Annotated in this window: 228 protein-coding genes (2 of these 228 only partly in view); 131 read left to right on the top strand and 97 right to left on the bottom strand. The window is 69.3% G+C overall.

The genetic code is table 11. From position 1 onward, the window contains the following. The 3 genes in view from DMC61_RS31140 to DMC61_RS31130 are tightly spaced (at most 15 nt apart) and all read left to right on the top strand, a layout consistent with a single transcriptional unit that may run on beyond the window. On the top strand, window positions 1-321 hold the 3' portion of the coding sequence (locus DMC61_RS31140; protein ID WP_125693630.1) for a helix-turn-helix domain-containing protein. Its footprint begins 258 nt before the window's first position; only the last 321 of its 579 coding nucleotides appear in the window; its start codon lies beyond the left edge, outside the window; it ends in the stop codon at window positions 319-321. Beyond that, window positions 318-1,556 (top strand): MFS transporter, encoded by a 1,239-nt coding sequence (locus DMC61_RS31135; protein WP_125693629.1) that lies wholly within the window; start codon window positions 318-320, stop codon window positions 1,554-1,556. Before DMC61_RS31140 ends, DMC61_RS31135 begins: the two co-directional genes overlap by 4 nt. A 15-nt stretch (window positions 1,557-1,571) precedes the next feature. Then, a complete protein-coding gene (locus DMC61_RS31130) occupies window positions 1,572-2,396 on the top strand; it encodes a metallophosphoesterase (RefSeq protein WP_125693627.1) in 825 nt (274 codons plus the stop codon). Between the two features lie 82 nt (window positions 2,397-2,478). Here the strand turns inward: DMC61_RS31130 and DMC61_RS31125 are convergent, their stop codons facing one another. Further along, complete coding sequence (locus tag DMC61_RS31125) at window positions 2,479-3,378, bottom strand: PAC2 family protein (RefSeq protein WP_063272104.1); 900 nt, start codon at window positions 3,376-3,378, stop codon at window positions 2,479-2,481. A gap of 178 nt (window positions 3,379-3,556) precedes the next feature. Here DMC61_RS31125 and DMC61_RS31120 point away from each other — a divergent pair, with 178 nt between their 5' ends. From DMC61_RS31120 to hisG, 5 genes are all read left to right on the top strand, one after another. Beyond that, window positions 3,557-4,237 (top strand): HAD family phosphatase, encoded by a 681-nt coding sequence (locus DMC61_RS31120; protein WP_083715594.1) that lies wholly within the window; start codon window positions 3,557-3,559, stop codon window positions 4,235-4,237. Window positions 4,238-4,293: 56 nt separating this feature from the next. Then, entirely contained in the window at window positions 4,294-5,757 is a 1,464-nt protein-coding gene (locus DMC61_RS31115; RefSeq protein WP_125693625.1) for a DNA-3-methyladenine glycosylase 2 family protein, read from the top strand. Between the two features lie 14 nt (window positions 5,758-5,771). After that, window positions 5,772-6,263: a methylated-DNA--[protein]-cysteine S-methyltransferase gene (locus DMC61_RS31110; protein ID WP_125693623.1), complete on the top strand. Its 492-nt coding sequence runs from the start codon at window positions 5,772-5,774 to the stop codon at window positions 6,261-6,263. Between the two features lie 72 nt (window positions 6,264-6,335). Beyond that, window positions 6,336-6,599, top strand: coding sequence for a phosphoribosyl-ATP diphosphatase (locus DMC61_RS31105; protein ID WP_016334149.1), 264 nt, complete (start codon window positions 6,336-6,338; stop codon window positions 6,597-6,599). A gap of 32 nt (window positions 6,600-6,631) precedes the next feature. Further along, entirely contained in the window at window positions 6,632-7,477 is an 846-nt protein-coding gene (gene hisG / locus DMC61_RS31100) for an ATP phosphoribosyltransferase (RefSeq protein ID WP_016334150.1), read from the top strand. 71 nt (window positions 7,478-7,548) lie between these two features. Here the strand turns inward: hisG and DMC61_RS31095 are convergent, their stop codons facing one another. The 3 genes from DMC61_RS31095 to DMC61_RS31085 all read right to left on the bottom strand — a co-directional run bounded on the left by DMC61_RS31095 (window position 7,549) and on the right by DMC61_RS31085 (window position 10,403). Next, window positions 7,549-8,484 carry a ParA family protein gene (locus tag DMC61_RS31095; RefSeq protein ID WP_016334151.1) on the bottom strand — a complete coding sequence of 312 codons (936 nt, stop codon included), beginning with the start codon at window positions 8,482-8,484 and terminating at the stop codon, window positions 7,549-7,551. A gap of 67 nt (window positions 8,485-8,551) precedes the next feature. Beyond that, window positions 8,552-9,337 (bottom strand): thioesterase family protein, encoded by a 786-nt coding sequence (locus DMC61_RS31090; protein ID WP_125693621.1) that lies wholly within the window; start codon window positions 9,335-9,337, stop codon window positions 8,552-8,554. 172 nt (window positions 9,338-9,509) lie between these two features. Beyond that, window positions 9,510-10,403, bottom strand: coding sequence for a RecB family exonuclease (locus DMC61_RS31085; protein ID WP_016334153.1), 894 nt, complete (start codon window positions 10,401-10,403; stop codon window positions 9,510-9,512). A gap of 128 nt (window positions 10,404-10,531) precedes the next feature. On the opposite strand from DMC61_RS31085, the gene DMC61_RS31080 reads away from it, so the two are divergent. Together DMC61_RS31080 and DMC61_RS31075 are read left to right on the top strand one after the other, a co-directional pair. Continuing rightward, complete coding sequence (locus DMC61_RS31080; RefSeq protein ID WP_046199796.1) at window positions 10,532-11,683, top strand: M50 family metallopeptidase; 1,152 nt, start codon at window positions 10,532-10,534, stop codon at window positions 11,681-11,683. Between the two features lie 57 nt (window positions 11,684-11,740). Continuing rightward, window positions 11,741-12,565, top strand: a complete 825-nt coding sequence (locus DMC61_RS31075; protein ID WP_007035384.1) for a tRNA (adenine-N1)-methyltransferase — start codon at window positions 11,741-11,743, stop codon at window positions 12,563-12,565. Window positions 12,566-12,666: 101 nt separating this feature from the next. Here the strand turns inward: DMC61_RS31075 and DMC61_RS31070 are convergent, their stop codons facing one another. Then, entirely contained in the window at window positions 12,667-13,122 is a 456-nt protein-coding gene (locus tag DMC61_RS31070) for a hypothetical protein (RefSeq protein WP_125693619.1), read from the bottom strand. Between the two features lie 7 nt (window positions 13,123-13,129). Then, complete coding sequence (locus tag DMC61_RS31065; RefSeq protein WP_125693617.1) at window positions 13,130-13,951, bottom strand: hypothetical protein; 822 nt, start codon at window positions 13,949-13,951, stop codon at window positions 13,130-13,132. Between the two features lie 362 nt (window positions 13,952-14,313). On the opposite strand from DMC61_RS31065, the gene arc reads away from it, so the two are divergent. Next, window positions 14,314-16,116 (top strand): proteasome ATPase, encoded by a 1,803-nt coding sequence (arc, locus tag DMC61_RS31060; protein ID WP_037337492.1) that lies wholly within the window; start codon window positions 14,314-14,316, stop codon window positions 16,114-16,116. Window positions 16,117-16,170: 54 nt separating this feature from the next. Here the strand turns inward: arc and DMC61_RS31055 are convergent, their stop codons facing one another. After that, the gene (locus tag DMC61_RS31055; RefSeq protein WP_125693615.1) at window positions 16,171-17,082 is read right to left on the bottom strand and encodes a DMT family transporter; all 912 of its coding nucleotides are present in this window, start codon (window positions 17,080-17,082) and stop codon (window positions 16,171-16,173) included. A gap of 144 nt (window positions 17,083-17,226) precedes the next feature. Between DMC61_RS31055 and DMC61_RS31050 the strand changes: the two genes are divergently transcribed. The 3 genes from DMC61_RS31050 to DMC61_RS31040 are packed head-to-tail and all read left to right on the top strand — an operon-like array spanning window position 17,227 to window position 19,183. Beyond that, window positions 17,227-17,571: a hypothetical protein gene (locus DMC61_RS31050; RefSeq protein WP_063272094.1), complete on the top strand. Its 345-nt coding sequence runs from the start codon at window positions 17,227-17,229 to the stop codon at window positions 17,569-17,571. Continuing rightward, window positions 17,568-18,521, top strand: a complete 954-nt coding sequence (locus DMC61_RS31045) for an aldo/keto reductase (protein WP_125693613.1) — start codon at window positions 17,568-17,570, stop codon at window positions 18,519-18,521. Before DMC61_RS31050 ends, DMC61_RS31045 begins: the two co-directional genes overlap by 4 nt. Before the next feature lie 56 nt (window positions 18,522-18,577). Further along, entirely contained in the window at window positions 18,578-19,183 is a 606-nt protein-coding gene (locus DMC61_RS31040) for a hypothetical protein (protein WP_125693611.1), read from the top strand. Here the strand turns inward: DMC61_RS31040 and DMC61_RS31035 are convergent. Continuing rightward, a complete protein-coding gene (locus tag DMC61_RS31035; protein WP_063272939.1) occupies window positions 19,180-19,698 on the bottom strand; it encodes an NUDIX hydrolase in 519 nt (172 codons plus the stop codon). The genes DMC61_RS31040 and DMC61_RS31035 overlap by 4 nt on opposite strands. A gap of 43 nt (window positions 19,699-19,741) precedes the next feature. On the opposite strand from DMC61_RS31035, the gene dop reads away from it, so the two are divergent. The 4 genes from dop to prcA all read left to right on the top strand — a co-directional run bounded on the left by dop (window position 19,742) and on the right by prcA (window position 23,265). Continuing rightward, the gene (dop, locus tag DMC61_RS31030; protein ID WP_016334163.1) at window positions 19,742-21,244 is read left to right on the top strand and encodes a depupylase/deamidase Dop; all 1,503 of its coding nucleotides are present in this window, start codon (window positions 19,742-19,744) and stop codon (window positions 21,242-21,244) included. 97 nt (window positions 21,245-21,341) lie between these two features. After that, window positions 21,342-21,536 carry a ubiquitin-like protein Pup gene (locus tag DMC61_RS31025; protein WP_005150863.1) on the top strand — a complete coding sequence of 65 codons (195 nt, stop codon included), beginning with the start codon at window positions 21,342-21,344 and terminating at the stop codon, window positions 21,534-21,536. Window positions 21,537-21,613: 77 nt separating this feature from the next. Then, window positions 21,614-22,450, top strand: a complete 837-nt coding sequence (gene prcB / locus DMC61_RS31020; protein ID WP_016334164.1) for a proteasome subunit beta — start codon at window positions 21,614-21,616, stop codon at window positions 22,448-22,450. 53 nt (window positions 22,451-22,503) lie between these two features. Beyond that, window positions 22,504-23,265, top strand: coding sequence for a proteasome subunit alpha (gene prcA, locus DMC61_RS31015; RefSeq protein WP_125693610.1), 762 nt, complete (start codon window positions 22,504-22,506; stop codon window positions 23,263-23,265). Between the two features lie 430 nt (window positions 23,266-23,695). Here prcA and DMC61_RS31010 read toward each other — a convergent pair whose 3' ends face one another. Further along, a complete protein-coding gene (locus DMC61_RS31010) occupies window positions 23,696-24,334 on the bottom strand; it encodes an RICIN domain-containing protein (protein ID WP_125693609.1) in 639 nt (212 codons plus the stop codon). Between the two features lie 286 nt (window positions 24,335-24,620). Between DMC61_RS31010 and DMC61_RS31005 the strand changes: the two genes are divergently transcribed. Next, entirely contained in the window at window positions 24,621-25,595 is a 975-nt protein-coding gene (locus DMC61_RS31005) for a helix-turn-helix transcriptional regulator (RefSeq protein ID WP_125693608.1), read from the top strand. Here DMC61_RS31005 and DMC61_RS31000 read toward each other — a convergent pair. Continuing rightward, complete coding sequence (locus tag DMC61_RS31000) at window positions 25,592-27,070, bottom strand: bifunctional phosphatase PAP2/diacylglycerol kinase family protein (RefSeq protein ID WP_125693607.1); 1,479 nt, start codon at window positions 27,068-27,070, stop codon at window positions 25,592-25,594. The genes DMC61_RS31005 and DMC61_RS31000 overlap by 4 nt on opposite strands. Window positions 27,071-27,217: 147 nt before the next feature. Between DMC61_RS31000 and pafA the strand changes: the two genes are divergently transcribed. The 4 genes from pafA (at window position 27,218) to DMC61_RS30980 (ending at window position 30,989) form a co-directional block, all read left to right on the top strand. Beyond that, window positions 27,218-28,576 carry a Pup--protein ligase gene (gene pafA / locus DMC61_RS30995; RefSeq protein WP_016334169.1) on the top strand — a complete coding sequence of 453 codons (1,359 nt, stop codon included), beginning with the start codon at window positions 27,218-27,220 and terminating at the stop codon, window positions 28,574-28,576. 80 nt (window positions 28,577-28,656) lie between these two features. After that, complete coding sequence (locus DMC61_RS30990; protein ID WP_125693606.1) at window positions 28,657-29,700, top strand: oxidoreductase; 1,044 nt, start codon at window positions 28,657-28,659, stop codon at window positions 29,698-29,700. A gap of 12 nt (window positions 29,701-29,712) precedes the next feature. After that, a complete protein-coding gene (locus tag DMC61_RS30985) occupies window positions 29,713-30,054 on the top strand; it encodes a helix-turn-helix transcriptional regulator (protein ID WP_016334175.1) in 342 nt (113 codons plus the stop codon). A gap of 71 nt (window positions 30,055-30,125) precedes the next feature. Beyond that, window positions 30,126-30,989: a TIGR03620 family F420-dependent LLM class oxidoreductase gene (locus tag DMC61_RS30980; protein WP_125693605.1), complete on the top strand. Its 864-nt coding sequence runs from the start codon at window positions 30,126-30,128 to the stop codon at window positions 30,987-30,989. Here the strand turns inward: DMC61_RS30980 and DMC61_RS30975 are convergent. Genes DMC61_RS30975 through DMC61_RS30965 form a run of 3 tightly spaced genes read right to left on the bottom strand, consistent with a single transcriptional unit; the run spans window position 30,986 to window position 33,101 of the window. Continuing rightward, window positions 30,986-31,684 (bottom strand): SDR family oxidoreductase, encoded by a 699-nt coding sequence (locus DMC61_RS30975; RefSeq protein WP_125693603.1) that lies wholly within the window; start codon window positions 31,682-31,684, stop codon window positions 30,986-30,988. The genes DMC61_RS30980 and DMC61_RS30975 overlap by 4 nt on opposite strands. Further along, window positions 31,681-32,133: an SRPBCC family protein gene (locus DMC61_RS30970; protein WP_016334178.1), complete on the bottom strand. Its 453-nt coding sequence runs from the start codon at window positions 32,131-32,133 to the stop codon at window positions 31,681-31,683. Before DMC61_RS30970 ends, DMC61_RS30975 begins: the two co-directional genes overlap by 4 nt. Before the next feature lie 32 nt (window positions 32,134-32,165). Further along, entirely contained in the window at window positions 32,166-33,101 is a 936-nt protein-coding gene (locus DMC61_RS30965) for an NADP-dependent oxidoreductase (protein ID WP_125693601.1), read from the bottom strand. A 103-nt stretch (window positions 33,102-33,204) separates the two neighbouring features. Here DMC61_RS30965 and DMC61_RS30960 point away from each other — a divergent pair, with 103 nt between their 5' ends. From DMC61_RS30960 to DMC61_RS30930, 7 genes are all read left to right on the top strand, one after another. Further along, window positions 33,205-33,636, top strand: a complete 432-nt coding sequence (locus DMC61_RS30960; RefSeq protein WP_016334180.1) for a helix-turn-helix domain-containing protein — start codon at window positions 33,205-33,207, stop codon at window positions 33,634-33,636. Between the two features lie 9 nt (window positions 33,637-33,645). After that, window positions 33,646-34,626 carry a YafY family protein gene (locus tag DMC61_RS30955; protein ID WP_016334181.1) on the top strand — a complete coding sequence of 327 codons (981 nt, stop codon included), beginning with the start codon at window positions 33,646-33,648 and terminating at the stop codon, window positions 34,624-34,626. Continuing rightward, window positions 34,623-35,600 carry a YafY family protein gene (locus DMC61_RS30950; protein WP_016334182.1) on the top strand — a complete coding sequence of 326 codons (978 nt, stop codon included), beginning with the start codon at window positions 34,623-34,625 and terminating at the stop codon, window positions 35,598-35,600. The genes DMC61_RS30955 and DMC61_RS30950 overlap by 4 nt, the downstream gene beginning before the upstream one ends. A 9-nt stretch (window positions 35,601-35,609) precedes the next feature. Next, window positions 35,610-35,819 carry a bacteriophage holin gene (locus DMC61_RS30945; protein WP_005150907.1) on the top strand — a complete coding sequence of 70 codons (210 nt, stop codon included), beginning with the start codon at window positions 35,610-35,612 and terminating at the stop codon, window positions 35,817-35,819. A 38-nt stretch (window positions 35,820-35,857) separates the two neighbouring features. Further along, a complete protein-coding gene (gene tatA, locus DMC61_RS30940) occupies window positions 35,858-36,190 on the top strand; it encodes a Sec-independent protein translocase subunit TatA (protein WP_044853269.1) in 333 nt (110 codons plus the stop codon). A gap of 95 nt (window positions 36,191-36,285) precedes the next feature. Then, complete coding sequence (tatC, locus tag DMC61_RS30935) at window positions 36,286-37,257, top strand: twin-arginine translocase subunit TatC (RefSeq protein ID WP_016334184.1); 972 nt, start codon at window positions 36,286-36,288, stop codon at window positions 37,255-37,257. Window positions 37,258-37,264: 7 nt separating this feature from the next. After that, a complete protein-coding gene (locus tag DMC61_RS30930; RefSeq protein WP_125693600.1) occupies window positions 37,265-38,140 on the top strand; it encodes a diacylglycerol kinase family protein in 876 nt (291 codons plus the stop codon). Here DMC61_RS30930 and DMC61_RS30925 read toward each other — a convergent pair. Next, window positions 38,124-38,711, bottom strand: a complete 588-nt coding sequence (locus DMC61_RS30925; RefSeq protein WP_125693598.1) for a hypothetical protein — start codon at window positions 38,709-38,711, stop codon at window positions 38,124-38,126. The genes DMC61_RS30930 and DMC61_RS30925 overlap by 17 nt on opposite strands. A 112-nt stretch (window positions 38,712-38,823) precedes the next feature. On the opposite strand from DMC61_RS30925, the gene DMC61_RS30920 reads away from it, so the two are divergent. From DMC61_RS30920 to DMC61_RS30900, 5 genes are all read left to right on the top strand, one after another. Beyond that, entirely contained in the window at window positions 38,824-41,601 is a 2,778-nt protein-coding gene (locus tag DMC61_RS30920; RefSeq protein WP_125693596.1) for an RNA helicase, read from the top strand. A gap of 591 nt (window positions 41,602-42,192) precedes the next feature. Next, a complete protein-coding gene (locus DMC61_RS30915) occupies window positions 42,193-42,966 on the top strand; it encodes a DUF4333 domain-containing protein (RefSeq protein WP_063272921.1) in 774 nt (257 codons plus the stop codon). Between the two features lie 41 nt (window positions 42,967-43,007). Beyond that, complete coding sequence (locus tag DMC61_RS30910; protein WP_125693594.1) at window positions 43,008-44,207, top strand: GNAT family N-acetyltransferase; 1,200 nt, start codon at window positions 43,008-43,010, stop codon at window positions 44,205-44,207. A gap of 34 nt (window positions 44,208-44,241) precedes the next feature. Next, window positions 44,242-44,643, top strand: coding sequence for a DUF4333 domain-containing protein (locus DMC61_RS30905; RefSeq protein WP_125693592.1), 402 nt, complete (start codon window positions 44,242-44,244; stop codon window positions 44,641-44,643). A gap of 44 nt (window positions 44,644-44,687) precedes the next feature. Further along, on the top strand, window positions 44,688-45,908 hold the full coding sequence (locus DMC61_RS30900) for a GNAT family N-acetyltransferase (protein ID WP_125693590.1): 1,221 nt from the start codon (window positions 44,688-44,690) through the stop codon (window positions 45,906-45,908). 57 nt (window positions 45,909-45,965) lie between these two features. Here DMC61_RS30900 and DMC61_RS30895 read toward each other — a convergent pair whose 3' ends face one another. From DMC61_RS30895 to DMC61_RS30885, 3 genes are all read right to left on the bottom strand, one after another. Continuing rightward, window positions 45,966-46,934, bottom strand: coding sequence for a pirin family protein (locus tag DMC61_RS30895; protein WP_125693588.1), 969 nt, complete (start codon window positions 46,932-46,934; stop codon window positions 45,966-45,968). Next, window positions 46,931-47,875 (bottom strand): 5'-3' exonuclease H3TH domain-containing protein, encoded by a 945-nt coding sequence (locus DMC61_RS30890; RefSeq protein WP_016334193.1) that lies wholly within the window; start codon window positions 47,873-47,875, stop codon window positions 46,931-46,933. Before DMC61_RS30890 ends, DMC61_RS30895 begins: the two co-directional genes overlap by 4 nt. A gap of 75 nt (window positions 47,876-47,950) precedes the next feature. Then, on the bottom strand, window positions 47,951-48,487 hold the full coding sequence (locus tag DMC61_RS30885; RefSeq protein WP_125693586.1) for an NADPH-dependent FMN reductase: 537 nt from the start codon (window positions 48,485-48,487) through the stop codon (window positions 47,951-47,953). 118 nt (window positions 48,488-48,605) lie between these two features. Here DMC61_RS30885 and DMC61_RS30880 point away from each other — a divergent pair, with 118 nt between their 5' ends. Genes DMC61_RS30880 through DMC61_RS30855 form a run of 6 tightly spaced genes read left to right on the top strand, consistent with a single transcriptional unit; the run spans window position 48,606 to window position 52,593 of the window. Beyond that, a complete protein-coding gene (locus DMC61_RS30880; RefSeq protein ID WP_125693584.1) occupies window positions 48,606-49,184 on the top strand; it encodes a transcriptional regulator in 579 nt (192 codons plus the stop codon). Continuing rightward, on the top strand, window positions 49,181-50,431 hold the full coding sequence (locus tag DMC61_RS30875) for an MFS transporter (protein ID WP_125693582.1): 1,251 nt from the start codon (window positions 49,181-49,183) through the stop codon (window positions 50,429-50,431). Before DMC61_RS30880 ends, DMC61_RS30875 begins: the two co-directional genes overlap by 4 nt. A 10-nt stretch (window positions 50,432-50,441) precedes the next feature. Further along, on the top strand, window positions 50,442-51,584 hold the full coding sequence (locus tag DMC61_RS30870) for a Xaa-Pro peptidase family protein (protein ID WP_125693580.1): 1,143 nt from the start codon (window positions 50,442-50,444) through the stop codon (window positions 51,582-51,584). Next, on the top strand, window positions 51,581-52,033 hold the full coding sequence (locus DMC61_RS30865) for an Lrp/AsnC family transcriptional regulator (RefSeq protein WP_016334198.1): 453 nt from the start codon (window positions 51,581-51,583) through the stop codon (window positions 52,031-52,033). Before DMC61_RS30870 ends, DMC61_RS30865 begins: the two co-directional genes overlap by 4 nt. A 46-nt stretch (window positions 52,034-52,079) precedes the next feature. Continuing rightward, window positions 52,080-52,307 carry a hypothetical protein gene (locus DMC61_RS30860; protein WP_007035425.1) on the top strand — a complete coding sequence of 76 codons (228 nt, stop codon included), beginning with the start codon at window positions 52,080-52,082 and terminating at the stop codon, window positions 52,305-52,307. Beyond that, window positions 52,294-52,593, top strand: a complete 300-nt coding sequence (locus DMC61_RS30855) for a hypothetical protein (protein WP_005150941.1) — start codon at window positions 52,294-52,296, stop codon at window positions 52,591-52,593. The genes DMC61_RS30860 and DMC61_RS30855 overlap by 14 nt, the downstream gene beginning before the upstream one ends. Here DMC61_RS30855 and DMC61_RS30850 read toward each other — a convergent pair. Both DMC61_RS30850 and DMC61_RS30845 read right to left on the bottom strand, forming a co-directional pair. Next, window positions 52,590-53,663 carry a GDSL-type esterase/lipase family protein gene (locus DMC61_RS30850; protein ID WP_125693578.1) on the bottom strand — a complete coding sequence of 358 codons (1,074 nt, stop codon included), beginning with the start codon at window positions 53,661-53,663 and terminating at the stop codon, window positions 52,590-52,592. The genes DMC61_RS30855 and DMC61_RS30850 overlap by 4 nt on opposite strands. Window positions 53,664-53,733: 70 nt before the next feature. Beyond that, window positions 53,734-54,636 (bottom strand): LysR family transcriptional regulator, encoded by a 903-nt coding sequence (locus tag DMC61_RS30845; protein ID WP_125693576.1) that lies wholly within the window; start codon window positions 54,634-54,636, stop codon window positions 53,734-53,736. Between the two features lie 96 nt (window positions 54,637-54,732). Between DMC61_RS30845 and DMC61_RS30840 the strand changes: the two genes are divergently transcribed. Next, complete coding sequence (locus DMC61_RS30840) at window positions 54,733-55,572, top strand: oxidoreductase (RefSeq protein ID WP_125693574.1); 840 nt, start codon at window positions 54,733-54,735, stop codon at window positions 55,570-55,572. A gap of 1 nt (window position 55,573) precedes the next feature. Here DMC61_RS30840 and ovoA read toward each other — a convergent pair whose 3' ends face one another. Beyond that, the gene (gene ovoA / locus DMC61_RS30835; protein ID WP_125693572.1) at window positions 55,574-57,844 is read right to left on the bottom strand and encodes a 5-histidylcysteine sulfoxide synthase; all 2,271 of its coding nucleotides are present in this window, start codon (window positions 57,842-57,844) and stop codon (window positions 55,574-55,576) included. A gap of 189 nt (window positions 57,845-58,033) precedes the next feature. On the opposite strand from ovoA, the gene DMC61_RS30830 reads away from it, so the two are divergent. Beyond that, on the top strand, window positions 58,034-59,311 hold the full coding sequence (locus DMC61_RS30830) for an ATP-grasp domain-containing protein (RefSeq protein ID WP_125693570.1): 1,278 nt from the start codon (window positions 58,034-58,036) through the stop codon (window positions 59,309-59,311). Then, window positions 59,308-60,522 carry an MFS transporter gene (locus DMC61_RS30825; protein ID WP_125693568.1) on the top strand — a complete coding sequence of 405 codons (1,215 nt, stop codon included), beginning with the start codon at window positions 59,308-59,310 and terminating at the stop codon, window positions 60,520-60,522. The genes DMC61_RS30830 and DMC61_RS30825 overlap by 4 nt, the downstream gene beginning before the upstream one ends. Before the next feature lie 7 nt (window positions 60,523-60,529). Here DMC61_RS30825 and DMC61_RS30820 read toward each other — a convergent pair whose 3' ends face one another. The 5 genes from DMC61_RS30820 to DMC61_RS30800 all read right to left on the bottom strand — a co-directional run bounded on the left by DMC61_RS30820 (window position 60,530) and on the right by DMC61_RS30800 (window position 64,584). Then, window positions 60,530-61,156, bottom strand: coding sequence for a maleylpyruvate isomerase family mycothiol-dependent enzyme (locus DMC61_RS30820; protein WP_125693566.1), 627 nt, complete (start codon window positions 61,154-61,156; stop codon window positions 60,530-60,532). A gap of 16 nt (window positions 61,157-61,172) precedes the next feature. Then, on the bottom strand, window positions 61,173-61,697 hold the full coding sequence (locus DMC61_RS30815) for a hypothetical protein (RefSeq protein ID WP_233595021.1): 525 nt from the start codon (window positions 61,695-61,697) through the stop codon (window positions 61,173-61,175). 132 nt (window positions 61,698-61,829) lie between these two features. After that, entirely contained in the window at window positions 61,830-63,125 is a 1,296-nt protein-coding gene (locus tag DMC61_RS30810) for a M20/M25/M40 family metallo-hydrolase (protein ID WP_125693564.1), read from the bottom strand. Beyond that, window positions 63,118-63,945 (bottom strand): M55 family metallopeptidase, encoded by an 828-nt coding sequence (locus DMC61_RS30805; protein WP_125693562.1) that lies wholly within the window; start codon window positions 63,943-63,945, stop codon window positions 63,118-63,120. Before DMC61_RS30805 ends, DMC61_RS30810 begins: the two co-directional genes overlap by 8 nt. Before the next feature lie 42 nt (window positions 63,946-63,987). After that, on the bottom strand, window positions 63,988-64,584 hold the full coding sequence (locus DMC61_RS30800; RefSeq protein WP_233595020.1) for a hypothetical protein: 597 nt from the start codon (window positions 64,582-64,584) through the stop codon (window positions 63,988-63,990). 279 nt (window positions 64,585-64,863) lie between these two features. On the opposite strand from DMC61_RS30800, the gene abc-f reads away from it, so the two are divergent. Then, complete coding sequence (gene abc-f / locus DMC61_RS30795; protein WP_125693558.1) at window positions 64,864-66,486, top strand: ribosomal protection-like ABC-F family protein; 1,623 nt, start codon at window positions 64,864-64,866, stop codon at window positions 66,484-66,486. Here the strand turns inward: abc-f and DMC61_RS30790 are convergent. Continuing rightward, window positions 66,470-67,735, bottom strand: a complete 1,266-nt coding sequence (locus DMC61_RS30790) for a family 1 glycosylhydrolase (RefSeq protein WP_125693556.1) — start codon at window positions 67,733-67,735, stop codon at window positions 66,470-66,472. The two genes, abc-f and DMC61_RS30790, sit on opposite strands and share 17 nt — an antisense overlap. Before the next feature lie 181 nt (window positions 67,736-67,916). On the opposite strand from DMC61_RS30790, the gene DMC61_RS30785 reads away from it, so the two are divergent. Both DMC61_RS30785 and DMC61_RS30780 read left to right on the top strand, forming a co-directional pair. After that, window positions 67,917-68,762: an LLM class flavin-dependent oxidoreductase gene (locus tag DMC61_RS30785; RefSeq protein ID WP_016334212.1), complete on the top strand. Its 846-nt coding sequence runs from the start codon at window positions 67,917-67,919 to the stop codon at window positions 68,760-68,762. Window positions 68,763-69,215: 453 nt separating this feature from the next. Continuing rightward, window positions 69,216-69,788 (top strand): CGNR zinc finger domain-containing protein, encoded by a 573-nt coding sequence (locus DMC61_RS30780; RefSeq protein WP_125693554.1) that lies wholly within the window; start codon window positions 69,216-69,218, stop codon window positions 69,786-69,788. On the opposite strand, the gene DMC61_RS30775 is transcribed toward DMC61_RS30780, so the two are convergent. Continuing rightward, on the bottom strand, window positions 69,783-70,529 hold the full coding sequence (locus DMC61_RS30775) for a PIG-L deacetylase family protein (protein ID WP_370456435.1): 747 nt from the start codon (window positions 70,527-70,529) through the stop codon (window positions 69,783-69,785). The genes DMC61_RS30780 and DMC61_RS30775 overlap by 6 nt on opposite strands. A gap of 177 nt (window positions 70,530-70,706) precedes the next feature. On the opposite strand from DMC61_RS30775, the gene DMC61_RS30770 reads away from it, so the two are divergent. Beyond that, on the top strand, window positions 70,707-71,786 hold the full coding sequence (locus DMC61_RS30770) for a glycoside hydrolase family 5 protein (protein WP_125693550.1): 1,080 nt from the start codon (window positions 70,707-70,709) through the stop codon (window positions 71,784-71,786). 72 nt (window positions 71,787-71,858) lie between these two features. Here the strand turns inward: DMC61_RS30770 and sigJ are convergent, their stop codons facing one another. The 4 genes from sigJ to DMC61_RS30750 all read right to left on the bottom strand — a co-directional run bounded on the left by sigJ (window position 71,859) and on the right by DMC61_RS30750 (window position 76,464). Continuing rightward, entirely contained in the window at window positions 71,859-72,746 is an 888-nt protein-coding gene (gene sigJ / locus DMC61_RS30765) for an RNA polymerase sigma factor SigJ (RefSeq protein WP_125693548.1), read from the bottom strand. Between the two features lie 65 nt (window positions 72,747-72,811). Beyond that, window positions 72,812-74,158, bottom strand: coding sequence for an FtsX-like permease family protein (locus tag DMC61_RS30760; protein WP_125693546.1), 1,347 nt, complete (start codon window positions 74,156-74,158; stop codon window positions 72,812-72,814). A 93-nt stretch (window positions 74,159-74,251) separates the two neighbouring features. Next, window positions 74,252-75,286: a 4Fe-4S binding protein gene (locus tag DMC61_RS30755; RefSeq protein ID WP_125693544.1), complete on the bottom strand. Its 1,035-nt coding sequence runs from the start codon at window positions 75,284-75,286 to the stop codon at window positions 74,252-74,254. Continuing rightward, on the bottom strand, window positions 75,283-76,464 hold the full coding sequence (locus DMC61_RS30750; RefSeq protein WP_125693542.1) for a thiolase family protein: 1,182 nt from the start codon (window positions 76,462-76,464) through the stop codon (window positions 75,283-75,285). Before DMC61_RS30750 ends, DMC61_RS30755 begins: the two co-directional genes overlap by 4 nt. A gap of 89 nt (window positions 76,465-76,553) precedes the next feature. Here DMC61_RS30750 and DMC61_RS30745 point away from each other — a divergent pair, with 89 nt between their 5' ends. Beyond that, on the top strand, window positions 76,554-76,991 hold the full coding sequence (locus tag DMC61_RS30745; protein WP_043848115.1) for a helix-turn-helix domain-containing protein: 438 nt from the start codon (window positions 76,554-76,556) through the stop codon (window positions 76,989-76,991). Window positions 76,992-77,054: 63 nt separating this feature from the next. Here the strand turns inward: DMC61_RS30745 and DMC61_RS30740 are convergent, their stop codons facing one another. Beyond that, on the bottom strand, window positions 77,055-77,633 hold the full coding sequence (locus tag DMC61_RS30740) for a DUF2867 domain-containing protein (protein ID WP_125693540.1): 579 nt from the start codon (window positions 77,631-77,633) through the stop codon (window positions 77,055-77,057). Window positions 77,634-77,752: 119 nt separating this feature from the next. Between DMC61_RS30740 and DMC61_RS30735 the strand changes: the two genes are divergently transcribed. Then, window positions 77,753-78,313 carry a TetR/AcrR family transcriptional regulator gene (locus DMC61_RS30735; RefSeq protein WP_125693538.1) on the top strand — a complete coding sequence of 187 codons (561 nt, stop codon included), beginning with the start codon at window positions 77,753-77,755 and terminating at the stop codon, window positions 78,311-78,313. Between the two features lie 4 nt (window positions 78,314-78,317). Here DMC61_RS30735 and DMC61_RS41505 read toward each other — a convergent pair whose 3' ends face one another. Genes DMC61_RS41505 through DMC61_RS30725 form a run of 3 tightly spaced genes read right to left on the bottom strand, consistent with a single transcriptional unit; the run spans window position 78,318 to window position 80,034 of the window. Beyond that, window positions 78,318-78,464: a hypothetical protein gene (locus tag DMC61_RS41505; protein ID WP_199750144.1), complete on the bottom strand. Its 147-nt coding sequence runs from the start codon at window positions 78,462-78,464 to the stop codon at window positions 78,318-78,320. Continuing rightward, window positions 78,461-79,684, bottom strand: a complete 1,224-nt coding sequence (locus tag DMC61_RS30730; protein ID WP_125693536.1) for a hypothetical protein — start codon at window positions 79,682-79,684, stop codon at window positions 78,461-78,463. The genes DMC61_RS41505 and DMC61_RS30730 overlap by 4 nt, the downstream gene beginning before the upstream one ends. Then, window positions 79,681-80,034, bottom strand: coding sequence for a hypothetical protein (locus DMC61_RS30725; protein WP_125693534.1), 354 nt, complete (start codon window positions 80,032-80,034; stop codon window positions 79,681-79,683). The genes DMC61_RS30730 and DMC61_RS30725 overlap by 4 nt, the downstream gene beginning before the upstream one ends. A gap of 111 nt (window positions 80,035-80,145) precedes the next feature. Between DMC61_RS30725 and DMC61_RS30720 the strand changes: the two genes are divergently transcribed. The 6 genes from DMC61_RS30720 to mptB all read left to right on the top strand — a co-directional run bounded on the left by DMC61_RS30720 (window position 80,146) and on the right by mptB (window position 89,296). Then, the gene (locus DMC61_RS30720; RefSeq protein ID WP_233595019.1) at window positions 80,146-81,936 is read left to right on the top strand and encodes a hypothetical protein; all 1,791 of its coding nucleotides are present in this window, start codon (window positions 80,146-80,148) and stop codon (window positions 81,934-81,936) included. Window positions 81,937-82,328: 392 nt separating this feature from the next. Further along, a complete protein-coding gene (locus tag DMC61_RS30715; protein ID WP_125693530.1) occupies window positions 82,329-84,113 on the top strand; it encodes an ABC transporter substrate-binding protein in 1,785 nt (594 codons plus the stop codon). Window positions 84,114-84,121: 8 nt separating this feature from the next. Continuing rightward, window positions 84,122-85,153: an ABC transporter permease gene (locus DMC61_RS30710; RefSeq protein ID WP_072027195.1), complete on the top strand. Its 1,032-nt coding sequence runs from the start codon at window positions 84,122-84,124 to the stop codon at window positions 85,151-85,153. Beyond that, a complete protein-coding gene (locus DMC61_RS30705; RefSeq protein WP_016334228.1) occupies window positions 85,150-86,055 on the top strand; it encodes an ABC transporter permease in 906 nt (301 codons plus the stop codon). Before DMC61_RS30710 ends, DMC61_RS30705 begins: the two co-directional genes overlap by 4 nt. Next, window positions 86,052-87,722 carry an ABC transporter ATP-binding protein gene (gene nikE, locus DMC61_RS30700; protein ID WP_125693528.1) on the top strand — a complete coding sequence of 557 codons (1,671 nt, stop codon included), beginning with the start codon at window positions 86,052-86,054 and terminating at the stop codon, window positions 87,720-87,722. The genes DMC61_RS30705 and nikE overlap by 4 nt, the downstream gene beginning before the upstream one ends. Before the next feature lie 14 nt (window positions 87,723-87,736). Continuing rightward, window positions 87,737-89,296 carry a polyprenol phosphomannose-dependent alpha 1,6 mannosyltransferase MptB gene (mptB, locus tag DMC61_RS30695; protein WP_125693526.1) on the top strand — a complete coding sequence of 520 codons (1,560 nt, stop codon included), beginning with the start codon at window positions 87,737-87,739 and terminating at the stop codon, window positions 89,294-89,296. A 387-nt stretch (window positions 89,297-89,683) separates the two neighbouring features. Here mptB and DMC61_RS30690 read toward each other — a convergent pair whose 3' ends face one another. Genes DMC61_RS30690 through DMC61_RS30675 form a run of 4 tightly spaced genes read right to left on the bottom strand, consistent with a single transcriptional unit; the run spans window position 89,684 to window position 93,613 of the window. Further along, window positions 89,684-90,100 (bottom strand): TIGR03668 family PPOX class F420-dependent oxidoreductase, encoded by a 417-nt coding sequence (locus DMC61_RS30690; RefSeq protein WP_125693524.1) that lies wholly within the window; start codon window positions 90,098-90,100, stop codon window positions 89,684-89,686. 13 nt (window positions 90,101-90,113) lie between these two features. Continuing rightward, on the bottom strand, window positions 90,114-90,740 hold the full coding sequence (locus DMC61_RS30685) for a bifunctional 2-polyprenyl-6-hydroxyphenol methylase/3-demethylubiquinol 3-O-methyltransferase UbiG (RefSeq protein WP_125693522.1): 627 nt from the start codon (window positions 90,738-90,740) through the stop codon (window positions 90,114-90,116). Window positions 90,741-90,788: 48 nt separating this feature from the next. After that, on the bottom strand, window positions 90,789-91,676 hold the full coding sequence (locus tag DMC61_RS30680; RefSeq protein WP_125693520.1) for an LD-carboxypeptidase: 888 nt from the start codon (window positions 91,674-91,676) through the stop codon (window positions 90,789-90,791). Then, a complete protein-coding gene (locus tag DMC61_RS30675) occupies window positions 91,673-93,613 on the bottom strand; it encodes a prolyl oligopeptidase family serine peptidase (RefSeq protein WP_125693518.1) in 1,941 nt (646 codons plus the stop codon). The genes DMC61_RS30680 and DMC61_RS30675 overlap by 4 nt, the downstream gene beginning before the upstream one ends. Window positions 93,614-93,734: 121 nt before the next feature. Here DMC61_RS30675 and DMC61_RS30670 point away from each other — a divergent pair, with 121 nt between their 5' ends. From DMC61_RS30670 to DMC61_RS30640, 7 genes are all read left to right on the top strand, one after another. Next, entirely contained in the window at window positions 93,735-94,310 is a 576-nt protein-coding gene (locus tag DMC61_RS30670; RefSeq protein ID WP_016334235.1) for a DUF3090 domain-containing protein, read from the top strand. A 4-nt stretch (window positions 94,311-94,314) separates the two neighbouring features. Continuing rightward, window positions 94,315-95,097 carry an SCO1664 family protein gene (locus DMC61_RS30665; protein WP_083715246.1) on the top strand — a complete coding sequence of 261 codons (783 nt, stop codon included), beginning with the start codon at window positions 94,315-94,317 and terminating at the stop codon, window positions 95,095-95,097. Next, window positions 95,082-95,975 (top strand): aminoglycoside phosphotransferase family protein, encoded by an 894-nt coding sequence (locus DMC61_RS30660; protein WP_125693516.1) that lies wholly within the window; start codon window positions 95,082-95,084, stop codon window positions 95,973-95,975. The genes DMC61_RS30665 and DMC61_RS30660 overlap by 16 nt, the downstream gene beginning before the upstream one ends. Before the next feature lie 51 nt (window positions 95,976-96,026). Further along, a complete protein-coding gene (locus tag DMC61_RS30655; RefSeq protein ID WP_125693514.1) occupies window positions 96,027-96,842 on the top strand; it encodes a DUF3097 domain-containing protein in 816 nt (271 codons plus the stop codon). 95 nt (window positions 96,843-96,937) lie between these two features. Next, window positions 96,938-97,369 (top strand): NfeD family protein, encoded by a 432-nt coding sequence (locus tag DMC61_RS30650; protein WP_063276642.1) that lies wholly within the window; start codon window positions 96,938-96,940, stop codon window positions 97,367-97,369. A 58-nt stretch (window positions 97,370-97,427) separates the two neighbouring features. After that, window positions 97,428-98,774 (top strand): SPFH domain-containing protein, encoded by a 1,347-nt coding sequence (locus DMC61_RS30645; RefSeq protein ID WP_016334240.1) that lies wholly within the window; start codon window positions 97,428-97,430, stop codon window positions 98,772-98,774. Window positions 98,775-99,063: 289 nt separating this feature from the next. Next, window positions 99,064-99,546, top strand: coding sequence for a pyridoxamine 5'-phosphate oxidase family protein (locus DMC61_RS30640; protein ID WP_125693512.1), 483 nt, complete (start codon window positions 99,064-99,066; stop codon window positions 99,544-99,546). Here DMC61_RS30640 and DMC61_RS30635 read toward each other — a convergent pair. Genes DMC61_RS30635 through DMC61_RS30625 form a run of 3 tightly spaced genes read right to left on the bottom strand, consistent with a single transcriptional unit; the run spans window position 99,536 to window position 101,927 of the window. After that, window positions 99,536-99,898 carry a MerR family transcriptional regulator gene (locus DMC61_RS30635; RefSeq protein ID WP_125693510.1) on the bottom strand — a complete coding sequence of 121 codons (363 nt, stop codon included), beginning with the start codon at window positions 99,896-99,898 and terminating at the stop codon, window positions 99,536-99,538. The genes DMC61_RS30640 and DMC61_RS30635 overlap by 11 nt on opposite strands. After that, complete coding sequence (locus DMC61_RS30630; RefSeq protein WP_125693508.1) at window positions 99,895-101,346, bottom strand: DHA2 family efflux MFS transporter permease subunit; 1,452 nt, start codon at window positions 101,344-101,346, stop codon at window positions 99,895-99,897. Before DMC61_RS30630 ends, DMC61_RS30635 begins: the two co-directional genes overlap by 4 nt. Then, window positions 101,343-101,927: an NADPH-dependent FMN reductase gene (locus DMC61_RS30625; RefSeq protein ID WP_125693506.1), complete on the bottom strand. Its 585-nt coding sequence runs from the start codon at window positions 101,925-101,927 to the stop codon at window positions 101,343-101,345. The genes DMC61_RS30630 and DMC61_RS30625 overlap by 4 nt, the downstream gene beginning before the upstream one ends. Window positions 101,928-102,046: 119 nt before the next feature. Here DMC61_RS30625 and DMC61_RS30620 point away from each other — a divergent pair, with 119 nt between their 5' ends. From DMC61_RS30620 to DMC61_RS30600, 5 genes are read left to right on the top strand one after another with little or no spacing between them, the layout of a single operon-like run. Continuing rightward, entirely contained in the window at window positions 102,047-103,039 is a 993-nt protein-coding gene (locus DMC61_RS30620; protein WP_125693504.1) for a hypothetical protein, read from the top strand. A 33-nt stretch (window positions 103,040-103,072) separates the two neighbouring features. Next, window positions 103,073-103,459: a VOC family protein gene (locus DMC61_RS30615; RefSeq protein WP_125693502.1), complete on the top strand. Its 387-nt coding sequence runs from the start codon at window positions 103,073-103,075 to the stop codon at window positions 103,457-103,459. Beyond that, entirely contained in the window at window positions 103,459-103,776 is a 318-nt protein-coding gene (locus DMC61_RS30610) for a metalloregulator ArsR/SmtB family transcription factor (protein WP_038513714.1), read from the top strand. Before DMC61_RS30615 ends, DMC61_RS30610 begins: the two co-directional genes overlap by 1 nt. Beyond that, a complete protein-coding gene (locus tag DMC61_RS30605; RefSeq protein ID WP_255431688.1) occupies window positions 103,722-104,210 on the top strand; it encodes an SRPBCC domain-containing protein in 489 nt (162 codons plus the stop codon). The genes DMC61_RS30610 and DMC61_RS30605 overlap by 55 nt, the downstream gene beginning before the upstream one ends. A gap of 30 nt (window positions 104,211-104,240) precedes the next feature. Continuing rightward, window positions 104,241-104,813, top strand: a complete 573-nt coding sequence (locus DMC61_RS30600; RefSeq protein ID WP_125693500.1) for a TetR/AcrR family transcriptional regulator — start codon at window positions 104,241-104,243, stop codon at window positions 104,811-104,813. On the opposite strand, the gene DMC61_RS30595 is transcribed toward DMC61_RS30600, so the two are convergent. After that, window positions 104,804-105,562 carry an SGNH/GDSL hydrolase family protein gene (locus tag DMC61_RS30595; protein ID WP_125693498.1) on the bottom strand — a complete coding sequence of 253 codons (759 nt, stop codon included), beginning with the start codon at window positions 105,560-105,562 and terminating at the stop codon, window positions 104,804-104,806. The genes DMC61_RS30600 and DMC61_RS30595 overlap by 10 nt on opposite strands. A 222-nt stretch (window positions 105,563-105,784) precedes the next feature. Here DMC61_RS30595 and DMC61_RS30590 point away from each other — a divergent pair, with 222 nt between their 5' ends. The 4 genes from DMC61_RS30590 to DMC61_RS30575 all read left to right on the top strand — a co-directional run bounded on the left by DMC61_RS30590 (window position 105,785) and on the right by DMC61_RS30575 (window position 109,784). After that, the gene (locus tag DMC61_RS30590) at window positions 105,785-107,257 is read left to right on the top strand and encodes an NAD(P)/FAD-dependent oxidoreductase (RefSeq protein ID WP_125693496.1); all 1,473 of its coding nucleotides are present in this window, start codon (window positions 105,785-105,787) and stop codon (window positions 107,255-107,257) included. Beyond that, window positions 107,254-108,297, top strand: a complete 1,044-nt coding sequence (locus DMC61_RS30585; protein WP_125693494.1) for a hypothetical protein — start codon at window positions 107,254-107,256, stop codon at window positions 108,295-108,297. Before DMC61_RS30590 ends, DMC61_RS30585 begins: the two co-directional genes overlap by 4 nt. 28 nt (window positions 108,298-108,325) lie before the next feature. Beyond that, window positions 108,326-108,931: a TetR/AcrR family transcriptional regulator gene (locus DMC61_RS30580; RefSeq protein WP_125693492.1), complete on the top strand. Its 606-nt coding sequence runs from the start codon at window positions 108,326-108,328 to the stop codon at window positions 108,929-108,931. Window positions 108,932-109,055: 124 nt separating this feature from the next. Further along, entirely contained in the window at window positions 109,056-109,784 is a 729-nt protein-coding gene (locus DMC61_RS30575) for a VanZ family protein (RefSeq protein ID WP_125693490.1), read from the top strand. Window positions 109,785-109,794: 10 nt separating this feature from the next. On the opposite strand, the gene DMC61_RS30570 is transcribed toward DMC61_RS30575, so the two are convergent. Beyond that, window positions 109,795-110,250, bottom strand: coding sequence for a glycogen operon protein GlgX (locus DMC61_RS30570; RefSeq protein WP_125693488.1), 456 nt, complete (start codon window positions 110,248-110,250; stop codon window positions 109,795-109,797). Between the two features lie 88 nt (window positions 110,251-110,338). Between DMC61_RS30570 and DMC61_RS30565 the strand changes: the two genes are divergently transcribed. The 3 genes from DMC61_RS30565 to DMC61_RS30555 all read left to right on the top strand — a co-directional run bounded on the left by DMC61_RS30565 (window position 110,339) and on the right by DMC61_RS30555 (window position 113,039). Continuing rightward, a complete protein-coding gene (locus tag DMC61_RS30565; protein ID WP_125693486.1) occupies window positions 110,339-111,064 on the top strand; it encodes a TetR family transcriptional regulator in 726 nt (241 codons plus the stop codon). Window positions 111,065-111,138: 74 nt separating this feature from the next. Further along, window positions 111,139-112,380, top strand: coding sequence for a sensor histidine kinase (locus DMC61_RS30560; RefSeq protein WP_125693484.1), 1,242 nt, complete (start codon window positions 111,139-111,141; stop codon window positions 112,378-112,380). Then, on the top strand, window positions 112,377-113,039 hold the full coding sequence (locus DMC61_RS30555) for a response regulator transcription factor (RefSeq protein WP_125693482.1): 663 nt from the start codon (window positions 112,377-112,379) through the stop codon (window positions 113,037-113,039). Before DMC61_RS30560 ends, DMC61_RS30555 begins: the two co-directional genes overlap by 4 nt. An 18-nt stretch (window positions 113,040-113,057) precedes the next feature. On the opposite strand, the gene DMC61_RS30550 is transcribed toward DMC61_RS30555, so the two are convergent. The 8 genes from DMC61_RS30550 to DMC61_RS30515 are packed head-to-tail and all read right to left on the bottom strand — an operon-like array spanning window position 113,058 to window position 119,602. Next, entirely contained in the window at window positions 113,058-113,306 is a 249-nt protein-coding gene (locus DMC61_RS30550; RefSeq protein WP_233595017.1) for a hypothetical protein, read from the bottom strand. Then, entirely contained in the window at window positions 113,303-114,652 is a 1,350-nt protein-coding gene (locus tag DMC61_RS30545) for a TRAP transporter large permease subunit (RefSeq protein WP_125693480.1), read from the bottom strand. Before DMC61_RS30545 ends, DMC61_RS30550 begins: the two co-directional genes overlap by 4 nt. Continuing rightward, the gene (locus DMC61_RS30540; protein ID WP_125693478.1) at window positions 114,649-115,347 is read right to left on the bottom strand and encodes a substrate-binding domain-containing protein; all 699 of its coding nucleotides are present in this window, start codon (window positions 115,345-115,347) and stop codon (window positions 114,649-114,651) included. The genes DMC61_RS30545 and DMC61_RS30540 overlap by 4 nt, the downstream gene beginning before the upstream one ends. Then, window positions 115,344-115,991: a 3-oxo-tetronate 4-phosphate decarboxylase gene (otnC, locus tag DMC61_RS30535; protein ID WP_125693477.1), complete on the bottom strand. Its 648-nt coding sequence runs from the start codon at window positions 115,989-115,991 to the stop codon at window positions 115,344-115,346. The genes DMC61_RS30540 and otnC overlap by 4 nt, the downstream gene beginning before the upstream one ends. Continuing rightward, window positions 115,988-117,223: a 3-oxo-tetronate kinase gene (otnK, locus tag DMC61_RS30530; RefSeq protein WP_125693475.1), complete on the bottom strand. Its 1,236-nt coding sequence runs from the start codon at window positions 117,221-117,223 to the stop codon at window positions 115,988-115,990. The genes otnC and otnK overlap by 4 nt, the downstream gene beginning before the upstream one ends. Beyond that, the gene (locus DMC61_RS30525) at window positions 117,220-117,828 is read right to left on the bottom strand and encodes a hypothetical protein (protein WP_125693473.1); all 609 of its coding nucleotides are present in this window, start codon (window positions 117,826-117,828) and stop codon (window positions 117,220-117,222) included. Before DMC61_RS30525 ends, otnK begins: the two co-directional genes overlap by 4 nt. Continuing rightward, window positions 117,825-118,622, bottom strand: a complete 798-nt coding sequence (locus DMC61_RS30520; RefSeq protein ID WP_125693470.1) for a hydroxypyruvate isomerase family protein — start codon at window positions 118,620-118,622, stop codon at window positions 117,825-117,827. The genes DMC61_RS30525 and DMC61_RS30520 overlap by 4 nt, the downstream gene beginning before the upstream one ends. After that, window positions 118,619-119,602 carry a phosphoglycerate dehydrogenase gene (locus DMC61_RS30515; protein ID WP_125693469.1) on the bottom strand — a complete coding sequence of 328 codons (984 nt, stop codon included), beginning with the start codon at window positions 119,600-119,602 and terminating at the stop codon, window positions 118,619-118,621. The genes DMC61_RS30520 and DMC61_RS30515 overlap by 4 nt, the downstream gene beginning before the upstream one ends. A gap of 126 nt (window positions 119,603-119,728) precedes the next feature. On the opposite strand from DMC61_RS30515, the gene DMC61_RS30510 reads away from it, so the two are divergent. Next, the gene (locus DMC61_RS30510) at window positions 119,729-120,433 is read left to right on the top strand and encodes a GntR family transcriptional regulator (RefSeq protein WP_125693468.1); all 705 of its coding nucleotides are present in this window, start codon (window positions 119,729-119,731) and stop codon (window positions 120,431-120,433) included. Window positions 120,434-120,437: 4 nt separating this feature from the next. Here the strand turns inward: DMC61_RS30510 and DMC61_RS30505 are convergent, their stop codons facing one another. Then, the gene (locus tag DMC61_RS30505) at window positions 120,438-121,520 is read right to left on the bottom strand and encodes an epoxide hydrolase family protein (protein WP_125693466.1); all 1,083 of its coding nucleotides are present in this window, start codon (window positions 121,518-121,520) and stop codon (window positions 120,438-120,440) included. 94 nt (window positions 121,521-121,614) lie between these two features. On the opposite strand from DMC61_RS30505, the gene DMC61_RS30500 reads away from it, so the two are divergent. Next, on the top strand, window positions 121,615-122,082 hold the full coding sequence (locus tag DMC61_RS30500) for a MarR family winged helix-turn-helix transcriptional regulator (protein WP_125693464.1): 468 nt from the start codon (window positions 121,615-121,617) through the stop codon (window positions 122,080-122,082). 254 nt (window positions 122,083-122,336) lie between these two features. Here the strand turns inward: DMC61_RS30500 and DMC61_RS30495 are convergent, their stop codons facing one another. Both DMC61_RS30495 and DMC61_RS30490 read right to left on the bottom strand, forming a co-directional pair. Then, window positions 122,337-123,212 (bottom strand): LysR substrate-binding domain-containing protein, encoded by an 876-nt coding sequence (locus DMC61_RS30495; RefSeq protein ID WP_063275640.1) that lies wholly within the window; start codon window positions 123,210-123,212, stop codon window positions 122,337-122,339. Window positions 123,213-123,263: 51 nt separating this feature from the next. After that, window positions 123,264-124,019, bottom strand: a complete 756-nt coding sequence (locus DMC61_RS30490; protein WP_125693462.1) for an SDR family oxidoreductase — start codon at window positions 124,017-124,019, stop codon at window positions 123,264-123,266. Between the two features lie 151 nt (window positions 124,020-124,170). Here DMC61_RS30490 and DMC61_RS30485 point away from each other — a divergent pair, with 151 nt between their 5' ends. Further along, a complete protein-coding gene (locus DMC61_RS30485; protein WP_233595016.1) occupies window positions 124,171-125,391 on the top strand; it encodes a hypothetical protein in 1,221 nt (406 codons plus the stop codon). Here the strand turns inward: DMC61_RS30485 and DMC61_RS30480 are convergent. Beyond that, window positions 125,388-125,900, bottom strand: coding sequence for a CGNR zinc finger domain-containing protein (locus tag DMC61_RS30480; protein ID WP_125693458.1), 513 nt, complete (start codon window positions 125,898-125,900; stop codon window positions 125,388-125,390). The genes DMC61_RS30485 and DMC61_RS30480 overlap by 4 nt on opposite strands. 25 nt (window positions 125,901-125,925) lie before the next feature. On the opposite strand from DMC61_RS30480, the gene DMC61_RS41500 reads away from it, so the two are divergent. Then, window positions 125,926-126,099, top strand: coding sequence for a hypothetical protein (locus tag DMC61_RS41500; protein WP_199750143.1), 174 nt, complete (start codon window positions 125,926-125,928; stop codon window positions 126,097-126,099). Here DMC61_RS41500 and DMC61_RS30475 read toward each other — a convergent pair. Both DMC61_RS30475 and DMC61_RS30470 read right to left on the bottom strand, forming a co-directional pair. Further along, window positions 126,096-126,521: a nucleoside deaminase gene (locus DMC61_RS30475; protein ID WP_125693456.1), complete on the bottom strand. Its 426-nt coding sequence runs from the start codon at window positions 126,519-126,521 to the stop codon at window positions 126,096-126,098. The genes DMC61_RS41500 and DMC61_RS30475 overlap by 4 nt on opposite strands. Beyond that, window positions 126,518-127,387, bottom strand: a complete 870-nt coding sequence (locus DMC61_RS30470) for an LLM class flavin-dependent oxidoreductase (RefSeq protein WP_125693454.1) — start codon at window positions 127,385-127,387, stop codon at window positions 126,518-126,520. The genes DMC61_RS30475 and DMC61_RS30470 overlap by 4 nt, the downstream gene beginning before the upstream one ends. Before the next feature lie 92 nt (window positions 127,388-127,479). Between DMC61_RS30470 and DMC61_RS30465 the strand changes: the two genes are divergently transcribed. Next, window positions 127,480-127,926: an Lrp/AsnC family transcriptional regulator gene (locus DMC61_RS30465; protein ID WP_007034427.1), complete on the top strand. Its 447-nt coding sequence runs from the start codon at window positions 127,480-127,482 to the stop codon at window positions 127,924-127,926. A 25-nt stretch (window positions 127,927-127,951) separates the two neighbouring features. Here the strand turns inward: DMC61_RS30465 and DMC61_RS30460 are convergent, their stop codons facing one another. Next, the gene (locus tag DMC61_RS30460; RefSeq protein WP_125693452.1) at window positions 127,952-128,332 is read right to left on the bottom strand and encodes a VOC family protein; all 381 of its coding nucleotides are present in this window, start codon (window positions 128,330-128,332) and stop codon (window positions 127,952-127,954) included. Between the two features lie 68 nt (window positions 128,333-128,400). Further along, complete coding sequence (gene rox / locus DMC61_RS30455) at window positions 128,401-129,828, bottom strand: rifampin monooxygenase (RefSeq protein WP_125693450.1); 1,428 nt, start codon at window positions 129,826-129,828, stop codon at window positions 128,401-128,403. Between the two features lie 182 nt (window positions 129,829-130,010). Here rox and DMC61_RS30450 point away from each other — a divergent pair, with 182 nt between their 5' ends. Together DMC61_RS30450 and DMC61_RS30445 are read left to right on the top strand one after the other, a co-directional pair. Continuing rightward, window positions 130,011-130,685, top strand: a complete 675-nt coding sequence (locus DMC61_RS30450) for a TetR/AcrR family transcriptional regulator (protein ID WP_125693448.1) — start codon at window positions 130,011-130,013, stop codon at window positions 130,683-130,685. After that, a complete protein-coding gene (locus tag DMC61_RS30445) occupies window positions 130,682-131,815 on the top strand; it encodes an NAD(P)/FAD-dependent oxidoreductase (RefSeq protein ID WP_125693446.1) in 1,134 nt (377 codons plus the stop codon). Before DMC61_RS30450 ends, DMC61_RS30445 begins: the two co-directional genes overlap by 4 nt. Here the strand turns inward: DMC61_RS30445 and DMC61_RS30440 are convergent. Beyond that, on the bottom strand, window positions 131,806-132,402 hold the full coding sequence (locus DMC61_RS30440) for an ABATE domain-containing protein (RefSeq protein WP_233595015.1): 597 nt from the start codon (window positions 132,400-132,402) through the stop codon (window positions 131,806-131,808). The genes DMC61_RS30445 and DMC61_RS30440 overlap by 10 nt on opposite strands. 107 nt (window positions 132,403-132,509) lie before the next feature. Between DMC61_RS30440 and DMC61_RS30435 the strand changes: the two genes are divergently transcribed. The 3 genes from DMC61_RS30435 to DMC61_RS30425 all read left to right on the top strand — a co-directional run bounded on the left by DMC61_RS30435 (window position 132,510) and on the right by DMC61_RS30425 (window position 134,899). Beyond that, complete coding sequence (locus DMC61_RS30435) at window positions 132,510-133,280, top strand: MBL fold metallo-hydrolase (RefSeq protein ID WP_125693444.1); 771 nt, start codon at window positions 132,510-132,512, stop codon at window positions 133,278-133,280. A 43-nt stretch (window positions 133,281-133,323) separates the two neighbouring features. Continuing rightward, window positions 133,324-134,070, top strand: a complete 747-nt coding sequence (locus tag DMC61_RS30430; protein ID WP_125693730.1) for a dienelactone hydrolase family protein — start codon at window positions 133,324-133,326, stop codon at window positions 134,068-134,070. Window positions 134,071-134,191: 121 nt separating this feature from the next. After that, window positions 134,192-134,899: a class I SAM-dependent methyltransferase gene (locus DMC61_RS30425; RefSeq protein WP_125693442.1), complete on the top strand. Its 708-nt coding sequence runs from the start codon at window positions 134,192-134,194 to the stop codon at window positions 134,897-134,899. On the opposite strand, the gene DMC61_RS30420 is transcribed toward DMC61_RS30425, so the two are convergent. After that, window positions 134,896-135,783: an SDR family oxidoreductase gene (locus DMC61_RS30420; protein WP_125693440.1), complete on the bottom strand. Its 888-nt coding sequence runs from the start codon at window positions 135,781-135,783 to the stop codon at window positions 134,896-134,898. The genes DMC61_RS30425 and DMC61_RS30420 overlap by 4 nt on opposite strands. A gap of 85 nt (window positions 135,784-135,868) precedes the next feature. Between DMC61_RS30420 and DMC61_RS30415 the strand changes: the two genes are divergently transcribed. Beyond that, entirely contained in the window at window positions 135,869-136,447 is a 579-nt protein-coding gene (locus DMC61_RS30415) for a TetR/AcrR family transcriptional regulator (protein WP_125693438.1), read from the top strand. Window positions 136,448-136,457: 10 nt separating this feature from the next. On the opposite strand, the gene DMC61_RS30410 is transcribed toward DMC61_RS30415, so the two are convergent. Then, window positions 136,458-137,645, bottom strand: a complete 1,188-nt coding sequence (locus DMC61_RS30410) for a tyrosine-type recombinase/integrase (RefSeq protein ID WP_233595014.1) — start codon at window positions 137,643-137,645, stop codon at window positions 136,458-136,460. Between the two features lie 387 nt (window positions 137,646-138,032). Here DMC61_RS30410 and DMC61_RS30405 point away from each other — a divergent pair, with 387 nt between their 5' ends. After that, on the top strand, window positions 138,033-139,130 hold the full coding sequence (locus DMC61_RS30405; protein ID WP_125693433.1) for a response regulator receiver protein: 1,098 nt from the start codon (window positions 138,033-138,035) through the stop codon (window positions 139,128-139,130). 14 nt (window positions 139,131-139,144) lie between these two features. Here the strand turns inward: DMC61_RS30405 and DMC61_RS30400 are convergent, their stop codons facing one another. Next, window positions 139,145-140,794: a WXG100 family type VII secretion target gene (locus tag DMC61_RS30400; protein ID WP_125693431.1), complete on the bottom strand. Its 1,650-nt coding sequence runs from the start codon at window positions 140,792-140,794 to the stop codon at window positions 139,145-139,147. A 101-nt stretch (window positions 140,795-140,895) separates the two neighbouring features. Continuing rightward, window positions 140,896-141,675, bottom strand: a complete 780-nt coding sequence (locus DMC61_RS30395; protein WP_125693429.1) for an SDR family NAD(P)-dependent oxidoreductase — start codon at window positions 141,673-141,675, stop codon at window positions 140,896-140,898. 85 nt (window positions 141,676-141,760) lie between these two features. Between DMC61_RS30395 and DMC61_RS30390 the strand changes: the two genes are divergently transcribed. Next, window positions 141,761-142,612 (top strand): helix-turn-helix transcriptional regulator, encoded by an 852-nt coding sequence (locus DMC61_RS30390; protein ID WP_125693427.1) that lies wholly within the window; start codon window positions 141,761-141,763, stop codon window positions 142,610-142,612. On the opposite strand, the gene DMC61_RS30385 is transcribed toward DMC61_RS30390, so the two are convergent. After that, window positions 142,571-143,794, bottom strand: a complete 1,224-nt coding sequence (locus DMC61_RS30385) for a helix-turn-helix domain-containing protein (protein ID WP_125693425.1) — start codon at window positions 143,792-143,794, stop codon at window positions 142,571-142,573. The genes DMC61_RS30390 and DMC61_RS30385 overlap by 42 nt on opposite strands. A 109-nt stretch (window positions 143,795-143,903) precedes the next feature. Here DMC61_RS30385 and DMC61_RS30380 point away from each other — a divergent pair, with 109 nt between their 5' ends. Beyond that, a complete protein-coding gene (locus tag DMC61_RS30380; RefSeq protein ID WP_233595013.1) occupies window positions 143,904-144,770 on the top strand; it encodes an SGNH/GDSL hydrolase family protein in 867 nt (288 codons plus the stop codon). 81 nt (window positions 144,771-144,851) lie between these two features. On the opposite strand, the gene DMC61_RS30375 is transcribed toward DMC61_RS30380, so the two are convergent. Next, entirely contained in the window at window positions 144,852-145,991 is a 1,140-nt protein-coding gene (locus DMC61_RS30375; RefSeq protein WP_125693423.1) for a S8 family peptidase, read from the bottom strand. Between the two features lie 303 nt (window positions 145,992-146,294). On the opposite strand from DMC61_RS30375, the gene DMC61_RS30370 reads away from it, so the two are divergent. Further along, entirely contained in the window at window positions 146,295-147,098 is an 804-nt protein-coding gene (locus tag DMC61_RS30370; RefSeq protein WP_125693421.1) for a pentapeptide repeat-containing protein, read from the top strand. Between the two features lie 5 nt (window positions 147,099-147,103). Here the strand turns inward: DMC61_RS30370 and DMC61_RS30365 are convergent, their stop codons facing one another. Further along, complete coding sequence (locus DMC61_RS30365) at window positions 147,104-147,742, bottom strand: SDR family NAD(P)-dependent oxidoreductase (protein ID WP_125693419.1); 639 nt, start codon at window positions 147,740-147,742, stop codon at window positions 147,104-147,106. Between the two features lie 116 nt (window positions 147,743-147,858). On the opposite strand from DMC61_RS30365, the gene DMC61_RS30360 reads away from it, so the two are divergent. After that, window positions 147,859-148,812, top strand: a complete 954-nt coding sequence (locus DMC61_RS30360; RefSeq protein ID WP_125693417.1) for a YafY family protein — start codon at window positions 147,859-147,861, stop codon at window positions 148,810-148,812. On the opposite strand, the gene DMC61_RS30355 is transcribed toward DMC61_RS30360, so the two are convergent. Further along, the gene (locus tag DMC61_RS30355) at window positions 148,791-149,729 is read right to left on the bottom strand and encodes an AraC family transcriptional regulator (protein ID WP_125693415.1); all 939 of its coding nucleotides are present in this window, start codon (window positions 149,727-149,729) and stop codon (window positions 148,791-148,793) included. The two genes, DMC61_RS30360 and DMC61_RS30355, sit on opposite strands and share 22 nt — an antisense overlap. Window positions 149,730-149,809: 80 nt before the next feature. On the opposite strand from DMC61_RS30355, the gene DMC61_RS30350 reads away from it, so the two are divergent. Together DMC61_RS30350 and DMC61_RS30345 are read left to right on the top strand one after the other, a co-directional pair. Next, window positions 149,810-150,637 (top strand): NmrA family transcriptional regulator, encoded by an 828-nt coding sequence (locus DMC61_RS30350; protein WP_125693413.1) that lies wholly within the window; start codon window positions 149,810-149,812, stop codon window positions 150,635-150,637. Between the two features lie 32 nt (window positions 150,638-150,669). After that, window positions 150,670-151,161: a DUF1772 domain-containing protein gene (locus tag DMC61_RS30345; RefSeq protein WP_125693411.1), complete on the top strand. Its 492-nt coding sequence runs from the start codon at window positions 150,670-150,672 to the stop codon at window positions 151,159-151,161. A 59-nt stretch (window positions 151,162-151,220) separates the two neighbouring features. On the opposite strand, the gene DMC61_RS30340 is transcribed toward DMC61_RS30345, so the two are convergent. The 3 genes from DMC61_RS30340 to DMC61_RS30330 form a co-directional block, all read right to left on the bottom strand. Next, window positions 151,221-151,994, bottom strand: coding sequence for an alpha/beta fold hydrolase (locus tag DMC61_RS30340; protein ID WP_125693409.1), 774 nt, complete (start codon window positions 151,992-151,994; stop codon window positions 151,221-151,223). 74 nt (window positions 151,995-152,068) lie between these two features. Further along, window positions 152,069-153,301 carry an RNA polymerase sigma factor gene (locus DMC61_RS30335; RefSeq protein ID WP_125693407.1) on the bottom strand — a complete coding sequence of 411 codons (1,233 nt, stop codon included), beginning with the start codon at window positions 153,299-153,301 and terminating at the stop codon, window positions 152,069-152,071. Beyond that, window positions 153,298-154,431 carry a glycosyltransferase gene (locus DMC61_RS30330; protein ID WP_125693405.1) on the bottom strand — a complete coding sequence of 378 codons (1,134 nt, stop codon included), beginning with the start codon at window positions 154,429-154,431 and terminating at the stop codon, window positions 153,298-153,300. Before DMC61_RS30330 ends, DMC61_RS30335 begins: the two co-directional genes overlap by 4 nt. Before the next feature lie 43 nt (window positions 154,432-154,474). Between DMC61_RS30330 and DMC61_RS30325 the strand changes: the two genes are divergently transcribed. The 5 genes from DMC61_RS30325 to DMC61_RS30305 are packed head-to-tail and all read left to right on the top strand — an operon-like array spanning window position 154,475 to window position 157,851. Then, window positions 154,475-155,413 (top strand): hypothetical protein, encoded by a 939-nt coding sequence (locus tag DMC61_RS30325; protein WP_125693403.1) that lies wholly within the window; start codon window positions 154,475-154,477, stop codon window positions 155,411-155,413. A gap of 9 nt (window positions 155,414-155,422) precedes the next feature. Beyond that, window positions 155,423-155,710, top strand: a complete 288-nt coding sequence (locus DMC61_RS30320; protein WP_016334296.1) for a hypothetical protein — start codon at window positions 155,423-155,425, stop codon at window positions 155,708-155,710. After that, entirely contained in the window at window positions 155,707-157,107 is a 1,401-nt protein-coding gene (locus tag DMC61_RS30315) for a WXG100 family type VII secretion target (RefSeq protein ID WP_125693401.1), read from the top strand. The genes DMC61_RS30320 and DMC61_RS30315 overlap by 4 nt, the downstream gene beginning before the upstream one ends. Beyond that, on the top strand, window positions 157,091-157,627 hold the full coding sequence (locus DMC61_RS30310; RefSeq protein ID WP_125693399.1) for a hypothetical protein: 537 nt from the start codon (window positions 157,091-157,093) through the stop codon (window positions 157,625-157,627). The genes DMC61_RS30315 and DMC61_RS30310 overlap by 17 nt, the downstream gene beginning before the upstream one ends. Further along, a complete protein-coding gene (locus DMC61_RS30305) occupies window positions 157,624-157,851 on the top strand; it encodes a hypothetical protein (RefSeq protein WP_233595012.1) in 228 nt (75 codons plus the stop codon). Before DMC61_RS30310 ends, DMC61_RS30305 begins: the two co-directional genes overlap by 4 nt. Before the next feature lie 83 nt (window positions 157,852-157,934). Here DMC61_RS30305 and DMC61_RS30300 read toward each other — a convergent pair whose 3' ends face one another. Further along, the gene (locus tag DMC61_RS30300; protein WP_043848117.1) at window positions 157,935-158,729 is read right to left on the bottom strand and encodes a TetR/AcrR family transcriptional regulator C-terminal domain-containing protein; all 795 of its coding nucleotides are present in this window, start codon (window positions 158,727-158,729) and stop codon (window positions 157,935-157,937) included. A gap of 68 nt (window positions 158,730-158,797) precedes the next feature. Here DMC61_RS30300 and DMC61_RS30295 point away from each other — a divergent pair, with 68 nt between their 5' ends. Then, a complete protein-coding gene (locus tag DMC61_RS30295; protein ID WP_125693397.1) occupies window positions 158,798-161,515 on the top strand; it encodes a DEAD/DEAH box helicase in 2,718 nt (905 codons plus the stop codon). After that, on the top strand, window positions 161,512-162,672 hold the full coding sequence (locus tag DMC61_RS30290; protein WP_125693395.1) for an SWIM zinc finger family protein: 1,161 nt from the start codon (window positions 161,512-161,514) through the stop codon (window positions 162,670-162,672). Before DMC61_RS30295 ends, DMC61_RS30290 begins: the two co-directional genes overlap by 4 nt. Here DMC61_RS30290 and DMC61_RS30285 read toward each other — a convergent pair. The 6 genes from DMC61_RS30285 to DMC61_RS30260 form a co-directional block, all read right to left on the bottom strand. Continuing rightward, window positions 162,609-163,256 (bottom strand): DUF4865 family protein, encoded by a 648-nt coding sequence (locus DMC61_RS30285; RefSeq protein ID WP_125693393.1) that lies wholly within the window; start codon window positions 163,254-163,256, stop codon window positions 162,609-162,611. The genes DMC61_RS30290 and DMC61_RS30285 overlap by 64 nt on opposite strands. 100 nt (window positions 163,257-163,356) lie before the next feature. After that, on the bottom strand, window positions 163,357-163,788 hold the full coding sequence (locus DMC61_RS30280; RefSeq protein ID WP_125693391.1) for a hypothetical protein: 432 nt from the start codon (window positions 163,786-163,788) through the stop codon (window positions 163,357-163,359). Between the two features lie 166 nt (window positions 163,789-163,954). After that, window positions 163,955-165,574 carry an acyl-CoA dehydrogenase family protein gene (locus tag DMC61_RS30275; protein WP_125693389.1) on the bottom strand — a complete coding sequence of 540 codons (1,620 nt, stop codon included), beginning with the start codon at window positions 165,572-165,574 and terminating at the stop codon, window positions 163,955-163,957. After that, window positions 165,558-166,163: a TetR/AcrR family transcriptional regulator gene (locus DMC61_RS30270; RefSeq protein WP_043848118.1), complete on the bottom strand. Its 606-nt coding sequence runs from the start codon at window positions 166,161-166,163 to the stop codon at window positions 165,558-165,560. The genes DMC61_RS30275 and DMC61_RS30270 overlap by 17 nt, the downstream gene beginning before the upstream one ends. A 32-nt stretch (window positions 166,164-166,195) precedes the next feature. Beyond that, window positions 166,196-166,654 carry a peroxiredoxin gene (locus DMC61_RS30265; protein ID WP_125693387.1) on the bottom strand — a complete coding sequence of 153 codons (459 nt, stop codon included), beginning with the start codon at window positions 166,652-166,654 and terminating at the stop codon, window positions 166,196-166,198. 21 nt (window positions 166,655-166,675) lie between these two features. Then, entirely contained in the window at window positions 166,676-167,209 is a 534-nt protein-coding gene (locus DMC61_RS30260; RefSeq protein WP_125693385.1) for an RNA polymerase sigma factor, read from the bottom strand. 145 nt (window positions 167,210-167,354) lie between these two features. Here DMC61_RS30260 and DMC61_RS30255 point away from each other — a divergent pair, with 145 nt between their 5' ends. From DMC61_RS30255 to DMC61_RS30240, 4 genes are read left to right on the top strand one after another with little or no spacing between them, the layout of a single operon-like run. After that, window positions 167,355-167,870 (top strand): DinB family protein, encoded by a 516-nt coding sequence (locus DMC61_RS30255; protein ID WP_016334308.1) that lies wholly within the window; start codon window positions 167,355-167,357, stop codon window positions 167,868-167,870. A gap of 2 nt (window positions 167,871-167,872) precedes the next feature. Then, a complete protein-coding gene (locus tag DMC61_RS30250) occupies window positions 167,873-168,640 on the top strand; it encodes an NAD(P)-binding domain-containing protein (RefSeq protein WP_125693383.1) in 768 nt (255 codons plus the stop codon). Then, entirely contained in the window at window positions 168,637-169,395 is a 759-nt protein-coding gene (locus tag DMC61_RS30245; protein WP_125693381.1) for a putative protein N(5)-glutamine methyltransferase, read from the top strand. Before DMC61_RS30250 ends, DMC61_RS30245 begins: the two co-directional genes overlap by 4 nt. 10 nt (window positions 169,396-169,405) lie before the next feature. Continuing rightward, window positions 169,406-170,047, top strand: a complete 642-nt coding sequence (locus DMC61_RS30240; RefSeq protein ID WP_125693379.1) for a class I SAM-dependent methyltransferase — start codon at window positions 169,406-169,408, stop codon at window positions 170,045-170,047. Window position 170,048: 1 nt separating this feature from the next. On the opposite strand, the gene DMC61_RS30235 is transcribed toward DMC61_RS30240, so the two are convergent. Together DMC61_RS30235 and DMC61_RS30230 are read right to left on the bottom strand one after the other, a co-directional pair. After that, the gene (locus tag DMC61_RS30235; RefSeq protein ID WP_125693377.1) at window positions 170,049-170,888 is read right to left on the bottom strand and encodes a class I SAM-dependent methyltransferase; all 840 of its coding nucleotides are present in this window, start codon (window positions 170,886-170,888) and stop codon (window positions 170,049-170,051) included. Between the two features lie 49 nt (window positions 170,889-170,937). Then, entirely contained in the window at window positions 170,938-171,777 is an 840-nt protein-coding gene (locus DMC61_RS30230) for an SDR family oxidoreductase (protein WP_125693375.1), read from the bottom strand. Between the two features lie 92 nt (window positions 171,778-171,869). On the opposite strand from DMC61_RS30230, the gene DMC61_RS30225 reads away from it, so the two are divergent. Continuing rightward, entirely contained in the window at window positions 171,870-172,238 is a 369-nt protein-coding gene (locus DMC61_RS30225; RefSeq protein ID WP_125693373.1) for a helix-turn-helix domain-containing protein, read from the top strand. Here DMC61_RS30225 and DMC61_RS30220 read toward each other — a convergent pair. Then, window positions 172,207-172,569, bottom strand: a complete 363-nt coding sequence (locus tag DMC61_RS30220; RefSeq protein WP_199750141.1) for a VOC family protein — start codon at window positions 172,567-172,569, stop codon at window positions 172,207-172,209. The genes DMC61_RS30225 and DMC61_RS30220 overlap by 32 nt on opposite strands. 32 nt (window positions 172,570-172,601) lie before the next feature. Then, entirely contained in the window at window positions 172,602-173,141 is a 540-nt protein-coding gene (locus DMC61_RS30215) for a DUF4303 domain-containing protein (protein WP_125693371.1), read from the bottom strand. A 551-nt stretch (window positions 173,142-173,692) separates the two neighbouring features. On the opposite strand from DMC61_RS30215, the gene DMC61_RS30210 reads away from it, so the two are divergent. Then, complete coding sequence (locus DMC61_RS30210; protein ID WP_125693369.1) at window positions 173,693-174,673, top strand: tyrosine-type recombinase/integrase; 981 nt, start codon at window positions 173,693-173,695, stop codon at window positions 174,671-174,673. Between the two features lies 1 nt (window position 174,674). On the opposite strand, the gene DMC61_RS30205 is transcribed toward DMC61_RS30210, so the two are convergent. Then, a complete protein-coding gene (locus tag DMC61_RS30205; RefSeq protein WP_007034383.1) occupies window positions 174,675-175,058 on the bottom strand; it encodes a hypothetical protein in 384 nt (127 codons plus the stop codon). Window positions 175,059-175,124: 66 nt separating this feature from the next. Between DMC61_RS30205 and DMC61_RS30200 the strand changes: the two genes are divergently transcribed. Then, window positions 175,125-175,904: a glycerophosphodiester phosphodiesterase gene (locus DMC61_RS30200; protein WP_125693367.1), complete on the top strand. Its 780-nt coding sequence runs from the start codon at window positions 175,125-175,127 to the stop codon at window positions 175,902-175,904. 57 nt (window positions 175,905-175,961) lie between these two features. On the opposite strand, the gene DMC61_RS30195 is transcribed toward DMC61_RS30200, so the two are convergent. Next, complete coding sequence (locus tag DMC61_RS30195) at window positions 175,962-176,636, bottom strand: transglycosylase family protein (RefSeq protein ID WP_199750140.1); 675 nt, start codon at window positions 176,634-176,636, stop codon at window positions 175,962-175,964. Window positions 176,637-176,906: 270 nt separating this feature from the next. Between DMC61_RS30195 and DMC61_RS30190 the strand changes: the two genes are divergently transcribed. From DMC61_RS30190 to DMC61_RS30180, 3 genes are all read left to right on the top strand, one after another. Beyond that, on the top strand, window positions 176,907-178,307 hold the full coding sequence (locus tag DMC61_RS30190) for an MFS transporter (RefSeq protein WP_125693363.1): 1,401 nt from the start codon (window positions 176,907-176,909) through the stop codon (window positions 178,305-178,307). Window positions 178,308-178,337: 30 nt separating this feature from the next. Further along, on the top strand, window positions 178,338-179,096 hold the full coding sequence (locus DMC61_RS30185; protein WP_125693360.1) for a thymidine kinase: 759 nt from the start codon (window positions 178,338-178,340) through the stop codon (window positions 179,094-179,096). 226 nt (window positions 179,097-179,322) lie between these two features. Then, entirely contained in the window at window positions 179,323-179,670 is a 348-nt protein-coding gene (locus tag DMC61_RS30180; protein WP_005151365.1) for an RNA polymerase-binding protein RbpA, read from the top strand. A 152-nt stretch (window positions 179,671-179,822) separates the two neighbouring features. Here the strand turns inward: DMC61_RS30180 and dapA are convergent, their stop codons facing one another. Then, complete coding sequence (gene dapA, locus DMC61_RS30175; RefSeq protein WP_125693358.1) at window positions 179,823-180,716, bottom strand: 4-hydroxy-tetrahydrodipicolinate synthase; 894 nt, start codon at window positions 180,714-180,716, stop codon at window positions 179,823-179,825. A gap of 73 nt (window positions 180,717-180,789) precedes the next feature. Here dapA and DMC61_RS30170 point away from each other — a divergent pair, with 73 nt between their 5' ends. After that, window positions 180,790-181,791: a LysR family transcriptional regulator gene (locus tag DMC61_RS30170; protein WP_125693356.1), complete on the top strand. Its 1,002-nt coding sequence runs from the start codon at window positions 180,790-180,792 to the stop codon at window positions 181,789-181,791. Here DMC61_RS30170 and DMC61_RS30165 read toward each other — a convergent pair. From DMC61_RS30165 to DMC61_RS30155, 3 genes are all read right to left on the bottom strand, one after another. Beyond that, window positions 181,684-182,469 carry an SDR family NAD(P)-dependent oxidoreductase gene (locus tag DMC61_RS30165; RefSeq protein ID WP_125693354.1) on the bottom strand — a complete coding sequence of 262 codons (786 nt, stop codon included), beginning with the start codon at window positions 182,467-182,469 and terminating at the stop codon, window positions 181,684-181,686. The two genes, DMC61_RS30170 and DMC61_RS30165, sit on opposite strands and share 108 nt — an antisense overlap. A 67-nt stretch (window positions 182,470-182,536) precedes the next feature. Further along, entirely contained in the window at window positions 182,537-183,802 is a 1,266-nt protein-coding gene (locus tag DMC61_RS30160) for a sigma-70 family RNA polymerase sigma factor (protein ID WP_199750139.1), read from the bottom strand. A gap of 44 nt (window positions 183,803-183,846) precedes the next feature. Next, window positions 183,847-184,221, bottom strand: coding sequence for a DUF4406 domain-containing protein (locus DMC61_RS30155; RefSeq protein ID WP_228708280.1), 375 nt, complete (start codon window positions 184,219-184,221; stop codon window positions 183,847-183,849). A 51-nt stretch (window positions 184,222-184,272) separates the two neighbouring features. On the opposite strand from DMC61_RS30155, the gene DMC61_RS30150 reads away from it, so the two are divergent. Beyond that, entirely contained in the window at window positions 184,273-185,070 is a 798-nt protein-coding gene (locus DMC61_RS30150; RefSeq protein ID WP_125693722.1) for a DeoR/GlpR family DNA-binding transcription regulator, read from the top strand. On the opposite strand, the gene DMC61_RS30145 is transcribed toward DMC61_RS30150, so the two are convergent. From DMC61_RS30145 to DMC61_RS30135, 3 genes are read right to left on the bottom strand one after another with little or no spacing between them, the layout of a single operon-like run. After that, entirely contained in the window at window positions 185,024-185,791 is a 768-nt protein-coding gene (locus tag DMC61_RS30145; RefSeq protein WP_016334326.1) for a polyprenol monophosphomannose synthase, read from the bottom strand. The two genes, DMC61_RS30150 and DMC61_RS30145, sit on opposite strands and share 47 nt — an antisense overlap. A gap of 26 nt (window positions 185,792-185,817) precedes the next feature. After that, a complete protein-coding gene (gene lnt, locus DMC61_RS30140) occupies window positions 185,818-187,410 on the bottom strand; it encodes an apolipoprotein N-acyltransferase (protein WP_125693352.1) in 1,593 nt (530 codons plus the stop codon). A gap of 9 nt (window positions 187,411-187,419) precedes the next feature. Further along, a complete protein-coding gene (locus tag DMC61_RS30135) occupies window positions 187,420-189,030 on the bottom strand; it encodes an amidohydrolase (protein ID WP_125693350.1) in 1,611 nt (536 codons plus the stop codon). Between the two features lie 142 nt (window positions 189,031-189,172). On the opposite strand from DMC61_RS30135, the gene DMC61_RS30130 reads away from it, so the two are divergent. The 8 genes from DMC61_RS30130 to DMC61_RS30095 all read left to right on the top strand — a co-directional run bounded on the left by DMC61_RS30130 (window position 189,173) and on the right by DMC61_RS30095 (window position 199,157). After that, on the top strand, window positions 189,173-190,564 hold the full coding sequence (locus tag DMC61_RS30130; protein WP_016334329.1) for a KamA family radical SAM protein: 1,392 nt from the start codon (window positions 189,173-189,175) through the stop codon (window positions 190,562-190,564). A gap of 446 nt (window positions 190,565-191,010) precedes the next feature. Next, the gene (locus tag DMC61_RS30125; RefSeq protein WP_199750138.1) at window positions 191,011-192,432 is read left to right on the top strand and encodes an MFS transporter; all 1,422 of its coding nucleotides are present in this window, start codon (window positions 191,011-191,013) and stop codon (window positions 192,430-192,432) included. Continuing rightward, window positions 192,432-193,907, top strand: coding sequence for an FGGY family carbohydrate kinase (locus tag DMC61_RS30120; RefSeq protein WP_125693348.1), 1,476 nt, complete (start codon window positions 192,432-192,434; stop codon window positions 193,905-193,907). Before DMC61_RS30125 ends, DMC61_RS30120 begins: the two co-directional genes overlap by 1 nt. A 33-nt stretch (window positions 193,908-193,940) precedes the next feature. After that, on the top strand, window positions 193,941-195,611 hold the full coding sequence (locus tag DMC61_RS30115) for a glycerol-3-phosphate dehydrogenase/oxidase (RefSeq protein WP_125693346.1): 1,671 nt from the start codon (window positions 193,941-193,943) through the stop codon (window positions 195,609-195,611). Then, window positions 195,608-197,170, top strand: a complete 1,563-nt coding sequence (locus tag DMC61_RS30110) for an FAD-binding oxidoreductase (protein ID WP_125693344.1) — start codon at window positions 195,608-195,610, stop codon at window positions 197,168-197,170. The genes DMC61_RS30115 and DMC61_RS30110 overlap by 4 nt, the downstream gene beginning before the upstream one ends. A gap of 18 nt (window positions 197,171-197,188) precedes the next feature. After that, window positions 197,189-197,782, top strand: a complete 594-nt coding sequence (locus DMC61_RS30105; RefSeq protein WP_016334334.1) for a glycerol-3-phosphate responsive antiterminator — start codon at window positions 197,189-197,191, stop codon at window positions 197,780-197,782. Then, a complete protein-coding gene (locus DMC61_RS30100) occupies window positions 197,779-198,069 on the top strand; it encodes a putative quinol monooxygenase (protein ID WP_125693342.1) in 291 nt (96 codons plus the stop codon). Before DMC61_RS30105 ends, DMC61_RS30100 begins: the two co-directional genes overlap by 4 nt. Then, window positions 198,066-199,157, top strand: a complete 1,092-nt coding sequence (locus DMC61_RS30095) for a zinc-binding dehydrogenase (RefSeq protein WP_125693340.1) — start codon at window positions 198,066-198,068, stop codon at window positions 199,155-199,157. Before DMC61_RS30100 ends, DMC61_RS30095 begins: the two co-directional genes overlap by 4 nt. A gap of 228 nt (window positions 199,158-199,385) precedes the next feature. Here the strand turns inward: DMC61_RS30095 and DMC61_RS30090 are convergent, their stop codons facing one another. Together DMC61_RS30090 and DMC61_RS30085 are read right to left on the bottom strand one after the other, a co-directional pair. Beyond that, entirely contained in the window at window positions 199,386-210,305 is a 10,920-nt protein-coding gene (locus DMC61_RS30090) for a calcium-binding protein (RefSeq protein ID WP_125693338.1), read from the bottom strand. 152 nt (window positions 210,306-210,457) lie between these two features. Beyond that, window positions 210,458-211,114 (bottom strand): helix-turn-helix domain-containing protein, encoded by a 657-nt coding sequence (locus tag DMC61_RS30085; RefSeq protein WP_158634148.1) that lies wholly within the window; start codon window positions 211,112-211,114, stop codon window positions 210,458-210,460. Between the two features lie 330 nt (window positions 211,115-211,444). Between DMC61_RS30085 and DMC61_RS41975 the strand changes: the two genes are divergently transcribed. The 10 genes from DMC61_RS41975 to DMC61_RS30040 all read left to right on the top strand — a co-directional run bounded on the left by DMC61_RS41975 (window position 211,445) and on the right by DMC61_RS30040 (window position 219,527). Then, window positions 211,445-211,576: a hypothetical protein gene (locus DMC61_RS41975; RefSeq protein WP_255431664.1), complete on the top strand. Its 132-nt coding sequence runs from the start codon at window positions 211,445-211,447 to the stop codon at window positions 211,574-211,576. 158 nt (window positions 211,577-211,734) lie between these two features. Further along, on the top strand, window positions 211,735-211,872 hold the full coding sequence (locus DMC61_RS41785; protein WP_233595022.1) for a hypothetical protein: 138 nt from the start codon (window positions 211,735-211,737) through the stop codon (window positions 211,870-211,872). A gap of 392 nt (window positions 211,873-212,264) precedes the next feature. Then, on the top strand, window positions 212,265-213,170 hold the full coding sequence (locus DMC61_RS30075; RefSeq protein WP_125693334.1) for a LysR substrate-binding domain-containing protein: 906 nt from the start codon (window positions 212,265-212,267) through the stop codon (window positions 213,168-213,170). Next, on the top strand, window positions 213,170-214,273 hold the full coding sequence (locus tag DMC61_RS30070) for a mandelate racemase/muconate lactonizing enzyme family protein (protein ID WP_125693332.1): 1,104 nt from the start codon (window positions 213,170-213,172) through the stop codon (window positions 214,271-214,273). Before DMC61_RS30075 ends, DMC61_RS30070 begins: the two co-directional genes overlap by 1 nt. Before the next feature lie 26 nt (window positions 214,274-214,299). Further along, complete coding sequence (gene catA / locus DMC61_RS30065) at window positions 214,300-215,151, top strand: catechol 1,2-dioxygenase (protein WP_125693330.1); 852 nt, start codon at window positions 214,300-214,302, stop codon at window positions 215,149-215,151. A gap of 25 nt (window positions 215,152-215,176) precedes the next feature. Further along, a complete protein-coding gene (gene catC, locus DMC61_RS30060; RefSeq protein ID WP_016334342.1) occupies window positions 215,177-215,458 on the top strand; it encodes a muconolactone Delta-isomerase in 282 nt (93 codons plus the stop codon). Window positions 215,459-215,639: 181 nt separating this feature from the next. Beyond that, a complete protein-coding gene (locus DMC61_RS30055) occupies window positions 215,640-216,584 on the top strand; it encodes a threonine/serine dehydratase (protein WP_125693328.1) in 945 nt (314 codons plus the stop codon). Continuing rightward, a complete protein-coding gene (gene sbnA / locus DMC61_RS30050; protein WP_233595011.1) occupies window positions 216,571-217,557 on the top strand; it encodes a 2,3-diaminopropionate biosynthesis protein SbnA in 987 nt (328 codons plus the stop codon). Before DMC61_RS30055 ends, sbnA begins: the two co-directional genes overlap by 14 nt. 9 nt (window positions 217,558-217,566) lie before the next feature. Then, a complete protein-coding gene (locus tag DMC61_RS30045; RefSeq protein ID WP_125693326.1) occupies window positions 217,567-218,493 on the top strand; it encodes an ornithine carbamoyltransferase in 927 nt (308 codons plus the stop codon). Continuing rightward, the gene (locus DMC61_RS30040; RefSeq protein ID WP_125693324.1) at window positions 218,490-219,527 is read left to right on the top strand and encodes an ornithine cyclodeaminase family protein; all 1,038 of its coding nucleotides are present in this window, start codon (window positions 218,490-218,492) and stop codon (window positions 219,525-219,527) included. Before DMC61_RS30045 ends, DMC61_RS30040 begins: the two co-directional genes overlap by 4 nt. 16 nt (window positions 219,528-219,543) lie before the next feature. Here the strand turns inward: DMC61_RS30040 and DMC61_RS30035 are convergent, their stop codons facing one another. The 3 genes from DMC61_RS30035 to DMC61_RS30025 all read right to left on the bottom strand — a co-directional run bounded on the left by DMC61_RS30035 (window position 219,544) and on the right by DMC61_RS30025 (window position 223,807). Further along, window positions 219,544-220,575 (bottom strand): hypothetical protein, encoded by a 1,032-nt coding sequence (locus DMC61_RS30035; protein WP_125693322.1) that lies wholly within the window; start codon window positions 220,573-220,575, stop codon window positions 219,544-219,546. A 15-nt stretch (window positions 220,576-220,590) separates the two neighbouring features. After that, on the bottom strand, window positions 220,591-222,150 hold the full coding sequence (locus DMC61_RS30030) for a discoidin domain-containing protein (RefSeq protein WP_125693716.1): 1,560 nt from the start codon (window positions 222,148-222,150) through the stop codon (window positions 220,591-220,593). 88 nt (window positions 222,151-222,238) lie between these two features. Next, complete coding sequence (locus DMC61_RS30025; RefSeq protein ID WP_125693320.1) at window positions 222,239-223,807, bottom strand: discoidin domain-containing protein; 1,569 nt, start codon at window positions 223,805-223,807, stop codon at window positions 222,239-222,241. A gap of 173 nt (window positions 223,808-223,980) precedes the next feature. On the opposite strand from DMC61_RS30025, the gene DMC61_RS30020 reads away from it, so the two are divergent. Next, window positions 223,981-224,487: the beginning of a CdaR family transcriptional regulator gene (locus DMC61_RS30020; protein WP_125693318.1), read on the top strand. 1,029 nt of this gene lie beyond the right edge of the window; 507 of the gene's 1,536 nt are visible here — the first part of the coding sequence; its start codon is at window positions 223,981-223,983; its stop codon lies beyond the right edge, outside the window.

The following is a 224,487-nucleotide window of genomic DNA, read 5'->3' as shown; positions in this document are numbered from 1 at the left end:
GAGTTCGGTGACGACCCGGAGCTGCACGGGGCGCAGCTGGCGGTCGTGGGGACCACTCTCGCGCGGGAAAAGGAGCTGACCGAGCGCTATCTCGACGCCGCCGACCGGCTCGGCGAGGAGTGGCGGGACGCGTCGGGGATCAGCAACTACTCGCTGCGGGTGACCGCCGGCGAGCTGGAGGAGCTGGTCCAGCGGATCGACGCGCTCGTGCGGCCCTACGTCGGCGCGATCCGTGAAGACGCTCCCGCCGGGGCGCTCCCGGTCCACTTGGGACTGCGGGCGTTCCTCCGCATCGACGCCGAGGGGAAGCCGAGCAGATGAAACCGTTGAGGGAACCCGCGTTCGCGCGGTTGTGGATCGCCGCGTTCTTCTCCGAGACCGCCGAGTGGATGCTGCAGATCGCGTTGCCGGTGTTCGTCTTCCAGGCCACCGGTTCGGCGGCCACCACGGCGTTGAGCATCGTCCTCGGCCTGGTGCCCGCGGTGCTGCTGAGCCCGGTCGCCGGCGTGGTCGCGGACCGCTGGAACCGGCGGCTGGTGCTGTGCGTGGTGTGCGCCGGACAGGCGTTCGTGGCCCTGCCACTGCTGTTCGTCGCGTCCGGCGGCCCGGTCCACGTGATCTACGCGGTGATGGCCGCGCAGGCGGGCCTCGCTTCGTTGTTCGAGCCCGCACGCAACGCGCTCGTGCCCGAACTGGTCCCTCCCGGCGAGCTGATCGGCGCCAACGGCTTGATGAGCATCAACGGCAGCGTCGCCCGGCTCGCCGGCGGCTGGGCGGGCGGTCTCCTGCTCGGGTTCGGCGGCCTGGGCTGGGTCGTGGTCGCCTATCTCGGCGTACTGGTGATCGGCTCTGCCCTGCTGGCGCGCCCGTTCCGGCGCGTCGCGGCACCGAAAGCGGCCGGACCACACGAACCGGTGGTGCGGGCGTGGCTCGACGGGCTTCGCGAGATCGGCCGCGAAGGACGCCTTCGCCTCGCCGGTGTCGTCGTGGTGCTGACGTCACTGGCGCAGGGGATGTTCCTGGTGCTCTTCGTGGTCTTCGTGCTCGACATCCTCGACGGCACCGAAGGCGACGTCGGTCTCCTGCGCGGCGTACAGGCACTCGGCGGGCTGGCCGCGGGATTCGCCGTCGCCACCGTCGCCCGCAAGGTGGCGCCCGCCGCGCTGCTCGGCTGGGGCGGGCTCGCGCTCGGCCTGCTGTCGGCGGTGATCTGGAACCTGCCCGCGCTGACCGCTTCGCTGGGCGTTTTCATCGGGCTCTTCGGCCTGGTCGGCGCGCCCGGGGTGCTCGCCGGATCGGGGCTGCTCTCGCTGGTCCAGACCGCCGCGTCCCCGGAACGCTCCGGCCGTGTGCTGAGCACCGTCTTCGCCGGGACCGCGGGGTTCACGGCGGTGGGCGCGCTGCTGACGGGCTGGCTGCTGAACGTGCTGGGCACAGGGGTCCTGCTGAACGTCCAAGCTGGTCTGCACACGGTCTCGGCGTTGATCGTGCTCGGTGTGTCGGCGTCGGGCAGGCTGCGCGGTGACGCTGTTCCGGCGATTCCCCGGACCGGGTGAAGCTACGGTGGTGGAGTGCCGCATCTCTTCGCCACCAGCGACCTCCACGTCACCCATGAGGGCAACGCCCCGCTCGTCGACGAGGTCGTCCCCCGTACCCCCGACGACTGGCTGCTCGTGGCCGGTGACGTCGCCGAACGCGCCGAATCCGTGATCGGGGTGCTCAAGACCTTGCGTGAACGCTTCGCGAAGGTCGTCTGGGTACCCGGCAACCACGAGCTGTGGACCACCCAGAAGGACGAATGCCAGCTACGCGGGCAGGCACGCTACGAGCATCTGGTCGAACGGTGCCGCGAGATCGACGTCCTCACCCCGGAGGACCCGTACCCCGTGTGGGAGCACCAGGAGAAGCCGCTGACGATCGCGCCGCTGTTCGTCCTGTACGACTACAGCTGGCGGACCCCCGCGGCCGAAGGCCTGCCGATGCTGACGGCCATCGAGCAGGCGCGCGAGGCGGGCGTGCTGTGCACGGACGAGTTCTTCCTGCACCCTGATCCGTATCCCAGCAGGCAGGCGTGGTGCGCCGACCGGGTGAAGATCAGCACGGAGCGGCTGGAGGCGATCCCCGAGGACCACGGGACGATCCTCATGTCGCACTGGCCGCTGCACCGCCACCCGACCGAACCGCTGTACTTCCCGGAGTTCGCGCTGTGGTGCGGGACGACCGAGACCGAGGACTGGCACCGGCGATTCCGTGCCGAGGTGTCCGTCTACGGGCATCTGCACATCCCGCGCTCCACGGAGGCGGACGGTGTGCGGTTCGAGGAGGTGTCGCTCGGTTATCCGCGTGAGTGGCGGAAGCGGGCGCGGGGGCCGATCCCGCTGCGGCGCATCTTCTGACCCCCTGCCGAATGCTATGAACGGTCCGTTCCTTGCAAAATTTGCAAGGAACGGACCGTTCATAGCGCTTGAAGGGACGCGATCAGACCCGTCCGGGGCCGTCCTGGCCGGGACGGCGACGCCGCAGGTACCGCTCGAACTCCGCCGCGATCTTGTCTCCGCTGACGTCGTCCAGCGTGAACTCGGTCTCCGCGTCGCCGCGCTCTTCGAGCCCCCGGACGTACTCGCTGATCTCCTCGTCCTCCTCGGCCATCTCGGTGACCGTCCGCTGCCACTCCTCGGCCTGCTCGGGAAGAGCGCCGAGCGGGATCTCGACGTCGAGGACGTCCTCGAGTTTGTGCAGCAGCGCCAGCGTGGCCTTGGGTGACGGCGGATGCGAGACGTAGTGCGGCACGGCCGCCCAGATCGAGACCGCCGGGACACCCGCCTGCACGCAGTAGTCCTGCAGGACCCCGACGATGCCGGTCGGCCCCTGGTAGTTGTTCAGCTCCAGCCCGAACTGCGAAGCGGTGTCCTTGTCATACGCCGTCCCGGTGACCGGGACAGGTCGCGTGTGCGCGGTGTCGGCCAGGAGCGCGCCGAGGGTGACGACGGTGGAGACCTCCAGTTGCTGGATGTGCTCCAGCAGTTCGGCGCAGAAGGCGCGCCAGCGCATGTTCGGTTCCGGCCCCTGCACCAGCACGATGTCCCGGCTGAAGCCCTCCGGACGGCACACCGAGAGCCGCGTGGTCGGCCAGTCGACCCGCCGGGTGACGCCGTCCACCATGCGCACGGTCGGTCTGCTGACCTGGAAGTCGTAGTACTCGTCAGGACTCAGCTCGCTCAGTGGGGTCGCATCCCAGTTGAGCTGGAGATGCTCGACCGCCCGGCTGGCCGCGTCACCTGCGTCGTTCCATCCTTCGAAGGCGACGATCATGATCGGCTTGGTGTCATCCGGGTGGTCGCGGCCGGGCCGCTGGGTCTCGTCGACGGGCTCACTCACCGGACCAGCCTACGACCAGGCGGCCGTGCGCCGTTGGGCATGTCCGGTGGCGTTTCGCGGGCGCGAACCGCGCGGAGCCGACGCAATGCGACATTTCGGGCATGCACCTGGCCGCCGACGTGAATCCGTCTCGGCTACCGTGGGCTTCGGAAGGCCTGACCGAACGTGAGGGGGAGCCGTGACCGAACCGTCCACACCGGACGGACTCGCCGCCGTGCTGTGGGACATGGACGGCACGCTGGTCGACTCGGAGAAGCTGTGGGACGTCGCGCTCTACGAGGCCGTCGAGAGCCTCGGCGGCAGCCTGACCGAGGAGCAGCGCCTGAGTCTCGTCGGGTCCAATATGGACGACACGGCCGCGTTCCTGCTCGAAGTGTGCGCCAGGCCCGTGACGCCCGAGTCGATCGCGGAGATGGGGGAGTGGATCCGCCGCCGCACGGCCAACCTCTTCGACGGTCCGCTCCCGTGGCGTCCCGGCGCGCAGGAGCTGCTCGAACTGTTGCGCGCCAACGGGGTCCCGATGGCGCTGGTCACCTCCACCGAACGGTCGCTGACCGAACTCGCGCTCAACACCATCGGCCGCGAGTACTTCGCCGCCACGGTCTGCGGTGACGAGGTCGATGGTCTGAACAAGCCGCACGCGAGGCCGTATCAGCTGGCCACGGAGTTGCTGGGAGTCCCGGCTTCCCGGTGCGTGGCGATCGAGGATTCACCGCCCGGCGCGGCTTCCGCGGCCGCCGCGGGCTGCACGGTGGTGGTGATCCCGAACGACGTCGACGTCGAACCGGGAGAGCGGCGGGTGTTCCGTTCGACGCTGGTCGGGCTCGACGTGCCGGCGCTGACCGCGCTCCTGCCCTGACCGCCATGTCGCATTTCCGCTAGACCCCGCCCCGTCCGGTCGGTGATGCTTGCCCGGTGCATGAGGATTTCGAACGCTGCGTCCGGGCGGTCCAGGCGAAGGACGCCCGGTTCGACGGCTGGTTCTTCACCGCCGTCCTGACGACGCGGATCTACTGCCGGGCGAGCTGCCCGGTCGTCCCGCCCAAGCCGGAGAACATGACGTTCTACCCGAGCGCGGCGGCCGCGCAGGAGGCCGGGTTCCGTGCCTGCAAACGGTGCCGTCCGGACGCCAGTCCCGGGTCACCGCAGTGGAACGAGCGCGCGGATCTGGTGGCCAGGGCGATGCGGCTGATCGCCGACGGCGTCGTCGACACCGACGGCGTGAGCGGGCTGGCCGCCCGGCTCGGCTACAGCGTCCGGCAGGTGGAGCGGCACGTGCGCGCCGAACTCGGCGCCGGCCCGCTCAGCCTCGCCCGTGCGCAACGGGCGCAGACGGCACGGCTGCTGATCGAGACGACCGGCCTGTCGATGATCGACGTCGCCCTCGCCGCGGGGTTCGGCAGCGTCCGGACCTTCAACGACACCGTCCGCGAGGTCTTCGCCCTGTCCCCAACGGAACTGCGGGCCCGCGTCCGCACCGCGCCGGCAGCCGCGCCCGGGACGCTGAACCTGCGCCTGCCGTACCGGAAGCCGCTGTTCCCGGACAACCTCTTCGGGCATCTCGTCGCGACCGGAGTCCCCGGCGTCGAGGAATGGCGTGACGGCGCGTACCGCCGCACGCTGCGGCTCCCGCACGGCGCCGCCGTCGTCGCGCTCAAGCCGGAAGACGGCTACATCGGCTGCCGGCTCACCCTGTCGGACCTGCGGGATCTCTCGACCGCGATCAGCCGCTGCCGCCGTCTGCTGGACCTCGACGCCGACCCGGCCGCGGTCGACGAAGCGCTGGCCGCGGACCCGCTGCTCGGCCCACTCGTGGCCGCCGCGCCCGGCAGGCGGGTGCCGAGGACGGTCGACGGTGACGAGTTCGCCGTCCGCGCGGTCCTCGGCCAGCAGGTGTCCACCGCGGCGGCCCGCACTCACGCCGCCAGGCTGGTCCTCGCGCACGGTGACCCCGTCGACGATCCGGACGGTGGCCTCACCCACGTCTTCCCGGACGCCGCCGCGCTCGCGGAAATCGACCCGGAAAGCCTCGCGATGCCGCAGAGCCGCAAGCGGACCCTGCTCGGCCTCGTCGCGGAACTGAACGGCGGGGAACTCGATCTCGGCGCGGGAAGCGACTGGCAGCGCGCCCGCGAACGGCTGCACGCGTTGCCCGGCTTCGGCCCGTGGACCGTCGAGAGCATCGCGATGCGCTCGCTCGGCGACCCCGACGCCTTCCTGCCGACCGACCTCGGCGTCAAAGTCGCCGCCAAGGGGTTCGGGCTCGGCCCGGCGGCGTTCGCCGCGCACGCCGAACGCTGGCGCCCGTGGCGCGCCTACGCCGTCCAGCACCTCTGGGCGACCGGGGATCACCCGATCAACCGGCTGCCCGCCGCCTGAGTTCGAGGAGCGCCATGCGCACGCATACCGTCATCGACAGCCCGTACGACAAGCTGACCCTGGTCGCGGACGGCGAGAGGCTCTGCGGGGTCTACATGGTCCAGCAGCGGCACCGTCCGGCCCAGGAGAGCTTCGGCCATCCGGACCCGGGCGCGCCGGTCTTCGTCGACACCGAGAAGCAGTTGAAGGAGTACTTCGCCGGACAGCGGAAGGAATTCGATCTCCCGCTGAGCTTCGGCGGCACCGAATTCCAGCGGATGGTCTGGGAAGGCCTGCTCGGCATCCCATATGGCGAGACGGTTTCCTACGGTCAGCTCGCCGACCGTCTCGGCAGGCCCACCGCGTCGCGCGCGGTCGGGCTCGCGAACGGGAAGAACCCGATCAGCATCATCGTGCCGTGCCACCGCGTGATCGGTTCCAACGGCGATCTCACCGGTTACGGCGGTGGTGTCGAACGGAAACGGCACCTGCTCGACTTCGAACGGGGCGGCGCCGCGCTGTTCTGAAGTGTGACGCGAGCGGCAACACACCGGCCCGGGGCAGCGCGACGCGGGCGCGGATGGAAGGATCTCCAGACCGTGAAGACCTTCGATGAGCTGTTCGCCGAGCTTGCCGAGCGCGCCCGTACGCGCCCTGACGGTTCCGGCACCGTCGCCGCGCTGGACGCGGGAGTGCACGCGCAGGGCAAGAAGGTGCTCGAAGAGGCGGGCGAGGTGTGGATCGCCGCCGAGCACGAATCCGACGACAGGCTCTCCGAGGAGATTTCACAGCTACTGTACCGCGTGCAGGTGCTCATGCTCGGCCGAGGACTGTCGACAGAGGACGTGTACCGGTACCTGTGACGCGGTCGCGTCCGGAGAACCAAGGAGAAGCAATGCTGCGTGTCGCCGTGCCGAACAAGGGAGCCCTCGCCGCCGCCGCGACGGAGATGCTCGGAGAGGCCGGCTACCGCAAGCGACATGAGGCCCGCGACCTGACCGTGCTCGACACGGTCAACGAGGTCGAGTTCTTCTTCTTGCGTCCCAAGGACATCGCGATCTACGTCGGATCCGGCGAGCTGGATCTCGGCATCACCGGCCGCGACCTCGCGCTCGACTCCGGTGCCCCGGTCGAGGAGATCCTCGGCCTCGGCTTCGGCGGTTCCACCTTCCGGTACGCCGCGCCGGCGGGCCGCGAGTGGCGGGCCGAAGACCTGCAGGGCAAGCGGCTCGCGACGTCGTACCCGCGGCTCGTGCGGGAGAACCTGAAGCAGCACGGGGTGGAGGCGGAGGTCATCCGCCTCGACGGCGCCGTCGAGATCTCGATCCAGCTCGGCGTGGCCGACGCCATCGCGGACGTCGTCGAGTCGGGGCGGTCGTTGCGCCAGCACAACCTCGTGGCCTTCGGGGACCCGATCTGCGTGTCGGAGGCGGTGCTGCTGCAGCGGGCGGGTACCGAGCACACCCGGCCCAAGGACCAGCTGAAGGCGCGGCTGCAGGGTGTCGTCTTCGCCCAGCACTACATGATGCTGGACTACGACTGCCCGCGGTCGCTGCTCGACGCGGCCATCGCGATCACGCCGGGTCTCGAGTCGCCGACCGTCGCGCCGCTGGCCGACGCGGACTGGGTGGCCGTGCGGGCGATGGTGCCGCGCAAGGAGGTCAACCGGATCATGGACGAGCTCGCCGAGACCGGCGCCAAGGCCGTCCTGGCTTCGGACATCCGGGCCTGCCGCCTTTGACCCCGCTTCAGACGCTATGAACGGTCCGTTCCTTGCAAAATTTGCAAGGAACGGACCGTTCATGGCATTGGCTAGCGGGGACGGTTAGGCTTCTTGGGCATCAGGTCGTAGAGCTTCTTGCGCGCTCCGTTGTCCTTGGCGCTCCGAGTCACCGAGACCTCGGTGATGAAGTCCTCGAAGACGAACTCCTCGTCCGCGGGCACGATCGCCGAGGCCGGATGGTTCTGCAGATAGCCGTCCAGCGTCTCCGCGATCTCCCGGAACGACAGTGCCTGCAGCGTTTCCGGCGCGTACGTCGTCACCGGCACGCCGTGCGCGGCGGCTTCGTTCATCACGACACCGAGCGGGACGTGCGACAGCATCGGGATCCCGAACGCGTACAGCTCCTGCAACGCCGCCGCCGCGTAGTGCGAGATCGGGCGGCGGTACAGCCCTGGAACGAGGCCGTAGTAGGCGATCGGCGGACGGCCGACGGTCTGTTCGACGTAACGCACCTGGTCCGAAAGCAGGCGCAGCGCGCGGATGCTCGTCCGGTCCGGCTGCACCGGCACGAGGATCCCGTGCGAGGCGGCGAGCGCGTTGTTGGTCAGCACGTCGAGCGCGGGCGGGCAGTCGATGACGATGTGGTCGTAGTTGGCGAACTGGATGACCCTGGCCAGCTGCCACCCGGGCACCCGGAACTGGTCCAGCCGCCGGATCAGGTCGAACATCCCCGGCGAGGTCGGGATGACGTCGAACGCGCCGCCCCGCCCGAGGTTGCTGCGCGGATGCCGGACGACGAGTTCCTCGATCGGGCCCTTCCACACCTTGGTCAGGGCTTTCGCGAGGCTGGGCATATCCGGCGCCACCTCGTCCAGGCCGAGGAGTTCGGTGGTCGCGTGGCCCTGTGGGTCGAGGTCGATCAGCAGCACCCGGCGGCCGCGTTCGGCCAAAGCGGCCGCCGCGCCCACGCTGAGTGAGGTCTTGCCGACCCCGCCTTTCTGGTTGACCACCGAGGTGATCTGCATGCCGAAGCGCTCCCTGTGTCTGTTGTTCCGGGAAGGCTATTGGAAACACGCCGAGAAAGCGCGTCTATCAGCCCGCCTGTCGCGGTCGCACCAGCAAGGCCTGCGCCCCGGAGGCGATCGGCCCCGACGCGTCGTGCAGCGTCGTGGTCGCCGTGCCGATCCCGTTCGGGCCGACCAGGGTGGCCGCGTCGACGCCGATCCAGTCGCCGAGCGGCGGGCGGCGGAGGTGCACCGTCAGCTCGGAGTTGATGAACCACCACTCGCGCGGGTCCAGGAAGTTCGAGATCCCGTTGCCGGAATCCGCCAGCACGAACAGCCGCTGCAGCGGGCTCGGCTTCTCCCCGTCGACGAGCGCGACGCGCTGCCTGCCCCAGACGGTCGCGGGACCGGGTTCGTCCAGCGCGCCCTTGACGCGGCGCCACTCGACGGCGTCGAGATACCCACCGTGCCAGCTCTCCGGCCAAGAGGACGTCGGCAGCCCCTCCGGCGAAGGCAGCGCCGGACCTTCCGCGGTGGCGACCGCCGTGGTGTCCGACGTCGCGATGCGCCACGCCGAGGCATGGGCGACGACCCGCTCACCGTGGGAGAGCTCGGCCGTCAGCAACTCGACCGACCGGCCCGGCCGCTCCACCCGGGCCCGTACCGACAGCTCCTTCAGCGGCGCGGGCCCGAGGATCTCGACCGTCACCCGTGCCAGCTGGCTCGCGTGCGGCGCCTCGACCTCTTCGAGCGCGCGGACCAGCAACGCCGAGGGCGGCCCGAAGTGCTGCGCGTCCGGGGTCCACGGGCCGGCGGTGTGCGGGGTCGGGAGGAAGACGCCGTCACCCGACGGCACATAGAAGGCTTCTGTCACATAAGCACCCTAGGCCGTGTCCGATGAGGCCGTTCGCGGTCTCCGCGCCCAGGCGCTCCCTGACGGCACGGGCGGATACGGCCGAGTACGACCCGGTACGAGGCCGATCCGCCCGCATCGCCAGGAACCACCTGGATCACGAAGCCCATCGAAGGGACTCACCGGACACGGCCTAGTCCGCACGGTCCAATACGGACTCCTCGCCGGGATCCGGCTCCGGCCAGCCGGGATACGGCGGGGGAGTGCCGCCGTACTGCGGGCAGAGCGCCTGGTGATCGCACCACGCGCAGAGTTTGCTCGGATTCGGCCGGAAATCGCCGGTCTTGCCCGCTTTGAGGATCGCCTGCCAGATCGCCTCCAGCGTGCGCTCGAAGCGGATCAGCTCGCCCTCGTCGGGCGTGTAGGCCAGAGATTGCCCGTCGGTGAGGTACATCAGTTTCAGCTGACGCGGCACGACCCCGCGGAGCCGCCAGAGGACCACGGCGTAGAACTTCATCTGGAACATCGCCTTGGCCTCGCCGATCTCGCGGGGCGCGGCACCGGTCTTGTAGTCGACGACGCGGATCTCGCCGGTCGGCGCCACGTCCAGCCGGTCGACGTAGCCCCGGAGCAGCACTCCGGAGCCCAGCTCGATCTCGACGTGCAGCTCACACGCTTCCGGCTCCAGACGGCGCGGATCCTCCAGGCCGAAGTAGGTGTCGACGAGCTGCTCGGCCGACGCGAGCCACGACGTGACGGCCTCCGGATCCTCCTGGTCGAACAGCTCGATCCACTCCGGACGTTCCGAGGACAGCTCCTCCCACGCCGGCGCGAGCAGCTCCTTGGCCTGCGGAGGGGTGCGATCGGCCTGCGGAAGGGAGAACAGGCGCTCCAGTACGGAATGCACCAGCGTGCCGCGCAGCTGGGCCTTCGTCGGGATCTCGGGCAGTCTGTCGACCGCTCGGAAGCGGTAGAGCAGCGGACACTGCTTGAAGTCGCTGGCACGCGACGGGGACAGGGCCGGCCGACGGCGCGGGATTTCGGCGCCGGGCGGCGGATCGGCGGTGACCGTGTCGGTGTCGGGCATGGGAGGAGCGTATCGCCGGGCACCGACAGTTTCGGGACCGCAACGCACCGGAGCGACATGACCGACACCACCCGGACGGGAAGGGCGGGTTACCGGCACCCCACAACCGGGCATCTACGCTTCGACACATGGCGGTGACGGGTGAGCAGGGCCCGCCTCGACGAGGCGTGGCACCAGAGGGTGGGCTCCTGCTGTTCCGGGTTTCCGGGATCCCCGTGCTGCTGGCCCCTTCGTGGTGGATCGGCTCCCTGATCATCGTGGTGCTCTACACCCCGCTGGTCGGCCGGATCCTGCCCGGCGCCACCACGCTGACCTCCTGGCTGCTGGCTGCCGCGTTCGCGGTCCTTCTCGGCCTTTCGGTGCTCGCCCACGAACTCGGGCACTGCCTGGTCGCGCTGCGCCTCGGGATCCCGGTCCGGCGCCTGCGGTTGTTCCTGCTCGGCGGCCTGTCCGAGGTCGCCAGGACTCCCCGCCAGCCTCGGCAGGAAGGGCTCGTCGCCGCCGCGGGACCGGTGGTTTCGTTGCTGCTCGGCGGATTCTGCGGGCTGCTGATGTTCGCGGTCCCGCCGGAAAGCGCCGCATGGCTGCTCATCGCCGAATGCGCCGTCGCGAACTTCGCCGTCGGGATCTTCAACCTCCTTCCCGGACTCCCGCTCGACGGCGGACGGCTGGTCCGCGCCGGCGTCTGGGCGGCCACGGGGCGCAGGGAGAAGGGCACGCGGGCGGCGGTCGTCGGCGGCGGTGTGGTCGCTGCGGGACTGGTCGTCTGGGCGCTGTGGGGTTTGGCGGCCGGCAGCGAGGATCGTTGGCTCCGCCTCGGTGTCTGCGTCGTGACGGCGTGGTTCGTGGTCCTCGGCGCGCGAAGCGAACTCGCCGCCGAAACACGCCGGGGGTGGCCGGAAGGCGTACGGCTCAGCGAACTCGTCCGGCCCGTTCTCCAGCTTCCCGCGGAAAGCCCCGTTTCGGACGCGCTGGCCGCCTCGGCAGGCCGTGGAGTCGTCCTGGTGCGCGCCGACGGCGTCGCGGCCGGGCTGCTCGACGAGACGGCCGCCGCGCAGCTGGCCGGGACGTCGCCGCACGCGCCCGCGGAGATGGCCGCGGAACCGATCCGCGCCGACACCGTGCTGCTCTCCTCGGAGTCGGGGGAGGAGATCGCCGAGCGGGTCAGGGAAACCGCCGCGTGGCAGTTCCTCGTGGTGGACGACGAAGGCCGGCCAGCAGGGGTGCTCCGGCGGGAAGACCTGCGCGCCGCGATGACCCGGAGCCGACCCCCGGCGTAACGCGGTACGGCCACCTGCGAGGATCGGTCATCGATCATTCGCGGGTATGGAGGTTCAGTGTCGGTCCGAGGGCCGTTTCGTGTTGGTGACCGGGTTCAGCTGACCGACTCCAAGGGGCGGCACTACACCATGGTGCTGGCCGAGGGACAGCAGTATCACACCCACCGCGGTGCGCTGGCGCACGACGACGTGATCGGTGCGCAGGAGGGTTCGGTCGTCACTTCGGCGGGCGGCAGCCACTATCTGGCGCTGCGCCCGCTGCTGCCGGACTACGTGTTGTCGATGCCGCGTGGCGCGCAGGTGATCTACCCGAAGGACGCCGCGCAGATCGTGATGTGGGGCGACATCTTCCCGGGGGCGCGGGTGCTCGAGGCGGGCGCCGGCTCCGGCGCGCTGACCTGCTCGCTGCTGCGTGCGGTCGGCTCGGAAGGCACGGTGCAGTCCTATGAGATCCGGGACGACCACGCCGAACACGCCGAGCGGAACGTGGAGAAGTTCTTCGGCCACAAGCCGGACAACTGGTCGCTGACGGTCGCGGACCTGTCGACGCACACCGGCGAGGTCGACCGCGTCGTCCTCGACATGCTGGCGCCCTGGGACCAGCTGGAGACGGTCGCCGCGCATCTGGTGCCGGGCGGCGTGCTCACGGTCTATGTGGCGACGGTCACACAGCTTTCGCGGATCACGGAAGCTTTGCGGGATCAGCAGTGCTGGACCGAGCCGGAATCGTGGGAGACCCTCATGCGGCCGTGGCACGTCGTGAGTCTCGCGGTGCGGCCGGACCATCGGATGGTCGCGCACACCGCGTTCCTGCTGACGGCGCGCCGTCTGGCGGACGGGACCGTGTCGCCTCGGGTGCACCGGCGCTCCGGCAAGGGCTAGCGGGGGATCAGCGGAACAGGTACCGAGGTGCCGGTACCGAATGGTCTCCCCAAGGGCGCCCCGCGCCCCTTGGGCGAGTTTTCGTCAGCGGTCGACAAGAATCACGGCACGCACCATTTGCCGTCGCGTTTCTTCAGCGGGAACGGCGTGTCCTTCTGGCCACCCGCGCCTTCGACGTGAACGGTCACGGAGGCGGAGTCGCCGCTGACCGACGGCGGATCGGGGATGGTCGCGGTGACCTTCCCCGCCGCCGCCCACTTCCGGCCGAGTTCGGCCAGATCGGCCGAGGACTGCTGGACGCAGGTGAGCTTCCCGAACGCCGTCGCGTCGTGATTGACGATGGCCGCGGCGATCGCCTTGCCGACGACCTCGACCGCGGCCACGTCCGGATCCACCGGCACCGGACGGGACGAACCCGGCCCCGGCGAGGGCGTGAAACTGCTCGACGCGGCCGGGTCGGAGCCGGACGGGGCCACCAGGAGCAGCCCCACCACGACCCCGGCCACGACCGCGCCGCAAACCACCGCGACGGCGGTCAGCTTGTGGCTCACCGTCACGGGTGGGTCACTTCTTGTCGGCCTTGATGTCCTTGAGACACCACAGTTCCGATTCCTTGGCCGCGGTGATGGTGCCTTCCGCCGTCTTGGTGCCCTGGGTCGCGCGGTAGCGTCCGGTCGCCCGGTCACCGCTTTCCTTGGCGGGCTCGATGATCTCGAGCTTGATGGGGTCGAGCGGCTTGCCCTCGTCCTTGGTGTTCTCGCTACGGCAGATCAGGTTGAGGAACGTCTGCTTGTCACCCGCGCTGTAGGAGGTCGCGGCGCTTTCGAAGACCTCTTGCGGCGTGGCCTTGCCGCCCGGCGCCGGACCGGAGCTCTTGGTCGACGACGTGCTCGGCGAGCTCGACCTGGTGCGCGTCGAGCTCGGCTTCTGCGACGAGGACGGGGCGTCCGACGGGGCGGCGCTGCTGGAGGGCGGCGCGGCGACCGGCTTGTCGTCGCCGGAGTTCAGCGCGATGACCAGGGCGGTGACACCGCCACCGACCAGCACGACCGCGCCGATCGCGATGCCGACGATCAGGCCGGTCTTCTTTTTCTTGGGTGGCTCTCCGCCGCCGTAACCGCCTTCCTGCGGGTACGCGTTGAAGCCGCCCTGCTGCCCGTACGGATCCGGCTGGCCGAACTGCTGCGTGCCACCGGGGTATCCCTGCTGGGGCTGAGGACCGCTCTGCGGGTAACCACCCTGTTGCTGGCCGTACGGGTCCTGTTGACCGTACTGGCCGGCGCCGGGGTATCCCTGTTGCGGCTGGGGGCCGCTCTGCGGGTACCCGCCCTGCTGGCCGTACGGATCCTGTCCGTAGCCGCCGGGCTGCTGCGGCGGGTATGTCATGGCTGGTGCCCCCTAGCTGTTCTGCGAAAATGCTCAACATGACCTGCGGGTCCGCCTCCCCGGCGAACGTCGCCCGATGCTAGCCATCGGGCCGGATCGCCGCTCGATTAGGGCCGAACTGAGACCGGAAACCCGTTTGCACCCGGACGGAGCCGGGTATTCCGTCGCAGGTCAGGCCAGGTGGACGGATTGTGACCATGAGTGTGCCGGACCCGGCACCGGGATGGCCCCTTGCGCGTCGCGAAGGTACGTGCTGGTGGGTCGTCCGGAACGCGACGCGCCGATCTTGTGATGCGGAAAGGCCTTTTATTGTCGGTGATCGCCGGTACCGTGGAATGAAAAGCACTCCGAGGAGGTGCCCGATGCATCATGACCTTCCCGGAGGTCGGCGCGAGGAGGCCGACCCTTCAGAAACGACCGGAGCTGGAACCACGTCCGACGAGCAGGCACGTCAAATCCGCTTCCTCGAGGAGGAAGTCGCCCTGCTGCGCCGGAAGCTCACCGATTCCCCACGTCAGAACCGAGTGCTGGAGCAGCGACTCGCCGAGGCGTCGGAACGCGTGAGCCAACTCACTGAACGCAACACGAAACTGGTCGAGACGCTCCGCGAGGCGCGTGGCCAGTTGCTCGCGTTGCGGGAGGAGGTCGACAGGCTGGCCCAGCCTCCGAGCGGTTACGGCGTGTTCGTCACCGCGTACGAGGACAACACGGTGGACGTGTTCACCGCGGGCCGCAAGATGCGGGTTTCGGTCTCACCCGCGGTCGAGGTCTCGTCGCTGCAGCGCGGACAGGCGTTGCGGCTCAACGAGGCGCTCACCGTCGTCGAAGGCGGTGACTTCGAGCGGATCGGCGAGGTCTGCGCGCTGCGCGAGGTGCTGGCCCCGGACGTCGAGGGCGGCAGCCCTCGTGCGCTGGTGGTCGGGCACGCGGACGAGGAGCGGGTCGTCCTGCTCTCCGATCCGCTGGCCGAACAGCCCCTCAAGCCGGGCGATTCCCTGCTGGTGGACTCGAAGGCCGGTTACGCCTACGAGCGCGTGCCGAAGGCGGAGGTCGAGGATCTCGTGCTGGAGGAGGTGCCCGACGTCCGCTACGAGGACATCGGTGGCCTCACCCGGCAGATCGAGCAGATCCGCGACGCCGTCGAGCTTCCGTTCCTGCACGCGGATCTGTACCAGGAGTACCAGTTGCGCCCGCCGAAGGGCGTGCTGCTCTACGGGCCTCCTGGCTGCGGTAAGACCCTCATCGCCAAGGCGGTGGCCAACTCGCTCGCCAAGAAGGTCGCGGAAGCCCGCGGCGACTCGGCGGACGGGAAGTCCTACTTCCTGAACATCAAGGGTCCGGAACTGCTGAACAAGTTCGTCGGGGAGACCGAGCGGCATATCCGCCTGATCTTCCAGCGGGCTCGGGAAAAGGCCTCCGAAGGCACCCCGGTGATCGTGTTCTTCGACGAGATGGACTCGATCTTCCGCACCCGCGGTTCGGGCGTGTCCTCCGACGTGGAGACCACGATCGTCCCGCAGCTGCTTTCGGAGATCGACGGTGTCGAGGGCCTGGAGAACGTCATCGTCATCGGCGCCTCCAACCGCGAGGACATGATCGACCCGGCGATCCTGCGGCCGGGCCGGCTCGACGTCAAGATCAAGATCGAGCGTCCGGACGCCGAAGGCGCGAAGGACATCTTCTCCAAGTACCTTTCCGACGGTCTCCCGATCCACGCGGACGACCTCGCCGAGTTCGGCGGGGACGTGAAGGCGACCTTCGACGCGATGATCCAGCACACCGTCGAGCGGATGTACGAGGAGACGGACGAGAACAGGTTCCTCGAGGTCACCTACGCCAACGGTGACAAGGAAGTCCTGTACTTCCGCGACTTCAACTCGGGCGCGATGATCCAGAACATCGTGGACCGGGCGAAGAAGTCGGCGATCAAGTCGGTGCTGGAGACCAAGCAGCCCGGCTTGCGTGTGCAGCATCTGCTGGACGCGATCGTCGACGAGTTCGCGGAGAACGAGGACCTGCCCAACACCACCAACCCGGACGACTGGGCCCGGATCTCCGGCAAGAAGGGCGAGCGGATCGTCTACATCCGCACGCTCGTCACCGGCAAGAACCAGGATTCGGGGCGGGCGATAGACACCGCCACGAACACCGGTCAGTACCTGTAGCACGAGCCGAAGGGGTCCTTCACCGCATGCGTTGCGGTGAAGGGCCCCTTCGCGTCACACGGCTACGGCTTCTTCGGCTTTCTTGCGCGGGCTCAGCCGCCCGTGTGCGGCCAGGATTCCCAGAACGACGAGCAGTGCGCCGACGGGCTGGTTCCACGCCAGGGGTTCGTCGAGCACGAGGACGCCGAGCAGCACACCCACTACGGGTGTGAGGTAGGTCACTGCCGAGGCGTTCGACGCGCCCCATGCCGCGATGATCGACGCGTTCCAGGCGTAGGCCAGCCCGGTGCCGAGCGCGCCGAGCGCGATCATGCTGAGCACGATCGGCGTGTCGAGGCGCACGGGCGTCGTCGCGATGAACGGCGCCAGCACCAGCATCACGACGGCGCCGCAGCTGACCTGCCCGAGCGCAATGGTCGGCGCGTCGAGGTTCCGCCAGGAGATGAACCGTCGCACGTAGACGAACGAGATCCCGTAGCAGGTCGTCGCGCCGAGGCAGGCCAGCTGCGCGGTCAGCTCGTGGGAGACGTCGATCCCTTGCCAGACCCCGACGATGGTGAGCACTCCCAGGAAGCCGAGGATCAGCCCGGTCGTGCGGGCCTTCGTGAACCGTTCCGACGGCAGGGCCGCGGCGGCGATGAGCATGGTGATCAGCGGTGTCGTCGCGTTGAAGATGCTGGCGAGCCCGGAGGAGATGTACTGCTCGGCCCAGGAGAACAACAGGAACGGGATGACGCACAGCAGCACGGAGACGACCGCGAGGTGGCCCCAGAGCGCCGGATCGCGGGGGAGTGGCTTACGACGCCACGCGGCGATGGCTATCAGCGCCACCGCGCCGAGGCAGACGCGGGAGAGCGCCACCTGAGCGGGCGACAGGCCGGTGAGGCCGACCTTGATGAACAGAAAACTCGCACCCCACACGATCGCGAGCGCCGCGAACCGGATCGCGATACTGAAACGTCCCAATTGTCCTTCTCCTGATTCCACAAGTCCGCGCTCAGTGAATCCCGGCATCCCTCTTGCGCTCCAGCGGTTTTCGGACGATGTGGTCGACGCCTCCCGCGTGGCGCTCGGCCGAACCCGCCGTATAACGACCTATACTTTCGGGCTGTGAGCGAATCCTCCGGGCGCCCGCGCGCGCCGATCACCGAAGCCGATGTCCTGGCCTGGCTGGAAACGACGGCCGCCGCCGTCCGGGCGGGCGAGGTGAGCGCGCCCGAACTGATCGAGCTGCTGGGCGAGTTACGCAGGGCTTCCGCGGCGTGCGCCGACGCCTCCGACTGGGCGTTGCTCGCCGCGAGGGAGGAGGGCGCCAGCCTCCGTCAGATCGCGCCGGTGTTCGGCAAGGGTTACGTTCGGGCCCCGGCGGCCCGCCTCGAAAAGCTCCACCGGCAGGCGCAGAATTCGAGCCAGTGGCTCGCGATCCTCCGCCACAAGAACGAAGGAGCCCTGTGACGGACACGGAAATCCCCGTCGGCGACCGGATCGCCGTCGGGCTGGCGGCACTCGGCAGGCCCGCGTACATCAACCTCGGCCGGACCGAGGCGCTGCCGCCGGGGCGTGAGTTCGAAGCGATGCGTGCGGCCACCTACGACGTGCTGGACGACGCGTACCGCGCGGGCGTCCGCTGGATCGACGTCGCCCGTTCGTATGGTTCTTCGGAGGAGTTCCTGGCCGGCTGGCTCGCCGACCGCGGCCACGCGGACGTGACGGTGTCGAGCAAATGGGGCTACCGCTACGTGGGGGAGTGGAAGCTCGACGCGCCGGTGCACGAGGTCAAGGAGCACACCGCGGCGCGGTTCGCCGGGCAGTGGGCGGAAACCGTTGACCTGCTGGGGAAGGCGGTCTCGCTCTACCAGGTCCACTCGCTCACTGTGGACAGTCCGCTGTTCACCGACGACCGGCTGATCGGCGCGCTCGCCGAACTCGCCGCCGGCGGTGTCCCGGTGGGTTTCTCCACGTCCGGGCCCGCCCAGGCGGACGCGGTGCGCCGGGCGTTCGAGCTGGAGGTGGCGGGGATCCCGGTCTTCAGCGCCGTGCAGTCGACGTGGAACCTGCTCGAACCTTCCGTCGGCCCGGCGCTCGCGGAAGCGCACGCCGCCGGGAAACGGGTGCTGGTCAAGGAAACCGTCGCGAACGGACGCCTCGTGGTCGAGCCGCCGTCGTCGCTCGCGCGGATCGCGCGGGAGCACGGGGTCGGGCCGGACGCGGTGGCCATCGCGGCTGTGCTGGCACAGGATTGGCGGCCGGTCGCGGTCATCGGCCCGTCGAGTACGGGGCAGCTGCGGGAGAATCTCGTTGCCGCCAAGGTAAAGCCGACCGCCGACGAGCTCGCGGAACTCGCGACGCTCGCCGAGGAGCCGTCCGCCTACTGGCGGCACAGGTCCTGCCTCGGGTGGCAGTGAAGGGCTGGACTAGTCTCGCGGCAAACGTCAGGCGGGACATCGGGGAGGACTCGAGAGTGCGTCATCGGCAGGTGCTCGCGGTGGCGACGGTCGCGCTGTTCGGTTTGTCGGGCTGCGCCGACCGTCCCAACGATCTCGACACCTACTACGACGACCCGACACCGACGCCCACGGTGGAGCCCGCACAGCCTTCGGTCAAGCCGCAGGCGAACCCGGTTCCGCCGCCGACGACCCAGGCTCCCGTTCCCGCGGCCGTCTCCGCCGCGTTGCTGACCGACGAGGACGTCGCCGAGGAAGAGGTCGTTCCCGGCGAGAGCAAGGTGTCCGGCTGTCTGACCGGTCTCACCCGCGGCACGAGCCGTTCGGCGTCGTGGTCGTACCCGAGCGGCTCGACGCTCGAACATCAGGTCACCGAGTACACCGATCGTGACGCTTCGGACGTCGTCACCCAGGCGGACTGCGAAGGCAGGAAACTCACCCTGCCGAAGCAGACCGGCATCCAGGTGCAGCGCGCGTGGTGCGAGGACACGACGTGCACCGTGTTGCTCGCCAAGGGGAAGCTCGTCTCCGCCCTCAGCGTGACCGCCGGGACCGAAGCGCGGGCGACGGACGCGGCGAAGCGGTTGCTGCCGATCGTCGCGCAGCGCCTCCGTTCGGCCTAGCGCGCATCTTCCCGCCGGAACCACTCCAAGGCGCCGAGACGCCCATCGGGGATGAACCGGCTCTCCGGATCCTCGAGCCACGAACGCAACTCACTCAGCGTCAGCCAGCGTCCTTCGACCACTTCGGACGGCTGATGGACGAAAGGGCCGTCCCAGCGCGTTTCGAAGGCGAAATTGTGGGCACGGATCGTGTCGTCGTCGGTGACGTGGACGAAGAGCGGGCGCAGTTCCACTCCGTGAACACCCAGTTCTTCGGCCAGTTCCCGGCGTGCGCATTCCTCCGGGGTCTCGCCCGCGGCGACGATGCCGCCCGCCCAGCAGTCCCATGTGGAGGGATAGACGTCCTTGGTGGCCGTGCGGAGATGCACGTAGACACGCTCTCCGTCACTCGAACGGACCAATACCACGCCCGCCGCGTGCCAGAGCCCTTCGGCGCGGACCCGGGCGCGCGTGGCCGCTCCCACCGCGGTTCCGTCGAGGTCATAGAGCGCAACGAGTTCGTCACTGCCTGACATGGGGGGCATCGTCGCACGCCTCCGACCCCGTAGGGTGGTGGGTATGCGGCGGATCATGGGAACCGAAGTCGAGTACGGCATCGCGGTGCCGGGCGACGCGACGGCGAACCCGGTACTCACCTCGACCCAGGTCGTGCTGGCCTACGCGGCCGCGGCGGACATCCCGCGGGCGAGGCGGGCACGCTGGGACTACGAGGTGGAATCACCCCTGCGCGATGCCCGCGGGTTCGACCTGACCGGCCCGAGCGGCCCAGGGCACGACCCGGACGTCGAGGACCTCGGCGCGGCGAACGTGATCCTGACCAACGGGGCGCGGTTGTACGTCGACCACGCTCACCCGGAGTATTCGGCGCCCGAGGTGACGAACGCGCGCGACGCCGTCATCTGGGACAAGGCGGGCGAACGGGTCATGGAGGAGGCGGCGCGCAAGGCGGCCACCGTCCCCGGGCAGCCCCCGCTGCAGCTGTACAAGAACAACGTCGACGGCAAGGGCGCGAGCTACGGCACGCACGAGAACTACCTGATGCAGCGGTCGACCCCGTTCACCGCGGTGATCGGGGGACTGACGCCGTTCTTCGTCTCCCGTCAGGTGATCACGGGTTCCGGCCGGGTCGGCGTCGGGCAGCAGAGCGAGGAAGCGGGCTTCCAGCTCTCGCAGCGGTCCGACTACATCGAGGTCGAGGTCGGCCTGGAGACGACGCTCAAACGCGGCATCATCAACACCCGCGACGAGCCGCACGCCGACGCGGACAAGTACCGCCGACTCCACGTCATCATCGGCGACGCGAACCTGGCCGAGTACTCGACGTATCTCAAGGTCGGCACGACGGCGCTGGTGCTGGACCTGATCGAGGCGGGCATCCGGTTCGACGACCTGAAACTGGACGAGCCGGTGCGCGCCGTGCACCAGATCAGCCACGACCCCACGCTGAAGGCGAAGGTGTCGCTGGCCAACGGGCGCAAGTACACCGGGCTGGACCTCCAGTTCGCCTACCACGAGATCGCGTCGGCGAACCTGGAGCGTACCGGCGCGGACGAGGCCTCCAAGGAGGTCCTGCGGGTCTGGGGCGAGATCCTCGACGCGCTGGCGCGGGACCCCCAGGAATGCGCGGACAGGCTGGACTGGCCGGCGAAGCTGCGGTTGCTCGAGGGCTACCGCGCGCGGGACCAGCTGGCCTGGGGTGCGCCGCGGTTGCGGCTGGTCGACCTGCAGTACTCGGATGTCCGGCTGGACAAGGGCCTGTACAACAGGCTCGTCACCAGGGGTTCGATGAAGCGCCTGGTGACCGAGGAGGAGGTGCTGGAGGCGGTCACGACCCCGCCTTCGGACACCAGGGCCTATTTCCGGGGCCGCACGCTGGAGAAGTACGCCAACTCCATCGCCGCGGCGTCGTGGGATTCGGTCATCTTCGACGTCGGCAGGGAATCGCTGGTGCGGATCCCGACGTTGGAGCCGTTGCGGGGCACGAAGGCCCACGTGGGGAAGTTGCTGGACGACTCCGCGACCGCCGAGGAGCTGGTGGAGGCGCTCACCGGTTCGGACTAGCGGGATTTCCTTTCATCGGGGTTAAGCGATCACGGATCCCACGGAATGTCGGGACCGCTGGGTAGGCTAGGAAACATCGGCCACACCGGGAGGCGAGATGGCTCAGGAAAAGATCGAAAAGCACGGCGGAGGCGACTCGGACGAGGAGTTCGAGGGCGGCGGTCCGGCGGGCCAGGAGCGGCGCGAGAAGCTCGGTGAGGACGTCGACACGATCCTCGACGAGATCGACGACGTGCTCGAAGAGAACGCCGAGGACTTCGTCCGCGCGTACGTGCAAAAGGGCGGCGAGTAGCTCGTTTCCCGGCGGCCCCTGCCCGGGGCCGCCTGTGCGGAGCCTGCGGATCACACAGATTGGAACTTTGAGCACGTATGGAACACACCTCGGGTAAGTCGGCGCTGCCCGCCGCGTACTTCTCGTCGGCGACCTCGTCGTTCTCGGACTTCCTTCGGGCGCAGGCGCCCGAGCTGCTCCCGGAGCGGCGGGTCGCGACGGGCGCGGGCGGGCTGGACGCGCCGCACGGCACGACGATCGTCGCGGTCAAGTTCGCGGGCGGGGTGCTGATCGCCGGTGACCGGCGGGCGACGTCGGGCAACCTGATCGCCTCACGCGACATGGAGAAGGTCCACGTCACCGACGAGTACTCGGCGGTGGGCATCGCGGGCTCGGCCGGGCTGGCGATCGAGATGGTGCGGCTGTACGCGGTCGAACTGGCGCACTACGAGAAGATCGAGGGTGTTTCGCTCTCGCTCGACGGCAAGACGAACAAGCTCGCGGGGCTGGTGAAGTCCAACCTCGAGATGGCGATGGCCGGGCTGGCCGTGCTGCCGTTGTTCGTCGGGTACGACCTCGACGCCGAGGACGCGAAGCACGCGGGCCGCATCGTCTCGTACGACGCCACGGGCGGGCGCTACGAGGAGAACGCCGGCTACCACGCCATCGGTTCGGGTTCGCTGTTCGCCAAGGGTTCGCTGAAGAAGCTGTACGACCCCGACGCGGACGCCGAAGGCGCGATCCGGACGGCGGTCGAGGCGTTGTACGACGCGGCGGACGACGACACCGCGACCGGTGGGCCGGATCTGGTGCGCCGGATCTTCCCGACGATCGTGACGGTCACCGCGGAGCAGGGTGCGGTGGCGTTGCCGCCCGAGCAGACGACGGCGGTGGCCGAGGCGGTCGTGGCCGGACGAGCCGAGCGCGGTCGCTAGCCGTCTTTCCCCTGTCCCTTCCCGATGAGAGCCCGAAAGAGCGGAGCACCACAGTGACGATGCCGTTGTACGCCTCTCCCGAGCAGTTGATGCGGGAGCGTTCCGAGATCGCGCGCAAGGGCATCGCGCGTGGCCGGAGCGTGGTCGTGCTCAAGTACCGCGGTGGCGTGCTGTTCGTGGCCGAGAACCCCTCGGCGACGTTGCACAAGGTGTCGGAGATCTACGACCGGATCGGTTTCGCGGCCGTGGGCCGCTACAGCGAGTTCGAGAACCTCCGTGTCGCCGGCATCCGGCACGCGGACCTGAAGGGCTACCAGTACGACCGGCGGGACGTCAGCGCGCGTGCGCTGGCGAACGCCTACGCCGCGACGCTGGGCAGCATCTTCACCGAGCAGCTGAAGCCGTTCGAGGTCGAGGTCTGTGTCGCCGAGGTCGGCGACACCGCCGCCGAAGACCAGCTGTACCGGCTGACCTACGACGGCTCGATCTTCGACGAGCCGAAATTCGTCGTGATGGGCGGTCAGGCCGACACGCTCACCACGAAGCTCAAGGAGAGCTTCGAGCCGGACATGGAGCTGGGTGCGGCGCTCGGTGTCGCGGTGAAGGCGTTGCGCGACAACACCCCCACGCCCTCGAACGGCGATTCGGACCCGGTGAAGCTCGAGGTCGCCGTGCTGGAGCGGGAGCGGCGGGGCCGCAAGTTCCGCCGGGTCGCCGGTGCGGCGCTGGAGGCGCTGCTGCCCGCCGAGCCGGAAGAGCCGAAGAAGGACGAAGCCGAAGGCGACAAGCCCGACGGTGAGTCCAAGAAGGACTGAGCCTCTGTACGTGAAGGGCCCCTTTCCCGCGTTGGGAAGGGGCCCTTCGCTTTCGGCACCGTACACAATGGAATGCCGTGAAGGCCTCCTTGAGGGACCCAGAGTCCCTTAAGGAGGCCTTCACGGACGCGGTGGTCCCACCAGTAGCCACTGGGCCTGCGCGGGTAGGCACTAGCGGAGAGGTGTGGGCTGAAGGCTCCCTTCACCGAGTCTGATGCGGCGAAAGGAGCCTTCGCCCCCGGTCGGCTATGGGAGCGGCGGTTCGGGTTAGAACCCGAAATGCCACTCACGACTTCCGTGACAAACCGCCCTCGCCGCCGGGGACCGACTCAAGGATCACTTGAGCGACGTGGACGCCAGAAAGCCGTGAAGGCCTCCTTCCCTACCTTGAGAGTAGGGAAGGAGGCCTTCACGGATCAGTCAGCCGACATCAGGCGGGGGTGTCGCCCCACCACTGGCTGCGGCTGCCGGCGATGAAGCTCCACAGCTGGAGCCGCGTGCCGTTGGTGGACGAGTTGCCCTCCGCGGTCAGGTAGCGGCCGCTGGCCGGGCTCTGGAAGCGCACGTAACCCTCGGGGTTGACGGTGCCGCCCCACCACTGGTTCTTGGCGCCGGCGATGAAGTCCCAGAGCTGGACGACGGTGCCGTTGCGGTTGATGCTGTTGAGGTCCGCGTCCAGGTAGCGGCCGCTGGCCACGTTCTGGAAGCGGGAGTAGCCCTCGGGGTTGTCGGTGATGTAGAACGCCTGGTGGTCCGCGTCCAGGTTGCAGTCCCAGAGCTGCATCTTGGTGCCGTTGCGGTTGATGGTGTTCAGGTCGGCGTCCCAGCACTTGTTCGGGTTGAGCCCGGACGGGATGAGGTACATGTCCGCGTCGGCGACACCCGCGGCCTGCGTGCGCGCACCGGTCGGGGTGCGCTTCACCGGGATGAGCTTGATGCCGTGCACGGTGACCGTGTTGAACCCGTCGCCGGTGGGCTTCGGGGCCGCGGTCGCGGCCGGGGCGGTGACCAGGGTCAGGACACCCGCGGCGGCGGCGATGATTCCCGCCAGACGCTTCATTTTCGTCATTTTCTTTCCCCTTTGTGGAAAGCGTTTTCTCCCAGTGAGCTGAAGGGGAACGGCAGAAGACGACAGGCCGCGACGAAACGCGGCCCGCAGGCCAAGCCGGTGAATCCCCCTCGTGGAAGGCGCCGCGTAAACCCCCGAGAAGCGGGCCTTCTCCGAACATCATTCAGGTCTGAACCACGGTCGTCGAGGAGATTTCCGATGGCGGCAATAAGGCTGTTCAGCGATGTAACGGAATGGCCTGGCTCGCGATCACACGGCGACGACTCCGATCAAGGCGAGGACATCCGTGCGCATCGAGCTGACGTTGCAGGACCTGACGCGCGTTCGGCTCGCGCCCGAAGCCGATCCCTTGGCCGAGCTGGTTTCGAGTCTGCAGATCCTGCAACGGCGCGACGCGGGCTCGGCGTTGTTCAATCGGTGGCGGCACCGGGTTCGGCTCGGCTTGGCGGAGTCGGCTTCGGTGCTGCTGTGGTTGTGCCGCCCGTATGCGCCGATCCCGTCGTTCCTCGTGCCGGGCGTGGACGAAAGTGGTTTGGAGGCGGGGCTGGCGGAAGTGGCCCGCACCGACCCGGTGGGGTTGAAATCGGCGTTGCGGGATCTCCCGGTGAACCGGGAGCTGCCGTCGTGGGCGGCGGGATTGCCGGACGGGGACACGGCCGGGCTGCCGAGGCTCGTGCAGGCGATGCAGGACTACTTCGAGCTGTCGCTGGCGCCGGGCTGGGAGTCGGCTCGGGCGCAGGTCGACGCGGACCGCGGGATGCGGGCGCAGTTGCTCCTGCACGACGGGGTGGACGCGATGCTCACGAGCCTGCGGCCGCTCGTGCGCTGGTCCTCGCCGATGCTGGAAGTCGGCGACGGCATCGTCGGTTCCTGCGGCGCGGACGGGGCCGGGCTGATCGTCTCGCCGACGTACTTCGCGGTGTGCCCGGTGATCGTCCCGGCGGCGGGACGATCACCGGTCCGGCTGCTCTACCCGTCGGTGCGGCAGGCGGCCCCGTCGACCGGATACGGCCGTGACGTGCGGAGATCGCCGGAAACCGCCCTCGCGGACCTCCTCGGCCCGACCCGGGCGGCGACGCTGGCGGTCCTGGCGGTCGGCTGCAGCACGTCGGAGCTGGCCGCCCGGCTGGGCGTGACGCCGTCGGCCGCCAGCAAGCACGCCGCCGTGTTGCGGCGCGCCGGGCTGATCACCACCGAGCGGGACCGCAACGCCGTGCTCCACGCGCTGACTCCCTTGGGCACCGCCCTGCTCGGCAGCTAGAGCCGGTAGATGGTGAGCGCGCTGGGCCGCGACCGGAAGCGGAAGTCGTTGCCCAGCGGGCCGACCTCGCCGTCGGTGGCGACCCGGCGGTTGCCGTTGAGCAGCCGGACGTGCAGCTCCGGGACGTCGAGCTCCTGGTAGACGTGGCTGGCGTTGAGGCTGTTCGTGATCGTGGCGAGGATGAACCGCGCCCGCGAATACGGCACGTCGGCGCGCAGGTAGCGCACGTCGAGCAGGCCGGTGTCGAGGGCAGGGCGGCGTGAGGGCGCGAACCCCTTCGGCGAGTAGGTTCCGTTGCCGACGAAGAGCAGCCAGATGCTGGTGTGCTTGCCGTTGAGGGTCACTTCCAGCGGTTTGGCGCGCCGGAGGGTGCGGGCGAGCGCGATCGCCGCGGACGGCCACTTCGGATGCCGCTTCTGGAGCTTTTCCCGGATCCGGACCATTTCCGGGTAGCCGCCGAGGCTGGCGGTGTTGACGAAATAGCGGTGGTCGTCGTCGTGGTTGATCTCGACCTCGCCGAGGTCGACTCCGACGGCGTTGCCGGCTTCCGTCGCGGCGTCCGCGTCGGGCATCGAACGCATGCCGACGTCGCGGGCGAAATGGTTCAGGGTGCCCGCCGGGATGAGCGCGAGCGGCAGGTCGTGGTCGGCCGCGACCGAGGCCACCGCGGCGACCGTCCCGTCGCCACCGGCGACGCCGAGCGCGCGCACGGTGTTGTCGCGGGCGGCGATCTCGTCGCAGAGCTGGTCGCGCAGGTCCCGTTTCGCGTCCGGGTACAGGATGGTGGCCTTGGGCCAGGCGAAGCGGGCTTCCTCGGTCGGGTCCTGGCCGTCGATCCCCGAATGCGGGTTGACCAGGACGAGCATGTCCTCGCCGTCACGCATCTCGGGCGCCTCGGCGGTGTGCGCGGTGCGGCCGGGGACGTCGTCGTTCAGCGGCCACCAGTGCCGCGTCAGCAGGCCCGCGCCGACGCCGATGCCGATCCCCACCCCGACGTCACTGGGCCAGTGGACGCCCGTGTGGACCCGGGAATAGGCGACCGCGGCGGCCAGCGGCACCAGCGCGGCGCCCGCCTTGGGTGATTCCATCGCGACAGCGGTGACGAAGGCGGCCGCCGACGCCGAGTGGCCGGACGGGAACGACGACGAGGTCGGCCGCCGGACGAGGCGCCGGTGCATCGGCACCTCCTCGGCCGCGGGGCGGCGGCGCGGGAACAGCGGCTTGCCGATCAGGTTCGCCGCCGCGCTCGCCCCGGCGATGGCGGCCACGCCGCGGAGCGCGCCCCGGCGCGTCGGGCCCTTCTTCGCCGCGAGAGCGATCGCGACACACCACCAGAGCTTGGACTTGTCCGCACTTTTGGAGAGTGAGGTGATCACGTCGTCGGCCCTGGTCCTCGGCAGGGCCGCACTGCGTGCCATCAGCCGTCGATCGGTCCGTCCGACCTTGCGGAAAGGGCGTTTGAGCTGCTTTAACACGGGTTCCCCACTTCCGGACCGGGACGTCATGCGCGTGATACCCGATCGGGACTTCCCGCACACCTTTCACCGAATGCAACGTACCGACCGCGTGTCGCCGCCCGAACGGCGCACCTTGAGTGGGTCCTCACCGCCTACTCTGGTGGGATGCAGCGGCGGATCTTTGGCATCGAGACCGAGTACGGGGTCACGTGCACCTTTCACGGGCAGCGCAGGCTCTCCCCGGACGAGGTGGCGCGTTACCTGTTTCGGCGTGTCGTGTCCTGGGGGCGTTCGTCGAACGTCTTCCTGTCGAACGGCTCGCGGCTCTACCTCGACGTGGGCTCCCACCCCGAGTACGCGACGGCCGAATGCGACGACCTCGTCCAGCTCGTCACGCACGACAAGGCCGGTGAGCGCATCCTCGAGGATCTCCTGGTCGACGCCGAGCGGCGGCTGGCGGACGAGGGTATCGGCGGCGACATCTTCCTGTTCAAGAACAACACCGACTCGGCGGGCAACTCCTACGGTTGCCACGAGAACTACCTGGTGACCCGTGCCGGGGAGTTCTCCCGGATCGCCGACGTGCTGCTGCCGTTCCTGGTGACCCGGCAGCTGATCTGCGGCGCGGGCAAGGTGCTGCAGACGCCGCGCGGCGCGGTGTACTGCCTGTCCCAGCGTGCGGAACACATCTGGGAAGGCGTCTCCAGCGCCACCACGCGTTCGCGGCCGATCATCAACACCCGCGACGAGCCGCACGCCGACGCCGAGCGCTACCGGCGCCTGCACGTGATCGTCGGCGACTCGAACATGGCCGAGCCGACCACGATGCTCAAGGTGGGCTCGGCGAATCTGGTGCTGGAGATGATCGAGGCCGGTGTCCAGTTCCGTGACTTCACGCTGGACAACCCCATAAGGGCCATCCGCGAGATCAGCCACGACCTCACCGGCCGCCGCCAGGTGCGGCTCGCCGGCGGTCGCGAGGCGTCGGCCCTGGACATCCAGCGCGAGTACCACGCCCGCGCCGTCCAGCACGTCAAGGAGACGGGTTCGTCGCCGCAGTCCGAGCGCGTGGTCGAGCTGTGGGGCCGGGCGCTGGAGGCGGTCGAGCAGCAGGACTTCAGCAAGATCGACACCGAGATCGACTGGGCGATCAAGCACCGGCTGGTCGAGCGCTACCGCAACAAGCACGACCTCGACCTGTCGAGCCCGCGGATCGCCCAGCTCGATCTGGCCTACCACGACATCCGGCGTGGCCGCGGCATCTTCGACCTGCTGCAGCGGAAGGGACTCGTGCGGCGGGTCACCGACGACGGCGAGATCGAACTGGCCAAGGACACCCCGCCGCAGACCACGCGGGCGAAGCTGCGCGGTGACTTCATCGCCGCCGCGCAGGCCGCCGGGCGTGACTTCACCGTGGACTGGGTGCACCTCAAGCTGAACGACCAGGCGCAGCGGACCGTGCTGTGCAAGGACCCGTTCCGCTCGGTGGACGAACGTGTCGAGAGGCTCATCTCCTCGCTCTGAATTACTCCGTGAAGGCCATCTTGGAGGGCGTTGTGCGCTCTAAGGTGGCCTTCACGGATCTTCGAGGGAGAGGTGCGCCGATGCGCCGTGCGTTGCTGGTCGTGCTGGGAGCGGTCGTCCCGCTGGCGTTCACCGGCGTCGCGCACGCCGCGCCGGAGTGTCCCGATCCCGCGTGGGTGGAGACCCCGACAGGCACGGACGCTCAGCTTCGCGGTCTCTCCGCGGTCGATTCCCGTACGGCGTGGGTCAGCGGCAGCAGGGGCACCATCCTGCGCACCACCGACCGCGGCCGCACCTGGAAGGCGAGCGCCCCGGCCGGGACCGAGGCGCTCGACTTCCGCGACATCGAGGCCTTCGACGCCGAGCACGCGGTCGCCCTGTCGATCGGGCCCGGCGACGCGTCCCGGATCTACCGCACCGACGACGGCGGCGCGAGCTGGCGACTGTCCTTCCAGAACACCGATCCGGCCGCCTTCTACGACTGTCTCGCGTTCTTCGACCACCGGCGCGGCCTCGCGATGAGCGATCCGGTGGACGGCAAGTTCCGGTTGCAGTCCACTTCGGACGGCGGCCGCACCTGGAAGCCCGTGCCCGCCGAGGGGATGGTCCCCGCGCTGGACGGCGAGTTCGGTTTCGCCGCGAGCGGCCAGTGCCTCACGACGTCGGGGCCGCGTGACGCCTGGATCGCCACCGGCGGCGGTGCCCGCGCCCGGGTCCTGCACTCCGGCGACGGCGGGAGGACCTGGGAGGCGGCCGACACCTCGTTGCCCAGTGGCGCCTCCGCCGGCGTCTTTTCGGTGACTTTCCGGGATCCGCGGCACGGCGTGGCGATCGGTGGCGACTACGCGGCGCCGAACGCACCCGGTCCGGCGGTCGCGCTCAGCGCGGACAAGGGCCGCACCTGGCGGACGCCGCCCGAGGCGCCGGTCGGCTATCGCTCGGGCTTGGCCTGGTTGGGGAACACGGTGCTCGCCGTCGGTCCGGGCGGGAGCGACGTGAGCCCGGACGGCGGGCGGCACTGGAAGTCGTTCGACACCGGATCGCTGGACTCCGTCGACTGCGCTCGCGGCGCCTGCTGGGCGAGCGGGGCGAAGGGACGGGCCGCTCGGCTCGGCACGGCCTAAGCTCGAAGGACTATGACCGCAGAAGCCGAACCAGTCCCGGAGACCACCGATCATCTGGTCGAGGTGTTGAAGGCGCTCGCCAACCCGATCCGGCTCCAGGTGCTCGGGTGGCTGCGCGAGCCGGACCGGCATTTCCCGCCGGAGAAGGCGATCGCCGACCAGAACGAGGTCGGCGTCTGCGTCAGCCATCTCCAGGCCAAGCTGGGGCTCGCGCAGTCCACGGTGTCCGCGTACATGGCGTTGCTGCAGCGCGCCGGGCTCGTCGAGTCCACGCGGGTGGGGAAGTGGACCCACTACCGTCGCGACGAGCGGCGCATCGCGCAGCTCGTCGACCTGCTGGGACGCTCCATCTGAGCTCGCCCGGGAATAACATATCGAGGATCTGCGATACTTCGATATGTTGGACTCGACCTGAGGAGAGACAGATGGAACTGGGGCGTTTCGGGATCTGGACGTTCGACTTCGAGGATCAGCCCGCGAGCATGCTGCGGGATTCCGTGCGGGAACTGGAAGAACTCGGCTGGCCCGCGATCTGGATCCCGGAACGGGACGGGCGCGAAGCACTGACCCACGCCGGCTTCCTGCTCGCGTCCACCGAGCGCATGGCCGTGGTCAACGGGATCGCGCGCATCGGCTCCCGCGGCGCGCGCTGGACCCATGGCGCGGCGCTCCTGCTCGCCGACGCGTATCCGGGCAGGCACGTCCTGGGGCTCGGTTTCGGTGGAGCACAGTCCGGAGTCAAGCCGCTCGACGCGATGAGCGGATACCTCGACGAACTCGACACCGTCACCAGCTCGAACCCGTTGCCCGCCGCGCCGATCCAGCGGCTGCTCGCGGCGTACGGGCCGAAGATGCTCGGCCTGGCCCGCGACCGGTCCGAGGGTGCGCACACCTATCACGTGACGGTGCCGCACACCGCCCAGGCGAGGGAAGTGCTGGGGGAGAAGGCCTTCCTCGGCGTCGAGCACGCCGTGCTGTTCGAAACCGACCCGGGCAAGGCGCGCGAGATCGCCCGCGAACACCTGCACGTGTACCTGACGTCGGAGTACAACGTCGCCAAGTACCGCCGGCTCGGCTACACCGAAGCCGACATCGACGGCGGCCGCGGCAGCGACCGGCTCGTCGACGATCTCGTGTTCTGGGGCGACCTCGACACCATCGTCGCGAAACTGCACGGGCATCTCGACGCCGGCGCCGACCATGTGGGCATCCAGGTGATCGGTGTCGAGCCCGGCGAGTCGGCCATGCCGCACTGGCGGCGGCTGGCCGAAGCCCTGCTGCCGCGCTAGCGGACCTGGCCCGTCGGGCGGACCACGATTTCGTTGACGTCGACCGAGGGCGGCTGCTCCAGCGCGTAGAGCACCGCCCTCGCGACGTCGTCGGGTTCCAGTTTCGGCTTGGACTTCGAGTCCTCGGGGATCATCGAGGTGTCGACCAGGCCCGGCTGCACGACCGTGACCCGGACGCCGGTGCCGACGGCCTCCTCGCGGATGGAGCCGGCGAGCCCGGTCACCGCCCATTTCGTCGCCGAGTAGAGGTTCCCCGGGCGGTGGTAGCGCCCGGCGACCGAACCGGTGAGCACGAGGTGTCCCTTCGATTCCGCGAGCGACGGCAGGGTCGCCCGCGCGGTGAGGGCGGTGCCGTAGACGTTCGTCAGCACCATGTCCCGCCACTGTTCCGGGTCCGCGCCGCCGTCGCCGAAGAACGAGACGACGACGCTCTGCCCCGCGTTGGCGAACACCGCGTCCAACCCACCGAAGGTCTCCTTCACCGTTTCGACCGCCGATGACAGCGAAGCCCAATCGGTGACATCGGCCGCGAGCGCCAGAGCGCGATCCTCGCCGAACTCCGCGACGAGCGGGAGCAGCGCCTCGCGGTCGCGGGCGAGTAGCGCGAGGCGGAACCCGGCCGCCGCGGCCCGGCGTGCGGTGGCTTCGCCGAGACCGCGGGAGGCGCCGGTGATCAGCAGTACTCGATCGTTCATGCCTCCAAACTAGGCGGCGTGTAGGTGTCCCACTCCGGCACCGGTTCGCCGACGAGCGCGGCGCCGAGCCGGTCGAGGTAGAAATGCCAGCCCTTGAGGATGTCCGAGGTGTCCCAGTCGGGCCGGGGCATCCGGTGCACGAAGTCGAGCACCGTCCCGTCGCCGTGCGGGGTCAGGGTCAGCTCCACCCGCCAAGTGGGCTCGTCGGTGTTGTGCAGATCCATGGCCAGGCGCTTCGGCGGATCGCATTCGCGGATGACGGCCGGCCCCGGTTCGGAACCCTCCTCGGCCGTCATCGTCAGCATGATCGTGTTGCCGACCCCGGGCTCGCCCGTCCAGGTTCCGATCCAGCGGGCCGTGCGGTCTGATTCGGTGAGTGCCGACCACACGTCTTCGATCGCGTCCGGGTACTCACGCCGGAGTTCGAGCCGGATCTCGTCGTTGTCCATATTGTGAAGATAACCATGGGCTTAATTAAGCGTCAACTTATGAGCACGAGTCGTCCGCGCAGACCGCCCGCCGCGAGGCGTTCGTGGGCCTTCACCGCCTCGGTCAGCGGCAAGGTGTCCGCGACCCTCAGAGCGAGCGTGCCGTCGTCGACCATGGCCGCCAGTCCGGCGAGCGCGGCGCCGTCGGCACGGATCCAGACGTGCTCGACCTTGATGCCGCGCAAGGGGACCGGGGCCGCTCCGGCCGCGAACACCACGAACCGGCCACCGTTCGTCACGGCGTCCAGCGCTTCGAGTCCGAGGAGGGCGGTGTCGAGGACCGCGTCGACACCGCCGGGGATCACCGCCCGCACCCGTTCCGCGAGGAAATCCCCGCGGGGCACGAAAATCTCCGCGCCGAACTTGCGGACCAGCGTCTCGTCGGCGGGACCGGCGACCGCGACCACCCGGAAACCGCGTGCCTTGGCCAAGGTGACCGCATAGCCGCCGACGGCCCCCGCCGCACCGGTCACCAGGACCGTCGCTCCCGGCGGGAGGTCGAGAAGATCGAGCGCCTGGACCGCGGTGAGCCCGTTCAACGGCAGGGTCGCGGCCTCCGCGGGAGACGCCGTCCGCGGTGCGGCGGCGAGCGCGCCCACGTCGAGGACGACGAACTCGGCGTACGTGCCGAGCGCCGCCGACGGCCGGTCCTGCAGGCCGATCACGCTGTCTCCGACGGCGAATCCGGAGACGCCGTCGCCCACGGCGTCGACCGTCCCCGCCACGTCCCAGCCGATCCCGAGCACCTCACGCGGCGGGACGATCCCCGCCTCGGTCAGGAACCCCGATCGGGTCCCGGCGTCGACCGGGTTGACCCCGGCCGCGGCCACCTTCACACGCACCTGGCCCGGGCCCGGTGACGGCACCGGGACTTCGGCGAACTCCAGGACTTCCGGTCCGCCGAACCGGCGGACCACCACTGCACGCATCGTTTCTCCTCCAGGGATCGTTCCCCGCGAACGTATGGGGAGTTACTCTCCATCGGGAAGTACGCACCTCGAGGTGCCCAACCCACGCGGAGGTACGCGCACCGTGGTCACGCGCACGGCACAGGAACGGCGGGACGAGGAGAAACGGGCTTACGACGCCTATCTCGCGGCCTGCCCCGCCCGGAAGCTGCTCGACGAGGTCTCGGGCAAATGGGTCAGTCTCGTCCTCGTGGCGCTCGGCGACGGGCCACAGCGCTACAGCGATCTCTCCCGCCGGATCGCCGGTGTCAGCCAGAAGATGCTCACGCAGACCCTGCGGACCCTGGAGCGGGACGGCCTGCTGACTCGCACCGTCACCGCGTGCGTGCCGGTGCGCGTGGACTACGAACTGACCGAGCTTGGCCGGAGTCTCCGGCAGCTGCTGGCCGGGATCAAGGACTGGGCGGAGACCCGGTTCGACGAGGTGGAGACCGCCAGGGACCGTTACGACGCGCGATCGGCGGCTGTCACCATCGGGTCGGACGGCGCGGGCTAGGGTAGCCGGGTGTCCACCGCACGCGCCGAACGTCTGGTCAACCTGGTTCTGGCCCTCCTGTCCACCCGGCAGTACCTCACCGCCGAGCGGATCCGGGGCATCGTGCCCGGGTACGCCGACGCGGCCAGCGACGAGGCGTACTTCCGCATGTTCGAGCGCGACAAGACCGAACTGCGCGAGCTCGGCATCCCGCTGGAGACCGGCCGCAACTCGGCGTTCGACGCCATTGACGGCTACCGCATCGCGCGCCGCGACTACGAACTCGGCGAGATCGACCTCGCGCCCGACGAAGCGACCGCGGTCGGACTCGCCGTCCGGCTCTGGGATTCCCCGGAACTGACCGGTGAGGCCCAAGGCGCGCTGGTGAAACTCCGCGCGGCCGGCGTCGAGGTCGACGACCACGCCCCGACCGTCGTCGAACCCCGCGTCCGGGCCGAGCCGGCGTTCGGCCCGCTGCTGGCCGCCGTCCAAGCCGGACAGGCGGTGCGTTTCGAGTACCGCCGCAGTGGTTCGGCCGAGCGCAAGATCCGCACCCTCGAACCGTGGGGTGTGGTGTCGTGGAAGGGCCGCTGGTACGTCGTCGGGCACGACAGGGACCGTGGCGCGTCCCGTTGCTTCCGCCTCTCGCGCGTGACCGGGAAGGTCGACGCCTTCGGGGAAACCGGCGTCGTCGAACGCCCGGAAGGGGTCAACCTGCTGAAGATGGTCTCCGCCAGCAGCGGCGAGGACCCGTCCGCGCCGACCATCGCCAGTGTCTGGGTCGCCGACGGCCGGGCCGCCGGGGTCCGCCGCCGCGGCCGGGTGGTCGGCCGCAGCGACGCCGGGGGAGAAGAAGGCGACCTCGTGGAAATCGAGCTGTACTACCCGGAATCCGCCGCGGACTGGCTCACCGCCCACGGCCCGGACGTCCTCGTCCTCGAACCCGAGGTCCTCGCGAAGTCGGTCTTCAGCCGTCTCGAAGCCATCGCGCACGCCGGTGGTGCCCGATGAGCACCACCGGACGGATGCCGCGCCTGCTCGCCCTCGTGCCTTATCTCCTCGCCCGGCCCGGCATCAAGATCGACGACGCCGCTCACGACTTCGACGTCACGCCCAAGCAGCTCCGCAAGGACCTCGAACTGCTGTGGATGTGCGGGCTGCCCGGCTACGGGCCCGGTGACCTGATCGACCTCTCCTTCGAGGGCGACACGATCGTCGTCACGCACGACGCCGGGATGAACCGTCCGCTGCGGCTCACCGGCGGCGAGGCGACGGCCATGCTCGTCGCGCTGCGAGCCCTGGCCGAGACACCCGGTGTGGTCGACGCCGACGCGGTCCGCCGCGCCATCGCGAAGATCGAGGTCGCCGCGGGGCAGGCGCAGCCGTCGGGGATCGTCGTCGGCGGGGGAGTGCGCGAGGGCAGGAAGACCGCGGGGACGCGCGAAGCCGTCCGGTCCGCTCTCACCGCGAAGCGCGCTTTGCGGATCCGGTACTACACCGCGTCGAAGGACGAGATCACCGAACGCACCGTCGATCCCATGCGGCTGCTCATCGTCCAGGCGGTCGGCTACCTCGAAGCGTGGTGCCGCCGCGCGGAGGGTGTCCGGCTGTTCCGGCTCGACCGCATCGACGAGCTCACCGTGCTCGACGAACCCGCCGTCCCGCCGGCACACGCCCAGCCCACTGACATTTCCGATGGTGTTTTCCGGCCGCGTCCCGACCAGCAGGAAGCCGTCCTCGTCCTCGATCCCGACACACGCTGGGTAGCCGAGTACTACCCCTGCGAGGAACTCGACGAGCTCGACGGCGGGCGGCTGCGCATCCGGATGCGTTACGCCGACGAGTCCTGGATGGTCCGGCTGATCCTCGGCCTCGGCGGAGACGCGCAGGTCGAGAGCCCGGCCGCGCTCGGAGAGGCAGTTCGTCGACGAGCGGCCGACGCACTGGCCCGGGCTCGTCACCTAACGTCAACCTACGAGCAGTAGGGTGACGCCGTGTCGTACCTGCCGAGCATCGCGCTCGCCGTCGCCGGGCTGATCCTGCTCTTTGTTCTGCTAATCAAATTACGCAGAGTCTTGCGCGTGCTCACCCATACGATGAGCATGGTGGCTACGAACACCCGAAAACGGACAGGGCTCCTTCGTGCCAGGTCGGCCGCGCTGCGCGTGGCGATCGCGCAACGGCGTGGGCTCGAAGACCGGTAACATCACCTACGACAGACTCGAGAAGGAGGCCGCAAACGATGAACGCGCTGCAGCCGTGGCACATCATCATCCTGGTGCTCGTCGTTGTCCTGCTGTTCGGCGCCAAGAGGCTTCCGGACGCCGCGCGGTCCATCGGCAAGTCCATGAAGATCTTCAAGGCCGAGACCAAGGACATGGCCGGGGACAAGGACAAGGCCGCCGAGACCGAAGAGGTCGAGACCAAGCAGCTGCCGCAGGCCACCACGCCCGCGCCCGCCGCGACCGCGCAGGACAAGCAGGTCGCCGACCTCCAGCGTCAGCTCGACGAGCTCAAGAAGCAGCAGGCCGCCGCGCCCGCTCCGGCCGAGCAGGCGCAGAAGAACGCCAGCTGAGCGGTCTTTAGTTAGCCAAGCGGAGCCTGTTCGCGGATGAGCGCGCCGGAGACCCGGCGCGCTCATGGTGGACCCTGACGAGAACGGACTGTCCAGTGGCGGATTCCGCCTCCGGTGAGGAGCGCCGCGGCTCGAAGCGGCGCAAGCGCAGCCGTCGGACCAACCCCGACGGCACGATGACGCTCATCGAGCACATCTACGAGTTCCGCCGCCGTCTGGGCTTCGCGCTGCTCGCCATCCTGGCGGGCGGGATCATCGGCTTCATCTGGTTCCAGACCAGGGTCGGCCCGATCCCGTCACTCGGCCAGATCATGACCGGCCCGTACTGCGGGATTCCGTACCAGCGCAGGCTCGGCGGGGAAGCCAACGGTCCTTGCCAGCTGCTCCAGACGGTGCCGTTCGAAGCCTTCATGATCCAGCTGAAGGTCGGTCTCGCCGCGGGCGCGGTGCTGCTGGCGCCGCTGTGGCTCTACCAGATCTGGGCGTTCATCGCGCCCGGCCTCTACTCGAAGGAGCGCAAGTACGCGCTCACCTTCGTCTTCTTCGCCTCGATCCTCTTCGCCTGCGGCGCGGTGCTCGCGTACCTGCTCATCCCGCACGCTCTCGAACTGCTGATGAACTTCGGTGGTGACCAGTTCATCACCGCCCTCACCGGTGACAAGTACATCTCGTTCATCCTGTCGCTGCTGCTGATCTTCGGCGTCAGTTTCGAGCTCCCGCTGTTCGTGGTGATGCTGAACCGCGTCGGCGTCCTGAAGTACCAGACGCTGAAGAAGTGGCGCCGCGGCCTGATCATGGTCGTGTTCGTCTTCGCCGCCTTCGCGACGCCCGGTTCGGACCCGTTCTCGATGCTCGCACTGGCGGGCGCGCTGGTGGTGCTCCTGGAGCTCTCCATCCAGATCGCGCGCTTCCACGACCGCAAGCTCGACAAGGAACGCGGCACCGAGGGCTGGGATCAGCTCGCCGACGACGAGGCCGCGCCGTTCGACTACACGCCGAGCACGATCGACGAGGAGCCGTCAGCCGCCACCAACGGCAAGCGCACCAGCACCGACGACGTCACCTGAGCCGGGGATGCACGCGGCGCTGGCCGTCCACCCCGCCTCGGGTAACGGGGCCGCGGAACGGCTGATGGAGTCGGTCGCGGCGCGGCTGCGGCCCGTCGTCGACCGGCTCGACGTCCTCGTGGCCCACACGGTCGAGGAATCCCGCGCGCTGATGACCGACTCGCGCGCGGCCGGTCTGGACGTCCTCGTCGTGCTCGGCGGTGACGGCGCCGCGCACCAGGGCGTTCAGTTCTGCGCCGAGTCCGGGGTCGCGCTCGGGCTCGTCCCCGCGGGCACCGGCAACGACTTCGCCAGGGCGCTGGACATCCCCGAACGGCCGCACGCCGCCGTCGATCTCGTCGCCAGGCGGATCGCGGAGGGGAAACGGCGCCGGGTCGACCTCGGGCGGGCCGGTGGCGAATGGTTCGCCACCGTGCTGTGCTCCGGTTTCGACGCACTGGTCACCGAACGCGCCAACCGGCTGACCTGGCCGCGCGGCCCGCGCCGGTACGACGTCGCGATCCTGGCCGAACTCGCCGCGTTCCGGCCCCGGCCGGTGGTGCTCCGCACGGACGTCGAGACGCTCGAACTCGACGCCACCATGATCGCCGTCGGCAACACCCCGTTCTACGGCGGCGGCATGCGGATCTGTCCTGGAGCCGATCCGGAGGACGGCCTGTTCGACGTCACCGTCGTGGGAAACGCGACCCGGCGCGACCTTCTGCGCATGCTGCCCGGCGTCCGCTCCGGGCAGCACGTCGCGCATCCGGCGGTCCGGATCCTCAAGGCCGCCCAGATCCATCTGGTGGGCAGCGACCTGCCCGTCTACGCCGACGGCGAGCCGCTGGGCAGGCTGCCGCTCGACGTCACCTGCGTCCCCAAAGCGCTCACCGTCGTCGGGTGAGCCCGGCGTAGTCGCCCGCCCGCCACACCTGCCCGCGGAACGTCGCGGCCGACATCAGGTCGCCGCGCGGGAAGAACACGCCGCCGCAGCGATGGCAGAACCAGGCCTGCCGCCAGTACGCCAGCGCGTCCGGGATACCGCGCCGGATCCGTGCGTTGCGCCGCAATCGGAGCACGAACAGCACGGCGAACAAGGCGACCAGTGCGAAGGCGCCGAAGGGGAAGATCCAGGCACCGATGGCCGCACCGACCCGGCCGCTCGCGGTCGGTGCGGGGTTCTCGGCGAGCGAGTCGGTGGCGAAGGAGACGAACGCGAACGCCGGGATCAGCAGGACCAGCGCGAGCGCCAGGAAACACCCGCCGCCGCGGAGCACCGGATACGGGTTGAGCGACGCCGCGGTCGCGGTCACCGACACACCCGTGTGCGTCGTCGCGGTGTAGGCCACGCCGTCACCGGCCGGGACGGCCGTCATGCCGCCTTGCACCCGGTAGGTCGTCTGCCCGCTCTGGAACACCGCCGGCACGCTTTGCACCTGGTCGACCTGCGCGCACTGCGGGCAAGCGATCTCCATGGCGTCCCCTCTCGATCTCGAATCCGCCCCTTGGATGACAGAGACGTGGCGGCCGTTCCCGAGATCGTCACACCGAGTGCGAACTGTCGGTGGGGTATGGAACCCTGACGAAGTGGTCAATAGCCCTTCTCAGACCCCGGCCGAGGCCTACGCGGCCTCCCAGCGCCGCGCTCGGTACCCCCAGCTGACCCGCTTCGCGGCCGAATCGTCGTTCGAGTTCGACGACTTCCAGGTCCGCGGCTGCGAGGCGCTCGAAGACGGTCACGGTGTGCTCGTCTGCGCGCCCACCGGCGCCGGGAAGACCGTGGTCGGCGAGTTCGCGGTGCACCTCGCCCTCGCCGAGGGGCGCAAATGCTTCTACACGACGCCGATCAAGGCGTTGTCGAACCAGAAGTACGCCGACCTCGTCGGCCGCTACGGAGCCGACGCGGTCGGCCTGCTGACCGGCGACACGTCGATCAACGGCAACGCGCAGGTCGTGGTCATGACCACCGAGGTCCTGCGCAACATGCTCTACGCCGGGTCTTCGACCATCGGCGAGCTCGCGTACGTGGTGATGGACGAGGTCCACTACCTCGCGGACCGGTTCCGCGGCGCCGTCTGGGAAGAGGTCATCCTCCACCTGCCCGAGCACGTCCGCGTCGTGGGCCTGTCGGCCACGGTGAGCAACGCCGAGGAGTTCGGCGAGTGGCTCGTCGAGGTCCGCGGCGACACCACCGTCGTCGTCGACGAGCACCGCCCCGTGCCGCTGTGGCAGCACATGCTCGTCGGCAACCGGCTGCTGGACCTGTTCGCCGGCCAGGAGGAGCACGCGCCGGGCACCGAACTGCGGATCAACCCCGGCCTGTTGCGGCGCACCGAGGAGGTCGGCGGACGCTTTGCCCCGGCCGGATTGCGCGGACCGCGCGGGCGGCGAGGCGCGCCGTCACGGATGCCGCGGTTCCGGCCGACATCGCGCACGGACACGGTCGAGCGGCTGGACAACGCCGGTCTGCTCCCCGCCATCGTGTTCATCTTCTCCCGCGCCGGCTGCGACGCCGCCGTCGGTCAGTGCGTCCGGTCCGGTCTGCGGCTCAACGGCCCCGAGGAGGTCGAGAAGGTCCGCCGGATCGTCGCCGAGCGCACCAAGGACCTGCCCGAAGGCGACCTCGGCGTCCTCGGCTACTGGGAGTGGCGCGAGGCGCTCGAGCGCGGCATCGCCGGACACCACGCCGGGCTGCTCCCGGCGTTCAAGGAGACCGTCGAGGAGCTGTTCGTCCAAGGGCTGGTGAAGGTCGTCTTCGCCACCGAGACGCTCGCGCTCGGCATCAACATGCCCGCGCGCACCGTGGTGCTGGAAAGGCTGGTCAAGTACAACGGCGAGGCGCACGTCGACCTGACGCCGGGGGAGTACACGCAGCTCACCGGCCGGGCCGGGCGGCGCGGGATCGACGTCGAAGGCCACGCGGTCGTCGTCTGGCAGCCGGGGATCGACCCGAAACAGGTCGGCGGCCTGGCCTCGACGAGGACGTACCCGCTGCGGTCGTCGTTCCGGCCCGGATACAACATGGCGGTGAACCTGGTCGCCCAGGTCGGCGCCGAGTCCGCCCGTGATCTGCTGGAACAGTCGTTCGCGCAGTTCCAGGCCGACCGGTCGGTGGTCGGGACGGCGCGGCGGATCGAGCGGAACAAGGAGGCCCTGCGGGGTTACACCTCCGCCATCACCGGTGATTTCGACGAGATGCTGGAGTACGTCGAGCTGCGGGCGAAGATCTCGGCGCGGGAGAAGGCGCTTTCGCGGCAGAACACCTCCGCCCGCCGGGCGGGCACCGCCGAGTCGCTGGAGAAGCTCCGCAAGGGCGACGTCATCGCCGTGCCCGCGGGACGGCGTGCCGGGCTGGCCGTCGTCGTCGACCCGGGGCTCGACCCGATCCGCGAGCCGCGGCCCGTCGTGGTCACCGAAGACCGCTGGTCCGGACCACTTTCGGTCTCGGATTTCCCGTCGCCGGTCGAGGCACTCGGAAACATCAAGCTGCCGAAGCACATCGAGCTGCGTTCGCCCAAGACAAGGCGCGACATCGCTTCGAGCCTGCGCAATGCGGGAATCTCCTTGCCCGGTAGGCAAAAGCGCCGCGCCGGGGCCAATGAGGACGGTGAGCTGGCCGCGCTGCGGCGGGCGCTGCGCGCGCATCCGTGCCACGGTCTGGCCGAACGCGAGGCGAACCTGCGCTGGGTCGAGCGGTACCAGCGGCTCACGGCCGAGACCGAGCAACTGGAACGCAAGGTCGCCGCGACCACGCACTCGCTGGCGCGCGCCTTCGACCGGATCCTGCGGCTGCTCGGCGAGCGCGGTTACCTCGGCCCCGCGTCGAAGGGCGACGGTGAGGACCGGGTCACCGAACACGGCAAGCGGCTCACCCGCCTCTACAGCGAGTCGGATCTGCTGGCGGCCGAATGCATCCGGCACGACGTCTGGAAGGGCCTGGCTCCCGCCGAACTCGCGGCCGTGGTCTCGACGCTGGTCTTCGAGGCGCGCCGGGACACCGCGGGGGAGCCTCGCCTGCCCGCGGGCAAGGTCGTCGACGCCTGGCAGGCGACCACGCGCCTGTGGATGGAGCTCACCGAAGACGAGCGACGGCACAAACTGGACCGCACCCGCGAGCCCGACGCCGGTTTCGCCTGGCCCGTCTACCGGTGGGCGCGCGGCGAATCGCTGGAGAAGGTCCTCACCGCCGCCGAAGCGAACGGGCAGGAGCTCTCGGCCGGCGACTTCGTGCGGTGGTCGCGTCAGGTCATCGACCTGCTCGACCAGATCCGCGACGTCCTCGGCAAGGCGGATCCGGTCGGGGCGGCGGCTTCGGACGCGGTGAAGGCCTTGCGCCGCGGGGTCGTGGCGGCCGGCGGCGCTTGACCGGCCGGCCGATACGTGTGATCAGACGGACGGTACGAGTGTCGTCCGTCCAGTCACGCGTGTCGTCCGTCTGATCACGCGCGCCGTCCCCTGGGACATGCGTAACCGCCGAAGCGATACGGGATCCCAAGGAGGGGGCGACGATGTAGGAAGCCGGACGTTGAACGTCCCGATCTCCACATTGTCGAGGGATCTCCCCGTCTCGGAGCTTGATCAACGGAAGAATGGGGACACTCGACGTCCCCGATCCTCCGTTGATCAAGCTCGTGCGACCCGGTTCGCGGCCGAGTGGGGAGGATTTGGGACGTTGAGCGTCCCAAATCCTCCCCACTCGACACGAGCGCGAAGAGCACCGGGACGAAGCGGATTCCCGCGGGCAGGCGAACACAGGCCGACCGGAGCCGTCCTTACCGTTCAGGAGGCATTGGGCTGACCGGCGGAACGGACACACCTCCGGTGTGAGCACGGTCGCGGAGAGTTGGCCCGACACCAGCCGGGAACAGTGGGCAGGGGCGCCGACCTGTGGTTGGATCGCCCACGACGGCCATGCAGGTCGGCCGGTGACGATGGCGGAACAGGCGGAGGCGAACGATGAGCACGCCGTATGGCGGCAACGACCCGCAGCAGCAGCCCCAGTGGGGGCAGCAGCCGGGCTACGGCCAACAGCCGGGCGGCGCTCAACCGCCGAGCGGCCCGCAGCAGCAGCCGCAATGGGGCCAGCAGCCGCAGTACGACCCGTCGCAGACCCAGCAGCAACAGCCTCAGTGGGGTCAGCAGCCCGCGCCGTACGACCCGTCGCAGCAGCAGCCCGGGTATCCCCAGCAGGATCCTTCCCAGACGCAGCAACAGCAGCCTCAGTGGGGCCAGCAACCGCAGTACGGTCAGCAGCCGGGGTATCCGCAGAGCGGGCCCCAGCAGCAGCCCGGCTACCCGCAGAGCGGCCCGCAGCAGCAGCCCCAGTACGGGCAGCAGCAGGGCCAGTACGACTACGGCCAGAGCCAGTTCCCGGGCACGCAGGGCGAGGCGCAGGACAAGCCGAAGTCCAAGAAGGGCCTGTTCATCGGGATCGGCGCGCTCGTGGTGATCATCGCCGCGGTGGGCATCCTCGGGTTCGTCACGCCGGGCTGGTTCAACACCCAGGTGTTCAACAACACCCAGATGCAGACCGACGTGCAGAAGCTGCTCACCGAGACCTACGGGATCAAGGAGATCAGCGCGGTCACCTGCCCCTCCGGCCAGGAGGTCAAGGACGGTGTGAAGTTCACCTGCACCGCCACGATCGAGGGCAAGCCGCAGGAGGTGCCGATCACCGTGAAGGGTGACACCGGCAACTACGAGGTCTCGCCACCCGCCACCACCAAGTAAACCGCGGGCGCCGGGCACGGTCGATCCTGCATGATCGTGCCATGAGCGACTTTTCAGTGCGGCTGCTGCGGTCCGACGAGGAACGGGCCGCGACGGATCTGTTCAGGCGGGCCTTGCACGTCAAGGAGATGACCGATGAGGAATGGTCGGCCATCGCCCCGTCGATGCAGCCGGACCGTGGGTTCGGCGCGTTCGACTCGGAGCTGATCGGCACCCTCCGGTCCTTCGATTCGGAAGTGACGCTGCCCGGCGGCGGTACCACGCCGCTCGCCGCGGTCAGCCTGGTCGGCGTCCGCGCCGATCGCATCCGTCGTGGCGTGCTGACCGCGTTGATGCGCGCCCAGTTCGAGGATTTCGCCGCCCGTGGGGTTCCCGCGGCGATGCTGCACGCGTCCGAGGGCGCCATCTACGGCCGGTTCGGGTACGGCGTCGCGGTGCGGGCGAAGTCGATCGAGGTCGATCGGCGCCGTGCCCGGTTCCGTCCCGAAGCGCCCGCGGGTGGGCAGATCTCCCTCCTCGATCTCGAGAACACCATCGAGCAATGGCCTTCGCTCTTCGACGCACTCCCGCGCACCCGGCCCGGCATGATCGCGCGCAGCCCGCATCTGTGGCCGGGCTACGAACGCGAAGTGCGACGGGCGACAACGCCGGTCACGACGGCGGTGCACAGCGGCCCGGACGGCACCGACGGCTTCGTCACCTACACCGTCGAGCGAGCCCATTTCGGCGCTCCCGCGCTGCTGAAGGTCCAGTCCTTCCACTACGCGAATCCCGACGCGTTCGCCGGGTTGTGGCGTTACCTGCTGTCCGTGGACTTGGTCGACCAGGTCACCGCCGAGAAGCGGCCGCTCGACGAACCGGTCGAGCTGCTGTTCACCGATCCGCGTGCCGTGGCGGTGCAGAAGGTCCAGGACGAAGGCTGGTTCCGGCTGGTCGACGTCGAGCGGATGCTCGGCGCCCGCACGTACCGGGGTGAGCCGGTCGTCATCGAGGTCACCGATCCCTTCCTGGAGCACAACTCCGGCCGCTACCGCCTGTCCGAGGACGGCGCCGTCCGCACCACCGATCCGGCGGATCTCGAGCTGCACGCCGACACCCTGTCGATGGTGTACCTCGGCGGCTGGCGCCCCTCGGATCTCGCGTTCGCCGGACGCGTCCGCGCCACGAGTGAGAGCGTCCTGGAGCGAGCGGACCAGCTGTTCGGCACGCGGGTGAACCCCTGGTGCGGTACCTTCTTCTGACGTTGGATGATCACACCGGTGGGGGTGGAGAAGCTTGAGCAGGCGAGCCGTCGCGACGGTCGGTCTGTGTGGTGCCGCTTTCGCCGTGCTGGTGGCGTGTTCGGACACGCCGGCACCCGCACCGGCGACGAAGACCGTGACGGTCCCGCCGACGTCGAGAGCTTCGTCGAGCGCGCCCGCGACCTCCGGCGGTTCGTCCTCCTTCAACGCTCCGGGCAGGGTCTTCGACCCGAGGACGATGCAGGCGGACGTGCGGAAAATCCTCACCGAGACCTACCAGGTGAACGAGGTCGGCGACGTGCTGTGCCCATCGAACCAGAAGGTCCAGGACGGCAGCACGTTCACCTGCACCGTGCAGGTCGGCGGGGAGGGCAAGACCGTCACGATCACCGTCACCGGTGAAGAAGGCCGCTACGAAGTCGGCGCGCCCGGCTGAAAACCGGTTGGGGCTTTTCGGGGCCGGACGGCAGGATCCACGGTATGAGCGAATTCCTGGTGCGTGCCGTGGCCGAAGGCGAACAGCGAGCCTGTCTCGACGTCCTGTCGGAGTCGTTGCACGGCAAGCCCGCCACGGACGAGGTCTGGGCGAAGATGGCTCCGTCCTGGACCGCCGCGGGCAAATTCGCCGCGTTCGACGAGCACGGCACCCCGGTGGGGATCGCGAGTTCGTTCGACGTCGAGCTGACCGTCCCGGGTGGACAGAAGCTGGTCACGGCGGCCGTCGACGGTGTCGGCGTCCGTGCCGACTGGACGCGCCGCGGCATCCTGACCGAGATGATGGCCGTACAGCTGGAGGACTTCGCGGCGCGAGGTGTCCCACTGGCAGCGCTGCACGCTTCCGAAGCCGTCATCTACGGCCGCTTCGGGTACGGCCCGGCGACTTTCGGCAAAGGGGTGTCCATCGAGCGTCCGCGCGCCCGGCTTCGGGACGGCGTGGGCCGGGACGGCGAGGTCAGGTTCGTCACTCCCGCCGAAGCGGTGGAGCGCGTTCCCGCGCTGTACCAACGCTTCGAGGGAACACGACCGGGGTTCGTCTCCCGTCCGCCTGCCTGGTGGCCGGGCTTCTTCGAGCGGGTGGTGAAGGGGAACGACGGCTACCGGGTGGCGGTCCACAGTGGACCGGACGGTGACGACGGTTTCGTCGTTTACCAGAGCATCGACGCGCGTGACCGGCTGGCGCCGGAGCGTGGGGCGATCCTGGACGTCCGCGAACTCCATGCCGCGACACCACAGGCCTGGGCGGCGTTGTGGCGTTTCCTGCTGTCGATCGACCTGGTTTCGGCTGTCGCCGGACGGGGCCGCCCGCTGGACGAGCCGATCGCCGAACTGCTCACCGACCCGCGGGCGGTGAACACCACCGAGGTCATCGACGACCTGTGGCTGCGGCTCGTCGACGTCCTCGCGGCGTTGCGGGCGCGCTCCTACGGCGGCGCCGAACCCGTGGTGCTCGAAGTGCTCGACAAGCAGCTTCCGGACAACAACGGTCGCTACGTCGTGGGCCCGGACGGCGCGGAACGCACGACCGCCGAGGCCGATCTGCAGCTGGACGTGGCCACCTTGTCGTCGCTGTACCTCGGCCACGGTCTCTTCAGCGATCTGGCGCTGTCCGGGCGGGTCGAGGTGCTGGACGAGGTGGCGGTCGCTCGTGCCGACTCCCTGTTCCACACCGCGCGCTCGCCGTGGTGCGGGACGTTCTTCTAGGCCTGGACAGTAAGGACCGTCAGCGCCACGGCGCCTATCGAGCTTGCTCTCCCGCGGTCAGGACGGATTCCGTCGCGGTTTGATCCGCACCTGCGGCAACGTGGGTGCGGGCAGCCACGCCGTGCTGCCCTGGTAGCCCTCGACCCGGCCGAACCGGTCGGCCTGCGCCTGCCATGCCTCGCGGTACTCGGCGATGTCCTCGTGGCTGCGGCCCACGAAGTTCCACCACATCACGAGTTCCTCGGTGAACGGCGTCCCGCCGAGCAGGAGTACCCGAGCGGGTTCGGTGCCGGAGTTCGTCAGCTCCAAGCGCCCGGCTCCGGGCGCGAGGTAGGCGAGTTCTCCGGTACCCAGCGCGACGCCGGCGACGGTGACGGAGCCGATGTCCTGCAGGACGCCGTGTTCGAAGGCCGGATCGACGTCGAGGGCAGCGGTCGCGCCGGGCTCGACGGTGAGTTCGGCGCCCAGCAGGGGAGTGAACGCCGGGACCGGCGAGGTGGTCCCGGCGAGGGTGCCGAGGAAGACCCGCGCCGTGGCACCGGGCAGGTCGAGCAGCGGCGGCGCGTAGTGCCGGAAGTCCCGTGCGATGTCACGGTGTTCGCCGGGCAGCGCGATCCAGAGCTGGACGCCGTGCAGTGTCGCGGTGTCCGGTGTGGACACTTCGGAATGCGCGATGCCGTGCCCGGCGGTCATCAGGTTGAGCTCGCCCGGCCGCACCATGGCGTGGGTGCCGATGCTGTCGCGGTGCTCGATCTCGCCGCTGAACAGCCAGCTCGCGGTCTGCAATCCGGTGTGCGGATGCGGTGCGACGTCCATCCCGCCGGACGCCGAAACGTCCTGCGGGCCGTAGTGGTCGGCGAAACACCACGCGCCGATCAGCGACCGTTGCCGCTGCGGAAGGGTGCGGCGGACCCGGATCGCGCGTGGGCCGCCGAGCGGGACGTCGCGCGGGGTCAGCACGGTGACGCCTTCGCCCGGCCGTTCCTTGCACAGCAGCTCGGCCGGGTCGGCCTCGGTGTTGCTCATGACTTCGGGAGCGCGGCCAGCAGGCGCTCCACCGAACGGCCGAGATTCCAGCGCTCCGCGAGTTCCGCGACCTTGTCCGGGTCGGCGGGCTCGGACGGGACGGTGTCCGGGCGGGACTGCTCGACGGGCGCGTCGGCCGCCACCCGGACGACGGTCGGGGCCACCGCGAGGTAGTCGGCGGCGTCGGTCAGCCGAAGCCTGGTCTTGAGCGGGACCCGCGAATCGCCCGCGTTCGACGCCTCGATCAGCTCCTGCAGCGAACCGAACTGGGTGATCAGCTTCGCCGCGGTCTTCTCGCCGATCCCGGCGACACCGGGCAGCCCGTCGGACGGGTCGCCACGCAGCGCGGCCATGTCGGCGTATCCGGGACCGGCGTTCCCCGCCGGGATCCCGTACTTCTCGGCGATTTCGTCCGGGCCGAGGACTTCGGCCTTGTTCCAGCCCTTGCCGACATAGATGACCACTGTGGACGTCGGCTCACGGCGCACCAGCTGGAACAGGTCGCGGTCACCGGTGATGACCTCGACCGGCGAGTCCTGCTCGCGGATCGCGAGGGCGCCGATGACGTCGTCGGCCTCGTACCCGGCCGCCTCGGCCGTCGCGATGCCGAAGGCCTCCAGCAGTTCGAGGATGATCGGGACCTGCGGGGTCAGCGTGTCCGGCACCTCTTCGACGTCACTGCCTTCCGGGACCTCTTCGGCCACCCGGTGCGCCTTGTAGCTGGGCAGCAGATCGGTGCGGAACTTCGGCCGCCAGTCCGCGTCGAGGCACGCCACGAGCCGGGAAGGCCGCCGGTCGACGAGGATCCGCGCGATCGTGTCGGTGAACCCGCGCACGGCGTTGACCGGTGTCCCGTCCGGGGCGGTCATCGAGTCGGGCAGGGCGTAGAACGAGCGGAAGTAGAGGCTCGCGGAATCGAGGAGAGCGAGTGGTCCGGTCACGCGGACAGCCTGCCATGTCCCGCGCCGGATGTCCGTGAAGGACCCGACCCCCAGCCGGGTCCTCCACGGACGGCGTCAGGCCGCGTAGGGCCGCACGCGGCGTGCGTCGCGGAGGGCGTTGGCCCACCAGTTCAGCTGGTCCAGCAGCGTGGTGGCCGCGGCGGAAGCGCCTTCGAAGTCGTCGTGCGCGCCGTCCGGGCCGAAGTGGTTCCAGGCGTAGGGGAAGCTCACGGTTTCGCGGATGGTGGCGGCGTGGAGCTCGGCGAAGACCGGGCGCAGGTGTTCCACCGCGCGCAGGCCGCCCGAGATGCCGCCGTAGGAGACGAAGGCGACCGGCTTGCCGTGCCACTCGGGGCCGGTGGCGTCGAGTGCGGTCTTGAGCGGGCCGGGGTAGCTGTGGTTGTACTCGGGGACGATCACGACGACGGCGTCCGCGCCGGCGACGCCGGGGGAGAGGTCGCCCGGGGATTCGGCGAGGTCGATGACGGACAGGGTGACGTCGTCGCGCTGTTTGGCGCGGTCGAGGAACCAGTTCGCGACGACGGGGGCGAAGCGGCCCTCGCGGACGCTGCTGATCACGACGGCGAGCTGGTAAGGCGAGTTCGTTGTCATGGGGAAGACCGTAAAACCTGTACTTAACTTGAAGTCAAACTCCAGAATCACCGAATATCGGGGTCTAACCGCAGAGAACTCTTTGCAAAGAACTCTCTGCGGTCTTAGGGTGTAGCGCATGGGGAAGAACGAGAGGTATCTCGCGCGGGTCGACGGCCGCATCCTGAGGGCGCTGTCGCATCCACTGCGCGTCAAGATCCTGGAGTTGCTGCGGGAGGACGGCCCGGCGACGGCCTCCGGGCTGGCGAAACGGGTGGGGGAGAGTTCCGGGACCACGAGCTGGCATCTGCGGCAGCTGGCCGAATCCGGGCTGATCGTGGAAGACGCCGATCGAGGCAGCCGACGTGACCGATGGTGGAAGGCGGTGCACGAGGGCGACCAGATGCGTGCCCGGGACTTCATCGACGATCCCGATCTCGCCGGTCCGTTCAACGCATACGCCCACACGATGATCGAGCGCCGCTACGCAGCCGAAGCGCAGTTCGTCGCCGAAGTGCGGGACTGGGCCGACGAGTGGATCGACAAGGTCAGCTTCCATGACTCGCCTCTTTCGTTGACACCGGACGAGGCCGCCGCGCTGAGCGACGAGATCCTCGAGGTGATCGGCCGCTATCGCCGCCCGGAGAGGGACGGTGACACCCAGGTCCGGGTGCACTGGGCGGCCTTCCCGAGGAAAGCCCGGCCGGAGACGCCATGAGCCGGATGCCGCTGGGGGCCTTGGTTACGGCGTCGGGATTCTCGTCGGCCGGCGTGATGATGACGCTGCTCGCGATTCCCTGGTTCGTCCTGCAAAGCACCGGGAGCGGCACCAAGACCGGCATCGTCACCGCGGCCGAGGTGCTGGGCCTGATGGTCGCCGCATTGCTGGGCGGGCCGGTCGTGGACCGGGTCGGCCCCCGCCGGGCCAGCGTCGGCGCCGACCTGCTGACCACCGTGACGGTGCTCTTGATCCCGCTCGCGATGGCCACCACCGGGCTCAGCCTGCCCGGGCTCGTCGCGTTGTCCTTCGTGATGGGCGTTTCCCGCGGCCCCGCCGACACGGCGAAGCAGGTGCTGCTTCCCGGTGTCGCCGAACTCGGCGATGTCCGCATGAGCCGGGCGGCGAGCGCGGTCGAGGCGGCGATGAGAACCGGCAGGATGGCGGGCGGACCCGCCGCCGGCGCGCTGATCGCGGTGATCGGGCCCATTCCGGTCCTGTTCGTCGACGCGGGCGCGCTCCTGGTGTCCGCGGCGCTGATCTTCGCGCTCATCCCGGTCGCGGCCGGTCCGCCGAGGCCGCCGTCGGGCGGCTATCTCAAGCAGCTGCGCGAGGGGCTCGGATACGTCAAACGCGACGCGGTGCTGCGTGCGATCGTCGGCATGCTGATGCTCACCAACAGCCTCGACTTCGGGCTGCTCGGCGTCCTGTATCCGGCCTACGGCGACCAGGTCCTGCACAGCACCGCCCTCATCGGCGCGATGATCACCGCGGTCGCGGCGGGGGCACTGCTCGGCTCGGCGATCTACGGCTGGGTCGGCCACCGGTTCTCCCGCCGGACCGCGATCCTCGTCGCCGTCGGCATCGAGGGCGCGCCGAGGTTCGCCTTGCTCGCGCTGGAACCCGCGCCGCCGGTCCTGCTCGCCGGTCTGGTGGTCGCCGGGATCGGGGCGGGCGCGCTCAATCCGATCCTGCTGCCCGTGGTCTACGAGCGGGTTCCCGAAGCCGTCCGCGGCCGCGTGCTCAGCCTTCTCGTGGGCGGGGTGCTCGCCGCGATGCCGCTCGGCTCGATGGCGGCGGGTCTGCTGCTGGACGGGATCGGGCTCGTCGGCGCGCTCGCCGTGTTCGGTGGTCTGTACCTGATCGCCGGTGGCTTCCCGGCGATCTTCCGGGTCTGGCGCGGACTCGACGATCCCGCCCCGATCGGGGGTGACCGGCCGGTGAGCCAAGGGGCGCGGACCGACTAGGCTCGCCATCATGTCGCGCCGTTCCCTTCACAACCCAGCCCCCGACGCCGCCAGCCTCCGCGCCCGCCTCGACCGGGCCCGCGCCGCGGCGGCCGCCGCCGACACCGACGCCCTGCTGATCGCACCCGGCTCGGACCTGCGCTACCTCATCGGCCAGGCCGGGGGCTCGTTCGAACGGCTGACCACGCTGGTGATCCCGGCCGACGGCGTTCCGGCGCTGGTCCTGCCGAAGCTGGAGGCCCCCGGTTACGCGGACGTCCCCGCCGACGAACTCGGCATCGAGATCGTCACCTGGGTCGACGGCGACAACGCCTACGAACTCGTCGCCGACCGGCTGGGCAAACCCGGCCGCGTGGCGGTCAGCGACTTCACCCCGGCGCTGCACGTGCTCGCGTTCCGCGGCGCGCTCGGCGACGACGACCAGACGCTGGCCGGCCCGATCGTGCGTGAGCTGCGGATGCGCAAGGACGCGGCCGAGATCCAGGCGATACGCGACGCGGGAGCGGCGATCGACCGCGTGCACGCCCGCGTGCACGAATGGCTGCGCCCCGGCCGCACCGAGGCCGAGGTCGGCGCGGACATCACCGCCGCCATCGTCGAGGAGGGCCACACCCACGCCGACTTCGTGATCGTCGGTTCGGGCCCCAACGGCGCCAGCCCGCACCACGACGTCTCCGAGCGGGTGATCGAGCGCGGCGACGTCGTCGTGGTCGACATCGGCGGTCCGATCGCCGAGGGCTACAACTCCGACTCCACCCGCACGTACGCGGTCGGCGAGCCGCGTGACGCCGACGTCGCCGAGACGTACGCCGTGCTGCAGCGCGCCCAGAAGGCCGCCGTCGACGCCGTCCGTCCGGGTGTCACCGCAGAGTCGATCGACGCCGCCGCGCGCGACATCATCGCCGAGGCGGGGTACGGCGAGTACTTCATCCACCGCACCGGTCACGGCATCGGCCTCGACGTGCACGAGGAGCCCTACATCATCAAGGGCAACGCGCTGCCGCTCGAGCCGGGCATGGCCTTCAGCGTCGAGCCCGGCATCTACCAGCCCGGCCGCTGGGGCGCCCGCATCGAGGACATCGTCGTGGTCACCGAGGACGGCGTCGAATCGGTCAACCAGCGCCCGCACGACCTGATCGTGCTCGACGCATGACCGGTTCCCTGGAGCCGCTGGACCAGGCCATCGTGCAGGAACTGGCCGCCGACGGGCGGCGCAGTTTCACCGATCTGGCCGAACGGGTCGGGCTTTCGGTGTCGGCGGTGCACCAGCGGGTGCGCCGCCTGGAGCAGCGCGGGGTCATCCTCGGCTACACGGCGCGGCTCGACGGCGAGCAGATCGGCCTGCCGCTGACGGCGCTGATCTCGCTGACGCCGAACGATCCGGCCGCGCCGGACGACTACCCGCAGCGTCTGGAGCACATCAAGGAGATCGAGTCCTGCTACTCGGTCGCCGGGGACGAGTCGTACATCCTCCTGGTCCGCGTGGCGTCGCCGCTCGGCCTGGAGGATCTGCTCCGCCGGATCCGCGAGTCCGCGAAGGTCTCGACCCGGACCACGGTGGTGCTTTCGACGCCGTTCGAGGGGCGTTCGCCCACCCTGTGAGACGAGAGAACGGGTGGGCTTGCGCGGCGCTGGTACGATAAAAGGTATGGCAACACGTAAGGTCACTCTCTCACTCGACAGTGGTGCGCTCGAGTTCGCCGAGCGAGCCGCGAAGGCACACGGGATCTCGGTCTCGTCGTGGTTGTCCAAAGCGGCCCGCAGGGAGGCCGTGCGCACCGGATACACCCCGCAGCGCGCCCCGGTCGAACCGTCCGCCGAATCGGACGAGGCCGAGCTGACCGCCGCGGAGAAGGATCTGCGTGCACAGGGGTGAAGTCTGGACGTACCACCCCCCGACCGAACCGGCACGGCAGCGCACCGTCGTCCTGCTGTCCTCGGACGGGGTGAACGAATCCGAGCGGCCGTGGCTGCTCGGCACCGAACTGCTGGACCGTGACCCGCAGGACATCCTCGGCGTCGCCGTCGACGCGCGGTACTGGGTCTCCACGCTGAACCTCACGCGCCTGTACCGGCCGTGGTTCGACGAGAAGATCGCGGAGATCGACCAAGAGGTCCAGGAGCGCATCGACATCGCGTTGCGCGCCGCTCTCGACCTCTAGCGCGCGACCACCTCGGGCGCGGCGTGCAGTTTGCCGTCGGGTCCGGAGAGGCACGACGCGTTGCCCCCGCGCGCGGCGAGGAATTCGTTGAGGCAGTTCGCGATCTGCGCGTGGCCGTTGGCGTTGGGGTGGAAGGACTCCTGCAGCGCGTGGCTCGCGCGGTCGACCTGGCCGAGGTCGCGCAGTTGCAGGGTCAGCCTGCTGAACCACTCGTTCGCCGGTTCGCTGCTGCACGCTTCGCGCCCGGCACCGGCTCGCGAGAGGTCAAGGAAGCGTGCGCTGGTCGCCCGCGAAGCCTGCTTGAGCCCGTCCGAGAGGACGGAGACGCCGTCACGGCGCATCCACTCCAGATCCTCGGTGCGGAACGGGCAGCCGTTCAGGCTGCGCAGCGCCTCCGGGATCTGCGGACCGACCGGCGAGGCGTACGACATCAGCACGAGCTGGTAGTCCGCCGGGACGTAGCCCGCTTGTGCCAGCACCTTCTTGACGTCGGCGACGGCGTTGGTCACCTTCGGCACCATGGCGTCCACTTTGGACTTCCAGGTGGTGCGAAGGGCCGCGCTGCACGGCGGGTTCTGCGGGGAGAACCACGCCTTGAAGCACTCGTTGACCTGAGCGGAGAACTTCGGCTCGTCGTTCGCGCCGATCGCGATCACCACCGCGGCGACCCGGTGATCCTTGATCAGGTTCGCGAGTTGCTGCGCCTGCGACGGCTCCGTCCACTGCTTGGCCTCGCCCAGGGCGATCTGCTCCGAGGGCGCTCCCGAACACGCGAGGTTCACGCGCGCGGTGACGTCGGGGATCTTGATCTGTTCGACGAAGGCGTTGGGGGAGCGGTGGCACCAGTTGCCGCCCTGCCCGTTGGTGGTGGGCGTGTAGTCGCCCGCGCCCTCGCCGGAAACGGTGCTGTCGCCGATGGAGACGACCGTCAGCGGCCCCGTCCCCGGCGGCCCTTGGCGCGGGGACGGTTGCCCTGGGCGGCCTTCCGACCCGGTAAAGGCAATGAACCCGACGAGAACCACCACGAACGTGAGCGCGAGAGCACCCCACCACCACCGGAAACGTCGCATCGTCACCGGATTCTACGGACCCCGTGGCCCGAGAGGGTGATCATGGCGGTGTGACGGTCGCGATGCCTGGTCAGCCCGCCTCCGTCAGGTCCGTTCCGGCCGCCAGCTCCGTGACGATGTCGAGCACGCCGGGCAGCGCGGGCTTGTCGTTCTCCGGCGACCAGGCCACCACCGTCCGGGCGGTGTCGCCCGTCAGCGGTACGAACACCACCCCGCTCCGGCGCAGGCTGTGCGAAGAGCGGGCCAGCCTGGTCACGCCGATGCCCGCGGCGACGAGACCGAGCAGCCCTTGCACGGTCGCGGCCCGCTGGACGACGCGCGGCGTGAAGCCGGCGGCCGCGAATTCGTCGTCGTAACGGCGATGCCAGGGCTCCCAGGAACTTCGTGGGGTGAGCACCCACGGCTCGTCCGCCAGGTCAGCGAGGTTCAGTTCGGCCGCGGCCGCGAGCCGATGTCCCTCCGGGAGGACGGCGCAGACCTCCTCGGTGATCAGGGTGCGGGTCTCGAAGCCCTCGATCAGGGGAGGCCGGGTGAAGATCAGGTCGTAGCGGCCGGTGGCGAGCCCGTCGACGAGCGGCGCGATCTGGGTGTCGTCCGTGGTGAGGGTGAGATCGGGGAGCCGCTCGCGGACCGCGCGCACCACCGGCGGGAGCAGGTAGTTGGCCGTGGTGGTGAGGAACCCGAGGCGCAGCGTGCCGAGTTCGCCGCGCACCGCCCGGTCCAGTACCGCCAGCGCCTCGTCGTTGCGGGCCAGCACCGCGCGGGCCTCCGGCAGGAACAGCGATCCGATCTCGGTGAGCCGGGTCCCGCGGCTGTCGCGCCGCAGCAATCTCGCGCCGAGAACCCGTTCCAGCACGGTGATCTGCTGCGAAAGCGACTGCTGGGCGATGTGCAGGCGCCGCGCGGCCTTCGTGAAGCTCGCGTCCTCGGCGACGGCGACGAAATAGCGCAACTGCCGCAACTCGGGGGTCACAGGCTTTGACTGTAGCCGCACCAGGGAACCGGTGTTGGCGGCACAGGCACGGCCTTCGCACGATGGGTCGCAGGAACTTCACTGGAGGAAACAGGAATGACGAAGGAAACCGACGGCCGCGTCTGGCTGATCACCGGCTGCTCGTCCGGGTTCGGCAGGCATCTCGTGCTGGCCGCGCTCGACGCGGGTGACCGCGTGATGGCCACGGCGCGCCGTCCGGAGACGCTCGCCGGACTGGAAGAACTCGGCAAGGGCCGGGTGCGCACCGCGGCGCTCGACGTCACCGACCCGGCGCAGATCGAGGCAGCCGTACAAGCGACGCTCACCGAGTTCGGCCGGATCGACGTCCTGGTCAACAACGCCGGCCATGGTTCGGTCGGCGCGGTCGAGGAACTGACCATGGCCGAGCTGCGGTCGCTGATGGACGTGATGTTCTTCGGTGCCGTCGAGATGACGAAGGCCGTCGTGCCCCACCTTCGGGCGCAGGGAAGCGGCGCGATCGTGCAGATGAGCTCGATGGGCGGTCAGCAAAGCCCGCCCGGCTTCGGGGCTTACTGCTCGGCGAAGTTCGCGCTGGAGGCGATGTCGGAGTCCCTTGCCGCGGAAGTCGCGCCGTTCGGCGTGAAGGTGCTGATCGTGGAGCCCGGCGCGTTCCGGACCGAATTCGGCGGCAGCCGGTTGCACCGTTCCCGGGTGATCGACGCCTATCGCGAGTCGACGGGTGAAATCCGGGATTTCGTCGAGGGGATGGACGGTTCGCAGCCCGGTGACCCGGCGAAGGCCGCCGCCGCGATCCTGAAGGTGCTGGACAGCGACGACGCGCCCTTACGGCTCGCGCTCGGCGACGACGCTGTCGACGGGCTGCGAGCCACGCACGAGGCTAGGGCGGCGGAGCTGGCCGCCTGGGAAGAGCTGAGCCGCTCCACCGCCCTCTGAATCAGCGTTTGCGCCAGATGGAGACCTCCAGGTCGGTGATCTCGTACCGGTGCCCGTCGGCCTTGGTCAGGCTCGCTTCCGTGTCTTCCGACAGCAGCTCGAACGCCTCACCGAGGACGTTCGCGAGCTCGGCGGCCGAAGCCCGGGGGAGTGCCACGAGCAGGAGCCCTCCGGCGCGCAGGAAGTTCTCCGAGCCGGCGAGCGGGCGCAGGTAGCCCGCGGCGCCGCCGAGCCGGTCGAAGGCATCCGCCACGACCACGCCGTCGAACGTGCCGAGCGCCGCGGGTGGGCGACCGGCCTCGGCGAGGGTGAAGGACACGCCGCCGCCGGGCGCGATCGACGGCCGCCGCGCGTGCGGCTCCCCGCGTCCCGGCACTCGATAGCCGACGTCCCAGCCCTCGGCGAGCCGGTCCGCCGCCGCGACGAACGCCGGCCGGTCGTCCAGGCCGACGACCTCGATCGGCCGCCCGGCCAACGAGAAGGCCAGCCCACCAGCGGCGGTGGCGAGGTCGGCGACCCGCCGCAACTCGACCCCGGCTTCGTCGGCGGCTTCGAAGAACCTCCGGGCCAGCCGGTCCGGATGACCGACGGTCGCGGCCAGCGGATGCCCCGCCCGGCCGAAGACCTGTTCGGCGGTGCCGTACTGGCTGAGCAGGGCCCGGTCGAGCTCCGTCCTGGCCGCACCGTCCTCAGTGGACTCCGGCGCGACGACCAGCCTGATCCCCGCCTGCTGCAGGAAATGCGGCCGGTAGAAGTGCCGCGCCCAGATGCTGCCCAGCTCGCCGGTGCTGATGTAGGCGCCGCCCAGGATCAGCTGATGCTGACCGCCGTAACTGGGCACCGAGAAGTCCTCGTAGTACGGGTGCGGGGTGAAGCCGTCGAGCGGGTTGAAGGTGTCCTCGCTCCACGCCCACAGGTTGCCGCCCGCGTCGTGCAGACCCTGCGACGTCGTCGGCGAGTGGTCGACCGGGCCCTCCGAACCCCAGGCCAAGCCCAGGTTGATGCCTGTCTCACGCAGCTGCGCGCCGTCGAGCCGCATGACGACGTCGTCCGCGACGCCAGGGCGTTCGGGAAGGTCGCGCAGCAGGAAGTACTCCGCCTCGGTCGGCAGCCGGTACTCCCGTCCGTCCTTTTCGGACCGCCAGGCGGCGAAGGCCTTGGCCTCGTGGTAGTTCACCACCACCGGCCAGTCCCACGGCATGTCGATCTCGTCGAACAGCGTCCGCAACCGGAACGCGTGCAGCCCGGTCGGTCCGGTGGGCACCCAGAACCGCGGCCACTTGGTGTTGCGGAAGCGACGCCACGCCTCGCCCTCCGCCGACCACAACTCCGGCCGACGGTAGCCGCCGTCGGCGACGAAACCGTGGAACTCGCCGTTGCTCACCAGACAGCGGGCCGCCTCGAAATCGGGCAGCTCCTGACGGCGTGAGCCGTACGCGCTGTCCCAGCCGTAGGACGGGAAGGACTGCGGCTTTCCCAGCCGCGCCGTGCGCCCGGGCACGGTGACGGTGTCGTTGGCGGGCACGGAACCCGGTTCGGGCTTGCCGGTCTCGGTGGTGCGGCGCAGCGGCGACGGTGCGGGCCACTCGGCGGGCCGTTCGACCAGGCTCGGCCGCATTTCGCGGATCAGCACCGAACTGGTCTCCAGGTGGATGCGGTCGTGCTCGATCGCCAGCAGCAGTGCCCACGCCTGGTCGTCCATCGTCACCGGGCGCCCGAGATCCGGGGCGAACGGCGTGCGCTCGATGATGCCGACGACCGTCCGGTACACCTCGGCGCGGTAGTCCTTCACCTCCGAAACCGACGGCCACACCATGTCGTTCTTCGACATGTCGTCCCACGAGTTCTCGTCGACGCCCATTTCCAGGACGTGCTCGAGATAGGCGTCGATCGGCGCGTCCAGCAGCCCGGAGACCCGCAGCTTGTTGACGTACAGCGCGGTCGTGTGGCCGTAGTAGAAGATCATCGGGTGCCGCAGGTTGTGGTCCGGAGGACGGTAGAAGGCCTCCGCGCCCTTCAGTCCGGCGAACAGCACCTCGTGCAGCGTCCACGCGTTGTCGAAGTAATCCAGCACTTCTTCTCTGCTGCATACGGAGAGATCGGGCAGCGGCAGCGCTCTGATCTCGCCGGATTCGGCCACGCCGGGGCAGCGGCCGGGTTCGGGGCGGACCCCGGTGTACCACCACTGTGGATCGCGGGCTCCGTTCAGCCGCTCGTCGGAGTGCTTTACCGCATTTCTCTCCCAAGGTTCCAAGGTGGACGTCGACGTCATGTGACCTCACTTCGGTTCTGGGGCGGGTGCCGAAACCGTCGCATCTTCGAAAAGGTCATTTCCTCTCCATTCGTGCGCTGAATCGCGCGTCGGAAGAAGCCCGGAGCGAGAGCGCAAGCGGGGAGATGCCCGGTGATCGCGATGCTGGGACCGTCGGTTTCCCGATCCACCGGTTGAGAGGTGAACCCCTTGTCGACGAAGCCCTGTGTCGTGCTCGTGGACACCTACGAAACGGCCGACCACGGGTTGCCGCAGACCGCCCGGCACATCGCGCCGGCGTTCTTGGCGCTGGGCGCGGAGTGTGTGCGTGTGCAGAGCGCGCCGGACGCACCCGGGCAGTACCGGAAGTCGTCGCCCACCATGAGCAACTATCGCGAGAACATCGTCCACGACGGTGATCTCGCGAAGACGCTGGACGCGCTGGCGGTGCACCGGCCGGTCGCGGTCGTGGCAGGAGGCGAATACGCCGTCGCGTTCACCGACGAGCTCAGCGAGGCGCTGGGAGTGCCGTCGAACGGCACCGCGCTGTCTCTTGCCAGGCGGGACAAGGCCGCCATGGGCGAGGCCGTCGCCGCGGCCGGTCTGCCCGTCGCACGGCAGTTGTCGACCTCCGACGAGGCCGAACTCGCCGCATGGCAACGTGAGGTGGGCGGACGGATCGTCGTCAAACCCAACCGCAGCGCCGGCGGTGACGGTGTGTCCTTTTGCGACACTCCGGAGCGGTCCGTCGAGGCATTACGCACGATCACCGGCCGCCAGAACGTGTTCTCCGAGGACAACGACCTCGTCATCGCGCAGGAATACCTCGCGGGCACCGAGTACATGATCAACACGGTCAGCATGGACGGCCTGCACCAGGTGTGCGACATCTGGAAGACCTCGCGCTTCGCCATCAACGGGGTGTCCGACCTGCTCGGCGCCTGCCAGATCGTGCCGAGGCGCGGACCGGGCCACGACGAACTGGTGAACTACGCGTTCGCCGTACTCGACGCGCTGGGCATCCGGCACGGCGCCGCGCACGTCGAGGTCAAGCGGACCCCGCAGGGCCCACGGCTGATCGAGGTGGGTTCCCGCCTCTCGGGCGGCGACCTGCCGCATCTGGCGCGGCTCGCGATCGGCGAGTCCCAGCTGGACTGGATGGCGGACGCGGTGCTGCGGCCGGAGCGGTTCCGTGAGCGGTGGGGCGAGGACTACCGGATCCGGCGGCACTACGCCTGGTCCGCGCTGCTCTCGCCGGTCGAAGGCACACTCCGCCGGTACACGGTGCTCGACGAGATCGAGCGGCTGGAGAGCTTCCACGAGATGTTCGTGCTGACGCAGCCGGGGAAACCGTTGCGCCGCACCGTCGACGACACGACGTTCCCGGTGGTCGTCACCTTCATGCACGAGATCGAGGAGTACGTCCTGCGCGATCTCGGCACGCTGCGGTACCTCGACGGCGTGGGCTGCTACGAGCTCGAACCATGACGGCGCCGGGGTTCCTGCGGACCCGGCTCGGCGGCCTGCCGAAATCGTTCTGGGTGCTGTGGACGGGCACGCTCGTCAACCGGCTCGGCACGATGGTCCTGCCGTTCCTGGCGCTGTACCTGACCAGCGAACGCGGCCTTTCGGTGGCGACGGCGGGCACTGTGCTGGCGCTGCTCGGCATCGGCCAGGTGTTCTCGCAGCTGATCGGCGGCATGCTGGCCGACCGCATCGGCAGGCGGGCGACGCTGACCGGCGGCATGCTCGCGACCGGCGCCATCATGCTGGTGCTGGGTTACGTCGAACGCCTCGAACTGATCGCGGTCGCCGCGCTGCTGCTCGGGCTGGCACTCGACGTGTTCCGCCCGGCCACCCAGTCGATCGTGGCGGATCTGGTGCCCGGCGCCGACCGTACGCGGGCTTTCGGACTGCTCCTGTGGGCGATCAACCTCGGCTTCTCGATCGCGATGGTGCTGGGCGGAACGCTGGCCCGCGCGGGATTCACGACGCTGTTCTGGGTGGACGCGGCGACGTGCGTGCTGTTCGGGCTGCTGGTCTGGCGGGCGGTGCCGGAGACCCGTGGTGGCGGCGGACCGAAGGAACGGGGCGGCTTCACCGTCGTCCTGCGCGACCGGGTCATGGCCGGGCTGATGCTGCTCTCACTGGTCGTCGCGTTCGTGTTCCTGCAGAGCTTGGCCACGTTGCCGCTCGCGATGCGCGAGGACGGCCTTTCCCCGGCGGGGTACGGGCTGGTGATGGCGGTGAACGGGATCGTCATCGTGGTCGTGCAGCCACTGGTGGGGCATCGGCTGGGCCGGTGGGATCCGTCGCGGGTGCTCACGTTCGGGATCCTGTTGACGGGTTTGGGTTTCGGGGCCACGGCCTTCGCGTCGACGACACCGGTGTACGCGGTGTGCGCGGTGTTCTGGACCCTCGGCGAGATCGTGATCCAGTCGGTGGGTGTCGCGATCGTGGCCGAACTCGCCCCGCCGCATCTACGCGGCCGGTACAACGGCGCCTACGGCACGGCGGCGGGCCTCGCCGCGTTCGTCGCCCCACTCGGCGGCACCCAGCTCCTGGTGCTGGGCGCGCCCGTGTTGTGGAGCGTCTGCTTCGGTCTCTGCCTGGCCGCGGCCGTCGGTCAGCTCCTGCTCGGCAACGCGGTCCGTCGCCGGATGGCCACCACGGCGGTTCCGGTCGCGGCCGTCGGCTGAGCGAGCTTCAGCAGTCCATTCGGGACGCGAGGATCGCCACGCCGGGACCGGAAAGCTCGTCCAGTGCCAAGGCCCGGCCCGCGATCGACAGCAGGACCGCCTCACCGGGGCCACGCACCTCCGGTCCGGATCCGGCCGCCCAGTCCACGTCCGTGGCGACGAGCCGGAGTCCGCGCGCCCGTTTGCCGGCCTTGATCGGCGGCGCGTAGCGGGCGAAAGCCAGTGCATGACGCAGCCTCTCCGCTGGCACCTCCCGAGGAAACCCCAGTGGCCGTCGGATGTCCTGGTGGTGGAGCAGCCCGTCGAGCAACGCCACGCGTCCGCCGAAGGCCGAGGTCAGACCACGAGGTTCGAGGTGTTCCTCGATCCTCGCGATCAGCTCCTCGGGTGTCCGGTCCGGCTTTCGCGCTACGCCGAGCGCGTTCATCCGGTTCAGCCGCAGCCCGCCGCGGACGGCCTGGCCGACCAGATCGCGGAAGCGCTGGGTGTCGTAGTCGACGACATGAGCGACGACTTCGCGGACCGTCCACTCCGAACACAAGGTCGGCGCGTCCCAGTCCCGCGGGGAGAGCGTCCGGAGGAACGCGGCGAAGTCCGCCCGTTCGTCCTTGGCGAGTCGCGCGACCGTGTTCATCGGCGGCCTCCTGTGGTCATTCGTAGTCGAGCCACCCGCAAACGTAGTAGTTCGTGTCCTCGTTCCGCTCGACATACCAGGAATAGACGACGTCGCCCGCGAGTTTGCCGCTGCGCGCGTTCCGCTGGGTGACCTTGGCCTGGACCGTCACGAACTCCTGCCCTGACGGGACGGAGTACGGCAGCATCTCCCAGCGCTCGACGTAATGCCCGTGGAGTTCGAACCCGAGCAGCGTCGACCTCAGGCGCGGGCAGGTCCCGCTGCGCAGGGCGGTCATGTCGTGATTGGCGAGCCCGTTCATGTAGACCTGGAACACGCGGTCGATCGCGGCGGGTTCGAGGCTCGGCGCGGATGACGTCGACGAGGTTGCCGGTGCGGACGTCGTCACGGTGAGGGTCTGGGTCTCGGCCGGGGGAGACGTGGTCGTTTCGGGCGGGAGGTCGGAACGCGAGATCGGGAAGCCGCCGCGGCACGCGGAGAGCGCGATGCCGAGGCCGATCAGGAGCACGCACGCGCGGGCGCGCGAAGTCGAAGGTCTCACGGAGGCGACGCTATGAGGCCTTCATGAAATTCGAATGAAAGCCTTTTGGGTGGTCGGCGCAAGTACGTGAAGGCCCCCTTCATTGCGTCTAGCGCAGTGAAGGGGGCCTTCACGTACTTGGGAAGGTGTGGCTCAGCAGTTCTCCAGGAAGTGCCGCAGCACCCGCGTACCGAACCGCAGCCCCTCCACCGGCACCCGCTCGTCCACGCCGTGCGCCATCGCCCGGTACGGGAAGCCTTCCGGAAGCAGGAGAGGCGCGAAGCCGTAGCAGTCGATCCCGAGAGGGCTGAACGCCTTCGCGTCCGTTCCGCCGCCCATGCAGTAGGGGACGACGACGGCTTCGGGATCCTCCGAGCGCAAAGCATCCGCCATCGCGTCGAACCACGGCGAATCCACCGGCGCCTGGACCGGCGGCTGGTGCGCGACGAATTCGCGGGTGACGCCTTCGCCGAGCATCGCGTCGATCTCGGCGAGCAGTGCTGGTTCGGCGTCGGGAAGGACGCGGACGTCCACCTGGGCCTCGGCCGAAGTCGGGATCACGTTTACCTTGTAGCCGGCGCCGAGCATGGTCGGCGTCGTGCTGTTGCGGACCGTCGGCACCACCAGCGCCCCGGCGGGCCCGAGCCGCGCGATCGTTCCGTCCACATCGGACAGATCGACCGGAACGCCGAGCGCTTCCCCGGTGCGTTCGAGGAAGGCCTGGACGGTCGGGGTCAGCTGGACGGGCCAGCGGTGCGCGGCGATCTTGCCGAGCGCCGTGATCAGCCGGGTGACCGCGTTCTCGTCGTTGGGACGCGAGCCGTGTCCCGCGCGGCCCTTGGCCGTCAAGCGAAGGTGCGCGGTGCCGCGTTCGGCCGTCGCCACCGGATAGAGCCGCACGATCCGGCCGTCGGCGGCCGGGACGTGGTAGGTGTACGCGCCCGACTCGCTGATCGCGGCCGCGCAGCCGTCGAACAGGTCCCGGTGCGCCGCGGCGAGCCAGTGCGCGCCGTATTCGCCCTTGTCCTCCTCGTCGGCCACGAACGCCAGGACGATGTCCCGCCGCGGCCGGACGCCGGTGGAGAGGGCAGCGAGCACCATCGCGCAGAAGTCCTTCATGTCGACGGCGCCGCGGCCCCAGAGGAACCCGTCGCGGATCTCGCCCGAGAACGGGTCCACCGACCAGTCGGCGGCGTCCGCCGGGACGACGTCGAGATGCCCCTGCACGAGCAGCGCGGGCAGGCTCGGGTCGGTGCCCGGGACCCGGGCGATCACGTTCGCGCGGCGGGGTGCGGACTCGATGATCTTCGAGTCGATCCCGAGCCCCGACAACAGCGACGCCACGTACTCGGCGGCCTCGCGCTCGCCCTCCGAGTCCCCGTTGCCCCGGTTCGTGGTGTCGAACCGGATCAGCCGCGAACAGACCTCGACTACATCCAACTCAGCCATAGATACCCTGCACCGCCCCAGCCGCGATCGCCGTGACGATCTTGAACGCCTTCATCGCTTCGGTCATGTCCGGCGCGTCGAAGCCGACCCGCCGCACGCCGATCTGTTCCACTGTCGGGATCACGGCTGCGGCCTGCGCGAGATGGCTCGCGTCGAACTCGACCTCGATCCGGTGCGGAGTGGCGTACCGCTCGACCCGGCCCGCCCGGTTCATCGAGTCCGCCGCCGCGGACGACAGCAGTTCGGCCGTCCTGGCGGGCGGAAGGCAGATCGCGGCGTAGCGGCTGACGCACTCCTTCACCGTGACCAGTTCGGCTTCGGGCGCGTAGTCCTGGGCGTCGTCGCAGGCCTTGTCGTCACCGGAGACGACCAGCACCGGGACGCCGTACTCGGCGGCCATCGCCGCGTTGAGCCTGCCTTCGCTGGCGGGGACGTCGTCGAGCCACACGCCGGTGATCTGGTTCTCCAGGTACGTGTGGGACAGGACGCCGTCGAAACCCGCGCCCGCGTGGTAGCCGAGGAAGACGACACCGTCCACGCCGCTGTCGATCCCCTGCATCATCGAGAGCGGCTTGTGCCTGCCGGTGAGCATGCGCGCGCGACCGTCGAGGTCTTCGAGCAGCAGGTTCCGCTGCGAGGAATGCGCCTCGTTGACCAGCACGTCGGTGGCGCCGGAGTCGAACAGGCCCGCGATGGTGGCGTTGACGTCACCGGTGAACAGGCGGCGGAATCGTTGCCACTGCTCGGTGCCCGGAATGACGTCCTCGGTCCAGGTGACGCCGGTGGCGCCCTCCATGTCCGCCGAGATCATGATGCGCATGCCGGGCACCCTAGCCGAGGCTCTTTGCCCCCGCCCCCGGGCTCAGGGCCAGGAACCGGAGCGCGGGTAGGCCGCCCAAGCGCGCTCCCAGGCCGCGGCCCGCTGCCGGTCGAGCACCAGCCGGACGACCCGCTGCACCAGCACGAGTGCGGCGACCACCGCGAACCAGAGCCACAGGCCGACGAGAACGGAATCGAACACCGCCGTCGACGCGTTCCTCGGGGCGGTGGTGAGCTCGCCGCGGGCGTCGATCCAGATCGGCATGGCCGATCCGGCGGGGCTGCCCGGCGCCGCGAGGACGCCGCCGGTGTGCCGGGCGCCGCGCGAGTCGGTCCAGGTCGCCTCGGTGGTGGAGGTGTCGGTCCCGACGCTCTCGCTGTCGACGATGCGGACGGGCGCCGCCTTCAGCAGGTACGCGGTGGCGGGATGACGGCCGGTCGAGTCGGCGGCTGCCGCGGCGACCTGCCTGCCGTGGTTGGCCGAGCCGACGGCGGCCGCGACCGGGATGGCGAGCAGCGCCGCGAGGATCACGAGTTTGAGGAGGAGGGCTTCGAACCGGTCGGAGCCACGCGCCAGCGAATTGTGACCAGGGAAGAGCCGTCGCCGGAACCGGGCGATCGGACCGCTGGACCCGTGCACGAGGAACCCCATTCCCTCAGACCGCGAAAACCTCCATGGTCGATTCTCGGTCACCGGGGCGCCGCTGTCGCGGTATGGGGACACAGACCACTCTGTGAACCCGTACACAACCTTTTATTCGTTTTGCCCGTCGAGGTTCTCCCGCTACCGTCTTCGGCATGGGGATTTTCTTCACTCTGTGATTCTCGCCTTCGACGCGGCCCTGGCGTAGAGCCTTCGCTCCGCCGGGTCGCGTCCTTCCTCATGTCCTTCCCCCGCGAGAATCAGGAGGACGCCCCTGTGCGTACCCCGCATCGAAATCCCGGAACACAACTCGTGCTCTCCGGTGTCACCAAACGTTTCGACGACCACGTCGTGCTCGACCAGATCTCCTTCACCGTCAAACCGGGGGAGAAGGCGGGCGTCATCGGCGACAACGGCTCCGGCAAGTCCACCCTGCTCAGGCTGATCGCCGGCCGCGACCGGGCGGACAACGGCACCGTGACCGTCACCGCGCCCGGCGGCGTCGGCTATCTCCCGCAGACGCTGGACCTGCCCGACACCGCCACGGTCGGCGACGCGATCGACCTCGCGCTGGCCGATATCCGGGAGCTCGAATCCCGGCTGCGGACGGCAGAAAAGTCGCTCGAAACCGCCGAGGACCTGGCCGCGTACGGCGATCTCATGACCGCGTACGAAGCCCGCGGCGGTTACGAGGCCGACGCCAGGGTGGAGGTCGCCCTGCACGGGCTCGGGCAACCGGGTCTCGATCGCCGCCGCGCGCTGGGCAGCCTCTCCGGTGGCCAGCGTTCCCGGCTGGCGCTCGCGGCCACCCTGGCCGCGTCGCCCGAACTGCTGTTGCTGGACGAGCCCACCAACGACCTCGACGACGACGCCGTCGCCTGGCTGGAGAACCATCTTCGCGGGCATCGCGGCCGGATCGTCGCGATCACCCACGACCGGATGTTCCTCAGCCGTGTCACCTCGACGATCCTCGAGGTCGACGCCGACCGCCGGACCGTCCAGCGGCACGGCGACGGGTACTCGGGTTACCTCGCGGCGAAGGAGGCCGCGCGAGCGAGGTGGGTCCGCGAATACGAGGAGTGGCGGCTGGAGAAGTCCCGTTACGAACGGCTGGCGGACGTCAACATCGACCGGTTCTCGGCGATCCCGCGCAAGGCTCCGGCCGCCTTCAGTGGGGCGGGCGCGTTCCGGGCCCGCTCCCGGGCGCACGGGGCGATGAGCCGGATCCGGTCGGCCCGCGAGCGGATCCAGCGGTTGGAGACGAACCCTGTCCCGCCGCCGCCGGAGCCGCTCCGGTTCACCGCGCGTATCGCCGCGGGGGAGACGGAGGCCGGTCAGTATGTGGTGAAGGCGGACGACGTGTCGGTCGACGGCCGTCTTCCGCGGACGTCGCTCAGCGTGCTTCCCGGCGAACGGATCCTCGTGACCGGACCCAACGGGGCCGGCAAGACGACCTTGATGCGGGTGCTCGCCGGTGAGCTCGCGCCGTCGACGGGATCGGCGGAGCGGACGGGCCGGATCGGGTTCCTGCACCAGAACGGCGGGCTGGCCGCCGACGCGCGGACCGTCTTGACGGTCTTCGCCGGAAATGGAGACGAGGACGAGGCGGCCGAGCGGTTGCTGTCGCTGGGCCTGTTCCGGGCGCCGGATCTGCGCAAGCCGGTCCGGGAGCTGTCCATCGGGCAGCGCCGCAGGCTGGAACTGGCCAGGCTGGTGACGGCCAGGACCGACCTGCTGCTGCTCGACGAGCCGACCAACCATCTCTCCCCGGATCTCGTGGAGGAGATGGAGCAGGCGCTCGCCGCCTACTCCGGCGCGCTCGTGGTCGTCACCCACGACCGGCGGATGCGGCGGACGTTCGAGGGCAGGCGACTCGAACTGGTCACTTCAGCGGCGTGAGCGGTCCGTCCACTTTGGCCGGGTTGAGGCAACTGTTCAGCCCGTCCACGAGCGAGCAGAGTCCGGGCCCGCGTTTGAGCCGGTAGCCCTGCGGCACGCCACCCGCCGTCACCAGATCCTGGTACGCGGGAACGGCGTCCGTGGGGCGCCGGGTCAGCGCCGGATCGGTGAGAGCGTCCACTGTGTACAGTCCGAACCGGGCGCGGTAGCTGCCCCATTCGTAGTTGTCGGTGAGGCTCCAGTAGTTGTAGCCGATGAGGTTCATCCCGTCTGCCTTCGCGCGCTGGAGCCAGTACACGGTGTCGCGCACGTGATTTCCGCGCGTGTAATCCGCGTCGCGGAGCTTCCCGTTGTCGGTCGCCATGCCGTTTTCGACGATGTAGAGCGGCATGCGCGGGAACCGGTTGTGGTAGCTGCGCAACGCGTAGTAGATGCCTTCGGGCTGGAGTTTCACGTCCCAGAACTTGTCACTGGCGGCGGCGAACACCGTCCAGTTGTCGATGCTGAGGCCGTAGTAGTAGTCGATGCCGATGAAGTCGAGCTTGTCCTTCACCTGGTCGAGGAAGAACCAGTCGGCCATCCCGTTGACCCCGGTGATGTAGGCCTGGTTGCTCGTGACCTTCGCGGTCGGGTCGAGTTCGTGGATGAGGTCGTAGGCCCGGCGGTGCGCCTGGACGACGTTGGACTGCGCCGCGAAGTACCGCGTGGCGTCCAGCGCGCCGACCTTCTGCTCGTTCCGGAGGAAGATGAGCGGCTCGTTGAACGTCACCCAGAGGACGTCCTGCCCGGCGTAGCGCTGGACGATCTTCCGGCTGAATTCCAGCCACGCGTCGGCCGTCCGCGTCTCGGCCCAGCCGCCCTGGTCGAGCGCCCAGCCCGGGTACACCCAATGGTTGAGCGTGATCATCGGCGTCATGCCCGCGGCGCGCACCTGCCGGAGCACGTCGTCGTAGAAGGCCAGTTCGGTCTCGTCCCACCGTCCGGGTGAGGGTTCGACGCGAGCCCACTCGATGCCGAAGCGGTAGGTGTTGACGCCGAGACCGGCCGCGAGGCGGATGTCGTCGGCGTAGCGGTGCCGGAAGTCCACGGAGTCGCGGTACTCGTCGACGCCGTCCTTGCCGGCGGAGCGGTCCACGAACCGCTTCCAGTTGCTGTCCGGGGCGTGGCCCTCGGACTGGTAACCGGACGACGCGACACCCCAGTAGAAGTCACGGGACCAGTCGTCATCCTGCGATGCGGACGCGTTCACGGCCGTAAGTGTCGCGCACAGTGAGACGGCGACCACCGAGGACAACACCCGGCGTAACCTTCTCCGATGCTCCGGCCACTTCGTCGATCGTTCACCGTCGTCCGCCATCTTCCGGACGCTAACGTGGGTGAACGGCGTAAACAAGCGGCCGTCCGGGGACTTCGACGATGACGTTGGGGAGATGATCGACTTGACCGGCAGCACGGTCCGCCATGCCGTCTATCTGCCGCCTTTCGGCCCGTTCGGTGAGCCTGGGGTGCTCGTCGACCTCGCCGTGCGCGCCGAGGCGGCGGGCTGGGACGGGTTCTTCCTGTGGGATCACGTGGTCGCGGACACCATGCCCATCGCGGATCCGTGGACGACGCTCGGCGCCATCGCGCACGCGACCAGCAAGCTGTTGTTCGGCCCCATGATCACGCCGCCCGCCCGGCGCCGCCCGTGGGTGGTCGCGCGGCACGCGTCGACGGTCAGCCGTCTCTCCGGCGGCAGGCTGATCCTCGGCACCGGCCTGGGTTCGGACGAATCCGGCGACTTCAGCCGATTCGGTGAACAGACTGACCTGCTGACCCGGTCGGCGATGTTCGACGAAGGCCTCGACGTCATCCGTGCGATCTGGTCCGGCAGGCGGTTCGACCACGACGGCGCGCACTACCAGGTCGCGCTCGCCGAGGCACCGCCCGAACCGTTCCCGATCCCGGTCTGGGTGGCGAGCTCCACCGACAACCCGCGCGTCGTCCGGCGGGCGGCGCTGTGCGACGGGATCTTTCCGAACCCGGAGGACCACACGCCGACCGCCGAGGAGATCGCCGAGACCCACCGCGCGCTCGGGCTCGCCGGGCTGGAACCGGGCCGTCCTTTCGACGTCGCCGTGGCGGGGAACGCGAGCCCGGCGTGGGAGGAGCCGATCAAGGTCGATCTGCCCGCGCTGGGGCAGGCCGGGATGACGTGGTGGATGGAGTCGCTGATGCACCTCGACCCGCTGGAGCTGTCGCAGAAGATCGTGGACGCCGGTCCGCCTCGGTGGTGAGCGGCCGCTCGGCCTCGTGAGTGGTAAGGACGGTTCTAACCGTCCTTACCACTCACGAGCATCGGGTTGCTACCCCAAGTACATGAAGGCCCCCTTCATGTACCTAGGCGCAAGGAAGGGGGCCTTCATGTACTGGGAAAGGTGTGAAGGTCGAGTTTCCTCGGCTGAGCCGAGGGAAGGGGTCCTTCACGCGCGGCTGTCGTGACTGCTGACGCAGGTGGGGCGTATGTGGCGATCATCGAGTCCGTGAAGGCCTCCTTGAGGGACCCAGGGTCCCTCAAGGAGGCCTTCACGGACTGGCCGGGCAGTCAAGTCTGTCCATAGTGGACCGGTGCTGCGCCGTGCGCAGGATTCCGTTGCTCCGAACGACTTCATCGCCCTTGCGATGCCGCTCGCCTTTGATAGCGTCACCGCGGGCGTCCTGCGAAGCAGTGACGCACGGGGGAGGGGCGAATGGTCGACGGGCATCACGCGATGCGGCTGGAGACCGGGGTCACGCTGATCAACGCGCTGACCGGCGAGCATGTCCACGGCAGGCCGAAACCCGTGCTCGGTGGCCACGATCTCGTCCGCGTCGCCACCGAGGCACTCGGCGGCGACGGAACCGGCAACGGGCAGATCGACCTGCTCACCGCGGAGCGGTTGCGGAATCTCGCGGCGCGGCTGCGTGAGATCATCGAGTCGCTGTCGCGGCGGGAGCACGACGAGGCGGCCGGCCTGCTCAACCGGATGCTCGTCGACAGCAAGGCCCGCCCGTCCCTGCAGCGCCACGGCGAACAGTCGTGGCATCTGCATTTCCACGGTCCCGACGCCGACCTCGTCCAGCAGTGGGCGGCCGGGCTCGCGGTGTCGGTGGCCGCGGCGTTCGGCGAGCACATCCCGCATCGCGTCGGGCTGTGCGCGGCGCCGCGCTGCGATCAGGTGTACATCGACGCGAGCCAGGCGCAGATCAAGCGGTTCTGCGGGCTCGCCTGCCAGAACCGGGTGAAGGCCGCCGCGTACCGCGCCCGTCGGTCAGGATCATGATCCGCGCGGCGTCGCGTCGACGTACCACTCGCGATTGAACACGAGGCCGAACAACGGTGCCGGCAGACGGGTCACGACGCGCATCAGCGGTGCCAGCCTGCCGTTCCCCTTCACCTGTGAGGAGTGGGCGGCGATCGCGGCCTGCTTCTGGCGCGCGAAACGCCGGACGTCGAAGGTGTGCGTGATCTCCGAGCGGGCGCTGTACGCGCGGAGAAGCGCGTCGACGTCGTAGCGGAACGGGATCCGCGCCAGGCGCACGATCCGCACCAGGCGTGCGACGGCGTCGCGGGGGATCGTGGCCTCCAGTAGCCGGACGTCGCCGGCGAGTTCGGCCGCGCGCTTTCCGACCTCGTGCACCTTCACGTGGTCGCGGTGACCGTAGCCGCCGTTGCGGTCGTAGCTCAGCAGTACGGACGCCTTCTCCGCGCGCAGGATCTCCGCGAGCCGTGCCGCCGCTTCGTCGGTGCTCGCGCGGACGAAGCGGACCCAGCCCGGCGGATCCGGATAGAGGATCGCACCGTGGCCACTGCCCGCGTAGCCGAGATGGACGACCCGAGCGACGCCCAGCACCTTCGCGCTCGCTTCGAGTTCGGCCCGGCGCGCCGGGTCCGCGCCCCGCATGCCGATGGTCGCGACCACGAGGACGACCCGGTGGCCGTCCGCGGCGGCGCGGGCGAGGGTGCCGCCGGTCAGCAGGGCTTCGTCGTCGGGATGGGCGTGGAAGGCCACGATGGTCGTCACAGTCCGAGCATGCCCGAGATGGCCGGAACCGTCGGTGGTCAAGTCTTGACCGTCCGTCGACCCTGTGGGTAATCTTCCCTTTACTTTCCAATAGTAAGGAAAGTTTCCTATTTAACTCCGCCGCCCTGACCGTCGGCGCGCCAACGTCGGTGCCGTCGACGCGAGAGGAGAAGCCGAATGCGCTGGGACAAGATCCGACTCCGGGTGACGGCCGCACTGGCCGCCGGGCTGCTGGCCCCGGTCGCCGCCGCGAGCACCTCGATGGCGACCGAGACCGCGACAGAACCCGCGACGCAGACCGCCGCCGCGCTGCCGCCGGGCAGTCCGGCGGCGATCAACGGACAGCTGAAGGTCTGCGGCCTCCAGCTCTGCAACTCCGCCGGCAAGCCGATCCAGCTCCGGGGCATGAGCACCCACGGGATCCAGTGGTTCAGCCAGTGTGTGAAGACCGCTTCGCTCGACGCGCTGGCCAACGACTGGAAGGCCGACGTCCTCCGGATCTCCATGTACATCCAGGAGGGCGGCTACGAGACCAACCCGCGCAAGTTCACCGACATGGTGCACGGGTACATCGAAGAGGCCACCAAACGCGGGATGTACGCGCTGGTCGACTGGCACCAGCTCACCCCCGGTGACCCGAACGCGAACCTCAGCCGCGCCAAGACGTTCTTCACCGAGATCGCCCAGCGGCACAAGGACAAGACCAACATCATCTACGACATCGCCAACGAGCCCAACAACGTCAGCTGGGACCGCGTCCGCAGCTACGCGGAGCAGATGATCCCGGTCATCCGCGCCCAGGACTCCGACGGCGTCGTGCTGGTGGGCACCCACGGCTGGGGCTCGCTCGGCATCTCCGACGGCCGCAACGAGACCGACATCATCAACAACCCGGTGCGCGCCAGCAACTTCATGTACACGTTCCACTTCTACGCGGCGTCGCACAAAACCGAGTACTTCAACGCGCTGAGCCGCGCCGCGAGCAAGATCCCGCTGTTCGTGACCGAGTTCGGCACCCAGACCGCCAGCGGTGACGGCGGCAACGACTTCACCAACTCCCAGAAGTACCTCGACTTCCTGGCGTCGAAGAAGATCAGCTGGACCAACTGGAACTTCTCCGATGACAGCCGTTCGGGCGCGGTGTTCAAGCCGGGCACCTGCTCGGGCAGCTCGTTCACCGGCACGGCTCCGCTGAAGCCCGCCGGTGTCTGGATCCGGGACCGCATCCGCACCGCGGACAACTTCCCGACCTCCTGATCCCGGCAGCGCGCACGTCAGGAAAGGGTCGTTCAGGACGGAAAACGTCCTGAACGACCCTTTCCTGACAGGTCAGCCGAGCGGTTCGAAGTCCAGCGCGGCGAGCCGGTCCGGGTCGGCCAGGATGTCGATCGCCGCGATCTTCCCGCCCACGACGGTGAACGCGAAGACCGTCGTCGGCACGCCGTCCTTGGTGACGACCATCCCGGCCGCGCCGTTGACCAGCGCGGGCCGCAGCTCCCCGCCCTCGCCCGCGGCCCGGAACATGAGTGCCTGGCTCGCGATCTTGGCCGCGCCGCGCACGAACCGCGAGGTTCCCGCCGGAGCCGCGCCACCCTCGGCACGAAGGATGACGTCCGGGTCGAGCACCGAGACCAGCGCCTCGAAATCGCCGCCCCGCGCGGCGGCGAAGAACGCGTCGACGACTGCCCGCTGACGGCCCAGATCCGCGTCCGGGACAGTCGGCGAACCCTGCAGGCGACGGCGTGCGCGGCTGGCCAGCTGCCGGGTCGCGGCGGAAGACCGGCCCACGATCGGCGCGATCTCGTCGAACGGCAGGGCGAACATGTCGTGCAGGACGAACGCCAGCCGTTCGGCGGGGTCCAGCGTGTCGAGTACGACCAGGAGCGCCAGCCCGACCGAATCCGCCAGCAGGGCTTGGTGTTCCGGGTCGATTCCGCCCGCACGGCCGATGATCGGGTCGGGGAGCTGGGCACCCACCGGCTCTTCCGGCCGGGACTTGCGTGAGCGCAGCATGTCGAGACAGATCCGGCCGACGACGGTGGTCAGCCAGCCGCCGAGGTTGTCCACCTCGCCGGAGTCCGACCGGCTCAGGCGTAGCCAAGCCTCCTGCACGGCGTCGTCCGCCTCGCTCAGCGAACCGAGCATCCGGTACGCCACCGCCCTCAGATGCGTCCGGTGCCCTTCGAAGCGCCGCGCCAGCCAGTCGTGTTCGTCCACGGTCCCCATCCTTCATCGCTCAGTCGTAACCCTGACGCGTGGGGGAACGGAGATGTGACAGGCCTTCAGCCGCGGGTGCCCGCCTGGATCGCCGGCGTCCACATCGCCTTCACCGCCGCGCCCACATGCGAACCGAGCGTCAGGACCACGGTGATCGCGACGACGGCGAGATAGATCCCGATCGTCTCGTCCGGTACCGGGCTCCCGGTCCTGGCGACGCTGTACGGGACGACGGTGACGACGGCGGAGAGCGAGCCGAACAGGACGCCGACCGCCACCAGGACGGTGCCTTCGGTGCCGACGAGCCGCAGGACCTGCGAAGGTGTCGAACCGATGAGCCGTTGTTGCCCGAACTCGCGGCGGCGTCCGATGAGCGCGGCCACGACGGTGTTCACCAGCATGACGGCGGCGAACAGCGCGATCATGCCGACGACGACGTAGTTCAGGGTCTCGATGCTGTTCGCGATCGTCGCGGGCGCGGTGCCCGCCGAATTCTCGATGGCCTGCATGTACAGCGTCCCGGTCGCGATGCCGGTGAACAGGATGATCGGCACCAGCACCCCGGCCAGCTGACGGCCGCGGACGCGTAGATGCGCCGCCGTCAGCTGACCACTGACGCCGGCTCGCCGCAACGGAGCGGCGAGTACCGCGGCGATCGGGCCGAGCAGCGCGGGGGAGAGGAGCGCGAAACCGATCGCGGCGAGGATCGCACCCTGGCCGCCGACCGCCATCAACGCGGGCTCCGTCCCGGTGAACACGGTCATCGTCAGCACCCCGCAGCCGAGCCCGGAGGCGAGGACAATGCCGGCGGCGATCATCCGGAGCCGGCCGGTCGGCCGTGTGTCGATCCCTGACTCGCGAATTGCCTCGATCGCCCGGCGCCGGGTCACTTGCCGTGCGGCGACCGTCGCGGCGACGAGTGCGGCGAGAAGGGTGATGCCGGTGCCCATGGACACCCCGATCAGCCCGAACCGCGCCTCCAGCCCGGCCGGTATGCGGCTGGTGTCGCCGAGCAGCGTGACCAGCCACCGCCCCGCGAAGACCGACGGCACGACGGCCGTAGCCGCGGCGAGGACGGCGACGACCGCCGCTTCGCCGACGATCATCCGGCCGATCTGCGACGGCGTCGCGCCCGCGCTCTTCAGCAACGCCATCTCCGGCGCACGTTGCCGGATCAGCAGGGAGAGCGTCGACAGCGTGGCGAACAGGACGATCACCAGCCCCCAGCCGCCGACGACACTCGCCATGATCAGCAGGGTCTTCGCGGTCTCCGGATCGGCGGTCGCCCGAGTGTCCAAAAGGGACGCGAACGTCATCAGGATCGTGGCGCCGAAGAACATCGCCACGAAGCTTGCGACGAATCCGGTGGGACGGCGGCGGAGCGACGAGAACGCCAGCTTGGTCGCGATCATGCGGAAGGTCCTCCCCAGGCTTTGCCGCCAGGTTAGGGAGCACCGGCGGCGCCGGACATGGGACAGGCCCCCGGGAGTGCGGTAGGGGCGGCCCTACCGCCGCGGGTAGCCGCCGTCGACCTCCTTCACCGGTTTGTGGGGGAAGCGGCGTTCGGCGTAGGCCTTCGCCGGGGAACCTTCCCGCACGTACAGCGTCTCCACCTTGTCCTGCAGGGGTTTCACCACGGTGCCGAGGAAGCCGCGCCGGTCTTCGAGGTAAGGCCCGAGCACGTCTTCGCCCGCCGGGCAGACCGCCATGCAGTACGCGGCCTTGTAGTTCGGCTTGAACGCGAGGCTCTGCCACATCGACACGTTCTCCGAGTCGGACACCCTGGAGCGGAAGTCGGCGGCGTCCTCGCTGTCGGCCACGGTCTGCGCCCAGTCGGTGAAGCCGCTCATGAACTCGCGGTAGTTGTGCGTCGAGCAGGCGAGGAAATCGAACTCGCCGGTCTTCGAGATCGCGCCGATCGGGCAGGCGGCGACGCACAGCTTGCATTCCAGGCAAGGGTTGTAGTCGATCGCCTCGCCGTAGGTGGACACCTCGGCGTCGACCAGCAGGGTCGCCAGCAGCACGAAGTTGCCGAATTTCGGGTGGATGACGTTGCGGTGCAGCCCCATGGCGCCGAGCCCGGCCGCGACGGCGACCGTCTTGTGCGCGACGACCCAGATCCGGCCGGGGTAGTGCTCCATCTCCATCGGGAACGTCGCCGACGGGTTGATCGCGCGGTACCCGGCGTCCTGCAGGGTCCGGACGATCGTGTGGCCCGCTTCGTTGATGATCTCGCCGGTGCGATGGAACTCCTGGTTGGCGACGCTGCGGGCGGGGGAGCGGACGTCGTCGCGGTTCATCCGCACCACGAGCGAGACGAGGGTCTTCGTGCCGGGCAGCGCGCGCTCGACGTGCTCGCGCTCGTCCGCCAGATCCGGGTGGTCGAGGGAGACGGCGGCCGCGTCGTCGGCGCCGGCGGCGAGACAGATCTCCTTGAGCCAGGCGGCGTCGATGACCGGCGACGGTTTGTCGCGTGGCTTGGCGAGGACCGCCTGTACCGAGGGGTGATCCTTCAGTTTCCTGGGGAGCCGGTCGGTCACAGCGCCTCCAGGATGGTCGCGTTCGCCTGGCCGCCGCCTTCGCACATCGTCTGCAGGCCGTAGCGGGCACCGTGGTGGTGCAGCGCGTTGACCAGCGTGCCCATCAGCCGGGTCCCGCTCGCGCCGAGCGGATGGCCGAGCGCGATCGCGCCGCCGTGGACGTTCACCTTGGCCGGGTCGGCGCCGGTTTCCTGCTGCCACGCCAGCACGACACTGGCGAAGGCCTCGTTGATCTCGAACAGGCCGATGTCCGCCAGGCTCAGCCCTGCGCGCCGCAGCACCTTCTCCGTCGCCGGGATGACGCCGGTGAGCATGAGCAAGGGGTCGGAGCCGGTGACCGCGAAACTGTGCAGGCGGGCGCGCGGCCGGAGGCCCAGCCTCGCCGCGGTTTCGCTGGAGGTGATGAGTACGGCCGAGGCACCGTCGTTGATGGGACTGCTGTTGCCCGCGGTCACCGACCAGTCGATCTGCGGGAAACGCGCGGCCACGTCCGCGTCCTGGAACGCCGGGCGCAACTTGGCGAGGGTTTCGAGGTCGGTGCCCGGCCGGACCGACTCGTCGGTGGACACCCGGCCCGAGGGCGTCTCGATCGGCACGATCTGGCTCGCGAACCGCCCGAGTTCGTGTGCCCGCGCAGCCTTCCGGTGCGAGGACATCGCGAATTCGTCCATCGCTTCCCGGCTGAGCGACCACTTCGCGGCGATGAGTTCGGCGCTGATCCCTTGGGGCACCAGACCTTCCGGATAGCGTTCCGCGACACCGGGGCCGAGCGGGTCGGTGCCCGGCAGCACGTTCGACCACATCGGGACCCGGCTCATGGACTCGACGCCGCAGGCGATGACGACGTCGTACGCGCCGGCCATCACCCCTTGCGCGGCGAAGTGCACCGCCTGCTGGCTGCTCCCGCACTGCCGGTCGACGGTGGTCGCGGGCACGCTTTCCGGCAGCCCGGCGGCGAGTGCCGCCCACCGCGTGACGTTCTGGGCCTGCTCGCCGACCTGGTCGACCGCGCCGCCGATGACGTCGTCGATCAGCTCGGGGTCGAGCCCGTTGCGCTCGACGAGCGCCCGCAACGTGTGGGCGAGCAACTGGACCGGGTGGATCTCGTGCAGGGCGCCACCGGGCTTGCCCTTGCCGATCGGGGTTCGGACGGCGTCGACGATGACCGCGTCGTGCACGGCTGCCTCCAGTAGTGAGTTGGGATCTCCAACTCACTGTCGCACCGAGTGGGTTGGAAATCAAGACTCACTGGGTTTACGCTGGTCGCATGACCGAAGGACCGAGGGACTGCTCGATCGCCAACGCGATGGAGGTGATCGGGGAGCGCTGGAGCCTGCTCGCACTGCGTGAGGTGTTCTTCGGGGCGCGGCGGTTCGACCAGATCGTCCGCAACACCGGGGCGAGCCGGGACATCCTGACCGCGCGGCTGCGGAAGCTCGTCGAGACGGGGATCCTCGAGAAACGGCTCTACGAGGAGCATCCGCCGCGCTACGAGTACGTGCTCACGGAGGCGGGGCACGCGCTCAACCACGTGCTGCTGAACCTGATGGCGTGGGGCGACACGTATGTCACCGAGGGGCCGCCGCCGACGGTGTGGCGGCATTCGTGCGGTGAGGTGCTCGCGCCGGAGACGGTGTGCGCGCACTGCCACGAACCGGTGCGGGAGAAGGACATGACGCTGGTGCGGAGCACGCGCCGATCTTGAGTCGTCCGTGAAGGCCTCCTTGAGGGACTCTGGGTCCCTCAAGGAGGCCTTCACGGAACGCCGCTAGCCGCGGGTCTGCCACTCCCGCGCGATCATCCGCATGAGCGCCGGATAGATGATCAGGTACCGGAACGGCTTGATGAAGCCCATGTACGCCCGGCCGAACAGGCCGTTGGGTTTGACCAGCACCGCCATCTGACCGCGGTATCCGCCCTGGCCATCCTCGACCCACGCGATGTGCAGGACGCCGTGCATGGTCCGGTTCGCCATTTCGGCGGCGAACTCGTCTTCGAGCCGGTAGAGCGGGGTGAACGGCAACCAGTCTTCTTCCGGGCCGGTGGGGGTGTCGCGGAGGTCCTGCGGCAGCTTGCCGCGGAGCGATCCCACCCGTGTGTCGAGTCCCGAATCCCGCTTGTCCAGTCCGAGCAGGCCGCCGAGCTTCCACCGCAGTGCCCACAGTGCCCGGACGGGAAGTGGCGACCCGTCCGGGAAGTTCCCCGACGAGAACTGCTTCACCAGTTTGCCGAAGTCGTCCGGCCCGCCGGGTGTGTCGAGCGCCCCGACGTCTTCGAGGTCGAAGTCCCCGGCTATCTCGTGGATCCGCCAGGTGTGCGCGGTGTGGGCCGTTTCCGCGAGTTTCATGCCGAGACCCCGAATCCGACAGTCATCGTCGTTGTTCCTCCCAGTGCGTTTCCGCCATCTGTACGGTAGCGTATATATCGTCCTCGTGGTGCTGGAGTGACGGGAGATACGGTGATCGCATGGCCGCCGAAACCCGGACCCCGCCGAGCGCCTGGATCGACGCGGGGCTGACCGCCCTCGCCGCCGGAGGCCCCGACGCGGTCCGCGTCGAGGCACTCGCGAAAGCCTTGGGTGTCACCAAAGGCGGGTTCTACGGCCATTTCGCCGATCGGGGCGCGCTGCTGGAGGAAATGCTCGCCACCTGGGAGCGGATGAGCACCGAGTTGCTGTTCGAAAGTGTCGAGAGCGAAGGCGGCGACGCCAGGGCGAAGATCCGGCGCGCGGGGTTGCTCGCCGGCGAGCGTCTGCTGCCGATCGACCTCGCCATCCGGGACTGGGCCCGGCGCGACGCCGCGGTGGCCGAACGCCTCCGGCGGGTCGACAACCAGCGGATGGACTACCTGCGTTCCCTCATGCGCGAGATCTTCGCCGACGAGGACGAGGTCGAAGCCCGCTGCCTGCTCGCGTTCTCGCTCCTGATCGGCAAGCACTTCATGGCCGCGGACCACGACGGCCGGTCCCGGGACGAGGTCACCGAACTGGCCGGGGCGCTGCTTCTCGGCGGCGGACCCGTCGGATGACGGGTTACTCGTCGTCTTCCTCAGGCGTGGTCGGGACCTGCTTGCGCGCCACATAGATGAGTAGCCCGATGATCACCACGGGGCCGACGAAGATCAGGATCTCGTCCCAGCCGCCCTGGTGCATCATCACCACCCGCGCCGCGCTGGTCATGAGCCGGAGACCAGCGCGATCCCGAGCGCGGTGTAGCCGATCATCAGCGCCAGCATCGGATATTGGCCCACCTTGACGTAGTTCGCGCGCAGCACGCCGACGGAACGGTCATGTGCCGAGGTTACGGCCAGCACGTGCCCGGCGACGATTCCGGCGATCTGCACCAGCGCGATCACGCCGGTCGACACGATCGTGTAGTCGATCGCGCGGCCGAAGCCCTGCTGCCCCGAGAACACGGCGAACGAGAAGTAATGCGCGACCGTGTAGCCGACCATGATCGGGATCAGAGAAGGCGCGAACGCGGGATACGGGTCGAATCCTCGGCGCAGGTACGGCCTGGTCAGGCTGATGGCGCCCGCGTAGGCGCCATAGGTGAGCGCGATACAGGCCGCGAGCCCGGCGGTGCCGCCGAGGACGCCGGCGTCCAGCGATGTCCAGAAGGGGAGGCGGGTCAGGCCGTCGAACGCGGTCGAGCCGAGCACCACCAGCACCAGCGCGGTCAGCCACGGCGCGGGGGAGATGGTGAGCAGACCGTCCAGTGGATTCCGGGCCACCAGGCGTCCGTCGGCGCGCCTGCCGAAAGGGGAGAGGGCCGCGATCAAGCGCGCGTAGACCTCGAAAGCGTCACCGCGGTCGAACCAGTGCGGGCCGAACACGACGCCGAACGCAATGTGTATAACGGCATATACGGTGCCGAAAAGGGCGATCGCACGAGGCGAATCCGAATACGGGAACACCAGTTCCAGCCACAAAAACGCCAGGAGACCGACGATCGCGGGGAGGTAGCCGAGCCGGTCCGGGAGTTCGCGATGCCGGGACGGGATCAGCGACGCGACCGTCCTCAGTGGATTCAGCCGTCGCCAGACCGGGCCGAGCAGGAGTGAGAACGGAACGAGCCCGACCCAGAACCAGACGTAGAACCAGGCGGGAGCCGGATTGTCGGCCGAGCTGCCGGGACCCGCCCATGACGTCGTCAGGAAGCTCGCGAACAACGCTACGCCGAGCACGCTTGAAGCGACTCGCGAGAACCTGCTGTCGACGAACCGTTGCAGGGCAAGGGGGAGAGGTCGCCCGGCTTCGGCGCCGCGGAGTTTGGGCTTCTTCCAGAGCACGGTGAGCGCGAAGAAGGAGACCACGACGGCCGCCGCTCCCGCGTAGAGCGCGAGCCACAGCGGGACCGGCAGATCGGACCGGCCGCCGAGCCCGTGCGCGAGGATCATCCGCTCACCCGGAGCTTGGTCACCGCCGCGCCGCTCTTGTGCAGTTCCACCTCGAAGATCCCGTCGATGTTCGCGGTGAAGGAGACCGTTCCCGGAACACCGGGGGTGAGCTGGGCGGCCTTGTCGTAGCCGTGGACGTGGAGTTCGTCCGGCTGGTCCGAGGTGACTTCGAGTGCGACGTTCTCGCCGGTGCGCACCGCGACCTCCTCGGGGCCCGCCGTGCGCTTGCCCTCGGTGACCGAGAACTTGACGGTCCGGGTGCCGGTGCTCGGCGCCGGGTCCTGCGCCGATCCCGAGCAGCCGGTCAGGGCGAGCAGCGCGGCCACGGTGATCCCGCAGATCCTCCGCATCGAGGTCCCTCCAAGTCGTACGCCCCGGCTTGCCCGGCCGGGACCTTGCGCCTATCGTGTTACCCCAAGGTAACAGTTACTCAGGTTAGCAGGAAGGCGAGAACGGTGTTCATGGCTCAGGAGAGCCCGCCTGCCGGCGGAGCGCAATTCGGGCAGATCGTCATCGCGGGCCTGATGTTCACGGCGGTCTTCCTGCCCTTGGCGCTCTTCGTGCTTCGCGAGCGCGCGGGGAAGCGGACGGTCTTCGGTCGCGTGGCGGACTGGATGGGTGAGCTCACCGGCCTGCCGCGCTGGGCGGCGCTGCCGATGTTCGTCGCCTTCCTCTCCGGGATGTCGGCGCTGATCGGCGTCTACTGGGACGTGCCGATCCACATGGAGCTCGGCCGCGACGAAGGCCCGCTCGCGAACCCGTCGCACTACCCGATCTACTTCGGACTGATGGGCATCTTCGCCAGCGGTGTGCTGAGCGCGACCCTGGCGACGAAGGACCTGCCCAAGCGCACGTTCAAGATCGGCCCGCACTGGCGGGCGCCGATGGGATCCATCCAGATGATGGCCACCGGGCTCGTCGGCATCGCGGGCTTTCCGCTCGACGACGTCTGGCACCGCCTGTTCGGCCAGGACGTCACCGAATGGGGGCCGACGCACGTCCTGATGATCGGCGGCGGGGTCTGTGTCGTGCTGGGTCTGCAACTGCTGCTCGGCGAGGCGCGCCAGGTCGGTGCGACCGGACCGGTCGTGCGCCTGCTCGGCCCGGTCCTCGCCGGTGCCTGGATGATGGGCGCTTCGGCGTTCCTCATGGAGTTCGATCTCGGTGTCCCGCAGTTCCCGATGCTGTCGCAGGTCGTGCTCGTCGGACTGATCGGTGCCTGGACGCTGACCTACGGCCGGCTTTCCTGGGGCCCGGGCGGCGCGTTGATCGTCCTCGCGGTCTTCCTCGCTTCTCGTGCTTCGTTCGCCGTCATCCCGCTGTTCGCCGACCTGCACGTGGCGTCGTTGCTGCCGTACGTCGCCGAAGCGGTGATCATCGAGGTCGTCGCCTTCGCGATGCGTAACCGGCAGGGGTACATGTTCGCCGCCGTCGCCGGTCTGCTCGTGGGGACAGCGGGGATGCTCGCCGAAGCGGCGTTCACCCATTGGCTGATGCCGAATCCCTGGCCCACGGCGCATCTGCCGTTGTTCGTCCTGTTCGGGACCGGTGCGGCGCTCGCGGGTGCGTTCATCGGCGTCTGGCAGTACCAGCGAGTGGAGGAGACGGCGACGCGGGTGCCCGCGGCCGGGCCCCGGCACTCGGTCGGGCTCGTCGGCGCACTGGGCGCGGTCGCCCTGATGTCGGCGGTCGCAGTCCCGGCGGATCCGGAGCCGGGGTTCACCGCCGACGTCCGGCTGACCGAGGCCGCGACCGGGCTGCCGATCTCGAACCCGCACGGGGGCGGCACGCCCCGCTGGGTCGACGCGACCGTCACGATCTCGCGGCCCGACCTGGCCGACGGCGCCGTATGGCTCAACGGTTTCGCTTGGCAGGGCGGCGATTTCTTCACCGCGCCGCTGGAGAAGATCGGCGACGGGGTGTACCGCACGGCCCAGCCGCTGCCGGTGTTCGGCCAGTGGAAGACCGGGATCCGCGTGCACGTCCCGAACCGGGTGATGGGGCTGGCCCCGATCTACGCGCCCGCCGACCCGGCCGCGAACGCGCCGTCGATCGACGCGACGTCCGGCACGCGCCCGTTCATGTCCGAGATCGAGTTCCTGCAACGAGAGCGGAAGTCGGAGACGCCCGCGGTGCTGTGGACGGTCGCGTACGTGACCGTCGGGCTCATCTTCGCCGGGATGTGGGCGCTGTTCGCGTGGCTCTACGCGGCCGCGGCCACCGCGCGGCGGCGCGAGGTCTCCGTCGGCTGACACCCCGCGTTTCGTCCTCTGGATGCGGTACTTGCGCGTGCAACGACCGCATTCAGAGGACGAAACGCTTTGCTCGCACTTCGTCGCACGTATCGATTGGGCATCATCGCGCGCAAGGCTTCTGCAAGCCCGCTTCCCTTGAATACCCAGGACACTGCACGTGTCGCCGTTTCGCGCGCCGAAACAGTGACGCAGTGCGACGTCGACGAGACGTAAAGTAGCTGTCGACCACGCGACGACATCCGCCGTGCACGATCGGTATTGGCGAGTCATTGCGCGGTTACCGCGACATGTGGTTACTTTTCCGCCTCGGGGGTTGGGTTACAGCGAGTTTCGATGGGGTGGTCTTCGTGCGCACAGAGCGTTTTCCGAGGCGACGACGTGGTCTTCGCGTGGTCGCCGTCCTCGCCGCTTCGGCGGTCGCGACGGTGCCTTTCGTGCCCGCCGCGGCGGCACAGCAGCAGGGCAAGGTCCTCCGGGTGGCGCTCACGACCGGCATCGACCACCTGAACCCGTTCACCGCCCAGCTGGCGGCGTCGACCCAGGTCGGCCGGTTCAACTACGAGTTCCTGACCCTGCCTTCGGCCGAGGACACCCAGCCCACGGGCGGGATCGCGGAGTCGTGGAAGACGTCGGACGACAAGCTCACCTGGACCTTCACTATCCGCCAGGGGATGAAGTGGTCCGACGGCAAGCCGATCACCGCGCAGGACCCCGCGTACACCTTCCAGCGGATGCTCGACGACGAGAACGCCCGCACCGCGAACGGCAGCTACGTCACCAACTTCGCCTCGGTGTCGGCGCCGGACGACAAGACGCTCGTCATCAAGACCAAGGCCCCGCAGTCGAGCATGACCTCGCTCGACGTCCCGATCGTGCCCAAGCACATCTGGGAGCCGATCAAGGATCTCAACGCCCCCTCGACCGACGACATGGCCGTCGTCGGCGTCGGCAGCGGCCCGTACCTGCTGACCGAGTACAAGAAGAACGAGTTCGTGAAGTTCAAGGCGAACAAGGACTACTGGCGCGGCGCGCCCAAGGTCGACGAACTGCAGCTGCTGCAGTTCAAGGACGCCGAGGCCGCGGTCAACGCGCTGAAGCAGGGCGAGGTCGACGTCATCAACCGCCTCACGCCGACGCAGTTCGACGCGCTCAAGAGCGAGAAGAACATCACCACGAACAAGGCGCCCGGCCGCCGGTACAACGAGCTCATCATCAACTTCGGCGTCAAGAACGTGCTCGACCAGCCGATCGGTGACGGGAACCCGATCCTCAAGGACCTCCGCGTCCGCAAGGCGATCGCGCAGGCCATCGACACGAACACCATCGTCGAAAAGGTGATGAACGGCTACGGCCAGCCCGGGACCGGCGTCGTGCCGGCGATCTACAAGGCCTACACCTGGACCCCGTCCGACGCCGAGAAGACCAAGTTCGACATCGCGGCCGCGAACGCCACCCTCGACCAGGCGGGTTACGCCAAGGGAACGGACGGCATCCGCGTCGCCCCCGGTGGCGCGAAGCTGGAGTTCCGCCTCGCCGGCCACGCGAACCGGCCGTTCGACCAGCGTGTCGCGCAGTTCGTCACCGGCTGGCTCAAGGACGCCGGCATCGGCGTCAAGCAGGAACTCGTCTCCGACGACGAGCTGGACGACCGCACCACGGCGGGCAACTACGACCTCGCGATCTCCGGCTACGGCACCTCGCCCGACCCCGATTACGCCCTGAGCCTGAACACCTGCGCCGGCCGGCCGAACGCCGAAGGCAACGGCGGCAGCTCGGCGACGTTCTTCTGCGACCCGCGCTACGAAGACCTGTACAAGAAGCAGCTGACCGAGTTCGACCCGGCGAAGCGCGCCGAGCTCGTGAAGCAGGCGCAGGCCGTGCTGGCGGGGGAGTACGTCGACGTCGTCCTCGACTACGACAACGTGCTCGAGGCCTACCGCTCGGACAAGTTCTCCTCGTTCACCAAGCAGCCGCAGCCCGACGGCGCGATTCTCGAGCAGTCCGGCTACTGGGGCGTCTACGGCGCCACCCCGGCCGATGCGGCGGCGGCCGGCACCGAGGAGAGCAGCAACACCGGATTGTGGATCGGCATCGGCGCGGTCGTGCTCGTGGTGCTCGTCGGCGGCGGCGTGCTGCTCGGGCGGCGCGGCAAGTCGGCTGACGACCGGGAGTAAGAGCAGCGTTGACCGAAGCACTCAGTTCCCTCGACCAGTCCTCGGCGCTCGTCGATCCCGACGAGCGCCGGGGCGGGACCGGCACCGCCCGGTTCGTGCTCTCCAAGATCGGCGGCGCGCTGGCGAGTCTCGCTCTCGTCGTCGTTCTGGGGTTCTTCCTGTTCCGGACGCTGCCCGGCGATCCCGTGCGGTTCATGGTCCGCGACCGGCCGACCGATCCGAAGATGATGGCGGAGCTGCGCGCGCAGATGGGCGTGGACAAGCCCCTGCTACAACAGTTCTGGGACTACATCGTCGGCCTGCTCCAGGGCGACATGGGCGTCTCGTATCTGCAGCGGCGTCCGGTCTTCGACATGATCGGCGAGCGGTTGTGGCCGACGATCCTGCTCGTCGGCAGCGCGACGGTGCTCGCGGTCGCGCTCGGCCTCTGGCTCGGCATCCGCGCGGGCTGGCGGCGGGGGAGCGGGTTCGACAAGGCCCAGACCGGACTCGCGCTGACCCTGTGGTCGGTCCCGCAGTTCTGGCTCGGGCTCATGCTGCTCGTGGCGACCGACGGGCTCTTTCCCAGCCGGGGCATGCATTCCCCGGACGTCGAGCCGGGCTTCTTCAGTGAGGGTCTCGACGTCCTCCATCATCTGGTGCTGCCGTGCGTGACCCTGCTGGTGGTGTTCTACGCGCAGTACATGCTGGTCATGCGGTCGTCGTTGATCGGCGAGATGAACTCGGACTACCTCACCACCGCACGGGCCAAGGGCCTGCGCGACGACCTGGTGCGCAAGCGGCACGCCGTGCCCAACGCCCTGCTGCCGACGGTGACGCTGGTCTTCATGCAGTTCGGCATGGTCGTCTCGGGCGCGGTCTCGGTCGAGGCCGTGTTCAGCTGGCCGGGGCTCGGGCAGCTGCTCTACGAAGCGCTCCGCGGACCTGATCTGCCTGTCCTGCAAGGAGTCTTCGTCACCCTCGCCGGCGCGGTTGTGCTGATGAACCTGCTCGCGGAGCTGCTCTACCGCGTGCTCGACCCCAGGGTGCGGACGGCATGACCACTGCGGAAAAACCCGGTTCGATCGTCTGGCGCCGCCGCCGCGAGGCCGTGGCGAAGCGCTGGCACGAGTTCACGACGAACAAGGCCGGTGTCTTCGGGCTCGCCTTCCTCGGCATCCTCACCGTGCTGGCCATTCTCGCGCCCGTGATCTCGGACGAGTCCGGCCTCGACGTCACCAAGGCCCACGGCGGTTCGCTGAACCCGCCCAGCGGGGAGTTCTGGCTGGGCACCGACATCGACGGCCGTTCGGTGCTGCTGATGACGTTCTGGGGCGCGCGGATCTCCCTGCTCGTCGGGTTCTCGGCGGCCTTCCTTTCGGTGCTGATCGGCACGATCATCGGGATCGCCGCCGCGCACTTCGGCGGCTGGCTGTCCGGGCTGCTGCTGCGGTTCACGGACTTCTTCCTGGTACTGCCGTCGCTCGTCCTCGCCGTGGCCTTGGCGTCGGTGCTGGAGCAGGGCGCGATGACGGTGATCGTCGCCATCGGCGTCACCGCCTGGCCGAGCACCGCCCGGCTGGTCCGCGCGCAGACACTGACGATCGAAGGCCGTCCGTACATCGAGCGCGCGAAGGCGCTCGGCGGCGGTCATCTGCACATCGTCGGCAAGCACGTCCTGCCCGGTGTCATGCCGCTCGTGCTGGCCAACACCACGCTCGTCGTGGGCAACGCGGTCATCGCGGACGCGACGCTGGCGTTCCTCGGTGTCGGCAACCCGAACACCGTCTCGTGGGGAGCCATGCTGCAGACCGCGCTGAACAACGGCGCGATCAGCAAGGGCGCCTGGTGGAACCTGCTGCCGCCGGGTGTCGCGATCGTCGTGGTCGTCCTCGCTTTCACCCTCGTCGGACGCGCGCTGGAGACCGTGCTGAACCCGCGCCTGAAGGGACAGCACTCATGAGCCCCTTGCTGGAACTGAAGAACCTCGGCGTCACCTACGCCACCGGGAGCGGTGAGGTCGCCGCCGTCCGCGGCGTCGATCTCGTGCTCGAACCCGGCGACACCCTCGGCGTGGCGGGGGAGTCGGGGTCGGGGAAGTCGACGGTCGCGATGAGCGTGCTGCGGCTGCTCCCGCGTTCGGCGAAGGTCAGCGGTGAGATCCTGCTGGACGGCGAGGACGTCACGGCCATGAAGTGGGGCAGGCTGCGCGCGGTGCGCTGGGCCGAGGCCTCGGTCGTCTTCCAGGGCGCGATGCACGCGCTCAACCCGGTGCGGAAGATCGGCGAGCAGATCGCCGAGCCGATCCGCCTGCACCCGCCCGGCGGCAAGGCGCTGTCGGACGCCGAGATCCAGGCCAAGGTCAAGGAACTGCTCGAACAGGTCGACCTGCCGCCCGGCCGTGCAGGGGCGTACCCGCACGAACTGTCCGGCGGCCAGAAACAGCGCGTCATGATCGCGATGGCGCTGGCCTGCTCGCCGCGGCTGATCATCGCGGACGAGCCGACGACCGCGCTCGACGTCGTCGTCCAGGCCCAGGTGCTCGACCTGCTGGGCAGGCTGGTCGCGGAACAGGGGATCGGGCTGATCATGATCAGTCACGATCTGTCGGTGCTCGCCGCGACCTGTCGCCGGATCGCGGTGATGTACGACGGCGAGATCGTCGAGGAACGGCCGAGCGCCGAGCTGATGAGCGCGCCGCATCACGAGCACAGCAAGGCGCTGGCGGCCGCGTTCCCGACCGTCGGCGACCCGGTGTCCCGGTTCGCGCCCGCGACCAGCACACCGCTGCCGCCCGAGCCGGAACGCAGTGCCGACCAGCCGGCGTTGCTGGAGGCCGAAGACCTGCGCGTCAGCTTCCGCGATCGCACCGGCAAGCGCATCAACGCCGTCGCCGGGGTGAGCCTGCAGGTGCGGAAGGACGAGATCGTCGCACTCGTCGGCCAGTCCGGCTCCGGCAAGACGACGCTCGCCCGGACGCTGCTCGGGCTGCAGAAACCCGATTCCGGCGCGGTGCGGTACGACGGCAAGCCGGTCCCGCTCGGCGGCGCCGGGCTCAAGGCGTACCGGCGGCAGGTCCAGCTCGTGCTGCAGGACCCGACGAGCGCGCTGAACCCGAATCACACGGTGTACGAAGCCGTCGCGGAAGGCCCGCGCATCCACGGGATGGGCGGGAGCGAGCACGAGATCGTCGTCAAGGCACTGGAAGCGGCCGAACTGCGGCCCGCGGAGAAGTTCCTCGACCGGCTCCCGCACGAGCTGTCCGGCGGGCAGCGGCAGCGGGTCGTCATCGCGGGCGCGCTCGCGCTGGATCCTGGCGTGATCGTGGCCGACGAACCGGTGGCCTCGCTCGACGCGTCGGTGCGCGGGGAGATCCTCGCCCTGTTGCTGCGCCTGCGGCGTGAACTCGGCCTCGCCGGGCTCGTGATCACCCACGACCTCGGGCTGGCCTGGAACATCGCCGACCGGGTCGCCGTGATGTACCGAGGGGAGCTGGTGGAGGTCGGCACCGTGGAGGAGGTCCTGCTGGATCCGAAGCACGACTACACGAAGTCGCTGCTCGCCGCGTTGCCCGGTGGAACCGCGCGGGAAACCCCCATTGCCGCGCACTCGCACAGGCGCGGTGTGTAACCTCCAATCTCGAAATGGCGACCACGACAGACCCCCAGCAGACGCCCTCGGCCGGTTCGCTCGGCGAGCGGCTACGGGTGCCTTCCCGGTTCCCGTACCGCACCATCGCGATGGGAACCATAGGCAGCACGCTGCTGATGCTGGCGGCGCTCGGCGCCGGCGGCATCCTCATCCGTGACCCGATCCTCGGGCACGGACCACTGTCGTGGATCCGCTACGGCCACGGCCGCATCCTCGCCAACGCGATGCTGTACACGGGCTTCGCGCTGATCATCTGGGCGTGGGTCCGGCTGGGCCGCTACGCTCTCGCCGGCCGAATCGGCAGCCGCCCGATCGTCATCGCCGCCGCCTGCTGGATGGCGCCGCTGCTGGTGTCGCCGCCGCTGTTCACGCGCGACGTCTTCTCGTACCTCGCGCAGGGCGCGCAGTTGCTCAACGGCCTCGACCCGTACGCCAACGGTCCTGCCGAGCTGGTCGTGCTGCCGGACGTCGTGCAGAACGTCCACCCGCTGTGGCAGACCACTCCCGCGCCGTACGGCCCGCTGTTCCTGCTGGTGGCCAAGGGGATCGTCTCGGTCACCGGCAACGACATGATCGCCGGTGTCATCGCGACCCGGCTGGTCCTGATGCTCGGCCTGGTCGGGATGCTGTGGTCGCTGCCGCGGCTGGTCAAGCACCTCGGCGGCAAGCTGCCGATCACCCTGTGGCTCGCCATCGCCAGCCCGATGACGGTGATCCACCTCGTCGGCGGCCCGCACAACGACCTGCTGATGCTGGGCTTCCTCACCGTGGGTGTGCTGGCGGCGCTGGAGCGCAAGCACGTCGTCGCGATCGTCCTGGTCACCATCGGCATGCTGATCAAGCCCACCGCGGCGTGGGCGCTGCCGTTCCTGGTCTGGGTGTGGGCGAACCACCTGCCCGGGGACCGCAAGGTGGTCAACTTCTTCCGCGCGGGCGCCGCGTCGGTCGGGATCTTCCTGCCGGTGTTCGTCGCGGGCACCTGGCTCTCGCTCGGCTCGGTCAACCTGGGCTGGCTGACCGGCCTCAAGGCGCCGACGCTGATCGCGAACTGGATGAACTTCCCGACCGGGATCGGCGAGATCTTCTACTCGCTGGTGAACCTGGTGATCGACGTCGAGGTCTCGCCGTTCGTCACGGTGTTCCGGGCGATCGCGATGGTCGGGCTGTTCGTCTTCGCCGGCTGGCAGTGGTGGCTGGCCCGCGACGGCGGTTACCCGGCGATCCACCGGATGGCGATCGTGCTACTGGCCGGTGCCATCGTTCCGCCGCCGTCGCTGCCGTGGTACCTGACCTGGGGTTTCGTGGTCCTGTCGGCCTTCGAATGGCGCCGCCGGAACCTCGCGGTGGTCGTCGCGGTGTCGGTGTTCGTGACGCTGGTCTATTACCCCACGGGGGAGCAGGCCCTGTACGACTGGTGGTTCATGGCCGGTGTCGTCGCGGCGAGCGTGTACGCGGCCGCTTCGCTGCTGCGGCCGGATCCGCTGGGGATCATCGCCGCCTGGCGGGGGAAGCCGACGGAGCAGTTCCTGCCTGCCGAGGCTCCTCGGTCCTGATCTCAGGTACATGATGGCCTCCTTCCTTGCGTCTAACGCAAGGAAGGAGGCCATCATGTACCTGGGGCTTGGTGGGACACCGCCACGGCGTTCCGGCTGCTGAGAGGCGCTTGGTACGAGCTCGCGGTTCTTTCGGTGTCCCCAAGGGGAGGCGGCGCGGTTGCGAAGGGCGAGTTTCCTCGGCTGAGCGGTGTGAAGTAAGCCTTCGCGCGCTCTGAATGTGAAGGTTGCAACTCCTGAGGCGATCTGACATTCCGTGAAGGCCTCCTTGAGAGACCCAGAGTCCCTCAAGGAGGCCTTCACGGAACCTCACCAAAGTGTATAACGACCTATACGGCATGGCGAAGGCCTTGTTGCCGTAAAACGGCAACAAGGCCAAAAAATCGCTCAAGAAGAGCGCCATCCGCTCCAAGAGTGAACGAGCGTGGTCACCACGGCGTGCGGAGCGGGCTGTGCCTCGTACTGCGGATACTTCTCCCGCAGCAGTCGAACTGGGAGAGCCTGCTCGTCGGGATCCGTCAGCACGCGGGCGACACCGTCCGCCCGCGCCCACCACAGCCGGGCCCAGTCCTCGTCATAGCGGTCGGTCAGGAAACTGACGGCGGGATTCTCCGCGATGTTCTTCAGCCGCCGCAACGCCGTGGTGCTCTTGGGCTTGTGATCGATCGCGAAGGCCACCGAGTCGCCTTCGACGACGAACGTCACCGGCACGATGTGGGGGACGCCAACCGAACCGGCCGTCGCCAGTCGCGCGATCCGCTCGCCTTCGAACCGTGACCGGGCTTCGGCAGGCGTCATCCGCATGCCGTGAAGGTACCTAGCCCGAGCGGCGCACGCGGAGCACGTTGTCCGACCGTGTGCCGTGCTGTCCCTCCGGGCCGGGGAAGTCGTGCGTGATCAGGTCCTGCCGCTCCACGGTCCATTCGCCGTCGGCCAACGCCAGCGCTTCGAGGACCTCGGCGGTCGTCGGGAAGTGGACGTCCTTGTGCGGCGGTTCGTCCATCCACGTCGGCCAGCCCGCGTGGCCGGCGACCACGAGGGTTCCGCCGGGTGCGACGGCTTCGGCGGCTCGGCGGAGTGCCTTGTCCCGTTCGCCGGCCTCCGCGACGGGCGAGTGGAAGAACTGTGCGGAGACGAGGTCGAAACGACCTTCCGGGAACGATTTCGCCAGGTCGTGGCGCTCCCAGGTGATGCCCTCGGCGCCGGCCTCGGCCGCGTGGGCGGCTGCGCGCTGGAGCGCGACATCCGAGATGTCGACGGCGGTGACGCGCCAGCCCTGCTGCGTGAGCCAGATGGCGTCACCGCCCTCACCGCAACCGAGATCGAGCGCGGTGCCCGGCGTGAGGGCGGCGACCTCGTTCACCAGGATGGGGTTCGCCTTACCGCTCCAGACCTGGTCCTTGTCCCGGTAGAAGTCTTCCCAGAACTGCTGTGTCGAATCCATGACCGCAAGATGCCCGCGGTTCCATCGTGTCCGCAAGTTCCGTTGCCGTTATGGCAAAACCTGGAGTGTTCCCGCGTCCGTGTCGAGGGTGGCCCGCGCTCCGAGGGGAATGGTCGGGGACGCCGGGACGTGTCCGACGCCGAAGTCCCACGCGATGGGTACGCCGAGTGGCCCGAGCCGGTCGAGCATCAGGGCGCGGATCTCGTCGGGATCACCGCACGACTTCCAGGAGCCCAGCACGAAGCCCCGGACACCGTCGAGCCAGCCGGAACGCAGCAGCTGGGTGAGCATCCGGTCGATCCGGTAGAGGCTCTCGGTGACGTCCTCCAGCAGCACGATCGACTCGCGTGCCGAGCCCTGTTCCGGCGTGCCGAGGCCGGCCGTCAGCAGGGCGAGGTTGCCGCCGACGAGTGTGCCGGTCGCGGTGCCCGGCACCAGCGGTGACGACGTCGGCGAGGCGATCAGTCGCACGCCTTCAGGTTCGAACAGCGACAGCCGCAGGTGTTCGGCGGCCACCGCGTCGAACAGGGTGGTGGCCGGCATGGGGGAGAACAGCGTCTCCAGTCCCAAGTGGACATTCACCGCCCCGTGCAGTGCGGTGACGTCGCTGGATCCGGCGAACATCTTGGGCCCGGCCGCCTTCAGCGCCGCCCAGTCGACCAGGTCGAGCATGCGCTGCGAGCCGTAGCCGCCGCGGGCGGCGAGGACGCAGGTCACTCCCGGGTCCAGCCAAGCCCGGGTGAACTCGGCGGCACGCTGCTCGTCGGAAGCCGACAGGTAGCCGGTGGAGGCGGCACGGACGCATTCGCCGACGTGGACCTCGACGCCCCAGCCACGGAGTACGGGCAGCGCCTTCTCGACGAGGTCCGGCGGGACTGGGCCCGCCGGGGCGACCAAGGCGATCGTGTCGCCCGGTCGCGTCTTCGGTGGCCTCACCGGCTCAGCCGGAGCTTCGGCACGCCGGGTGTCTCGAAGCCGAAGACCTGGCCGTAGAACGACAACTCCGCTTCGAGCGCGGCCACGATCGTCTCCGCCTTCCGGAATCCGTGCTGTTCGCCCTCGAACCTCAGGTACGCGTGGTCGATGCCACGCCCGGCGAGTCCGGCCACGAACCGGTCCGCCTGCTCGGGTGGGCAGATCTCGTCCTCCAACCCCTGCAGGAACAGCAGGGGGCCGGCGAGCGTGTCCGCGTTGTTGATCGGCGACCGGTCCCGGTAGCGCTGCTCGGCCTCCGGCAGTGGCCCGATCAGCCCGTCGAGGTAGCGGGATTCGAAGTCGTGTGTCTCGCCACCGTCGCCGGTCCACTGGGTGAGGTCGAGGATCGGGTACATCACGGTGCCCGCGCGGTAGGTCGTCGCGGTGGTCAGCGAGGCGGCGGAGGTGTAGCCGCCCGCGCTTCCGCCGCGGATCGCGAGCCTGTCGCCGTCGACGGTGCCTTCCGCGGCGAGGGCTTCGGCGACGGTGACGCAGTCGGCGACGTCGACGACGCCCCACTGTTCCCGCAGCCGTTCGCGGTAGGCGCGTCCGTAGCCGGTCGAGCCGCCGTAATTCACCGTGACGACGGCGATCCCGCGGCTGGTGAAGTAGGCGATCTCGTGGTCGAGCACCGCGCTGTCCCGGCCGGTCGGCCCGCCGTGTGGGTACACGAACAGTGGTGGCAGTTCCCCGTCCGGTGCGGCGAAGTCGGGGTTCGCGGGGAGGTAGAGGAAAGCTGGGATCCGGTCACCGTCGTCGGTCTTGAAGATCCGCTCGACGGGCGTCGACAGGTAGGCGGGCGAAGGCGGTTCGGGTGCCGAAGCGAGCTCCGTCACCGTCCCGGCGGCGAGGTCGACCTTCACGACGGCGGCTTCGCGCTTAGGGCCCGCCGCGACGCCGACGACGCAGCCTTCGTGGACGGCCAAGCCGTTCGTGGACCACGCGGTGAGGTCGGCGGCGGCCGTCACCGGGGTCAGTTCCCGCGTCGTCTCGTCGAGGACTGCGAGCCTGCCTGAGGCGATGACGGCGAACCGGCCGTTCCCGAGCGGTGTGAACCAGCGGGCGCCGAGTTTCCACTGCGCGCCGCCGATCTCCTGTTCGGCCGGGGCCAGGTTCGTGAGGCTGCCGTCGAGTCCGACGCGGTGCAGGTTCCACCAGCCGTTCGGGTCGAGCAGGGCGAGCAGGCTGTCCGCCGACTCCCAGTCGACCTGGCAGACGGAGACGTCGGCGGCCCCGGCGGCGACGCGGTGCGGGCCGAAGGTGCCGTCTTCGCGGAGTTCGGCGACGCACAGTTCGGTGCCGTCCCAGGGCATCGCGGGGTGGTTCCAGCCGAGCCACACGGCGCGCGTCCCGTCGGGGGAGAGCTGTGGTGCGGTGAGGAAGTGATGGCTGGCCGTCAGAACGCGTTCCGGGCCGCCGTCGAGTGGGACCGCGATGAGGTCCCGGGCGATGTCGACGCGCCGGGGGCCGGTGCTGCGTTCGCGGACCAGCCATACTTCGCCGGGTCGGCCGGGCCGGAGGTCGCTGTAGCGGATCTGGTGCCGCGTCGCCGGTTCCGGGGTCAGTGGTGTCGTCTCGCCGGTGGTCAGGTCGCGGCGGTAGACGCGCTGATCCGTCCAGTGGGTGAAGACCAGGACGTCGCCGAGGACGAGCCAGGGGCGGCCGCCGTACTCGTGGACGCGGTTCCGGACGTTCCACGGGGCGGGAAGGATGTCTTCGACCGTGCCGTCGGCGCGGGACCGCACGAGGGTCACGCGGCCGCCTTCACCTGTTCTCGCTTCGGCCCACCAGACCTCGTTTCCCGCCGTTCCGAGCCATTGCGCGCTGACTCCCGAGGCCGCGACGTCGGCGGCCGACAGGGGAGACGTCCAGGTGCCGTAAGGGGCGATCTCAACCACAGGGGAAGACTAGGTTCGTCTCTTTGCCCGTGCCTGCGCGGGGCGCGGCGGTTTCGCCCTTGGCTGAACCATGGGGCGGCGGATGCCGATCATGTGGCCGTGGCCTAGGGTCAAAGGTGCCATGTCTCGCGTAATCCACGTCTTCCGCCAGCCCGACCGGTTCGTCGCAGGAACCGTCGGTGAGCCCGGCGACCGCACGTTCTACCTCCAGGCGTCCGAGGACGTCCGCACGATCAGTGTGACGATCGAAAAACAGCAGGTCGTGGTCTTGGCCGAGAGGCTCAGCTCGCTGCTGGAAGAGGTCGCCAGCCGGTTCGGCGCGGACGTACCGGACGACGCGCCCGACGAGCTCCTCGACGTCGACCCCCTGACCGTTCCGGTCGAGGAGGAGTTCCGCGTCGGCACGATGGGGCTCGGCTGGGACGCCGACAGCAGTGCCGTCGTCATCGAGCTGCTCGCGATGACGGAAGGCGAGGTGGACGAAACGGTCGTTCTGGACGACACCGAGGAGGGGCCGGACGCCGTCCGTGTCTTCCTGACCCCCGGCGCCGCGCGCGCTTTCGCGGAGCGGGCGGACAGGGTGGTCAACGCCGGCCGTAAGCCGTGCCCGTTGTGCGCGGAGCCGCTCGACCCGGCGGGTCATATCTGCCCGCGTCAGAACGGGTACCGGCGCGACGTCGACGTCCTCGAGGACTGACCGGGTGACGGAGACTTCGCGGGAGCTGGTGGCGCGCGGCAAGATCGACGTCGAAGGCAGGCTCGTCGACGCCTCCAATGTCACGCTGTTCTGCACGATCGAGCTCGACGGCGTCACCGGCAACGTCGTGTACAAGCCGGTTTCCGGTGAGCGGCCGTTGTGGGACTTCCCGGACGGGACGCTCGCCGGCCGGGAGGTCGCGACGGCGATGATCGCGGACGCCTCCGGGCTCGGCGCGATCCCGCCCACGGTGTTGCGGGACGGGCCGTTCGGGCCCGGCATGGTGCAGCTGTGGATCGAGACCAGCGATGAGGAACTGGTCGACGTCCGATCCCCGGAGAGCGTGCCGGACGATTGGCGTGTGGTGCTGCACGCGCACGATCGGGACGGCGAACCTGCGGTGCTCGCGCACGCGGACCGGCCGGGGATGCGGGAGCTGGCCGTGCTCGACATCGTGGTCAACAACACCGATCGCAAGGGCGGCCATGTGCTGGCCGGTGCCGACGGTCGTGTCTACGGCGTGGATCACGGGATCTGCCTGCACACCGACCCGAAGCTGCGGACGGTGCTCTGGGGCTGGATCGGCGAGCGGCTGACCGAAGACGAGATCGGCAAGCTGCGTGGCCTGCGCGAGAAGCTGGACGGCGAACTCGGTGACGCGCTCGGTGAGCACCTCACCGGGTTCGAGATCCGGGCGCTGGCCGAGCGCACCGAGCTGCTGGTGGCGGAGGCCGTGTTCCCGGAGCCCGGTGACGACTGGCGTGCCATCCCGTGGCCACTGTTCTGATCGACGACGAGGCGCGTGCGCGGCTGATCACGCGGTTCGGTGACGGGGTCGCGGCGTGGTGCGACGAGTTGCCCGCCCTCGTGGCGCGGCTGGCCGAACGGTGGGGGCTCACCGTCGTCGACGCGAAACCGGGGAACACCGGCCGGACGTTGATCTGCGCCGGGGACGACGGAGTCAAGAAGGTCCTGAAGCTGACGCCGGATCATGCGATCGCCGCGTCGGAGGCCGCCGCGCTGCGGGCGTGGGACGGCTGCTCGCGGGTCGTGCAGGTGCTGGACACCGAACTCGGCGACGGCGCGATCCTGCTGGAGGGCATCGACCCGGGCACGGAGTTGCTGGAGGCGGGGGCGGACGTCCCGTGGGCCGAGGTCGGTGACCTGCTGGTCCAGATCCACGCGGTGGCCCCGCCGCCGGAATTCTCGACGCTGGAAGACCGTGTCGTCTTCATGTACGACCTCGCCGAGCGCGGGCTGCGGGGTTCGGTCGCCGAGGCCACGCTTTCGTTGGAGACCCTCGATCGGGCGCGGCGGCGGGCGCTCACGCTCGCGACCGGCGGGGCAGGGACCGCGATCGTGCACGGCGATCTGCATCCGGGCAACGTCCTCGACGGCGGGCCCGGGAGGGGTGCGGTCGCGATCGACCCGCGTCCGAGTGTCGGTGATCCGTGGTTCGATCTGGCCGATTGGGTCACGTTGCCGATGCGCGAGGGTGGAACGCTCGAAGACGGCTTCGACGCGATCGCGCCGTATGTGCCGGGTTTCGACGCGGGACGGGTGCGCGCGTGGTGTGTCGCGCTCGCTCCGCTGTTCGTGATGCGCCCGCTGGAGCGGGGCGAGCGGACCCCGTTCGTCGAAGCCATGTTGTCGATGACCGCTTGACCGGCGTGGCGGGGAGACGCCGGGCCCCGGGCGCCGATAGCGTCGTGCGCCGTGCGCTCCCATTCGTACGACGACGTGCTGTCCGGTCCTCGTAAGCGGAAGATCCCCGAGGTGCCCGCGGAACCGGGGCTCGTGGTCGAAGACCCGGCCAGCGGCTACTGCGGTGCCGTGGTGAAGATCGAGTACGGCAATGTCGTCCTCGAAGACCGTCACGGCAAGCATCGCGTGTTCCCGCTGAACCCCGCGGGTTTCCTGCTCGAAGGCAAGCCGGTCACGCTGGTGCCGGCGAAGGTGGCCCCGAAGACCCCGGCGCGCCGGATCTCCGCGTCCGGGTCGGTGCAGGTCCAGGGACTCAAGGCGCGGGTCGCCCGCGATTCGCGCATCTGGGTGGAGGGCAAGCACGACGCCGAACTCGTCGAGCGGGTCTGGGGACACGATCTGCGCGTCGAGGGCGTGGTGGTGGAACCACTCGATGGTGTGGACGTGCTGTCCGATCGCATCGGCGAGTTCGGCACCGGTCCCGGGCGGCGGCTCGGTGTGCTGGTCGACCACTTGGTGGCGGGCAGCAAGGAGTCGCGGATCGTGGACGCGATCCGCGACGAGAACGTGCTGGTCACCGGGCATCCGTACATCGACATCTGGGAGGCGGTGAAACCTTCGGTCGTCGGTATCCGCGCCTGGCCGAAGATCCCGCGCGGCACGGAGTGGAAAGAGGGCGTCTGCGAGGCCCTCGGCTGGGGCGAGCCCTGGGAGGGCTGGCAGCGGATCCTGGCGGCGGTCGGCAGCTACCGGGATCTGGAAACGCCGCTGATCGGAGCGGTGGAACGGCTCATCGACTTCGTCTCCGACCCGGGTGAAGAGTCCTGAATGACCGATTTGCGCGAGGTCACTCAAGGTCACGCGTCGGTCACGTCGGTTTCGCTTCTTCGGTATGAATCGACGCGATCTGGGAGCATGAACGCATGACAGGCGCTCTCATCTGGCTGATCGCCGGCATCCTCTTGATCATCGCCGAGCTGCTCTCGGGTGATCTGTTCCTGCTCATGGTCGGCGTCGGAGCCCTGTTCGGGGCGGGCTCGGCCGCCTTGACCGGCAACCCGTTCATCGACGTCGCGGTGTTCGCCGTCGCCTCGGTCGGGATGCTCGTCCTCGTCCGTCCGACCCTCAAACGCCGGTTCCTCGCGGGGCCGGACATCAAGACCAACACCGACGCGCTCATCGGCGCGCGAGCGGTAGTAGTGTCCACAGTGGACGGCGATGCGGGCCAGGTCAAACTGGCGGGCGACGTCTGGTCGGCACGGACCATGACCGAAGGGGAACCGATCGCCCCGGGGACGTCGGTGACGGTCGTCGAGATCTCGGGTGCCACGGCGGTCGTCTCGGCCGAGCTGTGAGCCGGACGGCCGCACAGCAGCAGGTTTCTACGTAAGGGGAAGGTAGTTGTCAGAGACAGTGGTGTTCATCGTCGTCGGACTGCTCGCGTTGTTCGTGGTCGTCGTCGTGGTCAAGGCGATCATGGTGGTGCCGCAGGCGCAGTCCGCAGTGATCGAACGGCTGGGCCGGTTCCGGACGGTGGCTTCTCCCGGCCTGACGTTTCTGGTGCCCTTCCTGGACAAGGTCCGGGCGCGGATCGACCTTCGCGAGCAGGTCGTCTCGTTCCCGCCCCAGCCCGTGATCACCGAGGACAACCTGACGGTGTCCATCGACACGGTCGTGTACTTCCAGGTCACCGACTCGCGTGCCGCGGTCTACGAGATCTCGAACTACATCGTCGGTGTGGAGCAGCTGACCACCACGACGCTGCGTAACGTCGTCGGTGGCATGAGCCTCGAACAGACGCTGACCTCGCGCGACTCGATCAACAGCCAGTTGCGCGGTGTGCTCGACGAGGCCACCGGCCGCTGGGGCATCCGCGTCGCCCGTGTCGAACTGAAGGCGATCGACCCGCCGCCCTCCATCCAGGACTCGATGGAGAAGCAGATGCGCGCCGACCGTGAGAAGCGCGCGATGATCCTGACCGCCGAAGGTCAGCGGGAATCGGCGATCAAGACCGCGGAAGGTCAGAAGCAGAGCCAGATCCTCGCGGCCGAAGGTGCCAAGCAGGCCGCGATCCTGAGCGCCGAGGCCGAGCGGCAGTCGCGGATCCTGCGGGCGCAGGGTGAACGCGCCGCCCGGTACCTGCAGGCGCAGGGTCAGGCGAAGGCCATCGAGAAGGTGTTCGCGGCGATCAAGGCCGGGCGCCCGACGCCCGAGGTCCTGGCGTACCAGTACCTGCAGACCCTGCCGCAGATGGCGCAGGGCGACGCGAACAAGGTCTGGATGATCCCGAGCGACTACGGCAAGGCCTTGGAAGGCTTCGCCCGTGCGCTCGGCGCCCCCGGCGACGACGGCGTGTTCCGCTACGAGCCGCCGAAGGAAGACCCGGTCGAGAAGCCGGACTTGGAGGACGAAGAGGTCCAGGGCTGGTTCGACACCTCCAGCGACCCGAAGGTCGCCGAGGCCGTCGCGGCCGCGGAAGCCGTGGCGCGTAAGGAAGTTCCGGCGCTGGGTGTCGCGACGCCGCGGCAGGAGCCGCCCGCTCCGCGTCAGGTCCCGAAGGCCGCGCCTGCTCCCGAGCCGGAGGCGGCTCCGGAGCCGCCGCAGGCTCCGCCGCCTTCGCGGCTGCCGCAGCCGCAGCCGCCCGCGGGTCCGCAGGGTGGGCCGTACCAGGGGCCGCCGTCGCAGGGGCCGGGCAGTGGGCCGTTCCCGCAGCAGGGTCCGTTCGGTGGTCCGCAGGGTGGTCCGCCGCCGCAGCGCTGAGTCAGTGGAGGAAGAGGGCCGTCCCGTCCGGGGCGGCCCTCTTTCGTGTTTCTCGTGGGCCCCGGCGAGTACGTGAAGGGGTCCTTCACTGCGTCTGGCGCAGTGAAGGACCCCTTCACGTACTCGGCAAGGTGTGAAGGTCGAGTTTCCTCGTTACTTGGGCCCGCGTGGCGACCTTGAGGGTAGTGAAGGCCTCCTTCACTACCCTCAAGGTAGGTAAGGAGGCCTTCACGGACTTTGGCCCACAGGCGCTGGACCTCGATCGCGGTCGAAGTTGCAGGCTGGCCTCATGGACCGACCGACTTTCGCTGTACAAGATCTTCTCGACGAGCCGCGCCTGCCTGCCAGCGTCGCCACCACGACCGGCCGGGGAAATCCGGCGCTGGCGATGATGTGGTTCGTTGCCGAGGAAGGCAGGTTCTGGTTCCACACCCCGGTGTCGGACGGCGCCCCGTCACCGTTTCTGGCCGCCGCTCGCGACAATCGGGAAGTCGCCGTCATGGTCGCGACCTTCGCTCCACCCGATGACGTACGTCAGCTGCGGACCAGCGGCCCCGCGAGGCTGGAGGCCAAGGACCTGGCCCGGATCCGTCGCATCTACGAGCGCTACATCCCCGGCTGGTCGCCGGACTGGGCGAAGCACGCCGCGTCGCCGGACGCGCGGTTGTGGTCGATGTCCCCTGACCGGGGTATGGCCGTGACCTACCCCGGTCTGGAGAACCGCCCGGTGTTCCGCTGGACGAACCCCGCCGAAGCGCCGTTCAACTCCTGAGAAAGTCGAGCGTCCGATACTCGTCGACCACCGAGGCGAGTTCGGCGATGCGGGCCTGTCCGGCGTCGATGAGCCGTTGCCCCGCGCGGGACCACTGCTCCAGATCGGGGGACATCGGCGGGATCTCGGCCAGGATCTCCGCGCTTTCGGCGAGGCTGAGCCCCACCCGCTGGGCGGCGACCGCGAGCCGGATCCGGCAGATGGCGTCGACCGTGAAGCGGCGCGCGTTGCCCGCGGTGCGCTCGGCGGTGATGACACGGTAGCGCTCGTAGTACCGGACGGCGTTCGCCGAGACCCCGGCCTTGCTCGCGACCTCGCTGATGGTCAGCTGGGCGGTGAGCGATGTCGTCATGCCGCGCTCCGTACCTTCGTGGGTTCCGTTGTCGGGGTGGTGGGCCGGGTCCGCAGCCTGACCACCAAGGCGAGCACCATGACCGCGAGCACGCCGACGAGAGTCAGACGATACGCGTCGACGATCTCCCCGGTGAGCGCCGAGTCCGCCGCCGGATCGCTCAGCGCGGCCAAACCCCGGCCCGCGGTGGACGCCGCGATCAATCCGGTGAACGCCGCGCTCACCACCGCGGTGCCGACGGCGCTCGCGATGGTGCTGGCGAGCGGGAGGATCGCGGAACCGGACGCGAGATCCGGCCCACGCAGATCGCGGCCCGCACTCACGATGGTGGGCATCATGATCGCCCCGGTGCCCGCTCCTTGGATCGCGCCCAGGATCGCCAGCACCGTGTACGACGTATCCGGTGCGAGGACGAGGACCGTCAGCACGCTCGACACGGCCGCAAGGCTCAGCCCGGTCCCGACGACGATCCGCGGGCCGAACCGTTCCAGGAGACGGGCGGCGAGCTGGATGCTGATACCCATCCCGATCGTGCCCGGCACCATCATCGCCGCGCTGATCAGTGCCGAGTCGCCGCGGATCACCTGGATGTAGGCGGGCATCAACAGCATCGAGCCGAAGTACGGCCCCGCGTACAGGACGAGGACGGCGGCGTTGCGCCCGAACGTCCGGTCACGCAGGAGCCGGACATTCAGCAGCGGTGCGCGATGACGCCACGAGCGGCGCGTGAACACCGCCATGAGCGCCAGCCCGATGGCGACGATCGCCACCCGGATCTCGAGGCCGGCCGTCTCTTCGCTGAAGCCGTACGCCACCGCGACGACACCGGGCACGAGCAGCAGGCCGCCGGCGACATCGATCGGTGTGCGTTCGGCCGACGGGACATCGGCGGGCACCCAGCGGAGCACACCGGCGACGGCGAGCAGGGCGGGCGGAACGGTGATGAAGAACAGTGCCCGCCACGACAGCCCGTCGAGCAGGATCCCGCCCAGCATCGGGCCGAGGATCGGCCCGACCAGCAACGGAAGACCGGTGATCGTGGTCATCCGGCTCCGCCGTTCCGGAGCCACCGCACCGAAACCGATCGTCATCCCCAAGGGATTGATCAAACCGCCGGCAAGACCCTGCACCGCCCGCGCGGCGATCAGCCAGCCCAGATCACCGGCGGCTCCGGCGGCCACGGACGCCACCGCGAACACGAGCAGCGCGGCCAGGTACACCCGGCGCGCTCCCCACCGTTGCGCGAAGGTCGCTGCGAGTGGCATCGCCGCGACCATGCCGAGCGCATAGGCGGTCGCGATCCACTGGATCGTGGTGAGCGACGCGGAGAAGGTGGTCATGAACCGCGGCAGCGCGACGGCGACGATCGTGGTGTCGAGAACGGCCATCAGCCCGCCGAGCGCGATCACCGCCGCGATGCGCAGTTCACGCCCGGTCAGGCGGTTCATGCCGCACTCACCTGAACCGCGACGCGTCCGGCGCGCAGGGTGCGGGCCCACCAGCCCAGTTCCGTCATCGTCGCGGCCAGCGCCGCGCGTTCGCCTTCCGTTCCTTCGTAGCCGTTCGGGCCGAGGCGGGTCCACGGAGCGTTCAGCAGTACCGCGTCGCGGATGGTGGTGGCCCTCAGCTCGGGGAAGATCAGCCGCAATTGCTCGATCGCCCGGATGCCGCCCGAGCCCGCGCCGTAGCCGACGAACGCGACGGGCTTGTACGCCCATTCGGTGAAGTGCCAGTCGATCGCGTTCTTCAGCGCCGCGGGGAAGCTGTGGTTGTACTCCGGGGTGACGACCAGGAAGGCGTCTGCGTCACGCAGCCTGTCGCTGATCACCGTCTCGGTGCCACCGGGCTGCGTTCCCTGCAACGGGAGATCGATGTCGGCAAGGTCGATCGGATCGACCTCCACGCCGTCGATCGTGGCGAGTTCGGCCTGGAGCCAGCCCGTGATCGCGTCGGCGAAGCGTTCGTGCCGGACGCTGCCGATGATGACGGCGAGGCGGATAGGGGACTGCGTGGTGGTTTCTGTGCTCATGCCGACGACGCTAAAAGTTCGTCCATAGGCGAACTCAAGGCGTTGCGGCACTGGTCACGAACCCTGGACCTCTATTTATGTCGAGGTTGTACAGGAGCTGATGTGATAGGTCTTCGCTCATGGATGACTTCGGCGATGATCCCGACGACCTGGCCGAATGGGGTCTGCACTGCTTTTGTCTCGGTGCGCGTAGCACTCCGCATCATGTCGTGAAGATGGACGACAACGGCCGCCTCCTTTTCCGTGCACGCCTGGGCGTCACCCGTACCGAGCTGCGGCAACACGGAATCGATCCGCTGGACAGTCAGATCGCACTGTTGCGGGCGTATCACCTCATCGCCGTCGAAGGTGAACGGCTGGAGACGACGTTTCCCGTGCTCGGATCCGAGGAGACGGCCGGATTGCGCATTCGGATGGCCGAGCTCGCCGAGGTGGTCGCGGCCGAGATCGCGACCGATGTGACCGCCCTGGCCGACGTTCTGATCGACCAGGGACTGGCCCGCTTTACCTACGGAGTGCTCTTCGGCTACGTGATCGACGGCCTCATCTGGGACCGTCTCCGGTCGGACGGCCTCCTCCCTTCCGGTGAGCTGAGCGTCGAGCGCCCCTACTGGAACGGTGCCTTTTGGGCGGTCTACCCGCCGCGCGAAGGCGCGATGGGCACCAACGAGATCAAGGAAGCAGGCGTCAAGCTGACGATGGTCTGGACCGACGAGACGGTGCGGGCCTTGAACCGGCTCGCCGAAGCCCCGGCCCTGCGGTCGGCGTTACGCGCGGTTTCCCGCGGAAGCCTTCCGCGAGAAGCGCTCGTGGTCGACGGCGGGGAGGTCTGGACACTCTTCGACGACGAGGGGAGGCCGACGATCCCGGTCATCAGGCGACAGGATTCCGATCCTGTGCACAAGAGCGGCCTGAGGATCGCGGGGAAGATCGTCTCGGCGCTGGTGAGGGATTTGCCGCAGGCGAGTGTGGTCGTGGCGGCGCACGAGCTGATCTGGAGTGTCGTGGACGCCTTGGAGATGGCCGGAATGGTCCGGCGGCCGGGAACGTTCGACGGGCCCGGTTCTCTTGTCGCCCAGATGTTCCTCTCCGTCGATGGCGCCGAGGTTTGACATGTAGGAAATCTCCTACGTATTGTCGGCGGTATGAACATCGACCGCATCCAGTTCCTCACCGTGCCGGTCTCCGACCTGACCGAGGCGCGGGACTTCTATCTCGGCAAGCTCGGCTTCGATCTGCTCGTCGACGTCAGCGGCCCGCACGGTCCGTTCGTCATGGTCGGCCCCAAGGGGGCGGACACCGGGATCGTTCTCGTGGATCGCCCCGTCGGCGGGCTGGACCACGACACGCGTGTGCACTTCCAGCTGAGCACCACGGATGTCGACGCCGACATCGCGGAGCTCCGCGCTCAAGGCGTCGAGGTCGACGACGCGGAGGAGATGCCCTGGGGCCGGGTGACATCCCTGAAGGATCCTGACGGCAATGCCATGGGGTTGCTCGAAGCTTCGGGCTACGGGAACTGGCCGCGCTAGTGCCGGTCAACGACGACGTCTTCGCCGCACTCGCCAATCCGGCCCGGCGCGAAGTGCTGGGCATCCTTCTCGACGGTCCGCGGGCGGCGGGGGAGATCGCCGAACGCTTCGACATGCGGCGGCCGAGCCTGTCGGAACACCTTCGTGTGCTTCGCGAGGCGGGGCTCGTCCGGGAAGAGAGGCAAGGCCGCAACCGCGTCTACTCTCTGGACGCCGCGCCGCTGCGAGAAGTCTCCGACTGGCTTTCGCCATACGAGCGGTACTGGCGCGGCAAACTAGGCAACCTGCGCGACCTGCTGGACGAGGAGGACTTCTGAACGACGACGATCCGACGGCCGTCCACGTCGACCAGTTCCTGGCGCATCCGCCGCGCAAGGTGTGGCGCGCGCTGACCGAACCGCATCTGCTGGAGCGCTGGCTCCGGATGCCGAACGACATCAAACCCGTCGTGGGACACCGGTTCCACCTGCTCGCGGATCCGGTTCCCGCCGCGGGATTCGCGGGCGGCCCGGTCGCCTGCGAAGTACTGGCCGTGGAGCCGGAGCGGCTGCTCAGCATCAGCTGGGGTCCGGAGTGGACGGTCACCTGGCGGCTCGAACCCGAGGGGCACGGGACTCGGCTGTTCCTCAGTCACGAGGGCTTCGACCCCGACGACGATTTCCAACGTATGTCACGCCGGATCATGGGCGGCGGCTGGCGCACCGGGGTCCCGAAGGCCCTCGCCCGCGTCTTGGACGAGATGCCCGACTAGGCACTCGACAACGGGTCTAGGATCCCCGCTGTGACGGACGAGAAACCGCTCCGAGCCGATGCCCGCCGTAACCGCACACGGGTGTTGGAGGCCGCGGAGCGCGTCTTCACGGCCAAAGGCACCAGTGCGCCCACCGAAGAAGTCGCCCGCGAAGCAGGCGTCGGCGTCGGCACGGTGTTCCGGCACTTTCCGACAAAAGAAGCGCTGCTGGAAGCGGTGCTCTTCGCACGCCTCCACCGCTTCGTCGACGAAGCGGAGGCCACCGTGGCCGCCGACTCACCCGACCCGGGCGCCGCGTTCTTCGGCTTCCTGACCGGCTGGATCGAGTTGTCCGGCGCCAAGAACGCCTACTTCGAAGCCCTGTCGGCGGCCGGTGTCAGCGTGCCGTCGGCGGGGCCGGTCATCGGTGTCCGCCTGAAGGACGCGCTCGGCGTGCTGCTCCGCCGGGCACAGGACACCGGCGACGTCCGCAAGGACGTCGGCGTCGAAGAACTCATCGCGGTCATCATCGGAACCGCGAAGGCGGCGGAGCATGCCGGGCCCGAGTTCCGGGCCCGGACGATCTGCATCCTCTTCGACGGGCTTCGGCCGCGTCAGGCGTAGGGCTCCATCGTCGGCCGCTTCGGCAAGAGCGCGTCGCCCGAGGACTCGCCACGCAGCCTGCGCTTGATCCACGGGACGGCGTGCGCCTTGCCCCACTGGAGGTTTTCGGTTCGCCGGGCCTGCGGGCTCAGTGACGGCCGCGGCCCGAGCACGGCGGGCGTCAGCTTGTGCGGCTCGCCGAGCGCGTCGAGCACCGCGATGGCGATCTCGTTGTGCCCCAACGAGTTCAGGTGCAGACGGTCCGGGGCCCACAGTCGCCTGTCCCGCAACTGGCGCATCGCCCACATGTCCACCAGCAGCGCACCGTGGCGCGCGGCGATCCCGCGGACATGCTCGTTGTAGATCGCGACGCGACCCCGGATCGTGCGGAACAACGCGTCTTCGACCCCGTCGACGCCGGTGAACAGGATGACCCGCGCCCCGGTGGCGACCACTCTGCCGACCGCGGCGTCGTAATCCTCGAGGAGGGCGTCGATGTCGACCTTCGGCCGCATCAGGTCATTGCCGCCGGCGTAGAGCGTCACGAGATCCGGGTTCAGCGCGAGCGCCGGGCCGAGCTGCTGCGAGAGGACCTGCCCGAGGAGCTTGCCGCGGATCGCGAGGTTGGCGTAACGGAAGTCCTGGTGGTTCGCCGCGAGCGCGCCCGCGACACGGTCGGCCCAGCCGCGGACGCCGTTGGGGGACGACGGGTCCTCGTCGCCGACGCCCTCGGTGAAGGAATCGCCGAGACTGACTAAGCGCTTGTTCATGCCTCGATGCTACTGAACCGGTGTGGTCGAGAAAGCTCAGGGCGTTCACCGGCCCCTGATCGTCGACTCGACCGCGTCACCGAGCGGAGTGGCGCCGTGGTGGTGAGGACGTCGCTTGTCCTTGCCGGAGCCGGCGTGCGGCCCTTGACAGCCTCAGGCGCAGATTCATACATTCATACAGCCAATGTCAATCTGTATGAATGACGCTGGGAGTTGGTCCGCATGCGACTCGGCAAGACCGCCGTCGTCCTCGGTGGCAGCGCCGCCGGACTCTGCACCGCGGGAGCCCTCGCCCCGTACTTCGACCAGGTGCTGGTGCTCGAACGCGACGAGCTGCCCGCCGGGGCCGAACATCGGCGCGGCGTACCGCAGAGCAAGCATCCGCACTTCCTGCTGAACTCGGGCCGCCGTGCGATCGGCGCGTTGTTCCCCGGCTTCGAGGACGACCTCATCGCCGCGGGCGGGCTGCATCTGATGCCGTCCATGGACGCGGCGTATCTCGACGGAAAAGGCTGGTCGGCGCGGAAACGCAGCGCGATGACGATGATCTACGGCTCGCGGATCCTCATCGAACGCGTGCTGCGCGACAAGGTCCGGGAGCTGCCCAACGTCGTGATCCGCGAGGGTGTCGCGGTGAGCGGCTTGACCACCCGCGACGGCGAGGTCACCGGGGTCACCCTCGCCGAGCGCGACGAGCACATCGCCGCCGACTTCGTGGTCGACGCGATGGGCCGCGGTTCCTCCGTCGCCGCCTGGCTCGCCGCGGCGGGCTGGCCCGAACCGGAAGTACGGACCCTCGACGCCAAAGTCACCTATACCTCGCGCTGGTACGACCTGCCCTCACCCGAGGAACGGCCCCCGTCCTGGTGGTGGCGGCATCTGGTGATCATGCCGACCCCCGACAAGGGCGCGCATCCGGACGAACACGAGTTCCTGGTGAACTTCTTCCCGATCGAGGACAACCGTGTCATCGCGTGCATGGGCTCGTGGGGGCTGGAGATGCCGCGCACCACCGAGGCGTTCGTCGAGTCCGCCCGCCGGGTGCGGGCGCCGTTGTTCGCGGCCGCGATGGACCGGTCCACCCCGACCTCCGAGGTGCATCTGACCCGCTCGACCGGGAACAAGTGGCGCCGTTACGACCGGCTCCGCACCCCGCCGAAGCGCCTGGCGTTCGTCGGCGACTCGATCTGCGCGTTCAACCCGTTCTACGCGCAGGGCATCAGTTCCGCCGCCGGTTCGGCACTGCTGTTGCGCGAGCACCTTTCCCGCGCCGAGCGTCTCGGCCCCGAATTCTCGGCACGATTCCTTGCGGCGCAACGAAAGCTGCTCAACGTACCGTGGAGCCTGGCGATGGCGAGGGATCAGGGCTACGCCTGCGCGGTCGGCACCGAAAAGGCACCCGAGTGGCGGCGACGGCTGCTCGAAGCCGTGTCCGGCCCGGCGTTCCGGCTCATCGTCGGTGCCGCCCGCGAAGACGACGTCGTCGACGAGCACTTCGCGAAGGTGTTCAACCTCGACGAATCGCTGCGCGACATGATGACGAACCCACGGGTGATCGCGGGGCTCGTGCGCTACCGGATCCGGGCCGCGCTGGGGCGGCACCGGGTCCCGTTCGACTTCGACGCCCGGGCCGAACCCCCGGTCACGGACTACTCGCCGAAAGGCGGCGCCGCCGAAGCGGCGGTCTCCCGGTGAGCGCCGTCTGCGGACCGGACGCGGAAGCCGTCACCCACGAGCTCGGCTTCGACTGCCATGACGTCTCCCCGTGGCTCTCGATCCGCGCGCCGTGGGCGGAGGCTCACTGGACGATGCCGCTGCTGGAACTGCTCGTCGTCGGCGGAGCCGTGTTCGCGCTGGTGCACGCCATCCGGAGGCATCGCCAGGGCGACTCGACGAATCTGGCGCTGTGGTGCGCTTCGCTGGTCTATCTCTTCGTCATCGAACCGCCGCTGTACTTCCCGGAGTGGTTCGGCCTGGAGCGCCAGTACGGTTTCATCTTCGCCCACAACCGGTTCACCGTGCAGTTCATGTGGGATCGGCTCCCGCTCTACATCGTGGCGTTCTACCCGATGATCAGCCAGCTCGCCTACGAACTCGTCCGGTCACTCGGCATCTTCCGCGCCCGCGGCGCACTGATCGGGTCGGTGGCCGTCGCCTTCGCCTGTCAGGTCTTCTACGAGGTCTTCGATCATCTCGGGCCGCAGGTGAAATGGTGGGCCTGGAACGGGAACAACCGGATCGTCAACCACCCGGCGCTGGATTCGGTGCCCATGACCAGCATGCTGCTCTTCGCCTCCGTGTCGATGGGCGCGATGACCTATCTGGTCGTGCGGCTGGCGGGCGGGGCGCGGCGAGGGTGGTCACTGGCGGCGCGCATCGCTCTGGCCGGGGTCCTCACCCCGCCGAGCATGGCGATCGCCGGGCTCCCGTCGAGCCTGCTCGACGGGAACGTGACCGCGCAGGCGTGGGTTCTCGGCGTCGAGCTGGCCCTGCTGTGGCTGGCCGGCATCTGGATCTTCGTCCGGCACAGCAGTCCCGAAGAGCCTTTGACGCCCTTCGCCCGGTTCTATCCCGCTGTCTATCTGGGCGGGATGGCCGTGCTGTGGGTGGGCGGCGTCATCGAAAACGGCACCTCGACCGGGAGCGGCCTGTACGCACTGGCCTGCTTCGTGACCGCCGGGCTGATGCTGACCGCGCTGTACCGCGTGCGCCGCGCGGCACCTGCCACCGTCTGAGATTCTCCGTTCGGGGAAGATGAGACGCATGGGGCACCACGGATGGCGGGGGAACCCGCCCGGAACCGAGCGCGAGGCGCGCCGCCGGATCGTCGAGGCGGCGACGGCGTGCATCGACCGGGTCGGTCTCGCCAAGACCAGCCTCTCGGACGTCGCCGCGGAAGCGGGCGTGACCCGGCAGACCGTCTACCGCTACTTCCCGAGCCTCGCGGACATCCTCAGCGCGGTCGCGCTGGACCGGGTCGAGGAGTTCGCCGGACGGATGGAACGGCATCTGGCCACCTTCGCCGACCCCGCCGAGGTCGCCGTGGAATCGGTGGTGTTCGGCGTCCGCGCGGTCCCCGACGAGCCGTATCTCGGCCTGCTCCTGAAAGCGGGCGAGGCCGACGTCTTCACCGTCGCGGTCACTTCGGCGCAGTCTTTCGCGCTCGGCGCGCGGATCCTCCGGAACGTGCCGGTCGACTGGGCGGCGGTGGGCGTCACGACCGACGAGGACTTCGAGGGGCTCGCCGAAATGCTGATGCGGCTGTTCCTGTCGTTCCTGCAATACCCGTCGACACCGGCGCACACCGACGAGCGGTTGCGCTCGATGGTCCGCCGCTGGATCGGCCCCGCGCTGACCGCACGGCCGTGACAATCGAAGTCCGTGAAGTATCAACGCGGATGGTAGTAATTCACCGACAATAGCCGGGGTTCTTGTCTGGCCTTCACGATGCTGCCACCCTCGCCGAAGACGATCATCGGCGAAAGGGGAGTGCATGGGATGGTGGTGGCAGGCATTCTTCGACGCCGCACCGTGGTCGCTGCTCGTCGCCGCGGCCGGTGCGGGCGTCGCCGAATTCATCGCGCGCCTGAACGGAAAACGGCGCGGCCTGGCCGTGGTCGCACTGGATTTCGCTTTGCTGGCAGCGCTTTTCGCGGTTCTTCTGATCGTTTTCGTGCCGGCACCGACGGCGGCACACGGTTCGTCGGTGAGTCTTCACCTGCTGGCGGACGTCCTGCCCGTCTTCAGCGACCGCCCGGAACTCGCCCTGATCCAGTTGGCGGGCAACGTCTTCCTGCTGATGCCACTCGCGATCCTGGTGCCGATGCGTTTCGGCTGGGCGAAACCCGTGCCGCGGATCATCCTGTCGGCGTTCCTGGTGTCCGTGTCGATCGAATGCCTTCAGGTCTGGCAGGACGCCGGCCGCGTGGGTTCGCTGGACGACGTCCTGTGCAACACGGCGGGGGCCGCGCTCGCGGCCTGGTGCGGAAACCGGTGGCGTGGCCGGACGGCGACGGCGGGCAGTGTCCGCGTGTGGCACCGAACGGGGATCGAGGTCCGGCGCTCCGGCGTGGCGCCCGCGCGCCGCGGGCAACGGCTGATCGGCCGGGTGACCTTGAGCGACCTGCCACCGTTGGCCGAAGGCGCGACCCTCGAGATCACCCTGTCCGAATCGGACGGCGGCGCCCTCCTCGTTTCCGCGCAGGCGTCGGTGGCGGCGTGAACCGCGTCCGCTACCTCGGCCGGACGGCGGAGAGGACCGCGCCGAGACTGGGAAGCCAGCGCTCCCGGGGATCCGGCGCCGAGAGCCATTCCGCGTGGGCCTCGGCGCGTCCGGAGTCGGTGGGCAAGGGGAGCAGCGTGCCCCAGGCGAGTACTTCGACGTGCTGGGGCAGCGAGATCCGCGGGGGAATCAGGCCGTCGGTCTCGGCGAGGATGGCCACGCGCGGACCCTGCTGGGTCAGCACCGCCATGGCGGGACCTCCGCAGCCGGTGTCGGCGAGCCGGGAGAGGACCTGGGCCCCGTTGATCTTGGGCAGGGTCACCGCGCAGATCCCGCCTTCCAGCACCAGGAACGGCTGCGGGCCCCGCCATTTCAGCGACCAGCCGAAGAGGCGCCCGTAGAAGGCGTCGCCGCGGGGGCGGATCGAGCGTGACTCGACCGGAAGCACTTGGTGGTCCAGCGACATCGTCGGCGCCTTCCGAGCGGGGAGTGAGGGACTCCGCACAGCGTAACGGCACTCAGTGCCACTAGCAAGTGGCTGCTACCGTCCCGCTATGACCGATTCGCCGCGCCGAGCCCCGGTGACCCGCGCCGGCGCGACCCCCGCGGGCAGGCGCCGCCTGCGCCGCGCGCTCGCCGCGGCGGCCGTGGACCTCTTCGTGGCCAAGGGCTACGAGGCCACCACCGTGGACGAGATCGCGGCGGCCGCGGGGGTCGGCCGCCGGACGTTCTTCCGGTACTTCGACGCCAAGGACGACGTGCTCTTCGCCAACCACGACGAGATCGTGGCCGAGATGGAGGAGACGTTCGCCGCCGCGGAGCCGGATCGCGATCCGGTGGAGGTGGCTTGTTCCGCCGTCGGCCTGGTCCTCGACTCCTACGCCGCGGAGCTCGACGTCTCGCTCAAGCGGTTCACCCTGACGCGAACGGTTCCCTCCTTGCGGGACAAGGAGGTCGCGACCGTCGACCGCTATCAGCGCGTGCTCGCCCGCTATCTGCGGGCGCGGTTCACGGAGCAGGGCGACGAGACGGCGAGCCTGCGGGCGGCGGTGGCCGCGGCGGCGATCGCGGCCGCGAACAACCACGTGCTGCGGCGCTGGCTGCGCAGTGGCGGGCAGGACGACATCGCCGCCAGTGCGGCGGAGGCCTTCGCGCTGGTGATCGACGCGTTCAGGGTCGAAGAGCCCTCGGACGAAACGACGGTGGTGGCGGTGATGACCACGGCGACGCCACTGCACGCCGTCATCGCCAAGGTCAACGCGGCCCTGAACGAGTCTTGAGCAGCTTCTGGCACTCAGTGCCATGCAATTCTGACTACGCACGGTGAGTCGATCTGCAGGTAGGGTGACGCCTGATGATCGACCGACAGCGCCTGCGGGTGTGGCGGGATGCCCTGCGCTACACGGCCTACGCCGGAACGGATGCCCCGCCGAAGCGATCGGCGGGGTTGCGCTGGCTGCGCGCTCTCACGCTCATCGGTTGCGGGCTGTGGGCGGGTTTCGTCACGTTCTCGACCGTTTCGGTGCCGGGGCCCGCGAAGACGTTCAACGTCCTCATCTCCGTGCTGCCGTGTCTGCTGGCGGTGCGCTCGCCGCTGTGGGGATGGCGCCTGCTGATCGTCGGCATCGTGAGCACTCCACTGACCTTGCCCGGAATCGCCGAATCCTGGGGCTGGCCGTGGGCGCCGGGTCTCGCGGTCACCGCGGCGCTCGTCTTCTACCTGGTGGGGGAGAGCAACGATCAGCCGCAACTCGCCTGGGCGGGACTGATCTCGTTCGCTGCCGCCGCCCCGTTCCTCCGTGACTGGCGGGACGCGGCGTTGCTCGTGCTGCTGGGCGGGATCCTGTTCTTCCTCGGCAACACGGTCCATCAGCGCAGGCTCGCCGAAGAAGAACGCGCGGCGCAACAGGAACGCAGGCTCGCCGAGGAGACCAGGGCGGCCCTGCTGGAGGAACGCGCGGGCATCGCGCGGGAACTGCACGACGTGGTCGCACACCACATGTCCGTGCTCGCACTGCGCGCCGACTCGGCGCGGTTCCGGTTCGCCGATCACGGCAAGGCCGATCGCGAAGCCGAGATCTGGCAGGAGTTCGCCGACCTCGCCGGAACCGCCCGCGAAGGCCTGACCGAACTGCGCAGGCTGCTCGGGGTGCTCCGGGCCGAGGAGCACGTGCCGTCGGTCGCTCCGCAGCCGGGATTGGGCAAGGTGGTCGAACTCGTCGACGGGGTCAAGGCCGCCGGCACCGAGTGCGAGCTCGATCTGCGTGGCGACCTCGACACCGTTCCGGTCGGGGTCGCGCTGTCGGTGTTCCGGATCGTGCAGGAAGCCCTCAGCAACGCCATCCAGCACGCTCCCGGAGCGGCGATCTCCGTGGAACTCACGGCCGGCCCGGGGACGGTCCGGCTCCGTATCGACAACGGCCCCGGCGACGGTCCGAAGAGAACCGAGCCGCCGCGTCGCGGGCACGGTCTGGTGGGAATGCGGGAGCGGGCCGCTATGCTCGCGGCTGATCTTGAGGCAGGGGAGCGCGCGGACGGCGGCTTCCGCGTCGCCCTGACCGTTCCACTCGATCGTGAGGGGCGCCTGGAACCGTGATCTCGGTGGTCATCGCCGACGACCAGACCATGGTCCGGCAGAGTTTCCGCGCGGTGCTCGACGCGCAGCACGACATCCGGGTGGTCGGCGAGGCCGCCGACGGGAACACCGCCGTCACGCTGTGCACCGAACTCGAACCGGATGTCGTGCTGATGGACGTCCGCATGCCCGAACTCGACGGTCTCGAGGCGACCCGGCGGATCGTGGCGGACCTGCCGGAGGTTCGCGTGCTGATCCTCACCACGTTCGACATCGACGAGTACGTGTTCGGCGGGCTTCGGGCGGGCGCCAGCGGCTTCCTCCTCAAGGACTCGCCGCTGGACGACCTCGTCACCGCCGTCCGGGTGGTCTCCGCGGGCAACGCGCTCTTCGCGCCGACGATCACCAGGCGGCTGATCGGCGAGTTCACCCGCACCCACGCCTCGGCTCACACGGGTCACTCCCTCGTGGCCGAGCTGACCGCGCGAGAGACCGAAGTGCTCAGGCTGATCGCGCGTGGCCTCTCGAACGTGGAGATCGCCGAAGCGCTGGTGATCGCGGAGCAGACGGCGAAATCCCACGTCAGCAGGGTTTTCACCAAACTCGGCGTTCGCGATCGCGCGCAAGCGGTCATGGTCGCGTACGAGGCGGGGCTCGTCGTGCCGGGAAACACGCCCTGACGCCGGGATAGAGGGCGCTCATTCCTCGGCATCAGGTGCGTTTTCCCGTCCCTCCCTCGTGTAGAGCAGAAGAAACGCGAGGATGCCCGCGATCCCGGCGACGACACAGACGTTGTCGGCGACATCGGTGCCGAACGTCGTCATGATCGGCCCGGAACCGACGATGATGCCGACTGTTTGCCCGGCGACGACCAGGAAGCCGCCGAGGAGGAACACGAACAGGCAGATACGGGTCGCGGCCAGCAGGATCCGGTACACGGCGATCACGCTCCAGGAAGCCACAGCAAGCCGACGGCCATCAGTACGCCGAACAACAAGGTGGGCAACAGGTAGTAGAGGACGACCGGAACGAAGATCCGTACCGGGTTGATCTCGGCGATGCCCGCCGCGACGTAGAGCGGCGCGGCGCCGGGCGGCGAGCATCCTTCGGACGACGCCCAGACGAGGATCGCGGCGAAGGCGACGTGCGGAGGAATGCCCGCGGCCGTGAGCGCGGCGAACGCCACGGGGCCGACGGCGGCCACCGTGGACGTCGTGTTGAGCGGCCCGGCGACGACCACGATGACGACACCGACCACGATCGCCGCCACCAGCGGAGAGACCCCGGTGAGCCCTTCGAGGTAGGGCTTGAGCTGATCGTCGAGGCCGAGTGTCTTCAGCACGTTCGACGCGGCGAACGCGGAGATCATGGTTACTCCGACGAGACCGAGTTTGGGACCGACCGCGCCGAAGAGTTCCCACCATCGTTCCCGGCCCTTCGGCAGCAACCTGCGCTCGACGAGCAGGCCGACCAGCAGCATGACGATCGGCAGCCAGATGAGCAGCGGGATCGCGTCCGGAGCGTCGACGCCGATACGGGCCGAGACGACATCCGCGGTCGGCGGGGCGGTGAGCAGGATCGGGACGGCGATCGAACCGAGGACGACCAGCGACGGCCAGCCTGCCTTGAACGACGCGCGCAGCGGGTGGATGTCCTGCGGCTCCATCGCCTGTACGCCGCGGCGTTTCACGATGACGTAGGCCATGATCAGCCGCATCCCCACCATCCAGGCGCCGGTGACGAAGATCGTCGCGACGATGTCGCCCGCGGTGAGCACCGGCAAGACGGTCGGTGCGGCCAGGAGGATGAAGAAAGCGCCGCTGAAGGGAAAGGTGGCGCCGACGCCGGCGTTCCCGGACAGGACCAGCGCCGCGGTCTCGCCGCTCGCCTTGGACCTTTTCATCCAGGGGATCGTGATCGACCCGACCGTGGCGACGATCGCGGCACCGTTGTGGGCGACCGCGCCGAACAGTCCCGAAGCGACGGTCGCGGCGTAGGCCGACCCGCCTCGGCGGCGCCCGAGGAACGAACTGAGAATGTCGACCATCCGCTGCACCAGCCCGGTCCTGGTGAGCAGTTCGCTGACGAAGACGAACGCCAGCGCGGCGAAGGTGATCTCGGATTTCAGCCCGTCGACCAGGCTTTCCCAGGCGACGGCGAAGAAGTCCGTGCCCGCGAAGGCGGCGGTGACCAGGAATCCGACGACCATCGCTTCGCCGATGTTGCGTTTGAAGACCGCGTTCCACACGACGATGGCGGCGATGAACGCGACCAGCGCCAGGATCGCGTTCACGCGTGGGTCCGTGCTGTGGTGTCGGTGACGAGGCCGGCTTCGCGGTAAGCGGCCCTGGCTTCCGGTCCGGAAAGGAACCGCAGCAGTTCGGCGGCTTCGGGCGGGGCCGAGCGGCCGAGCGCGGCCGAGAGCTCGCTGTAGTGCTGGGCTCCGTCCGGGAGCGGGCCGACGATCCGTGCCCTCGGGACGAACTTCAGTTCGCTGATCTGCTGGACCGCGAGGTCGGCGCGGCCGTCGGTGACGGCGAGCGCGGTGAAGCCCTTCTCCACCACCGTGGCGCGCGCGTTCACCTCGTCGGCGATGCCCAGGTCTTCCAGCAACCGGGCGAAGTGGATCCCGCTCGCGCCGCTCCGGGAGTAGGCGACCGACCGGGCCGAGGTGAGGGCCGTGCGCAGCGCGTCCACCGTGCCGATGTCGGGATCACCGAGTTCCGGCGCGGTGGCGATGCCGATACCGCTTTTCGCCAGTACGACGCGGGAATCAGGGGTGACCGCGCCTGCGGCTTCCAGTCCGGCGAAGGCGGTGGAAACGGCGATCACCACGTCGGGCTCGGCGCCGTCGCGGATCTTCTCGACGAGGATGGTGGTGGGATCGAACGTGACCTCGACGTCGACGGCGTGCTTCGACTCGAACGTGGTCAGCAGGACGTCGTCCAGCGGCTTCTTGACGGAGAGTGCGCTGAAGAGGCTGATCATGGGATGTCCTTTCGGGCGGGTGGGGAGTGGAGGGCGTCGCGCTGACGATCGGTCAGCGGCCGGGTGGCACGGCCTCGCAGGAGCAGGAAGATCTCCGCGGTGTGCTCGAGTTCTTCGAGGGTGTCCAAGGCGGTGTCGAGATTCGTTCCGGCGACCACCGGGCCGTGGTTGGCGAGCAGCAGTGCCGGATGTCCGGCGGCGGCGCGGGCGATCGGCTCGGCCACGCCTGGATCCCCCGGCGGGTGGTAGGGGAGCAACGGAAGACGGCCGACGCGGATCGCGAAGTAGGCGGTCAGCGGCGGAAGGGCGTCGTGCGGGTCGAGATCGGCCAAGCACGATACGGCGGCGGAATGCGTCGAGTGGGTGTGCACGACCGCGGTGTCGGACGGCCGCTGTCGCAGCACGGTCGCGTGAAAGAAGGCTTCCTTCGACGGCGGTGGTCCGGCGAGGTGGTTTCCGTCGGCGTCGATGACCGACAGATCCCCGGGGCGGATGGTGCCGAGGCAGGCTCCGGTCGGCGTGACGAGGATCTGCTCGCCGTAGCGCAGCGAGATGTTGCCCGTGCGGCCGTGGGTGAGTCCGCGGTCGTACAGCGATCTGGCCGCTGCGATGACGCGTTCGCGGTGGAGCCGGTCGGTGCTCATGAGCCGGACGCCGTCGCGAGCAGGTCCGGATCGCCGAAGTTGCCGGATTTGAGCAGCAGCGCGGGCCGGCGGTCCTCGACCGGGTGGATCCACGGCACGCCGGGAGCGGCTTCGGTACCGATGACGCCACCGCGGACGTCGAGCGCCGTGACCACCGCGCCGGAGGTTTCGCCGCCGGCGGCCACGAGCCTGCGCACACCGCGCTCGACGAGACCGACCGCGATCAGCCCGGTCGCCTTCTCCAGGATCGCGGCGGCTCGCGATACACCCAGTTCTTGTTGCGTGCGGCGAAGATCCGCCGGGCTCGACGAGGAGTAGACGAGCGGCCCGGGCTCGGTCAGGGAGTCGTACCAGGCGAGTGCGCCCGCCGCGAGCGCCTCCGGATCCGGCGTCGCCACCGGATCGAGGCGATGCGCGGGACGTCCGAGCCGTTTCATGACGGCGACCTGCTCCAGGGTTCGTGCCGAGCAGCTTCCGGACAGGACGGCCGCCGGTCCGCTCGGAGGAGACGTGTCGGTCAAAGGAGGCGTCATGGAGGCGTGTGCGGCGGCGAGCCCGGCCGCGAGGCCCGCCGCGCCCGCGACGAGCGGCGAGTCGGCCGCGATCCGGCCCAGCAGGCGCAGGTCCTCTTCGGTGAGCGCGTCGACGAGTACGTATCCGCTCTTGCTGTCGATCGCTTCACGTACGGCGGTCTCGCCGCGCCGGAGGATGTCGTGCGTGACGAGGGCGACCGGTGTGGTGGTCTGTTCTCGCAGCAGCCGGGGCAGGTGTGAGTCCGTCATCGGCGTCGTGGGATGGTCGTGCATGGGCGACTCGGCCAAGAGGGCGTCACCGACGAAGAGATGGCCCTGGTATTGCGTCCGCCCGTGCTCGGGTGAGCTGGGCGTCGTCAGGACCCTTGCAGGTGACAGCGCCTGCGAAAGCGCGTCGAGAACCGGGCCGATGTTGCCGCGTGGCGTCGAGTCGAAAGTGGAGCAGTACTTGAAGTAGATCTGTTCTGCTTTCCGATTCCGCAACCATCGCAGCGCTCGCAAGGACGTCGAGACCGCCTCCGCTGCCGGGATCGCGCGGCTCTTGAGGGCGATCACGATTGCGTCGTGCGGCGGTGTCACCTCGCCTTCGGGCGGGACACCGAAGAACAGCACGGTGCGCAGTCCTCCCCGGCGGAAGGCGACGGCGACGTCGGTCGCGCCGGTGAAGTCGTCGGCGATCGCGCCGAGCACGACGGTCATCCCCCGATCACCGCCTTCAGCTTCGCGGCGGCGCTGCGGGGCCCGGATACGACAGGTATGCCGAGTGCGGTGGACAGCTCGTCCGCGGCCGGGGCGAGCGAATACTGGGCCAGCAGGACGAGGTCCCAACCGCGGGCTCGTTCCTGGCAGGTCTCGACGAGCTTGCCTGACGCGAGGAGTCCGCCGACCTCGACGGGGATCCCTTTGTCGCGTGCCGCCTGCTCGAAGCGTGCCGTCGAGTCGCTCAATGCCGTGGCCAGCGAGGCGACCACGAGAATCCTGGTGCGACCGCTGGAAAGCGCGTCGTCGAAGGCCGCCTCGTCCGGGGCGAGCAGCGGGACCGGCGTGTCGACCTGTTTCGTCACTTCGCCATAGAGCGAGCACGTGAGCAGGACACCGTCGGCGCCGCCGGAGACCGCGTAGTCGATGAGACGGCGCATCCGATCGTCCAAAGCGGGCGTGCGGCCGTGCTCACCGACGTCGGTCAGGAGCCGGTCGTCGAGGATGTTCCAGGGGCGGGCTCGCGGAAATCCCTTCTCCAGGGCGGTCACGGCGGGTGGGATCGCGGCCGGGGTGGCGCTGATCAACGCGATGCGGGGGTTCATCGGCTGTGCTCCTTGATCCAGCTCAGACCTGCTTCGGTGCCGGTGGCCGGCCTGTACTCACAGCCGATCCAGCCGTCGTATCCCGCGGATCGGAGCGTGTCGAAGACGTCGGTCCAGGGGATGCCGCCGGTACCGGGCTCGGCCCGGCCGGGTGAGTCGGCGAGCTGCAGATGGGCCGCCTTGGGCAGGAACTCCCGTAGCGCCGTGACGACGTCCTTCTCGTCGATGGACGCGTGGTAGACGTCGAAGAGCAGGCGTACGTGGGGCTCACCGACCGCGTCGCACACCGCGGCCGCGTGTGCCTGGTCGTCGAGGACGAAGCCGGGCGCGTCCTGCTTGTTCTGTGCCTCCAGCAGCAGCCGGACGCCGCTGTCCCGTGCCTGGTCCGCGGCCCATGCGACGTTCGCGACGTAGTGCGCGAAGGCGCGGTCACGCGAGACGCCGGCGGGCCGGATCCCGGCGGGCAGGTGCAGGAACGAACTGTTCAGGCTCACGGCGTACTCGAGGCCGAGCCGCACACCCGCGCGGAACTCGGCGGTGCGGCCGGGCAGGCACGCGTAGCCGAGCCGCTCGGGGGAGCCGGGTTCGCCGGTCGGGGAGTTGATCAGGACCTGGGTCAGGCCGGCGTCGGCGAGACGCCGGACGAGCGTGGTGGCGGGGAAGGAGTACGGCGAGGCGTACTCGACGGCCGTGAAGCCCGCCGCCGCTGCCGCGTCGAAACGCTGCTCGAAGGGGAGTTCGGTGAACAGCCACTTGAGGTTGGCGGCGAAGCGGAGTCCGTTGTGGAGGATCATCGGCGCTCCGCCGTCTCGTGGCCGGGGTTGACGAGGTTGGCCGGGGCGCGTCCCTGGAGGACGTCGATCACCTGCTGGGCGGCCATCAGGCTGGAGCGGGACCGGGCCTGTTCCGTCGCGGCTCCGATATGGGCGGTGATCACGACGTTGTCGAGCCCGCGCAGCCTGCTGTCGAGTGGCAAGGGTTCCTCCGTGAGGACGTCCAGGGCCGCGCCCGCCAGGACGCCGTTCTCCAGTGCGTCGGCGAGAGCCTCCTCGTCCACCACTTCGCCGCGCGCGGTGTTGATCAGGAAAGCCCCGGGCTTGACCTTCCGCAGTGCGGACGCGTCGATCAGGTGACGGGTGGAGTCGTCGAGGAAGAGGTGGAGGCTGAGGAAGTCTGCTTCCGCCAGGACTTCGTCGAAGGTGCGTGCCTCGACGCCGGTCTCCGCCAGGAAGTCGCTGTCGGGGTACGGATCGTGGGCGACGACCCGCATTCCGAGCGCGAGCGCCAGCCGCGCCACCGTCTTGCCGATCGATCCCAGCCCGATCAGGCCCAGCACGGCGCCGTCGAGTTCTCGTCCGCTGCGCTGCTCCCAGTGGCCCGCCTGGACGCTCGCGATGTTCTGGGGGATGAGGCGGGCGCAGTTGAGCATGAGCGCGAGGACGTGCTCGGCGACCGACCGGCGGTTCGCGCCGGGGGTGTAGGTGACGGCCACGCCGGCTCGGGTCGCCGCGTCGAGGTCGATGTTGTCGTAACCGGCTCCGCAGCGGCCGAACACCTTGAGCCGCGTCGCTCCTTCGATGACGTCGGCAGGGAAGGCGTCGGTGCCCGCGACGATCCCGTCGGCGTCGCGAACGAGGTCGGCCAGGGGAGTGGCGGTGGCCTCGCGCTGCGCGGGGGTGGTGAAGACGGTGTCGAAACCCGCGTCCGAGAGCAGCTTGTCGACCTCGCCGCCGGGCTGCAGATACGAGGTCGTCACGAGTACGCGCATGGTCATCCGGTTCGTTTCTCCTGTTCGGGGCGGCCTGATGCAAATACTATAGGATTCGTGTCAATACTATAGTCAGGCAAGATCAAGCCTCCCGGCCGCGCGGGATATCGTGATGCGACTAAGGAGGGACACATGGCTTCCCCGCGGAAGTCCGGACGGCAACCGCTCGCCGATCGGATGTACGAGGTGCTGCTGGGTCAGTTCACCGACGGCCGATGGTCCGCGGGCGAACCGGTCAACATCGGTGCGCTGTCACGAGAACTCGACGTCAGTCAGACGCCGCTCCGGGAGGCGTTGGCGCGGCTGGAGCACACCGGGCTCGTCCGTCGTGAAGCGCTCAAGGGCTACCGGGTCGCCCCGCTGCTCACCGAGTTCGAGCTGATCAAGCTGATGGACGCCCGTCTGGTCCTCGAACCCGCGCTCGCATACGAGGCCGCCCGCCGGACGACCCCTGAGTTCCTCGATGCGGTCTTGGAGAGCGTCGAGGACCTCGCCGGCGCCGCCACGTCGCCCGACACGGCGGCTTTCAGTGCCTATTGGACGATCGACGAACGGTTCCACCTGCTCATCGCCGCTCAGGCGGACAACCCGTTCCTGGAGAAGGCCTACCGATCGCTCGGGGGCCAGGTGCAAAGGTTCCGGTTCTTCGCGAAGCTCGGCTCTGCCAGGGGTGCGCCCGGCCTGGCGGCGGAGGAGCATCGTGCGGTCTATGCCGCTTTGGTGGCGGGGGCGGCCGAGGAGGCCGCGGCCGCCATGCGGCGGCACATCGAGAACGCGAAGCAGCGCGTTCTCGAAGACCGGAGATCGGTCGAGGCCGCAGACCTTCCCGCGGGGTGATGGATCATCGACCGAGGGTGAGGAAGAACTCCCGGACGTCCGCGGCGAGCAGGTCCGGAACCTCCATGGCCGCGAAGTGGCCACCGCGCTCGAATTCCGACCAGTGCCTGATGTCGAACAACCGCTCGGCGAGCGGGCGCACCGATCGTGTGATGTCGTACGGGAGCACGGCCACGCCGAGCGGCACGCGGCAGGGGATGTCCACCTTCCCGGCGTCGTGGTGCAGCCGCGCGGACGAGGCCGCGGTCGCGGTCAGCCAGTACAGCGAGATGTCGGTGAGCATCCGGTCGTCGTCGACCGGCGTGCGCGGGTCCGTCCACTGTGCGAAGCGTTCGGCGATCCACGCCAGCTGCCCGACCGGCGAATCGGTCAACGCGTAGCCGTTGGTCTGCGGGGTGGCGACCTGCAAGGCCTGATACGGCGGACGATTCGCCATGAGCTGCTTCACCTTGTCGAGGCGGGCTTCGTCCTCTTCGGACAGTTCGATGCCGGCCTCGGGAGCGGGCCTGGTCGGCAGGTAGTTCACGTGCACGCCGACGACGTGCTCCGGTGCCACCGCGCCGAGCGCCGTCGAGATACCTGAGCCGAAGTCGCCGCCTTGGGCGCCGTAGCGCTCGTGGCCGAGACGGTGCATCAGCTCGGCCCAGGCCCGGGCGATCCGCTCGACGCTCCAATCGCGTTCGTGGGTCGGCCCGGAGAAGCCATACCCCGGAATCGACGGGATCACCAGGTGGAAATCGCGCGTCAGCGGCTCGATCATGCTCAGGAACTCCAGGAACGAGCCGGGCCAGCCGTGGGTGAGAACCAGCGCGAGTGCGTCCGGGTTCGCCGACCGGACGTGCACGAAGTGGATGTTCTGGCCTTCGATCTCGGTGGTGAAGTGCGGCAGCTTGTTGAGTTCGGCTTCCTGGGCGCGCCAGTCGTAGCCGGTCCGCCAGTACTCGGCGAGTTCTCTGAGCCGGGCGAGCGGGAATCCGTAGTCCGAGCCCGCGTCGGCGACCTCGTTGGGCCAGCGGGTGCGGGCCAGCCGGTCGGCGAGGTCGTCGAGGTCGGCCTGCGGGATGTCGATGCGGAAGGGCTTGATCACGATGCGGCTCCTCAAGTCGTTGGGTAACCAAACGTTTGGTGACCCAACGATACCGCAATCGTTCGGACGCCCAACGATTCGTTAGGCTCCTCACATGGACGACCCCTCGCAGGAGCCGCGTGGCGGCTGGCGGAAGCTGCCCAGCTGGCTGCTCACCCAGACCGCGAACCACGCGCATCGCCTGGTGACCGACGGGTTTTCCGCGGCCGACGCCCGCGGCTACCACTACCGCGTGCTGGCGACGCTGGACGAGTTCGGTCCCGCCAGCCAGGCGGCGCTGGGCCGCCGGAGCGGCATCCACGTGAGCGAGATGGTCGCGACGATCAACGAGCTCGCAGAACGCGAACTGGTCGAGCGTGCCCCGGACCCGGCCGATCGGCGGCGCAACGTCGTCTCGCTGACCACGGCGGGCAAGCGGCAGCTACGGCGGCTGGAGAAGCAGCTGGCCGAACGCCAGGATGAACTGCTGGCACCGCTTTCGCCCGACGAGCGGAAGCGGTTCACCGAACTGCTGTCGAAGCTGCTGGATCACCACGACCGGCGAAGCGACGAGGTCGACTAGAGCCCTGAGTCGATTAGTTCGCGTCATAAGTCCGGGCGGGCTTTTCGATGGGGTCGTGAGTGGCAAAGACGGTTAGAACCGTCCTCGCCACTCACGACCCCATCGAAAAACCGAACATACAGGTATCAACCGGACGTCCGGCCACTGAATTGTGTCCCTTATGGACACTCATGGCCGGGCCCCTCAACTCACGCGATGAAGGACGCTTAACCCACATCGCATGCGGTGAAAGTCCCCTTCTTCCACTCAGGACACTAGAACCCCTGCGCGGAAGCCAGAAACGCCTGACGGGCGTCGGAAGTGCTGTGCTGCGGCCAAAGGGCCTGCAGCGGAACATGGACGGCCGGGTTCAGTTCCCGGACGAGGACGGCGCCGCCCGCGGCCGGGCCGGGTGGCGCGGTCACGAAGGCGACGCCATCGGTGTCGAGGACGGCGGTGACCGGCGGCGTCCCCTGGATCGGATTGCGGCGCACGCGTGGTTCGAATCCCGCGTCGCGGCAGAGGTTGACCAGCAGATCCGTGTAGCCGGAGCGGCCGGGGTGGCCCCAGACGGTGATCTCTTCGCCGTCGAGGTCGCTCAGCCCGAGGTTCTCGCGATCGGCCAGCCGGTGACCGGCGGCGACGGCGACGTTGAGCCGCTGCCGGATCAGGGTGGTCCCGACCAGTCCGTGCGCGAGGGTCAGCGCGCGGCCGAGGCCGAGGTCCAGTTGCCCGCCGAGCAGCTGCGCGATGAGCTCGTCGGGGTAGCGCTGGTTGACGTCGATGATGAGCCCGGGGTCGGTCTGGTGCTTGCGCAGCAGAGCCGTGACCTCGTCGCCGGTGACAGCCGGGGTGTGGCCGACGCGGAGCCGTTCCGGTTCGCTCCGGCCGATGCGCCGGGCGCGTTGGACGGCGGAGTCGGCGATACCGTGCAGGAGGTGCGCGTCGGCGATCAGCGCCTGCCCCGCGGGGAGCACGGTGACCCCGGTGGCGCTCCGCTCGAGCAGGGGGACGCCGACTTCCCGCTCGAGCGTGCGCACCGAGGTCGACAGCGCCTGCTGGCTCAGGTGCAGCCGGGTCGCCGCGCGGGTGAAACTGCCTTCTTCGGCGACGGCGATGAGGTGGTTCAGCTTGTACAGGTCCAGGCCCACCCCGGGGTTCCCCTTCGTGTTTCGGCTACGGCGTCTTGGTCAGGGTAAGGGTCAGCGCGTGGTGTAGCCGCCGTTCGGGAACATCGTCTGGCCGGTGAACCAGCCGCCGTCGGTGGCCAGGAAGCGGATGATCGGCACGATGTCCTCGATCTTCGTCAGCCGTCCGCCCTTCGCCTGGGACTTGTGGAATTCGACCCGCTCAGGCGTCTCCTGCGGGTAGAAGAACGGGGTGTCCATCGGGCCGGGTGCGACGACGTTGACCGAGATGCCGCGGTCGGCGAACTCCTTGGCGGCCGCCCTGGTGAAGTGCTCCAGCGGGGCCTTGCCGCCGGCGTAGGTGGAATAGCCGTCGGTGAAGGCAGCCAGCAGCGAGGTGCCGAGGCTGATGATCTTGCCGTTGTCGGCGAGGCGCCGTCCGGCTTCCTGGATGAAGAAGTAGGCGGCTTTCGCGTTGACCGCGAACATGCGGTCGTAGTCCTCTTCGGTGGTTTCGAGGATCGGCTTGCGCAGGACCATGCCGGTGGTGTTGACCGCGATGTCGGCGCCGCCGAAGGTGTCGACGGCGGTGTCGAAGAGGTGGCGCACGTCGGCGACCTTGGTCAGGTCGCCTTGGACGGCGACGGCTTCGGAGCCGGCGCCGCGGATGGCCTCGACGGTCTTCTCGGCGTCGGCCGCGGAGGCGTCGCCGTGGTAGTGGACGACGACCTTGGCGCCCGCTTCGCCGAGCGTGGTGGACAGGAGTCCGCCGAGGTTCTTCGCCCCGCCGGCGATGATCGCCACTGTTCCGTTCAGGTTCTGTTCGCTCATGACTTCGAACGTAGGAGCCGGGGGCGGGGCCTGGGAAACACAAGATCGAGGTGGGGTCACAAGCCCGGCTTGTGGGCTTCCCCACCTGCGCGGAGCCGGGAATCTTCGGGATCGAACGGCGAGCTGACCTCACATTGTGGACACTCTGATCGTGCTCCGAGAAGTCGACGACCTTGATCAGCCCGCCGCTCCCGAGAAGGCGCCCCGGCAGGGGCGTCCGGCGCGTGTGCTCGACAGAGTCCTCGACAGACTGGCCCGGTCGCCTTATCCCAGGGCGATCCTGCTGTATCTCGTGATCCGCACGGCGAGTGTCCAGTTGCTCGATCTGCTGGCCGCCCGGCGCGGCACGACGTTGACCGATCGGCTGACCGCGTGGGACGGGCAGTGGTATCTGCGGCTGGCGGTGCACGGCTACGCGGATCTGCCGGGGACGCTCGACGCGGCGCGGCAGCCGTATTCGGACGCGCCGATGGCGTTCTTCCCGTTGTATCCGAAGCTCGTCGCTGCGGTGATGTGGCTCGGGGCCGATGTCGTGACGGCGGCGTTGACGGTGTCGGTGCTGGCCGGTCTGGTGCTGGCGTGCGGGCTGATCCGGATCGGGCGGGCGGTGTCGCCGGATCGGGGCGACCGGACTGGGCTGCTGCTGGTGGCGTTGTGGGCCGGGGCGCCGATGGCGATCGTGTTCTCGATGGCCTACACGGAGGCGGTGTTCTGCGCGTTCGCCGTGTGGGCGCTGGTGGGTGTGCTGGAACGACGCTGGCTGCTGGCCGGTTTGTGCGCCTTCGCGGCCGGGTTGTCGAGGTCGACGGCGGTGGTGCTGGTCGCGGTGGTCGTCGTGGCGGCGTTGATCACGGTGTTCCGGCGTGACGAGAAGCGCTGGTGGGCGCTCGCGGGTGCGGTGATCGCTCCGTTGGGAGTGGCGGGCTATCTCGGGTTCGTCGCGTACCGGACGGGGAGTTGGACCGGCTGGCAGGACATCGAGTTGCGAGGCTGGAACACCGAGTTCGACTTCGGCGCGGAGACCGCGGATTCGGTGCTGGCGCGGCTGACCGGGGACGAGTCGGTGTTCAGCACGCTGACGGTGTTGCTGCTGCTGGGAGCCGTGGTGTTGGTGCTGGTGGCGGCGTTCATCCGGGTCCCGTGGCCGTTGACGCTCTACGGCGCCGGGGTGCTGTTGCTGGCCATCGGCACCCGGGGTCTGCCGGACGCGAAGATCCGGTTCATCCTTCCTGCATTCCCCGTGCTGGTGCCGATCGCGATCGGGTTGTCGAAGCGGCCGACGGTGACGGCGGTGGCGGCCGCGGTGGCGTGGGTGGTGCTGGGTGCGTGGTTCTCGGCGCACGCCCTGACGGCGTGGCGGTACGCGATCTAGCTCGCTTGCCTGGTGCGGTGGTCGGCGACGTGGACCCTGGTCGCGCAGCGGGTCGAGCAGAATCGGCGGCGGCCGTTGCGGGAGACGTCGACGTAGACGGTGTCGCAGCCTTCGCGTGAGCAGACACCGAAGCGGTCCGGGGCGTCGCACACGAGATGCGCGAGCCCGCCGGCGGTGTAGGCCCGGACCCGGGGCGCGGTGCCCGCCTGTGCGTCGACGTAGTGCAGGTGGGGTGCCTTGCCGTCGTGGGTGGAGATGTACGGCTTGGACGCGGAGTCGTGGAGCAGGGCGTTGACGAGGTCGACGCGGGTGTCCGGGTCGGCTTCGAAGACGCGCCGGAGCCGCTTGGTCCAGGCGATGATCTCGGTCGCTTCGTGTTCCTGTACGGCGGAGACGGTCATGCGGTCTTTGAAGATCGCGGTGAGCGTGGCCGGGTCGGCGGCGTCGCCCAGGTTGACCAGCTCGGTGGCGATCTGCGCGGCCGCTCCACCGTAAGGGTTGAAGTGCATTGACTCATTACAGCACGATCGGGGTATGGAAGCGAACAAGTGCCCGCGGTGCGGCTGGCCACTGGCCGAACTGCCTGGAAGCGCGACAACGTCCCAGCGTGTCTCGCAGGGGAGACTGGAGTACGTCCGGTGCCTGTGCGGGAGCTGGCTCGCGCGGGTGGACGGTGTGGTGATCGGGGCGACGAAGTCCCGGCTCTAGGTGTAGTACCCCTCGACGGGGACACGAGCCTCGTCGTACAACGCGGGACCTTCGAGCCGGACGCCCGGCCCGGTCGCGGGCGGCTTGAGCGCGGTGACCTGTTCGCCGGAAAGGGCGAACACGACGCGACCCAGGCCGGAGCGTTCGATGGCGCCCTGGCACATCCCGCACGGCTGGCAGCTGGTGTACATGGTGGTCGCCGCGGCGACGTCGGGCTCGAGTTCGCGAGCGGCCCACACGGCGAGCTTCAGCTCCGGATGCAGGCTGATGTCCGACTGCGACACCGAGGTGTTGTGGTCCTCGGCCAGCACCGCACCGTCGGGGCCGACGAGCAGTGAGCCGAAGGGCGGGTCGCCGTCCTCGCGGGACTTCGCGGCCAGCTCGATGGCGCGGCGGAGGAACTTCTCGTCTTCGTCGGTCATGGTCGGTCCTGTTCGGTTCGGTAGTGGCCCAGTTCCCAGTGCGCCGCCACGGTCGCCAGTGCCTGCCAGGCGGCTTCCGGGCGGAGGGTCTCGTCGGGGTCGCCGGAGAACGGGTCGAGTACGACCGTCTCGGCGCCGAGGTGGCGAAGCCGGTCGAGGTCGTCGACGATCTGCTCGATCGTGCCTTCCCCGGCGGCGCGTTCAGGTGTGGTGACCGGGCGCTCGGTGACGTTCAGGAGGATCCGCGGCGTGAACGCGGGCACCGGCCGGTCGTGCGCGTCGGCGATGGTCTTGACCCTGGTGAGCGCCTCGGTGAGCCAGGGAAGGGTGGCCCGCAGCGGATGCCAGGCGTCCCCGACCCGCACGGCGCGGCGGATCCCGGCATCGCTGTTGCCGCCGACCCAGATCGGGATGTCGCCGGCGCGGTAGTCGGCGTCGTCGGCCCAGGCCTTCCGGACGGCGTCGAGGTGGTCGTCGGTCAGCCGTCCCCGTTTCCCGAACGGGACGTCGAGCGCCTCGAACTCCTGACGGGCCCACCCCGACGCGACACCGAGCACCAGCCGTCCACCGCTGAGCTGGTTCAGATTCGCGGCCATCCGGGCGATCAGCAGCGGATGCCGGTACGGGACGATGAGCACGGTGGTGCCCAGCCGGACCCGGCTCGTCACGCCGGCGAGCCACGACAGCGTCGTGAACGGTTCGTAGAACGGCGCCGGATACTGCTCGGCGACGTCGGGGGTGATGGCGACGTGATCGGACACCATGATCAGGTCGTAGCCGAGGCCTTCGACCGTGGTGGCCCAGCCGCGGAGGACCCCGGGGTCGGTCCCCGGGCCGAAGTTCGGGACGTTGACACCTATTCGCACAGGTCAAGGCTATCGGCGAGGCGGAAACCCGGGAAGGGATCTTTCCCGGCGTATGACGGCTTCCGCCGTGGATCTGCCGGTATTCTGCCCGGATGGCCGAGACTCTCGACGCGACCGACTGGGCGATCCTGGTGGAGCTCCAGAAGGACGGGCGCCTCCCGCTCACCGAACTGGGAAAGCGGGTCAGCCTGAGCGCGTCGGCGACGACCGAACGGGTCAAGCGGCTGGAGTCGGCCGGGGTGATCACCGGCTATCGCGCCGAGGTCGATCTGGAGAAGGCCGGGTACGTGGTACTCGCGGTGGTGCGGTTGAAGTACCCGGGCAGCAAGCACGCGCCGTTGCACAAACTCCTGGCCGAGCGGACCGAGATCCTCGAATGCCTCCGCACGACCGGTGACGACTGCTATTCGCTGAAGATCGCGGCCCCGTCGATGGGACGCCTGGAGGAGATCGTCAACGAACTGGCGCTGTTCGGGAGCACGAACACCAACATCGTCTACAACCAGACGTTGCCCTATCGCGGGCCGCAGGGCCCGTGACCGCGCAGGCCACGGGCCCCCGGGCTCACGCGGTCTCCCAGAGCCCCACGACGTTGCCTTCCGTGTCCTTGAAATAGGCCGAGAAACCCATGTCGCCGACCGCGGTCCGGCCGACCAGCGTCGAACCGCCCTGCTTCTCGATGACCGCGAGGGTGTCGTCGACGCTTTCGACGTCGAGCACGATCACCGGACCCGGCGACGGGCTGAGTTCCTTCGCCAGCATGCCGCCGTTGATGTATCCCGGCTCCGAGGGCATGCCGGTCTCGGCGGTCGGCCCCGAAGCGACCATCGTGTAGTCCATCCCGGGCATCGTGTCGGCCTTCCAGCCGAACACCTCCCGGTAGAAGCCGCGTGCGCGCTCGCCGTCCTCGAACGGAATCTCGAAGTGCACGACCCGTCCGGTCATGGTCATCAACTCCTGTCGTGGCGTCGGATTCGGAACGCCACCAGCCAATAACCGCCGGATCCGGCGCGCTAGAGGACTTCGCCCTCTCCGAACCACCGGCGCAACGCCCCGACCAGCTCGTCCTGGTCCGCGCCCGCCCACGCCACGTGTCCGTCCGGGCGCAGCAGCACCACCGGCACCTCGAGTTCCTCGCTGACGTCGACGACGTGGTCGACCCGGTCCGCCCAGCCCCGCACCGAGAGCGCACCGGTCTGGTCGAGCAGCAGGCCGCGGCCGCCGCGCATCAGCCCGTAGAGGTGCCCCTGCTTGAGCTCCAGGTCGCGCATCCGGCGGCCGAGCAGTTCGTGTCCCTCGCCGAAGTCGTAGCGGATCGCGGTCGCGGTGATCTTCTCGGTCAGGAAGCGGCTGACGTCCTCGAAGTCCATCAGTTCCGCCAGCAGCCGCCGGACCGCTTGCGAACCCGGGTCGAGCGACATCAGCTGCATCTGCGCGCGGGTGTTGTCCAGGACCGCGGCGGCCACCGGATGCCGTTCGGTGTAATAGGTATCCAGCAGGTCGTCCGGTGCCCAGCCGTTGACCGCGGCGGCCAGTTTCCAGCCCAGATTGAAGGCGTCCTGGACGCCCAGGTTGAGCCCCTGCCCGCCGACCGGTGGGTGAATGTGTGCCGCATCGCCCGCCAGGAACGCACGGCCGTCCCGATAGTGCTCGGCAAGCCGTGTGGCGTCGCCGAAACGGGAGAGCCAGCGCGGTGAATGCACGCCGAAGTCGCTTCCGGCGACCGCTACGAGCTGGCGTTTGATCTCGTCGAAGCTCGGCGGGATCCGCGGATCCTCGGCCAGGCCTTCGGCGGGCACGCCGACCCGGTACACCCCGTCGCCGATGGGGGAGAGACCGAACCGCAGCTGGGTCTTGCGGACCTCGGTCATCACGGCGAGCACCGTTTCCCAGTCCTCGGTCAGTTCCATCTCGCCCAGCAGCGTCTCGGCGGTGGCGGGCTCGCCGGGGAAGTCGATCCCGAGGAGCTTGCGTACCGCGCTTCGGCCGCCGTCGCAGCCGACGAGGTAGCGCGAGCGCAGCTTCGTCCCGTCGGCCAGTTCGACGTCCACGCCGTCTTCGTCCTGGGCCAGGCCGACCACTTCGCAGCCGCGCCGGATGTCGACGCCGACCTCGGCGGCGTGGTCGATCAGCAGGCGGTCGGTGACGGTCTGCGGAATGCCGAGGATGTAGGCGTGCGCGCTGTCCAGCACCGGCGCCGGCTTGATGATGCCCGCGAAGGAGCCGCCGACCGGGTACTTCTTGCCGTGTTCGAGGAAGCGCTCCAGCAGGCCGCGCTGGTCCATCACCTCGATGCTGCGCGCGTGCAGGCCCATCGAACGGACGACCTTGGACTGTTCCAGATCCTTTTCCAGGACGACGACCCGCACGCCGTGCAGTCGCAGTTCGGCGCCCAGCATCATGCCGGTCGGTCCGCCGCCGGCGATGATCACGTCGATCAAAATTCCCCCGATTGTCGAGCTCTGTTGTCCGGCGGAGGATTCTGCGGCATGACCGGGGTCTTGCCGCAAGCCCCCAGGTGCGTTATACGTTGGAAGTGGCAGGGAGAGTCGATCTCCCTGCCATTGTCGTTTCCGGCCCCGCCGAACTTGTTCGTAACGAACATGTTCGTTACGGTGGAGGCATGGCACCTGAGAAGAGCCGCCGGGAGCGACCGGCCAAACCCGCGCTGACCCGCGACGGCATCGTCGCCGCCGCGGTCGCGATCCTGCGCGAAGAAGGCCTGCGGAAGCTCACGATGCGCCGGCTGGCGCAGGAACTCGACACCGGCGCTGCCTCGCTCTACGTCTACGTCCGCAACACCGCGGAACTGCACGCGGCGATCCTCGACGAACTCCTGGGCACCATCACCCCGCCGTCGGCCGAAGGCTCCTGGCGTGACCGACTGGAACGGCTGCTCACGGCCTACACCGCGACGCTGCTGGAGTACCCCGGTCTCGCCCTGTCCGCACTGGTGGCCCGTCCGAGTGGTGAGAACTACCTCGGCCTGGTCGAGAACCTGCTCGCCCTGCTCGCCGAGGGCGAGGTGCCCGCCGAGCGGCGCGCCTGGGGGATCGACATCCTCCTGCAGCACGCGACCTCGACCGCGGCCGAGCACGCCGAGCAGGAATCGCAAGACGACTGGGACGCGCTGGCCCGCGCCGTGCGGGACGCCGACGAGACGACCCACCCCCAGATCGCCGCCCATACCGCCGACCTGCTCACCGGTCGGCCCGAGCAGCGGATGTCGTGGGGATTGCAGGTGCTGATCACCGGAATCACGCACACCGGCCTGCCGCCGGAAAGGAACCCGACATGACCACACACCACCCCATCGCGATCATCGGCGCCGGCCTCGGCGGGCTCACGCTGGCCCGCGTCCTGCACGTCAACGGCATCGAGGCCGCGGTCTTCGACCTCGACGCGTCGCCGTCCGCCCGGACACAGGGCGGCATGCTCGACATCCACGAGGATTCCGGACAGGTCACGCTGCGGGCCGCCGGTCTCCACGACGGATTCCGCGCGCTGGTGCACTCCGGCGGCGAGGCCATGCGCATCATCGACCGGCACGCGGTCGTGCACCTCGACGAGACCGACGACGGTGACGGCGGCCGTCCCGAAATCGCCCGAGGCGACCTGCGCGACCTGCTGCTCGGCTCCCTGCCCGAGGGCACGGTGCGCTGGGGCGCCAAAACCGTCGGCGCACATCCGCTCGGCGACGGCAGGCACGAGGTGTCCCTTGCCGACGGCACGTCCTTCACCACGGACCTGCTGATCGGTGCCGACGGCGCGTGGTCCAAGGTCCGCCGCCTGGTCTCCGACGCCGAACCGGCCTACGAAGGCATCTCCTTCGTCGATGTCCACCTGCACGACGCCAAGGAACGCCACCCCGCGAGCGCCGAGCTCGCCGGCGACGGGATGTTCTTCGCGCTCGGTGGGGACAAAGGGTTGCTGGGGCATCACGACAGCACCGGCAGCCTCCACGTGTACATCGCGCTCAAGATCGCCGAGGACTGGATCTCCACCATCGATTTCAGCGACACCGTTGCCGCGAAGGCCGCCTTACTGGACCACTTCGACGGCTGGGATGCCGGTCTGCGCGCCCTGATCACCGACGCCGACGGCGAACTGGTCCCTCGGCTGATCCACGCGCTGCCCATCGGCCACCGCTGGGATCGGGTACCCGGTGTCACCCTCATCGGGGACGCCGCTCATCTGATGTCGCCGTTCGCCGGCGAGGGGGCCAACCTCGCGATGCTCGACGGCGCCGAACTCGGCCTCGCCCTGGCCGCGCATCCCGCCGACGTCGAAGCCGCACTCAAGGCCTACGAGACGGACCTGTTCCCGCGCAGTGAAGCCTCGGCGACGGAATCCGCCGAAAACCTCGCCCTCTGCTTCGCCGATGACTCCCCGAAACCGTTGCTGGAACGGTTCGCGTCCTACCGCTGAGACGAGCCCGCCGGCTGGGCACGCCTGGCGTAGGCGCGGGCGGCACGGGCCCGGTCGCCGCAGCGCACGGAGCACCACTGGCGTCGTCCGTTGCGGAGGAAGAACCGGGTGCACGGCGGAGAGCCGCAGGCGGCGATCCGGTCTGCGTCCGGCCCGGTCACCAGGTCCGCGGCGTTGGCGGCGAGCGTCGCCAGCGCGTGCTCGACGATCTGGGTGATCGGATGCGACGCGGTGCGGTAAAGCCCGCGGACCGGGTCCCAGCGCAGGAGTTCGGCGGTAGGTGCCTTGCTCAGCGCTTCGTTGATGGCGTTGAGGGCGCTCTGCGGCGCCGGGTCCGAACAGGAGCGCGACGCGAGCAGCACCCGCACCTGCTCGCGCAACGAGCGGACCAGTCCGGCACACATCTCCTGGAGTCCGGCGTCGACCGGGGCGAGGCCCTGTTCGGCGAGCCAGTCCGTCGCGGCGGCCGGAGTGCCGAGCAGATCGGTGAACTGGCCGCCGGGCAGCGCGATCGTGGTGTTGGCGAGCGCCAGCGCGACGTACTGCTCGGCGCCCGGGGCAGGAGGAAGGGCAGCGGTGTCGTCCACGTTCTCATGGTAGGCGTTGAGCTCTCTCACGGAAGTGGTTGCAGTCTTCCGTGACAACTGGATAGTGTTGCTCACGGAAAGAACGATACCTATCCGTGAGGTGAATGATGGATCAGATCAGCGACCAGCTCTCCGTCCAGGTCTTCGGCGGGCCGACCGCCCTGATCGACTATGGCGGCCTGCGGTTCCTGACCGACCCGACCTTCGACGAGCCCGGCGACTACCCGAGGCCCAATGGGAGACCCGGCCTCACCAAGACGGCGCCGTCATCAGCGAACCCAGCGGACCTCGGCCGTGTCGACGCCGTCCTGCTCTCCCACGATGAGCACCCGGACAACCTCGATCACTCCGGTCGGAAACTGCTGGAGGACGTGCCTTTGACGCTCACCACGCCCAGCGGCGCGGGACGGCTCGGCGGCACCGCGAAAGGGCTGGAAAACTGGGAGACCGTCGAACTGGACCGGCCGGGCGGGGGAGCCGTGACCGTGACCGCGGCACCCGCGGTCCACGGACCTTCACCGGACAAGGTCAGCGGTGACGTCGTCGGCTTCGTGCTCACCGGCGACGGCCTGCCGACGGTCTATGTCAGTGGCGACAACGCCTCGCTCGACGTCGTCCGGCAGGTCGCGGATCGGTTCGGGCCGGTCGACACCGCCGTGCTCTTCGCAGGCGCCCCGCGTCTGAAGCCGGTCTTCGACGGCGCCCTACTCGTCCTCGACAGCGCCTTGGCCGCCGAGGCGACGCGCATCCTCGGCGCAAGCACGGTCGTCCCGGTGCACATCGACAGCTGGAACCACTTCACCGAAGGCCGTGAGGAGTTGGAGGCCGCTTTCGCCTCGGCCGGGCTGGCCGATCGGCTGCGCCCGAGCCGGGCTTGATCGTCTACGTTCGAGGTACGTCGACGAGAAAGCGAGCACCGCCATTCCCTCCACCACGCTGAACATCCCCACCTCCGACGGTCAGTCCGACGCCTTCGCCGCGTACCCCGGCGAGGGCGGAACGCATCCGGGCGTCCTGCTGTACCCGGATGCGTTCGGCCCTCGCCCCGTCCTGTGGGACATGGCCCGCGAACTGGCCGATCACGGCTACTACGTCCTTGTCCCCAATGTCTTCTACCGGCACCGTCCGGCGCCGGTGTTCGACCTTCCCGAGCACATCACCGCCGAACATCGCCCCGAGCTGTTCGGCCAGATCATGCCGCTCATCGAGGCGCATACCACCGAACGCGTGCTGAGCGACGCCCGTGCGTACCTCGACTTCCTCACCGCTCAACCCGAGGTCGCCGCCGGACCGGTCGCCACGATCGGCTACTGCCTGGGCGCCGTCCTCGCGATGCGCACCGCGACGGCCCACCCCGACCAGGTCGCCGCCGTCGCCGGTTTCCACCCGGGCGCGCTCGTCACCGACCAACCCGACAGCCCGCACCGGCAGATCTCGAACCTCACCGCGAAAGTCCACCTCGGCCTCGCCGAGGGCGACATGACACCCGAGGCGATCACCGAGATCAGCCACGCGTTCGAGACCGCCGGAGTCGAGTACAGCTGCGAGATCTATCCCGGCACCATCCACGGCTACACGATGTCCGACACCGACGCCTTCAACGCCGACGGATCACGACGCCATTGGGAGCGGCTACTCGCGCTCTTGGAGAGCACCCTGAAGTCTTGAGCCGCCGCGAGGGTGGCGCGTTGCGAAAGCCACTTTCACAACCTTGAAGGTTGCGAAAGTGGCTCTCGCAACGTCGCTGAAAACAGCTGCTGGCACCACAAGCACTGCCATATTGGTCTGTATGTCGAGCACTCCTGTGGAAAACGACTACGACACCTTCGCCGAGGCCTACGCGGCCGAGAACGAAACCAGCCTGGTCAACGCCTACTACACAAAGCCCGCCATCCTCGATCTCGCCGGCGACGTGACCGGCAGGCGGATTCTCGACGCGGGATGCGGCGCGGGCCCGCTGTTCGAGGCACTGCGCGATCGGGGCGCCATCGTGACCGGCTTCGACTCCAGCGTCAAAATGCTGGAGCTGGCCCGGAAACGCCTCGGCGACGACGCGGAACTGCGGATCGCCGACATCAGCAAGCCGCTGCCCTTCCCCGACGGCGCCTTCGACGACGTCATCGCCGCCCTCGTCCTGCACTATCTCGAAGATTGGACGGCGCCGCTGGCCGAGATCCGGCGCGTGCTGAAACCCGGCGGCAGGCTGATCATGGCCGTCAACCACCCGATCATCTACAAGCTGATCGACCCCGAAGCGGACTACTTCAAGACCGTGAAGTGGTCGGACGAATACACCTTCGGTGGCCAGAAAGCCGTGCTGACGTACTGGCACCGGCCGCTGCACGCGATGACCGACGCCTTCACCGCGGCGGGCTTCCGGACTGCCGTCGTCAGCGAGCCGCCTCCGGCGCCGGGCGCGCGGGAACGCTTTCCGGAGGAGCTCGCGGGCAAGACCGCCTTCTTGAGCTTCCTGTTCTTCGTCTTGGAGGCGGCTTAGCCGGATGGCCGGATGTTCTCCAGATCCTTCAGGAGACTCGGGTGCCGGGGAGTCCAGCCGAGCGCCTCGCGGGTGTGGGCGCTGGATGAGGGCTGGTCGGCCGCGAAGATGACGCCGATGGGGCCGTAAGTCTCCACCGGAACGGACTCGGCGGGCAGCCCCAGACGCCTGCCGATGACCGCCGCGATGTCGCGCACCTGGTCGCCCTCGTCGGCCACGGCGTGCCAGGCGGTACCGGCTTCGGCCTTCTCCAGCGCGAGTCTGAAGAGGACTGCGGCATCGAGGGCGTGCACGGCAGGCCACCGCTGGCTGCCGTCACCCGGGTAACCCGACACGCCGCTCTGGCGCGCTATCCCGGTCAGCACACCGGCGAACCCGCCCGCACCGTCGTTGTGGACCGTCCTCGGCAGGCGGACGGCCGAGCTCCGGACTCCGCGTGAAGCCAGCTCCAGGACCCCGGTGACCGCGCGACCGCGACCGCCGACCGGCCCGTCGGTCGGAATCGGGTCGAACTCGGTGGAGGCGCGGCCCGGTGTGGCGGGCGTACCCGAACAGGTCACGAAAGGGCGGTCGGTGCCGACGAGCGCCTCGCCGAGAGCGGCGAGGGCGGCGCTTTCCTCGGCGACCGCGCTCGCCAGGGCTTCGGGGCTGCTGAAGTCGTTGGCGAAGGCCAGATGGATCACGCCGTCGGCCTGGGTGGCGGCGGTCCGCAGGACGTCGAGATCGGCCAGACTTCCCCGGATCGGCTCGGCGCCGGCAATCGAGACGGCCTGGGCCGAGGCCTCGGAGCGGGCGAGTGCCAGGACGGTGTGACCGTTGCCGAGTAGTTCGGCGACCACGGCGGACCCGATCAGGCCGGTGCCGCCGGTGACGAAGACGTGCATGAGCTCTCCCGTAAGTGATGGGACTCTTGTCTCATCACCATACCAGCGTGACGGGACAAGAGTCCCATCACATAGAATGGGCCCCATGGGCCGATGGGAGCCGGACGCGCGCGAACGCCTCGTCGTGGCGGCCGTCGACCTGTTCACCGAGCAGGGCTACGACGCCACGACGGTCGTGCAGATCGCCGAGCGTGCGGGCGTCACCAAGAGCACCTTCTTCCGGCACTTCCCCGACAAACGGGAACTGCTGGTCGCCGGACAGGAAACGCTGAGCCGGCTACTGGCCGAAGGGATCGCCGAGGCGCCCGCCGAAGCCAGTCCGCTCGAGGCGGTCGCCGCGGGTCTCGTCCGCGCGTCGACCGCGATGGGCCCGATGAGCCGGGAGATCGCCCCGCGACTGAAGGCCGCGGTCGCCGCGAGCGCCGAGCTTCAGGAACGAGACGCCCTCAAGAGTGTCAGCCTCGCCGCCGTCATGACCACCGCCCTCGTTGCCCGCGGCGTGCCCGATCCGACGGCCGCCCTCGCCAGTGAACTCGGAGTCCTCGCTTTCAAGCGGGGGTACGCCGAATGGTCCGAAGGTGATCGCCCTCCCGAGGACGACTTCGCCACCTACCTGCTGAAGGCTCTCGACGAACTGCGCGCCGCGAGCGCGTCCCTCGGCTGACAGGACCAGGTCAGGCGCCCTCGACGTGCCAGGCGTCGGCGACGAGGTCGACCGCGCTGCGCGCCGGGTCACGGGCCGCGTGGTCGTAGACGCCGCTGGTGGTGTCGATGCTGGCGTGCCCCACGTCGGCCTGCACGTGTTCAAGCGAGGCTCCGGCCTCGACCGCGGCGGTCACATAGAAGTGCCGAAGCGCGTGGGGGTGCATCGCCTCGGCGACGTCGGCCAGGTCCGGGCCGCCGGCCGCGGCGATACGGCGCAGGAGCTGCCAGATCGCTTGCCGGGAGAACCGGCGTCCGCCACGGGTCACCAGCAGGGGTAGATCCGAGCTCCGGGTGCGACGGCCCGCACTGGTCGCCACCTCGGTCCCAGTATCGTCCGTGCGCAGCGCCAGATAGTCCATCAGCGCGCGCTCTGCGGGCACGCTCAGATAGACGATGCGGACCTTCCCGCCTTTACCGTGTACGCGAAGCGCCCGCCGCCCCCGGGTCACGTGCAGGTCGGCGCCGTCGAGCCCGCACAGCTCGCTGACCCGCAGTCCGAGCGTGAACAACGCGACGATCGCGACCGAGCGCGCGACATCGCAGGGACTCGCGCCTCGCCGCGGTGTTCCTGCCGCCTGGTGCAATGCTGCGACCTGCCGGGTCGTCAAGGTGACCGTCGTCGACGTGCTCGCCGCCGCCGCGGTCAGCCCCAGCCGCCTCCGGTCCAGCGCCGCCGGATTCGCCGCCACCAGACCCGCGTCGGCCAGCGACGAGTACATGGTCTTCACTGTCGCCAGCATCCGGTCCCGCGTCGACGGCGCCGCTCCCGCCGACTCCAGATCCCTCAGCCACGTCTTCACCTGTGCCGATGTCGCCACCGCCGGGTCCACCCCGTTGGCCGCGCACCACCGCAGCCAATGGCAGGCCCGTAACCGGCCCCGGCTCGCTGGGGGAGGTCCAGCCTTGCCCGCCGGACTGGCCGCCGGCGGGATGATGACGGCCTGGGCGTAGTCGGCCACGGCGTCGGCCCACTGATCCTGGGCGCCGGTCCGCGGCCGCAGCCAGGCGCCGATGTCGGCGGTGGTCACGGGCAGTCCAAGACCTTCCGCGTAGGTGCGGCGGGTCTGGTGGTTGCCGTATCCGGTCAGCCACTCGGTGATGCCGGAAAGCAGACCGGCCGGATCCGCGACTCCCGGCCAGACTTCGTCGTCTCCCACGGTTTCTCCGGGGGAGACGACGGTGGAATCGAGGCCGGACAGGAGTTTCACTGTCGGCTGCCCTCCGGGCTCCGGTCGATCATGCGGATCACCGTAGTGGTTGTGCCAGGTACACGAGAACGCAGGAACCGAGCCCATCGTCACCGTGACGAAACGGGGCGGGCATCTGACATGCCCGACAGAACGTGTTACCGGCGGTAACGGCAAACGCGTTTTCAGGTCGGCCAATCGGACCCGTTTCAGGGGGGTCACGGCCGGTTTCGGAAGACATGAGAGCTGAATCTGAACTTAGCTACAAAATGCATCTTCTGTAGCTAAGTTAGGTTGAAGTTAAAGATATTGATACGTGGGTTAGAGGTTATGTAACTGACAAGGTATGCTTCGCTCATGGTCGAGCATGCGGAGGAACAGGCGCCGGAGCAGGCGCGATGCGGGTTTCGCAAGTGCCGGGAGCCGCTGCCTCCGCCCGGGCCGCGCGGCGGAAGGCCGTACGAGTTCTGCCCGGACCGGACGTGGCCCGGCGGGAAGAGCTGCAAGCAGCTGGCCGCGGCCGAGCAGGCTCTACGGGAGGCGCTGGGCGACGAGGGTGTGCCGTCGGCGGCGCTGACGGACGCCGGGCAGGCCTTCGATCAAGCCGCCAGCGCGCTCACCGTCCCTCTCCGTACGTTGAGCAACGCGCTCGACGCGGTCACCGCTCATCTGCGGGACGAGATCGCGGCGGCCGTCGGTCAAGCCGACGCCGCCCACGAAGCCGCGGCAGAAGCCGACCGGCAACGGGACGCCGCACTGTCACGAGCAGCAGAGGCCGAAGCCGCCGCCGAGGCAGCGAAGGAAGCCGCTCGAACGGCTCAGCAGGCCGAGCTTCTGGCCACGGCGACCGCGGAAGAGGCGATCGAGGCACGGACAGCCGCCCAACTGGCTCAAGCGAAAGCGGAGTCGGCCACCGCGGTGATCACCCAGCGCGCGAAGGAAGTCACCGAGGAGGCGGACGAACAGCGAGCTCGCGCCGACAAGCTGGCTGCCACGCTCGCCGCTCGTGGCGAGGAGCTGGCGACGCGGACCGCGGAGCGCGATGCCGCACGGACGGCGTTGGCCGAATCGGACGAGCGTCGGAAGACGTGGGAGCGGCTCCTGGAAACGCAGAAGCGCGAGCTGACCGCGGAGGTGGACGCCGTGCGGGAGCAACTCCGAGCCCTCGATGCCCGCTACCAGGAGGCTCTCACCGAGCGAACCGCACACGAAACCGCATCCCGAGCACAGCTCGCGGACGTTCAGGCTGAGCTGACCGCCACGCGCGGGCAACTCGCCGCGGCTCAGCAGCAGATCACCGAATCCCTGGTATCGCGCGACCAGGCTGCGAGGACGCTGGCCCTCATCCGTCACCGTGCCCTCGCCGCGACGGAGGAACCGTCGACGGCACTGCGGCAAGACCTTCTGACGATTCTCCTCGGCGACGGCGAAACAGCCCCGAAGTCACCCGAGTGATCGCCGGAAGCGGTCTACGGAATCAGGCCGCCGAGCTTGTTCAGCCCTTCCTTGACTCCGTCCTCGACGCGCCGGTACGTGTCCGCCCCGGTGACCAGGCTGTCCGCGATGCCGCCCACCGCTTCCACTCCCGCCGTCAGCCGGTCGCCCGCCGCCGTGACGTACTTGGTGAGCGTGTCGCTGAAGGTGGTGGCCGCCGGCACGTCGCCGAGCAGATGCGGCACCAGTTGCAGCCGCGACATCGCGCCGGCCGCGGTGCTCAACGTCGACGTCGCGCCGTCCAGCACGCCCGCGGCACCGACGAGCGAGTCGGGATCGGTTTCGTATCCGGCGTCGCCGGGGGAGAGCGCGCCGTCGGGGTCGAGACCGAGTTCGTCCAGGGAGATCCTGGTCAGCTCCGGTTCGTCCCACTTCGAGCCCGGGTTCTTCTGGTAGCCGTAGGCGCCGGATTCGTGCGCCAGCACGATCTCCCCGTCGATCTCCACGGCCTCTTCGACGCCGTGGGAGTCGTAGCCGTCTTCGTTGCCCGGCTCGCCGCCCTTCAGCTCGATCTCTTCGCGATCGTTGAAGTCGTACCACTCCGGCGTCCGGTCCTGTCGGTAGAACTTGCCGCTGTGCCCATCGGAGGACGAGAAGATGAACTCGTCGTCGCGCACCACGACGCCCTGGACGTTGTTCGGTGTCTCGATCGGATCCCCTGCCTCGTCCGGCCGGGGTGAACCGTCCGGGCCGACAGGGACTTCGTAGAGCCGGTTGTTGCCGTAGTCGCCCACGAAGAGTTTGCCTTGCGCGTAGGTGACGTAGCTGTGGGCGGGCGTGTCGACCACGTCCACGGCGTCGACCGGTTTTCCGCTGTTCTGCGCGGCGTCGAGTTCGGCCTTGTCGTAGACGTACACGTATCCGTTGGACGACACCCAGACGTGCTTGCCGTCCGTCGCGACACCGCCGGTGTGGGTGGGCGCGCCGACCTCGCCGTTGCCGTTGAGGTAGACGTTCCCTGTTTCCACTCCGCTCTCGTAGTCGACGTAGGTCAGCCTGCTCGGCGTCAGTCCGGGGCCGACAGGGTTGTCGCCGGAGCCGTCTCCATCACCGTCGTGGTACGAGCCCAGCAACAGGTTCTCACCGTCGTAGGCCAGGCCTTGGGAGGTCCACGGCTCGCCTGGGTTGACGCCGCTGATGTCAGCGTTGCCGTCGCTGTCCCAGCCCTCGCTTCCGCCGCCGTCGGTCGTGGCCGCGAGCGCGGTGAGCCTGCTTTCGTAGGTCTGCTGGGCGACGGTCAGCGCGCGGATCGTCTTCATCGCGATCTCCGGCGCTTCGAGGAGGTCGGTCAGGCCGAGCTTGCGCCAGGGTCCGATGGCGGTGTCGGCTGACGTCCGTAGCGCCGAGTACGCCTTCGCGGCACCTTTGACCGCGGCCTCTGCGGTGTTGAGCTGGGCATATACCTCGGCGACGGTGTGCGAGGACTGCTTCGCCTTGCCGACGAACTCCGCCGCCGCCCTGCCGCGCCAGGACTTGGCCGCTCGCAGCGCGCCGTCGGAGATCCCGTCCGCCACGGTCTGCAACGACGTCTTGGCGTCGGCGATGGTGGCGCCGACTTCGGCGATGCCCGCCGCGTCCCCCGACGTGAGCTTGGCGTAGAGCGGTTCGGGATTCAGGAACGGCATCGGCTTCTCCTCGGGCAACCCCAGGTCAGGGTGGGTCGTGCGCGTTCAGACGCCGGAAGGCCGACGCCGGTTCCCCCGCATCACCCACCCCTGCCCGGGGTTCAGGACAGCATGCCGCCGTCCACCCGCAGGACCGTCCCGGTCACGTAGGAGGCGCGATCGCTCAGCAGCCACGCCGCGGCCTGCGCGATCTCCTCGGGCTCGGCCACACGTCCCAGCGGGGTCTGGGCGTTGAGCCGCTGCAGGATGTCCGGCGAGCTCTCGACCCACTCGTTGAACATCTCCGTCAGCGTCGTGCCGGGCGCGACGGCGTTGATCCGGATCCCTTCCGGACCGTAAGTGGTGGCGGCCGAGGCGGTGAGGCTGTTGACGCCGCGTTTCATCGCGCCGTACGCGGGGAGCTCCGGGTTGGCCATCAGGCTGCCGACGCTGGTGTTGTTGACGATGGCCCCGGTCTTCGCGGTGGCCCGGATCGCCTCGATCTCGGCGACCATCGCCAGCCACGGACCCTTCAGGTTCACCGCGTAAATGTGGTCGAAATCGGCCTCGGTCACCTGGTGCATCGGGCCGGGCGGCACGTTGGTCGCGCCGTTGTTGAACGCGACGTCGAGCCTGCCGTGCAGCTCCACCGTGCGGTCGACGGCCGCGCGGATGCTCGACGCGTCGCCGAGGTCGCACACCACATGGTCGGCGACGCCGCCCTCCGCGCGGATCTCCTCGGCCACGGCCTTCAGCTGGGACTCGGTGCGGGCGGCGAGCACGACGCGGGCGCCTTCCCTGGCGAACAGCCGCGCGGCGGCGTCACCGATCCCGCGGCCGGCCCCGGTGACGAAGGCGACCTTGCCGTCGAGCAGGCCCGAAACAATCGTTGTGTTGGTCATGGCACCGAGAGTTCTCCCGGCCTCGGTGCTTATCCAGGCATCGACGGTACCTGGCTGGCGGACCGCCATCGTCCACACTGGAGTGGTGGACAGACGACAACTGGCCGAGTTCCTGCGCAGCAGGCGCGAGCGAATCACGCCCGCCGACGTCGGCCTTCCCGCCGGGCCCCGCCGCCGCACCCCAGGACTGCGGCGCGAGGAGGTGGCGCAGCTGGCGTACATCTCGACCGAGTACTACACGCGCCTGGAGCAGGCCCGCGGTCCACGGCCCTCGCGTGAGGTACTGAGCGGGCTGACCAGGGCACTTCGTCTGTCCGATGTGGAACGGGATCACCTGCACCACCTCGCCGGCGCGCCGCCGGGGCCGCCGCCCGGCCCGTCACGGGAGGTCCGGCCGAGCATTCTCGCGCTGCTGCACCGCCTTCCGCAGGCGGCGGCGATCGTGCTGTCGGCGACCTACGAGGTGCTCGCCTGGAACGACCTCGCCGCGGCGCTGATGGAGGACTTCTCCGCGCTGCCGCGGCGGGACCGCAACCTCGTGCGCCGCGCGTTCCTCGGGCCGCGGCCGGAGGGGCGGCGGCTGTACGGGGTGTCCGATGTGGACGAGTTCGCGGCGAGCGCGGTCCGGAACCTGCGGGCCACCGCCGCCCGGTATCCCGACGACCCCGAAGTCGCCGGCCTGATCCGGGAACTCCTCGACGGCAGTGAGGAATTCGCCCGCCTGTGGGCCGCGCACGACGTGTGCGCCGCGCCCACGCTGTGCAAGACGTTCCGGCATCCGGTGGTCGGCCCGGTCAGCGTGAACTGCGACGTCCTCGACATCAGCGACCGTGACCAGCAGGTCGTGATCTACACCGCCGACCCCGGCACTCCGTCGGAGAACGCGTTGCGGCTGCTATCGGTCGTCGGGACGCAGCGGATGAACGCTCCGCTCTGATGGTTTTGTAGGTTCCCTCGATACCAGCGGGTCGATCCTGAGTGCGATCGCGAGCGCGAAGCGGCCGGCCGGATCGTCGATCGTGCCGCCGAACAACGTCCGCAACTGCCGGATCCGGTAGCGGACGGTCTGGACGTGGACATGCAGTTCGACGCCGATCGCCTGCGGCTGATCAGGACGTGCGAGCCAGGCGGCGAGGGTCGAGGTGAGCCGTTGCCGTGCCGGTTCCGGGAGACCGGCCAACGGCGCGAGGACGTCTTTCGAGAACTCGGCGGCGAGTTCGGGATCGGCGGTCAGCAGCAGATCGATGCGGTGCTCGGTGGTGTGGACGAGGGGACTGTCGCCGAGCGCGCCGGTGCGGGTCAGCCGCCACAGCGCGCTCGCCCGGCGGGCACTGAGCGCGGCCGAGCGGAGCGGCACGATCGGGCCCACCCCGGCCTGGTCGTGGCCGAGCAGGTCCCGCAGGCGGCCGAGGTACCACTCGAGCCGGTCGGCGGGCATGACCACGGCGGTCAGGTCGTGGTGACGGCCGACCAGCACCCGCCCCGGCATCCGGTCCAGCAGCTGCGGGGCGACGTCGGCGCTGGTGACGGCGACGACGAGCCTGCCGGGCAGGACCCACATGGCTTGGCTCGCGGCGTCGTCGAGCAGGTCCCGGGACGCGGCCGGCTCGGCGAGCAGGAGACCCAGGAGCCGGTCCCGCCGTGCCTGCCCGGCCCGCGCCGCCTGTGAGCGGGCTTCGGCGTACCCGTCGGCCGCCGCGGCGGAGAGTTCGGCGATGAAGGCGAAAAGCGCCTCACCGAGTTCGACGATCGCCTGGGTCGGCAGATCCACCGCCGGCGCCGCCGAGGTCAGCTGCCGCCAGACGCCCAGCGCGGCGGACTGGTAGAAGCCGAGCATCTCTTCGAGACTGCGGCCCGCGGTGTGCTGCGCCCGGCCTTGCGCGCGGTAGAGCTCCCGGTCGGTGGTGACGTCGGGGTGGCCGATCTCGCTGAAGAAGGCGTGCAACGCGACGTCGAGGGTGACTTGAAGGTTCGCCGCCGTCCGGTCGTCGAGCGGGGTCCGCAGCCCGGCACGGACCTGGTCCATCGCGGCGGACGCGATCGCGGCGGTGTCGGGCTCCAGCCGGGTCAGCACCGAGGCGTCGAGCCTGCGCCAGGGCTGTGCCGACGCCTTCGTCATAGAGGGAACCTACAAAACTCCGATCAAGAACGCGCGCCTCCGTTCTAGTGGTTCTCCCCGGCGCGGCGGACGCTGATCGCGGCATTCGACGACGCATGCAGGAGGCGGCATGACACGCTGGGGAAGACTCGCCCGGATCGCCGCGGTGGCGGGCACCGCACTGACCCTCGTCGGAATCGGGACACCGGCCCTCGCCGCGGCGGAGCGGCAGGTGTACGTCGCGATGGGTGACTCGTTCTCAGCGGGCTCGGTGGTCCTGCCGCAGTCCGATCTGTTCACCTGCGCCCGGTCGGCGATCAACTACGCCGGTCTGCTGGCGAAGCAGATCGACGTCGACGAGCTGCGCGACGTCACCTGTGGTGCCGCGACCACATCCCATTTCTCGAATCCGCAAAAGGGCATCATTTCCGGCACGAACCCGCCGCAGTACGACGCGCTCTCGGCCGACACGACACTGGTGACCGTCGGCATCGGCGGCAACGACGTCGGCTTGGTCGGGCTCGCGACCTCGTGTGTGAACCTGCTGCCGGTGGGCGCGTCGTGCAAGGCGGCCAACACCACGGGCGGGGTGGACAAGTACGCCACCAAGATCGACGCCTTCGCCGCGACCTACGGCACGGTCATCGAGCAGATCCGCCAGCGCGCCCCGCGGGCCGAGATCGTCATGGTCGGCTACCCGACCGGGATCAAATCCGGCGGCTGCTGGCCGCTCGTCCCGGTCTTGCCGCAGGACGCCGACTACATCCAGGCCAACATCGACCGGCTCAACGCGCGGATGGCCGAGCAGTCCGCCGCGCACGGTGCGAAGTACGTCGACATCCGGACGCCGAGCATCGGGCACGACGCCTGCCAGCCGATCGGTGTCAAGTGGATCGAAGGGCTCATCCCGTCGGTGGTGAACAACAGCTTCGCCCCGCTGCACCCGAACGCCGCCGGGCTCGCGGCGGTGGTGCCGAGTATCCGGAAGGTGCTGTAGCGCCGTCGAGTGTCATGAAAGGGTCGTTCCTGACGAAAAACGTCAGGAACGACCCTTTCATGACATCCACGAGGACTCAGGTCAGGCGGTCGGCGCCCAGTACAGGAGCCGGTTCGGCGAACCGGAGCCCGGGTTGGTCACCTTGCCCGGCGTGGCCGCGTTGATCAGCGCGGTGGCCACCTGCGCGGGCGTGGCGGTCTTGTTGTTCTGCAGGAAACGGGCCGCGACGCCGACCACGTGCGGGGTCGCCATCGAGGTGCCGCTGATGGTCCTCGTCGCGGTGTCGTTGGTGTTCCACGACGACGTGATGTTCGTGCCCGGCGCGAAGATGTCCACGACGCTGCCGTAATTGGAGAAGCTGGAGCGCGCGTCGGTGTTGGTGGCCGAGCCGACGGTGATCGCCTGGGTCACGCGGGCGGGGGAGAAGCCCGACGCGTTCGAGTTGGAATTCCCGGCGGCCACGCCGTAGGTGACGCCCGCGGCGATCGACCGGCGGACGGCGTCGTCGAGCGTGCTGGAGGCGCCGCCGCCGAGGCTCATGTTGGCCGCGGCCGGTTTGACGTGGTTGCTGGTGACCCAGTCGATACCCGCGATGACCCCGGCGGTGGTGCCGCTGCCGGAGTTGTTGAGCACGCGGACGCCGTAGACGGTCGCGCCCTTGGCGATGCCGTACTGCGAACCGGCGATGGTGCCGGCGACGTGGGTGCCGTGGCCGTTGCCGTCCTGCGCGACGGCGTCGTTGTCGACGAAGTCGTAGCCGTTGCGGGCGCGGCCGCCGAAGGTCTGGTGGCTGATCCGCAGGCCGGTGTCGATGACGTAGACGTTCACGCCCGCGCCGGTGCTGGTGTAGCTGTACTTGTTGTCGAGCGGGAGGTTGCGCTGGTCGACGCGGTCGAGGCCCCAGGAGGGCGGGTTGGTCTGGGTCGCGTCGGCGTGGACGACCTGGTTCTGCTCGACCGAGGCCACCGACGGGTCGGCGGCGAGCCGCTTGGCCTGCCGTTCCGACAGCGTCGCGGAGAAGCCCTTGAGCGAGCTGCTGTAGATCTGCTCCACCTTCGCGCCGAAGCGGTTCGCCAGCGCGGCGACGACGCCGGTGTCCTTCAGCGTGACGATGTAGCTGTTCGGGATCGCTCCGGCGGATCCCGCGGCGAGGATCTGTCCTTCGGCGGCTTGAGCGGGAGCGGCGGTGACGCTGATCGCCACCGCGACCGCGCTCGCCATTCCGGCACGTGACAGCCAACGCGCTTGTCTCGTCTCTCGCATGTGTTCGTCCTGTCGTTCGCAGGGGACCGGCCGGTCAAGACCACAGCGGCGGAAAGGCGGTCCAGCTCGACCGCATGGGACGGCACCTGCCGAATCCCACGGGGATCGAGGTTATTGAGCGCGTGACATGTCCGAATCGACTGAATGGGGCAGGGCCCGACCTTCGTCTGGCGGCCATTGGCGGCGGGTGCCCTGCACGGAAAGTGCGCTCCGTACCCTGTGGCTGGAACACCTTGCCGAGCTTCTGGAGTCCGAACCACCGTGCCAGCCCTTTCCAGCCTGCGAGCCGACTGCGAGAACTGCTTCGGCCTGTGCTGTGTCGTCCCGGCCTTCGCGGCTTCGGCCGACTTCGCGATCACCAAACCGGCGGGCCAGGCGTGCCCGAACCTGGGCGAGGACTCCCGGTGCGGCATCCACGACAAGCTCCGCAAGAAGGGCTTCACCGGCTGCACGGTCTACGACTGCTTCGGCGCGGGCCAGAAGGTCTCCCAGGTCACCTTCGCCGGTGAGGACTGGCGGAAGTCACCGAAGACGGCGAAAACGATGTTCGCGGTCTTCCCGGTCATGCGGGATCTGCAGGAACTGCTCTACTACCTCACCGAGGCGGCTTCGCTGCCGACGTCCGCGCCCATCCGTGACGACCTGGCCGAGATGATCGACCGGACCGAGCGGATGACGCTGGACACGCCCGGCGTGCTGCGCAAACTGGACGTCCACTCGCATCGGGGCGCGGTGAACGGGCTGCTGCTGCGCGCGAGCGAACTCGCCCGCGCCGCGGTGCCGGGTAAGAAGAAGGACCGGCGCGGCGCCGACCTCATCGGTGCGAAGCTCAAGGGATCGAATCTGCGTGGCGCGCTGCTGCGAGGGGCGTATCTGATCGGCGCGGACCTGCGGGGAGCCGATCTCCGGCAGGCCGACGTCACCGGGGCGGACCTGCGGGACGCCGACCTGCGCGGCGCGGATTTCCGGGACGCGCTCTTCCTGCTCCAGTCGCAACTGGACGCGGCTAAGGGCGACGCGACGACGAAACTGCCGGACTCGCTGTCCCATCCGGCGCACTGGTAGGCCCGCTACCCCGTGTGGACGATTTCCTGCTCCCAGTCGCCTCGTGCCTGGGTGTGCAGGCGCCAGTAGTGCTCGGCGATGTCGTCGGGGTCGAACGGGGTGCCCTTCGCGACGGGACCGGCGACGGTCACCGTGGCGACGTGCACTCCTGAGGGACCGAATTCCTTGTCCAGCAAGGAAACCAGCGCTCGTACGCCCGCTTTCCCGAGCGAGAGGCTCGTGTAGGCGGGTACGGCGTCGGGCATCCCGCCGGTCACGATGATCGTGCCCGATCCGCGCTCGGCCATCCCCGGAGCGACGTGGGCGGCGGTGGTGATCGCTCCGACGACGTTGACCGACCACGCCGCGAGATGCCGTTCGACGGACAGCTCGCCGGGGGTGTCGGCCTGGATGATCGCGGCGTTGTAGACCACGACGTCGGGTGCGCCGTGCTCCCGCGCGGCGGTGTCGAGTGCGGCTTTGAGGGAAGTCTCGTCAGTGACGTCGGCGGTGAGCGGCAGCGCGGTCCCGAGCTCGGCGGCCAGCGGTTCCAGGGTCGCCTGCCGGCGGGCCAGCAGGGTGATCGGCAGCCCTTCCTTGGCGAAGCGGTGCGCGACCGAGCGGCCGATGCCCGGTCCCGCGCCGATGATCACTGCGCCTGCCATGTGCTTCTCCTTCTGGGTGGGGTGCGGTGACCGTAGGGCCTGACATCGGTGTGAAGGTCAAGTCCGCGCCGCAAAGTGTTCACCGGGTGAGCGGTTTGCCTGCGAGACTGGGCGCCATGCGTGCCGATCGCCTGGTGGCCACCCTCCTGCTGATGCAGGCGCGTGGCCGCGTCACGGCTTCCGAACTGGCGGACGAGCTGGAGATCTCGGTCGCCACCGCCCGGCGTGACCTCGAGGCGCTGTCGGCCGCGGGTGTCCCGGTGTACCCGCAGCCCGGCCGGGGCGGCGGATGGTCGCTCGTCGGCGGCGCGCGGACCGACCTCAGTGGACTGTCGGCGTCGGAGGCTCAGGCGCTGTTCCTGCTCGCCGGTCCGGCCGCGTCGATCTCACCCGAGGTGAAATCCGCGCTGCGGAAGCTGGTCCGGGCCCTGCCGGACACGTTCCGTGCCGACGCGCAGGCCGCGGCGGATGCGGTCGTCGTCGATCCGTCGCGGTGGGGTGAGTGGGAGAAGGAGCGGCCCGAGTTGCTCACCGTGCTGCAGTCCGGGATCGTGCGCCGCCGCAAGGTCCGGTTCGGCTACGCGAAGAAGGGCGCGGAACCGGTGGAGCGGGTCGTCGAGCCTTGGGGGCTCGTGGACAAGGACGACATCTGGTACCTCATCGCGGGCACCGAGAAGGGGCAGCGCACGTTCCGCGTCGATCGCATGTCCGACGCCGAGGTCAGCGACCTGCCCGCGGGACAGCCGGACGATTTCGAACTGTCGCGGGCCTGGGAGCAGGTGGTCGACCGGGTCGAGCAACGTCGTTCGGGGCTGGATGCGACCGTGCTCATCGCCGAACGGCATCTGCCGATCCTCCAGGACCATTTCGGACGGCAGGCACGTGTCGAGGAGACGCTCGAAGACGGGCGCGTGCGGGTGACGGTGTCAGCGCCGGTGGCGTGGATGATCGCGCAGCAGCTCGCGGGCTGGGGCTCGATGATCGAGGTGCTGGGCCCGGAGTCGGTCCAGGAGGAACTCGCCCGCATCGGCGCGGAACTGGTCGAGCGTTACGCGACGCCCGCGCGGTAACCCTGCGGGCTGACGCCGTGTTCGCGTTTGAACGCGGTGCTGAGCGCGAACGAGCTGCCGTAGCCGACCTGTCGCGCGACCGCGCCGATCGTGACGTCGGGACGCTGACGCAGAAGATCCGCGGCGAGCGCGATCCGCCAGCCGGCGAGGTAGGCCATCGGCGGCTCGCCGACCGCGGCGGTGAACCGCCGGGCGAACGCGGCCCGGGACACCCCGGTGTCGGCCGCGAGGCTCGCCACCGTCCACGGCTCGGAAGGCTTGTGCTGCAACAGTTTCAGCGCGCGTCCGACGACCGGATCGCTGTGTGCGCGATACCAGGCGGGTGCCGCGGCGTCGGGCCGGTCGAACCAGGTCCGCAACGCGGCGACCAGAAGCAGGTCGAGCACGCGGTCCAAGACGGCTTCCTGGCCGGGCGTGTCCTTGACGATCTCGCCGGCGAGCAGCGTCACCAGCGGGTTGTCCCACTCCTCGTCCCGGACGACCAGCAACGACGGAAGCGCGTTGAGGAGCCGTTTGCTGATTTCGCCCTCCAGCGGATAGGTGCCGGTGAGCAGGACGACGGGGCCGTCCGGATCGTCGCCCCAGGTGCGGACGCCGAGATCCGACAGCTCGGTGAGGTGTTTCCCGTCCGGGGTCAGGCATTTCTGTCCCGGCAGGATCATCGCCTGCGGTGGGGTGGCCGGGTCGTCGGCGACGAGATACGGATCCGGACCGCGGGCGATGGCGATGTCTCCGGCGCCGAGGCGGACGGCGTCCCCGTGGTCGGGTACCACCCAGGACTCGCCGCGCACCTGCGCCATCACCGTCAGCGGCGCCTCGTCCTCGATCCGCAGCGACCACGGCGGGGTCATGACCGACTTCAGCAGGAAGGCGCCGCGGGCGCGGGGGCCGTCGAGCAGACCGGCGAGGGGATCCATGCCGCAAGTGTAGACGATGAAACATGGAATAGAGCCTTTGAACTATGTTCCGTCTCATCTGCAGGCGTTTGACTAGTGCCATGACGAACACGACGAACAACGAGACGGTCCTGGTCCTCGGCGCGACGGGCAAGACCGGGAGCCGGGTCGCGCAGCGGCTGACCGACCTCGGGATCGACGTCCGGAAAGCCTCGCGGCCGGCGTTCGACTGGGACGACCGCTCGACCTGGACGGCCGCGGTCACCGGGATCGGCGCCGCCTACCTGACCTACTACCCCGACCTCGCCTTCCCCGGTGCCGCTGAGGCGATCCGCGACTTCTCCAAGCTGGCGGTGGACCACGGTGTCCGGCGGCTGGTCCTGCTGTCCGGCCGCGGCGAAGAGGAAGCCGTGGTCAGCGAACAGGGTGTCCGGGACTCCGGTGCGGAGTGGACGGTCGTGCGGGCCAGCTGGTTCGCGCAGAACTTCAGTGAGCACTTCCTGCTGGAACCGGTGCTCGCCGGGGAGATCGTGCTGCCCGCCGGGGCGGTGACCGAGCCGTTCGTCGACGTCGAGGACATCGTCGACGTGGCGGTGACGGCGCTGACCACCGACGGGCACGCCGGTGAGGTGTACGAGCTGACCGGTCCCCGGTTGCTGGGTTTCGCGGACGCGGCGGCGGAAATCGGCAAGGCTTCCGGGCGGGATGTCCGGTACGTTCCGGTCTCCGCCGCGGAATTCGCCGCGGGAGCGGCCGAACAGGGCGTGCCGGAGGAGGAGATCGAGGGCCTGACCGACCTGTTCACGCGCATCCTCGACGGCCGGAACTCCTCGCTCACCGGCGACGTCGAGCGGGTGCTGGGCAGGCCCGCGAGGGACTTCTCCGAATACGCAGCGAAAGCTGCGGCCACTGGGGTCTGGAATCGATGAGACGAGCTGGAATCGGAAGGGAGGCGACAGGAATGGCGACGCTGAGCGAGATCGTCCTGATCGCGGCCGTCATCACGGCGGGGTTGATCGCCGGCTTGTTCTACGCCTACACGTGCTCGGTGATGCCGGGGCTGGGGCGCGCGGACGCCAGGACGTACGTGACGGGGATGCGGGAGATCAACATCGCGATCCTCAACGGCTGGTTCGGGCTGAGCTTCGGCGGTGCTCCGCTGCTCGCGGCGGTCGCGGCGGCGTTGCACTTCCGGTCGGAACCGCGGCCCGCGCTGCCGTGGCTCATCGCGGGGTTCGCCCTGCTGCTGGTGATGCTGATCGTGACGATGGCGATCAACGTGCCGTTGAACAACGCGCTCGAAGCGGGTTTCGACGGCGACAGCACCGACTTCGCGGCGCTGCGGGCGAAGTTCGAGGGTGTCTGGGAACGGTGGAACCTCGTCCGCACCTTGGCCGCGATCGGCGGCTTCGGCGCTCTGGTGGGCGGGCTGATCGTGCACGTCCGCGCCTGACGCGTGTCAGGAAAGGGTCGTTCAGGACGAAAAACGTCTTGAACGACCCTTTCCTGACATCAGGCGTCGAGAAGCGCCAGAAGTTGCGGAGCGAACGCGGCGGCCTCGGCGGCGAAACCACCGTGGTCACCGGGGAAGTAGACCGGCTCGACGCCGAGCCGGGCGGCCGCGAGCACCGCCGCCTCGTGCGCGGGCTGCCCGGCCGAGTCCTTCCCGACGCCGACGATGATCCGGGTGTCCGACGCCTTCAGCGCTTCGTAGTCCGGGGTGTAGTCCCCGATCATGTTCATCAGGTGCACGACGAAGAACTCCATGTTCTTCCGCATCTCCGGCGGTAGCGCGCTCCAGTCCATCTCGAAACCGGCGTCGGCCATGAACTTCGCCATCGCCGCCTCGATGCCGTGTTCACGATGAAGGCGCTGCAACTCGTCCGGGTCACCGTCGGGTTGTCCCGGCAGCAGGGCCGTCAGCGGGGGTTCGTGCGCCAGGAGGGTCTTGACCCGCCCGGGATGGCAAGTGACGAGATCGAAAGCCTGCATGCACCCACCGCTGGACGCGAAGATCACCGCCGGTTCCGCGCTCACGCTGTCGAGCAGGCGCAGCGCGTCGTCGGTGTGCACCTCGATCCGTTGCTTCCCGTCCGGGTCGTCGAGGGTGCTGCGGGAGATCCCGCGCGGGTCGTAGGTGATCACCGTGTAGTGCTCCGCGAGCAGGCTCGCGATCGGCGCGAACATGGCGGAATCGGCCGCGCCACCGGGAATGCACAGCAGCACCGGACCGCTGCCGGTCACCGTGTGGTGCAGCCGGGCGCCGGGGACGTCGAGAACGGCCATCGGATGACCCCTTCCTCTTTTCGGGACTTGTCGCCCACCGACGAACGGTGACGCCGCGGACAGACAACCGGGCGTCAGGAGATTTCGGCGAGTTTTCCCGACAGGTAGGCGCGTTCGGCGTCGGTGCCGGCGAGCGCGAGTGCCTCGCGGTACGCGTCGGCGGCTTCGTCGAGCCGGTCGAGCCGCCGGAGCAGGTCCGCGCGGGTCGCGGGAAGCAGGTGGTATCCGGGGAGAGCACCGTCGGCGGTGAGCTTGTCGACCAGTTCGAGCCCGGCCTCGGGGCCCTCGGCCATGGCGACGGCGACCGCGCGGTTCAGTTCGACGACGGGCGAGGGCACGAAACGCAGCAGTTCCCCGTAGAGGGCGGCGATCTGTGCCCAGTCGGTGTCGGCGGCGCGGGCGGCCGTCGCGTGGCAGGCGGCGATGGCGGCCTGGATCTGGTACTGCCCGGCGGCACCGCGACGGAGTGCGGTCTCCAGCAGTTCCGTGCCCTCGGCGATCTCGGCGGTGTTCCAGCCGTCGCGGTCCTGGTCTTCGAGCGAGATGAGCGTGCCCTGGTCGTCGACGCGGGTGGCACGGCGGGCGTCGTGCAGGAGCAGCAGGGCCAGCAATCCGAGGACCTCCGGTTCGCCCGGCATCAGGCTCGCGAGGATCCGGGCGAGCCTGATGGCCTCCGCGGACAGGTCGGTCCGAAGCAGGTCGGTGCCGGCGCTGGCCGAGTAGCCCTCGTTGAACAGCAGATACAGCATCCCGAGCACCGCGGCCGTGCGTTCGGGCAGCAGTTCCGCTGGCGGGACCCGATACGGGATGCCCGCCGTGCGGATCTTTCGCTTCACCCGGACCAGGCGCTGCGACATCGTCGCCTCGGAGACGAGGAAGGCGCGGGCGATCTCGGCGGTGGTGAGCCCGGCCAGGGTCCGCAACGCGAGCGCGACCTGACCTTCGAGCGGCAGCGCGGGATGACAGCAGGTGAAGATCAGCCGGAGCCGGTCGTCGTGGACACCGCTCTCGTCCCACTCCGGCTCGGCGGGGACGTGCAGTTCGGCGGCCTCGCGCAGTTTCGCCGCGCCGACGGCCTCTCGCCGGATCCGGTCGGTGGCGCGGTTGCGTGCCGTCGTCGTCAGCCAGGCGCCAGGTTTCGCCGGGACGCCGTCGCGGGGCCAGGTGCGCAACGCGAGCGCGAACGCCTCTTGGAGGCATTCCTCGGCGAGGTCCCAGTCGCCGGTGACGCGGATCAGGGTGGCGATCACCTGTCCCGACTCCTCACGGAACGCCCGCGTGATCGCGGCGTCGAGTTCGGTGTTCATCCGACCAGGCCTTCCAGTAGCGGCACGATCTTCTCCGGCGCCGGGTACGCGGTGAGCTCGTCCCGCAGCCGCCCGGCCGCCTCCCGGTAGGACGGTTCCCCCAGCACCGCGGTCACGGCGTCGCGGATGTCCTGCGGTGTCGCGTCGATGACGTCGAGGACGGTGCCGAGCCCGAGTTCGGTGACCCGATCGCCGTTGTGAGGCTGGTCGGCGCCCATCGGGAGCAGCACCATCGGCAGCCCGTGGGCGAGCGCGCCGAGCAGGCTCCCCGAACCGCCGTGGCTGAGCACGGCGTCGCAGTACGGGAGGACCTCGTCCTGCGGAAGGTAACGCGTGAGGTGGATGTGCTCGGGCTGCGGGCCGAACTCGCCGGGGTCGATGAGGTTCCCGACGGTCACCACACAGGTCGCGTCGACCTCCCGCAGTCCTGCCAGTGCCCGGGCGAACAGGTCGCCGGATTCGGTGTTGAAGATGGTGCCGAGGGTGAAGTAGACGGTGGGGCGCCCTTCGACGTGCCACTCCGGTGCCGGTCCGCGAGCGGGAAGCGGGCTGTGGAACGGGCGTGCGGTCGGCGGCAGCGGGAACCGGGGATCGCGGAAGCTCGCGGGGAACGGGGAAAGCACGAGGTGGTGGTATGCCATCTCCAGATTTCGCTGCGGCGGGAGGCCGTGTGCGGCGCGGACCTCGTTGAGCGCGTCGTCGATCAGTTCGGCGCGGATGAGGACGCCGGCCGCGGTCACCAGGACGGTGGCGTGCGGGAGGCCGCGCCGTTCGGCGGTGATCATCGCGCCGTGATCGGCTTCGTCGCACACGAGCAGATCCGGTTCCCAGCTCTCGCAAAGTGCCATGACGTCCTTCGCGCGCTGGGGCGCGGTGCGGCGGACGAAGCCGTCACGAAGGTCGCTGTCTTCTCGGTCCCTGTCGACGGGGAGCAGCGGGCGGCGTGCGCCATCACTGCCGAGGTTCGGTCCCGAGGGGAACGCGGTGAACCCGGCCGCCTCGACGATCGGGACCATCAGCGGCTCGCCGGTGAACGCGATCGTGTGCCCCGCCCCGGCGAGCGCGTCGGCGAGGGGGAGCAGCGGCCGGAAGTGGCCGTTACCGCCCGCGAAGGTGAACAGGACACGCATGTCAGCGACCCTATCGGCGGAGCGTCGGCGCTACCCTGCTGCGGTGATCGATACGGACGCCGACGAGGTCCGGCTGTGCGCGCTGGAAGGCTGCGAGAATCCCCTGCCCCCACCCGCGGTGGACGCCGAGGGGAAACGCAAGGGTGGCCGTCCCTCGGCCTATTGCGGCAAGGCCCACGCCGACGCCGCCTCGCGGGCCCGGCGGGCGGCCGCGGTGGCGAGCGTGGCCGATCCGCTACTGGAGGTCCGCCGGATCGCCGACGAATTCACGCCGACGGCGGCGTCGCTCGTGGAACTGCTGGACGCGATGCGTTCGCGGTTCGACGACGCCGGAGAGGCGGCGCTGGGCCGGGTGACCGAAGCCGAGACCGACGCGGCGACGGCCCGGCGCGAGGCCGAGGACGCACAGCAGGCGGCGGCGAAGGCCGACACCGCGCGCGCGGCCGCGGTGGCCGCGTCCCGCGACGACAAGGCGGCCAAGGCCAAGGCGGAACGCGCCGCCGAACAGGCCGTGAAGGACGCGGAGGAGATCCGGCAGCGTTCGTGGGCCGAGGTCGCCGCCCACGAACGAGCCCGCGGTGCCGCGGAAGCCGCGACCGTCGCGGCGGAACGTGCCCGTGATGAGCTGGCCGCCGAGCTCCGGACGCTGCGTGAGGAGAAGTCCCGCCTGACCACGGAGCTGGCCGAGCGCGACACGGCACTGGCCAGGGCGGCCGCGGAAGTCGCGGCACTGCGGGACCGGCTCGACGAGGCCAAGACGCGGGCGACGGTGTCCGAAAAGGACTCGGCCGGGCTTCGGACGTCGCTCGCGGAAGAACACATGGCCCGAAGCCTCGCCGAAGCCCGGGCGACGGCTCTCGCCGAGGAACTGGAGCGGGCGCACGCCCGCGCGGCCGCCGATCAGGCGCGGTACGACGACGTCGTCCGGCGGCTTGCCATCCCTTCGCGCGAATCGGCTGTGGAGCCTTCCGAGCTGACGTAAGGTCCCGCTGTGAGCGGATACGAGGTCGAGATCGGTCAGTTGCGGGCCGCGGCCAAGGCGGCGGGATCCGCCGCGGACCAGGCCAGAGCCGTGGAACCGGGCACCGGTTTGGGCGCGATAGCGACGGCGCTGCCGGGCGGAGAGGCCGCGAAGAGCGCGCCCACCCTGGCGTCGACGTGCACCGAGCGCGCGAAGGGGTGGGCAGGCGAGATCGACCGCTGGAGCGAATCGATCACCAAAGCCGCCAAGGCGTACTCCGAAAACGAGAACTCCGCGGAGGAGGCGTTCGGAGGATGACGGTCGGCTACCACGACGTCCGCAAGTGGGACGCCGAGGCACTCAACGCGACGGCCACCGACCTGGGTGGCCGTCGGGACAAACTCATCGGGCTGCAGGACGAACTCGACGACGCCAGGAAACTGCCCGACTGGCGCGGCCCCGCCGGCGAGCGCGCCCGCGGTTCGCTGGGCGACACACGGAACAAGGCCGAGATCCTGATCGCGGAACTGTCCGCCGTCGAACGTGCCCTGCAGAACGCGTCGGACGATGTGTCCGCGCTGAAGACCAGGGTCGCCAACAACGACTCCCTCGCCGGCACCTACCAGTTCAGCATCGCCGCCGACGGCGCGATCGTGGACGGCAAACCCGCCGACCCACCGCCGAAGTCACGGTTCGAGGCCGAAGAGCGCGCCGAGTCCCAGCGGCACCGCGAAACCATCCGGAAGCAGCTGGAGCAGGAAACCAAGGCGATCCTCACCGCGGCGACCAGCATCGACGCCGCCCTCGCCCGGGTGATGGGGCTCGTGCAGGACGGCAAGATCAGCGACCACGAGGCGACCGACCTGGCAGGCGCCAAGAAGGCCGGGCAGATCGACGCCGGAGTCGTCGAGATGGAGCAGGCGCTGCGCGACGCCGGGCTGCTGAGCGGGCCACCCGCGTCCGGGCACTACCGGCAGTGGCTCGAGAACGCCGTACGCCGGGGCGTATCGATCGACACCATCAAGAAGATCGCCGACGAGCACGACATCACGCCGGAGGACTTCAAGGTCCTCGACGGGATGGAGGAGATCCGCGAGGACGAGGACGGCGACGGAACCTACAAGTCGTACTTCCTGATGCCGACCGACATCAGCGGGGACGACGCCGCCAAAGCGGTGCGGATGACCTACATCCTGAACGCGGGCACCGACTACGGCACCGAAGGCGAGAAGACCGACTTCGCGCCGACCCCGTACGGATCCGAGGAACTGCGGCGGATCACCGACCGGCAGCGGAAGAACTCCTGGAGCTACGACGACGACGTCGGTTTCGTCCACGGCAACGGCGGGCGGCTGGTGACCACCCCGAACGGCATGATGATGGGCCTGGGCGGGAACCTCATCCAGGACCAGTTCAGCCAACAGGGCGGGACCGCCTGGGGCGACACGTTCATGCTGAACATCGACGACGCGAAGGATCCGGCGCAGCAACTTCGCGAGGTGGTGAAGTCGGGGCACGCCTGGTACGAGGACGACGACGGCGCGTCCCAGGGCTCGCTCGACCTGGACCGGTTGCTGCACCACGAGGAGCGCCACTCCCAGCAATGGGCACGCGAAGGCTATGCCGGCTTCCTCGCCTCCTACGCGTGGGAGCAGGTCACCGGCGGCAACGAAACCGAGGAAGACGCGGGACTCACCGATGGCGGATATCACTAAGCGGGCCTGCGCCGCGTTGCTCGTGGTGGCGGTGACCGCGGCGTGCGATACCAAGGCGCAGTTCGCGCCGTCACTGCCGCCGGAGGCCGGGTTCCGGGTCGACGGCGGCGTCTTGAAACTGTGGACGGGCACCCCGTGCGAGGGCGTCACCGGCCTGAGGCTGACCTTCGACTCCGGCACGCAGAACAGCACGGAACAGGTGTGGGCCGCGCCGAAGCCGGGCGTGCGGGTCGAGCGGCTGGACCTGCTGGGCGGTTCCGCCGCGGACGCCGGTGGCCTCCAGGTCCGGACACCGCTGCCCGCGGCGTACGACTGGACCAAGGCGGGCTCGGTCAACATCGCCGTCGACGGCCCGAAAGCGTTCGGGGCCAAGGCCGACCTCGCCCAGGTGCTGCGTGAGTCGGCCGGGCATCCGGCGGGGAGCTACCTGTTCGGCCGGAGCGGCTGGATGGACGCCGCGGACGTGCAGCGCGAGAACCGGAAGTCGTTCCTGACCGTCTGCACTCCCGATCCGGCATGACGGCCTCGCGGACGGTGGTGCGGCGCGTCGTGCTCGGCGCGTTCGTCGGTGTCGTGGCGGTGATCGTGCTGCTCGTCGGCAGGGTGGTGCTCAGCGCGACCGGGCTGTCGTGGGACCCGCATGGGTACGGGATGTTCGCCGGGATCCTGTTCACGGCGGTCCTGACGCCGGTCGCGCTGGCGTTGTGGCTGCTCTACCGCCGACTCCGAGAACGCGGTAACTGACCTGCCGCGACAGTGTCGTCCGTCCAGTCACGCGTGTCGTCCGCCGGATCACACGTGTCGTCCACTCAATCACGCGAGAACGCTCAGGAGGGAAGTTCGGTCCCCGAGGTACCGGAACCACCGGTGACCAGTTGCTCGACCCCGTCCAGGATCCGCGCCAGCCCGAACCGGAAGGTGTGCAGCGGCGCGCTCGCCGCACCGTGCGCTTCCCCGGCGGCCTGCCCGATGCGTGCCGCCAGCGGGAACAGGCCGGCGTCGGCTTCGGGGATCTCCGCGAGCACGGGCGCGCTGGCCGTCCACCATTCCATGTCCGTCAGGCCGGAGCGCCGCACGAGACTCGCCGATTCCACCGAGCCGCGCGCGATGCCCTGGACGAAGCCGTTGACCATCGCCACGACGGCGTCCATCTCCAGGTCGGTGAGCCCGATGGCGTCGACGGCCTTCAGCTCGCGTTCGTGCTTCGCGAAGGTGTGCGGGCCGAGGGGGAGACGGCCGGTGGTGAGCTGCAGCATCCACGGATGCCGGTGGTACATCTCCCAGGCGTCCTCGGCGAGGATCGTCATCGTGACCCGCCAGTCGTGACTGGCCGGGGGATCGGTCAGTTCACCGTGGACCCGGTCCATCATCAGGTCGAGCAGTTCGGCGCGGCTGTGGATGTAGGTGTAGATCGTCATGGGGGAGACGCCGAGCTTGTCCGCACCCCGGCGCACCGACAGCGAGGTGATGCCTTCTGCGTCGGCGATCTCGATCGCCGTGGTGACGATCTCGTCGACGGTGAGCTTGGGTTTGGGGCCGCGGCGGGGTTTCTCGCGCACGCCCCAGAGCAGCTCGATGGTCCGCCGCGGGTCGCCCGCCCCGGTGTGTTCCGCGTCCGTCATCACATTCTCTCTACGGTGTACGGAGTTGTGTTATCCTGAACTGTACACCGTACAGAGATTGGGGTTGAGTGGCGTCTCACGACGGTTTCGGCAGTGTTGCTTTCGAACCGAAAAATCCCCCTCGGACCAGCGGATTCGTCTTCTGGAACGCCGAGGGGAACACGCCGGGGGCCGGGGAGGTGACCGTCGCCCTCCCCGAGATCGTCACCGTGCCGTGTGTCCGGCTGCCGATGGCCGAAGCGCTTCCCGCGCTGCTGCGTCTCAAGGAGAGCGACGACCCCTCCGCGCGTTTCTGGAGCACGGCCGCCACGGCGGCGTTGAAGCTCGCCGAGGCGGGCAGGCTGCTTCCCGGGCTCACGGAGTCCGATGTGGACGCTTGGCGCGCAGGCCCGCTGGAACCGGCCGACGCCGCCTGGCTGCGCGAGTTGTCCGAAGCGATGCCCGCGCGAGCGCGGGCCATCCCGGGTGAGGGAAACCTGCTTCCGGCACGGTATCCGTTGCTGCGCGCGTTCCTGGACGCCGTGGCCGACACCCTTCCCCGCACGCCCGCCGCCGCTCAAGCCGCTGGGGTGAAGGCGTTCGCCGCCGCGCCTTCGCATCGCGTTCCGCAGTTGCGGGACTGGGCGGCCGAGGTCGCGGCCGGGCTGGATTCCGGCGTCCGGGTCTCGATCCGAATCGAAGCGCCGGGAGACGACTTCACGATCGGCCGGTTCAGCGGGGTCGTCCAGGTGCACAGCCTCGCCGACCCCGGCGTCCTGATCGACGCCGCCGCGCTCTGGGCGGGCGACGACCGGTTCGGCCCGAGGGCGCGGATCGACGTGATGCTGGCGCTGCGCAGGGCCGCGCAGTTGTGGCCGCCGCTGGAACCGCTGCTCGGCGCCGCGGTCCCCGACGAGGTCGGACTCGGGGACACCGACATCACCGAACTGCTCACCACCGCGGCCCCGCTGCTGGCCACGGCGGGCATCGACGTGCACTGGCCCGCCGATCTCGCGCGCGACCTGAGCGCGAAGGCGGTCGTCGGCGGTGGGGACGCCCCGCCCGCCGATCTTCCGTCGTTCTTCGCCGGCGGCACGCTGCTGCAGTTCGACTGGCAGCTGGCCCTCGGTGGCGCGCCGCTCACCGCGGCCGAGATGGACGCGCTGGCCGAGGCGCACCGTCCCGTCGTGCGGTTGCGGGATCAGTGGGTGCTCGTCGACCCGGCGCTCGCGGCGAAGGCGCGGGATCGCGCGCTGAAGCCGCTCACGCCGATCGACGCGCTCGGTGCCGCCCTGAGCGGGACCACCGAGATCGACGGTGAACGCGTCGACGTCCTCACCGACAGCTGGCTCGCCGCGTTGCGGGAGCGGCTGCTCGCCCCACCGGAACCGCAGGCTCCGCCCCGAGGCCTGGCCGCGACGCTGCGCGATTACCAGATGCGCGGCCTGCAGTGGCTCACCGCCATGACCTCGATCGGGCTCGGCGGCTGTCTCGCCGACGACATGGGGCTCGGCAAGACGATCACGCTGATCTCGCTGCATCTGCACCGCGCGAACGGCCCGACGCTGGTCGTCTGCCCGGCCTCGTTGCTGGGGAACTGGGAGCGCGAGATCACCAAGTTCGCCCCCGGTGTCCCGGTGCGGCGGTTCCACGGCACCGAACGCTCACTCGACGACCTCGGCGACGGCTTCGTGCTCACCACCTACGGCACCCTGCGGGTGGACCCGGAACCGCTGGGGTCCGTCCACTGGGGACTGCTGGTGGCCGACGAGGCCCAGCACGTCAAGAACCACCGCTCCGGCACGGCGAAGGCGTTGCGGACGCTGAAGTCGTCGGCGCGGGTGGCGCTCACGGGCACCCCGGTGGAGAACAACCTCGCCGAGCTGTGGGCGATCCTGGACTGGACGACACCGGGCCTGCTCGGCACCATGGCCGACTTCCGCCGCGTGTGGGCGAAACCGGTCGAGTCCGGAAAGGACCCGGACGCCGCGGAACGCCTCTCCCGGCTCGTCCGCCCGTTCCTGTTGCGCCGACGCAAATCCGATCCGGGGATCGCGCCGGAGCTGCCGGCCAAGACCGAGACCGACCGGCCGGTGACGCTCACGTCCGAGCAGGCGACGTTGTACGAGGCGACGGTGCGCGAGCTGATGGCCGAGATCGCCGGCAGCGAGGGCATCGCGCGCCGCGGCCGGATCGTCAAGCTGCTCACCGGGCTCAAGCAGATCTGCAACCACCCCGCGCAGTACCTCAAGGAGCCGTCGGAAGCGGTGCTGGACGGCCGGTCGGGCAAGCTCGAGCTGCTCGACGAACTGCTGGGCACGATCCTCGCCGAGGACGGCGCGGTGCTGGTGTTCACGCAGTACGTCGCCATGGCGCGGCTGCTGGAACGGCATCTCGCGCAGCGCGGGATCGGCACACAGCTGCTGCACGGCGGCACCCCGGTGCCCAAACGCGAGGAGCTCGTGCGCCGATTCCAGGCCGGTGAGGTTCCGGTGTTCCTGTTGTCGCTCAAGGCCGCGGGCACCGGGCTGAACCTGACGCGCGCCGATCACGTCGTGCACTACGACCGCTGGTGGAACCCCGCGGTGGAGGACCAGGCGACCGACCGCGCGTACCGGATCGGGCAGACCCGCCCGGTGCAGGTGCACCGGCTCATCGCCGAGGGCACGGTCGAGGACCGGATCGCGGCGATGCTGCGGGAGAAACGCGCGCTCGCCGACGCGGTGCTGGCCGGCGGCGAGGCCGCCCTGACCGAACTGACCGACGAGGAGCTGGCCGATCTGGTCGAGTTGAGGAGCCGCCGATGAGCACGCCAGACGACCGCGTCCGCGGTTTCCCCGCTTTCGGTGCCCAGGGTGGACGAGGTCAGTTCGCCCGCTCGTGGTGGGGCCGCGCGTGGATCAGCGCGATGGAGGACACCGCACTGGATCTGCAGCAGCTCAAACAAGGCCGCAAGTACGCCGCGGCGGGCAGGGTCGGCCCGATCACGGTCAGCCCGGGCCGGATCGCGGCGGTGGTCGACGATCAGGAGGGCCAGTACCGCACCGAGGTCCGCCTCGCGGAGCTGACCGGGGATGAATGGGACCGGTTCCTCGACCGGGTCGCCTCGCGTGCCGGGCATCTCGCCGCGTTGCTGGACCGGGACATGCCGCACGACCTCGTCGAGGCCGCCGACGACGCCGGGGTGCATCTGCTGCCCGGGATCGGTGACCTCGACCCGGACTGCGACTGCCCCGGCTGGGAGCTGCCGTGCCGTCACGCCGCGGCGCTGTCGTTCCAGGCGTCGTGGCTGCTCGACGCCGACCCCTTCGTGCTGTTGCTGATGCGCGGCAAGGGGGAGCGGGAGCTGCTCGACGAGCTGCAGCGGCGCAACGCACCCCGGTTCGTACGCACCGGTGACGACGACATCGACGCCGAGCGGGCGTACGCCGACGAGCCCGGCCCGTTGCCGGATCTCACCGCGTTCGCGCCCACCGGGGGCCCGACCGTGCCCGGGGCGCCCGACATCCCGGCCGATGCCTTCGCCCTGCTGGTCGCCAACGCGGGACAGATGGCCGGGGCGCTGCTGGAGTCGCAGCCGAAGCTCACCCGCAAGCAGGACGCCGTCCGGCTCGCCGCGACTCGTCCGGAGGCCGCCGACAGGCTGCGCCCGGCCGAGAACGGTGAGGACTTCGACCGCTCGGTGCTCGCCTGGCGGCACGGTGGCCGAGCCGGTCTCGAGGTCCTGGAGACCGCGTGGACACCGCCGTCACAGGCGATGGGCCGGGCGCGGGCCGCCTTCGCCGAGGTCGTGGACGATCCAGGCGAGGGCCTGGACGTCGAACGCAACCACTGCACCGTCCACGGAACCGGGGTGCAGGTGCGGCTGGGCAAGGACGGGCTCTGGTACCCGTACCGGGATCAGTGGCCCGCCGGTCCGCCCGAAGCCGATCCCGGTGCGCTGTTCGCCGCGCTGCTCGGCTGATCCCACTGCCGTCCTCGCCGCAGCCGATCCAGGTGCGGCGAGGACAGGTGGAGGATCCGGTACCGGACCTCGTCCGACTCCGGTGCCTCGCCTGCCCAAAGGGTGTAGCGGACGACCTGCCAGGTCCGCGGGTCGACGGCCAGTGCGCCCGAATGCGCGCCGTCCTGGCGCAGGTGCTCGTGAAGCCCGTCGAGAGCTTCGCCGAGGAAGGCCACCGGGTCTGTCTCGTCGGGGATCCGCACGACGTGCTTTCCCGCCGCGACCGGGGAAGCGCCGAACGCGGGTCCCTCCTCGAAGCCGAGCACGGTCCAGTGCTGCACGGCGGGACGCCCGAAGGATTCGACGATGCCGCTGAACGGGCCGCCGAAGAGGAAGGCGTTCATCCCGGCTTCGTCGTGCCACAGGTAGAAGGGCGAGTACTGGTTCAGCGTCGAGCCGTCGACGCCGCGCTCACGGATCCCGTAGACCTTCAGCCCCAGACCGCCGAAGTCGTCGAGCAGATGTCCGCGGGTGGCGACGCGGTCGCGGATGATGCCCATGTCGTAGTCGGCGGGGAGGGTGATCTCGTACTGCATCGCATGCATGCCGTACATACTAGTAGGTACAGAGCCTACCTTTCCCTGTACGCGTCCGCGACGGCGAACCGGCTGCTGAGCGAATTCGTCGCCGGGCTGAACTGACCGGCTATTTCCGGCTGAGCCGGACGATCCCTTCGTCGCCCTGCACCGCGACGACGACGATCACCTGCCGGTTGATCTGATGGGCCATCCCCGGCGGACCGGACACCGCGGCGCCCATCCCGCCCGAAGCCGGAGCGAGCCCCACCTTCCCGGCCTGGACCGCGACCGCGAGCGGTCCGGCGCCGCCGTCGTTGGGGATCTGGTCCCCGGTCCGGACGAGCACCTCGCACTCACCGTCGGCGCAGGACCTCAGGTCCCGTCCGTTCGCCGCCACGAACGGCGCGCCGGACGGGGCCGCCGCTCCCAACATCGGCGCGCTCTCCGCGGAAGTCTCCGGACTCGCCGCCGAGAAGATCGGCGTCGGGGCGGCCGTCGCGCAGCCGGCGGCGAACAGCGCCACGGGAACCAGGACCAGGCATCTTCGGCGATAAACCATGACCGAGGAACGTAGCCGACCCGAGAGCCCTTGCATGCACCCGAATTCCGCAATCCTGCGGCTGTTCGCAGTGCTGAGCGGCGGTCCGGCCGGGTGAATCGGCCGGACCGCCGCTGCACGTGGTCATACGGGTACCGAGAGTCCGGAACGCGTTCGCCGCCCGCCCTCAGACCTCCGCGCGGGAAATGATCACCCGCGTGTCCACTCCGGACGGAAGCGTCCCGAACGCGACACCCCAGTCACCGCCCAGCCGCGACGCGCAGAACGCGTCGGCCACCGCCGGCGTCCCGTGCCGCACCAGCAGCGAACCCTGCAGCACCAGCGCCATCGACTCGACCAGCCGCCGCGCCCGGTACTCGATGTCCGACAGATCGGACAGCTCCTTGCGCAGCCTGCCCACCGCGTCGTCCAGCCGCGCGTCGGCACCGGAGGACTGCTCGACCTCGGTGAAGTACGCCGCCACCGACTCCGGCTGCTTCGCCATCGCCCGCAGCGCGTCCAGCGCCGCGACGTTGCCCGAACCCTCCCAGATCGACATCAGCGGAGCCTCACGGTAGAGCCGCGGCATCCCCGATTCCTCGACGTACCCGTTCCCGCCCAGGCATTCCAGCGCCTCCACCGCGTGCGACGGACCGCGCTTGCACACCCAGTACTTCGTCACCGCCAAGCCCAGCCGCCGGAACGCCTGCTCCTGCTCGTCCTCCGGCCGGTCGGTGGCCGACGCCAGCCGCATCCCGACCGTTGTCGCCGCTTCGGACTCCACGACGAGATCCGCCAGCACGTTGCCCATCAGCGGCTGATCCACCAGATTCGCCCCGAACGCGCGCCGATGCCGCGCGTGGTGGATCGCCCGCACCGCGCCGTACCGCATCCCCGCGGCGCTCCCGACCGCGCAGTCCAGCCGGGTGTTGTTCACCATCTCGATGATGGTGCGCACCCCCCGGCCCTCCTCGCCGATCAGCCAGCCGATCGCGTCGTCGTACTCGATCTCCGACGACGCGTTGGACCGGTTGCCCAGCTTGTCCTTCAGCCGCTGGAGCCGGATCCCGTTGCGCGAGCCGTCCGGCAGGACACGGGGGAGCAGGAAACACGACAGCCCGCCGGGCGCCTGGGCCAGCGTCAGGAACATGTCCGACATCGGCGCCGAGGTGAACCACTTGTGCCCGACGATCACGTAGCTGCCGTCACCCAGCGGACGCGCCGTGGTGGTGTTCGCCCGGACGTCGGAACCGCCCTGCTTCTCCGTCATCGACATCCCGGCGATGAGCCCGCGCTTCGAACTCGGCTCACGCAGCCCGAAGTCGTACTCCGTCGCCGCCAGCAACGGCTCGTACCGCGCGGACAGTTCGGGGTTGAACCGCAACGCCGGCACCGCCGCGTACGTCATCGAAATCGGGCACGTGTGCCCCGCGTCGACCTGCCCCCACACGTACATCTTCGCCGCCCGCGCCGCGTGCGCGCCCGGACGGGGATCCCGCCACGGCGCCGCGTGCAGCCCATAGGACACCGCGACGTCCATCAGCTCGTGCCAGTACGGGTGGAACTCGACCTCGTCGATCCGGTTCCCGACCCGGTCGTGCGTCCGCAGCACCGGCTCGTTCTCGTTGACCAGCCTGCCCCACTCCTGCGCCTGCTCGCTCCCGGCGAGCCTGCCGAGCGCGTGCACCTCGGCCACCGCCCAGCCCGCGCCCGCCCGCTCCAGGCCCTCCAGCAGGGCCGGATCGGCGGCGACGTCGTACTCCGCCAGCGGCGGGACCTGATTGGTGACCTCATGAGTGACCGGCATCGGAACCTCCCAAGGAACGCAGGACGAAAGTGCGCAGCCCGGACACCTCGTCCGCGCCGCCGGTGGTCAACGGGCCGATCAGCACCTCGGCGGCCGCGCCGACGAGCGCCGCCGCGGTGACGTCCGCGTCCTGGGCCGGCAGGACCCCGGACCGGACGCCGTCGGCCACGTGCTGGGCCACGACGTCACGGAACGCGCGCCGGAACACCAGGCGCTCGGCCTCGATCGGCGCGTCCACGGGCTCGGCCAGCAGCGCGTACGCCATCCGCGGGGTCTTCAACGCCCGGCTCGCGAAGGTGTCGAAGACCGCCACGACCCGCTCCGCGGGCGTACCGGGCCGCTCCGACACCTCGCGCACAGCCTCGACCTCACGCGTGACGACCTTGCGGAACAACTCCACGACCAGCGCGGCCTTGGTGGGGTAGTGGCGGTACACGCTGCCGACCGCCACGCCCGCGCGTTCCGCGACCGCCGCCACCGAGCAGCCCGCGTACCCGCGCTCGGCCAACTGCTCCATGGCGGCGGCCAGGACGGCGTCGCGCTGAGCGTCCAAACGCTCCTGGACCTTCGGTGTACGTCGATACGGCACCCAAGAAGTGAAGCACCGATTCACACCTTCAGTCAACGCACCTTGGCGAGCCCTTCAACGGCCTTGGCGATGCCCTTCTTGTCATAAGCGCCGGTCGGCATGGTCGCCGCATGCGCGTGACGGACCACCCCGTCCCGGTCGAACAGCACACTGCCCGACTGCTGCAGCAGCTTCTTCCCCAATCCGAAGGCCTCGTGCGGCGTAGCGCCCCGACCGGTGACCACCCGGAACGGCACCCCGCGCTTCGCCCGCCACGCCTTGGCCTCCGCCCGGTCCTCCGGGACCGCGACCAGCACCCGCACGTCGGCGGCGGCCAGCTCCTCCGCACGCCCCACGAGATCCTTCACATGGCCGTTGCACACCGGGCACGATGTCGACCGCATGAAGTAGATCAACACGTTGCCCGTGCCACGGAACTCCGCAAGCCGCACGGCCTGCCCGGACGTGTCCTCCAGAACGACATCAGGCACCGTGGAACCGATTTCGAGCATTGAAGACTCCTCAACAGAAGGTCAGGAAGAGGGGATGTCGAGAGAGGCACGGACCGCCGCCCGCGCGCGATGCAGCCGGGACTTCATCGCGGCCGGGCTCAGCCCGAGCGCGCCGGCCACCGCACGGCCCGAATGGCCCTGGATGTCACGCATGATCAAGACGCGACGCTGATCGGCGGGCAACTCGGCGATCGCCGCGGCCACCCGCTGCGCCTCCAGCCGATCCAAGGCGTCCTCTTCGGCCGACACCATCACCACGGAATCCGCCAGATCGTCACCACGCCACGCCCGGCGCGCCCGCCGGAGACATTCGTTGCGCACGATCCGGAACATCCACGACGCCAGCGCACCGGTCGCCCGCAGCGAACCGATCTTCCGATACAGGATGATCAGCGCCTCCTGCGCCGAATCCTCCGCGTCCTCCGGCGAAGCACACAACGACCGCGCGAACCGCTGCACATGCGGATGGGAACCCGAAACCAAAGCGGCGATGGCGGACGCGTCCCCGCCCTGCGCCGCCACGATCAGCGAATCCCGCGGCCAATCGGCCTCCACGACGAACCTCCTCCCGCGCCGGGCTTGTCCCGGCCCTTACAAGAGCCGGGAACCACACAAAAGGATTCAGCCCCTCCCACGTGACCCCGCTCACCCCAGCCGGCGCACCACGAACCCCACGCCACCCGATGGCATGATCGCCGCTATGACATGGACCGCCCCCGAGGTGACCCGACCGTCCGGCGACACCGCCGCCGACGAGCGGATCCTCCTGCCCTCCCTGCTGACCTGGCACCGCAGCACCTTCCTCCACAAGCTGGCCGGTCTCACCGGAGAACAACTCGCCACGGCGTCGGTCCCGCCGTCGAACATGACCCTCCTCGGCCTCGTCCGGCACCTCGCCAAGGTCGAACGCTTCTGGTTCCGCCTGCGCTACGCCGCACAGGACATCGAACCCCTCTACGACCCCGCCCTCGGCAAGGACCACGACTTCGAAGTCCTCGACGCCGCTAAAGCCGAAGAGGCCTACGACATCCTCCTCGAAGAAATCCGGCTGGCCGACGAGGCCGCCGCCGAAGGATCCCTCGACGACACCTTCGACCTCGGCGGAAACCCCTTCTCACTCCGCATGCTCTACCTCCACATGATCGGCGAATACGCCCGCCACAACGGGCACGCCGACCTCATCCGCGAACGCGTCGACGGCCACACGGGAGCCTGACCATGGACTACGGATTCATCGGCGCGGGGGAGATCACCGCCGCCATCGTCGAGGGCCTCAGCAAGGACATCACCGACCCGCCACGGATCTTCCTCTCACCGCGCAGCCGCAGCGTCGGACAAGAACTCTCCGCCCGCTTCGCCAACGTCGAAGTCCGCGACAGCAACCAAGCCGTCGTCGACAGCGCCACGACGATCATCCTCGCCGTCCGCCCGCCGATCGCCGAAGAAGTCCTCCGCGACCTCACCTTCCACCCCGAACACGTCCTGATCAGCGCCCTCGCCGGCGTCCCCCTCGACCGGCTGCGCGACTGGGCCGCCCCCGCCGGCGAGGTCGTCCGGAGCATCCCGCTGCCGCCCGCCGCACGCCGCCAGAGCCTCACCGCGATGTACCCCGACAACCCCGAAGCCCGCGACCTCTTCGACAGCATCGGCGGCAGCGTCGTCCCCGCCGCCGAGAAGGACCTCGACATCTTCAGCGGCGCCACCGCCACCTTCGCCGCCCACCTCGACTACCTCGGCACCATCGCCGCCTGGATGACCGACCAGGGCATCGACGACACCACCGCGACCGCCTTCACCAGCCACATCTTCGGCCAGCTCGGCCAATCCCTCGCCGAACAGAACGGCTCCCTCGAAACCCTCACCGGCAAACACATGACCCCCGGCGGGCTCAACGAACAATTCCTCACCGACCTGCGCACCAACGGCGTCCCCGACACCGTCCGCGAGGCCCTCGACGGAATCCTCACCAGACTGCGGGACAAGTGACCATCATCGACAAACTGCGGGCGGCCGGGTGCGTCTTCGCCGAAGACGAAGCCCGGCTCCTCACCGCCGAAGCCCGCACCCCGGCCGAACTCGACACCATGGTCCAACGCCGCATCGACGGCGAACCACTCGAAGTCATCCTCGGCTGGGCCGGATTCCACGGACTCCGCATCGCCGTCGAACCCGGCGTCTTCGTGCCACGGCAACGCTCCGAACTCCTCGTCCGCCACGCCGTCACCCTCGCCGGACCAGGAGCGATGGTCCTCGACCTCTGCTGCGGAACCGGCGCACTCGGCGCCGCCATTGCCGCCGAACTCGGCGAAATCCGGCTCTACGCGGCCGACATCGAACCCGCCGCCGTCCGCTGCGCACGCAAGAACGTCGCCCAAGCCGGGGGAGAGGTCTTCGAAGGCGACCTGTACGCACCACTTCCCGCATCGCTACGAGGCCGCGTCGACATCCTGGTCGTCAACGCCCCGTACGTCCCCACCGACGCCATCGCGATGATGCCGCCCGAGGCGCGAGACCACGAACCCCGCGTCGCGCTCGACGGCGGCCACGACGGCGTCGACGTCCACCGCCGGGTCGCCGCCGAAGCCCTCCACTGGCTCTCACCAACCGGGCACCTGCTGATCGAAACCGGTGAAAGCCAAGCCGCGAGCACCGCGGAAGCCATGGCACACAACGGTTTGACTCCCGAAGTGATCACCGACGAAGAGCTGTACGCGACGATTGTTGTCGGTGCCCGGGTCTAGGGTCGCCGCCGTGACCGACTACCTCCAAACAACCCGCACCGCCTACGACACGGTCGCGGCCGACTACGCCGAACTCCTCCGCGACCACCTCGCCGGATCCACCTGGGACCGAGCCGTCCTCGGCGCGTACACCGAGCTCGTCCAGGCCGCCGGCGGCGGCCGCGTCACCGAAATCGGCTGCGGAACCGGCCGCATCACCGAGTACCTCCACCAGCTCGGGCTCGACATCCACGGCGTCGACCTCTCTCCGGGGATGCTCGCCGTCGCCCGGAAGTGGTACCCACATCTGGACTTCCAGCTGGGGGAGATGCCCGGACTGTCCCTTGAGGACGGTTCACTCGCCGGCGTCGTCGCCTGGTACTCCATCATCCACACCCCGCGGGAGCGACTGCCGGAGATCTTCGCCGACTTCCACCGGATCCTCGCCCTGGGCGGCCATCTGCTGCTCGCCTTCCAGGTAGGCGACGAAGTACGCCACATCGAGCACGCGTATGGCCACGACATCTCCTGCGACGCCTACCGGCTGGCGCCAGAGAAGATCGCCGCACAACTGGGGGAGGCCGGCTTCAGTCTGCTCTCCACCCTCGTCCGCGAGCCGTCCGGGGAGTTCGAAAACACCCCACAGGCCTACCTGATCGCCCGCAAGCAGTAGGTCAAGGACGCCGCGCCTCGACGAGCCAGGCCGCCGAGCCGTAGAAAACGCCCCGGTCGGCCTGGTGCTCGGCGAGATCCGCACGCAGAGCCTGGATGGCACCGTCCCGCGCGGTGTCATCCAGGTCGTCCAACCGCCCACCGTGCTGCTCGACGATGAACTCGGCCGCGTCGTCGACGTCCGCACCGAAGTACATCGGCTTGTTCACCGCCGTGCACTCGATGTCGACGTACCCGGCGGAGGTCAGCAACTCTTCGATCTCCCGGGGATCGCTGAGCGCGAGATCCGCCGACGGAACCTCACGGCCCGCCGCGAAGATCGTCCGGAACGTGGTGATCCATTCGTTGAGCCGCAACGGCTGCCACGTCAGCAGGACCAGACGGCCACCCGGCCGGGTCGCCCTGGCCAGATTGCCGAACGCGGCCAGGGGAGTACCGAAGAACATCGAGCCATGCCTGCTGATCACCACGTCGAACGACGCCTCGGCGAACGGATGGACCTGCGCGTCCGCCTGCTCGAACGCGACGTTGGGAACACGCTCCTCCTCGGCGAGCCGTCGAGCGACACCGAGCATCTCACTCGAGAGATCGACACCCAGCGCCGAACCCGCGACGGCCAGCCGGGCCGCGTCCCGCGTCGTTTGACCGGCACCGCAACCTACGTCGAGGACCCGATCCGCCGACTGGACATCGGCCGCGGCGAAGAAGAGATCCCGGTACGCGGCGACACCGTCGTTGAAACGCTGCGCGCGCTTCGCCCACAGCGAGCCGTCGTCCCCGTCCCACGCCTTCAACATCCGCTCGTTGGACGGATCGACACGCACAGCGGTGCTATCGGACATTTCGGCAACCCCCAGAATCGGTATCCGGGGACGACCCTAGCGCGACCCGTCAGCGGAACGCGGCGACATTCCTGGCGGCCCACTCGGCGAACGACCGCGGTGCGCGACCGAGCACCCGCTCCACATCCGGACTCACCCGCAACTCGGCCGGAGTCGGCGAACCGATGATGTCCAAGGTGTCGTCCGCGAGCTCCGCCGGCATGCTCAGGACCATCCTCTCCTTGGCCTCGTCCCGCGTGAGCTCGTTAAAACGCACCGGCGAGCCCAAAACGTCAGCGAGGGCCGCAGCCTGCTCGCGTGGTGTGATCACCGCCGGACCGGTCAGCTCGTACACCTCACCGAGATGCCGGTCGTCCACCAAGCAAGCGGCCGCGACCTCCGCGATATCCGCCGGATCGACGATCGGCACCCCGGTGTCCCCGAACGGAGCCGCGACCACCTGCCGCAAGCGAACGGACTCCGCCCACCACAACGCGTTGGAGGCGAAACCACCCGGCCGCAGAATCGCCCAGTCCAAACCGGACTCCCGCACCGCGTCCTCCAGCTCACGCATCGCGATCCGCGTCGTGCCGAACGGCCTGGTCGCCACACCCAACGTCGAGAGCAGGACGACCCGGCGCACCCCGCTCGCCGCCGCCAAATCGATGATGTCGGCCGGGTTCGCCCCGACGGCATGCAGATCACCGGAAAGCAGCAGGAACAACGCCTTCGCCCCGGCCAAGGCGGGTGCGAGCGTGGCGGGCTCCGCCAGATCGGCCACCACATGCCTGCCGCCGGACGGTGCCGCCGAGGCGTGCCGCGACACCGCCGTCACCTGCTCGCCGGCCTCCGCCAAGGCCCGCGTCAACGGCTTACCGATGTTCCCCGTAGCCCCGGTCACCACGATCATGGCCAACTCCTTCGCTCGATCTTCTCGTGGCGACGACGCTAGGGATCCGGGCTAACCTTTCGTAAGTACATACCCAGAGGTAAGCTTCTCCCATGGCAGGAGGCGCGCAGTTCACACCGCCCGACACCGAGGTGCGGTATGAGGTGTTTCACACCGACTGCGCCGCGCGCGACGTGGTCGGCCACGTCACCAGCCGGTGGGGGATCTGGGTACTGATCTCCTTGCAGCGCAACGATCTCCGCTTCTACGAGCTACGCGAGAGCATTCAGGGGATCAGCGAGAAGATGCTCGCCCAGTCCCTGCGCGCACTCGTCCAGGACGGCCTGATCTGGCGACAGGTCGAGCCCACGACGCCGCCACAGGTCACCTATGGGCTGACCGAGTTCGGTCGGGAGGTCAGTGAGCCGCTGGTCGAATTGTTCGATCGGGTCACCCGACGAGTGGCTCCGGCGGCAGGGTGATGTTGAACATCCAGGAAATCCCGAACTTGTCCACCAACGCCCCAGCGTCGTCACCCCACAGCTGTTTCTCCAGAGGCATCATCACGGTGCCGCCGACGGACAACTTCTCGAAGTATTCGCGAAGTTGTCCGTCGCCGCCGAGATAGACAGCGACGTTGTTGCCAGGGGAGTGGGGCACGTCCTCGACCTGGCCATCGACGTCGCAGGCCATCAGCGTTTGTCCGTCCGCGGTGTCGAGCTGAGCGTGCATCACCTTGTCAGCGGCAGGGGAGTCGGGCGAACCGAAATCCGCGATCGTACGGGTTGAGCCGAGATTCCATGACAGGACCATTCCACCCAATACGCGACATCTTGTGCCGTGTATCAGCCGAGGCCCCAGTAGGTCAGCCAAGCATCCAGCGCCGGCCCAGGCGGGTTGAGCCGACGAGCCCGGGCGGCGTTGTCCTCGTCCTCGGGAACGACCTCGGCCAGTATCAGGATTTCCCCGCGAGCCTCGCCGGCGCCGAACAGTCCTTCGTCGGCCAGCCTGTGCAGCGCCGTCTCCATCGCACGCAGTCGAAGGTCGAACTCGGCCTCGGAGGCTTCGTCGTCGAGGTCGTATACCGCCGGCCGGGCGGCGAACAGATCGCGGACCGGCTTCAGGTGGTTCTCACCCAAAATCGAGAACGGCGAATCGGCGTAGGAGTAGCGGACCTCGGCAGCGTCGGTTCGCTGAGCCAGCGCTTCGTGCGACCAGGCCGACAGTGCCGGACCGAACGCTTCGCCGGGCGTTGTCAGCGTGACGTAGTAGAAGGTGTGGCCGGGGTTGTCGCGGAACAGGTTTGTGACAGCCGCACGGGTGGCCGCGGTCAAGGCGTCAGCGAGGTCGGCTTCGGTCGGGGTCATGGGGGCATCGAACCACATACCGCTTACTTGACATAATGTACATTATCGGCACTTTGGACGACCTGGATAACGACGGTCGAGAGGGGCCTCCAGGGCGGGCTGAAAGCGTCCTTCACCGCATGTCGCGCAGCGAAAGCGTCCTTCGTCGCGTCCGACGCAGGCATGACTCCCTACCGTTCTCTCTGCGGCGCCGACGTCCTGAGGCTCCAGGGCGCCTCAGGACACCCCCGAGGGCGAAGAACCGATGTCCGATCACTCGACCTCAATACGTCACTGTGACGAATCGATCCGGGCGTCTCGGGGTGAAGATGATCAATGGAGGCGTCAGTCGCGGGCAGATCCCGCCGAGTCGGCCAGGTCGACGATGTCCGCAGCCCTTGGGTCCGGATGTGTCATGAAAGGGTCGTTCAGGACGAAAAACGTCAGGAATGACCCTTTCATGACACCTCAGAGGCCGACGGGAGGGTCGAGATCCCCCGCGAGGGGTTTCCGGACCCATCATTCCGTTTCATGCATAATCACTATTATGCATGAAACGGAATATAACCCAGTGTAAGACTGTCGGTGCCATGCGGTACAAGATGTTCATGAGGGTTTCCGAGGCACAGCAAGCCTTTTTCGCCGCACGTCGTCCCCGTAAGGATTCTCCTCACACCACCGACGCCTACCGCCGCGACCTCGCCGGCATCACCGCTCTTTTGCTCCGCGAGCTGGACCGCTCCCCTGACGACCTCATGGTCGAGATGCTTACCGCCCAGGCACTTCGCAACGCCTTCGGCGCCTTCGCCGACACCCACGCGAAGAGTTCGGTCCTGCGTGCGTGGTCGACCTGGAACCAGTTCCTCACGTTCTGTGTGTCCGACGGGCTGCTCTCGGGCAATCCGATGGGCGCCGTCGCGCGGCCGAAGGCGCCTCCGTTGACGCCGAAACCCTTGCGGGGCGAGGAAACCCCGGAGCAGTTGCTCGCGGCCGCGGCCGACGGTGCGCGCCGGACCCGGGATCCGTGGCCGGAGCGGGACGTCCTGGTGATCGCGCTCGGGCTGGTCGCCGGGCTGCGTGCCGCGGAGATGCGGGCACTGACGGCGCGGTCGCTGGTCGGCCGTCAGGGCGAGATGCGGTTGCACGTCCACGGCAAGGGAAGCCGGGACAGGTCGATCCCGGTGCAGCCGATCATGGAGAAGATCATCGAGGAGTACCTCGCCTCCTGTCGCCGCCGGTTTCCGCAGCAGCGGTTCGGGCCCTCCACTCCCCTCCTCCGGGATCGTGCCGGCGAGCCGATCGGCCGGGGCGCGCTGGAGTATCTGGTCAAGTCCTGCTACCGGTGGGCGGGCCTGCACGACAGGGTGCCGGTCGGGGCGAACCTCCACGCGTTGCGGCACACGTTCGCCACCCGGCTGGCGGAGGACGGCGCGACCGCGTCGGAGATCATGGCGCTGCTGGGGCACGCGAGCCTGGCGACCAGTCAGAACTACATCGAGGCGACCGGTCGTGAGCAGCGGGCGGCGGCCGCGAGCAACCGGACGTACCGGGCGCTGGACGGGATCGTGTAGGTCAGCGGAGTTGTTCGAGGTCCTTGGCGGCCTGGGCGATTTCGCCCGCCAGGCTGCGGAGTTCGGCGACGGAGGCGCCGTCGTCGGCCGCGGTGACGACGTCCTCCGCGGCGCAGCGGAGCTGGAAGAGCCGGTCCTGCAGGGTGGCGATCTCGGTGTCGGAGAGGACGACGGCGTCTTCGGGGAGGCCGCTGCGCTGCAAGGCGGTTCGCCGTTCGTAGGCCCGCTGGCGGCACGATTGCCCACAGTAACGGCGGCGCCTGCCGACGTTGCCGCCCTGTTCGAGGCGCCTGCCGCACCATCCGCAGTGTTTGGGTGCCCCCGCGCGGCGTAGCTCGGACACCTCTTCGGCGGACGTCTTCGGGTGTTCGGCCACTTCCCTCACGGTTCAGACCCTAGCTGGCCACCCGACGATCATGCCGGGGCCACGACCGAAGTGCACACTAGTGGGGTGCCGACACTGTTTCCGTACCTCGCCGATCCGCTTCCGCGTGCCTTCGCCCATCGGGGCTGGCACCTCGGTGACCTGGAAGGACTGGAGAACTCGTTGCCCGCCTTCCAGCAGGCGGTGACGGAGGGCTACCGCTATCTCGAGACGGATGTGCACGCGACGTCGGATGGCGTGGTGGTCGTGCATCACGACGCGGCGTTGGACCGGACGACCGATGGCACCGGGTTGATCTCGCAGCAGACGTGGGCCCAGCTGCGGACGGTCAAGATCGGCGGGCGTGCGCCGTTGTCGCGGCTGGAGGACGTGCTCGAGGAGCTGCCGGAGGCACGGTTCAACATCGACGTGAAGTCGAACGACGCGGTGGAGCCCTTCGTCCGGGCGATCGAGCGGTCGGGTGCGCATGACCGGGTGGCGGCGGCGTCGTTCTCCGACGCGCGGTTGGCGCGGATCCGGAAGCTGGCTGGGCCGAAGCTGGTGACGGCGATGGGGCCGCGTTCGGTGGCGGTGATGTGGGCGAACGGGTTCTTGCCGCTGTTCTCGCTGCGGGCGTTGTCGCGGGGTGCGATGGCGCAGGTGCCGGTGCGGCAGGGCCGGTTGAAGGTGGTGGACCGGGCGTTCCTGCGGCAGGCGACGCGTGGGGGTTTCGAGGTGCACACGTGGACGGTGGACGATCCGGCGGAGATGCGGTTGCTGCTGGATCTGGGGGTGCACGGGATCGTGACGGATCGGCCGGATCTGCTGCGTGAGGTGCTCCGGGAACGCGGCGCTTGGCCGTCCTGACCCGCGTTTAGTCCTCTAAATGCGCTCACACGCATTTAGAGGACTAAACGCGAGGGATCAGCGGGGTGGTTTGCCGTTCCAGGCGGCGTCCCAGGTCTTGGGGCCGAGCCGTCCCGAGTCGTTGATGCCGTTGGCGCGCTGGAGGGCGAGGACGGCTTCGCGGGTTTTGTCGTAGTAGCAGCCTGTTCCGGTGAAGCCGTAGCCGAAGGCGTTCATCCGTAGCTGGAACTGCTTGAGCGGGACGGCGCAGTCGCCGTAGGCGTAGACGACGCCGGGCCAGGCGGGTTTGGGGCCGCCGGGCGGAGCGGGCGGGGTGGGCTTCGGCTTGGGTGCGGGCGGCGGGGCGGGCTGTCCTCCCCCGCCGATGTAGGCCGATTCGGCGTAGGACGGGACGCGCTTGCTGCGGGCGTCGCTGTCGTTGCGGAAGCCGAGTTTGCCGGCGCATTCCCAGGGTTGCCAGCCGCGCATGCGGTACAGGTAGAGGGCCCGGTAGTCCTGTTCGCGGGGAGCGGCCTGGTCGGGTCGTCCTTGGCCGCCGACGCTGCGCCAGGTGGGCAGGTCGAACTGGTAGGCGCCGTAGTAGCCGTTGCCGGTGTTGATGTTGTAGCGCCCGCTCGATTCACACATGCGGAGCTTGGCCCAGTAGGAGCCGTGGGGATCCGCGGCGGCGGATCCGGTGGTGGCGATCTGCAGGCCCGTCACGGCGAGGGCGAGCAGGAGCGTTCTCGCCACTACGCGGTGTGCTGTGCGAAGGCGATGGGTCCTCATGAGCGGAACAGTAAATACAGGACACTTGCTTCACAAGAGTCACAGCTCGCTCACCAGCCTCACACGAAACACACGGGGACCGTGGCAGCGACACGCCGACGATGGCCGAGAAGGTGTCCGGGAAGGGTTCGTCTCGCGTCGAAACGAACACGGTCCGGACTCGTGCCGGACACGTGGGTGTGATCGCCAGTAGTCTCCCGCTGACCTCGACGTTCTCGACTTCAGGAGCTGTGCATGACGGTGGCCGTGACCCGTGAACGCAAGCGGGTGTGGCGGGCTTGGTACCTCTACGACTGGGCCAATTCGCCGTTCTATTCGTCGGTGATCACCGTCTTCGGAGCGCTCTATTTGAGTGAGATCGCGTCCGCGGACGCGAAGGCGAATTTCACCCTTAACGGGGACAGGGCGTGCACCGATTCGAGTGGAGCTTCGAGCACCCTGCAGAGCTGCGACGTCTCGTTGTTCGGGTTGCAGTTCCCGGCGGGGTCGCTGTGGGGATATCTGCTGTCGGTCGCGACGGTGACCCAGGTGCTGGTGCTGCCGATCGCCGGTGCGATCGCGGACCGCAGCAGGCACAAGCGGCGGATCCTCGGCGGGTTCGCGTTCCTGGGTGCGGTGGCGTCGGCGCTGATGTTCTTCATCGCGGGGACGAACTGGGAGGTCGGGGTCTGGACGTTCATCCTGGCCAACATCGGTTACGGCGGCGCGCTGGTCGTCTACTACTCGTTCCTGGTGGACATCGCGGAGCCGGACGAGCGGGACGCGGTGTCGTCGAAGGGGTGGGCGTTCGGGTATCTGGGCGGTGGCTTGGCGCTGGCACTGCAGCTCGGGTTCTTCCTCGGACACGAGGCTTTCGGGGTGAGCGAGTCGCTCGCCGTCCGGATCTGCTTCCTGACGTCGGGGATCTGGTGGGCGGTGTTCACGTTCCCGGCGGTGCGGGCGCTCCCCCAGACTCACGTGCCGAAGTCGAGTGAGCGGGGCCTGTCGGTGTTGACGGCGGGGTTCAAGGAGCTGAAGCGGACGATCAAGGACGCGCGGGCCTATCCCCTGACGCTGGCGTTCCTCGGGAGCTATCTGGTCTTCACCGACGGGATCACGACGGTGGTGGCGGTGTCGGCGCAGTACGGCAAGGACGAGCTGAAGTACAGCACCCAGGTGCTGATCGTCACGATCCTGGTGATCCAGTTCCTGGCGTACGCCGGCGCGATGATCCATGGTGCGATCGCGGCCAGGATCGGGGCGAAGAAGACGATCTTGGGCAGCCTGGTGGCGTGGGTGGCTGTGCTGTGTTTCGCGTTCTTCATCGAGGCCGGTCAGCCGCTGCAGTTCTACGCGGTGGCGGTCGGTATCGGGCTGGTGCTGGGTGGGACGAACGCGTTGTCGCGGTCGTTGTTCGGGCAGATGATCCCGGAGGGCAAGGACGCGCAGTACTTCTCGCTGTACGTGGTCGGTGAGCGCGGGACGTCGTGGCTCGGTCCCCTGCTGTTCGCCGCGGTCGGGCAGATCACCGGCTCGTTCCGGTACGCGATCATCGCGCTGGTGATCTTCTTCGTGCTCGGTTTCGTGTTCGTGTGGCTGGTCCCGGTGCGCCGGGCGATCGAGGCGGCGGGTAACCGACCACCGGCGGTGCTGTGACGGCGGAGCGTGCCGATAGGGTCGGGCGTCGTGACCGTACTGAAGGAAAGTGGCCCGGATCCCACGGACGCGTTGTCGTCGGTGCCGGTGGCGGGTTCACGGCGGGGTGTGCCGGTCGTCGGGAAGTTGAAGTTCTGCTACGGGCCGATGGACTGCGGGAAGTCGACGCTGGCGTTGCAGATCGACCACAACCACGCGCGGCAGGGTCGTCGCGGGATGGTGCTGGTGCGGCATGACCGGTCCGGGGAGCCGCAGATCACCAGCCGGATCGGGTTGACGCGCAAGGCGATCGAGGTGGGGAACGAGACCGATCTGCGGTTGCTGGTGCGTGAGCAGTGGGCAGCCGGGCGGCATGTGGACTACTTGATCGTCGACGAGGCGCAGTTCTTGTCGCCCGATCAGGTGGATCAGCTGGCTGAACTGGCCGATGACGTCCAGATCGACGTGTACTGCTTCGGGATCGCGACGGATTTCCGGAGCATGTTGTTCCCGGGGGCCGCGCGGTTGTTCGAGCTGGCGGACGAGTTGCAGCCGGTGCAGGTCGAGGTGTTGTGCTGGTGCGGGCAGACGGGGCGGTTCAACGCGCGGGTTTCCGACGGTGAGGTGCTGCGGGCCGGGGACACCGTGGTGGTCGCGGATACCGAGCAGGCGCTAGTTGAATCTTCACCGGCATCACGTTCCGAGGGTGAGTCGACCACGGTCCGTTATCAGGTATTGTGCCGTCGGCACTTTCGACTGGGCGACCTGGGGCCCACCTCAGCCCAACACGGTCAGTTACGGTTGACGTGACAGGCGTACTACTAGCCCATCTGGGGGATATCCGCACCAAGATGGCCGTATTGACGTCACGCCAGAGCGCGAAACCACTCCTACTAGGAGAAGCTGTTGCCACCGGGTGACACAGCTCATCGTGAGCAAGGACATGCTGTCCAGGGAATCTCTTGGGCCTCATCGTCGTTGCATAGGGTGAGCATCACCCTGGCTCCACCCGGAGCTGACTGAAAGGACCCCCATCATGGCCGACCGTGTTCTCCGTGGAAGCCGGCTGGGAGCGGTCAGCTACGAGACCGACCGCAACCACGACCTCGCGCCTCGGCGCACCGTGCGCTACGCCTGCCCCAAGAACCACGAGTTCGAGGTGCCCTTCTCCGACGACGCCGAGATCCCCTCGGTGTGGGAGTGCAGGCTGCACGGCAGCGAGTCCGAGATCGTGGACGGCGGGCAGCCGGAGCAGAAGAAGGTCAAGCCCCCGAGGACGCACTGGGACATGCTCCTGGAGCGCCGTTCGATCCCGGAGCTCGAAGATCTGCTCAACGAACGTCTCGCCGAGCTGAAGGGACGCAGGACCACCCGGTCCGCCTGACGCACGGCACAAGTAGCTAGCCCCACCACGAACCGGCGAAGCCCCCGCGACCTCCCTCCGCGGGGGCTTCGCCGTGTCTCGGGGATGTCAGGAAAGGGCCGTTCAGGACAGGAAACGTCAGGAACGACCCTTTCCTGACATCCCGCGGCCGATCAGGCGGGGAGCAACCCGGCGCCGAGGGACATCAACGCGTCGCGAAGGCGCCCTAGGTGTTCCGGCGGCGATTCGAGGAGCGGAAGCCGCACCGTCGCGTGCGGGATGACGCCGAGTTCGGCCAGTGCGGCCTTGGCCATGATCGCACCCTGCGAGGTACGCATGACGGCCTCAGCCAGCGGAAGCAACGCGGCGTTGAGCGATCGCGCGGTGTCGAGGTCTCCCCCGCGTACGGCGGCGATGAGTGCGGCGTTGCGGTCGGCGACGGCGTTGCCCACGACGCTGACCAGGCCTGTGGCGCCGGCGGCGAGGTAGGGCAGGTTGAGTTCGTCGATGCCGCAGTAATAGGCCAGCGGTGTGTGCGCCATGACGGTCATCGCTTCGAACAGGTCACCCTTGGCGTCCTTCACGGCCCGGATCCTGGGGTGGCTGGCGAGTTCGATCAGGGTGGCCGCTTCCATGGCCGTCCCGGTGCGGGCCGGGACGTCGTAGAGCATCACGGGCAGGTCGGTGGCGTCGGCGACCGCCTGGCAGTGCGCCACGATCCCGGCCTGTGTCGGCTTGGAGTAGTAGGGGCAGACGAGCAGGAGCGCGTCGGCGCCTGCCGCCTCGGCTTCCTTCGCGCGCCGGATGCAGGCGGTGGTGTCGTAGGTGCCGACTCCGGCGATCACGCGCGCCCGGTTACCGGCGTGGTTCGCCACGGTGCGGACGAGCCGTGCGGATTCGGTGTCGGTCAGGGTGGGTGACTCTCCGGTGGTGCCGCCGACGACGATGCCGTCGCACCCGGTGTTCAGCAGGTGGTCGACCAGGCCGGTGAGGCCGGGTTCGCTGAGCGCGCCGCCGGGCTCCATCGGGGTGACCATGGCGACGAGGTTGGAGCCGAAGGGTGTCATGCGGTCGATCCTCTCGGCGCCGATACCGGCGGTCCAGCGATGGTTTTTGAACGATATTGCGTAGCCTGACTTCATGATCGAGGTCGGGGCTCTGCGGGCACTGCGGTCGGTGGCCGCGTTGGGGACGTTGGCGCGGGCGGCGGACGAGCTGGGTTTCACGGCGTCGGCGGTGTCGCAGCAGATCAAGCGGCTGGAACGCCAGATCGGGATGCCGGTGCTCGCTCCGGCCGGCCGCGGCGTCGTGCTGACTCCGGCGGGCCAGGCCGTCGTCGACTCCTCGCTGGAGGTGTTCCAGGCGCTCGAACGGTGCGCCGAGGCCGCTCAGTCGGTCGCGGAGGGCGCGCCGCGCGGGGTCTTGCGGGTGGCCGCGTTCTCCACCGGTATCCGCGGCCTGCTCGCCCCGGTCCATCCCCGGCTCCTGACCCGCTACCCCGAGCTCCGGCTGCACATCACCGAGCAGGACCCCGATCAGGCTCTGCATTCGGTCGAGGCCGGGACCGCCGGCCTCGCGCTCCTGCATGACGCCGACGGCCTGCCGGTCCCGCTGTCCCCTGCGTTGTCACGGCGCCTGGTGCACACCGACCTCGGTGACGTCGTCATGGCCGAGACTCATCTCCTGGCGCGGGCCGAGCCGCCGCTGGACGGCACGGACCTGGCCGGGCACGCGTGGGTGACCAGTCCACCCGGCACGGTCTGCCACCAGTGGTTCCGGCGCGTGTTCGCCGGCCTTCCCGAAGAACCCGACGTGCGGCATCTGGTCGACGACTTCTCCACACAGCTGTCGCTGGTCGCCTCAGGTGAGGTCGTCGCGTTGATCCCCCGGCTGGCTCGCCCGCCGTTGGCCGAAGGTCTCGTCGCCCGGCCGCTGCGGCGCCCGCCGACGCGCGAGGTGCACGCCGCGTGGCGCCGCAGTGCCGAGTCGAGTCCCGCGATCCGGGCGGTGCTGGCGGAGCTGGGGGCGGCTCGGTCAGCTGGGGTACATGCTGGTCACGTTGATGAACGTGCCGGTGATCCCCATGGCGTCGTCGGAGGCGAGGAACGCCAGCGTGGCGGCGACCTCGGCGAGGCGCGGTGAGCGTTTGGTCAGCCGGGCCTCGGTGAGGCCGTCGAGGACGTTCTGCACCATTTCGGGGGTCGCCGGCAGCTGGTTGTTCACCGCGGAGAGTTTCTCGGGCGTGAAGGTTTCCGGGATACCCGCGACCCAGATGCCGAGCGCGCGGACGCCGTGCGGTCCGATCTCGACGGCGAGATTGCGGATGAAGGTGTCCAGCGCGGCGTCGATCGAGCCCGTGGCGCCCATCATCGGGCTGCCGTGGGCGGAGCCGCTGTCGAGGGCGAGGATGGCGCCGGAGCCCTGGGCGACCATGTGCCGGGCGGCGGCCCGTGCGGTGATGAAGTTCGTGGTGATGCCGTCGGTGATCGGGCGGACGTAGTCCTCGACCGACATCTCCACGAGCGGGATGCCCTGGATGTCGCCACGCGGGACGAGGTTGAGCGAGACGTCGATGCTGCCCGCCTCGGCCACGACGGAAGCCGCGTGCGCGTGGACCGCGGCTTCGTCGAGGCCGTCGACGACGGCGACTTCGGCCTGTCCCCCGGTCTCCTTGATCTCGCCGGCGAGCTTCGTCAGTGCCGGTTCGTGGCGGCCGGTGAGGAAGACGCGGGCTCCGCGCGCGGCGAACTCCTTGGCGACGCCGTTGCCGATCGCTCCGCCGGCGCCGTAGATGATCGCGTTCTTGTTCTGGAGGCTCATGGGTTTTCCTTCCGCGTTGTCGGTTACGACGGTTGAGACGCGGAAGGCGCGGAGATCTCATCGGTCCTCAGGTCAGCGTCAGGGGTAGCCCGAACGCGGGGAACAGATGCGGCTCGAACGCGGTGATCTCGGCGATCTTCCCGTCTTCGATGCGCAGCACGTCGAGCACCTGTGCCCGGTAGATCCGGGTGCCCGGCCGTCGGACGTAGCCCGCTGCGGCGGGAAGCCCGTTGGCCACGGCCGGAAGGTGTTTCCACTCCCCGAAATACGTCGGCGAGGCGGGATCGAGGGATTGGGCGACGAACTCGAGGAAAACGTCGCGGCCGGAGAACCACAGCGGATTCGGCGGCATCGTGACCAGCACGTCCTCCCTGAGCAGCTCGGCCATGACCCGGCTGTCCCCGTTGGCGGTGGCGGCGGCCATGTAGCGCCGCAGGATCGCCTGCTCCTCCTCGGTCGGTCGCACGGTCTTGGCCCAGTCGGTGCGGCGTTCCGGCAGGCGTTCGCGCAGCGTGGGGCGTGCGCGCTGAAGGGCGCTGGTGACCGAGGCGACGCTGGTTTCCAGCAGGTCCGCAGTTTCGGCGGCCGTCCAGCCGAGGACGTCGTTGAGGATCACCACGGCCCGTTGTTTCGGCGGGAGGTGCTGGATGGCGGCCAGGAAGACGAGCTCCATCGTTTCCCTGGTCTCGGCGATCTCCGCGGAGTCGTCCGGGAACGGCTGCAACCAGGGCAGGAACTGCGGAGGTTCGCCCTGTTCGACGTCGGGCAACGGGTCGTAGGGGCGTGGGACCCGTTTGTTGCGGCGCAGGAAATCGAGGCAGGTGTTGGTCGCGATGCGGTAGAGCCAGGCGCGGAAACTCGACCGGCCTTCGAACCCTTCGCGACCGCGCCACGCCCGCAGGAATGTCTCCTGGACCAGGTCTTCCGCGTCGTCGTAGGACCCGACCATGCGGTAGCAGTGCACGCGCAGCTCTCGCTGGTGCTCCTCGATCCTCCCGGCGAAGGTGACCTCGTCGACGGTTTCCGTCACGGGCTCCGATGTGACGTTTTCGTCCTTCGTCCGCAGTGCCAGTTGAGCGATCCGCCGCAGCTTGCCGACACCGGAGGTGAGGGAGGTGAGATCGGTGAGGAACTCCTCCGGCGGCTGAGGTGCCAGCCGGTTCGCGACGCGGCCGATCTCGGCGATGAGGGTTTGCACGTCGGGGGCGGGGTCGCGCCGTGACCGGTAGGCCCGCTGGCGGCACGCGGCCGAGCAGTAGACGGCCGTACGCCCGCGCGAATCCGCCTTCGACGGCAGCGGGCCTCCGCACATCCCGCAGACCTTCCCGGTCACGGCTCACCTTCCCCCGAAAACGTCACATTCGATCAAGTGACGCATTATGCGGCTTGATACCCCGGGATGTCCTCGACTCGGTGATAGACGTCGAGCCCGCGGGACAGGGCGATGGCGACGTCCTGGTCGGCGCCGGTGGATTCGCCCGGCAGCCGCAGGACGGCGTCGCAGTGGTGCAGGAGCCGGTCGGCCGTCGGGTACATGACCTCCTTGGCGACCGGATCGGCGACGGTCTTCCCGCCCGCCCCGCGCAGCACCGGCAACGCGACCCACTCGCCGATCATCGGCACGTGCCCGCTGCGGAAGATCGGCCAGGCGGCCTCTTCGAGCCGGGCGAGGTTGCGGGCGAGAAGTTCGGGGTCGTCGCCGGTGCCGGAGCGGAACGGCCCGGCGATGAGGATCATCAGAGGTTTGCTCATGCGGCAGAGCATAATGTGCAACAATCTGCAGGAACAAGGAGGAACGTGCACATGTTGGCTGCGCAGCGACGAGACCTGCTGATGGAACGACTCAAAACCGAAGGCCGGATCGTGGCCAAGGATCTCGCCGCCGAACTCGGCGTGTCCGAGGACAGTATTCGCCGTGACCTGCGAGAACTCGCCGACGCCGGACTCTGTCAACGCGTCTACGGCGGAGCCTTGCCGGTCTCGCCAGCCACCGCGGACTACGCGACGCGTATGGCGGTCAGCGTCGCAGGCAAGGAACGGATCGCGAAACGTGCAGCAGCGTTGATCCGGCTCGGCTCGACGGTCATCCTCGACGGCGGGACCACCGCGCTCGCGCTGGCGAAGGCGCTCCCTGTCGATCTCGAAGCGAAGATCGTCACGCACAGTCCCACGGTCGCGGCCGCGCTCGTCACGCATCCGAAGGTCGAGGTGTTCCTGATCGGCGGCCGGCTCTTCAAACACTCCGCCGTCACCTGTGGAGCGGCCGCGGCGGAGGCGGCGATGGGGATCAACGCCGATCTGTTCTTCCTCGGCGTCACCGGGGTGCATCCCGAAACCGGGCTCACCACCGGCGACTCCGACGAGGCCGCGATGAAACGCACCCTCGCCAAACGGGCCGCCGACACCTACGTGCTGGCCAGTTCCGAGAAGATCGGCGCGGCCTCGCCGTTCACCGTGCTCCCCCTGTCCGACGTCGCGGGCGTGATCACCGACGCGGCGCCGGACGAGCCGACGGTGAAGGAACTGGGGAAACTCGGGCTGAGCGTGCTGGGCGTCAGCCCTTCTTGGCCAGCCCGCGAAGCTGCTGCCAGCGACGCTTGACGCCCCACAGTCCCACCAGGACGATCGCCTCGCGCACGACCGAGCCGCTCATCTTCGACTGGCCGACCTCACGTTCGGTGAAGGTGATCGGCACCTCGACGACCTCGAACCCGGCGAGCGCCGTGCGGAACGCCAGGTCGATCTGGAAGCAGTAGCCGCGCGAGGCGATCTCGTCGAGCGGGAGCTTTTCCAGCACCGTGCGGCGATACGCGCGGAAGCCCGCGGTGATGTCCTTGATCTTCGTGCCGAGCGCGACCCTCGCGTAGAAGTTCGCCATCCAGGACAGCGCCTTGCGCTGGAACGGCCAGTTCACCGTGCTGCCACCGGGAACGTAGCGGGAGCCGATGGACAGATCCGCGTCCTCGAGCGCGGCCAGCACCCGGGGCAGGTCCTCCGGCGCGTGCGAGCCGTCGGCGTCCATCTCGACGATGGTGGCGTAGTCGCGGGAGAGCCCCCAGCGGAATCCCGCGACGTACGCGGCACCGAGGCCGGCCTTCTCGGTCCGGTGCATGACGTGGATCCGCTCGTCGGCCTTCGCGAGTTCGTCGGCGACGTCACCGGTGCCGTCCGGGCTGCCGTCGTCGACGACGAGGGCGTGCACGTCCGGGAGTGCCTTGAGCAGACGTTCCAGGATCGGGCCGATGTTGTCCCGCTCGTTGTACGTCGGGACCACCACCAGCACCGGGTCGATTCCCTGGGCCCCCCGCGGCGCCTGCGCCATCCGCTTTTCCTCCGTGTTCCGGCGGGTCAGCCCGCCGCTTCCCTCGTTGCCTTGGCGGCGCTCGCGCGCCGGGTGCGGAAACGGAGCACGTACCCGCCGGTAACCCCGGCGATCGCCAGGGCCAGCAGTCCGTACTCCGTCGTCACACCGAGTAGATCCGACAGCGTAGTCTGCTGCCTCAGCGGTACGCGCCCCACCAGGGAGTCTGCGGTGAACAGGCTGGTGGAGGCCGTGATCGAACCGTCGGGAGCGACGATCGCGCTGACCCCGCTGGTGGCCGAAACGATCACCGCGCGCCCATGCTCCACCGCCCGCAGCCGCGACATCGCCAGCTGCTGGTAACTCATCTCCCCCGGCCCGTACCAGGCGTTGTTGGTCGGCACGACGAGCAGTTCCGCGCCGTCGGCGACCGATTCCCTCGCCGGGTAGTCGAACGCGGTCTCGTAGCAGATGAAGACGCCGACCCTGGTGCCCGCGACCGACAGCGCGGCGTTGGCGCCGTCACCCGGTGTCATGTTCGCCACGCTGTCGACGAACGGCGTCACCAGCTTCGCGACCTCACGGGCCGGGACGTACTCGCCGAACGGGACCAGCTGCTGCTTGGCGTAGCGCTGGCCGGGGCCGGTCGCCGGATCCCAGACCAGCGCGGAGTTCTGGGCGGTGCCGTCGGGCAGCCGGACCAGCGCGCCGATGATCGCTTGCGTGCCGTAGTCGCGGACCATCTGATCGACGCCGGCGTCACCGGTGCGCATGGCCATCGCGGTCTCGGGCCACACCAGCAGGTCGACCTTGGTGTTGCTCGCCTTCAGCTTTTCCAGCAGGCGTGCGCTCTCGGCGAGGTGGTTGTTCCGCAGTTCGTCGCGGCGGCCTTCCAGCGCCAGGCCGATGTCCGGGGCGTTGCCCTGCACCGTGGCGACGGTGAGTTCGCCGTCCTGGGCCTCGGTGCCGATCGTCGGCCACACCGCGAGACCCGCCACCACCGGCACCAGCGTCACCGCCGCCGCGGCCACCAGGGACCGTCGCGGATCGGCGCCCCTCAGCCGCAGGCACAGCGCCGCGAGCCCGAAACCGGTCGCCACGACGGCGAGACCCACCAGCGGAGCTCCGCCGATCGAGGCCAGCGAGACGAAGGCGCCCTCGGGCTGGCTGAACGCCACCCGGCCCCACGGGAAACCGCCGAAGGGGAACCAGGCCCGCGGTGTCTCCAACGCGATGATCACCAACGCGGCCCACAGTGGTCCGAGCGGCAGCCGCCACACCACGGTGGCGAACGCGCCGCCGAAACCGAGGTACACCGACAGCGCCATCGACAACGCGATCCACGGCCACGGCCCGAAGCCCGGGCCGAGGAAGTCCAGCAGCCACGTCAGCAGCGGCAGGAAGAACCCCATCCCGAACACGAACGCGTAACCGAACGCGCCCCGGAACCGGCGTCCGTGCACCACGAGGGCGAAGCCGGTGAACGCCAGCGGCGCGAGCCACCACAGCGGACGCGGCGCGAAACTGAGGTACAGCGAGAAACCCGACGCCGCGGCGACGAGGAAACGCAGGAGCCAGGCGCGGGAGAACCGCTTCCGGGGCACCGCTTCGGGGTCCGGATCGGTCACGGTCGAGGGCACTCCTGAACCCTAGGCCGTGCGGGTGAACACATCGTGGATGACCTCTCCGTGGCGCACCGTGCGCAGGCACCGGGGCAGCGTCGCCCCTTCGGCCAGGTTCGGCAGTGGGGGCACCCCCGCGCGCGGGTCGGTCGACCAGCGCTGCACCCGCGAGTCCGGCGTCGCGACGACGAGGTCTTCGGCGTCCCAGATCGCGTAGTGCGCGGGAGCGCCCGGGACCAGGCTGCCGGTGACACCGTCGTTCACCCCGGCGGCTCGGTGCCCCGCGCGGGTGTGGGCGGTGAAGGACGCGCGAGCGGACAGTCCCGAACCCGGCGTGCGGTGATAAGTGCCGGCGCGGACGGTGGCCCACGGGTCGACAGGCGTGACGGGAGCGTCGGAGCCGAAGGCGAGCAGGAGCCCTTCGGCGGCCATGGCGGCGAAGGGGTTGAGCTTCGGGGCTCGTTCGCTGCCGAGACGGTCGACGTACATGCCGTGCTCGCCGCCCCATTCCGCGTCGAACTGCGGCTGGACCGACGCGACCACACCCCAGCCGGCGAGCGCCTTCGCCTGGTCGGCGTCGATCATCTCGACGTGCTCGAGCCGGTGGTGCCGGGCTGCCAGCGCGCGACGGCCGACGGTCTTCTCCGCGAGCCGGAATCCTTCGACGACCTCGGCGACGGCGGCGTCGCCGATGACGTGGAAACCGGCCTGCAGTTGGGCCTCGGTGCAGGCGGCGACGTGCTCGGCGATGGCGGCCGCGTCGAGGTAGAGCGTTCCGGAGGTGCCGTGGGCGTCGGCGTACGGCTCGTGCAGCGCGGCCGTGCGCGAGCCGAGCGCGCCGTCGACGAACAGGTCGCCCGCGACTCCCCTGGCGCCGAGCGCGCGGGCGGTCTCGACTCCGCCGCGCTCGCCCCAGTAGCCGACGACCTCCGGCAGTCCCGGTCCGGACGCGAGCGTGAGCAGGTCGGTGAGGTCTTCGGCGCCGGAAATGTCCGGACCCGCGCATTCGTGGACGCTCACGACACCGCGCGCGGCGGCTTCGGCGAGGAACGCGCGCTGGGCCTCGCGGCGCTGCTGCGGGGTGATCGCGTCGCGCATCGTGGCGCGCGCGAGGTGGTGGGCGTCGCGGGTCAGCGGTCCGTCGGCCGACCAGCCCGGCGCCTCGTGCACCCCGGTGGCCAGCGCGACGAGGGCGCTGGAGACGAGCGCCGAGTGGACGTCGACCCGGCTCAGGTACACCGGGGCGCCGTTCGCGGCCTCGTCGATCTCGGCGCGGCTGGGCAGCCTGCCGTCGGTCCAGCGGGATTCGTCCCAGCCGTGCGCGACCAGCACCTGGCCGGGGCGGACGGCGTCGCGGACCGCGGCCAGGAGTTCGGCGGCACCGCGGACGTTCGCGAGGTTCAGCCCGGTGAGATGCAGGCCGGTCGCGGTGGCGTGGACGTGCGCGTCGACGAAGGCCGGGGCGACGAAGGCGCCGTCGAGGTCCACCGGTTCGGCGTCGGGATGCAGGGCTTTGGCCGGGCCGTCCTGTCCCACCCAGACGACGATGCCGTCGGTGATCGCCATGGCGGTGGCGTCGGGAGCCGAGGGGCTGTAGATGCGCCCGCCGAGCAGGAGTGTCGTTCGCGCGTTCGTCACCCTCCTGAGTTTGCAGCGTGCGGACGACCACCTGACCGGCGGGTCGGGGAGATTTCGACACACCACGCAGGACAGGAATATTTACGTCTTCCGAACGATGTGACAGGATATTTTCACGCGTTTCCGACGACGAGGAGTACAAGTGACTGCGATCCAGGAACCGACCTCGCCGGTGGCCGCCTACGATCAGCCCTACGACTACACCCGGGTCGAGCTGATCGAACCCGACTGGCGCCGCTTCCCCGGCTGGCACGACGTGACCGAGGCAGAGTGGCGCGACGCGCAGTGGCAGCGAGTGCACTGCATCCGTAACGCCAAGCAGCTGCGCGCCCTGATGGGCGATCAGCTGGAGGAGCGCTTCTACGAGGACATGCTCGCCGACCAGCGCGAGATGGCCACGATGTCGATGCTCCTGCCGCCGCAGATGATCAACACGATGGCGCCCAACGCGGGCACGGACCCGGCGAAGGTGACCGAGGCCTGGTACGCCGACCCGATCCGCCGCTACATGCTCCCGGTGCGCAGCGACCGCGACACCGAGTGGCCGAGCCACCCGCACTCCGAACGGGACTCGCTGCACGAGGCGGAGATGTGGGTCGTGGAGGGGCTGACCCACCGCTACCCCACCAAGGTCCTCGCCGAGATGATCTCCACCTGCCCCCAGTACTGCGGGCACTGCACCCGGATGGACCTGGTCGGCAACTCCACCGAACAGATCGAGAAGCACAAGCTCTCGCTCAAACCGGTCGACCGCCAGGACGCGATGATCGAGTACCTGAAGAAGACCCCCGGCGTGCGTGACGTCGTGGTCTCCGGCGGCGACGTGGCGAACGTGCCGTGGCCGCAGCTGGAGTCGTTCCTGATGCGGCTGATGGACATCGACACCGTCCGCGACATCCGGCTCGCCACCAAGGCGCTCGCCGCACTGCCGCAGCACTGGATCCAGCCGAAGGTCGTCGAAGGCCTCGAACGCGTCGCCGGCACCGCTCAGCGCCGCGGCGTCAACCTCGCGATCCACACCCACGTCAACCACGCCCAGTCGGTGACCCCGCTGGTCGCGGAAGCCGCCAGGACCGCGCTCGACGTCGGCGTCCGCGACGTGCGCAACCAGGGCGTGCTGATGAAGGGCGTGAACGCGACCCCGGCCGACCTGCTGGACCTCTGCTTCGCGCTGCAGGGCGAGGCGAACATCTTGCCGTACTACTTCTACATGTGCGACATGATCCCCAACGCCGAGCACTGGCGGGTTTCCGTGCACGAGGCGCAGGAACTGCAGCACGCGATCATGGGCTACCTGCCCGGTTACGCGACTCCGCGGATCGTCTGCGACGTGCCGTATGTCGGGAAGCGCTGGGTGCACCAGCTTGCGGAGTACGACCGGGAGCTCGGGATTTCGTACTGGACCAAGAACTACCGCACCGGGATCGAGCACGAGGACCCGGAAGCCTTGCAGCGGCGGTACCCGTACTACGACCCGATCTCGACGCTGCCCGAAGCCGGTCAGCGTTGGTGGCGGGATCAGCCGAAGGCGTAAGCGTCCGGGACGGCTTTGAAGTACGTGAAGGCCCCCTTCATTGCGTCTAGCGCAGTGAAGGGGGCCTTCACGCACGGCGCCTGTGATCGCTGAGGCCGCCGGTGCACCTGCGACGACCTTGAAGGTAGTGAAGGCCTCCTTCACTACCTTCAAGGTAGGTAAGGAGGCCTTCACGGACTTGGCCCGCCATCAGCCGCGGCCGAAATCCGGAAGGCACGGCACGCATTCCCCGCCGATCTCCGACCGGAATCCCCGGCACTCAGCGAAGATCTTTCCGCGCGAGTGTCCTATGTGGCCGGACAAGGCGCCGTCTTGACGGACCACGGATCGGGATCTACTCTTCTCCCTTCAGACAGGCACAGACGAAGAGCCACTGTCAGCGGTCTTCGTCGTGTCTGTTTTTTTGTGTCGGATCGCTGACAGCCAGCGCAGAAAGTTGGCGGTCCATGAGTTCATCGACGCTCAGCCCGACAGGCTCTATTTCGAACGTCTCCCAGGTGGCCGCGCTCGTCAACGGGCTTTCGAGGTTGCCGCGCAAGGCCAATCTGCTGTGGTATCTGGTGCTGGGCGGGCTTTTCCTGGACGCCTACTCCAACGCCGCGCTCGGCGCCGGCCTGTCCCCGATGATCAAGGAGCTCGGCCTCAGCTCCACCCAGGTCGGCGTGCTCACCGCGACCGCACCGGCGGTGGCCATCCTGTTCAACCCGATCGGCGGCTGGCTGGCCGCCCGGATCGGGCGCGTCAAACCGCTGATCGCGGCCAAGGCGATCGCGGCGATCGGGGCCGTGCTCACCGCGACGGCGGGTGGGTTCGGCGAGGTCTGGTTCGGACGCGGCCTCGTCGGCGTCGCCTACGGGATCGACTTCGCGGTGGCCATGGCCATGCTCGCCGAATACACCCCCGCGAAGCTGCGCGGGCGGCTCAATCTCTGGCAGTCCGTCTGGTACGTCGCCACCACCGTGAACCTCGGGCTGACGCTGGTGTTCTTCCAGCTCGACGCCGGAGTGGGGATCTGGCGATGGTCCGTCGGCTCGGCCGGTGTCTTCGCGCTCGTCCTGCTAGTGCTGCAGCTGCTGTTCCTCGTCGAAAGCCCGTCGTGGCTCGCGGCGAAGGGCAGGCTCGCGGAAGCGGCGGTCAGCCTCCGCCGGATCTACGGTTTCCAGGTGACCCCGGGCGCCAGCAGCGGGCCGGATCCCGCCACGGAACAGAAGATCGGGTTCCGGCACGCGGGGGTGCTGTTCCGCAAGCCGTATCTGCCGCGGACCTTCCTGTCCACAGCCATCTCCCTGACCCAGTCGATGCAGTACTTCGCCGTCGGGTGGTACCTGCCGGTGATCAGCCTGGCGATCTTCGGGCAAGCGTTCCAGACCGCGACCCTGGGATCGATGATCTTCAACATCGCCGGCATCATCGGCGGCGCGCTCTCGGCGTACTTCGGCAGGAAAATCGGGCTGCGCACGAGTTCCGCCATCGGCTACGCCTTCGCGTTCGCCATCCTGCTGGTGATGGGGCTGGGCTTCGGGAAGCTGCCGATCGCCGTCGGCTTCCTGCTGCCGTTCCTGTTCATCTTCTTCCACTCGGCCGGACCGGGCGCGAACGGCAAATCGATCGCGGCGCTGTCCTACCGCAGTGACATCCGCACCCTCGGCACCGGCGTGACCGGGATGCTCGGCAGCTTCGGCAGTGTCATCGGGCTCTACGTGTTCCCGCAGATCAAGGAATCGATGGGGCTCGGCCCGACGATCGCGCTGCTCGCGGTGGTGCCGTTCCTCGGCCTGGTCTCCTGCCTGATCGTCCGCTGGGACCCCACCCGCAGCGGCGTCGATCCCGACGACGAGACCATCGACCTCAAGCGCAGGAGCGCGTGATGCGGCGCGGGATCCTGGCCGTCGACGAGGGTTCCACCGGCACCCGCGCGGCCGTCGTCGGCGAAGACGGGCGATGCGGGCCCTCCTTCTACACCTCCATCGACGTGAGCCATCCCCGGCCGGCCGAGGTCGAACAGGACGCCATGCAACTGCTGGAGCGGACCGTCGACGTCGCCCGCCAGGCGGTGGCGTGGGCCGCCGACAACGGCGTGGAGATCACAGGCATGTCGATCTGCACCCAGCGGGCGACAGCCGTGCTGTGGGACCGCGAGACCGGACGTCCGCTGGCACCGGCCGTGGTGTGGCAGGACAGCCGCTACGCCGCCGAGCTGGCGAAGCTCGCGCCCGAATGGGACCGGTACCTGTGGGCAGCGACCGGACGTCCGGTGGGCACCCGCGCCCCGTTCCTGTGGGCCGCAAGGCAACTCGAGAAGCTCGGCGTTCCAGCCGGGCGGGCGCTCTTCGGCTCGGTGGACACCTGGCTGGTGTGGCATCTCAGCGGCCGCGAGCGGTACGCGATCTCGGCGACCAACGCCGTCGCGTTCGGCGGCTACCGGTTGCGGGAACACGCCTGGGACACGAAATGGCTGGAGGCACTGGGTTTTCCGGCCGAGTCGGCTCCGCCGCCGCTGGACGACGACGGCGACTACGGCTACACCGACCCGGAACTGCTCGGTATCCGCGTGCCGATCGCGGCGGTGATGGGCGACCAGCACGCGTCGCTGATCGCGCTGGGCGCGCTCGAACCCGGCCAGGCCACCTGCGTCCATGGCACCGGAACGTTCGTCGGCGCGCTCGCCGGTGACGAACCGCCCGAGGCGGTGGGCGGTCTCGACGGCGTACTGTGCCTGGTCGCCTGGCGCAGTGACGGCCACAGCCGGTTCAGCCTGGAGTCCTACACCTCGACCACCGGCTCCGCCCTGCGGTGGCTCATCGAAGACCTCGGCCTGTTCGCTTCGGCGGCCGAGATCAGCGCGCTGGCCGCGGCGCAGCCCAGTGGCGAGGCGACGTGGTTCGTGCCGACGCTGGCCGGACTGCGCACCCCGGTGCAGCGGCCCGACGCCCGCGGCATGCTGGCCGGGCTGAATCTGGCGACCACGCGGGAGATCCTGGCCAGGGCGGTGATCGACGGGATCGCCCACGCGGTGAGCGACACCGCCGACGCCTTGCGCACCACCATGGACCGGCCGATGACCCGTCTGCGGGTCGGCGGCGGTCTGGCGGCGAGCGACCCGTTGCTCCAAAGCCAGGCCGATTTCACCGGTCTCGCCATCGAACGTGTGGCGGATTCGGCCACCGCCAGCCTGCGCGGCGCCGCCTATCTCGCCGGCACCCGGCTCGGACTGTGGCCTTCGCTGGCCGAGGCCGTCGCGCACCAGCCACCCGGGCGGGTCTTCGAGCCCGCCATCGCCGAAACCGACCGGCTGAAACTCCGAGCGCGCTGGCAAGACGTGCTCGCCGTCTCGCTGTCGTGAAACCCCAGTTCTGAGTGGAGAGGTTCCTCAACCATGTTCACACTGCCGTCCCGGCGGCCGAATGCCGTCGCAGCGGGAGCGACCCCTTCGGCGTTGCTGCGGCTGGACCGTCGCACCGCGCTGACCGGACTCGACGCCGGCGAGTTCGACCTTCTCGTGATCGGCGGCGGGATCACCGGCGCCTACACCGCGCTGGACGCCGCCGCCCGCGGCCTGTCGGTCGCGCTGGTCGAGCGGGACGACTTCGCGTCCGGGACCTCGTCGAAATCCTCCAAGATGGTGCACGGCGGCCTGCGCTACATCGAGCAGGGCAACCTGGACCTGGTCCGGCATTCCCTCCTGGAACGCCAGCGATTCCGCCGCAACGCCCCACATCTGGTGCAGCGGCTGCCCTTCCTGTTCCCGATCCTGGCCAAGGACGGTGTTTTCGACGCCCGGATCGCCCGCGCCTTCGAGAGTCTCTTGTGGACATACGACCTCGCCGGCGGCTGGCGGATCGGCAAACTGCACCAGCGGCTCACGGTCGACGAAGTGCTGGCGCACGCCCCGACCCTGCGAGCCGACCACCTGCGTGGCGGCCTGATGTACTACGACAGCCGCGCCGACGACGCCCGCCTGACCCTCGCGATCGTGCGCACCGCGGCCCGGCTCGGCGCCGTCGTGGCCAACGGCGCCGAGGTGACCGGCCTGCGCACCACGGGCGGGCGGGTGACCGGCGCGACGGTCGAGGCCGACGGCGAACGGATCGACGTCCGGGCGCGGGTGGTCGTCAACGCGACCGGGGTGTGGGCCGACGATGTGGACGGCATGGCCTCCGCGGGACACCGGCCGCAGGTGCGCCCCGCGAAGGGCGTCCACATCGTGCTGCCCTGGTCGAAGATCCGCAACGACTGCACGGTGACGGTGCCCATCCCGGGCCGCGCGCGGCGGGCGACCTGCACCCGCTGGGGTGACGTGGTCGTGGTCGGCACCACGGACACCGACTACGACGGCTCGACCGACGACGTGCACTGCACCCGCGACGAGATGGAGTTCCTGCTCGAAGGCGCCACGATCGCCTTCGACACCAAGCTCGGTCCCGAGGACGTGCTCGGCAGCTACGCGGGCCTGCGGCCGCTGGTCGGCGGCTCCGAAGGGACGACCCTCGACATGCGGCGCGATCACCACATCACCGTCGCCTCGGGCATGGTCACCGTGACCGGCGGCAAACTCACCACCAGCAGGCATATGGGCGAACTCGTCGTGGACGAGGCGGTCGGGCTGCTGGGGCGCAAGGCGCGCTGCGGCACCAAGAACCTGCCCCTGCTCGGTGGCGCCGGCTACGACGCCGAAGCCACCGCCGCGACCGGCGGGATCGCCGCGCACCTCGGCGGCCGCTACGGGACCGAAGCCCGTTTCGTGAGCGCGCTCGTCGACGAGGACCCGACGCTCGGCGAGCCGCTCATCCCCGGCCAGCCGCACCTCAAGGCGGAGGTCGTGTTCGCGGCCAGGTCCGAGATGGCGCGCTCGGTGGACGACGTGCTGTCCCGGCGCACACGGCTGCGGCTGTTCGCCAGGGACGCCTCCGCCGAGGCCGCGCCGCTCGTCGGCGAACTGCTGGGCGCCGAACTCGGCCTGCCGCCGGAGACCGTGGCGTCGCAAGTGCAGGACTATCGGGCGGACGTCGCCCGGGAGAAGTCGATTCTGTTGGGAGACAACGCATGATCAGCAGCCAGACGATCGCCCACCCGTTCAACCGGGGGAAGTACGTGGTCGGGGCCCCGACGCCGCCCCGCTGGGGCGACCGGACACCTCCGGGGCAGGGCCCGGCGTCGCTGCAGACGACCGTCGTCCCCGTGCCCGCCGCGCTGACCGAGGCGCTGCGAGAGGTCGCGGACGCCGTGCACACCGAGCACGACGAGGTCGTGCTGCGCACCCGCGACTGGTGGGCCGGTTCGATGATCGGCGAGACCGCGGGGAACCCGGCGACACCGGACGCGGTGATCGCCGAGGTCAGCACGGTGGAACAAGTGCAAGCCGTGGTCCGCCTGTGCGGCGAGCACAAGGTGCCGCTGACGGTGTCCGCCGGTCGCAGCAACGTCACCGGCGCCGCCCTGCCGGTCCACGGCGGCGTCGTGCTGGACGTCTGCGGGCTGAACAGGATCCTGTCCTTCGACGCGGACTCCCAGGTCGTCGACGTACAGGCCGGGATGTTCGGCGACCTGTTCGAAACCGAACTGCAGAAGACACACGGCGCCACCACGGGGCACTGGCCGTCCGCGTACGCACTGTCCACTGTGGGCGGCTGGGTGGCCTGCCGCGGGGCGGGCCAGCTTTCCACCCGCTACGGCAAGATCGAGGACATGGTGGTCGGCCTCGACGTCGTGCTCGCCGACGGCACGCTCGCCCGGTTCGGCGACTACCCGCGGGCCGCCACCGGCCCCGACCTGCGCCAGCTGTTCGTCGGTTCGGAGGGCACGCTCGGCGTCATCACTTCCGTGCGCCTGCGCACGCACCCGCTGCCCGGTTACGCCAAGGCCGTCGCTTACGGCTTCGAAACCTTCGCCGCGGGGCTGGAGGCGTGCCGGCTGATCATGCAGCGCGGCGCGACCCCGGCCGCGATGCGGCTCTACGACAAGCTGGAGAGCGGGACACATTTCGGCCTGCCGGACACCAACCTGCTGCTGATCGCCGACGAAGGCGACCCGGTGCTGGTCGACGCGATGCTGCAGGTGAGCTCCGAGGTCTGCGCCGCGACCGGGTCCGAACTGGACGGTCAGGCCGTCTTCGAGCGCTGGCTCGACGAGCGGATGCTGGTCGGGAAGTCGGCGGACGGGTTCACGCCCGGCCCGGGTTTCGTCGCCGACACGCTCGAAATGGCGGGCGCGTGGTCGGCGCTGCCCGCGATCTACGACGAGGTCGTGGCCGCGATCGAGGCCGTCCCCGGCACCTTGGCCGCGTCCGCGCACCAGTCCCACGCCTACACCGACGGCGCGTGCCTGTACTTCTCGCTCCGCGGCGACGTGGAACCGGAGAAGCGGCGGCACTGGTACCGCTCGGCCTGGGACGCGGCCAACGCCGTGCTGGTGCGCCACGGCGCGGCGCTGAGCCACCACCACGGTTCCGGTCTGCTCCGGGGGCCGTATCTCGCGGACACGCTCGGCTCCGGGTTCGGCGCGTTCGTCGCGGTGAAGCGGGCGCTCGATCCGCAGGGCCTGCTCAACCCGGGCAAGCTCGGGCTGCCCAGTGACCTCGGGCCGAATCCCCTTGACTCCGCGAGCTGATCGACCACTGTGGACCGTATGAACGAGAGGATCACGGCGGCGTTCGCGGACGTCCCGGTATGCGCGTCGGTGGTCGGCACCGCCAAGGTGGCCGACTTCGCGAACGCGGCGTCCCGCGTCGGCATCCTGGCCGCGGTCCCGGTCGGGCAGCTGGCCAAGATCGTCCCGGTACTGACCGGCCTGGAGAAGATCCTGTTCGTGAACATCGACTCCTGCCCGGGACTGGCCACCGATCGCGGCGGCGTGGACTTCCTCCACGAGATCGGGGCGACCGGGGTGGTCAGCACCCGGGTCGCCCCGATCGAACGGGCCCGCGCGGTGTCGATGCTGACCATGCACAAGGTGTTCGTCACCGACCGGTCGAACCTGAACCGCAGCCTGGAAGCGGTGAAACGCAGCCGCCCGGACCTGGTGGAGCTGATGCCCGCGCCGATCATCCCGTGGATGTCGGCCCAGGCCCGCGAGGTCATGTCGCCGTTCGTGGCGGCCGGTTTCGTCACCGACCGGGCCGGGGTGGCCCATTCACTCGCGATGGGCGCGCTGGCCGCCGCATCGTCCGATTCGGGGCTGTGGTCGCTGACCCGGTCCCAGCTGAGCGCGGGAGAGAAATGAGCTTCGTCGTGGTGGCCCGGTATGTGACCGCGCACCGGGACCGCGTCCTCGAACTGCTGGAGCCGATGGCCGACGCGTCACGGCGCGAACCCGGCTGCCTCCGGTACACCGTCCACTCCGGAACCGAGGACAGCGTGGTGGTGATCGTCGAGGAGTACGAGTCCGAAGAGGACTTCGCCGCCCACTGCGCGTCGGAACATTTCCAGCGCATCGTGCTCGGCGAGGTGGTACCGCTGCTGTCCGAACGCCAGGTCACCACCTGCGTCCCGGCCGGGAGCGAGCGGTGACGCCGGTGCGGGGCGCGGTGCTCCGCGAAGTCGGCCGTCCGCTGGAGATCGAGAACCTGACGCTGGACCCGCCAGGGCCCGGTGAACTTCTCATCCGGGTGCGGGCGGCGGGGCTGTGTCACTCGGATCTGTCGGTGATCGACGGCAGCAGGCCACGGCCGCTGCCGATGGTCCTGGGGCACGAGGCCGCGGGCGAGGTCGTGGAGCCGGGACCGGGCACCGGCTTCACGGCGGGGCAGCACGTGGTGCTGTCGTTCGTGCCCTCGTGTGGCGACTGCCGCTCGTGCCTCACCGGACGCCCCGCCCTATGCGCCCCGGCGGCCGACGCCAACCGGAACGGCACCCTGCTCGGTGGCGGGACCCGCTGGTCAGCACCCGGCGGCCGTCCAGGACATCACCTGGGCGTTTCCGCCTTCGCCGAGCACATCGTCGTCTCGGCGCGTTCGGTGGTCGCCGTGGACGAGACCCTCCCGTTCGACGTCGCGGCGCTGTTCGGTTGCGCCGTGCTCACCGGCGCCGGTGCCGTCTTCAACGCGACCGACGTGCGTCCGGGCGACAGCGTCGTCGTGTTCGGCCTCGGCGGTGTCGGCCTCGCGGCGCTGCTCGCCGCCAAAGCCGCCGGTGCGACCACGCTGCTGGCCGTCGACGTCGTCGCGGAGAAGCGTGAGCTGGCTCTGTCCCTCGGCGCCACCCACGCGCTCGAAGGCGACGTCGAGGCGATCAAGGAGCTCACCGGCGGCGGCGCCGACCACGCGATCGACACCACCGGCGTCGTGGCCGCCCTGCAGCAGGCATACCGGGCGACACGGCCGGGCGGCACCACCGTCACCGTCGGGCTGCCCGATCCCGCCGCCGAAGTCGCGCTGCCCGCGCAAAGCCTGGTGGCGGAGGAGAAAACGCTGCGCGGCAGCTACCTCGGCTCGTGTGTCCCCCGGCGCGACATCCCCCGGTTCATCGACCTGTACCGGTCGGGGCTGCTGCCCGTGGAGGCGTTGCTGACGCACCGGATCGGGCTGGAGGAGATCAACGCGGGCTTCGACCGGCTGCGGCGCGGTGCGGCGGTCCGGCAGGTGGTCACCTTCTCTTGAGGGTGGGGCTTGAGCGGCGCAGTTCGGCGTTGCGAAAGTGGCTTTCGCAACGCGGCCCTCGACGATGTGGGAATCGGGACACTCAACGTCCCGATTCCCACATCGTCACCATCAGGCAAGGCAAACCTCGCGCAGGCCAGGCGATTCGAGCGTGAAGGATTTAGGACGTTCAACGTCCCAAATCCTCCACAGCGGGCAACCCTCCTCACCGATCAGATGGCACCGGCCTCACGGTGCGCACGCGTTCGGGTTGTCGAAGTGGCCCGGCGTGGTCGGGAACGCCGGTCCCGTGCCGTGCTCCTTCATGTCCGGCTGGTACACCAGCGCCAGCTCGTCGTACGCCGACGTGCCCGCCGTGGTCACGTCCCCGGCCACCTGACCGGCACCCAGCGAGTACGCCCACCGCTGCAGGAATTCCTGATGCGTCGGACTGTGCTGCCGGACGTCGTTGTAGCCGCCGTAGGCCGCGTTGCAGTGCGTGTAGAGGTTGTACGCACCGCCCCAGTCGAGCAGCCGGTCACCGGGGTTGGGCCCGTTGTCGGCCACGTCGGCCTGCAGCACGTCGCGGTCCCAGCCGCCGTAGATCCAGTCGATGCCCTGGTGGTGCTGGTTGTCCGCGACATCGGCGTTGTCGAGGTTCGTCATCTCGAACCACGTGCACGGGTCGACGGTGACCGCGTTCTTGCCGTTGCCGAACGTCTGCGGCCACGGGTTCGCGGTGCAGGTCGTCTGCCCCGGTGCGCCGTAGGTGCCGCGCGGGCGCCAGTCGAGGATGTCCGAGCCCAGCGCGCCGGTGTTCGGGTCGACCGACGGACCGGATGTGGCGCCCTTGCCGCCGGCGATGTGGTCGACGAGCGAGTCGTTGACACCCCGGTCGTTCGGGTTGGCCGGGTCGGTACCGCCCTTGCCGCCCCACAGCACGTCCGCGCCGTCGTCGCCGAAGACGATGTCACCACCCGAATCCCCGTTGGCCAGGTCGTCGCCGAAGCCGCCGTGGATCGAGTCGTGGTCGTCGCCGCCGCGGATACGGTCGTCGCCGCCTTCGAGGTCACCGCGGTGCGGCATCGCCGGGGCGTTGCCGGGTGCGGCGAAGGTGTCGCCGTTGACGTCATGCTGGAGATCGACCTGCCTCGTGACCGAGCCGGCCAAGAAACCCTCGTAATGGATCGCGGGCACCTGCGGGTTATCGATCACGAAATGGTTCGCCCCGTTCTGGAAAACGTCCACGATTCCGCCGCGGTCACCGACCATGGCGTCTTCGCCGCCGGTTCCCCACATCCGGTCTCCACCGAGCTCGCCGTACATGTCGTCGGCGCCGTCACCCGGAGCCGTCGCCGTACCGGTGTCGCCGTACATCAGGTCGTCGCCGTCCTGGCCGTACTGCGTGTCCTCCCCCGCGTCACCCCACAGGTTGTCGCCGCCGGAGGCGCCGAGTGCCTCGCAGGTGGCCTGCGTGGTGGTGCAGAAGCGCGTCGGCGCGCCGTTGACGCCGTGGCGGACGAACGCCGCACCGGCAGGCGGAGACGCCGAGTAGCGCTTCGCGTAGATCCGGTTCGTCAGCGGCAGCGAGACCTTCGACGGGTCGTCGCCGAGCGCCACCGGTTTGCCGGTCTGGTCCACGATGTCCCGCACCGCGGTGCCGTTGTCGCCGAGGATGAAGTCGGCGGCACCGTCACCGTGCACGTCGTCGGCCGTGTCGCGGAAGACCTCCAGCGAGCTGCCGCCGATCAGGTCGTCCTGGCCATTCGGGGCGGAGACGTCGCCGAGGTCGTCCGACGCCGCACCCGGCCACGCCGGATCCGGTGGGCTGAGCGCGATCCCGGCCTCCGCGAGGGTGCGGTCGCCGAACATCGTGTCGTGCCCGCCGTTGCCCTCGGCGTAGTCGTCGTGCGCGCCACCGGAGATCTGGTCGTCGCCGTCCTGGCCGAACATCACGTCGACGCCGCCGCCACCGGACAGCTGGTCCCCGCCGGCCACCGATCGCGTCGGCGCACCGAGGAAGCCGTTGCTCCACGACAGGTCCAGCAGCCGCAGGGAACGCTGCGTCTCGAACGTCCCGTTGCTGCCCACCCGCAGCAGGTACGGCGATGGCGGCGCGATCCGGTCGGTGATCGCGTTGTCGCCGAGGACGACGTCGTCGCCCGTGCCGCCGAAGACCACGTCCGCGGTGTCCGGCTGGCCCTGGGTGGTCAGCGCGGTGTCGTCGCCGTGGATCGTCGAGCTGCCGCCGACGAGATCGTCGTCGCCGTTGTTGCCTTCGATCCAGTCCCGGCCCGGGCCGCCTTCGGCGTGGTCGCCGTCGTTGCCGCCCTTGATGCGGTCGTTCCCGGACTGGCCGAGGATCGCGTCGCATCCGTTGTCACCGGTGATGTCGTCGCCGCCGGAGGTGTTCGGCACCGGCGTGTCACCGAGGTCGTACAGCTGGATGCTGCGGTGCGTCATCGGAAGCGCGCCGGGCAGGTCCGTGTCGAACCGGCCCTGGGTGATCGGGCTCTTCGGGATACCCGCGTCCCTGGTCACGAGCGCGTTGTCGCCGGTGATCACGTCCGCGTCCTCGCCGCCGGAGATGGTGTCCCCGGTGTCGAGCTGGCCCACGGTGCCCTGGCCGCCGCCCATCTCCACGGCGGAGGAACCGCCGACGAGATCGTCCTGCCCGGAGTCGCCGAACAGTTTGTCGGCGTCCTGGTCGCCTTCCACGTAGTCGTCCCCGGCGTCGCCGTGCACGGTGTCCATTCCGGACTGTGCGTAGACGACGTCCGTGGCGGTACCGCCGGAAATGGTGTCGCCGCCGGAGTTCGCCGGGTTCGGGGCATGGCCGAGGTCGAACAGGACCACGTGCCTGCCCGCCGACAGCCCGCGGCCGCGGGTGACCGGGTCGCCGGAGTCCGCGCCACCCGTACCGGTGATCGTGGCGTTGTCACCGGTGATCACGTCGTCGGCGTCGCCGCCGGAGATCGTGTCACCCGCGTCCGGATAGCCGGCCGCGTTCTTCGCCGCCGGGTCGCCGGGCGTCTGGTGGCTGCCGCCGATGATGTCGTCGGCCTCGGTCTCGCCGTTCAGCGTGTCGGCACCGGGGTTTCCTTCGATACGGTCCGGGTCCTTCCCGCCGGAGACGGTGTCGTTCTCCAGCCCGCCGTACAGCGCGTCGGGGTCCATGCCGCCGCCGATGGTGTCATCGCCGCCTAGTGTGGCGTCCGCGCTGGTGGCCAGGTCGAACACCGGCCCGCCCGCCGCCGCGGGATCGCCGTTGTCACCGATGATCGTGTCGGTGCCGCCGTCGCCGAACAGCTTGTCGCCGTCGTCGGGCTGGCCCGCCGCCCGTGTGCCGCCGACGATCACGTCGCCGGCCAGGCCGCCGGAGATCCAGTCCTTACCGTTGTTCCCCTCGATGGTGTCGGGGTCGTCGCCACCGAACATCGTGTCGACGCCGTCGTTGCCGTACAGGGTGTCGGTCCCGGTGTCGCCGTAGACGGCATCGTCGTCCGAGCCGCCCCAGACCTGGTCCGCGTCGCGGCCGCCGTGCAGGACGTCCTTGCCCTTCTCACCGCACACCAGGTCTTCGTTCGCCTCGGCGTCGACATTGTCGTCACCGCCACCTGCCCGCACGTTCTCCACTCCGGCACCGCCGATGACCCGGTCGTTGCCGTCGAGCGCGTCGTTCACCGTCTCGTCGACCGGGGTCGACGGAAGTGGCGAACCGGCCTTGCACGGTGACGTCTGCTTGTCGCCGTACACGTCCGCACCGCCGTCGCCGCCGATGATGTGGTCCCGGCCGAGGCCGCCGACCAGCGTCTTGTGCGACGGGCTCACCCCCTGCGGGAGCGGCGTGTGCGTGACGAAATAGAGCGGCCCGTAGTCGTCGGTCTTCGCCGGGTTCGGGAACTCCAAGGTGGACGGTTCGGCGATGACGTAGTCGTCGTCCGGACCGCCGTAGAGCGTGTCCGCCCCGAATCCGCCGAACAGGATGTCGTTGCCGCCACCACCGCGGAAGTCGTCCTTCTGCGTCTTCGTCGAGTGGCCGGTGACCCGGTCCTGTCCCTTGCCGCCGAACACCTTGTCGTCACCGGAACCGGTGTCGACGGTGTTGATCGGCCCGCCCGCCGGGCCGCCCGTGGTGTTGGCGTCGGCCGAGCCGTGGCCGTCGATTCCCGGGTCGACCTGGTCCGCGGTGTAGATCTCGTCCGGCCCGGTGCCGCCGGCGAAGCGGTCGCTGCCGTCACCGCCGACGAGGATCGCGCCCGGGGAGACGAACAGTTCCCGCGGCAGTGTCGGCACGTCCTTCAGCGGATCGTCCGCCGCGACACCGAGGGTGTCGTCACCGCCGTTGCCGAACGCGGTCGACCTGGCGAGCCCGACCTTGATCGTGTCGCCCGCGTCGCCGCTTCCGGTCCCGCCCGCCGGATCGGGCAGGATCGCCCAGTTCGGCACGGAGACCGTCGGACCGCCGGTGCCGTCCGCCAGCGGGTCGCCACCGTCGCGGCCGTCGTTCTTCAGCTCCTTCAACCCGACCGAGGTCACCGGAGGCGCGCCGAGGCTCGAGTCGCCCGCGACGACGTCCTTTCCGTTGCCGACGGTGATGCTGTCGACGCCGGGGCCGCCCGCGACGCGTGCTTTCGCCTCGTCTCGGACATAGCTCTTCCGGTCCGCGGCGAGCACGGTGCGGTCGCCGGTGACGATGGTGTCGTCGCCCTTGCCGCCATCGACCCACGAGTTGCCGATACCGGTCTTGATCTGGTCGTTCTTCTCGCCGCCGAACACGATCGCGTCCCGGTCGAACTGCGCGGTCGGCGGCGGTGGGCCGTCCTTCGCGGTGTCCTGCTTGGCGTCCCCGATGAAGGTCACGCTCATCGGCTTGCCGTAGCCGCGGCCGTCCACGACCACTCGCTCGATATTCGCGTTCCGGAACTCGCGCCGGATCCCGAGCATGTCCACGGCCACGCCGGTAAACGCGGGGTTCGCCGGGTTCGCGTAGTCGTGCAGCGACGTGATCTTGACGGTGTCCTTCTCCTGCTTGTCCGACTCGTACGGGTCGCCCGCGCCGCCACCGCGCTGGGCGGTGTGGCCGAGCGCGGCCGCGTACACCACGAGTGTCTTGCCGTCACCGCTGAGCCCGCCGAGTTTCGGCGGTGGTGGCGTGCAGTTCGGTGTCGCGGTGAAGTCGAGCAGCGTGACGTCGACGATCGTGAAGCTGAACGACACCGAGAACGGGCCGAAGCCGACCGTCACGTAGAGCTTGAGGAAGACATAGAGCCGCCCCGACACGGTGAACAGGCATATCGGGTTGTTCAGCGCCGTTTGCAGGAACTCCGTGATCCGGAACTTCCCGTCGTGGTTGGGATCGTTCCACAGGAACGAGACCGTGAGGCCTACTCCGCCTTCGATGCCGACGGTGATGATCACCGCCGTGACGGCCGCTCCCGCCGCGAGTTCGCCGGTGAACGACACCACCGGGATCGGCTTCCCGTTTTCGGTGGTGTAGAAGAACAGGCTCTGCAGGAACGCCTGCCCCACGGTCCCGAGGTCGAGTTGGCCGGCACGAGCCGCTTCGAACGCCTTGCGGATGCCGAAGGTGTCGAAGCCCGCGACGATGCGCAGCGTCACCGACGCCGAACCGTGCAAGGTAATCACCACCGGCGGCGGCGCGTACACCGGCCCGAACTGCTGGCGCCAGTCGAAGCCGAGGCGCAGTGGACCGGAGTCGAACTTCACCAGATCCACGTCCCCGCCGAGCAGCACGTTGAACAGCGAAGCGGGCTTCTCGAACACCGGGAAGCTGAACCCGGCCGCCGACGCCTTGGTGGTCATCGGGTTGGCCGACCCGGGGTCGGCGTTCTGGTTCTTGCCGTTGATCGCGCCGAGGATCGGGGCGAAGTCGGTACCGCCACCGGCGTCCTTCTTCGCGCTGATCAGGCTCTCGGTGTTGTCCGGCGTCACCGTGGTGTCGAGCGCCTTCTGACCACCGAGTTCGAACGACCCGAGCGGGATGAGACAGGTGGTGGTGCAACTCGGGAAGTGGTTGATGAAGTTCACGACCCCGGCGATGGTGTCGACGAACTTCAGGTCCGGGCCACCGGCGATCGTGCTGAACGCCTTGCCGATCGACACGATCGTGACGTCGCCCCCGCCCGCCAGATGCGACAGGTCCGAAAGCACCGGGATCGGCGCGTACAGCGTCTTGATCACCGGGTCGAGCGGGCCGGTCACCTGCTTGATCTTGTTCACGATCGGGCCGAGGATCTTGCCGAAGATCTCGCCGCTGTCGATGGCCACCTTGTCGAAGGCCAGCGTCAGCGGGGAGTTGCCGCCGTCGGCGCTGTTGGTCCCCGGTTTGACGTTGTTCCACGCCCAGTGCAACCGGAAGTTCGCCTGGATACCGGGGAACCCGGCGTCCTCACCCGGCCGTGCCTTGAGCAGCCAGTTGATGTCCGCGCTCGCGTGCAGCTTGACGTCGGCGAGCCGGTCCAGCCCGGCGTTCTGCAGATCGGTCAGGTGCAGCCTGCCGTTGGTCGGGTCGTCCGGCGCCACCAGGTCGATCTTGAACGCGCCGCCGAACAACGGCAGGACACCCGCGTCGTTCGCCGGGGCGGCCGCGTGGTTGCAGTCGTCCGCGCTCTTCTGCTTCGTGCAGTTCTCCGCGGTGATGTTGATGAACGCGAGCTGCGCGTTGATCTTGTTCGGCAGCGTGACGTTCAGCCCGACCGCGAACTCCGGTTGCGCGGAGTCCTTGGTGCTGACGAAGAATCCCTCACTCCGGCTGATACCCATGGCCAGATGGAGCCGCCAGCCGAGCTGGACCTCCGGACCGGCGCCGCCGTCGGCCTTCAACGAGAACCCGGGGATGCCCAGGTCCAGCGGCACGGTCTTCTTGAGGCATTCGTGGCCGGACGGCAGCCCGGCGCAGTTCAGCAGGTCACCGCTGAAGTCGCCTTGGCTGACGTTCAGGCTGATCGTGACCGCGTCGAGGTCGTTGTACGAGCAGTCGTGCGGCCGCGGGTTCTCGGCCGGGTTCTCCGGTGCCCCGCCGATCGCGGCGGCCCCGACGTCGGTGAACTTGGCGTCGGTGACGTCCGCGATCAGCTTGAAGGTACCGCCCTCTTCACGGAACACCTGGTAGCCGGCCGCGTTGGTGACCGGTTCCCACGCGATGTCGAGCGAGTCCGTTGTGGACAGTGCGGTCGGGCCGGTGGTGATTTCGCCGGGGTCGCTCGCCTTGGCCTGCTTCTTCGCGCCGTCGATCGTCACGTACGACGCGATGACGTAACGGTAGGTCTTGTCCGCGGCCGTGGCACCTTCGTGCAGCTTCACCGTCGGCGCGCCGACGGTGCCCAACGGCGTCTTGCACAGGGTGTCGACGGTGACCGTGTCCGGGTTGAGGCCCGCGGCGGCGAGCTTCCCACCGAGCTGGTCGTTGACCCAGCCGCGTACGGCGGCCATGTCGGTGAAGTGGCCGTTCGCCGGCAGCTGGTCCAGCGCGTTGTGGATCGCGGTGCGGAGCTTCCCGATGAAGTCCGCGCCCTGCTGGAGGTCGTCACCGAGCAGCGGCAGCTTGCCGCCGAAGCTGGCGGTGTTGAGCGCCTGCTCCACCAGGTTGAGGTAGCTGTCGAGGCCGTCGAGCCTGCCGAAGTCGATCAGCTTGGCCGCGAGTGCCTCGGCCAGCAGTGCCGGATCCGGGGTCTCCAGCCGCGGATGCCCGTCGATCGCCGCGCCGCCGAGGTTGAAGTAGTCGTCGACCGCGGTCGATTTGGGCAGGCGCAAGGCGAAGTTGTTCGACTTCGTGGCGTCGGTGATCACCTTGCTGTAGGTCGCACCGCCGTCCTCGCTGATGTACAACGGCAGCTTGGCGCACAGGGCCAGCGGTGTCCCGCCGTCGAGCCCGCAGCCCACCGCGGTGCTCCCGGCGTTGATCGTCGGGCCGACGGCGCCGAGGAAGTCGGTGAAGCTGACCGGCGCACCGGTGCCGCCGCTCTTGGCCAGGTCGATCGAGTAGGACGCCTTCGCGGTCGCCTTGTCCGCCGACTTGGGGTCGCCGAGTGACACGCTCAGCGGGCCCAAGGTGGTCGCAATGGTGGCGTTCTCCACGGTGGCGTCCAGTTTCACGCCGATCTTCGAATCGTCCAGCACGCGTAGCGCGTTCGCGTCGGCCGGGCCCGCACCGGGCTGCAACGGGACGACCAGGCCCATCTTGACCTGACCGCCGACGCCGAGCGAGACCGAGCCGTCGCCCTGCACCCCGGCCACCCGCTGGCCGCCGGACGGGAGGCTGAAGTCGAACTGCACCGGCGTGCTGGTGTGGTAGGCGCGTTTCCAATCCAGCCGGATGATCAGCGACGGCGTTCCGCCGGGTTCGGCGTACTCGAACGTCACCGGGACACTGTCCTTGAACCGCGTGTTGACGGTCTGGACGAGGCGTTGCAGGTTGTCCGAGGGCGCCGCCTCCAGCAACGAGATCACGTCGTCCAGTTCGGACCGGATCACGTACGAGGTCGCCGGAGAGGGTTTGCTGGCCCAGGGCCCGGCCAGGACCAGCGTGTCCGGCGTGACACTGCCGACGATGCCCACCTGGGTACCGGCGACGACCGTTCGGCCGACGAGCGAGGGCGGGAAGGCGTTGCCCTTCTCGACGGTGCGCGCGGTGTCCTTCACCGAATTCGGGCCGTAGCTCACGGTCGGGCCGGAGCCGGATTCGTCGGCCCGCAACAGGTCTTTGAGCGAACGGCCGACGAGCGGGATCTTCGTGCCGAACACCGCGGCGCCCGACGGCGAAGCGTCGGAGAGGGACGCGTCGAGGGTCTGCAGTGTCTTGAGGAGGATCGAGAAGAGCGCCTTCGGGTTGGCCGGGTCGAAGTCGAAGTTCACCAGTTCCGACAGGTCGCTCGTGCTGAACTGCGGCCCGTCGGGACCGGTCGTCTTGGTGAGGTCGTTCCAGGTGAAGCCCGCGTGCGCGGAGGCGCCCTTCAGGAAGTCACCCGTACCCGGCGCGCTGGCGTCCACGCCGCCGGCACCGCGGACACGCACCTGGAAGTCGAGCAGCGCGCCGGGATCGTGCAGCAGTTTGTCCACGACCGCGCCGAAGGTCAGGTCACCGAGGTCCTTGAACTTCACCTGCGCCATGTGGTCGTCCGCGCCCGGTGTCCCGGCACAGTCGGCGCCCGCGTTCGGATGGCAGACGCGTGCCGCGCCCTTCAACTGCACCTGGAGGAAGCCGGCGTTGGCGAACAGGTCGATGCCCGCGTCCATCGGGAAGTCGGCGGTGAACAGCGTCGGAGCGCCGGAAGTGCGCAGCAGCACCCGGTCCGGCCCGGTCGGTGTCGCGCCGACGAGGATCGTGCTGCCGTCCGGGTTCTTCTGCTCGATCGGCGGGTTGTGCACGGTCGGGTTCTGCAGGTCGAGCACGAGAGTGACCGCGGCGTCGTAGCTGGGCTTGACCTTCGCGGTGGCGTTGACGGCGTTGGCCTCGCCCACGCCACGGCCGCCGGTCTTCAGGTCGTTGCCGAGCTGGACGACGCCGACGTCGCCCTGCATCCCGGAGATCGTGTACGGCGCGTTGGCGGCCGGGATGACCGGCGTCCAGCCCGGCGCCTGCAGGAAGAGCGTGTTCCCGTCGTTGTTCTCGACGGTCGCCCCCGCCGCGCCGGCGACGACACGCCGTCCGGCGAAGTCCCCCGGCTTCCAGCTCTGGTTCTCGTCCTTGAGGGTGGTCTGCGTGTAGCTGGTCTTCGCCGGGCTGCCCGCCGGCCCGGACGCCGCCGCGGCGGCCGCGTTGAGATCCACGGCCGTCGCCGGGGCCTTACGGGACAACGTGATCTTGAAGTCGAGCTTGGTCGAACCCGGCGGGAAGTGGACGTCGGAGATGCCGATCTTGCCACCGCCGGGCAGGTTCGCCGCGGTGTTCAGCTTGTCGAGCATCTGCTGCAGCGAAACGAACAGCGGTTCACCGGCCTGTGTCGGGTCCGCCGCGGTCTTCGTGTTGTCCTGCAGGAACTTCTTGATCGACTCGTTGAGCTGGATCGCGTCGGCGAGGGTGCCCTTGAGGAACGGCAGGTCGAGGTTGCCGATCGGGTTCGCCGCGTCGCCCCACTTCGCGCGCTGGATCGAGGTCAGCGTCGTCGCCAGTTGCGCGAGGCCGGTGGCCAGATCACGCGGGGTCAGGTTGAGGAACGGGCCGACGGTGCCGATGCCTTCCGGTTTGATCTCCGGCGTCCCGGTGGCGATGTCCGGCCAGCTGAGGCCGATCTTGGCGTCCACCGAGGGAAGGTTCAGCGAGAAGGAAGCGGCGGGCGCGGCCGCGAGGTGCAGCGAACCGTTCAGCGACCCCGCCGGGCTGGCGAAGCCGAAGCTGACCAGACCGGCCAGCGAACCGTTCTGGGCCAGCTCGCCCGCGGTGCCGTCGTTGTTGAGGAACGCCAGCCGCCCGTCGTTGTCCGGGTCGTTGATCGTGGCGGCGAAATGCGCCTTCAGGTCCAGCGAGGTGTCGGTCTCGACGAGCTTCACCCCGAGGACACCGATCGCGGCGTTGGCGGCCTTGATGGCGTTCGCGTCGGGGAAATCGGCCGAGGCGTCGACGGTGAACGCCGGCGTCGTACCGTCGTTGAGGATGTAGGCCTTGTCGTGCGCCTTGTCCCAGATCAAGGTGAGCTTCACCGTGGTGCCGACGGTGAGCCGCACGCCGCCGGTGGAGGAGAACGCCGACTGCGGGGCGTTCCCGCCCTCCCCGATCGGGACCGGGATGTTCAGCGCCTGGTTCAGCAGCACGCGGGAGACGGTCAGGGTGAGATCGAGTCTTTTGTCCTCGCCGACGGTGCTCAGCGTGGTCTTGAGCGTCCCGGTCCGGTCGGCCGACAACGTGATCGGCTGGTCGATGTCCAGATCGGCGTCGTCGACCGCGGCGGAGAGCTTCTTGGCGCCGGTGTTGAACGCCTCCTGTGCCAGGGTGTCGAACCCGAGCGCGGCGCCGGGGCTGGTCTGTACGGCGGGCAGCGCCTTCGCCAACTGCCCGATCGTGCCGAGGCCTTTGCTCCAGGTCGCGAAGCTGTTCGCAGGCCCGGCCAACGCGTTGACCAGCGTGCCGACACCCGGGCTCGCCGCCCGGGCCGGCGGCGGGGTGACCGCCACGCCCATCCCGATCGAAACGACGAACGCCGTCGCCAACGCGAGCCACCTTGAGCCGGTCCGTGAGCCCATCGGGCACCTCCCCGTTCACGGGCGCGCGACGACGCGCCGTTCCCTCGGAGAAGGCTGACCAAAGGTGAAATCCGCGTGAAGAGGGCGGTCCGCTCAGCGGACTGGTGACTTCCCGGCCATCAGTGCGCGGATTCGGTCAACTCGCGACCGGCCTCCAGCGCGGCGGCGTCGACCAGCCGCCGCATCACCGCGAGGTCGCTCGCCGGGATGGTCAGCAGGCCGATCGCGGCCACGATCCGGCCTTCCGCGCATCGGATCGGCGCGGCGGCACCATGCGCGACACCACCGAGCAGCGCTCCGGCCACCGCGGCCGAGGACGGCAGCACCGTGCCCGGCGAGACGGCGGGCACGCTCGCGGAGTGCCCCGAGACGGCCGCGACGACCACGACGTCCGATCCCGCCAGTACGCACACCGCGACGTCGGTCCTGGTCAGTTTCGCCAGCCGGAGCGCCGGTTTCCCCACGGCGGCGCGGATTCTCGCGTGTAGTCGTCCCCGGCCCTGAACGAGCGTGCCAGCCAGCGGGCCGACGACGTAGCCGCGGAACAGCCGTTCGACCGCGCCGATCCCGCACATCTGCTCCAGCAGCCGATGGGCCGTCGACTTGGGCAGGCCCGCCCGCTGAGCCGCCTCGGTCAACCCCAGGCCCGCGCCCGCGTCGGCGGCGGCGAGCACCTCGAGCAACGCGAACGCGCCCTCGAGCACCGAGCGACCGGGCACGCGCGCCATGCCCATCGGGATCCCCCTGACGGTGCCGGTCACATCGTCCGTAAGCATCAGTGACCTCCACCGCGGTCGCCTGCACCGATCGGCTCTTCGTGCCTGAGTTGTCGTCCGCCCGCGACCGGGCGTTACGGCGAACGGCGTATCGGCCGGCTCGCGGCGACGGTCAACTGCAGGGTCACCTTCGAGCCGATCATGAGCGGGGGTCACGGTCGTCATGCTGGGCTCGTGGCCGAAGCGTTCTCGGCATCACGACGAAACCGCCCCGCCTGATGTGAGCCGGGCGGGCCGTCGAAATCTCGATTGCGTGCCCGTTTCTCGCCTGGCTAGGGGCCGGCCGACGGCATCAGGACGGACCATCACGGAAAGGGAGGTGTGCAGCACATGCGCACATATGTCGAGCTGCCGAACCCGATCTTCCGTCGCTTCCCGACGTCGAGGATCGCGCTCGCGTACGCCCAGTCAACCCCGTGGGCCGACGACGCCGGCCTCGTTGTCGAAGGACTCCACACGTGAACCGTGCACAATCTCCCGTATCGCCCATGCCGATCACCCGATCAAGTCGCCACTGGACGACGCGTCGGTCGACCGGCTCCTGAACCGGGGCCTTCCCCGAGGGTGACGAGCGCGTCCTCGATCTCGGATGCGGCACCGGAGAATGGCTCCCGCGAGCCCTGGCCACGCGGCCGCATCTGCTCGCCGAAGGCGTGGACATCTCCGGCGGCGCTTTGGAGGACGCGTATCGCGCGGCGAACGATCGCGGCGTCGCCGATCGCCTCGTCCTCCTCCGCCGCACGCCCGGCCACGCCTGAAAACTCGGCCGTGTTCCCTGCTTGAGAGTCAGGGCCCGGGGCGTCGTGAGTGGCGATGATCGTTCTAACGACCCAAAACACTCACGAGGCGGCACCTACGGCCGAACCGCCGCTCCCGTAGCCGACCGGGGGCGAAGGCTCCTTTCGTCGCATCAGACTCGGTGAAGGGAGCCTTCAGCCCACACCACTCCGTTAGTGCCTACTGACGCAGGTTGGATCAGCCGCAGCCGCGCTCCGCGTAGGTACTTAAGACACCCCCGGCCAGAAACCGAACCCAGCCAGGCCTATTGATAACTTCTGTTTATCAATAGACCGCAATAAAGTCTTTGTCTTCGATGATTCCGCTTCCTACCGTGAACGAATCGGCGACAGAGGCAGGGAGGAGGCGTCTCATGGAACTTCGTCACCTGCGTTACTTCGTCACCGTCGCCGAGACATGTCACTTCGGCCGGGCGGCCGAGCAGCTGCACGTCGCGCAGCCGGCGCTCTCGCACACCATCCGGCAGTTGGAGGACGAACTGGGCGTCGTCCTGCTGGCCCGGACCACCCGCCAGGTCCGGGTGACGCCGGCGGGTGAGTTCTTCCTGGCCGAAGCCCGGCGCGTGCTCGCCGGGCTGGACGTGGGTGTCCGCGGGGTGCGGCGGATCGGCGAAGGCAAGCTGGGCCTGCTCCGGGTCGGGTTCACCGGCACGGCGGCCTTCTCCCACCTGCCGCATCTGGCCAGGGCGCTCGCGCAGCGGGTGCCACAGGTGGAGCTGGAGATCCGCGCCGATCTGCTGACCGTCGAACAGTGTGAACGCCTGCGCACGGGCACCTTGGGGATCGGGGTGCTCCGCCCTCCGGTCACCGGGGACGACATCGACTTCCGGGTGATCGAGAGCGAACCGCTGATCCTCGCCGTCCCGGCCGACCACCGGCTGGCCGTCGAACCCGTGGTCGCGATGGCGGATCTGCGGACCGAACCGCTCGTCACCTACGACCGGCGCAACTCGGTCGTGTACGAAGCCGTCGCGCGCAGCTGCCGCGAGGCCGGGCTCACGCCCCATCAGCTGCACGAGGCATCCGGAACCGCGGTCCTGCTGGCCCTGGTCGCCGGAGGGTTGGGAGTCGGCGTGGTGCCCGCCGCGGCCCGCGCCCTCCCCCTGGCCGGTGTCGTGTTCCGCGACCTCGCCGGAGCGGCGACCGTGGAGCTGGCGCTGGCCTGGCACCGCGAGACCCCGTCCCCGCTCGTCACGACCGTCCTCGACGCGCTCGAGGACGTCTTTCCTTCCGTCGCACCGTCCACAGGGGGCACCTGATGAAGATCACGCGAGTCGAGGCGATCCCGTTCGCCATCCCGTACCGAAAACCGCTGAAGTTCGCTTCGGGAGAGGTGCACGTCGCCGAGCACGTCCTCGTGCGAGTGCACGCCGACAACGGCGTCGTCGGCGTGGCCGAGGCACCCCCGCGGCCGTTCACCTACGGCGAGACCCAGGCGGGGATCATCGCGGTGATCGACTCCCTGTTCGCCCCGCAGATCGTCGGTCTCAGCCTGCTCGACCGGGAAACGGTGCACGCCCGGCTCGCCCGCACGGTCGGCAACCCGACCGCGAAATCCGCCATCGACATGGCCGTCTGGGACGCGCTCGGCCGCAGCCTCGACGTGTCGGTGACCGAACTGCTCGGCGGCTACACCGACCGCATGCGCGTCTCCCACATGCTCGGCTTCGACGAGCCGTCCGCGATGGTCGCCGAAGCCGAGAAGATGCGCGACACCCACGGCATCAGCACCTTCAAGGTCAAGGTCGGCCGCCGTCCCGTGTCGCTCGACACCGCCGTCGTGCGCGCGCTGCGGGAGCATTTCGGCGACGGCGTCGACCTCTACATCGACGGCAACCGCGGTTGGACCGCCGCCGAGTCGGCCCGTGCGATGCGGGAGATGGCCGACCTCGGCCTGCTCTTCGCCGAAGAGCTGTGCCCGGCCGACGACGTCCTCGGCAGGCGCTGGCTCGTGGGGCAGATCGGCGTTCCGTTCATCGCCGACGAATCCGCCGTGACCCCGGCCGACGTCACCCGTGAGGTGCTCGGCGGCTCCGCCACCGCGATCAGCATCAAGACCGCCCGGACCGGCTTCACCCGTTCGCAGCGCACGCACCACCTCGCCGAGGGACTCGGCCTGGAGGTCGTGATGGGCAACCAGATCGACGGCCAGCTCGGCTCGCTGTGCACGGTCGCGTTCGGCTCGGCCTACGAGCTGACGTCCCGCCGCCCCGGCGAGCTCTCGAACTTCCTCGACATGAGCGACGACCTGCTGACCGAGCCCCTGCGCATCATCGACGGCGAGCTCACCGTCCGCCCCGGCGCCGGCCTCGGCGCCGAAATCGATCCCGAGAAGCTCCGGCGCTACCGCCAGGACCACTGACGCCCACCACGAATCAAGGAGGATTCATGACCGCCATCCACGAGACCGCCACCGCGGCCGCGTCCGGCGCCAACGCCACCGAGCGGTTCAAGAGCGACAAGTTCGCCGGTGTCGCCGGAACACCCAAGGAACGGGTCAGCCTGCTGGCTCGCGAGGTGCTGGAAGCGGTGCACGGCACGATCCGGAAGCACAAGGTCACCTACGACGAGTACAACGCGCTCAAATCGTGGCTGATCAGCGTGGGCGAGGACGGCGAGTGGCCGCTGTTCCTCGACGTGTGGGTGGAACATGTCGTCGAAGAGGTCGCCACCGAGCACCGCGAGGGCAACAAGGGCACCATCGAAGGCCCGTACTACGTTCCCGGCGCGCCCGAGCAGGGTGCTCGCGGTTCGGTCCCGATGCGCGAGGACGAGGCCGGTACGCCGCTCAGCTGGACCGGCCGGGTCACCTCCACCGACGGCTCCGCGCTGGCGGGCGCGAAGGTCGAGCTGTGGCACGCCGACGCCGACGGCTTCTACTCCCAGTTCGCGCCCAGCATCCCGGAGTGGAACCTGCGCGCGAGCTTCACCACCGACGACGAAGGCCGTTTCGAGATCCGCACCGTGCGCCCCGCCCCGTACCAGATCCCGACCGACGGCGCGTGCGGCAAGCTCATCGCCGCGGCGGGCTGGCACGCGTGGCGCCCGGCGCATCTGCACGTCAAGGTCTCGGCACCCGGCCACGAACTGCTCACCGCGCAGCTGTACTTCCCCGGCGACGAGCACAACGACGACGACATCGCTTCGGCGGTCAAGCCGGAACTGGTGCTGGACCCGCGCCCGTCGGGTGACGGCGAGGCCATCGAGTACGGCTTCGTCCTCGACCCCGAACGCCCCTGACCGAATGTCCTTTTTGGAGTGATCGATGCTCTATCACGTCCGCATGGACGTTCGCCTGCCACCGGACCTCGACCCGGCGGAGCGGACCGACATCATCGCGCGGGAAAAGGCGTACAGCCAGCGGCTGCAACGCGAAGGCAAGTGGCCGCAGCTCTGGCGGATCGCGGGCGAATACGCCAACTTCTCGATCCTCGACGTCGCGGACCACGACGAGCTGCACACGCTGTTGTCCGGTTTGCCGTTGTTCCCGTACATGGACATCGAGGTCACGCCGTTGGCCACGCATCCGTCGAAGGTCATGGGCTGACGCAGCTCGATCGCGGTCCGTGTGCCCGCCGTTCCGGTCGGTGAACGAGCTCCGCCGACCGGAACTTCCGCCCCCGAAGTTCCGGTCGGTTCTTCATGGACCGCACCGGTCCGGCCCCAGTTGAATCGGCCGAGGTCCACTTCGGACCGGCTGGGGTGAAGGAGTTCGGCGGAGTGACCCGATGACGCGTCTGGTGACCGGGACCGACGTCGCACGGGCGGCCGACCGGATCCGGTGCTCCGTGCGCCGCACCCCCGTGCTCGGGCCGGTCGGCGGGCTGTGGATCAAACCGGAGAACCGGCAGCGGACCGGCTCGTTCAAGGTCCGCGGCGCGCTCAACGCGGTCGCCGGGCTGACGGGCCACGTGCTGGCCCAGTCCTCCGGCAACCACGGCCGCGCGGTCGCCTACGCCGCGGCCCGCCAAGGGCTGAAGGCCACGGTCGTACTACCCGAAACCGCGCCCGCGTTGAAGGTCGACGCGGTCCGCGCACTCGGCGCCGAAGTGCTCGTCGTGCCACCGGACGAACGGGAATCCGCGACGGCCGAACTCCTGGCCCGCACCGGCGCCACGCTGATCACGTCGGCCGATTTCGCGGTGATCGCCGGCCACGGCACGGTCGGCGCGGAGATCGTCGAAGACCTGCCGAACGCGGGCACCGTCCTGGTCCCGGTCTGCAACGGCGGCCTGCTCGCCGGCGTCGCCGTCGCGGTCAAGGCGTACTCGCCTGGCACGCGGGTCGTCGGTGTGGAGCCCGAACTCGCCGCCGACGCGGCCGACTCGTTCCGCACCGGCCGCCTCACCCGCTGGCCGGTGTCGCGGACCTACCGGACGATCGCCGACGGCCTGCGCGCCCCGGTGCTCGGCGAACTGGCGTGGGAGCACGTCAAGACGCTCGTGGACGACGTCGTCACGGTCGACGAGGAAAGCATCGTCGACGCGCAGGCGTTCCTGTTCGCCCGGTTCGGCGTGATCGCCGAGCCGAGCGGTGCGGTGGCGACCGCCGCCTGCCTGACCGGGCGCGCCGGTCCGGTGGGAAGGACGACGGTCGCCGTCGTCTCCGGCGGGAACGTCGCCGCGCCACCACTGGGGGCGACGAGAGAGCGGGTGTCCGTTGAGCACGGCTGAGATCGGCGGAGTGCTCGCGACGATCGGGAACACTCCCCTGGTCGCCCTGGACCGGGTCGTGCCACTGACGGGCTCCCGGGTGTTCGCGAAACTGGAGAAGTTCAACCCCGGCGGCAGCGTCAAGGACCGGACCGCGCTGAACATGCTCCACGGCGAGATCCGGTCCGGCAGGCTCGTACCGGGAAGATCGGTGGTCGTCGAGTCCACTTCGGGCAATCTCGGCGTCGGGCTCGCCCAGATGTGCGCGTACTTCGGGCTCGACCTCGTGTGCGTGGTCGACACCCGCACGACCGCGCAGACCCTCGCGCTGCTGCGGGCCTACGGCGCCACGGTCGAGGTCGTGACAGCCCCGGTCGACGGCGACCTGCTCGGCGCCCGGATCGCCCGCGTCCGTGAGCTCCTCGCCCTGCTGCCGGACGCGTTCTGGCCCGATCAGTACGCGAACCCGCTCAACCCGGCGGCCCACGAGCACACGATGCGCGAGATAGCCGACGCGCTCGACGGCCGCGTCGACTACCTGTTCTGCGCGGTCAGCACCGGCGGCACGATGCGCGGATGCGCCGACTACATCCGGCGCGAAGGGCTGGCCACGAAGCTGATCGCGGTCGACGCCGCCGGCAGCGCGATCTTCCACGTGCCGACGGAAGAACGCCGGATCCCGGGCCACGGCGCCGGACGGCGGCCGCCACTGGTCGACACCTCCGCGATGGCCGAGGTCGTGCACGTGACCGATCTCGAATGCGTGCGGGCCTGCCGGACGCTCGTCGCCCGCGAAGCCATCCTCGCGGGCGGTTCCTCCGGCGCGACCGTGGCCGCGCTGACGAAGCTGCGCGACCGCATCCCGCCGGGATCCCGGTGCGTGCTCGTCTTCCCCGACGACGGCAACCGCTATCTCGACACCATCTACTCCGACGCGTGGGTCCTCGGTCATTTCGGCGAAGTGCCCGCCCGCGCCCTGGCCACGATTTCCTGAGGAGCCCCCTTGCGTCACCTCATCTCACTCGACGACCTCACCGACGACGACCTGCGCGCCATCGTCGGCCGAGCCGTCCTGCTGGCGGAACGGCCGCGCGCGACCTATTCCACTTTGGACGGCGCGGTCGTCGGCATCCACTTCCGCAAGACTTCCACCCGTACACGCACCGCGTTCTCCGCGGGCGCGCTGCGGCTGGGCGCCCGGATCATCGCCTACGGCCCGAACGATCTCCAGACCAACACCGGGGAGTCCATCGAGGACACCGGACGAGTGCTGTCGTCGATGTTGGACTTCCTGGTGGCGCGCACGGCGGCCGATCCGGCGGAGCTCCGGGCCATCGCCGCGCAGGACCGGATGGCCGTCGTCAACGCGATGAGCGCCGACGAGCACCCGACCCAGGCGCTGGCGGATCTGACGACGATCGTCCAGCGCTTCGGCCGCGTCGACGGCATCCGCATGCTGTATCTCGGCGAGGGCAACAACACGGCGGCGGCCTTGGCGCTGGCGCTCAGCCGCTTCCCCGGCACCGAGCTGCATCTTCGCACTCCGCCGGGCTACGGCGTCGACCCGGACGTCCTGGAGCGCGCGGGCAAGCACGCCGCCCGGCACGGTTCGTCCATTGTGGAGCGACACGACGTCCTCGACCTGCCCGGCGGCGTCGACATCGTCTACACCACCCGATGGCAGACCACGGGAACGTCCAAACCGGACCCCGGCTGGCGGACGGTTTTCGCGCCGTTCCAGGTGACCGCGGACCTGTGGCGGACCAGTCCGGACGCGTTGTTCCTGCACGACCTGCCCGCGCACCGGGGCGAGGAGGTCACGGCCGACGTGCTCGACGGGCCGCGTTCCGTCGCCTTCGCGCAGGCGGAGAACAAGCTGTACAGCGCGATGGCCGCGCTCGAATGGTGCGGCGGGGAGGACTTGGCGTGAGCTGGTTCGACGTGGCCGAGAGCGGCCTGTCCGGTGCGGGCGAGGTGACCATGCTGTCCCGTGAAGAGGTCCGCAAGTGCCTGACGAACCTCGACCCGGTCGACGTCGTCCGCGAAACACTGGCCGACCACGACCGCGGCATCAGTCTCCTGCCCGCCGAGGCGTACCTGCGCTGGGAGAACTCCCGAGGTGCCTACACCCGGTCGATCGGGATGCCGGGCGCGGTGCGGTCGGCGTACGGGATGAAGATCATCAACGCCAGTGTGTCCAATCCCGCCATCGGGCTGGAACGCGCCGGCGGAATCGGCCTGTGCTTCGACGCGGAGACCGCCCGGATCACCACGATCATGGAGGCAGGCCTGCTGAGCGCGGTCCGGACGGCGGCGGTGAGCGCGGTGGGGGTGGACGCGCTCGGATACGGCGGAGCGGTTTCCCTGGCCGTCGTCGGTTGCGGCGCTCAGGGGCGGATGCACGCCGCGCTGCTCGCCGAACGGCTGCCCTCGCTGCGGAAGGTCACACTGTACGACCGGTTTCCGGACGCCGCGCAGGCCTTGGCCGCCACCCTGCCCGGGATCTCGGCGCAGGTCTGCTCGAACGCGCGGGAAGCGGTGTCCGCGGCCGAGGTCGCCGTGTTCACGACCACCATGGACACCGGCTACGTCGAGCCGGACTGGGCCTCGTCGGGCGCGTTGCTGATCAACGTCTCCCTCGGCGACCTGACGGACGCGGCGTTCCGCGACGCGGCGGCGGTGTACGTCGACGACGTGGACCTGGTGGCCGACAACCCACGCCGGCCGCTGGGCCGCCTGATGGCGGAAGGCCTGTTCGGGCACCCCGATTCCACCGGGCCGGCACGCCCTCTCGACGGCACGTTGGGCGGGATCCTGACGGGACGGCACCGCGCGGACGGGGTCGCGTCGCCGTATGTGGTGCTGAACCCGTTCGGCATGGGAGTCCTCGACGTCGCGCTGTACGCGGCGGTCTCCGCGCAGGCCCGGGCGGAGAGCCTCGGTACCGCCCTCCAACTCGGCTGAGCCTCGCGTCACCTGCCTACCGGGAACCACCCGCGACCGACGGCGACGAAGCGAACGGAACCAGCAGCCGCGCCGCCCCGCTGCCGTCCGCGGGCACGGCCCAGATGTCGCTTTCCTTCCCGTCCCCGCGCGGCAGGCTGTACCCGATCGTGTCGTTGTCGAGCCACACCACCTGGTCGTCCACACTGCGCGTCTCGGCGAGCGGGGTTTCGCGCATCGTGGCCAAGTCCAGGACGTGTTCCCGCCACGGGTTGACGTCGCCCTCCGCCACCCGCTTCTTGAACGCGAGCTTCTTCCCGTCCGGCGACAGCGAAGGACATTCCGCGTTCTCCCGCAGCGTGCGGGCGTTCCACGCGGCGTTGTCGCCCTGCACCAGATAGGTCCGCCCGCCGGTGGCGACCGTGGCGTAGAACGTCCGCTCGTCCGCGGCGAACGTGACGCCCCAGTAGTTGACGTCCTCGCCACGATGGGACACGTCCCCGATCCGCAGCGGGATGCCCTCGATGTTGCTCGACAGCTCGTTCAACTCGCGATCCATGATCGCCGTACGCGTCGAGAAGGTGCCGGGCGTCGAGTAGGAGTCACCGGTGACGAAAGTGGTCCAGCTGCCCATCCGGCCACCGGGTGAGAGCTTCGCGCGGTTGGGGATCCCGGGCACATCGACGCGTTTGACCTCGCCGAGCGCGGGATCGACGAACCGGGCGACCGCGCCCGCCATCGGCGTGGACTCCTTCGCCAGGCACAGGCCGCCCGCGGCCGCGGTGTAGAACCGTTCGCAGGTGAGCGAACTGATCCGCCGCGGCCCGCCGGGATCGGAGACGGGGACCGAGGCCACGTTGCCGTACCCCGGACCAGGCGCACCGTTGCGGAACAGCAGTCTTCCCTGCTCTCCCAGCACGATCTGCCCCGAAGTGTCCACCGCGACCGTCGCGTCGGCCGCCTGCCGCTCGGGGCTGTTCGCCTTGGCCTGCACCACGTACACCACCGAGGCGGCGACGAGGGCGGCGACACCCGCCAGCGCCACCACGAACTTCACCGGAAGCTTCACCCGTCTCCTTCCCCGTCACCGGCAGCGGTACGGGCCCGCTTTGTCGAGCAGTTCGCCGTTGGTGCCGATGATTTCCCAGGAATAGGTCTTCCCCTTGAGGACCAGCTTCATCACCCCGTGCTTGCCCAGGATCTTCTCGACGCCTTCGCGCGCTTTGTAATCGAGGTACAGGCTGTCGCCACCGATACCGGCGATGACCGAGCGCACGCCGTTGGCCTCGTCGACGTGACCGTTGACGTCCAGCGGCTTCGTCCGCTCGTAATGGTGGTCGTGCCCGGCGAACACGACGTCCGCCTTCGCCCTGGCCAGCTCGTTCCACAACGGCGCCACGCTCTTCGCGTCACCGGAGTTCCCCGAATTGAAGCGTGGGTGATGCCAGTACCCTGCGACACAGGACTTCTTGGTCTTCGCGAGGTCCTTGCGCAGCCACGCCACCTGCTCGGCGCCGCCGCCGTTGTACACCGGGTCCGAATCGAGCGCGACGAAGTGGAAGTCACCGACGTCGAAGCTGTAGTACGGCTTCCCCTTCGGCGTCGCGATCTTCCCGAAGTACTGCTTGTACCCCGCCAGCTCGTTGTTCCACTCGTGGTTGCCCGGAGTGGGTTTGGTGATCTTCTTGAACCTGCCCCAGGTCTTGTCGTAGTAGGTCCGGAACTCTTTGATGGTGCCGTCGACGTACTGGTTGTCGCCCACGGTGAGCACGTACCGCGGGTTGATCTTGGCGACGAGCTCCGCCGTCTGCTGGTGTTCGGACGGCAGCTCCGACTTGGCGATGTCGCCGGCGAGCGCGATGACGATGCCGTCGGACGGTGTCGGCCGGGTGGCCGCCTTCACCGGCGCGGTCGAACCGGACAGGTTCCCCGCCGCGTCCCGCGCCCGCACCGCGTACTGGAAGTCGAAGCCCGACGCCAGCGACGTGTCGGTGTAGGACGTCGTCGCGGACCTGCCGATGACGTTGCCGTTGCGCAGGATCTCGTATTCGACGACCCCGACGTTGTCGCTCGCCGGGTCCCAGCCGAGCGTGATGCTCTCAGTGGTGGACGACGTCTGCCGGAGCCCGGTCGGCACCGACGGTGGCTGGATGTCGCCGTCGCCGGTCCGGACGCCGTAGACCTCCAGCTCCCACAGCGAGTATCCGTAAACGGTCGCCCGTGCCGTGCCGAAGATCCGGACGTGCCTGGCGGAGGTGTTCAGCCCGGTGAACTCGTCCAAGCCGCCGTCGCTACCCACCACGGTCTTCACGTCCCGCCAGTTCTGGCCGTCGTCGGACGCCTGGACCTGGTAGTCCTTCGCATGCGCCGATTCCCAGAAGATCTTGATCCGGCTGATGTCCGCCGGGCCGCCGAGATCGACCGCGATCCACTGTGGATCGCCCTCCAGGCTCGCCCACCGGGTCGTCGAATCGCCGTCGACGGCGAGAGCGCCGCTGAAACCCTCGTTCTCGACGGTGGAGGTCGTGGTCCGTTTGTTGACCGACAGCAGTGATTCCACCGGTCCGGCCGTGGCGCTGGAAGCGATCACGGGCTGAGCGAGCAGGACGATCGCCGCGATCGCGGCGGTGCCCGGCTTCACCATTCGATTCACCTGTTACTCCTGGTTGGGCCTACGTCGTGGTGGAACACGGACCGGGCCCGATGCCGCGTACGGCACCGGGCCCCATCCGTCAGCGGCAGGTGTACGGACCCGCCTTGTCGAGCACGTTCCCGTTGGTGTCGTGGATCTCCCAGGAGTAGGACTTCCCGTTCAGCATCAGCTTCATGACGCCGTGCTTGGCGAGGATCTTTTCCACCCCTTCGCGGGCCTTGTAATCCGTGTAGAGGTAGTCGCCACCGATGCCGGCGATGACCGAGCGCACGCCGTTTGCCTCGTCGATGTGGCCGTTGACGTCGAGCGGCTTCGTCCGCTCGTAATGGTGGTCGTGCCCGGTGATCACCAAGTCCGCCTTCACCCTGGCCAGCTCGTTCCACAGCGGGGCCATCTGCTTCTTGTCACCGGAATTCCCCGAGTTGAAGCGGGGGTGGTGCCAGTACCCGATGACACAGGACTTCGTGTTCTTCGCCAGGTCGTTGCGCAGCCAGGTCACCTGCTCGGAACCGCCGCCGGTGTAGATCGGGTTCGAGTCCATCGCGACGAAATGGAAGTCACCGATGTCGTAGCTGTAGTACGGCAGGCCCTGCGGGTACGCGATCGCGCCGAAGTACTCCTTGTACCCCCTGAGCTGGTCGTCCCATTCGTGGTTGCCCGTCGTGGGTTTGGTGATGCTCTTGAACTTGCCCCACGTCTTGTCGTAGTGCGCGCGGTACTCGGAGATCGTGCCCTTGTGGTACTGGTTGTCGCCCACGGTCAGCACGTACTGAGGGTTGATCCTGGCGACCTGGTTCGCGGTCCCCTGGTGCGTGGAGAAGAGCTCCGGGTTGGCGATGTCGCCCGCGAGCGCGAGGGTGACCGGGCCGGTGCCGCCGGGCTTGGTCGCGGCCCTCACGACCGCGCTCGCCGCGGAGACGTTGCCCGCCGCGTCCCGTGCCCGCACGGAGTAGCCGAACTCCACTCCGGACGCCAGCCCGCTGTCGGTGTAGGAGGTCGTCGCGGTGGTTCCGACGACGTTCCCGTCACGCAGCACTTCGTACTCGGTGACCCCGACATTGTCGGTGGACGCGGTCCAGCCGAGGGTCACGCTGTCCGCGGTGGTGGCGGTCGAGGCGAGACCGGTGGGCACCGTCGGCGCCTGCGTGTCGCCGCCGCCGACGCGGTCGCCGTAAACCTCCAGCTCCCACAGCGAATAGCCGTAGGTCGTACCGCGGGCCGTGCCGTGGATGCGGATGTGCCGGGCGGAGGCGTTGAGGCCGAGGTGCTCGTCGATGCCGCCGTCGCCGCCGACGATCGACTTGATATCGGTCCAGGTCCGGCCGTCGGCCGAGCCCTGGATCTTGTAGGTCTTGGCGTAGGCGACTTCCCAGTTCAGCCTGACCTTGGTGACGGTCGCGGTGCCGCCGAGGTCGACGGCGATCCACTGCGGATCGACCATCTCCTCGCTCGCCCATCGGGTCGTGGTGTTGCCGTCGACGGCGTTGGCTCCGCCGAATTCGGCGCCCTCGACCGACGACGTGGTGGTCGGTTTGCCCGCCGACAGCAGGGATTCCGCCTGCGCGGTGCTACCCGAAGAAATCAATGTCTGCCCCAGCAAGGCCAGGGTCGCCACCGCGACACCGGCCAGGGGTGTTCTCCGTTTCATGCGAACTCCTCGACGTTGCGGAGTCGGCGAGTACCGGCGGTGGGCGGCGACTGTCAGCCGGAGTCGCTTAGTTAAGTAAGTTTCCTAACGATCGCAGTGTAAAAGGTCCTTAAAGTCACAGTCAACGGGTGATCGGGCGGTGCCCGGCACCATTTGATGGCAGGGTCGCGGCCATGGTGACGCTGGATCGGCTCGTGAACGTCCTCGGTGGATACGGGGCGCGGTTGTGGTGCTGCCCGGTGTCGCGCGAAGTGGCCTTGCGCGACGTGGTCATGCACGACGCCGCCGACCCCCGTGACCTGCGCGGGGACGTGTACCTCGCGGTCGGCGCGGACTCGGTCGCGGCGGCCGTCGACCTGGCCGCGGCGGCACAGGCCTCGGTCGTCCTGGTCCGGGGCTCGTCGCCGGATCCCGAGGCCGCCGAACGGGCGGAACGCGGCGGCGTCGCCGTGCTGCTGGTGGACCCGGACGTGTCCTGGGGCCAGCTCGCCGGCGTGGTCTACGGCCTCGTGCTGGAGGGTCGCGAGACCGAGTCCGGCCGCGGGCCGACCGACCTGTTCGCGCTCGCCGACAGCCTGGCGGACGCGCTCGGCAGCGCGGTGACCATCGAAGACCGGCTGTCCCGGGTCCTCGCCTACTCCAGCCGCCAGCACCTGGCCGACCGGGCACGGCTGGAAACG

It is taken from the genome of Amycolatopsis sp. WAC 04169 (genome assembly GCF_003947535.1).
GTDB classification, from domain to species: Bacteria; Actinomycetota; Actinomycetes; order Mycobacteriales; family Pseudonocardiaceae; genus Amycolatopsis; species Amycolatopsis keratiniphila.
Note: the sequence above shows the minus strand (reverse complement) of the source record. Positions and strands in the feature narration are given on the sequence as shown.

Bases quoted from the DNA above. Each gene is read 5' to 3' on its own strand.
- DMC61_RS30420 (WP_125693440.1), bottom strand. From the start codon at position 135,783: ATGCACGTCTTCGTCACCGGCGGCACCGGCCTGATCGGGTCCGCCGTG.
- dop (WP_016334163.1), top strand. From the start codon at position 19,742: ATGCGGCGGATCATGGGAACCGAAGTCGAGTACGGCATCGCGGTGCCG.
- prcB (WP_016334164.1), top strand. From the start codon at position 21,614: ATGGAACACACCTCGGGTAAGTCGGCGCTGCCCGCCGCGTACTTCTCG.
- catC (WP_016334342.1), top strand. From the start codon at position 215,177: ATGCTCTATCACGTCCGCATGGACGTTCGCCTGCCACCGGACCTCGAC.
- DMC61_RS31110 (WP_125693623.1), top strand. From the start codon at position 5,772: ATGCGCACGCATACCGTCATCGACAGCCCGTACGACAAGCTGACCCTG.
- DMC61_RS30965 (WP_125693601.1), bottom strand. From the start codon at position 33,101: ATGCGTGCAGTGGTGGTCCGCCGGTTCGGCGGACCGGAAGTCCTGGAG.
- DMC61_RS30275 (WP_125693389.1), bottom strand. From the start codon at position 165,574: ATGCCGGTCACTCATGAGGTCACCAATCAGGTCCCGCCGCTGGCGGAG.
- DMC61_RS30780 (WP_125693554.1), top strand. From the start codon at position 69,216: ATGGTCGACGGGCATCACGCGATGCGGCTGGAGACCGGGGTCACGCTG.
- DMC61_RS30850 (WP_125693578.1), bottom strand. From the start codon at position 53,663: ATGCGACGTTTCCGGTGGTGGTGGGGTGCTCTCGCGCTCACGTTCGTG.
- DMC61_RS30380 (WP_233595013.1), top strand. From the start codon at position 143,904: ATGACACGCTGGGGAAGACTCGCCCGGATCGCCGCGGTGGCGGGCACC.
- DMC61_RS30150 (WP_125693722.1), top strand. From the start codon at position 184,273: ATGTTGGCTGCGCAGCGACGAGACCTGCTGATGGAACGACTCAAAACC.
- DMC61_RS30290 (WP_125693395.1), top strand. From the start codon at position 161,512: ATGAGCACGCCAGACGACCGCGTCCGCGGTTTCCCCGCTTTCGGTGCC.
- DMC61_RS30570 (WP_125693488.1), bottom strand. From the start codon at position 110,250: ATGTCGCTGGACCACCAAGTGCTTCCGGTCGAGTCACGCTCGATCCGC.
- DMC61_RS30860 (WP_007035425.1), top strand. From the start codon at position 52,080: ATGGCAACACGTAAGGTCACTCTCTCACTCGACAGTGGTGCGCTCGAG.
- DMC61_RS30465 (WP_007034427.1), top strand. From the start codon at position 127,480: ATGGCCGAGACTCTCGACGCGACCGACTGGGCGATCCTGGTGGAGCTC.
- DMC61_RS30745 (WP_043848115.1), top strand. From the start codon at position 76,554: ATGACCGAAGGACCGAGGGACTGCTCGATCGCCAACGCGATGGAGGTG.
- DMC61_RS30180 (WP_005151365.1), top strand. From the start codon at position 179,323: ATGGCCGACCGTGTTCTCCGTGGAAGCCGGCTGGGAGCGGTCAGCTAC.
- DMC61_RS30770 (WP_125693550.1), top strand. From the start codon at position 70,707: ATGCGCTGGGACAAGATCCGACTCCGGGTGACGGCCGCACTGGCCGCC.
- DMC61_RS30220 (WP_199750141.1), bottom strand. From the start codon at position 172,569: ATGGTCCTGTCATGGAATCTCGGCTCAACCCGTACGATCGCGGATTTC.
- DMC61_RS30915 (WP_063272921.1), top strand. From the start codon at position 42,193: ATGAGCACGCCGTATGGCGGCAACGACCCGCAGCAGCAGCCCCAGTGG.
- DMC61_RS30075 (WP_125693334.1), top strand. From the start codon at position 212,265: ATGGAACTTCGTCACCTGCGTTACTTCGTCACCGTCGCCGAGACATGT.
- DMC61_RS30335 (WP_125693407.1), bottom strand. From the start codon at position 153,301: ATGAACACCGAACTCGACGCCGCGATCACGCGGGCGTTCCGTGAGGAG.
- DMC61_RS30730 (WP_125693536.1), bottom strand. From the start codon at position 79,684: ATGATCCTCGCGCACGGGCTCGGCGGCCGGTCCGATCTGCCGGTCCCG.
- otnC (WP_125693477.1), bottom strand. From the start codon at position 115,991: ATGAGCACCGACCGGCTCCACCGCGAACGCGTCATCGCAGCGGCCAGA.
- DMC61_RS30510 (WP_125693468.1), top strand. From the start codon at position 119,729: ATGGCTTCCCCGCGGAAGTCCGGACGGCAACCGCTCGCCGATCGGATG.
- DMC61_RS30310 (WP_125693399.1), top strand. From the start codon at position 157,091: ATGGCGGATATCACTAAGCGGGCCTGCGCCGCGTTGCTCGTGGTGGCG.
- DMC61_RS30685 (WP_125693522.1), bottom strand. From the start codon at position 90,740: ATGGATTCGACACAGCAGTTCTGGGAAGACTTCTACCGGGACAAGGAC.
- DMC61_RS30340 (WP_125693409.1), bottom strand. From the start codon at position 151,994: ATGGCCGTTCTCGACGTCCCCGGCGCCCGGCTGCACCACACGGTGACC.
- DMC61_RS30145 (WP_016334326.1), bottom strand. From the start codon at position 185,791: ATGGCGCAGGCGCCGCGGGGGGCCCAGGGAATCGACCCGGTGCTGGTG.
- DMC61_RS30350 (WP_125693413.1), top strand. From the start codon at position 149,810: ATGACGAACACGACGAACAACGAGACGGTCCTGGTCCTCGGCGCGACG.
- DMC61_RS30425 (WP_125693442.1), top strand. From the start codon at position 134,192: ATGTCGAGCACTCCTGTGGAAAACGACTACGACACCTTCGCCGAGGCC.
- DMC61_RS30450 (WP_125693448.1), top strand. From the start codon at position 130,011: ATGGCACCTGAGAAGAGCCGCCGGGAGCGACCGGCCAAACCCGCGCTG.
- nikE (WP_125693528.1), top strand. From the start codon at position 86,052: ATGAGCCCCTTGCTGGAACTGAAGAACCTCGGCGTCACCTACGCCACC.
- DMC61_RS30395 (WP_125693429.1), bottom strand. From the start codon at position 141,675: ATGACCAACACAACGATTGTTTCGGGCCTGCTCGACGGCAAGGTCGCC.
- DMC61_RS30110 (WP_125693344.1), top strand. From the start codon at position 195,608: ATGATCAGCAGCCAGACGATCGCCCACCCGTTCAACCGGGGGAAGTAC.
- DMC61_RS30690 (WP_125693524.1), bottom strand. From the start codon at position 90,100: ATGCGGATGACGCCTGCCGAAGCCCGGTCACGGTTCGAAGGCGAGCGG.
- DMC61_RS31095 (WP_016334151.1), bottom strand. From the start codon at position 8,484: ATGCAGATCACCTCGGTGGTCAACCAGAAAGGCGGGGTCGGCAAGACC.
- DMC61_RS30640 (WP_125693512.1), top strand. From the start codon at position 99,064: ATGGACCGACCGACTTTCGCTGTACAAGATCTTCTCGACGAGCCGCGC.
- DMC61_RS41505 (WP_199750144.1), bottom strand. From the start codon at position 78,464: ATGACCAGCGCGGCGCGGGTGGTGATGATGCACCAGGGCGGCTGGGAC.
- DMC61_RS30515 (WP_125693469.1), bottom strand. From the start codon at position 119,602: ATGACCATGCGCGTACTCGTGACGACCTCGTATCTGCAGCCCGGCGGC.
- DMC61_RS30230 (WP_125693375.1), bottom strand. From the start codon at position 171,777: ATGATCGTGGTGACCGGGGCTACGGGGAACATCGGTAAGCCGTTGACG.
- DMC61_RS30725 (WP_125693534.1), bottom strand. From the start codon at position 80,034: ATGCGGAGGATCTGCGGGATCACCGTGGCCGCGCTGCTCGCCCTGACC.
- DMC61_RS30345 (WP_125693411.1), top strand. From the start codon at position 150,670: ATGGCGACGCTGAGCGAGATCGTCCTGATCGCGGCCGTCATCACGGCG.
- DMC61_RS30300 (WP_043848117.1), bottom strand. From the start codon at position 158,729: ATGACGGACGCGGAACACACCGGGGCGGGCGACCCGCGGCGGACCATC.
- DMC61_RS30490 (WP_125693462.1), bottom strand. From the start codon at position 124,019: ATGAGCGAACAGAACCTGAACGGAACAGTGGCGATCATCGCCGGCGGG.
- DMC61_RS30540 (WP_125693478.1), bottom strand. From the start codon at position 115,347: ATGATCAGCCTCTTCAGCGCACTCTCCGTCAAGAAGCCGCTGGACGAC.
- DMC61_RS30925 (WP_125693598.1), bottom strand. From the start codon at position 38,711: ATGGAGATCGCTTGCCCGCAGTGCGCGCAGGTCGACCAGGTGCAAAGC.
- DMC61_RS30360 (WP_125693417.1), top strand. From the start codon at position 147,859: ATGCGTGCCGATCGCCTGGTGGCCACCCTCCTGCTGATGCAGGCGCGT.
- hisG (WP_016334150.1), top strand. From the start codon at position 6,632: ATGCTGCGTGTCGCCGTGCCGAACAAGGGAGCCCTCGCCGCCGCCGCG.
- DMC61_RS30720 (WP_233595019.1), top strand. From the start codon at position 80,146: ATGGCTCAGGAGAGCCCGCCTGCCGGCGGAGCGCAATTCGGGCAGATC.
- DMC61_RS30250 (WP_125693383.1), top strand. From the start codon at position 167,873: ATGGACTACGGATTCATCGGCGCGGGGGAGATCACCGCCGCCATCGTC.
- DMC61_RS30840 (WP_125693574.1), top strand. From the start codon at position 54,733: ATGACGAAGGAAACCGACGGCCGCGTCTGGCTGATCACCGGCTGCTCG.
- DMC61_RS31080 (WP_046199796.1), top strand. From the start codon at position 10,532: ATGGCGGTGACGGGTGAGCAGGGCCCGCCTCGACGAGGCGTGGCACCA.
- DMC61_RS30595 (WP_125693498.1), bottom strand. From the start codon at position 105,562: ATGAACAAGCGCTTAGTCAGTCTCGGCGATTCCTTCACCGAGGGCGTC.
- DMC61_RS30980 (WP_125693605.1), top strand. From the start codon at position 30,126: ATGGAACTGGGGCGTTTCGGGATCTGGACGTTCGACTTCGAGGATCAG.
- DMC61_RS30285 (WP_125693393.1), bottom strand. From the start codon at position 163,256: ATGCATGCGATGCAGTACGAGATCACCCTCCCCGCCGACTACGACATG.
- DMC61_RS30100 (WP_125693342.1), top strand. From the start codon at position 197,779: ATGAGCTTCGTCGTGGTGGCCCGGTATGTGACCGCGCACCGGGACCGC.
- DMC61_RS30280 (WP_125693391.1), bottom strand. From the start codon at position 163,788: ATGGTTTATCGCCGAAGATGCCTGGTCCTGGTTCCCGTGGCGCTGTTC.
- DMC61_RS30265 (WP_125693387.1), bottom strand. From the start codon at position 166,654: ATGCTCGAAATCGGTTCCACGGTGCCTGATGTCGTTCTGGAGGACACG.
- DMC61_RS30805 (WP_125693562.1), bottom strand. From the start codon at position 63,945: ATGCGCATCATGATCTCGGCGGACATGGAGGGCGCCACCGGCGTCACC.
- DMC61_RS30210 (WP_125693369.1), top strand. From the start codon at position 173,693: ATGCGGTACAAGATGTTCATGAGGGTTTCCGAGGCACAGCAAGCCTTT.
- DMC61_RS30650 (WP_063276642.1), top strand. From the start codon at position 96,938: ATGACAGGCGCTCTCATCTGGCTGATCGCCGGCATCCTCTTGATCATC.
- DMC61_RS30170 (WP_125693356.1), top strand. From the start codon at position 180,790: ATGATCGAGGTCGGGGCTCTGCGGGCACTGCGGTCGGTGGCCGCGTTG.
- DMC61_RS30880 (WP_125693584.1), top strand. From the start codon at position 48,606: ATGGGGAAGAACGAGAGGTATCTCGCGCGGGTCGACGGCCGCATCCTG.
- DMC61_RS30120 (WP_125693348.1), top strand. From the start codon at position 192,432: ATGCGGCGCGGGATCCTGGCCGTCGACGAGGGTTCCACCGGCACCCGC.
- DMC61_RS30315 (WP_125693401.1), top strand. From the start codon at position 155,707: ATGACGGTCGGCTACCACGACGTCCGCAAGTGGGACGCCGAGGCACTC.
- DMC61_RS30785 (WP_016334212.1), top strand. From the start codon at position 67,917: ATGATCGACTTGACCGGCAGCACGGTCCGCCATGCCGTCTATCTGCCG.
- DMC61_RS30460 (WP_125693452.1), bottom strand. From the start codon at position 128,332: ATGACCGGACGGGTCGTGCACTTCGAGATTCCGTTCGAGGACGGCGAG.
- DMC61_RS30900 (WP_125693590.1), top strand. From the start codon at position 44,688: ATGAGCGAATTCCTGGTGCGTGCCGTGGCCGAAGGCGAACAGCGAGCC.
- DMC61_RS30875 (WP_125693582.1), top strand. From the start codon at position 49,181: ATGAGCCGGATGCCGCTGGGGGCCTTGGTTACGGCGTCGGGATTCTCG.
- DMC61_RS30055 (WP_125693328.1), top strand. From the start codon at position 215,640: ATGACGCGTCTGGTGACCGGGACCGACGTCGCACGGGCGGCCGACCGG.
- DMC61_RS30520 (WP_125693470.1), bottom strand. From the start codon at position 118,622: ATGATCCTCCACAACGGACTCCGCTTCGCCGCCAACCTCAAGTGGCTG.
- DMC61_RS30930 (WP_125693600.1), top strand. From the start codon at position 37,265: ATGCACGCGGCGCTGGCCGTCCACCCCGCCTCGGGTAACGGGGCCGCG.
- DMC61_RS31135 (WP_125693629.1), top strand. From the start codon at position 318: ATGAAACCGTTGAGGGAACCCGCGTTCGCGCGGTTGTGGATCGCCGCG.
- DMC61_RS30975 (WP_125693603.1), bottom strand. From the start codon at position 31,684: ATGAACGATCGAGTACTGCTGATCACCGGCGCCTCCCGCGGTCTCGGC.
- DMC61_RS30615 (WP_125693502.1), top strand. From the start codon at position 103,073: ATGAACATCGACCGCATCCAGTTCCTCACCGTGCCGGTCTCCGACCTG.
- DMC61_RS30355 (WP_125693415.1), bottom strand. From the start codon at position 149,729: ATGGATCCCCTCGCCGGTCTGCTCGACGGCCCCCGCGCCCGCGGCGCC.
- DMC61_RS30475 (WP_125693456.1), bottom strand. From the start codon at position 126,521: ATGACCGACGAAGACGAGAAGTTCCTCCGCCGCGCCATCGAGCTGGCC.
- DMC61_RS31065 (WP_125693617.1), bottom strand. From the start codon at position 13,951: ATGACATACCCGCCGCAGCAGCCCGGCGGCTACGGACAGGATCCGTAC.
- DMC61_RS30625 (WP_125693506.1), bottom strand. From the start codon at position 101,927: ATGAGCACAGAAACCACCACGCAGTCCCCTATCCGCCTCGCCGTCATC.
- DMC61_RS30820 (WP_125693566.1), bottom strand. From the start codon at position 61,156: ATGAACACGGTCGCGCGACTCGCCAAGGACGAACGGGCGGACTTCGCC.
- DMC61_RS30415 (WP_125693438.1), top strand. From the start codon at position 135,869: ATGGGCCGATGGGAGCCGGACGCGCGCGAACGCCTCGTCGTGGCGGCC.
- DMC61_RS30400 (WP_125693431.1), bottom strand. From the start codon at position 140,794: ATGCCGTTCCTGAATCCCGAACCGCTCTACGCCAAGCTCACGTCGGGG.
- DMC61_RS30865 (WP_016334198.1), top strand. From the start codon at position 51,581: ATGACCGGTTCCCTGGAGCCGCTGGACCAGGCCATCGTGCAGGAACTG.
- DMC61_RS30525 (WP_125693473.1), bottom strand. From the start codon at position 117,828: ATGAACCCCCGCATCGCGTTGATCAGCGCCACCCCGGCCGCGATCCCA.
- DMC61_RS30705 (WP_016334228.1), top strand. From the start codon at position 85,150: ATGACCACTGCGGAAAAACCCGGTTCGATCGTCTGGCGCCGCCGCCGC.
- DMC61_RS30740 (WP_125693540.1), bottom strand. From the start codon at position 77,633: ATGAAACTCGCGGAAACGGCCCACACCGCGCACACCTGGCGGATCCAC.
- DMC61_RS30190 (WP_125693363.1), top strand. From the start codon at position 176,907: ATGACGGTGGCCGTGACCCGTGAACGCAAGCGGGTGTGGCGGGCTTGG.
- mptB (WP_125693526.1), top strand. From the start codon at position 87,737: ATGGCGACCACGACAGACCCCCAGCAGACGCCCTCGGCCGGTTCGCTC.
- DMC61_RS30985 (WP_016334175.1), top strand. From the start codon at position 29,713: ATGACCGCAGAAGCCGAACCAGTCCCGGAGACCACCGATCATCTGGTC.
- DMC61_RS30125 (WP_199750138.1), top strand. From the start codon at position 191,011: ATGAGTTCATCGACGCTCAGCCCGACAGGCTCTATTTCGAACGTCTCC.
- DMC61_RS30870 (WP_125693580.1), top strand. From the start codon at position 50,442: ATGTCGCGCCGTTCCCTTCACAACCCAGCCCCCGACGCCGCCAGCCTC.
- arc (WP_037337492.1), top strand. From the start codon at position 14,314: ATGCATCATGACCTTCCCGGAGGTCGGCGCGAGGAGGCCGACCCTTCA.
- DMC61_RS30635 (WP_125693510.1), bottom strand. From the start codon at position 99,898: ATGACGACATCGCTCACCGCCCAGCTGACCATCAGCGAGGTCGCGAGC.
- tatA (WP_044853269.1), top strand. From the start codon at position 35,858: ATGAACGCGCTGCAGCCGTGGCACATCATCATCCTGGTGCTCGTCGTT.
- DMC61_RS30375 (WP_125693423.1), bottom strand. From the start codon at position 145,991: ATGGCGAGCGCGGTCGCGGTGGCGATCAGCGTCACCGCCGCTCCCGCT.
- DMC61_RS30385 (WP_125693425.1), bottom strand. From the start codon at position 143,794: ATGACGAAGGCGTCGGCACAGCCCTGGCGCAGGCTCGACGCCTCGGTG.
- DMC61_RS30215 (WP_125693371.1), bottom strand. From the start codon at position 173,141: ATGTGGTTCGATGCCCCCATGACCCCGACCGAAGCCGACCTCGCTGAC.
- DMC61_RS31085 (WP_016334153.1), bottom strand. From the start codon at position 10,403: ATGCCCGACACCGACACGGTCACCGCCGATCCGCCGCCCGGCGCCGAA.
- DMC61_RS30735 (WP_125693538.1), top strand. From the start codon at position 77,753: ATGGCCGCCGAAACCCGGACCCCGCCGAGCGCCTGGATCGACGCGGGG.
- dapA (WP_125693358.1), bottom strand. From the start codon at position 180,716: ATGACACCCTTCGGCTCCAACCTCGTCGCCATGGTCACCCCGATGGAG.
- DMC61_RS30575 (WP_125693490.1), top strand. From the start codon at position 109,056: ATGGGATGGTGGTGGCAGGCATTCTTCGACGCCGCACCGTGGTCGCTG.
- DMC61_RS41500 (WP_199750143.1), top strand. From the start codon at position 125,926: ATGGAAGCGAACAAGTGCCCGCGGTGCGGCTGGCCACTGGCCGAACTG.
- DMC61_RS30560 (WP_125693484.1), top strand. From the start codon at position 111,139: ATGATCGACCGACAGCGCCTGCGGGTGTGGCGGGATGCCCTGCGCTAC.
- DMC61_RS30565 (WP_125693486.1), top strand. From the start codon at position 110,339: ATGACCGATTCGCCGCGCCGAGCCCCGGTGACCCGCGCCGGCGCGACC.
- DMC61_RS30070 (WP_125693332.1), top strand. From the start codon at position 213,170: ATGAAGATCACGCGAGTCGAGGCGATCCCGTTCGCCATCCCGTACCGA.
- DMC61_RS31025 (WP_005150863.1), top strand. From the start codon at position 21,342: ATGGCTCAGGAAAAGATCGAAAAGCACGGCGGAGGCGACTCGGACGAG.
- DMC61_RS30990 (WP_125693606.1), top strand. From the start codon at position 28,657: ATGCGCCGTGCGTTGCTGGTCGTGCTGGGAGCGGTCGTCCCGCTGGCG.
- DMC61_RS31035 (WP_063272939.1), bottom strand. From the start codon at position 19,698: ATGTCAGGCAGTGACGAACTCGTTGCGCTCTATGACCTCGACGGAACC.
- DMC61_RS30155 (WP_228708280.1), bottom strand. From the start codon at position 184,221: ATGAGCAAACCTCTGATGATCCTCATCGCCGGGCCGTTCCGCTCCGGC.
- DMC61_RS30025 (WP_125693320.1), bottom strand. From the start codon at position 223,807: ATGAAACGGAGAACACCCCTGGCCGGTGTCGCGGTGGCGACCCTGGCC.
- DMC61_RS30255 (WP_016334308.1), top strand. From the start codon at position 167,355: ATGACATGGACCGCCCCCGAGGTGACCCGACCGTCCGGCGACACCGCC.
- catA (WP_125693330.1), top strand. From the start codon at position 214,300: ATGACCGCCATCCACGAGACCGCCACCGCGGCCGCGTCCGGCGCCAAC.
- DMC61_RS30365 (WP_125693419.1), bottom strand. From the start codon at position 147,742: ATGGCAGGCGCAGTGATCATCGGCGCGGGACCGGGCATCGGCCGCTCG.
- DMC61_RS30760 (WP_125693546.1), bottom strand. From the start codon at position 74,158: ATGATCGCGACCAAGCTGGCGTTCTCGTCGCTCCGCCGCCGTCCCACC.
- DMC61_RS30580 (WP_125693492.1), top strand. From the start codon at position 108,326: ATGGGGCACCACGGATGGCGGGGGAACCCGCCCGGAACCGAGCGCGAG.
- DMC61_RS30115 (WP_125693346.1), top strand. From the start codon at position 193,941: ATGTTCACACTGCCGTCCCGGCGGCCGAATGCCGTCGCAGCGGGAGCG.
- DMC61_RS30670 (WP_016334235.1), top strand. From the start codon at position 93,735: ATGTCTCGCGTAATCCACGTCTTCCGCCAGCCCGACCGGTTCGTCGCA.
- DMC61_RS30405 (WP_125693433.1), top strand. From the start codon at position 138,033: ATGGTCGAGCATGCGGAGGAACAGGCGCCGGAGCAGGCGCGATGCGGG.
- DMC61_RS30445 (WP_125693446.1), top strand. From the start codon at position 130,682: ATGACCACACACCACCCCATCGCGATCATCGGCGCCGGCCTCGGCGGG.
- DMC61_RS30030 (WP_125693716.1), bottom strand. From the start codon at position 222,150: ATGGTGAAGCCGGGCACCGCCGCGATCGCGGCGATCGTCCTGCTCGCT.
- DMC61_RS30895 (WP_125693588.1), bottom strand. From the start codon at position 46,934: ATGAGCAACACCGAGGCCGACCCGGCCGAGCTGCTGTGCAAGGAACGG.
- DMC61_RS30810 (WP_125693564.1), bottom strand. From the start codon at position 63,125: ATGGCTGAGTTGGATGTAGTCGAGGTCTGTTCGCGGCTGATCCGGTTC.
- DMC61_RS30435 (WP_125693444.1), top strand. From the start codon at position 132,510: ATGGATCAGATCAGCGACCAGCTCTCCGTCCAGGTCTTCGGCGGGCCG.
- DMC61_RS30225 (WP_125693373.1), top strand. From the start codon at position 171,870: ATGGCAGGAGGCGCGCAGTTCACACCGCCCGACACCGAGGTGCGGTAT.
- DMC61_RS30950 (WP_016334182.1), top strand. From the start codon at position 34,623: ATGAGCACCACCGGACGGATGCCGCGCCTGCTCGCCCTCGTGCCTTAT.
- DMC61_RS30590 (WP_125693496.1), top strand. From the start codon at position 105,785: ATGCGACTCGGCAAGACCGCCGTCGTCCTCGGTGGCAGCGCCGCCGGA.
- pafA (WP_016334169.1), top strand. From the start codon at position 27,218: ATGCAGCGGCGGATCTTTGGCATCGAGACCGAGTACGGGGTCACGTGC.
- DMC61_RS30330 (WP_125693405.1), bottom strand. From the start codon at position 154,431: ATGCGTGTCCTGTTCACCTTCGCGGGCGGTAACGGCCACTTCCGGCCG.
- DMC61_RS30970 (WP_016334178.1), bottom strand. From the start codon at position 32,133: ATGGACAACGACGAGATCCGGCTCGAACTCCGGCGTGAGTACCCGGAC.
- DMC61_RS30620 (WP_125693504.1), top strand. From the start codon at position 102,047: ATGGATGACTTCGGCGATGATCCCGACGACCTGGCCGAATGGGGTCTG.
- DMC61_RS30885 (WP_125693586.1), bottom strand. From the start codon at position 48,487: ATGACAACGAACTCGCCTTACCAGCTCGCCGTCGTGATCAGCAGCGTC.
- otnK (WP_125693475.1), bottom strand. From the start codon at position 117,223: ATGACCGTCGTGCTCGGCGCGATCGCCGACGACTTCACCGGCGCGACC.
- DMC61_RS30085 (WP_158634148.1), bottom strand. From the start codon at position 211,114: ATGCTTACGGACGATGTGACCGGCACCGTCAGGGGGATCCCGATGGGC.
- DMC61_RS30630 (WP_125693508.1), bottom strand. From the start codon at position 101,346: ATGAACCGCCTGACCGGGCGTGAACTGCGCATCGCGGCGGTGATCGCG.
- DMC61_RS31010 (WP_125693609.1), bottom strand. From the start codon at position 24,334: ATGACGAAAATGAAGCGTCTGGCGGGAATCATCGCCGCCGCCGCGGGT.
- DMC61_RS30500 (WP_125693464.1), top strand. From the start codon at position 121,615: ATGGACGACCCCTCGCAGGAGCCGCGTGGCGGCTGGCGGAAGCTGCCC.
- DMC61_RS30910 (WP_125693594.1), top strand. From the start codon at position 43,008: ATGAGCGACTTTTCAGTGCGGCTGCTGCGGTCCGACGAGGAACGGGCC.
- DMC61_RS30480 (WP_125693458.1), bottom strand. From the start codon at position 125,900: ATGCACTTCAACCCTTACGGTGGAGCGGCCGCGCAGATCGCCACCGAG.
- DMC61_RS30235 (WP_125693377.1), bottom strand. From the start codon at position 170,888: ATGTCCGATAGCACCGCTGTGCGTGTCGATCCGTCCAACGAGCGGATG.
- ovoA (WP_125693572.1), bottom strand. From the start codon at position 57,844: ATGACGTCGACGTCCACCTTGGAACCTTGGGAGAGAAATGCGGTAAAG.
- DMC61_RS30305 (WP_233595012.1), top strand. From the start codon at position 157,624: ATGACGGCCTCGCGGACGGTGGTGCGGCGCGTCGTGCTCGGCGCGTTC.
- DMC61_RS30825 (WP_125693568.1), top strand. From the start codon at position 59,308: ATGACGGCGCCGGGGTTCCTGCGGACCCGGCTCGGCGGCCTGCCGAAA.
- DMC61_RS30105 (WP_016334334.1), top strand. From the start codon at position 197,189: ATGAACGAGAGGATCACGGCGGCGTTCGCGGACGTCCCGGTATGCGCG.
- DMC61_RS30165 (WP_125693354.1), bottom strand. From the start codon at position 182,469: ATGAGCCTCCAGAACAAGAACGCGATCATCTACGGCGCCGGCGGAGCG.
- DMC61_RS41975 (WP_255431664.1), top strand. From the start codon at position 211,445: ATGCGCACATATGTCGAGCTGCCGAACCCGATCTTCCGTCGCTTCCCG.